General features: G+C 36.8%; 174 protein-coding genes, 2 tRNA genes and 1 pseudogene (1 of these 177 running past the window's edge). 70 read left to right on the top strand and 107 right to left on the bottom strand.

Annotation, left to right across the window (positions count from 1 at the left end; all coding sequences use genetic code 11):
* The first annotated feature begins 307 nt into the window (after positions 1-307).
* The gene (locus WH267_RS07025) at positions 308-1,189 is read left to right on the top strand and encodes a cupin-like domain-containing protein (protein ID WP_340006850.1); all 882 of its coding nucleotides are present in this window, start codon (positions 308-310) and stop codon (positions 1,187-1,189) included.
* A 58-nt stretch (positions 1,190-1,247) separates the two neighbouring features.
* On the opposite strand, the gene WH267_RS07020 is transcribed toward WH267_RS07025, so the two are convergent.
* The 18 genes from WH267_RS07020 to WH267_RS06935 all read right to left on the bottom strand — a co-directional run bounded on the left by WH267_RS07020 (position 1,248) and on the right by WH267_RS06935 (position 15,490).
* Positions 1,248-2,972: a hypothetical protein gene (locus tag WH267_RS07020; protein WP_340006848.1), complete on the bottom strand. Its 1,725-nt coding sequence runs from the start codon at positions 2,970-2,972 to the stop codon at positions 1,248-1,250.
* 179 nt (positions 2,973-3,151) lie between these two features.
* The gene (locus tag WH267_RS07015; RefSeq protein ID WP_340006846.1) at positions 3,152-3,883 is read right to left on the bottom strand and encodes a metallophosphoesterase family protein; all 732 of its coding nucleotides are present in this window, start codon (positions 3,881-3,883) and stop codon (positions 3,152-3,154) included.
* A gap of 78 nt (positions 3,884-3,961) precedes the next feature.
* Complete coding sequence (locus WH267_RS07010) at positions 3,962-4,504, bottom strand: RNA 2'-phosphotransferase (protein WP_340006844.1); 543 nt, start codon at positions 4,502-4,504, stop codon at positions 3,962-3,964.
* Entirely contained in the window at positions 4,501-5,598 is a 1,098-nt protein-coding gene (locus WH267_RS07005) for a hypothetical protein (RefSeq protein ID WP_340006842.1), read from the bottom strand. Before WH267_RS07005 ends, WH267_RS07010 begins: the two co-directional genes overlap by 4 nt.
* A gap of 132 nt (positions 5,599-5,730) precedes the next feature.
* Positions 5,731-6,210, bottom strand: coding sequence for a hypothetical protein (locus tag WH267_RS07000; RefSeq protein ID WP_340006840.1), 480 nt, complete (start codon positions 6,208-6,210; stop codon positions 5,731-5,733).
* Between the two features lie 4 nt (positions 6,211-6,214).
* Complete coding sequence (locus WH267_RS06995; RefSeq protein ID WP_340006838.1) at positions 6,215-7,153, bottom strand: ADP-ribosylglycohydrolase family protein; 939 nt, start codon at positions 7,151-7,153, stop codon at positions 6,215-6,217.
* Positions 7,153-7,839, bottom strand: coding sequence for a Sir2 family NAD-dependent protein deacetylase (locus WH267_RS06990; protein WP_340006836.1), 687 nt, complete (start codon positions 7,837-7,839; stop codon positions 7,153-7,155). The genes WH267_RS06995 and WH267_RS06990 overlap by 1 nt, the downstream gene beginning before the upstream one ends.
* Before the next feature lie 68 nt (positions 7,840-7,907).
* A complete protein-coding gene (locus tag WH267_RS06985; RefSeq protein WP_340006834.1) occupies positions 7,908-8,423 on the bottom strand; it encodes an O-acetyl-ADP-ribose deacetylase in 516 nt (171 codons plus the stop codon).
* Complete coding sequence (locus WH267_RS06980) at positions 8,420-9,235, bottom strand: TIGR02452 family protein (protein ID WP_115973991.1); 816 nt, start codon at positions 9,233-9,235, stop codon at positions 8,420-8,422. Before WH267_RS06980 ends, WH267_RS06985 begins: the two co-directional genes overlap by 4 nt.
* 156 nt (positions 9,236-9,391) lie before the next feature.
* On the bottom strand, positions 9,392-9,820 hold the full coding sequence (locus tag WH267_RS06975) for an ADP-ribosylation/crystallin J1 (RefSeq protein ID WP_340006831.1): 429 nt from the start codon (positions 9,818-9,820) through the stop codon (positions 9,392-9,394).
* A 10-nt stretch (positions 9,821-9,830) separates the two neighbouring features.
* Positions 9,831-10,421: a DUF4291 domain-containing protein gene (locus tag WH267_RS06970; RefSeq protein ID WP_340006829.1), complete on the bottom strand. Its 591-nt coding sequence runs from the start codon at positions 10,419-10,421 to the stop codon at positions 9,831-9,833.
* Between the two features lie 10 nt (positions 10,422-10,431).
* On the bottom strand, positions 10,432-10,902 hold the full coding sequence (locus WH267_RS06965) for a macro domain-containing protein (protein ID WP_340006852.1): 471 nt from the start codon (positions 10,900-10,902) through the stop codon (positions 10,432-10,434).
* Between the two features lie 71 nt (positions 10,903-10,973).
* Complete coding sequence (locus WH267_RS06960; protein ID WP_340006827.1) at positions 10,974-12,044, bottom strand: adenylosuccinate synthetase; 1,071 nt, start codon at positions 12,042-12,044, stop codon at positions 10,974-10,976.
* Positions 12,045-12,086: 42 nt separating this feature from the next.
* Positions 12,087-12,941 carry a hypothetical protein gene (locus tag WH267_RS06955; RefSeq protein ID WP_340006825.1) on the bottom strand — a complete coding sequence of 285 codons (855 nt, stop codon included), beginning with the start codon at positions 12,939-12,941 and terminating at the stop codon, positions 12,087-12,089.
* Positions 12,942-12,943: 2 nt separating this feature from the next.
* Positions 12,944-13,279, bottom strand: coding sequence for a hypothetical protein (locus WH267_RS06950; RefSeq protein WP_115973986.1), 336 nt, complete (start codon positions 13,277-13,279; stop codon positions 12,944-12,946).
* A gap of 72 nt (positions 13,280-13,351) precedes the next feature.
* Positions 13,352-13,897, bottom strand: a complete 546-nt coding sequence (locus tag WH267_RS06945) for a prolyl hydroxylase family protein (protein ID WP_340006821.1) — start codon at positions 13,895-13,897, stop codon at positions 13,352-13,354.
* Between the two features lie 31 nt (positions 13,898-13,928).
* Positions 13,929-14,471 carry an NADAR family protein gene (locus tag WH267_RS06940; RefSeq protein WP_123320227.1) on the bottom strand — a complete coding sequence of 181 codons (543 nt, stop codon included), beginning with the start codon at positions 14,469-14,471 and terminating at the stop codon, positions 13,929-13,931.
* A gap of 323 nt (positions 14,472-14,794) precedes the next feature.
* Entirely contained in the window at positions 14,795-15,490 is a 696-nt protein-coding gene (locus tag WH267_RS06935; protein WP_340006819.1) for an NUDIX hydrolase, read from the bottom strand.
* Positions 15,491-15,613: 123 nt separating this feature from the next.
* Here WH267_RS06935 and WH267_RS06930 point away from each other — a divergent pair, with 123 nt between their 5' ends.
* Positions 15,614-16,258, top strand: a complete 645-nt coding sequence (locus WH267_RS06930) for a DUF1579 domain-containing protein (protein ID WP_340006817.1) — start codon at positions 15,614-15,616, stop codon at positions 16,256-16,258.
* 54 nt (positions 16,259-16,312) lie between these two features.
* Here the strand turns inward: WH267_RS06930 and lepA are convergent, their stop codons facing one another.
* The 4 genes from lepA to WH267_RS06910 form a co-directional block, all read right to left on the bottom strand.
* Positions 16,313-18,109 carry a translation elongation factor 4 gene (gene lepA / locus WH267_RS06925; RefSeq protein ID WP_115973144.1) on the bottom strand — a complete coding sequence of 599 codons (1,797 nt, stop codon included), beginning with the start codon at positions 18,107-18,109 and terminating at the stop codon, positions 16,313-16,315.
* Between the two features lie 239 nt (positions 18,110-18,348).
* Positions 18,349-18,864 carry a hypothetical protein gene (locus tag WH267_RS06920; protein ID WP_115973143.1) on the bottom strand — a complete coding sequence of 172 codons (516 nt, stop codon included), beginning with the start codon at positions 18,862-18,864 and terminating at the stop codon, positions 18,349-18,351.
* 9 nt (positions 18,865-18,873) lie between these two features.
* On the bottom strand, positions 18,874-19,422 hold the full coding sequence (locus WH267_RS06915; RefSeq protein ID WP_340006814.1) for a hypothetical protein: 549 nt from the start codon (positions 19,420-19,422) through the stop codon (positions 18,874-18,876).
* A gap of 17 nt (positions 19,423-19,439) precedes the next feature.
* Positions 19,440-19,991, bottom strand: a complete 552-nt coding sequence (locus tag WH267_RS06910; protein ID WP_115973141.1) for an RNA polymerase sigma factor — start codon at positions 19,989-19,991, stop codon at positions 19,440-19,442.
* A 182-nt stretch (positions 19,992-20,173) separates the two neighbouring features.
* On the opposite strand from WH267_RS06910, the gene WH267_RS06905 reads away from it, so the two are divergent.
* The 4 genes from WH267_RS06905 (at position 20,174) to porW (ending at position 24,736) form a co-directional block, all read left to right on the top strand.
* Complete coding sequence (locus WH267_RS06905) at positions 20,174-20,926, top strand: Rossmann-like and DUF2520 domain-containing protein (RefSeq protein WP_340006809.1); 753 nt, start codon at positions 20,174-20,176, stop codon at positions 20,924-20,926.
* Positions 20,916-21,434, top strand: coding sequence for a KdsC family phosphatase (locus WH267_RS06900; protein WP_115973139.1), 519 nt, complete (start codon positions 20,916-20,918; stop codon positions 21,432-21,434). Before WH267_RS06905 ends, WH267_RS06900 begins: the two co-directional genes overlap by 11 nt.
* An 8-nt stretch (positions 21,435-21,442) precedes the next feature.
* On the top strand, positions 21,443-22,006 hold the full coding sequence (locus WH267_RS06895; protein WP_340006807.1) for a Maf family protein: 564 nt from the start codon (positions 21,443-21,445) through the stop codon (positions 22,004-22,006).
* A 147-nt stretch (positions 22,007-22,153) separates the two neighbouring features.
* Positions 22,154-24,736: a type IX secretion system periplasmic lipoprotein PorW/SprE gene (gene porW / locus WH267_RS06890; RefSeq protein ID WP_340006805.1), complete on the top strand. Its 2,583-nt coding sequence runs from the start codon at positions 22,154-22,156 to the stop codon at positions 24,734-24,736.
* 67 nt (positions 24,737-24,803) lie between these two features.
* Here porW and tsaB read toward each other — a convergent pair whose 3' ends face one another.
* The 8 genes and pseudogenes from tsaB to rpiB form a co-directional block, all read right to left on the bottom strand.
* Positions 24,804-25,478 (bottom strand): tRNA (adenosine(37)-N6)-threonylcarbamoyltransferase complex dimerization subunit type 1 TsaB, encoded by a 675-nt coding sequence (gene tsaB / locus WH267_RS06885; RefSeq protein WP_340006803.1) that lies wholly within the window; start codon positions 25,476-25,478, stop codon positions 24,804-24,806.
* Positions 25,479-25,566: 88 nt separating this feature from the next.
* Positions 25,567-26,316 (bottom strand): SDR family NAD(P)-dependent oxidoreductase, encoded by a 750-nt coding sequence (locus WH267_RS06880; RefSeq protein ID WP_340006801.1) that lies wholly within the window; start codon positions 26,314-26,316, stop codon positions 25,567-25,569.
* A gap of 122 nt (positions 26,317-26,438) precedes the next feature.
* Positions 26,439-26,810 carry a YraN family protein gene (locus WH267_RS06875; protein ID WP_123320236.1) on the bottom strand — a complete coding sequence of 124 codons (372 nt, stop codon included), beginning with the start codon at positions 26,808-26,810 and terminating at the stop codon, positions 26,439-26,441.
* Between the two features lie 36 nt (positions 26,811-26,846).
* Complete coding sequence (locus tag WH267_RS06870) at positions 26,847-27,776, bottom strand: S66 peptidase family protein (protein WP_340006799.1); 930 nt, start codon at positions 27,774-27,776, stop codon at positions 26,847-26,849.
* On the bottom strand, positions 27,773-28,459 hold the full coding sequence (locus tag WH267_RS06865) for a LysE family translocator (RefSeq protein WP_115973132.1): 687 nt from the start codon (positions 28,457-28,459) through the stop codon (positions 27,773-27,775). The genes WH267_RS06870 and WH267_RS06865 overlap by 4 nt, the downstream gene beginning before the upstream one ends.
* A 278-nt stretch (positions 28,460-28,737) precedes the next feature.
* Complete coding sequence (gene rnr / locus WH267_RS06860; protein WP_340006797.1) at positions 28,738-30,888, bottom strand: ribonuclease R; 2,151 nt, start codon at positions 30,886-30,888, stop codon at positions 28,738-28,740.
* 530 nt (positions 30,889-31,418) lie between these two features.
* Positions 31,419-31,748 (bottom strand): annotated as a pseudogene (locus tag WH267_RS06855) (thrombospondin type 3 repeat-containing protein); the annotation flags it as partial.
* Between the two features lie 359 nt (positions 31,749-32,107).
* Entirely contained in the window at positions 32,108-32,542 is a 435-nt protein-coding gene (gene rpiB, locus WH267_RS06850) for a ribose 5-phosphate isomerase B (protein WP_106917797.1), read from the bottom strand.
* A 646-nt stretch (positions 32,543-33,188) separates the two neighbouring features.
* On the opposite strand from rpiB, the gene WH267_RS06845 reads away from it, so the two are divergent.
* Together WH267_RS06845 and WH267_RS06840 are read left to right on the top strand one after the other, a co-directional pair.
* On the top strand, positions 33,189-34,379 hold the full coding sequence (locus WH267_RS06845; RefSeq protein ID WP_115973129.1) for a phosphoglycerate kinase: 1,191 nt from the start codon (positions 33,189-33,191) through the stop codon (positions 34,377-34,379).
* A gap of 348 nt (positions 34,380-34,727) precedes the next feature.
* Entirely contained in the window at positions 34,728-36,644 is a 1,917-nt protein-coding gene (locus WH267_RS06840; RefSeq protein ID WP_340006792.1) for a hypothetical protein, read from the top strand.
* A 958-nt stretch (positions 36,645-37,602) separates the two neighbouring features.
* Here the strand turns inward: WH267_RS06840 and WH267_RS06835 are convergent.
* The 6 genes from WH267_RS06835 to WH267_RS06810 form a co-directional block, all read right to left on the bottom strand.
* On the bottom strand, positions 37,603-38,424 hold the full coding sequence (locus tag WH267_RS06835) for a class I SAM-dependent methyltransferase (protein ID WP_340006790.1): 822 nt from the start codon (positions 38,422-38,424) through the stop codon (positions 37,603-37,605).
* A gap of 115 nt (positions 38,425-38,539) precedes the next feature.
* Entirely contained in the window at positions 38,540-40,402 is a 1,863-nt protein-coding gene (mnmG, locus tag WH267_RS06830; protein ID WP_123320242.1) for a tRNA uridine-5-carboxymethylaminomethyl(34) synthesis enzyme MnmG, read from the bottom strand.
* Positions 40,403-40,546: 144 nt separating this feature from the next.
* Positions 40,547-40,966: an rRNA maturation RNase YbeY gene (ybeY, locus tag WH267_RS06825; RefSeq protein ID WP_115973125.1), complete on the bottom strand. Its 420-nt coding sequence runs from the start codon at positions 40,964-40,966 to the stop codon at positions 40,547-40,549.
* A 4-nt stretch (positions 40,967-40,970) separates the two neighbouring features.
* Positions 40,971-43,127 carry a patatin-like phospholipase family protein gene (locus WH267_RS06820; protein ID WP_115973124.1) on the bottom strand — a complete coding sequence of 719 codons (2,157 nt, stop codon included), beginning with the start codon at positions 43,125-43,127 and terminating at the stop codon, positions 40,971-40,973.
* Between the two features lie 2 nt (positions 43,128-43,129).
* A complete protein-coding gene (locus WH267_RS06815) occupies positions 43,130-45,577 on the bottom strand; it encodes a bifunctional UDP-N-acetylmuramoyl-tripeptide:D-alanyl-D-alanine ligase/alanine racemase (protein ID WP_123320243.1) in 2,448 nt (815 codons plus the stop codon).
* Between the two features lie 180 nt (positions 45,578-45,757).
* Positions 45,758-46,345, bottom strand: coding sequence for a thymidine kinase (locus WH267_RS06810; RefSeq protein ID WP_115973122.1), 588 nt, complete (start codon positions 46,343-46,345; stop codon positions 45,758-45,760).
* Between the two features lie 61 nt (positions 46,346-46,406).
* On the opposite strand from WH267_RS06810, the gene WH267_RS06805 reads away from it, so the two are divergent.
* The 4 genes from WH267_RS06805 (at position 46,407) to fabG (WH267_RS06790) (ending at position 51,001) form a co-directional block, all read left to right on the top strand.
* Positions 46,407-47,891 (top strand): hypothetical protein, encoded by a 1,485-nt coding sequence (locus tag WH267_RS06805; RefSeq protein ID WP_123320244.1) that lies wholly within the window; start codon positions 46,407-46,409, stop codon positions 47,889-47,891.
* 2 nt (positions 47,892-47,893) lie between these two features.
* Entirely contained in the window at positions 47,894-48,568 is a 675-nt protein-coding gene (rsmI, locus tag WH267_RS06800) for a 16S rRNA (cytidine(1402)-2'-O)-methyltransferase (RefSeq protein ID WP_115973120.1), read from the top strand.
* A gap of 46 nt (positions 48,569-48,614) precedes the next feature.
* On the top strand, positions 48,615-50,087 hold the full coding sequence (locus tag WH267_RS06795; protein ID WP_340006783.1) for a WG repeat-containing protein: 1,473 nt from the start codon (positions 48,615-48,617) through the stop codon (positions 50,085-50,087).
* A gap of 170 nt (positions 50,088-50,257) precedes the next feature.
* The gene (gene fabG / locus WH267_RS06790; RefSeq protein ID WP_115973118.1) at positions 50,258-51,001 is read left to right on the top strand and encodes a 3-oxoacyl-[acyl-carrier-protein] reductase; all 744 of its coding nucleotides are present in this window, start codon (positions 50,258-50,260) and stop codon (positions 50,999-51,001) included.
* Between the two features lie 91 nt (positions 51,002-51,092).
* Here fabG (WH267_RS06790) and WH267_RS06785 read toward each other — a convergent pair whose 3' ends face one another.
* Complete coding sequence (locus WH267_RS06785; RefSeq protein ID WP_123320607.1) at positions 51,093-52,130, bottom strand: GMP reductase; 1,038 nt, start codon at positions 52,128-52,130, stop codon at positions 51,093-51,095.
* A gap of 61 nt (positions 52,131-52,191) precedes the next feature.
* Between WH267_RS06785 and WH267_RS06780 the strand changes: the two genes are divergently transcribed.
* Genes WH267_RS06780 through WH267_RS06770 form a run of 3 tightly spaced genes read left to right on the top strand, consistent with a single transcriptional unit; the run spans position 52,192 to position 54,593 of the window.
* Positions 52,192-52,947, top strand: coding sequence for a prolipoprotein diacylglyceryl transferase (locus tag WH267_RS06780; RefSeq protein ID WP_123320246.1), 756 nt, complete (start codon positions 52,192-52,194; stop codon positions 52,945-52,947).
* Positions 52,944-53,171: a hypothetical protein gene (locus WH267_RS06775; RefSeq protein ID WP_123320247.1), complete on the top strand. Its 228-nt coding sequence runs from the start codon at positions 52,944-52,946 to the stop codon at positions 53,169-53,171. Before WH267_RS06780 ends, WH267_RS06775 begins: the two co-directional genes overlap by 4 nt.
* An 18-nt stretch (positions 53,172-53,189) precedes the next feature.
* Positions 53,190-54,593, top strand: a complete 1,404-nt coding sequence (locus tag WH267_RS06770) for a radical SAM protein (protein ID WP_115973115.1) — start codon at positions 53,190-53,192, stop codon at positions 54,591-54,593.
* Between the two features lie 186 nt (positions 54,594-54,779).
* On the opposite strand, the gene surE is transcribed toward WH267_RS06770, so the two are convergent.
* From surE to WH267_RS06675, 19 genes are all read right to left on the bottom strand, one after another.
* Positions 54,780-55,568, bottom strand: coding sequence for a 5'/3'-nucleotidase SurE (gene surE, locus WH267_RS06765; RefSeq protein ID WP_123320248.1), 789 nt, complete (start codon positions 55,566-55,568; stop codon positions 54,780-54,782).
* Positions 55,569-55,865: 297 nt separating this feature from the next.
* Positions 55,866-56,036, bottom strand: a complete 171-nt coding sequence (locus WH267_RS06760; RefSeq protein WP_123320249.1) for a lmo0937 family membrane protein — start codon at positions 56,034-56,036, stop codon at positions 55,866-55,868.
* 270 nt (positions 56,037-56,306) lie between these two features.
* On the bottom strand, positions 56,307-57,533 hold the full coding sequence (locus WH267_RS06755; protein WP_340006777.1) for a cytochrome-c peroxidase: 1,227 nt from the start codon (positions 57,531-57,533) through the stop codon (positions 56,307-56,309).
* A 232-nt stretch (positions 57,534-57,765) separates the two neighbouring features.
* Positions 57,766-58,335, bottom strand: a complete 570-nt coding sequence (locus WH267_RS06750; protein WP_115973113.1) for an anthranilate synthase component II — start codon at positions 58,333-58,335, stop codon at positions 57,766-57,768.
* Positions 58,332-59,747 carry an anthranilate synthase component I family protein gene (locus tag WH267_RS06745; protein ID WP_340006773.1) on the bottom strand — a complete coding sequence of 472 codons (1,416 nt, stop codon included), beginning with the start codon at positions 59,745-59,747 and terminating at the stop codon, positions 58,332-58,334. Before WH267_RS06745 ends, WH267_RS06750 begins: the two co-directional genes overlap by 4 nt.
* A 4-nt stretch (positions 59,748-59,751) precedes the next feature.
* Complete coding sequence (locus tag WH267_RS06740) at positions 59,752-60,480, bottom strand: thioesterase II family protein (RefSeq protein ID WP_340006771.1); 729 nt, start codon at positions 60,478-60,480, stop codon at positions 59,752-59,754.
* On the bottom strand, positions 60,481-60,963 hold the full coding sequence (locus WH267_RS06735; protein ID WP_340006769.1) for a 3-hydroxyacyl-ACP dehydratase FabZ family protein: 483 nt from the start codon (positions 60,961-60,963) through the stop codon (positions 60,481-60,483). It abuts the gene before it with no gap.
* Positions 60,964-61,998: a beta-ketoacyl synthase N-terminal-like domain-containing protein gene (locus tag WH267_RS06730; RefSeq protein WP_340006767.1), complete on the bottom strand. Its 1,035-nt coding sequence runs from the start codon at positions 61,996-61,998 to the stop codon at positions 60,964-60,966.
* On the bottom strand, positions 61,985-63,226 hold the full coding sequence (locus tag WH267_RS06725) for a beta-ketoacyl-[acyl-carrier-protein] synthase family protein (RefSeq protein ID WP_340006765.1): 1,242 nt from the start codon (positions 63,224-63,226) through the stop codon (positions 61,985-61,987). The genes WH267_RS06730 and WH267_RS06725 overlap by 14 nt, the downstream gene beginning before the upstream one ends.
* Positions 63,227-63,240: 14 nt before the next feature.
* Complete coding sequence (gene fabG, locus WH267_RS06720) at positions 63,241-63,996, bottom strand: 3-oxoacyl-ACP reductase FabG (protein WP_340006763.1); 756 nt, start codon at positions 63,994-63,996, stop codon at positions 63,241-63,243.
* An 8-nt stretch (positions 63,997-64,004) separates the two neighbouring features.
* Positions 64,005-65,159: an FAD-dependent monooxygenase gene (locus tag WH267_RS06715; protein WP_340006762.1), complete on the bottom strand. Its 1,155-nt coding sequence runs from the start codon at positions 65,157-65,159 to the stop codon at positions 64,005-64,007.
* Entirely contained in the window at positions 65,156-66,034 is an 879-nt protein-coding gene (locus tag WH267_RS06710) for an MBL fold metallo-hydrolase (RefSeq protein ID WP_340006760.1), read from the bottom strand. Before WH267_RS06710 ends, WH267_RS06715 begins: the two co-directional genes overlap by 4 nt.
* A gap of 11 nt (positions 66,035-66,045) precedes the next feature.
* Positions 66,046-67,038 (bottom strand): 3-oxoacyl-ACP synthase III family protein, encoded by a 993-nt coding sequence (locus tag WH267_RS06705; RefSeq protein WP_115973104.1) that lies wholly within the window; start codon positions 67,036-67,038, stop codon positions 66,046-66,048.
* Positions 67,038-68,063, bottom strand: coding sequence for a diiron oxygenase (locus WH267_RS06700; protein ID WP_340006756.1), 1,026 nt, complete (start codon positions 68,061-68,063; stop codon positions 67,038-67,040). Before WH267_RS06700 ends, WH267_RS06705 begins: the two co-directional genes overlap by 1 nt.
* Complete coding sequence (locus tag WH267_RS06695) at positions 68,060-69,553, bottom strand: phytoene desaturase family protein (protein WP_340006754.1); 1,494 nt, start codon at positions 69,551-69,553, stop codon at positions 68,060-68,062. Before WH267_RS06695 ends, WH267_RS06700 begins: the two co-directional genes overlap by 4 nt.
* A gap of 192 nt (positions 69,554-69,745) precedes the next feature.
* Complete coding sequence (locus tag WH267_RS06690) at positions 69,746-69,991, bottom strand: acyl carrier protein (RefSeq protein ID WP_123320262.1); 246 nt, start codon at positions 69,989-69,991, stop codon at positions 69,746-69,748.
* A gap of 13 nt (positions 69,992-70,004) precedes the next feature.
* Positions 70,005-71,036 (bottom strand): 3-oxoacyl-ACP synthase III family protein, encoded by a 1,032-nt coding sequence (locus tag WH267_RS06685; protein ID WP_123320263.1) that lies wholly within the window; start codon positions 71,034-71,036, stop codon positions 70,005-70,007.
* Entirely contained in the window at positions 71,026-71,832 is an 807-nt protein-coding gene (locus WH267_RS06680) for a hypothetical protein (RefSeq protein ID WP_340006749.1), read from the bottom strand. The genes WH267_RS06685 and WH267_RS06680 overlap by 11 nt, the downstream gene beginning before the upstream one ends.
* Before the next feature lie 85 nt (positions 71,833-71,917).
* Positions 71,918-73,486, bottom strand: coding sequence for an AMP-binding protein (locus tag WH267_RS06675; RefSeq protein WP_340006747.1), 1,569 nt, complete (start codon positions 73,484-73,486; stop codon positions 71,918-71,920).
* Between the two features lie 644 nt (positions 73,487-74,130).
* Between WH267_RS06675 and WH267_RS06670 the strand changes: the two genes are divergently transcribed.
* Entirely contained in the window at positions 74,131-76,260 is a 2,130-nt protein-coding gene (locus tag WH267_RS06670) for a carboxy terminal-processing peptidase (RefSeq protein WP_340006745.1), read from the top strand.
* Positions 76,261-76,316: 56 nt separating this feature from the next.
* Here WH267_RS06670 and WH267_RS06665 read toward each other — a convergent pair whose 3' ends face one another.
* Positions 76,317-76,820 carry a superoxide dismutase family protein gene (locus WH267_RS06665; protein ID WP_340006743.1) on the bottom strand — a complete coding sequence of 168 codons (504 nt, stop codon included), beginning with the start codon at positions 76,818-76,820 and terminating at the stop codon, positions 76,317-76,319.
* A gap of 254 nt (positions 76,821-77,074) precedes the next feature.
* Here WH267_RS06665 and WH267_RS06660 point away from each other — a divergent pair, with 254 nt between their 5' ends.
* The 15 genes from WH267_RS06660 (at position 77,075) to WH267_RS06590 (ending at position 135,667) form a co-directional block, all read left to right on the top strand.
* Positions 77,075-77,713: a 4'-phosphopantetheinyl transferase family protein gene (locus tag WH267_RS06660; protein ID WP_340006741.1), complete on the top strand. Its 639-nt coding sequence runs from the start codon at positions 77,075-77,077 to the stop codon at positions 77,711-77,713.
* Positions 77,714-77,900: 187 nt separating this feature from the next.
* Complete coding sequence (locus WH267_RS06655; protein WP_115973094.1) at positions 77,901-78,467, top strand: hypothetical protein; 567 nt, start codon at positions 77,901-77,903, stop codon at positions 78,465-78,467.
* Positions 78,468-78,743: 276 nt separating this feature from the next.
* A complete protein-coding gene (locus WH267_RS06650) occupies positions 78,744-80,510 on the top strand; it encodes a hypothetical protein (protein WP_340006737.1) in 1,767 nt (588 codons plus the stop codon).
* A gap of 367 nt (positions 80,511-80,877) precedes the next feature.
* Complete coding sequence (locus tag WH267_RS06645; protein WP_340006735.1) at positions 80,878-125,088, top strand: non-ribosomal peptide synthase/polyketide synthase; 44,211 nt, start codon at positions 80,878-80,880, stop codon at positions 125,086-125,088.
* Positions 125,089-125,147: 59 nt separating this feature from the next.
* Positions 125,148-125,870, top strand: coding sequence for a thioesterase II family protein (locus WH267_RS06640; protein WP_165852158.1), 723 nt, complete (start codon positions 125,148-125,150; stop codon positions 125,868-125,870).
* 32 nt (positions 125,871-125,902) lie between these two features.
* On the top strand, positions 125,903-127,126 hold the full coding sequence (locus WH267_RS06635) for a TCR/Tet family MFS transporter (protein WP_340006732.1): 1,224 nt from the start codon (positions 125,903-125,905) through the stop codon (positions 127,124-127,126).
* A 377-nt stretch (positions 127,127-127,503) separates the two neighbouring features.
* A complete protein-coding gene (locus tag WH267_RS06630; RefSeq protein WP_340006730.1) occupies positions 127,504-128,406 on the top strand; it encodes an AraC family transcriptional regulator in 903 nt (300 codons plus the stop codon).
* Between the two features lie 194 nt (positions 128,407-128,600).
* Positions 128,601-130,847 carry a TonB-dependent receptor gene (locus WH267_RS06625; RefSeq protein ID WP_115968603.1) on the top strand — a complete coding sequence of 749 codons (2,247 nt, stop codon included), beginning with the start codon at positions 128,601-128,603 and terminating at the stop codon, positions 130,845-130,847.
* 47 nt (positions 130,848-130,894) lie between these two features.
* Entirely contained in the window at positions 130,895-131,554 is a 660-nt protein-coding gene (locus tag WH267_RS06620) for a hypothetical protein (protein WP_115968601.1), read from the top strand.
* 298 nt (positions 131,555-131,852) lie between these two features.
* Positions 131,853-133,184 carry a 2TM domain-containing protein gene (locus WH267_RS06615; protein WP_115968599.1) on the top strand — a complete coding sequence of 444 codons (1,332 nt, stop codon included), beginning with the start codon at positions 131,853-131,855 and terminating at the stop codon, positions 133,182-133,184.
* Positions 133,171-133,479 (top strand): 2TM domain-containing protein, encoded by a 309-nt coding sequence (locus WH267_RS06610; protein WP_340006727.1) that lies wholly within the window; start codon positions 133,171-133,173, stop codon positions 133,477-133,479. Before WH267_RS06615 ends, WH267_RS06610 begins: the two co-directional genes overlap by 14 nt.
* A gap of 95 nt (positions 133,480-133,574) precedes the next feature.
* On the top strand, positions 133,575-134,144 hold the full coding sequence (locus tag WH267_RS06605) for a methyltransferase family protein (protein ID WP_340006726.1): 570 nt from the start codon (positions 133,575-133,577) through the stop codon (positions 134,142-134,144).
* A gap of 132 nt (positions 134,145-134,276) precedes the next feature.
* A complete protein-coding gene (locus WH267_RS06600) occupies positions 134,277-134,567 on the top strand; it encodes a 2TM domain-containing protein (RefSeq protein ID WP_115968593.1) in 291 nt (96 codons plus the stop codon).
* 23 nt (positions 134,568-134,590) lie between these two features.
* Positions 134,591-134,863: a 2TM domain-containing protein gene (locus WH267_RS06595; RefSeq protein WP_340006723.1), complete on the top strand. Its 273-nt coding sequence runs from the start codon at positions 134,591-134,593 to the stop codon at positions 134,861-134,863.
* Positions 134,864-134,923: 60 nt separating this feature from the next.
* A complete protein-coding gene (locus WH267_RS06590; RefSeq protein ID WP_123320280.1) occupies positions 134,924-135,667 on the top strand; it encodes a LytR/AlgR family response regulator transcription factor in 744 nt (247 codons plus the stop codon).
* Between the two features lie 70 nt (positions 135,668-135,737).
* Here the strand turns inward: WH267_RS06590 and WH267_RS06585 are convergent, their stop codons facing one another.
* The 3 genes from WH267_RS06585 to WH267_RS06575 all read right to left on the bottom strand — a co-directional run bounded on the left by WH267_RS06585 (position 135,738) and on the right by WH267_RS06575 (position 138,336).
* The gene (locus tag WH267_RS06585) at positions 135,738-136,964 is read right to left on the bottom strand and encodes a DUF6051 family protein (RefSeq protein ID WP_340006721.1); all 1,227 of its coding nucleotides are present in this window, start codon (positions 136,962-136,964) and stop codon (positions 135,738-135,740) included.
* Positions 136,965-137,123: 159 nt separating this feature from the next.
* Positions 137,124-137,327, bottom strand: coding sequence for a hypothetical protein (locus tag WH267_RS06580; RefSeq protein WP_123320609.1), 204 nt, complete (start codon positions 137,325-137,327; stop codon positions 137,124-137,126).
* Between the two features lie 112 nt (positions 137,328-137,439).
* The gene (locus WH267_RS06575; protein WP_340006718.1) at positions 137,440-138,336 is read right to left on the bottom strand and encodes a hypothetical protein; all 897 of its coding nucleotides are present in this window, start codon (positions 138,334-138,336) and stop codon (positions 137,440-137,442) included.
* Between the two features lie 87 nt (positions 138,337-138,423).
* Between WH267_RS06575 and WH267_RS06570 the strand changes: the two genes are divergently transcribed.
* Together WH267_RS06570 and WH267_RS06565 are read left to right on the top strand one after the other, a co-directional pair.
* A complete protein-coding gene (locus tag WH267_RS06570; RefSeq protein ID WP_340006717.1) occupies positions 138,424-139,200 on the top strand; it encodes a glycine-rich domain-containing protein in 777 nt (258 codons plus the stop codon).
* A gap of 29 nt (positions 139,201-139,229) precedes the next feature.
* Positions 139,230-139,583 carry a hypothetical protein gene (locus WH267_RS06565; protein ID WP_115968581.1) on the top strand — a complete coding sequence of 118 codons (354 nt, stop codon included), beginning with the start codon at positions 139,230-139,232 and terminating at the stop codon, positions 139,581-139,583.
* Between the two features lie 79 nt (positions 139,584-139,662).
* Here the strand turns inward: WH267_RS06565 and mnmA are convergent, their stop codons facing one another.
* On the bottom strand, positions 139,663-140,850 hold the full coding sequence (gene mnmA / locus WH267_RS06560; protein ID WP_340006715.1) for a tRNA 2-thiouridine(34) synthase MnmA: 1,188 nt from the start codon (positions 140,848-140,850) through the stop codon (positions 139,663-139,665).
* Positions 140,851-141,061: 211 nt separating this feature from the next.
* Here mnmA and WH267_RS06555 point away from each other — a divergent pair, with 211 nt between their 5' ends.
* Together WH267_RS06555 and WH267_RS06550 are read left to right on the top strand one after the other, a co-directional pair.
* Positions 141,062-141,589 carry a hypothetical protein gene (locus WH267_RS06555; protein ID WP_115968578.1) on the top strand — a complete coding sequence of 176 codons (528 nt, stop codon included), beginning with the start codon at positions 141,062-141,064 and terminating at the stop codon, positions 141,587-141,589.
* Between the two features lie 333 nt (positions 141,590-141,922).
* The gene (locus WH267_RS06550) at positions 141,923-143,101 is read left to right on the top strand and encodes a hypothetical protein (RefSeq protein ID WP_340006711.1); all 1,179 of its coding nucleotides are present in this window, start codon (positions 141,923-141,925) and stop codon (positions 143,099-143,101) included.
* Positions 143,102-143,698: 597 nt separating this feature from the next.
* On the opposite strand, the gene WH267_RS06545 is transcribed toward WH267_RS06550, so the two are convergent.
* Complete coding sequence (locus WH267_RS06545; protein WP_123320610.1) at positions 143,699-146,239, bottom strand: ATP-dependent Clp protease ATP-binding subunit; 2,541 nt, start codon at positions 146,237-146,239, stop codon at positions 143,699-143,701.
* Positions 146,240-146,391: 152 nt separating this feature from the next.
* Between WH267_RS06545 and WH267_RS06540 the strand changes: the two genes are divergently transcribed.
* From WH267_RS06540 to WH267_RS06520, 5 genes are all read left to right on the top strand, one after another.
* Positions 146,392-146,616 (top strand): uroporphyrinogen decarboxylase, encoded by a 225-nt coding sequence (locus WH267_RS06540; RefSeq protein ID WP_115968571.1) that lies wholly within the window; start codon positions 146,392-146,394, stop codon positions 146,614-146,616.
* Positions 146,616-147,725 carry a glycosyltransferase gene (locus tag WH267_RS06535; RefSeq protein WP_115968570.1) on the top strand — a complete coding sequence of 370 codons (1,110 nt, stop codon included), beginning with the start codon at positions 146,616-146,618 and terminating at the stop codon, positions 147,723-147,725. Before WH267_RS06540 ends, WH267_RS06535 begins: the two co-directional genes overlap by 1 nt.
* Positions 147,726-147,829: 104 nt before the next feature.
* Entirely contained in the window at positions 147,830-148,249 is a 420-nt protein-coding gene (locus WH267_RS06530) for a SufE family protein (protein ID WP_340006706.1), read from the top strand.
* 2 nt (positions 148,250-148,251) lie between these two features.
* Positions 148,252-149,217 (top strand): glycosyltransferase family 9 protein, encoded by a 966-nt coding sequence (locus WH267_RS06525; RefSeq protein WP_228455750.1) that lies wholly within the window; start codon positions 148,252-148,254, stop codon positions 149,215-149,217.
* A gap of 1 nt (position 149,218) precedes the next feature.
* The gene (locus tag WH267_RS06520; RefSeq protein ID WP_228438463.1) at positions 149,219-150,121 is read left to right on the top strand and encodes a glycosyltransferase family 2 protein; all 903 of its coding nucleotides are present in this window, start codon (positions 149,219-149,221) and stop codon (positions 150,119-150,121) included.
* A 250-nt stretch (positions 150,122-150,371) separates the two neighbouring features.
* On the opposite strand, the gene WH267_RS06515 is transcribed toward WH267_RS06520, so the two are convergent.
* The 3 genes from WH267_RS06515 to WH267_RS06505 form a co-directional block, all read right to left on the bottom strand.
* A tRNA-Val gene (locus WH267_RS06515) sits at positions 150,372-150,446 on the bottom strand.
* 34 nt (positions 150,447-150,480) lie between these two features.
* Positions 150,481-150,555: transfer RNA gene (locus WH267_RS06510), tRNA-Val, on the bottom strand.
* Between the two features lie 49 nt (positions 150,556-150,604).
* Positions 150,605-151,849: a bifunctional folylpolyglutamate synthase/dihydrofolate synthase gene (locus WH267_RS06505; RefSeq protein WP_340006702.1), complete on the bottom strand. Its 1,245-nt coding sequence runs from the start codon at positions 151,847-151,849 to the stop codon at positions 150,605-150,607.
* 182 nt (positions 151,850-152,031) lie between these two features.
* Here WH267_RS06505 and WH267_RS06500 point away from each other — a divergent pair, with 182 nt between their 5' ends.
* From WH267_RS06500 to WH267_RS06480, 5 genes are read left to right on the top strand one after another with little or no spacing between them, the layout of a single operon-like run.
* On the top strand, positions 152,032-153,372 hold the full coding sequence (locus tag WH267_RS06500; RefSeq protein ID WP_340006700.1) for a TolC family protein: 1,341 nt from the start codon (positions 152,032-152,034) through the stop codon (positions 153,370-153,372).
* A 1-nt stretch (position 153,373) separates the two neighbouring features.
* A complete protein-coding gene (locus WH267_RS06495; RefSeq protein ID WP_115968560.1) occupies positions 153,374-153,964 on the top strand; it encodes a SprT-like domain-containing protein in 591 nt (196 codons plus the stop codon).
* A 2-nt stretch (positions 153,965-153,966) separates the two neighbouring features.
* Positions 153,967-155,049: a mannose-1-phosphate guanylyltransferase gene (locus tag WH267_RS06490; protein ID WP_228438461.1), complete on the top strand. Its 1,083-nt coding sequence runs from the start codon at positions 153,967-153,969 to the stop codon at positions 155,047-155,049.
* A 32-nt stretch (positions 155,050-155,081) separates the two neighbouring features.
* On the top strand, positions 155,082-155,747 hold the full coding sequence (locus tag WH267_RS06485) for a hypothetical protein (RefSeq protein WP_340006696.1): 666 nt from the start codon (positions 155,082-155,084) through the stop codon (positions 155,745-155,747).
* Positions 155,716-156,249 carry a GNAT family N-acetyltransferase gene (locus tag WH267_RS06480; protein ID WP_115968553.1) on the top strand — a complete coding sequence of 178 codons (534 nt, stop codon included), beginning with the start codon at positions 155,716-155,718 and terminating at the stop codon, positions 156,247-156,249. Before WH267_RS06485 ends, WH267_RS06480 begins: the two co-directional genes overlap by 32 nt.
* A gap of 71 nt (positions 156,250-156,320) precedes the next feature.
* On the opposite strand, the gene bcp is transcribed toward WH267_RS06480, so the two are convergent.
* Complete coding sequence (gene bcp / locus WH267_RS06475) at positions 156,321-156,770, bottom strand: thioredoxin-dependent thiol peroxidase (RefSeq protein ID WP_115968551.1); 450 nt, start codon at positions 156,768-156,770, stop codon at positions 156,321-156,323.
* A 33-nt stretch (positions 156,771-156,803) separates the two neighbouring features.
* On the opposite strand from bcp, the gene WH267_RS06470 reads away from it, so the two are divergent.
* Positions 156,804-157,424 carry an endonuclease III domain-containing protein gene (locus tag WH267_RS06470; RefSeq protein ID WP_115968549.1) on the top strand — a complete coding sequence of 207 codons (621 nt, stop codon included), beginning with the start codon at positions 156,804-156,806 and terminating at the stop codon, positions 157,422-157,424.
* An 89-nt stretch (positions 157,425-157,513) separates the two neighbouring features.
* Here WH267_RS06470 and WH267_RS06465 read toward each other — a convergent pair whose 3' ends face one another.
* Both WH267_RS06465 and WH267_RS06460 read right to left on the bottom strand, forming a co-directional pair.
* The gene (locus tag WH267_RS06465; RefSeq protein WP_340006692.1) at positions 157,514-157,960 is read right to left on the bottom strand and encodes a DinB family protein; all 447 of its coding nucleotides are present in this window, start codon (positions 157,958-157,960) and stop codon (positions 157,514-157,516) included.
* Positions 157,961-158,021: 61 nt separating this feature from the next.
* Positions 158,022-159,818 (bottom strand): DUF885 domain-containing protein, encoded by a 1,797-nt coding sequence (locus WH267_RS06460; protein WP_115968548.1) that lies wholly within the window; start codon positions 159,816-159,818, stop codon positions 158,022-158,024.
* Positions 159,819-159,984: 166 nt separating this feature from the next.
* Between WH267_RS06460 and WH267_RS06455 the strand changes: the two genes are divergently transcribed.
* The 4 genes from WH267_RS06455 (at position 159,985) to WH267_RS06440 (ending at position 162,650) form a co-directional block, all read left to right on the top strand.
* The gene (locus WH267_RS06455) at positions 159,985-160,446 is read left to right on the top strand and encodes a hypothetical protein (RefSeq protein ID WP_115968546.1); all 462 of its coding nucleotides are present in this window, start codon (positions 159,985-159,987) and stop codon (positions 160,444-160,446) included.
* Between the two features lie 173 nt (positions 160,447-160,619).
* Positions 160,620-161,324, top strand: coding sequence for a MotA/TolQ/ExbB proton channel family protein (locus tag WH267_RS06450; protein WP_115968545.1), 705 nt, complete (start codon positions 160,620-160,622; stop codon positions 161,322-161,324).
* 12 nt (positions 161,325-161,336) lie between these two features.
* Positions 161,337-161,735, top strand: coding sequence for an ExbD/TolR family protein (locus tag WH267_RS06445; RefSeq protein WP_340006688.1), 399 nt, complete (start codon positions 161,337-161,339; stop codon positions 161,733-161,735).
* 24 nt (positions 161,736-161,759) lie between these two features.
* The gene (locus WH267_RS06440) at positions 161,760-162,650 is read left to right on the top strand and encodes a ferric siderophore ABC transporter substrate-binding protein (protein ID WP_340006686.1); all 891 of its coding nucleotides are present in this window, start codon (positions 161,760-161,762) and stop codon (positions 162,648-162,650) included.
* A 16-nt stretch (positions 162,651-162,666) separates the two neighbouring features.
* Here WH267_RS06440 and WH267_RS06435 read toward each other — a convergent pair whose 3' ends face one another.
* The 10 genes from WH267_RS06435 to WH267_RS06390 form a co-directional block, all read right to left on the bottom strand.
* Entirely contained in the window at positions 162,667-163,059 is a 393-nt protein-coding gene (locus WH267_RS06435) for a hypothetical protein (RefSeq protein WP_115968541.1), read from the bottom strand.
* A 19-nt stretch (positions 163,060-163,078) separates the two neighbouring features.
* A complete protein-coding gene (locus WH267_RS06430) occupies positions 163,079-163,813 on the bottom strand; it encodes an ATP-grasp domain-containing protein (RefSeq protein ID WP_340006683.1) in 735 nt (244 codons plus the stop codon).
* A gap of 12 nt (positions 163,814-163,825) precedes the next feature.
* Positions 163,826-165,229, bottom strand: a complete 1,404-nt coding sequence (locus tag WH267_RS06425; protein WP_340006681.1) for a nucleoside recognition domain-containing protein — start codon at positions 165,227-165,229, stop codon at positions 163,826-163,828.
* A 323-nt stretch (positions 165,230-165,552) separates the two neighbouring features.
* Positions 165,553-166,062 carry a DUF6973 domain-containing protein gene (locus tag WH267_RS06420; RefSeq protein ID WP_340006679.1) on the bottom strand — a complete coding sequence of 170 codons (510 nt, stop codon included), beginning with the start codon at positions 166,060-166,062 and terminating at the stop codon, positions 165,553-165,555.
* A gap of 54 nt (positions 166,063-166,116) precedes the next feature.
* Entirely contained in the window at positions 166,117-166,971 is an 855-nt protein-coding gene (gene accD / locus WH267_RS06415) for an acetyl-CoA carboxylase, carboxyltransferase subunit beta (protein ID WP_340006677.1), read from the bottom strand.
* A gap of 90 nt (positions 166,972-167,061) precedes the next feature.
* On the bottom strand, positions 167,062-168,132 hold the full coding sequence (gene fbaA / locus WH267_RS06410; protein WP_340006675.1) for a class II fructose-bisphosphate aldolase: 1,071 nt from the start codon (positions 168,130-168,132) through the stop codon (positions 167,062-167,064).
* Between the two features lie 69 nt (positions 168,133-168,201).
* The gene (locus WH267_RS06405) at positions 168,202-169,068 is read right to left on the bottom strand and encodes an NAD kinase (protein ID WP_115968531.1); all 867 of its coding nucleotides are present in this window, start codon (positions 169,066-169,068) and stop codon (positions 168,202-168,204) included.
* Position 169,069: 1 nt separating this feature from the next.
* Entirely contained in the window at positions 169,070-169,723 is a 654-nt protein-coding gene (locus WH267_RS06400; protein WP_115968530.1) for a CBS domain-containing protein, read from the bottom strand.
* A gap of 187 nt (positions 169,724-169,910) precedes the next feature.
* Positions 169,911-170,441, bottom strand: coding sequence for an RNA methyltransferase (locus tag WH267_RS06395; RefSeq protein ID WP_340006671.1), 531 nt, complete (start codon positions 170,439-170,441; stop codon positions 169,911-169,913).
* 5 nt (positions 170,442-170,446) lie between these two features.
* Entirely contained in the window at positions 170,447-171,067 is a 621-nt protein-coding gene (locus tag WH267_RS06390; RefSeq protein ID WP_123320300.1) for a toxin-antitoxin system YwqK family antitoxin, read from the bottom strand.
* A gap of 55 nt (positions 171,068-171,122) precedes the next feature.
* Between WH267_RS06390 and WH267_RS06385 the strand changes: the two genes are divergently transcribed.
* A complete protein-coding gene (locus WH267_RS06385; RefSeq protein WP_228438459.1) occupies positions 171,123-171,722 on the top strand; it encodes a hypothetical protein in 600 nt (199 codons plus the stop codon).
* Between the two features lie 12 nt (positions 171,723-171,734).
* Here WH267_RS06385 and WH267_RS06380 read toward each other — a convergent pair whose 3' ends face one another.
* The gene (locus WH267_RS06380) at positions 171,735-172,631 is read right to left on the bottom strand and encodes a bestrophin family protein (RefSeq protein ID WP_228438457.1); all 897 of its coding nucleotides are present in this window, start codon (positions 172,629-172,631) and stop codon (positions 171,735-171,737) included.
* Between the two features lie 234 nt (positions 172,632-172,865).
* On the opposite strand from WH267_RS06380, the gene WH267_RS06375 reads away from it, so the two are divergent.
* Positions 172,866-173,744 carry a cupin-like domain-containing protein gene (locus tag WH267_RS06375; RefSeq protein ID WP_340006665.1) on the top strand — a complete coding sequence of 293 codons (879 nt, stop codon included), beginning with the start codon at positions 172,866-172,868 and terminating at the stop codon, positions 173,742-173,744.
* A 253-nt stretch (positions 173,745-173,997) separates the two neighbouring features.
* Here the strand turns inward: WH267_RS06375 and WH267_RS06370 are convergent, their stop codons facing one another.
* Positions 173,998-174,528, bottom strand: coding sequence for a GNAT family N-acetyltransferase (locus WH267_RS06370; protein ID WP_115968520.1), 531 nt, complete (start codon positions 174,526-174,528; stop codon positions 173,998-174,000).
* A 122-nt stretch (positions 174,529-174,650) separates the two neighbouring features.
* Between WH267_RS06370 and mutS the strand changes: the two genes are divergently transcribed.
* The gene (mutS, locus tag WH267_RS06365) at positions 174,651-177,239 is read left to right on the top strand and encodes a DNA mismatch repair protein MutS (protein WP_123320303.1); all 2,589 of its coding nucleotides are present in this window, start codon (positions 174,651-174,653) and stop codon (positions 177,237-177,239) included.
* Between the two features lie 38 nt (positions 177,240-177,277).
* Here the strand turns inward: mutS and WH267_RS06360 are convergent, their stop codons facing one another.
* The gene (locus WH267_RS06360) at positions 177,278-177,433 is read right to left on the bottom strand and encodes a hypothetical protein (protein WP_185018871.1); all 156 of its coding nucleotides are present in this window, start codon (positions 177,431-177,433) and stop codon (positions 177,278-177,280) included.
* A 265-nt stretch (positions 177,434-177,698) separates the two neighbouring features.
* Here WH267_RS06360 and WH267_RS06355 point away from each other — a divergent pair, with 265 nt between their 5' ends.
* Positions 177,699-178,016 carry a hypothetical protein gene (locus tag WH267_RS06355; protein WP_340006659.1) on the top strand — a complete coding sequence of 106 codons (318 nt, stop codon included), beginning with the start codon at positions 177,699-177,701 and terminating at the stop codon, positions 178,014-178,016.
* A 329-nt stretch (positions 178,017-178,345) separates the two neighbouring features.
* Here the strand turns inward: WH267_RS06355 and WH267_RS06350 are convergent, their stop codons facing one another.
* Positions 178,346-178,510, bottom strand: coding sequence for a bacteriocin (locus WH267_RS06350; protein WP_340006657.1), 165 nt, complete (start codon positions 178,508-178,510; stop codon positions 178,346-178,348).
* A 39-nt stretch (positions 178,511-178,549) separates the two neighbouring features.
* Positions 178,550-178,711 (bottom strand): hypothetical protein, encoded by a 162-nt coding sequence (locus tag WH267_RS06345; protein WP_340006655.1) that lies wholly within the window; start codon positions 178,709-178,711, stop codon positions 178,550-178,552.
* A 150-nt stretch (positions 178,712-178,861) separates the two neighbouring features.
* On the opposite strand from WH267_RS06345, the gene WH267_RS06340 reads away from it, so the two are divergent.
* The 3 genes from WH267_RS06340 to WH267_RS06330 all read left to right on the top strand — a co-directional run bounded on the left by WH267_RS06340 (position 178,862) and on the right by WH267_RS06330 (position 180,497).
* Entirely contained in the window at positions 178,862-179,350 is a 489-nt protein-coding gene (locus WH267_RS06340; protein ID WP_340006653.1) for a TlpA family protein disulfide reductase, read from the top strand.
* A gap of 8 nt (positions 179,351-179,358) precedes the next feature.
* Positions 179,359-180,015 (top strand): thioredoxin family protein, encoded by a 657-nt coding sequence (locus WH267_RS06335; protein WP_340006650.1) that lies wholly within the window; start codon positions 179,359-179,361, stop codon positions 180,013-180,015.
* Positions 180,016-180,095: 80 nt separating this feature from the next.
* Positions 180,096-180,497 carry a ribosomal maturation YjgA family protein gene (locus WH267_RS06330; RefSeq protein WP_123320307.1) on the top strand — a complete coding sequence of 134 codons (402 nt, stop codon included), beginning with the start codon at positions 180,096-180,098 and terminating at the stop codon, positions 180,495-180,497.
* A 10-nt stretch (positions 180,498-180,507) separates the two neighbouring features.
* On the opposite strand, the gene WH267_RS06325 is transcribed toward WH267_RS06330, so the two are convergent.
* Genes WH267_RS06325 through WH267_RS06310 form a run of 4 tightly spaced genes read right to left on the bottom strand, consistent with a single transcriptional unit; the run spans position 180,508 to position 183,690 of the window.
* Positions 180,508-181,425: a YARHG domain-containing protein gene (locus tag WH267_RS06325; RefSeq protein WP_340006647.1), complete on the bottom strand. Its 918-nt coding sequence runs from the start codon at positions 181,423-181,425 to the stop codon at positions 180,508-180,510.
* The gene (locus tag WH267_RS06320; RefSeq protein ID WP_340006644.1) at positions 181,422-182,057 is read right to left on the bottom strand and encodes a DUF2306 domain-containing protein; all 636 of its coding nucleotides are present in this window, start codon (positions 182,055-182,057) and stop codon (positions 181,422-181,424) included. The genes WH267_RS06325 and WH267_RS06320 overlap by 4 nt, the downstream gene beginning before the upstream one ends.
* A gap of 9 nt (positions 182,058-182,066) precedes the next feature.
* On the bottom strand, positions 182,067-182,459 hold the full coding sequence (locus WH267_RS06315) for a hypothetical protein (protein ID WP_340006642.1): 393 nt from the start codon (positions 182,457-182,459) through the stop codon (positions 182,067-182,069).
* Between the two features lie 28 nt (positions 182,460-182,487).
* Positions 182,488-183,690, bottom strand: a complete 1,203-nt coding sequence (locus WH267_RS06310; RefSeq protein WP_340006639.1) for an NAD(P)/FAD-dependent oxidoreductase — start codon at positions 183,688-183,690, stop codon at positions 182,488-182,490.
* Between the two features lie 114 nt (positions 183,691-183,804).
* Between WH267_RS06310 and WH267_RS06305 the strand changes: the two genes are divergently transcribed.
* The 5 genes from WH267_RS06305 (at position 183,805) to WH267_RS06285 (ending at position 188,845) form a co-directional block, all read left to right on the top strand.
* Entirely contained in the window at positions 183,805-184,299 is a 495-nt protein-coding gene (locus WH267_RS06305) for an acyl-CoA thioesterase (RefSeq protein WP_115968674.1), read from the top strand.
* A 5-nt stretch (positions 184,300-184,304) separates the two neighbouring features.
* Positions 184,305-185,366, top strand: a complete 1,062-nt coding sequence (gene thiL / locus WH267_RS06300) for a thiamine-phosphate kinase (protein WP_340006637.1) — start codon at positions 184,305-184,307, stop codon at positions 185,364-185,366.
* Between the two features lie 89 nt (positions 185,367-185,455).
* Positions 185,456-186,277, top strand: coding sequence for an AraC family transcriptional regulator (locus WH267_RS06295; protein ID WP_340006636.1), 822 nt, complete (start codon positions 185,456-185,458; stop codon positions 186,275-186,277).
* Between the two features lie 168 nt (positions 186,278-186,445).
* Positions 186,446-187,654 (top strand): multidrug effflux MFS transporter, encoded by a 1,209-nt coding sequence (locus WH267_RS06290; protein ID WP_340006635.1) that lies wholly within the window; start codon positions 186,446-186,448, stop codon positions 187,652-187,654.
* Between the two features lie 282 nt (positions 187,655-187,936).
* Positions 187,937-188,845, top strand: coding sequence for a DUF6268 family outer membrane beta-barrel protein (locus tag WH267_RS06285; RefSeq protein ID WP_340006631.1), 909 nt, complete (start codon positions 187,937-187,939; stop codon positions 188,843-188,845).
* Positions 188,846-188,930: 85 nt separating this feature from the next.
* On the opposite strand, the gene WH267_RS06280 is transcribed toward WH267_RS06285, so the two are convergent.
* The 7 genes from WH267_RS06280 to pepT form a co-directional block, all read right to left on the bottom strand.
* The gene (locus tag WH267_RS06280) at positions 188,931-189,665 is read right to left on the bottom strand and encodes a LytR/AlgR family response regulator transcription factor (RefSeq protein ID WP_340006628.1); all 735 of its coding nucleotides are present in this window, start codon (positions 189,663-189,665) and stop codon (positions 188,931-188,933) included.
* Complete coding sequence (locus tag WH267_RS06275) at positions 189,655-190,707, bottom strand: sensor histidine kinase (protein WP_340006625.1); 1,053 nt, start codon at positions 190,705-190,707, stop codon at positions 189,655-189,657. Before WH267_RS06275 ends, WH267_RS06280 begins: the two co-directional genes overlap by 11 nt.
* Before the next feature lie 80 nt (positions 190,708-190,787).
* Entirely contained in the window at positions 190,788-191,384 is a 597-nt protein-coding gene (locus WH267_RS06270) for a porin family protein (RefSeq protein WP_115968493.1), read from the bottom strand.
* Positions 191,385-191,574: 190 nt separating this feature from the next.
* The gene (locus WH267_RS06265) at positions 191,575-192,339 is read right to left on the bottom strand and encodes a T9SS type A sorting domain-containing protein (protein WP_340006619.1); all 765 of its coding nucleotides are present in this window, start codon (positions 192,337-192,339) and stop codon (positions 191,575-191,577) included.
* A 164-nt stretch (positions 192,340-192,503) separates the two neighbouring features.
* Positions 192,504-192,740 carry a hypothetical protein gene (locus tag WH267_RS06260; protein WP_148060791.1) on the bottom strand — a complete coding sequence of 79 codons (237 nt, stop codon included), beginning with the start codon at positions 192,738-192,740 and terminating at the stop codon, positions 192,504-192,506.
* 181 nt (positions 192,741-192,921) lie between these two features.
* On the bottom strand, positions 192,922-193,488 hold the full coding sequence (locus tag WH267_RS06255) for a hypothetical protein (RefSeq protein ID WP_340006616.1): 567 nt from the start codon (positions 193,486-193,488) through the stop codon (positions 192,922-192,924).
* A 4-nt stretch (positions 193,489-193,492) separates the two neighbouring features.
* Positions 193,493-194,740: a peptidase T gene (gene pepT / locus WH267_RS06250; RefSeq protein WP_340006612.1), complete on the bottom strand. Its 1,248-nt coding sequence runs from the start codon at positions 194,738-194,740 to the stop codon at positions 193,493-193,495.
* A gap of 187 nt (positions 194,741-194,927) precedes the next feature.
* Between pepT and WH267_RS06245 the strand changes: the two genes are divergently transcribed.
* Positions 194,928-195,776: a hydroxymethylglutaryl-CoA lyase gene (locus WH267_RS06245; protein ID WP_123320615.1), complete on the top strand. Its 849-nt coding sequence runs from the start codon at positions 194,928-194,930 to the stop codon at positions 195,774-195,776.
* Between the two features lie 185 nt (positions 195,777-195,961).
* A complete protein-coding gene (locus WH267_RS06240) occupies positions 195,962-196,798 on the top strand; it encodes a sulfurtransferase (protein WP_340006610.1) in 837 nt (278 codons plus the stop codon).
* Between the two features lie 82 nt (positions 196,799-196,880).
* Here the strand turns inward: WH267_RS06240 and WH267_RS06235 are convergent, their stop codons facing one another.
* From WH267_RS06235 to WH267_RS06210, 6 genes are all read right to left on the bottom strand, one after another.
* Entirely contained in the window at positions 196,881-197,024 is a 144-nt protein-coding gene (locus WH267_RS06235; protein WP_340006608.1) for a hypothetical protein, read from the bottom strand.
* Positions 197,025-197,080: 56 nt separating this feature from the next.
* Entirely contained in the window at positions 197,081-197,407 is a 327-nt protein-coding gene (locus tag WH267_RS06230; protein ID WP_047098097.1) for an SUF system Fe-S cluster assembly protein, read from the bottom strand.
* 3 nt (positions 197,408-197,410) lie between these two features.
* On the bottom strand, positions 197,411-198,112 hold the full coding sequence (locus WH267_RS06225; protein ID WP_340006602.1) for a 3'-5' exonuclease: 702 nt from the start codon (positions 198,110-198,112) through the stop codon (positions 197,411-197,413).
* A 14-nt stretch (positions 198,113-198,126) separates the two neighbouring features.
* Complete coding sequence (locus WH267_RS06220; RefSeq protein ID WP_340006599.1) at positions 198,127-198,474, bottom strand: tRNA-binding protein; 348 nt, start codon at positions 198,472-198,474, stop codon at positions 198,127-198,129.
* Entirely contained in the window at positions 198,471-198,980 is a 510-nt protein-coding gene (locus tag WH267_RS06215) for a hypothetical protein (protein WP_340006598.1), read from the bottom strand. Before WH267_RS06215 ends, WH267_RS06220 begins: the two co-directional genes overlap by 4 nt.
* Before the next feature lie 101 nt (positions 198,981-199,081).
* On the bottom strand, positions 199,082-200,014 hold the full coding sequence (locus WH267_RS06210) for a hypothetical protein (RefSeq protein ID WP_340006596.1): 933 nt from the start codon (positions 200,012-200,014) through the stop codon (positions 199,082-199,084).
* Positions 200,015-200,303: 289 nt separating this feature from the next.
* Here WH267_RS06210 and WH267_RS06205 point away from each other — a divergent pair, with 289 nt between their 5' ends.
* On the top strand, positions 200,304-201,173 hold the full coding sequence (locus WH267_RS06205) for an ATP-grasp domain-containing protein (protein WP_340006594.1): 870 nt from the start codon (positions 200,304-200,306) through the stop codon (positions 201,171-201,173).
* A 61-nt stretch (positions 201,174-201,234) separates the two neighbouring features.
* Here the strand turns inward: WH267_RS06205 and WH267_RS06200 are convergent, their stop codons facing one another.
* Together WH267_RS06200 and WH267_RS06195 are read right to left on the bottom strand one after the other, a co-directional pair.
* Positions 201,235-201,717, bottom strand: coding sequence for a hypothetical protein (locus WH267_RS06200; protein ID WP_340006588.1), 483 nt, complete (start codon positions 201,715-201,717; stop codon positions 201,235-201,237).
* Between the two features lie 216 nt (positions 201,718-201,933).
* Positions 201,934-202,758: a universal stress protein gene (locus WH267_RS06195; RefSeq protein WP_340006584.1), complete on the bottom strand. Its 825-nt coding sequence runs from the start codon at positions 202,756-202,758 to the stop codon at positions 201,934-201,936.
* Positions 202,759-202,861: 103 nt separating this feature from the next.
* Here WH267_RS06195 and WH267_RS06190 point away from each other — a divergent pair, with 103 nt between their 5' ends.
* Both WH267_RS06190 and WH267_RS06185 read left to right on the top strand, forming a co-directional pair.
* Positions 202,862-204,106: a sensor histidine kinase gene (locus WH267_RS06190; protein WP_340006580.1), complete on the top strand. Its 1,245-nt coding sequence runs from the start codon at positions 202,862-202,864 to the stop codon at positions 204,104-204,106.
* Positions 204,103-204,867: a LytR/AlgR family response regulator transcription factor gene (locus tag WH267_RS06185; RefSeq protein WP_340006578.1), complete on the top strand. Its 765-nt coding sequence runs from the start codon at positions 204,103-204,105 to the stop codon at positions 204,865-204,867. Before WH267_RS06190 ends, WH267_RS06185 begins: the two co-directional genes overlap by 4 nt.
* A 232-nt stretch (positions 204,868-205,099) precedes the next feature.
* On the opposite strand, the gene WH267_RS06180 is transcribed toward WH267_RS06185, so the two are convergent.
* Positions 205,100-205,690: a porin family protein gene (locus WH267_RS06180; RefSeq protein ID WP_340006575.1), complete on the bottom strand. Its 591-nt coding sequence runs from the start codon at positions 205,688-205,690 to the stop codon at positions 205,100-205,102.
* Positions 205,691-205,995: 305 nt separating this feature from the next.
* Here WH267_RS06180 and WH267_RS06175 point away from each other — a divergent pair, with 305 nt between their 5' ends.
* The 3 genes from WH267_RS06175 to WH267_RS06165 are packed head-to-tail and all read left to right on the top strand — an operon-like array spanning position 205,996 to position 211,704.
* Complete coding sequence (locus WH267_RS06175) at positions 205,996-207,114, top strand: efflux RND transporter periplasmic adaptor subunit (RefSeq protein ID WP_340006571.1); 1,119 nt, start codon at positions 205,996-205,998, stop codon at positions 207,112-207,114.
* Between the two features lie 29 nt (positions 207,115-207,143).
* Entirely contained in the window at positions 207,144-210,302 is a 3,159-nt protein-coding gene (locus WH267_RS06170; RefSeq protein ID WP_340006568.1) for an efflux RND transporter permease subunit, read from the top strand.
* The gene (locus WH267_RS06165; RefSeq protein WP_340006567.1) at positions 210,289-211,704 is read left to right on the top strand and encodes a TolC family protein; all 1,416 of its coding nucleotides are present in this window, start codon (positions 210,289-210,291) and stop codon (positions 211,702-211,704) included. Before WH267_RS06170 ends, WH267_RS06165 begins: the two co-directional genes overlap by 14 nt.
* A 79-nt stretch (positions 211,705-211,783) precedes the next feature.
* Here WH267_RS06165 and WH267_RS06160 read toward each other — a convergent pair whose 3' ends face one another.
* From WH267_RS06160 to WH267_RS06145, 4 genes are all read right to left on the bottom strand, one after another.
* Positions 211,784-212,275 (bottom strand): cupin domain-containing protein, encoded by a 492-nt coding sequence (locus tag WH267_RS06160; protein ID WP_340006566.1) that lies wholly within the window; start codon positions 212,273-212,275, stop codon positions 211,784-211,786.
* Positions 212,276-212,286: 11 nt separating this feature from the next.
* Positions 212,287-213,030 carry a pirin family protein gene (locus tag WH267_RS06155; RefSeq protein ID WP_340006564.1) on the bottom strand — a complete coding sequence of 248 codons (744 nt, stop codon included), beginning with the start codon at positions 213,028-213,030 and terminating at the stop codon, positions 212,287-212,289.
* A gap of 23 nt (positions 213,031-213,053) precedes the next feature.
* On the bottom strand, positions 213,054-213,656 hold the full coding sequence (locus WH267_RS06150; RefSeq protein ID WP_123320339.1) for an isochorismatase family protein: 603 nt from the start codon (positions 213,654-213,656) through the stop codon (positions 213,054-213,056).
* Between the two features lie 183 nt (positions 213,657-213,839).
* Positions 213,840-213,915: the 3' portion of a helix-turn-helix domain-containing protein gene (locus WH267_RS06145; RefSeq protein ID WP_340006560.1), read on the bottom strand. The gene runs 809 nt beyond the window's last position; 76 of the gene's 885 nt are visible here — the last part of the coding sequence; the start codon falls outside the window, past its right edge; its stop codon occupies positions 213,840-213,842.

Below are 213,915 nucleotides of genomic sequence, written 5' to 3'. Positions count from 1 at the left end.
TAATGTAACTGCCTTTTATTCTTTAATTTATCCAGTTTTAATAGAAACTGCCTGTGAAATAAAAATAATATCTTCGCATCAGAATGGATTTTTATTCATCTATTTTGTGTTTTTACCCTATAATTCTGTTACAGGGTATTTTTTATACAAAATGATAAAAAAAATAAGATTTCTATAAACAATTGCTAATATGTAAATTTTTATTTAGACTAAATAATATAATTTAAATTGCATTATATATTAAAAAAAAATTAAACTCTGGTTCATAAATATTTATTTAATAATTTTGTAACATAAAATTTACAAAATGGGAATTATTTTAAAGCCTATAGATGTTGTAGATGCTATTTCTAAAGAGGAATTCTACGAAAAATATCTAAAGCCAAGAAGGCCCGTTGTCATCAAAAATATGGCAAAAAAGTGGCCTGCTTACCAAAAATGGACGATGGAATATATGAAGGAGGTTGTAGGAGATGTGGAGGTCCCGTTATATGACAGTTCAAAGGCAGATCCTTCTGCTCCCATCAACTCTTCTGCAGCTAAAATGAAATTCGGAGATTATGTAGATCTCATAAAAAGAGAGCCTACTGATCTTAGAATTTTCCTTTTTGACCCCATAAAATACGCCCCGAAACTTCTTGAAGATTATATTTCTCCTAAAGAACTGATGGGAGGCTTCCTTGATAAGTATCCCAACATGTTCTTCGGTGGAAAAGGTTCTGTAACGTTCCTTCATTTCGATATAGACATGGCGCACATTTTCCATACTCACTTCAATGGAAGAAAGCATATTCTTCTTTTTGACTATAAATGGAGAGAAAGGCTGTATCAAATTCCTTATGCTACATATGCTTTGGAGGATTATGATATTGAAAATCCTGATTTCACAAAATTCCCGGCACTGGATGGTGTAGAAGGTATTGAATGTTACCTTGAGCACGGTGATACTTTATTTATGCCTACCGGATGGTGGCATTGGATGAAATATCTTGATGGCTCCTTCTCTATATCCTTAAGAGCCTGGGATAAATCATGGGCAGTAAAGGCACATTCTTTATGGAATCTTACAGTACAGCGTAAATTTGATGACATTATGAAGTCGAGCTTCAAAAAGAAATACATGGACTGGAAAGAGAAAATGGCTTTTAAAAGAGCTGAAATAGCTTTAAGAAGAGGCTTACCAAGATAAATAAAAAAGACGTTTCAATGAAACGTCTTTTTTATTTTAATAGCTTATTTTCAACAACTTACAAAACCCTATACACTGGATACTGTCTAAAGGTTTTCTCTTCAAAATAAGGAGAATGTCTATACACCCAATCCAATAGAGCATCTCCATCTTCTGAAAGTTTTCTGTCTGATCTTTTAGCTATTTCAAAAGCTTCTTTCAGTTTCTGATCTTTTTTCAGTAATTCTGCAGCGGTATCTTCAAAAATATAGGCTGAATAATATTCTTTCTGAGCCAGGATACCATCAAAAAAGTTCCAGTTAAAGAATGAGTCTAAGGCTTCAGGCTCAAGGGTTTCTACAATATATTTAACCCCAGACTGATTGGTGGAAACAATATAATCTCCAGCTGTAAACTTCTGATCTTTTTTAGAAGCATCTACTGTAGTTTCAAAATGCAGATAGTGCCCTTCATATGGGTTCTTTACAGTTTTAAAGTCTTTGATCTTATAGGATTCTACGGCAATGGTACTGTCTTTCAGAATCGGCTTCATCTGAATTCCGTTTCTTTTAAATTCTTCAATAACTCTGTACTGCGATTGTGGGATTACATAGTATTTAGGAATTGTGATATACCCTGTAGGAACGGCGGTGGTAAAAAGCTTTATATTCTTTGTAAAAGGTTTGTTTCTGTCATAATACAGCCTTGGTTTTCCTGAGATTTCACTTGGCTTATATTTCCCTTCATAGCCTTTAAAATCAATGGTTGTATACTTGGTAGAATCTATTTTCCAGCGAATTCCGTATTGTTTGCCTGCCTGATATTGCTTAAGATTTTCTATACGAAGCTGCTTTATTTTCTGATAATCTTTATCAAGGTTCTGCAAATTCACCAACATATATTTGTAGGTCGCATCTACTCTTTTATCATAAGGCTTCAGCATATGGGTTTCAGGAACGGTTCCTAAAGAATTGAACAAAGTGGTGTATCCTGTAGAATATCTTGGGGAATCTTCGAACGAAGCGAAACCAACCTCCGGAATATCCCCATGAATGTTGACATAAGGGGTACTTTCATATCCTAATTTCTTCATATCATCAAGGTTTTTAGCTTGATAATCATTGTAAAAATAAGCTCCTAATGTATTTCCCAGACGTTCTTTAAAAGTCGAGATATAAGTAAATGTATATTGATAATCTGCTCCGTTACTGACATGATTATCAATGAAAACATCGGGTTTCAGCCATTGATAGATTTCCTGGAAGCTTCTGGCGTTTTTAGAATCTGCTTTGATAAAATCCCTGTTCAGATCATAATTCCTAGCATTTCCTCTGAAACCATACTGTTCCGGACCGTTCTGATTGGCTCTGGAATGGGAACCTCTATTCAGCATTCCGCTGATATTATAGGCTGAGATCGCAGCAATGATAAAGTTTTGTGGAGTTTTAATTTTTTGAGTTGCCAGATCTCTCATCAGCATCATGGTGGCATCAATTCCGTCCGGTTCTCCAGGGTGAATTCCGTTGTTGACAAAGAGAATGGCTTTATCTTTTCTCAGTTTTTCAGGATCTTTTTCAGGAAAAGGATTGTAAACGACCACATAAATGGGTTTTCCGTTGTCATCTTCTCCTTTTTTAAGATACTGAATGGTATTAAAATTTTTGGCCAGATCCTGATAATAGGTATTCATTTCATCGTAAGTAACGGTTTGATTTCCATTTCCTTTTTCAAAAGGGGTCTGAAATGTTTTCTGTCCAAAAACCAGGGAAGAACATGCAACAAGCAGGAGGTATTTCAGTTTCATTGATATATTATTTTCCGGATTTAAAATTAGGTAATATCACTGGGGCTGAAAAGAAAAATGGTAAAAATACACTATCAGAATATGATTTAATAAAAATAAAAAAACCTTACAGGTTTTGGAAGCCTATAAGGTTAGATTGTAGGCATATATACTGCTCATTTCTTTTATTATTATTTAATCTATCCGTTCCGTCCTTTTTCATGAGGGTAAAGGGAAGGAAGCGGATCACTTTGCCAGAATTCGTTTGTATCAATATCCATGATGGATAGGGCTCCGGTAAAGGCAGCTCCGGTATCCATATTCCAGATATTGCCTTTATTTGTAGGAACTCTGCTTCCGATATATAAGGTTGGAGTATGTCCAATAAATATTTCTTTGTACAGGAGCAGTCTTTTAGGGTATAGTAATGAATCCTTTTCCAGTTTTTTATCCATTGCTACTGCGGTTTCCCACAGGGTTCTGTCCCATCGGTAATTGCTGGAATAGACTTCTTTTTCAGGGCCATGCATGGAAGAATATCCGGCATGAATGAATAATCTGTTCTGATCATCTACATAATAATGCTTCATACGCTGGAAAAATTCAAGGTGAAGATCCAACTCTTCTGAAGAATAATCGGTATAGCTGTCTACGGTACTTTTTCCTCCATTAGCAAGCCATATTCCCGGTCCCTGCTCAAAAGCCAGCCAGTCTTCACACCATACATCATGATTTCCTTTGATAAAAATACATTTCTGTTTTTCGGAAAGTTCTATTAAAAATTTTATGATCTGAGAAGATTCGCTCCAGCCATCTACATAATCTCCAAGAAAGATCAGTAGATCATCCGGAGTAACCTCAGCGCGTTCAAGCACCTGTTGTAATGCTCTGAATCCGCCGTGAATATCTCCTATTACTAATGTTCTGCTCATGGTTTAGTTTCGTTGGTGAAAAGATAAACCATTATCTTTAAATAATGGCTCTTTTGGTTCAACCCCTGTTGATTTTTATTACTTTGAAATGTATTTCGGATCTATAAACTCTGTAAGCCATACTCCGTTGGCAGATTGGTAGAAAGAAACTCCTTCTTCATACATTTTTCCGGTTCTGATTGTCAGAATTACAGGTTTCCCGTGTCTCATTCCCACCTTTGTAGCCGTCTCTTTATCAGCGCTTAAGTGTACATGCTGACGGGTTCTTTTTTCAATTCCATTTTCTAAAATAGAGGAAATATTGGCTTCAGCCGTTCCATGATATAAAAATTCAGGTGGTTGTATAGCTTCCAAGGCTAAATTGATGTCGACAGAATGTCCCTGGCTGGCTCTGATTCTCGTTTTATCATCATTAAAGGCAAATCTCTTTTTATTATTGGTTTCTACCACCTCATCTAATTCTTCGAAAGAAAAATGCACTCTTTTTTTGGCTGATTTTGCTCTCAGCTCTTCTACATCTGCCCAGCCGTTTTCATCCAGCTTTAATCCGATAGTCTCGGGTTGATGCCTCAAAATGAGGCTTAAAAATTTACTTATTCTTTTTGTTTCTATTTCGTTCATTGTTTGTTTTTTAATTTTTTAATAAGTCTGCTAACCGTAAAATAATCCTGTTTCATTTGATTATAAACAGAAAGCTCATCTCCTGATAATCCTTCCAGTATTTTTTTCTGCTCATACATACAATGCTCAAAATCTTCATCACTTACACAGAGATCCATTTGATCTTCAAGTTCCAAATATTCACTGATGATGGCTTCATCAAGATTATACGAAAGCAGTTTCTCCTTTATATAATTAGACCATGCCAGATCTTCATTATATTTTTCTTTGCGCAATACTTCAATTTTCTTTTTGCTTTCATCCGTTATGTTATAATGATTAAGTCTTCTCCATAATAAATCTTCAATAAGCCCCTCTCCAAACTCTCCTCTGTCCAGAATATATCCCGGATCATAAGTGTTCAGATACTTCAGGAAATTTTCATTTTTATTGGGGTAAATAAATACATTTCGTAGATACATTCCCATTCCAAAAAAAACTGTCAAATCATTAAGCCTTGAAGCTAACGATTCATTCCTGATATTACAGATCGTATTTTCACTCAATCCTTCATGAATCAAAAAATCAACAGCTTCTTCTACTGTGTTTATTTTTAAGGTCTTTTCCTCAAGGTATTTTGCATGAGCTTTCTCTTCTTCAATCAATTTTTCAGCCTCTTCTCCTATAGGAACTGATGGTTTGTAAACCTTTCGGAAAGAATCATAAGATACAATCTCTCTACTGTTTGTTTCCAAATATTTCCTTAACCTCCATGCAAAAAATCTTTTTTCTTCGTCCAAAATCCCAAGGGCCTCTTTCTCAACTTCCTCAGTACGGCCAAAGAAATCAACAGTTTTTATTTTATCAACCATTAAAGTATTGAAGAGTGGTATTTGATTAGTTTCTATCATCAACTCTCCGTCCTTCAATATTTTAAAATTACTGATTGTATTTTCTTCGATCTCGCATTTGATAAGAAACATTCCGTGATCCGGGATATGATCAGGTATAGAACCGGTATAAAAATGTAAAGGAATATCGGAAACAAATTCTTTAAAAAAAGTTCTTCCTATTTCCAGTAATTCTTTTTCTGAAATAAATTTATATAGAGTCATCAAGGGTCTTAATTTTGTTAAAATTTATAATATTCGGGAATTAAATATACTGGTATTATATCACCTGTATTGTTTCACCTACATATTCTTTAAAACTAAATTCTGCTATTCCGTTCATTGGTTTTGGTTTAATTAAGCATTATAAAATTCCGGGGAAAAAGTGACTGCAAACCCTGTTTTTTTATTGATCTCCTCTGCATATTGATCATAATAATAAATCTCTGGTGATATTGAAAGCATTACAAATGATTTTTCGTACAAATAAACCCACAAACAAGCTTCAGCGGGTCCCCTTCCTTTAAGTACATTTTGAATTTCAATTCTACTGATCTTATTCAAAGGAATTAATAAAGTTCTCTTTTGATCTGTAAAACCCAACAGACTATTTTGATTATCCATCCAGAGTAAAGACTGATCCTTTAAAATATTCAATACCTCATCTGGTGTCTGAAATAAATAGTCCGGTGAATAATGAACACGGCAATTTCCTAATTTTACCACTTTATTGATTTCTATTCTTCCTTTATATTGCAGCAAAGGGGTGTTCAGAAAGATATCCTCAGGGTCGTATTTGGAAAACATGTTGGCAAGGGCTTTTAGGAAAGATTTCATTCGCTTATAGGTATTTATGGTTTAGCTTTTCACATAATTTTTCAATATCATCTTTTTTCACCAGTTCGTTAACCCATTCCTGAGGAATATTTTCAAATCCATAATAGATTCCTGCCAACCCTCCTGTAATGGCTCCGGTTGTATCTGTATCTTCACCCAGATTAACGGCTTTCAATACTGCTTCAGAATAGCTTTCTGAGTTTAGAAAGCACCATAAAGATGCTTCCAGACTATGCAGCACATAGCCGCTTCCTCCTATTTCATCTTCGGGATACCCTGAAATATCATTTTTTAAAATCTTTTGAAAAAGTTCAATCTCATTTAAGCTAAACCATTGTTTTTCTGCATATTCCAGAACCAGATTTTGTATATGTGTATATGCTTCCGTTTTATTTTTTTCTTTAATTAATTGAATTGCAAAAATCACATAGATAAAACAGGCAAAAACAGATCGGAAATGCCCATGAGTGATTGTGGAGACTTCTTTTACCGTTTGATAAATCTTTTCAATATTTTCTTCATTCTCTAAATAAAAAGCTAAGGGAAGAATTCTCATTAAAGAACCATTCCCATTATCTTCTTCAAAAATATTCCCCGAAAACCGGGCGCTTTCTCCTTTAATTAGCCTTGTAATAGCTTCTCTTGTAGTTCCTCCTATATCGAAAAGTCTTCCGTGGGCAGTCCAGTGACCATATTTCACCCATTTTACAAAACTTTGCCCTATCTTTTCCAGGTTATAGCCCTTTGTAAGTTCTTCTGCCAGACATAATGTTAATGAACTATCATCACTCCAGGTCCCCTTGGGTTGATTATGCGAGCCAAATTCCTGCATTTCTGTAACAGGAAACTGTTTCAAATATTCTCTGTTTTTAAACTCAACCGGAACTCCTAAGGCATCACCGATGCATACACCCATAATTCCTGCCTTTACTTTATTTTCCATCAGGCAAGGTTTACCAGCTTGTCAAATAACAGTTTCATTCCCTGTGTGGCGGTTTCTTTCATCACCACCGCTCTTTGCCCATAGCCAAAGCCTGTTTCATTAGGGTTGATAACAATTAAAAGACAGTCATCTTTGATATCATGGATCAGTCCAGCTGCAGGATATACCTGTAAAGAGGTTCCGATTACCAATAAAATATCTGAGTCTTTTACTATTTCTCTAGCATCCTGATATAAAGGAACATCTTCCCCGAACCAAACAATAAATGGTCTTAATTGCCCCCCATCTTCTGCTTTATCTCCTATCTTGATGTCTTCTTTCTGCTCATAGATCAGCTTTTTATTATTGCATGAGCAAGATTTAAACAATTCACCATGGATATGAAGAATTTTTGTGGAACCGGCTCTTTCATGCAGATCATCAATATTTTGGGTAATGATCTGAACATCAAAATATTTTTCCAGTTCTGCCACTAGTTTGTGGGCTTCGTTAGCTTCCACTTCATGAAGTTGACGTCTTCTCTGGTTATAGAATTCCAACACCAAAGCTCTGTCTTTTTTCCATCCTTCCGGACTGGCCACATCGGTTACATTATGATTTTCCCAAAGGCCGTCTCCATCTCTGAAGGTTTGTATTCCACTTTCTGCACTGATTCCTGCTCCGCTTAATATGGTTAGTTTTTTCATTGGTTTTTAATTTTGTTTCGTACACTGAGTTTTTTCTGCCACGAATGCACTAATATAATTATTGATGCTTAAAAGGATTCTTTTAAATTTTTTTTATAAATTTCTTCATTCTCTTCATCAAAACAGACAAAAATAACTTTCTCTATACTATCTGACTGAAATTTTCTTACTTCATTGACTGCAATTTCCCCAGCCAGCTCTTTAGGAAATTTATAAATTCCTGTACTGATATTGGGAAAAGCAATTACTTTAACCCCAAGGTCTCCTGCAAGTTTTAAAGAGTTTTTATAACAGTTTGACAAAAGTTCTGAGCTCTTTTCTTTATGATCATTCCAGACTGGTCCTACAGTATGGATAACATATTTTGAAGGAAGATTTCCCGCTGTTGTCACTACTGCTTCTCCTGTGCTGCATTTTCCTTGTCTGTTTCTGATAACTCTACATTCTTCCAGTATTTTTGGTCCTCCAGCACGATGAATAGCACCATCTACACCTCCACCGCCCAACAAAGAGGAATTGGCAGCATTGACAATAGCATCTGCATGAATCTTTGTGATATCTCCTTTTATAACTTCAATTTTCATTGTATTTCTTCAAACGGCTTCAGCATCTCTTCTTTCTTTGTAAGGACAGCAAAAACCACTCTTTTAAATTTGTTCTTATATTTTCCCTGGAGATATTTTTTGAACAACCCAGCAATTTCTTTTGGATCATTTTTGAATACTCCGCAGCCCCATGCTCCTAAAATCAAGGTTTCATTTCCCTGGTGTAGGGCCAGTGCAAGCATCTTATCCATTCTGATATCCATTGCTCCTAATATCTCATTTTCTCTTTGAGGTTCCTGCCTTTTTACCACTCCTGCATTCACAGCTGCTGAAGTAATGAAATTACACATAACAGGTTTGGATAACAATTCTCCTTTATCCTTTCTGAAAACAGGAACTTTTGGGCTGTAAATCATTGTATCTGTATAAAAACAAGAGGTCATACTACGGTGTAATGTGTAATAATCGTCTGCCATTAAAAGGGTTTCATACAATGCTGACGTTCTTGCCAGGCTTTCTTCCTGCGCTTCTGCTCCATTAATAAATCCGCCACCCGGGTTTTTTGCAGATGCAAAGTTCAGACACATTACTTTATCCTGATCTTCTTCTTTAGTTAATTCCAAAATAGCTTTTAACGAACTGCAACGCAAGGTTTCAAATTGAGTTTCAAAATGAGTTTCCGGCATTGGAGCAACTGTAAGCTCAGAAAGTTGTTCAGGAGTGAAAAGAGCGGTTTCTTTTTTACTGATTTCCAGCTCGTTTTCTATATCTATCCTTTCGTTTTCTGTATTTATATAATATTTCCTGGCCAGGATATCTAATGTATCTTTTGCCATTCCTTTATTTGTCATGATTCTTTTTTTTGAGCCACGAATGCACTAATTTTTTATCAGGATTATAGCTTATTTTAACCCTTATAATGATGGCATTATCATTTTTATTCGTGCATTCGTGGCAGTATTCATTTAATTCTTTTTGGCCACGAATGCACGTTTTTTTTTACTATCCTATGGATTCGTGGTAGTTGTTTTTAAAGTCTTTACCAGACTCTCTATTTCGTTATTTGCGGATCTTTTAAAATCGTTTCCTACAAATACTTTGATGACTTCTATATTTCCAATGATGGCATTATTGAAAGTGTCCAGCTCTTCCGATGGAACCCACAATTCATTATGATTTCTGGCTCCTACATTCTGTGCCGGATATTGATCAGCAACATCTTCCAAGACTTCAAAACGGGTTACAAAACCAAGATAATTTCCAAACTCATCTCGGGTATTCCATTTCTCAGCAATTTCTGAAGCATAGTCTTCATCCAGAACCGGGTAAAAGATGGGTTGCCATTCTAGTCGTGGAGGAAATTTTTTATATCCGTTCTCCATAATAAGAACCATTTCCTTTTCTCCTACCGGTCTGTACAATCTTGTTGTTTTCATCTTCTTAATCTTAATTTGATCCTATCCTACGAGTAATTTCATTGGATAAAGGATATATTTTTTCTACGGGTAATAGTTTCTTTGCTTTATCATATTCTCCCTGTTTGGTAAGATTCAATATCTTTTTTACCAGTGGTGAATAATCTTCTATTTTTACGATCCAGTCTTCATTAAACTCTTCTATCAGATACCTACTGATTCCAATCTGTATGGAACGATACTCTAATTTATTTCCTTTAATATTTCTTTCAGGATCCCATTGTACATAGACTTTGGCATTTTCAAACGCTTCTTCCCAAGTTTCAGGGTTGGGATATACCCTTTTTTCAGGAGAAGTTAAAACAGCCAGTTCTAATGCTTTCTCCCAGGCTTCTCTTTTAATATGAATAGCAAGAGTACATTCCTGATTGGATTTCTGTCCGTAATTACTTCGCTCCATCATCCAAAGAAAAGAAGGTTTAATCCAAGTCATTCTGCCAAATGAAAAAGGAGTACTAAACTTCTGATTTTCTACTGCAGATTGTGCAATGGCTTTATTATAAGCCTGATATACAACAATGGTATCACGGGTATAATCTGCTCTTATTTCAAACTCTTTCATTACTTACTTATTAATCAAAATCATATACATATACCTCAACATTATTTTTAAGCAAGGTCCTTTCAATGATAGGTTCTATTTCTTCCCATTTCCCACCTGCCAATCCACACCCGATTCTCGGCATGTGAACACTTGCATTGAGTTCTAAGGCTTCATTGGCTAATGTTTCCAGAGATTTTTCAATAGCATCGTATCGAACAGGAACTCCGTTACTTCCGGTTTTCATTCCTTTTTGACCGATCATATTGGCAACATACATGTATTTTTCAACCTGTACAATCTGAATTTCGCCTAATCCAAAATTATTTTCATTTCTGAAACGGTGCCAGTTTCTGTATTCTTTTTCCGGTTCTTCCCATCTTTTGGAAACTGCCAGCACAAAACCTTTTCCCCAGCCTCCCAAATCGTTACAGATATGAGCCATGATTTTTATTCCTTTTGCCTGTGGAACCGTAGCATCTCCTTTTAAATAGTGTATCATTTTCATTGTTATCTGTTCTTAATTCATTTACCTCATCATTTCTACTTTAAATATAAAACCTTTCTTCAGTATTAAAGCAGCCTTTTAAAATCTTTTGAATAAGGAGAATAAGATCCGAAAATGATATCAAATTTCATTTCTAATTTCTCAAATTTAAACTCCTCTTCAATCTGATCCAGACAGGTTATTACTAAATTCTTTTTTGTTGAATTTACATAAGCCCCATCCAGTTTTAAGGCATAATTCAACAGGTTATAATCCAAATATCCAAATCTCAGGTCCTTCTGATACTCATTAAAGATACAGGTTTCCTCTTCATTGTTTTTCAATAAAACCTCCTTTTCATTGCTCATCCAGCCGCTCCCATGACGTGTTGCATAGCTTCTGGTCACATAATACATTTCAATATCTTCAATATGAAGCCTCTTACAGATCTCATAGGCATTTTTTGAAGTGGTATTAGCATAGGTTACGTTCGGAAAAATACCATGATCCATATCTAATAAAATGCCTTGACTGCCTTCAAAAATGAGATTTTCAAATGAATTCAGATAGTCATAATCATTAATCTTCCAATCAATCTGATCAATTGCTTCTAAAAAAGGTTTAATCTGTTCTCCAATTTGCTCCTCTTCCATAAAACCGTAGTAATAAGCAATTCCTTTCAACTTTTCTACCAACATTTCCTTTGGAGCAATAAGATCAATCCCAAATAGCCTATAAGGGCTTTCATTTCTTTTCATGGTAGCTCCTACTCCCTTTCCACAGGTTCCGTGTTCCAGATTCTTGGAATTAGTCCTGTTTTGCCAGACATCAAAAGGCGTAGTTACCTTGGCTAAAGGATGAATATGAAGCTCTATATTTCCGTTTTTTGCCTTTAATTCTTCTCTTTCATTGAATAGAAACAGAGGATGAATGGTGCAATGTTCGGTAAAGTAAGATGGCAATCCGCGAAGAGCTCCACTCGCAAAGCTTGAATGAACATGCTTCCTGTCATCTATCATTACCGTATGAGCAGCCTGCTGTCCTCCTGAAAATCTGATCACCACAGACTCAGGGTTTTGTTGAGCCAGGAAATCTGTAGTAATTCCTTTTCCTTCATCTCCGAAACCTAATCCTATAACTATTTGTGCCTTTTTCATGTCTGGTATTTTTAAAATTATTGCCCTCCGGCAAGTTGTAATCTAAAGCATCTGTACGTTGTCTAATCCGTCCATGGTTGATGTTCTAAAGGTTTTATCTTTAAATGTATTGCAGATAATTTTTTTAATTACCTCCGGGATTTGTCTATGGTCTTCTATCGATATACAGTTTTGTCCTAACAGCTCTTTCCAGCCTCTGTCTGCTCTTATTGCCTGATCAGAATGTAAGACATTGATATGATATACTTCGTATCGTTTTTTAGCTTCTTCCAACAGTTCATAGTGAGTATAGGTCTGCTGACCGGATCCCATAATTTCCCTAATGGCTGATGCCGGAAGTATTTTCAGACAAGGCTCGTCACCCACTGTAAACAATAGTCCTTTTTGGTTTCTTTTTTCAAAAGCATCTGTTCTGGTGTGGAAAGCGGCAAAATACCAGGATAAAAGATAACTTTCACCAGCATTTCCGCCTCCTCCGGATTCAATATAAGTACGGGTAAGCCACATATCCAGTTCTTGATCTCCTGACTCAAACTGACCTACCTGAAGAGGATAGCTATCGCATTCATGATCTCCTATTCCCAGGAAAAGCAATGCAGGATCCGGAACTCCGCCCTGAATAATACCACCCATCAGTTTTGGTAATCCTTCTTTGATGAGTTCATGAGGAATATGTCCCATACTTCCGGTGACATCCAATCCCAGAATAATAGGAACTGAATTTGGATGTACCTCAGAATCCCTGGACTCCCTGAAGGAAATTCCGTGAGGAATCATTGATGGATGCGCCTGTCTTTTGGCATTCTGTGTGAAGATTTCACCTGCGGATTTTGTTCCGTAACCTGCTTTGCTTGCTCTGTCATAACGAGCGTCTATATCGTATCTTGTACTTCCCATGACTAAAATGTTTTTCCGAATAAATATTCAAATCTCTTTTGACTTACTTCTAGCTGAATATTCAGATTTCTGATTGTTAATGATATTTCCATGTCTTTCTGAACGAATGCTTCTGGATTAAAATCCGCAAAAGTCAGACTGTTTCTGTCCAAAGGGCTGATATCAATTAGTCCTTCCTGCTCACGCTCGAGTCTTTTTATTTTTAACTCGATGTCTTCTACCTTGCGCCTGTAAATCAATTCTGAATCTTCTCCGATCGTTCGCGCACGGTCTTCTCTGATCTGATCATTGTTTCTCTGTAATGACTCGATAAATCTTGGTTTTAATTCATCTTCCATATCTGATCTTTTTTTGTGTTATTATTACGCTAATTAAAAAGAGCATAGCTATGCACTATCCTGCATTCATTTTTAACAGGAATACATTATATCAGTTCTTAAAACATATTTTAATCCGCTAATCAGTGTTTTTCCCTCATGTCTTAAAGGATGATAAAAAACTAAGGCTGTACCCTTCTTGGGAGCTACTGTGAAAAGGTTTTCAAATTCTGTTTCTCCTCCTTCAAAGTCATCATTCAGATAGATTAAAAAGGTATAGAAACTCTTCTCTTTTTCATTTCTGATATAGCTTCCGTCCCGGTGCATTTTGAATTGCTGGCCTGGAGAATACTTATAAACCCTGAACATTTCATTAAAATTCATGAGCCTGTAATCTTCATGTTCTTGAGGAAGAAATTCTGCTGCTTTTCTGAAAAGATCTTCAGCCAGATTGTTATCAAAAATCATTAGCCTGTCATTGTTTCTGATCCCTTTGCTCATCATCTGACGTCCACCAACATTAATTTTTGCTTCTTCGAAAGTTTCCCCCTGTGCCAAAGCAATGTATTCGTCACATTCTGCTTCTGAAAGAAAGTCCTCAATTAGGAATATCTGCGGATGTAGGTCTGTTTTTTCCATGATTAATATTCTGTGACTGGTTATTGTGTTTTTACCCTCTTAATTCGTCTCTTACTTCCATCAAAGCAAATCCTAAAAGGTTTTCTCCGTTCCATAATAAAGGATTTTCTGCTCTTGAATCTGTTTCCAGCATCCCGATTCCCCAAATGGTATCGTAAGGACTGGCTTCTACCAGTATTTTATCTCCTGTTGACAAAAGAAAATCTTTATACTTTTTGTTTTGAGAAAATTTTAAAAGATTTCCCTGTCTTACAATCTCATATTTGTGCTCATCCCAAAGCTTCGGATCAAAGTTTTTTACTTTTCTGCCCAGGCTTTTAACCTGATTAGGAGTAGATGCCTGCAATATTTTTTCTAAGTTTTCATGGTCATTGAATAATTTTGCTTTACCAGCCATCATATAATGTTCTGCTGTTTTATAAACAACCCCATTTTCTTCAAAATTCCCTGTAAACCACTGGCTAAAACATGATTTGGTGATTTCATTTTTAACCGTGTGTCCCCAGAAAAATAAAAACTTTATCCTTTGCTTCTTCTGAAATTTCTCTTTAATATTTTGTAAGGTGTATTTCATATTGTGTTATTTCTACGCAAATGTAATACAATATCATTTTATTTACCAAATTTATTTGTGTTATTTTTACACTAATACGTATAACTATTTGATTTTCAGATTAAAAATATAATACACTGTAATAGTAAATAAATATATATTTGATTTTTTTAGCCACGAATGCTCGAATAATTTATTATAACCATTTGAAAGGTTACATTTTCATTCGTGCATTCGTGGCATTATTTCATCTCAATTCTTTTATACCTTTATCTTGTAAATAATAAAGTGGCCGCCTCAGATTGAGCCGACCACTTCATTGAAATATATTTTGTGATAGAAAATTATTTGATTTCGAAATAAAATCCCTGTTCTTCCAATTCTTTATATTTTTCCTGATTAAAAGTAAAGAGTTTTCCGGGCCTTCCACTTCCCTCTTTTTTAACGTTATTGGTTTCATTAAGCAATCCGTAGCTCATGATTTTCTTGCGGAAGTTTCTGCGGTCAATTTCCTGTCCTACAATAGTTTTGTACAAATTTTCAAGGTCAGAAAAAGGGAATTCTTCATTGAGAAGATTAAAGCCTATGGGCTGATATTGAATTTTTGTACGAAGCCTTTTTAAGGCAATATCAATGATATTTTTGTGGTCAAAAGCCACTGTTGGAAGCCTATTGACACTAAACCACTGAGCATCATCAGCATCGGAATCTGCAAAAAGTTCATGGTAAGATGGGTTTACAAGCCCCAGATAAGCGATAGAAACCACTCTGTTTCTCGGATCACGGCCCACGTTACCAAAAGTATAGAGTTGTTCTAAAAAATCAGGCTTTATGCCTGCTTCTTCATGCAGTTCTCTTTTTACGGCATCGTCCAGATTTTCATCGTCGAGTACCAGTCCTCCCGGAAGCGCCCATCCCCCTTTGAAAGGTTCAATATTTCTTTTGATGAGAAGGATCTGTAAATCTTTCTTATCGAAATACCCGAAAATGACTGCATCTACAGCAACTTTGATATCCTGTAATTTTTTTGGAGACTCCATAAATTTATTTGCGTTACGAATACGCAAATATACTGTTTATCATGAGAATAAAAAAAGATTTTACTAGTAATAAAAGTTCATACCTTTAAGTTATTATTATAACCAACTTAAAATTAAATATTTATGAAAAATTTACTAGCAATCATTTCTCTTGCTTTCTTATGTACAGCGTGCGAGAAAGGCAAAACAACAGCCTCAGATAATTCAGATAAAAAAGATTCTTCTGCCACAACTTCTGAATGGAAACCTGTAGATTCAGCAACAGCTACTAAGGCATGGATGGAATTTGCCACCCCTGGCGATATGCATAAAATGCTGGCTAAATTTGACGGAAACTGGACAGGTGCAACCAGCATGTGGATGGACGACAGTGGAAAAGCAGTGACTTCTACTTCTGAATGCACTAATAAAATGATTTTCGAAGGCCGTTATCAGGTAAGCAATTACAAAGGTAATTTTATGGGAATGCCCTTTGAAGGTATGAGCATTATGGGCTATGACAATGCCAAGAAGAAGTTTGTAAGTACCTGGATTGATAATATGGGAACAGGATTAATGCATGCCGAAGGAGACTGGAATCCTGGTAAGAAATCAATTGATTTTAAGGGTAAAATGACAGATCCAAGCCGACCTGGAAAAGAATGCGAAGTAAGAGAAGTTTATACCTTTACTGATGACAATAACCATACATTGGAAATGTATGGACCTAATCCGAAAACAGGAAAGGAAATGAAAACCATGGAGATAAAATTCACCCGTAAAAAATAAAATAAAACCCCCGTTTCAGCTTGAAACGGGGGTTGTTTTTATAATGATACTGAATTATTCATTAAGCTTCAATACAGCCATGAACGCAGACTGTGGCACTTCTACCCTTCCAATCTGTTTCATTTTCTTCTTACCTTCTTTCTGCTTTTCCAATAGTTTACGCTTTCTGGAAATATCTCCTCCGTAACATTTTGCGGTAACGTCTTTTCTTAGAGCTTTAATGGTTTCTCTTGCAATAACTTTTGCTCCCAATGCTGCCTGAACAGCAATATCAAACTGCTGTCTTGGGATCAGTTCACGAAGCTTTTCACACATTCTTTTTCCGATATAGTAAGCATTACTGTCGTGGATCAGAGATGAAAGAGCATCTACCATGTCACCATTGATCAGGATATCCATTTTTACAAGCTTGGAAGCTCTGAATCCGATTGGGTGGTAATCGAATGATGCATATCCTTTAGAGATTGATTTTAATCTGTCATAGAAATCGAAAACAACTTCAGCCAAAGGCATGTTGAAGATTAGTTCTACCCTTTCTGATGTTAAATAACTTTGATTAACGATCTCTCCTCTTTTTTCGATACATAAAGTCATTACTGCTCCAACAAAGTCAGATTTTGTAATGATAGATGCTTTAATGAAAGGTTCTTCTACTCTATCCATTGTAGAAGGATCCATCATTTCAGATGGGTTATTGATCAGGATTGGAACTTCAGGTTCTTTTTTGGTATATCCAAAATAAGAAACGTTGGGTACCGTAGTAATTACGTTCATATTGAACTCTCTGTCAAGACGCTCCTGAACGATTTCCATGTGAAGCATCCCTAAGAATCCGCAACGGAACCCAAAACCAAGTGCTGCAGAACTTTCCGGTTCGAAAACCAAAGAAGCATCATTTAATCTCAGTTTTTCCAATGAGAATCTCAGTTCTTCAAAATCTTCAGACTCAATAGGATAAATCCCCGCAAATACCATTGGTTTTACTTCCTCAAATCCATCGATTGGCCCGTCTGCAGGATTCTCAAATGAAGTAATAGTATCACCTACTTTTACTTCACGGGCATCTTTAATACCAGAAATCAAATATCCTACATCTCCACACTGAATTGTTTTCTTTGGAACCTGTTTTAGCTTTAAGGTACCAACCTCATCAGCTCCATATTCTTTTCCTGTAGCAAAGAATTTAATTTTTTCATTTTTAGAAATACTTCCGTTTACCACTTTAAAGTAAGCTTCAATCCCTCTGAATGGGTTATAAACAGAGTCAAAGACCAATGCCTGAAGTGGTCCGTCAGGATTTCCTACCGGTGCAGGAATTCTTTCAACGATCTGCTCTAATAAATGATGAACTCCTTCTCCTGTTTTTCCTGAAACTCTCAATACATCTTCGTATTCGCATCCGATAAGATTCATAATCTCATCTGTTACTTCTTCAGGATTAGCAGACGGAAGGTCAATTTTGTTCAAAATCGGAATGATCGTTAAATCATTTTCCAATGCTAAGTATAAGTTACTAATTGTTTGTGCCTGAATACTCTGAGCAGCATCTACAATAAGAAGCGCTCCTTCACAGGCAGCAATAGATCGGGAAACTTCGTAAGAAAAGTCAACGTGTCCCGGTGTATCAATCAGGTTTAGAATATATTTTTCTCCTTTATACTCATAATCCATCTGGATCGCATGAGATTTAATAGTAATCCCACGTTCCTTTTCCAAATCCATATCATCAAGCGTCTGAGACTGTAATTCTCTTTGGGTAACGGTATTCGTATACTCCAAAAGACGGTCTGCCAAGGTACTTTTACCGTGGTCGATATGAGCGATTATGCAAAAATTTCGTATGTTTTTCATTTAAGAATCTTGTAATTTGCAAAGATAAAAAAAAGCGAGAGATTATTGTCTTTCATTATCTTATTGTATCAATTTATTTAAATTTTCATCAGAAATATCATATTCTCTGTTGTTGGGAATATTTCTCTTCAACATAATAATCTTTTTATTTTACTACAAAATTAGATTTAAAGAGAAAATTAAACGGCTCTCACAAAAAAAGATCTGTAAGAGCCGTCCAACATTAAAAAAATAAACTATTATGGGGTCTGTTTAGGTCCCGAAGCATTATTATGTACATGAGGTTTTCTTTCGTTCATTTTATCTCTCATCATACCCTCAGACTGAAACAGCTTAAGGACTTTCTGGCAGGGAATTACCTGCTGCATTTTTTCTGCATATTTTTTTCTGTTATCCAGAAGCTTCTGTCCTATCTCAAAGCTTTGCTGTAATTTAGCTTTAGCTTCATCATCTGATAATGTTTCAGGATTAAAGCCTGGATCAAATTGACTTTTTATCTGCTTCTGACTATCCAGATACTCGTTATAAAGCTGGGTAAATTCTGCCTTATCTCCGGAATCTACATTCAGATTATCCATGATCATATTATTCCTGAATTTCTTAAGGAGTTCCTTCCTTTCCTCAGGAGAAAGATTGTTGATGACTTCCTTTCTTTGTTTAGGATCCATCTTCTTCCAATCATAGTCGGTTCTTTGAGCATTTAAGCCAAGACTAAAACCATAAATAATAAAAAACGTCAATAGTATCTTTTTCATCTTTCTTTATTAATTATATAAATCCAAATAAACATCCTGAGTTGAGTTACTTGCCAGTTCTGCAATCTCAGAATTGGAGAACGAGTCCAGATATTCATTCATCCGGGTTTCTTCTTTTTTAGTTACGGGTTTCACTATTTTTTGTGAAACAGCTTCTTTTTCATTTCCTCCTTGGCTTTTTACAGCTAAAGAAGTATTATTTTTTTGATTTCCAACTGTTTGATTATTATTTTCAACAGAGGTTAAATCTCCTTTCAATGTTTCATAGGCAAGCTCAGATTCCGTTTTAGGCTCTCCTTTATGCATTGCATACGCCTCTTTTGAACTCAATCCCTGATCTGCAGAATTATTACTGGAATTATAAATAAAAGTTATTCCAAAGATTAAAGCCAGTGACGCTGCTACTGCATACATCCAATTTAATTTAAAGACCGGTGCTGGTGCTTTTTGCTCCGGCTTTATATCATTCATAACCCTCTCCTGAATATTTTCAAACAAATTTTCAGGGACTGTGTAAATGTTTTTACGTTCTAGTTTTTCTATGTCGAACTCTTTCATCTTTGTTTTGTCAAAAATTATCTTTCGTAATTTTCCTTAATATAATCTTCTATTTTCTGTTTGGCATAATGATAATTAGTTTTCAATGTCCCTACCGACATATCTACAATCTTAGATATTTCTTCGTAAGGTAAATCATCATAATACCGCATCATAAATACCAGTTTCTGCTTTTCCGGCAGGCTTTGTATAGCGTTCTGTAATAAAGTCTGTATCTCTTCTGCATCACCTTCTACATTGTCTGCCACCAGATTTTGCATATGATACTCCGGGTCTTCATCTGTTTTCTGCATTTTCTTCAGTTTGTTGACCTGCTGCAATGCTTCATTGGTAGCAATTCTATACAGCCATGTATACAGCTGACTATCATTTTTAAACTGATGAAAATTCTGATAAGCTTTGATAAAAGTTTCCTGCAAAGTATCCTGGGCAAGATCTCCGTCCACAATAATTCTTCGTATGTGCCAGTACAATCTGCTTTGATAGGCATCCATCAAAGCACGAACACCTTTATCCTGTGTCCGTGGATTCTGCATCAACGAAATAATTTCCGCGTCCTTAATCTTCATAAGATGCCTTTCACTGTTTTGGATTACAAAAATAACTGAAAGTTAAATTAATTATTCAATTTTCAGTTTAAATATTAAAAATATTATGAGACAGTTACGCAATAAGTGTGCCTCTATTTAAGTTTGGGGTTTCTATGCGGATCTTCCTTTCCCGACTCATCTTAAAATCCTATATTTGTTAGATGCAAATTGTAATTATCGGTTCCGGAAATGTGGCTTATCATATTGCCAAAGCCTTTTCTTTGAAAGGTATTTCCCTTGCTCAGATCTTTGGGCGGAACGAAAAAGAATTGAGTGAAATTTCTGAAGAACTGCATATTCCTTATTCTACAGAAAAGTTGGAAGATGCAGATCTGTACATCATCTGTGTAAGCGATCATTCTGTGGAAGAGGTTTCTAAGATGATTACCAAGAAAAATTGTCTGGTTGCACACACTTCAGGTTCTCTTCCAAAGGAAACTTTAAGCGGTGAATACAGAAAAGCCAGCTTTTATCCTTTGCAGACCTTTTCAAAATCAAAGGAACTGGAATATGAAAAAATCCCGTTTTTCATTGAAACAGAAAATAAAGAGGATACAAAAATACTCTTTGACCTTGCTTCCAGAGTATCAGAAAATGTAATGGAAAGTAATCATGAAAAAAGAAAATATATTCATTTAACGGCTGTTTTTGCCTGCAACTTTGTGAATCATCTTTTTTCAAGAGCCAAAGAAATTTCAGATTCTCAGGAGATTCCTTTCGATTATTTTTTACCGCTGATTGATGAAACGATTCAGAAGATCCATGAGATAGAACCTAAAATGGCTCAAACGGGGCCGGCTGTAAGAAATGATCTTAGGATTTTAGAATTACATGAACAATTAATACAAGACGAAGAAAGTCTTAGCATTTATAAGACAATGAATCATTCTATTCAAAAAATGTATGAGTTATAAAGAGAAATTAAAGGATATTAAGGCCTTTGTATTTGATGTAGACGGAGTTTTCACAGATGGAAGCGTTTATCTGATGCCTGGAGGAAATATGAGCAGAGTAATGAATGTACTGGATGGCTACGCAGTGGTTAAAGCCTTAAAAAACAATTATTTAATAGGAGTTATTACTGGTGGAAATGATGAAATGGTAAAACACAGAATCAATTACCTTGGAATCCAGGATTATTATCCGAAATCCCATAATAAAATGGAGGATTTTGAAGATTTTAAAAAGAAATATAATCTTAAGAATGAGGAGATCCTGACTATGGGAGATGATCTTCCTGATATCCATATTATGGAAAGCTCTGCTATTGCGGCATGTCCTGAAAATGCCGTTCCTGAAGTAAAAGGAGTAGCTGATTATATTTCTCCAATAAAAGGAGGAAGTGGTGCTGTACGTGATGTCATTGAACAGGTCATGAAAGTTCAGGGGAACTGGCATGATGATAACACCCAATCTGTATAACTTTACTTATGAAATTACTTTTAGCATCACAGTCACCAAGAAGAAAAGAACTTCTTTCCAGCCTTGGTTTTGAATTTGAGGTTGTAAAAATCGACTGTGAGGAATTACTTCCTGAAAACATTAAAATAGAACAGGCTGCGGCTTATTTATCTGAATTAAAAGCGGATGCTTTCAGAAATCTGGCAGCAGACGAGGTTTTGCTTACGGCTGATACAGTGGTGGCCTTTGACCAGAAAATTCTGGGAAAACCTAAGGATGATTCAGATGCCCAACATATGCTTCGAAGCCTTTCGGGAAGAATCCATCAGGTGTATACTGGAATTACCATAAAAACTGCAGATAAAACATTTACGGAAACAGATGTTGCCGATGTGACCTTTGACGAGATCAGTGATGATGAAATACAGTATTATATTCAAAATTATAAACCATTTGATAAAGCCGGAAGTTATGGGATTCAGGAATGGCTTGGAATGGCGAAAATCAAAAGTCTGACAGGAAGTTTTTATACAATTATGGGGCTTCCTACCCATCTTGTTTATAAAATTTTGAAAGAGATTTCCACGGTTTAAAAATCACAGCGGTTTCTGACGTCTATAAAGATGAAATAAAATATTTCCCGAAGAAATATAAATATTATTCATTATAAAATTTTATTATTTTTACAAAATCATCAAACTGCTGATAATAAAAAGCAGATTAGCAAGTTATATTGAATAATGAAAAAGAATATATTGTTCCTTTTAGTGATTTGTCTTATTGCTTCCTGTGCTACCAAAACAAAAAAGCCGGAGCAACGTTCAAAATTATTGAAAGGCTTTTCCACATATTATAATACCCTGTTTAATGCCAAAGATGCATTAAATAGTGAATTCACGACCAGGGATAAGGCCCATAAGGATAATTTTTATGCTCCTTATATCCCAATACTTACTTTTGAAGATCAACCTTTGGGAAGTGATCTTGGCCAATCAGCAGCTTTTGCAGAAAATTCTATGAAAATGGCAGAAGTAGCCAACAGGCCTGGAAGAAATAGCGGAATTCCTAATATGCCGGGAGGTCCCGGAAATGATTCTAACAATCCGGATGCAGCCCCAACAAAAGGAGCAACAACACTGGAAATTGCTGAAGCTAAAGCATTAAAAGCCATCAATAAATATTCTGTTACCAGAAATGGTGAAGAAAAAAATAAACAGATTTTTGATGCGTATATAATTCTTGCCCAATCAAGAATTTATCAGAACAAACCATTGGAAGCATTGGATGCTCTTAACTATGTCTTCACCTATATGAAGGATGATAAAAGAGTTCCACTGGCAAGAATCTATCAGGGAGTAGCATATGATAAGATCAAAGATTACCATAGAGCTCATGAAACTTTTGCTAAGTTAAAGGGAGAAGATATTAATAAATCCTATGCTAAACTATTGAGCATTTATTATGCTGAGTCTCTTTTAGATGCAGGAAAAAAAGAAGATGCTTCCAAGGAACTTGATCTGGCTTTTGATTTAAATTCCAACAGAAAACTGAAGAGCAGAATTGCCTATTTAAGAGGTCAGGTTCTTGAAAATCTGGGACAAAATGATAAGGCAAGGGATAGCTATACTGCTGCTTACAAATACTCCAGTGATTTTGAGTTTGAGGTAAAATCTCAGATTGCCATTGCCAAAACCTTTAATGGTAAAGGAGATTATAACGGCGCCAAAAACTATCTGGAAGGGATCAGCAAAAAAGGGACTTATGGTTCCCGAAAAAATGAATTTTATTATGCTTTAGGTCTTATGGCTAATAAAGCCGGAAAAAAGGATGAAGCACAACAGTTTTTCAAAAAATCATTATTTGAAAAGGTTTCTGATCCTCAAATCCGTGGGCTTACTTATTATGAAATAGGAAAAAGCTATTTTGAAAAGAACGATTATATTGGTGCCGGAATTTACTATGATTCTGCGCTTGCCGTAATGACCTATGAGCCTTCTAAAATTCTGTTAAAAGACCAATCTGCCTATATTAAAAAGATTTCCAAGAACTATTATCTGATCAAAAAGAATGACAGTGTTCTTTCTTTAGCTAAGATGGATAATGCTCAAAGAACAGACTTTTTTTCAAAGTATATTGCGAAATTAAAGATCAAGGAAGAAAAAGAGGAACAGGAAAGAAAACTTGCAGAACGAAACAAAGGATTTGATACCGGAGATTATAGTGCAAATTCTATTTTTGCCAATAATAGTTCCAGTGCTTTTGAAGATTTTGGAGTGACAACGAAAGGCTTTTATTTCAACAATACCGGAACCGTAAGCAAAGGAACATCTACATTTAAGCAGGTATGGGGCGAAAGAGCGCTTTCTGATAACTGGCGTTTTTCTAAAAAAATGGCTTCTATTGAAGATATGAAAAATGAAGCTCTTGGAGTGACTTCAGCGCCTAATCCAAGACGTTTTGAACCGGCTTATTATATTGAGCAGATTCCTACAGATCAGGGAAAATTAGCTCAACTGAAAAAGGACAGAGATACGGCATCATTAGGATTGGGTATTATGTATCAGAATTATTTTACCAATACTCCTCTGGCCACCAAAACTCTTTATGACCTTGTAGATGTGAAACCGGAAGAAAAGGTAATGCTTCAGGCATTGTATGAAATTTTTGCAATGAACTATGAGAAAACTCCTCAGGCAGCAGAAAAAGCAAAACAAATTCTATTGACTGATTATCCTTATACTTCATATGCAGAATTTGCAAGGAACCCTAAAAACAATTCATTTGTAAAATCAACGGTAGATGTAGAAAATGAGTATAAAAGAGCCTACGCTTTATATGAGTCTGAGAAATTCGTGGAAAGTAAGGAAGTCGTTGACCAAACTATCCAGAAATATCCAAAAGATGCACTGGTACCGAAATTATACCTGTTGAATGCTTTCAATACAGGAAAATCCAGCGGAAAAGAAGTCATGATCCTCCAGCTTGAACAGATTGTCTTAAACTATTCTAAAACTCCTGAAGGAATAAGAGCTAAAGAAATGCTGAATTACCTGAAAAGTGACCTCAGCTTCCAGGCTACAGACAATAAAGGAAATTCGATCCAGCAACCACCGGGCTCTCCTACTCCATCTTCGAACAAAAGCAAAAATGTTCCGCAAATGGCAACCGGAGACTCCAACAGCCAAGGAAACCCGGATGCTAACCAGACTAAACAGCTACAACAGATGCCGACAGTGAATATGAACAATTCTCCACAGCAGAAAATTGATAAGCCTAAAGTAAAAAATAAAAATGTCCCTGATGGTGGGCCAGAAAGCCAATAAAATAAAAAAGCGAAGATTTACTCTTCGCTTTTTTATGTAGTTATTGTTTCTTCTGAGACATAAAATTTTATGACCCTTTTTTCTTTACTCCATGGAAATCTTTAAGATAAAAAGGTTCAAAATAAGCCATATCTTCGAATTCTTTATTCTCTATTTTTTCCAGCGTCTTTTTAATCAGATATTGCGAAGAAGGATAAATATCTTCTCTGAAGTCTGCATCAGGCAGATTTAATATATCTTTTGCTTTCCTTGCACCGTCTCCCACAAAGACTACCTTTTTATCTCTGAACTCTTCAAAAGAAGTTTCGTCTAAAATCTTGGCTTCAGTTGCTGAAATTTCTTTTCCTGTAGAACCGTCATAAACAGCTGTATAAACCTCCATTCTCCTTGCGTCGATCAATGGCACTATAAATTCATAGTTCTGGTCTAAAAACGGCTCTATCATGCTTTCAAGAGAATTAACGGCAATAAACGGAACCTTCAGTCCATAGCAGAACCCTTTTGCAGAGGCAGCACCAATTCTTAATCCGGTATAAGATCCCGGTCCTTTACCTAGTGAAACTGCTTCAATGTCTTTCAGTGAAATTCCTGCACCTTCCAGAGCCCATTCTACATGGGTATGAAGGCTTTCAGACTGTTTATAGTTTTCAGAAACTTCTTCACACACGCATAACAGCTTTTCGTTATCTGATACGGCTACTGAACAGTTTTTAGACGATGTTTCAAGATATAGAATTTTCATAAGATAATGTAACAATTTAGCAATATAACAATCCCTAATCACTGGGTGTTATATTATTTTTATGCAAATTTAATCCTTTATTTTGAGACTACTTTCTATAGATTGTTCTCGGTTCGGACTGAGCACTTGGGTAAATGCACATATCTGCAATCGTAACGTGCTTCGGAGCATTGATACAATAAGCAATGGCATCTGCTATATCTTCTGCCTTTAATGCCTCATAACCGGAATAAACCGTTTCAGCTTTTCCACTGTCTCCTTTGAATCTTACCAATGAAAAATCTGTTTCTACAGCTCCCGGTTGAATATTGGTTACTTTGATCCCGAATTCAGTAAGCTCCAGTCTTATTCCTTCGGAAATAACATCTACTGCTTTTTTGGTAGCACAGTACACTACTCCATTCGCATAGGTTTGTCTTGCTGCCACAGAACTAATGTTTACAATGTGACCTAAGTTTTTAGTTTTCATTCCAGGGATGATCATTTTGGAAACATACAGAAGTCCTTTTACGTTCCCATCAATCATCGAGTCCCAGTCATCGGTCTTTCCGGATGATAGCGGCTCAAGCCCATGAGCATTCCCTGCATTATTAATCAGAACATCAATCTCTTTCCATTCTGCAGGAAGCGAATTGACCGCTGTTTCCACTTCTTCAAGATTCCTCACATCAAATCTCAAACTAAATATTTCGGTAAGTTGAGATAACTCATCCTTTAAAGATTTCAGTACTTCCTCTCTCCTTCCACAAATGATGATTCTGTTCCCTTGTTTTGCCAGCAGTTCAGCAGTGGATTTACCGATACCGGAAGTTGCTCCGGTGATTAATATTGTTTTCATACAACTGATTATTTATTTAATATAGCAATCTATGAGCCTAACAATTTGCCAATGTATGATATTTATTGTTACACTGATCTCTTACTAAAATGATACATTATTTATTATACTTTAGGATTACATCAATTCGCGTCAAATGCCTGAAAAGCATCGGCAATATGATCAATCGTTAAATTTCTATGTTCATCAGGAAGAACGGAAATGATATCAAACCTTACTTCATTTTCTTTATTCAATTCTTCCAGATAATGATTTGCTGCCAAGACAATGGATCTGATCTTTGTTTTGGTTACGGCTTCCTGAGGCAGTATAAAAGCATCTGTAGATCTTGCTTTTACTTCAACAATAATGATTAATTCATCCTTTTCAGCAATGATATCTATTTCAGCTTTTTGAAACCTGAAGTTTCTGGCCAGGATTTTATAACCGCTTTTCTGAAGATAACCGGCAGCCAGATCTTCTGCGATTTTTCCGAAGTCATTGTGGTCAGCCATTTTCTATATTTTAAGATATAAAAGTGGAGTAGTAGCTTAAAATTCGATCTTTACTTTAGCATCAATTTTTACCTTAACCGTTCCACCAATTAACAGTGGTCTGTTGTCCTTGATATGTCCGTTGGGAAAACCAAATACAGTAGGAAATTTATATTTTGAGATTCTTTCAGAGATCATTTTATAAGCAAATCCGTCAAAACTGGATTCATACTCTTTATTGTCTTTTTCATCGCCCATATTGGTCATTCCACCTACGATAAGACCTTTAATCTTATTGAAAACTCCTGCCAGTTCCAGACTCATCATCATACGATCAAGCGCGTAGAAATTTTCACCAATATCTTCTATGAATAATATTTTATCTTTAAAGTCAAAAGAATATTTGGTTCCCAGAAGGGCATAGATAAGGGCTAAATTACCTCCGATCAATTCTCCTTCAATATTACCTTTTTTATTTAATGGGTGGGATTTTAGGCTATATTTTGGTGTTTTCCCTTTTAAAATATCGAAAATCAGATTATAACTTTCATCGGTCACCCCAAAACTGGATGTTTTAATGGTCTGCCCATGAATGGAAGCAAAGCCTTTTTTCAACAGATAGCTTTGTATAACGGTATTATCTGAATATCCGATATACCATTTCGGATTTTCTGTGAAATTTTTCAGTTTCAGATGCTGGATCAGGTGCTGGCATCCGTAACCTCCTCTTGAGGCCCAGACTGCACCAATCTCTTTATCGTTTAAAGCCCAGTTGATATCTTTTATTCTTTCCTTTTCTGTTCCGGCATAATTGTATCCGTTTGAAAATTTGGTATAAAGATGTTCGCCTAAAACAGGTTCAAATCCTTTACTTTTTATTAATTCTATCCCCTTTTTAAGTTGAGAAGCATCTACAGCTCCTGCAGGAGAAATAACAGCTATTTTGGCTCCTTTTTTAAGAGCTTTTGGAAAGATAATTTTTTTCATTTTGTCTTTTGATATTTTACTTCTTTTTTCTCGGCTTCTTCCAGTTGTCTGTCAAACTGATTAAACTTTTTAAAGCTCTGCAGGAAGATAAAGAAACTGAAAACAATAAGAATCACTCCTACAACTCTTCTGATCCTGTTGGCCAGTTTTTGGGTGAGTTTATCGTGAAACTGCTTAGCCAGAAATATCTTGGCAAGGTCAATGCCCAGATAAGTTCCTATTACAATGCTTATATATAAAATAAAACTGCTGGTGTCCGGATATTGATTCCTTACGGAAATTACCGTTACCAGCCAGAAAAGAATGACTCCAACATTGAGAAGATTAAAGAAAAAACCATTGAAAAAGGTTTTAATATAATTTTGACTAATGATCTTCTCTTCACCAGGCATATGCATTTTGGTCTTCGTTACCAGCATGACAATTCCATAAATAAAAATAAGAATGGAAGTGATCCTGTAAAAACCAGGGTGTTTATCAATTAAAGTAACAATATCCGCACTGGCATAATAAGCTGCTACAATACACAATAAATCTGCAGTAATTACGCCCAGATCCAATGATAAGGCATGCTTTGGGCCTCTGGAGAAACTGGTTTCAATTAACAGGAAAAATATAGGCCCTATAAAAACCAGACTCAACATGAATCCTAAAATAATGGCAGATAATACAAGTTCAAGCATTTAATAAATTTTAAAATGAAAAATATTTCATTCCGTTTTATACAAAGTTATACTTTATGATTTAATTATTCAATAAAGATGTGATATATCAACTTTATTTTCGTCTCAGATTGGGATAGGATTTTCGTGGAAAGAAGCAGGAAACTAGGAGAGGGAAGTACTTAAAGGAAAATGAAAAAAGAAGATATTTTCACTACTTAACAGCCATAAAAAATAAAGAGGTCATTCCTGCTTTGGAACAACCCCTTTGTTTTGTTATTTTTTGATTATTGATTGTATTAAACAATCTTAAAGTCCAATTGTTTTTGAATCAGGTTCGCTTTTACTACTTTGATCTGAACCTGATCTCCCAGCTGGTATTTATTTCCGTGTCTTACTCCATATACTGCATGGGTTTTTGCATCATAAGTATAAGAATCATCTACTAAATCTCTTAATTTGATAAGACCTTCAGCTCCGTTTTCAGGAATTTCTACCCAGAATCCGAATTCAGCCACTCCGGAAATAACTCCTGTGAATGTTTCACCAAGATGTTTTTCCATGAATTTCACTTGCATATATTTGATAGAATCTCTTTCTGCATCAGCAGCTAATCTTTCCATTGAACTGCAGTGCTTGGATTTTTCTTCCAGCTCCTGTTTGCTTGGAGATTTTCCTCCATCCAGATAATGCTGAAGAAGACGGTGAGCAATCAAATCCGGATAACGGCGGATAGGAGAGGTGAAGTGGCTATAATATGAAAACCCAAGACCATAATGTCCGATAGGTTCTGTAGAATATACTGCCTTACTCATACTTCTCATGGCCAATGTTTCAATCATATTTTCTTCTCCCTTTCCTTTTACATCATGAAGAAGTTTATTCAAAGATTCTGCAACCTTTTTGGTATTGGCCAGATCCATCTTATATCCAAATGTGGAAACAAAATCTCTTAATGATTCCAGCTTAGCAGGATCCGGATCATCGTGAACCCTGTAGATAAATGTATTATTGGTGATTTCTCCTTTTCTTGTTAAAGAGATAAACTCAGATACTTTTTTGTTGGCTAAAAGCATGAATTCTTCGATCAGGTGATTGGAGTCTTTACTGATTTTAAAATAAACTCCAACTGGCTGATTATTTTCATCCAGATTGAATCTTACCTCACTTCTGTCAAATGTAATCGCACCATTTTTGATACGGTCATTACGCATGATCTTAGCCAGCCTGTCAAGAACATTGATCTCTTCAGCCAGATCTCCCTGACCGGATTCAATACGTTCCTGAGCCTCTTCATAGGTAAATCTTCTGTCCGAATGAATCACTGTTCTTCCAAACCACTGTTTTTGGATTTCTGCCTGATCGTTCAGTTCAAAAACTGCTGAAAAGGTATATTTATCTTCATTCGGGCGAAGCGAGCATACATCATTACTTAGCACTTCCGGAAGCATTGGTACAACTCTGTCTACCAAATAAACTGAAGTTGCTCTCTGATATGCTTCATCATCCAGAATGGTTCCCGGAACTACATAGTGAGATACATCAGCAATGTGAACTCCGATTTCCCAGTTTCCGTTTTCCAGTTTTCTGATAGATAAGGCATCATCAAAGTCTTTTGCATCCTTAGGGTCTATGGTAAATGTGCAGATATTACGCATATCCCAACGTTTTGCCACTTCTTCATCAGTAATGCTTCTGTCTATTTTATCCGCATCCAGTTCCACTTCCTGTGGAAACTCATAAGGTAAACCATATTCCGCAAGAATAGAGTGGATCTCTGTTTCATGTTCCCCCGGAGCACCTAATACCTGTATAATTTCTCCTTCAGGATTTTTATCACCAGGTCTCCATTCTGTCATCTTTACGATTACCTTATCGCCATCCTCAGCATTATTGAATTTTGCTTTCGGGATAAAGATATCTGTATTGATTGATTTTTTATCACAAACCACAAATCCAAAATCTTTGTGGGTCACCTTCTGAAAAGTCCCCACAAACTCCGTTCTGTTTCTTTCTAAAACTTCCAAAACAGACCCCTCCAATTTCTTTCCTTTATAATGATAAGTTATAATAAGAACCTTATCTCCCTGCAAAGCATCCTTTACATTTTTAGCATGAACGAAGACATCATCTTCTAATCCTTCTACATTAACGTAAGCATTTCCGCTTTGGTTAAAATCGATAATTCCGGTTAATGTTCCTGCAATTTTCAGGTTCACAATATACTTTCCTTTTTCTACTTCTTTAATCTTTTCAGATCCCTGAAGTTTATGCAGTGCCTGAATCACAAGTTCCCTTTGTCTTGGGTTTTTATAATCTATTCCGTCAGCAATCTGCTTATAATTATAAATTTTTGATGCATTTGCATTCATGAAACGAAGGATTAATCTTCCGATCTCCATCAGTTTCAAATCATTTTTATGACTTATATATTTTCCTTTTTTTGGCATTTTAATTTTTTTTAATTGTTATATTCCGACTCTGTGATCTCTTCTATTTTTGAGCTTTTACATCTAAAATAAAAATCTTTTTTATTGAGAGAAATGGTAACCTTATTGTCTTCAACATATACAAAAAGATCCATTTTATCACTGTCCGGAATCATTTTTTCATTGGAATCCGGTATTTCTGCAAATTTTCCTTTTGCATTATACACCATTCCATATTTCGTTTCTAATTTAGGTACTCCTTTGAGACCTATTATATTTTCTATACTTTCATAATCAAAAATACGGGGTCTTCCTATTGGAAGAATCATTTTATCAGGAAAAAGGTTGGCAAACTTCTTAAAGTTTCTCTCATCCCAGAATGATTGAAATATCAATTGCTGTACCATATTCCCTGCAGAATGATCAGTTCTGTCCATCCCACAACCCGCTTCAAATTTTCTATACATAGAAACATAAAGCACTTTACTTTTTAGATTCTTTCCCTCTATTTTTTTGAAAATAAAATCTGCTAATGCATGATAATTAATATTCTTATTATGAGCTAAAAAATCACTTTCTATTTTTTGCAACTCTTCCTCGGTATACCTTTTCGGAGTAGGAATAATCTTACAGCCATTATTTTCTGGAGCCCCAGGTGTTGTAGGACAATTATCATCCTTATCTAAAATTCCGTCACCATCTGTATCTGGCCAGGGACATCCATTATTTTCTGTGGGACCGGCTACAGTAGGACAGGCATCATCTTTATCTAAAACTCCATCACCGTCTGTATCCGGCCAAGGACATCCATTATTATCTTCTGATCCTGATACCTCAGGACACTGATCCATATAGAATCGAACTCCATCTTTATCCTTATCAGAAAGGCAGATCTTTTTACTGAATTCTTTTTTGCATTTTTTAAATTCAGTATGATCCTTAATCTCTTGGGCATGGAAACAACTGACCATAAAAAATAATACTGCAGATCCTTTTATTTTCATCAAACCTTAATGTTTAATTTAATCTTATTTTTCTAAATCTACTTTATAACGGAAGCTTTAGTTTTGTATAAATTTAATACAAATCTGGAGAAGAAAAGAGAAAAACCTTCTATAAAATATCTTTTAAATATTACAAAGGTTCAGGAGAAGTATAGAATCTAGTTTCTATTGAACACTGCAAATGTACAAATAAAAAATAAATAAGGCCTGCAATCAAATTACAGGCCTCAGTATATTTAGCAAACAGCAATTTTATCAACTCTGTTCTGGTGTCTTCCCCCTTCGAAGTCTGTAGAAAGAAATTTGTCTACAATTTCAATCGCCAATTCTTTTGATATAAATCTTGCCGGCATAGAAATCATATTGGCATCATTGTGCAATCTCGCCAGTGTTGCAATCTCCGGCATCCAGCAAAGTGCACATCTAATTTTCTGATGTTTGTTCGCAGTGATCTGAACCCCATTTCCGCTTCCACAAATCAAAATTCCCAACTCATTTTCTCCGTTTTCCACAGAGGTTGCAGCAGGGTGTACAAAGTCCGGATAATCCACACTGTTTGTGGAAAACGTTCCAAAATCCTGAACCTCAAACTTTTCTGAAAGATAGTTCTTAACAATCTCCTTATATTCATAGCCTGCATGGTCCGCTGCGATAGCAATTTTTCTTTTCATAATACTCTTATTAAGCTTTTTTAGATTTTATTTCCTTACAAAGGTAAGAATAATAACAATTCGTGTTAGTAAAGCGTGAGTTAATTGTGAAAAGGTATGTTAATAACTGTGGAAAACTTTTTTCAACTTTCTATTTTCAAACAAGAATTTATTTCGTAATAGAAAATTCATCCAAAAGTTTTTCACACAACTTTCCAGATCTTTTCTCAAGCTATCCCCAGGTTTTTCCATAATAAAATAACTAATAATGCTTTGTTGGCAAAGTTATCAACAATTGTGAATAAGTGTGTGAATATGCAGGTTTACAGAGATTTATATTGTGAGTTATTTATGAATTGCGTACCAGTTGAGTATTATCAACTTTATGCCTAAAACTTATCCCCGTTACTAACAATACATAACAACAACAACTTTATTTTTTCTTTTAAAGAGAGAAGAAATGTTGATTAATGGGTGATTGTCTTCGGGGAAAGTTTTTGAAAACTTTTATTTCCATCAATCTGTTGAAAAAGTTTAAAACCTTACATTTGTGAAACGAAAAATCAATAAAAATTATGGAATTGTCCCTGCCGGAATTTGTCGAAATGTAACCAGGTCCAAAAAGGGGATTGCATGAAATTTGAAAAAAAATAAATCAAATATAAAAATGAAAACAATTAACGACTTCAATTTTAAAGATAAGAAAGCTCTTGTAAGAGTTGACTTCAATGTTCCACAGGATGACCAGTTGAATGTGACTGACAATACCAGAATTGTTGCGGTGAAACCTACCGTTGAAAAAATTCTTAAGGATGGCGGTTCTGTTATTTTAATGACACACCTTGGGAGACCAAAAGGGGAAGTGAAAGATGAGTTTTCTTTAAAAAATATTATTGGTGAAGTATCCGGTGTTCTTGGACAGGAAGTAAAGTTTGTTGATGAATGCATCGGTGAGAAAGCTGAACAGGCTGCTGCTGATCTGAAGCCGGGAGAAATTTTATTGCTAGAGAATGTTCGTTTTCACAATGAAGAAGAAAAAGGTGATGAAGGTTTTGCTGAGAAACTTTCGAAACTGGGGGATGCTTACGTAAACGATGCTTTCGGAACTGCACACAGAGCCCATGCTTCTACCGCAGTAATCGCAAAATTCTTTTCATCAACTAAATTTTTCGGTTTATTGATGGCTAAAGAACTTCAGGCCATCGATAAAGTTTTGAAAAGTGGCGAGAAACCAATTACTGCAATTTTGGGCGGATCTAAAGTTTCAACTAAGATTACCATTATAGAAAACATTCTTCCTGCAATAGATAATCTGATCATCGGAGGTGGAATGGCTTTCACATTTATAAAAGCATTGGGAGGAAAAATCGGAAACTCATTGGTTGAAGATGATAAGCTTCCTCTGGCTCTGGAAATTTTAGCAAAAGCTAAAGAACATAAGGTAAAAGTATATCTTCCGTCTGATGCTATCATCGCTGAAAGTTTCAGTAATGATGTTGAAAGAAAAGAAGTAGATATCTATGCTATTCCTGAAGGATGGATGGGATTGGATGCTGGTCACAAATCAAGAGATCAGTTCAATGATGTATTATTAAATTCTAGAACTATTCTTTGGAATGGTCCGATTGGAGTTTTTGAAATGTCAAACTTTGCTGGCGGAACTGTTGCTCTTGGAGAGAGCATTGCTGAAGCAACAAGATTGGGAGCTTTCTCTTTAGTAGGAGGTGGTGACAGTGTTGCATTCGTTAAGCAATTCGGATATGCTGATAAAGTAAGCTATGTTTCCACAGGTGGTGGAGCAATGCTTGAAAGTCTTGAAGGACTTGAGCTTCCTGGAGTAGCTGCTATCAACAATTAATAAAGAGGAAAATTCAATATTTTGAAGCTTGCTAATATTATTAGCAGGCTTTTTTGTGCTTCAATTTTCATTGAGAAATCCTGAATTGACTAAGGGTTTTATAACTTTTAGATATAACTTAAGGTTATATTGTTTTTAGGTATTTTGATTTACTGTGAGTTACGTTTTTATACCGTTAAATAAAGGGAAAATTTAGGTTATCTATCTTGATAAAATAGATAATTTGGCAGTATTTAATCACATTATTTTGTCTACGGATTATAGATCATTTGGTTTGAATTTTATAATTTATTACGTCAAGTTTTGGCGTTAACGGAGAATACATTTGCAGTACTAAATTATAATATTATGATGTATACAAATGAATTTTTCGCTGTAGGAAATACTGCTCCCAATGATGATCTTGTACAGCTAATTGATAGCTTTACTAATGAAATTGTTGTTTTTAAAAAAATAGTAACTTGGGTTGATGGTGAGTTTCTAATGGCTAATGATGCTAGAGTTCTTGAAGACGAAATCATCTATCGCTCCAGAGGAAACGATTATTATGTTAATACGGTGATGTTTTCCTCAAGAAAAGTATATGTTACGAGTTTTGGTGTGAAATCTGATATGCTTGTCGATCAGAGAGCTTCAATTCAAAAAGCTTTTAATATTTGTTCTGTTCTTAGACTCAAACTAGTCTTTCCTAATGGAATTTTCTTAGTTAATTCCTATACTGATAACAATAAATTTAAGGAGGATTATAGTAATGTATTAGAGCTTAAATCCAATTTAGATATTGAATTTGAGGAATATAGTGTCATTAAACTTGGAGATTATTTTGATGATAAAAACTTTGTTTTATTTTCTGGGTTTAATCATGAAAGTGTTGATAATTTAAAGCCTATATTTAATATTACTCTTAAAGGTAAGGGGACAATTGATTTTAGTGGTGATGTATCGCAAATTAGAGGAAAGGATCGTGATAGGATGATTCGAAGACTAGGATTTGAAGGAGGTAATTGTACAAATGTTCTTATTGACGGATTACACTGGGTTAATGGAGATTTAAGTAACTGTATCGGAACTGGTTGGGCACAAAATGGTAATAAGTTTGCTATCCAAAACTGTATTTTTGAGGATTTAACTAAAAGTCATGAAGAATCCAACTATGATCACTCTACAATCTATGGTAATTCTAATTTTTTAATTGTACACAATAATACTTTTATTGGAAATGAACAGATGAGATTGGTTGGATGTGCTTGCGAAATCCATGGAAGTAATGCTTCATTTTCGAATAATAAAATTTATAATTATTTGAGAATGAATTTTATAGTCGGGAACGAAACTGAAAAAGGACCTATTTCTAATATTACAATTTCTGATAATATTGCTGAAGTAACAGCTGGTGCTGTATATGTTTGGGGAACAGAGAATTGTATTACTTCTGATGTTTTTATTACTTCAAATAATGTTAAACATAGACATGTTGAAGGCAAAACATTATTGTATAATGGTTGGCAATCTTTACTAATCATTGAAAATAAACTTGGAAAATGTGAGAGAATTACTGTGAAAAATAATGTTTCACATATACTCTATAATATTGAACATAGTACAATTGCAACCCGATATGCTATAGGTATCTCTTGTGAAACAGAATCTTTAGTTATTTGTGATAATCATTTTATTGGACATTCTGTAGGGGTGATTTTAACTTTAGCTGATAAACCTTATAATCAATATGTAGATTTTTCATTTATTAATATTTCAAGGAATAGTTTTTCGGCTTCTTCAAAAATTCTTACTGTGAATGCAAAAAAACTTAATTATTGTTTAATCTCAGGTAATACTACTGCCTTGGCTTCAGACAATCTTGAAAATTTAATTGAAATTAATAGTGATATTATTCAATCCACGACTATAAAAGATAATATTTATATTTCCAATCAGCCAAAAGTTGAGTTTACACCTTCTTCTGTATTTTTAGCAGATCCATCCAATAAAGCTAAATACGTTTTATCACTTGTAAGTACTCCTGTACCTAGCATTAATGGAGAAGCTTCAGTTTTGGTAAGTCCGGTGGTTTCAAATAGCCATAAAAGGGTAGGAGGGATGTATACAATTCAACCTACATATCCTTTCCCTGAACTTTTCTTTAATGCCCATACTTTTGGAGCTGGGGGTACTGCAGACATTAAATTTAAAGTTGATAATATGACTTCAGATACTTTCTCTGGAAACCCAAATTTAGTTAGTACCCTGATTGTTAATTTATAATATAGAAGACCGGATCATATCCGATTTTTTTATTCAATATTATTTTGTGTTTGATGTTATTAGTTTTAATTAATTGTTTATCAATTATTAAACTAATTTAATTATTAATTTACTATGTCTTTTTAACCCATTTTTTAATTGATTTTCATTTGAAACAATTTTTCAGTCATCTTATAATTATTTGTATAATTTAATTACCTGTAAATCAGAAATTAAACTTTTTACTGATTGATTTTTAATCATACTATATATTAAAAACAATGATATTAGGTCTGTATTGAGGTTTTACTTCTAGACGTTTTTTAAGGTTTTTTGTTTTTTTGAATTTCCCGTGTCATGATTTTGTTATAAAATCAAAATCTGTTTTGCTCGTGGTTATTTTTTCTTTACCGGGATTTTTGATTTCTTCTTTTTTATTAACGATAAATTTTTTAGAGAGGTAGGTTAGTATGTTTTAATTTTTCAATATTGAAAAATTATTTGTGGTTGCAGGAAAGCTCTAAATTTTATCTCTTAGTATTTTGAAAATATTTTTCTGATAATATGCTGAAAATTGACCTTCAGAAATGATTGAAAAATCGAAAAACTATTATTTCTTGAGTATTTGTGTGTAAATTTAAAACAAACGGTTAAATGATATGTTTTTGTGAGAATTTATAATTTTAAATCCAATTTTCCTCTTTTTGAATTTGATTTAGTGCTTTTTTCCAAGCTTTAGAGGTTTTAGGAATCTTATGGTATTTTGATGAGATTTATTTTTAAAAATAAATTTTATTAGAAATGGAGTAGGGGAGTTTAAAAAGATTGTTAGCTAGAATTTTTTTTAACACAACTGAAATTATATTCTAGGTTGTTTTAAAAAAATAAAAAACTCAGAGAAGAAGTTCCCTGAGTTTTTAGGTTTTTTAGCTCAGAATACTGAAAATTGGCTTTCGTAAACGGCTTAAAAATCGATTTTCTATCTTTTTTCGATAATATATATCAAACTTGAAAATTCGTTCGAAAAAAGGGCTTTTATGTTCGAAATTGTTCCGTAGAAGGTTGCTTTTAGCCAGAATAGAGGAGATTTTTTATATTTTTCGCTCAACATAGAGATGTAATAGGAATCAAGAACCAAAGGTTTGATCTTTCTCATTTTCCAATCCGTTTTTTTAGAAATCAGATTTTCCATTCCTGTTTTAGAAAAATGATAGATGTGTCTTGGTACATCATAGGCGGCCCAATATTCTTTATAATGTTTTGCATCGTAAGAAGTAGGGTTGGGCACGGCAATAATAAGGAGGCCTTTATCTTTTAATTTCGAATGAAAAATATTTAGCATTTCATCCTGGTTCTCTACATGCTCAAATACATGCCATAATGTAATTGCATCTAAGCTTTTGCCTTCAATTTTTTGAATATCATCCAGGATTGTTGCTTTTGTAATTTTAGCCTGAGCTGCTTTTCTTGCATCTGCATCGGGTTCAAAACCGAAAGTTTCAAAATCATTTTCTATATACTTTACAAATTCTCCGGCACCACATCCATAGTCTAATACTTTTGAACCTTTTTTAATTCTGTCAACAAGAATATTTTTCTTGTATTGCAGATTAAAAGACTGAAGAAACTTATACAATTTTTCTTTCAGGCTTCCGGAATCCTGGTGATGGGAAATGTAATCTTCGCTTTCGTAGTATCTGGAAATATTGGATGGAATAGGGGAGGTTTTATAAACTCCCTTGGTTTCTGTTTCTTTTATTTCAAATATTTCCTGTGAAAGAAAATGATCTTTTATTTTCATTGAAGTCGAAATCTGTTATATTTAAAAAATTAAGATACTCATAAGTGTCTAAGCTTATAAATACCTTAATTTTTGTTTTTATTGTAAGAAATGTTTCACGTGAAACATTTTATTTTTAACGTCCTAAATACACTAGTAAAACGTTAATGTCAGCCGGAGAAACACCACTTATCCTGCCTGCCTGTGCAATAGTCTTAGGTCTTACATTAGACATCTTCTGTTTTGCTTCTGCAGAAAGGCTCGAAAGGTTAGTGTAATCAAAGTCCTCGGGAATTTTAATGTTTTCCAGACGGTTTAGCTTCGCTACGTTTTCCTTTTCTTTTTCAATATATCCTTTGTATTTAATATTGATCTCAGCCTGTTCTCTTACTTCGTTATTATATTGAGAAGAAACTTCTTTAATGAAATCAATTTCATCAAGTTTTTCTAAAGTAATGTTAGGTCTTGTAAGAAACTGGGCAGCTCTGTAAGCCTGATCTACAGGATTACTTTCTATAGATTCAAGAATAGGGTTAATGATACCTGGTTTTAAAGAGGTTTCGCGTAAAAACTCTTCAAGTTGCTGACTATCAGTTATTTTGGATTCTACTTTTCTTAATCTGTCTTCTTTTGCTAATCCAAGGTTGTATGCTTTCTCAGTTAATCTGATATCTGCGTTATCCTGTCTTAATAAAAGTCTGTACTCAGCGCGTGAAGTAAACATTCTGTATGGCTCTTCAGTTCCTTTTGTAATCAGGTCATCAATCAGTACTCCGATATAGGCTTCATCTCTGTTCAGAATAAAGTCTCCTTTTTCGTGAACTTTATTATGAGCATTGATTCCTGCAATCAGACCTTGTCCTGCTGCTTCTTCATATCCGGTTGTTCCATTGATCTGTCCCGCGAAATATAAATTGTCAATCAATTTTGTTTCTAAGGTATGCTTCAATTGGGTAGGAGGGAAGTAGTCATATTCAATAGCATATCCCGGACGGAAAACTTTTACATTTTCAAATCCTGGAATATGTTTCATAGCTTTGATCTGTACATCTTCCGGAAGAGAAGAACTAAATCCGTTTACGTAGATCTCAACAGTTTTCCATCCTTCCGGTTCTACGAAAAGCTGATGTCTGTTTCTTTCTGCAAAACGATTAATTTTATCTTCAATACTTGGACAGTATCTTGGACCTAAACTTTGAATCGTACCATTGAACATTGGACTTCTGTCAAAACCTTCTCTTAGGATATCATGTACTATTTCGTTGGTGTATACAATATGACAACTTAATTGTTTTGTCAATTTCGGTGTATCAAGATAGCTGAACTTTTGAGGATTTTCGTCTCCCTTCTGTTCTTCCATTTTTGAATAATCCAAACTTCTTCCGTCAACTCTTGGTGGAGTTCCGGTTTTCATTCTTCCAGCTTCAAAACCTAAAGTGACTAATTGTTCGGTGATACCAAATGCTCTTGGTTCACCCATTCTTCCACCACCTAATTGTTTATCGCCAACATGAATTAATCCGTTAAGAAAAGTTCCGTTGGTAAGAACTACGGATTTTGCTTTAATCTCAATTCCTAAAGAAGTAACAACTCCGGTTACTTTATTATTTTCAACAATCAGTTGTTTCACCATATCCTGAAAGAAATCAAGATTGGGAGTATTCTCTAAAGCCAGTCGCCATTCTTCGGCAAAAAGCATTCTGTCATTTTGGGTTCTTGGGGACCACATGGCAGGACCTTTTGAAAGATTCAGCATTTTAAATTGGATGGCCGATTTGTCTGCTACGATTCCGGAGTATCCACCCATCGCGTCAATCTCTCTTACGATTTGTCCTTTTGCGATTCCACCCATTGCCGGGTTGCAACTCATCTGTCCGATGGTCTGCATATTCATTGTAACCAATAGTGTTTTTGAACCCAGGTTGGCTGCTGCTGCTGCTGCTTCACATCCTGCGTGTCCTGCACCTACTACGATCACATCATATATTTCTGAAATCATTTTTATCTTGCTTGTTTAAGCTTAAACCTTATCTTTAACTATCAATGTTTCACGTGAAACATTTTTGAAGAATGCACTCTAGGTAAACTTATATTACTGCTAGAATTGAGTACTTTAGATAACGGACTTAAAGTATTATTTAATTTAATTCTTTGAATTCCTATACTTGCTTAAGTACAAATCTTCCATTCTTCGCATCTCTTTTTCCTCTTCTTCTGTCTTGTCTTTATAGCCTATAAGATGTAAAATTCCATGGGCTAAAACTCTTCTTAATTCATCTTCATAATCTCGGGAAAGGGTAGAAGCGTTATCAGAAATGCGTTGCAAAGATACGAAAATCTCAGCGCTTATTGTCTTGCCTTTTACATAATCAAAAGTGATGATATCGGTATAATAATCATGCTGTAAATAATCCTGATTAATCTTCAGAAGATATTCATCATCGCAGAAAATATAGCTGATTTCTCCTAGTTTTTTTCCTTCTGAAAGAATCAGATCTTCCAGCCATTGTTTGTAATCTGTATCTACCGACTCCGGTAAATTTTCGTAAAAGAATTGTATCATTGTATTAAAACCAGTGTCCTAAAATAACACTGAATATGCCTTTTTGATTGTTTTTAAGTGAGTGGCTGAAGTTTACTTTTATCTGCCCGAAAGGAGATTTGTACCCAGCCGTAATTCCAAGTGAGCTATAATTTACTTTAACTGCATCTTCGAATTTAATGTCATTGGAAAGATTGGCAAAGCTAAAGTTTCCGCTGATAAAATAGTTTTTATTGAACCTGAATTGAAGGTCATTGGAAGCCAATATCACATTATTAGTGTGTAACTGGGCAAAATAAAACCCTCCAAAACGTTTGAAGTTAATAATATTCTGCTCAAAAATTCCTCCCAATCTGTATTGATAATAGGGTGGAAGATGTTCTCCAAGAGTGATTCCGCCAAATAAATTAAGACGATAAGTAAATTGTTTTCCTAAAGGAATATTGATCTTTAAATCTGCCTTTATCTGAACAATTCGTTTTTCTACTTCCGATTTTAAAAGGTCTATGACCTTTCCTTCGGCGGCAAAATATATTCCTTTGGTTGCAAACTCCTTGTCATCCTGCGTATCAGTCTTCAGAAATACATAAGGATTTAAAAAGCGGGCATAACGTCTGTTGTCGCCATTAATTTCAGCCTTAAAGTAATCGTGGCTAATACCACCACCAATAGCGTATTTATCCTTCCATACAGACTGTATATAGGCTTCGTTTCTCATCCATTCCCATTTGTCGATAATATTATTATCAGCATTTTTAAGGTCAAAACTCATTCCGGAAGAGTAAATACCAAATCCGGGAATATATCCGTTATCAATAAAATAATTCAGATAGTATCTTAATTTATCACCTACCACTACATCCACAGAAAGATTAGAGTTTTTAAATAAAAGTCTCTTTGCTGAATAGTTCAGAAGAAGACCTGTTTTAAAAACTTCATCATAATGTAATCCAAATTTTAAGAAATGGCGGGCTTCATCTTCGGTAACATAAAGCTTTAAATAATTGGCATCATTCTCCTGAACGATATCGTAGTTGATGAATTTATAGTTGTTGGTAGCAACTAGTTTATCAACCATTTTATTAATGTTTCCATAGGTTTGCAAAGAGGGGAGACGCAGTCCCATTTTCCCCAGAGTATAGTTTTTACCATATATTTTGCTTCCTTCTATAGAAATGCTGTCTATCTTATATACATTAGAATATATCGGATTTACGCTTTGTCTGAGACGGTCGAACTGACGTTTAGGCAGCTGATCCAGAATCTGAGAGTATTTTAAACCTTCCACATAACCGCTGTCAAGAATTTTTTTCTTGTCATCATAGCTTGTTGCAGACATTCCTTTGAGGTCAGGTTTAATATTAATATCGGTATATTTATATTGTTTTCTTGTATCTTTTTTGATTCCGAAATCAATGACCTGGTTCAGAATGGATATAATATTGTTTAAATCCTCTCTTTTGGATAGATCCTGGTTAAGGTCCACACCAATAACGATATCAATTCCTCTGTCCTTTAATGGCTTTGAAGGGTAATTTACCGTCATTGCTCCGTCAATATAGATACTGTCACCTATTTTAACAGGATCCATTAAAGATGGAAAAGCTGAACTGGCCATAATAGACTGTACCAGATCTCCTTTTTCAAAGATCTGCATATTCCCGCTTTCAAGGTTGGTGGCAACGCATAAGAAAGGAATGGGCATTTTAGAAAAGTCTTCAATATTGGAAACATTTTTAAAAAGTTCCTTTAGAAGATAAACATTTCTTTGTCCTGTACTGATGGAAGAGGGAAGTGTAATTTTCCCGTTTTTTAATGGAATAGATAAAAGATATTTGTCAACAGATTTGTTGAAAAAGCTGGTTTCTTTTCTGGATTTCGGATCCATAATTAAAGAATAGAAATCCGTATCCATTACGATTTTTTCTATTTCTTTACCGGAATATCCGGAAGCGTAGAGTCCGCCAACAATAGCGCCCATACTGGTTCCGGCAATATAATCCACTTTTACTCCTAATGAATCTAATACTTTAAGTACTCCTACATGTGAGAAACCCTTGGCACCACCACCGGCAAGCGACAGTCCTATTTTGGGGTTCTTCGGAATCACCAGGTCTTTTTTTACCTGAGATTGGATCCATAGCAATGGGAATATGAAAAGAAGAATCAGGAGTTTTCTCATAGTTAATCTTTTATATAGATCCGTTTCACCCGGGGCGAAATGGATGTTAATACTTCATAGGTTATCGTTTTGCAGTATCCTGCGAATTCTTTTAAACTTGGTTTTGCATTAAAGACGGTTACCATATCGCCTTCCTTTACATTTGGAATGTTTTCCACGTTAATCATCATCATATCCATGCAGATATTTCCAACAATTGGAGCTAGTATTTTATTCACTCCAAGGCTTCCTACCTGATTTCCGATCAATCTTGGAATACCATCTGCATATCCAACTGGGATGGTAGCAATCTTTGTCAGATGATCTGGCTTAAATTTTCTGCTGTATCCTACAGACTCTCCGTTTTCAACCATTGATATCTGTGAAATTACGGTTTTAAAACTTACCACAGACTGTAATTGTTTCTGTATTTCAGTATCCGGTGATTCTCCCAGCATGCCAATACCGATCCTTACCATATCATGTTGGTGATCTGTATAGCTGGTTATTCCGGAAGAATTTAAAATATGTCTGAGAGGAGAATAGCCTAGTTTTTCCGTTAAGAAACTTGAGTTTTTTTCAAAAATATCCAGTTGTTTGAAAGTAAATTCTTTCTCTTCCGGCATGTCGGAAGAAGATAGATGGCTGAACATACTTTGAACTTTAAGATTTTTCTCACTTAAAGTTTCGCTCAGCTGATCCAGTTCAAAATCTTTAAAACCAAGACGGTGCATTCCTGTTTCCAGTTTAATATGAATAGGATATTTCTTATCATATCCCGATTTTTGAACCGCTTCATAGAATAATTCCAAAACTCTGAAACTATAAATTTCAGGTTCCAGGTTATACTCTATGATGGTTTGGTAACTGTGTTGTTCAGGATTCATCACGATGATAGGAGTGGTAATTCCTTTTTTACGAAGTTCAACGCCTTCATCAACATACGCTACTCCTAAATAATCAATGTGGTGATGTTGTAGGAATTCTGAAATTTCATAACTCCCCAAGCCATAAGCATTGGCTTTTACCATAGCCATCATTTTTGTGCCTGGCTTTAATAGTGATTTGTGGTAATTGATATTATGAAGAATAGCATTCAGATTAACTTCTAAAACCGTATCATGTTTTCTGAGCTCAAGAATATCTTTTAATTTTTCGATTTCAAATTTTCTGGCTCCTTTGAGAAGAATAATCTGGTTTTCGATTTCAGAAAGATGTTTGCTTTCGATCAGTTCTTTGGTATCGATGAAAGTAAATGTTTTAGATTTAAATAATTCACTGAACTTTGATATTTCATCACCAATCAGGAATACAGAATCAAAATACTGTTCATTCACCAATTCGGAAACTTCTTCATACAACTCCTTAGAATTGGCATTTACCCCTACGATATCTGTTAGGACTAAAGATTTTTTCGGCTTATTGTATTCTTTCAAAAATTGAAGAGCAGTTTTCAAAGAATCGAGGTCAAGGTTAAAAGAATCGTTGATGACAATATTGCCCTTATTTCCTTCAATCGCTTCAAGCCTCATTTCGATGGCCTTTAAAAGGTTGATTTTTTCAATGATCTTTTTATTTTCGACCTGTAACACCTTAAGGACAGCGATAAGCGCTGTAGCATTGGTTAACGTAGCTTCGTCTCTCTGATGAGCCGGAAAACTGATTTCTTCCCCAAAATATTCAACAAGGATGTTTTCATCTTTGGAAATATTGTTTTTGATGAAGACATCATTAGTTTCTTTCAATCCGTAAGAGATTAATTTTTTATCTGAATATAATTTTTTGATTTTCTGATCTACCAAAGAATGGTCACCATTATAAATGATGATTTCAGAATCTTTGAAAAGTTTAATCTTTTCATCAATCAGTTCTTCTTCGGAAGAAAAGTTGGCTGCATGAGCATTTCCGATATGCGTTAATAATCCGATCTGAGGATGGAAAATATTTTCGAGCTTTTCCATTTCATTCGGGTGGGAAATCCCTACTTCAAAAATTCCCAGCTGATGAGAATCGTTAATCTGAAGAAGAGAAAGGGGAAGTCCTATTTGAGAATTAAAACTCTTTGGACTTTTTACAGTAGGGAATTCATTCCATAAACATTGATATAGCCATTCCTTTAAAATGGTTTTTCCATTACTTCCGGTAATTCCGATAGATCGTAAATGAGAATTTTCGAAGTGATACTTTGCTAATTGTTGAAGAAAATCTACAGAATTTTTAACAATAATCCACGTTATATTTTCAAACTGTGGATATTGATGTTCAGAAATAATAATATTAATACCTCTGTCTATAGCAGCTTCAATGAACTTTTCACCAGAATTTTTATGCGTGTTGATCGCAATGAACGCAGTATTCTTAATTGAGTAAATAATCCTGCTGTCATATGCTATATTTTTAACCACTAAATTCTTGTCTCCAATAACCTCTGCATTGGTGATCTTTGCAATTTGTTGTACTGTATAGTTCATTGGTACCCTTTCTGCTTTATTTTATGGCGAAATTGCAAAAAAGGTAAAATTGCAAAAAGGCTGGAATAGCTCATTATTGTATGGCTGATTCTTCTTTTGAAATTTTACAGTATTGCTTTTTCGTTTATCATTTATATTAAGTGAATATATTTTATTTTTTTATGCTTTTACCTCTATCACTTACCTCCTTTTTGAAAGCACTTCATCAATAAAAACACGGCGGCTTACAGCTTCATAGCTTTCAGTTTCACCCAGCTCTACCAGATTGTCTCCCTGGGAGGTTCTCATAGAATAATTGGCAAGGTTACCTGTTCTCTTGCAAATAGCATGCACTTTTGTAACATATTCTGCAGTAGCCATCAAATTGGGCATTGGTCCGAAAGGACGTCCCAGAAAGTCCATATCTAATCCTGCAATCACTACTCTGATGCCGCTGTTGGCCAGTTGATTGGCTATCTCAACAATGCTTTCATCGAAAAACTGAGCCTCATCTATTCCTACCACATCGCAATTGGATGCCAATAGAAGAATCTCATTCGGATTATCTACTGCGGTGCTGCGGATTTTATTCTGATTATGAGAAACAACGTCCTCTTCAGAATACCGGATATCCAGTTTCGGTTTAAAAATTTCCACATTTTGTCCTGCCATTTCTGCTCTACGTAATCTTCGGATCAACTCCTCGGTTTTACCCGAAAACATAGAGCCACAAATCACTTCCATCCAACCACTTTGTTTGGAATGATTAATTGTATTTTCTAAAAACATTTGTTAAATTAGCCGTATATTTTCAACATCAAAAGTAAGCAATTTTAATAAGAATCTTATCATGCAGAATATCCAAGATTTAAAGGAAAAGATTTTATTTGAGTCTAAGAATATCATCGATAATCTTGACAAAATAAATAACGTAGACGAATTACTTTCCAAGCAAGATCTTGTAGATGAGCTTGCTAACAGGATTTCTTTTTTGAAATTACTGGAAAAAAATATTGAATACTTTATTGCAGAAGAACCTGTTTTACATGCAGACAGTTCTGGGGCTTCTTTTGTTTCGGGTGAATCGGATCATCATGATTCTGGAAATGAGGTAACAGAAGAAGAAGCTATTTTCAATAATGAACTGAATGAGATTGATGAGCATGAAAATGACCATTTTATCATCGGATCAGATGAAGAGGAAGCTGCTTTTAACAACCAGCTGAATGAGATCGTTGAAAATGAGTTCCATGAAAACATTATAAGTTCCGTAGCAGAAAATAATGAAGAAAGGACTATTGAAAATGTTCAGACTCCTGTTGCTTCTGAAGATATAACGGAAGAAGAAGCAGTTTTCAATAACCAATTGAATGAAATTGATGAAAATGAACATTTTATTACCCATGAAGCTGTTTTAAGCTTTGTGGATGAAGAGAAAATTTTAGCTGATGCTCGCCCTGATTCAGATGAAGATATCAACGAAGATATGTTTAATGAAGAAGTAACAGAGGAGGAAGCCATTTTTAATAATCAGCTGAATGAAATAGATACCGATGAGGAAGGTGAAAAAGAAAATGAAGTAGATTATGCAGCAGTAAGTGATACTTCCGAAAATAAAGTCAGAGAAACCATTCCAAGTATTTTCGATACTGAAATGCTTGATGACGAAATACTGATCGAAGAGAACGAGGAGCAATTTGTAGCTTCCAATGTAGCTTTAGAGCAGGGAGAACTGGTTTCGGAAACTTCGAATGTTGAAAATATCCTGAATGAGATCAAAAATGACCATTCTGGGGAAGAAAAACAGGATGAACGTGTTCTCGCTGAAGTATATGACAGAAGAACAATTGTTGAAATAGATAAACCTGTTCCCGAAGAAACAGAAAGACATCCTTCTGATGAGAGTTTTGAAAATTTAGACGAATATCAGCAGGAGAAAAAAATAAAACTAGCCAATATCAAAGGGTTGAAAGCTGTTCAATCCCTGTTTGACGATGATCCTCTGGAAAGAGATTTTCCAAAGGAAAACCAGTCGGAAACTGTAAAAGAAGATGCCGGAAGTATTCTGAAATCCAATATTCCTACCAACTTTATGGAAGCTGAAAAGCTAAAACCGGAATTTAAACTGGATTTGAATGACAGAATTGCTTTTTCAAAAATGTTATTTGAAGGAAGCCAGACAGATCTTAATGATACAGTAGCACAGCTTAACCATTTCAGAACACTGGAGGAAGCGAAAGAATACCTGAGCGACCTTTATTACGAAAGAAAATGGAGTAAAGTGGACGAATATGCACAGAGACTTTGGATATTGGTGGAAAATAAATTCTTATAATTTTGAGCGGAATCCTATATTTTGTTCCCACACCCGTTGGGAACCTGGAAGATATGACCTTCAGAGCAGTGAATGTTCTGAAAGAAGTTGATTATATTTTATGTGAAGACACGAGAACTTCCGGAATACTTTTAAAACATTTTGAAATCTCCAAGCCTTTAAAATCTTATCATTTACACAATGAACATCAGGCAACAGAGAAAGTAATTACAGACCTTAAAAACGGTCAGAATATTGCCATCATTACCGATGCGGGAACTCCCGGAATTTCAGACCCGGGGTATTTACTGGCAAAAGCAGGAGCAGATAACGATATCGAAATGATCTGTCTTCCCGGAGCAACAGCTTTGATTCCCGCTTTAGTGGTTTCAGGGCTTCCGAATAACGAATTTTTATTTGCAGGATTTTTACCGCAAAAGAAAGGAAGGCAAACCAAATTAAAGCAGCTTGCTGAGGAAAAGAAAACCATTGTATTGTACGAAAGTCCGCATAAAATCAATACAACATTAGAGCAGATCAAAGAATTCTTTGGTGAAAACACCAAGGCAAGTTTAAGTCGTGAGATCTCTAAGAAATTTGAAGAAACTAAACGGGGAACAATCAATGAATTAATTGAATTTTCCAAGAGTAAAACTTTAAAAGGAGAGATTGTTCTTATTGTCAATAATTCTATTTAATTTTTAATTGAAAAAACTAGTTTTTGTATTGTGTTCTACAGTTTGTATGGCGCAAACTAACCAATACACTAAGGTTCTTCTTTCCAAAAAGACAGGGAAGGAGGTAGGCTCATATTCTGAAGGCTTTGGAATTGTCTACGACCCTGTTTCCAAAAAGCAGGGCATTGTAGATGCTAAAGGAAATATAACCTTTGAATCCTCTTATAAAGGTGGAATTTCCCATATTTTTAAAAACAGATTTATTCTTTATTCTGAGGAAGGAAACAGAAGAAAATCAGCGATTATTGACGAAAAAGGAAATGAACTGCTTCCTCTTGAAGATCAGGATTTCAATACATCCTGGTGGAGTAAAGAACGTATTATTGCTTCCAGACAAGGAAAAGAAGCTGTTTATGATTACAATGGAAAATTAATCATTGCGGATTCAGAGAAGATTCGCTTTGCAGAAAAGGATGCGTTCTTTGTTTTAAAGGATAAAAAATGGTTCCTTTATGACTTTAACGGGAAGCAGATCAGTGACAGGGAATTTAAGGATGATTACAGTTTTGAAAATGGAAAAGCTCTTATTATCAATGAAGATCATCAAAGTGAAATCATTGGAAAAAACGGTCAGACTTTACATAAACTTTCGAAGAATGTAGTAGATATCAATGCTTACCCCTATCTGATTACCCAAAATAAAGCAACCGGAAAATACGGGTTGATTGATGCTGAGAACAACACATTAGTGGATGAGATCTACAGTGATATCACCCCGGAATACTTTGGAAAGAAAGAATATATTTATCTCAGAAAAAGTAATAAAACGACAGTCTTTTACAAGAAAGATCAAAAGCTTTATCCTAATAATTTTAAATATTTATATCCATTATCTAACCATCTTTTCAGGGTTTATAGTGACAGGTCAGATCAATCCGGTATTGTAGATCTGCAGGGTAATACAGTTATTCCTCAGGAGTATGACTTTATTAAAAATTTTACAGTCTCCGGAAAGGATTTTATTTATCTTAAAAAAGGGAATGAGGAAAAGCTTTTGGATAAGGAGCTCAAAAATATCCTGAATGAAGATGATCAGATTGTAGGTTTTTATCCTGAGAATATGATAATTAAAAGACAAGAGCAGTATTATCGATTTTCGGTAACGAACAGGTCTGCAGTTGTAATTAAGGATATAAAGCAGATAAAGAATCAGGATGTTGAATACTTTAATATTCTGAATGAGTATTCAAAACCATTGGTTTGTATGAATAATAGTAATCTTTATGGTATTCTGGATGCGAAGGGTACGGAAATTGTTCCTTTTGCTTACGAAGATATTATTGCCTTTGACAATTTTGAAAATGAAATCGTTGTCAGGAAACAAGGGAAGTATGGAGTTTTAAATTTTCAGAATGAGCCTTTAACAGAGGTTATTTATGATAAATATACCTGGATGAAGGAAGTCTTGAAACTGAATAGGGATAAGAAAACTGACTTAATTTATTTCACCAGATTTAGAAATGATATGGCGGAACTATAGCAAAATCAGAGAAATTTAACAAAAAAGTTCAGTATTTTGATGTTTTCAATGTGTTGAATAACAATTTATAATATCTTTGCAAACCGTTTAATTCTGAAAAAGAATTATTCTACTAAATGAGTCAGCTTTCACTGGCTGAATGAGTTATAAAAAAATAATCGTCAAGAGATATGAAATTATTAGAAGGAAAGGTAGCACTAATTACCGGAGCTACAAGAGGAATCGGGAAAGGGATTGCTGAAATGTTTGCTCAACAGGGAGCAAAAGTAGCATTTACTTATGCCGGTTCTGTAGACAAAGCTAAAGAATTAGAAGCAGCTTTAAGTTCTGTAACCCAAATTAAAGGATATCAGTCTGACGCATCAGATTATGATGCCGCTCAAACATTGGTAGAGGAAGTAATGGCAGAGTTTGGACAGATTGATATTTTGGTAAACAATGCAGGGATTACAAAAGATAACCTGTTATTGAGAATGTCTAAAGAAGATTGGGATCAGGTAATCAAAGTAAACTTAGATTCAGTTTTCAACCTTACAAAAGCAGTTATCAAGCCGATGATGAAGGCAAGATCAGGATCTATCATTAATATGACTTCCGTAGTAGGAATTCAGGGGCATGCAGGACAGGCGAACTATGCAGCTTCTAAAGCTGGTGTTATTGGGTTTACAAAATCTGTGGCATTAGAATTAGGATCAAGAAATATCAGATGTAACGCTATTGCTCCAGGATTCATCGAAACAGAAATGACTGCTATTCTGGATGAAAAAATAGTTCAGGAATGGAGAGACGGAATTCCAATGAAAAAAGGAGGGCAGCCTGCTGATGTAGCCAATGCCTGTGTTTTCTTAGGAAGCGAAATGGCATCATACATTACCGGACAGACACTGAACGTTGACGGTGGAATGTTAACTTAAAATATAAAGAGGCTATACAAAATGTGTAGCCTCTTTTTTTATTTGGTGCAGACTTTTTAAATCTACATTATCTGTGAGAGAAAATTAATTATTAGTTAAAAACCTGATTTTCCTGCTCCTGAACCCTGATAAACGTAGTTCTTTTAGAAAGTTCCTTAAGTTTGGATGCACCCACATAAGTACAGGTAGAACGCACTCCTCCTAAAATATCCTTCACGGTTTCAGAAACTGGACCTTTATAGGCTACTTTTACAGTTTTCCCTTCTGAAGCACGGTATTCAGCAACCCCTCCTGAGTGTTTATCCATAGCTGTTTTTGAACTCATTCCGTAGAATAAACGGTATTTTTTACCATTTTCTTCCACCATTTCACCCCCACTTTCATCGTGGCCGGCAAACATTCCGCCCAGCATCACAAAATCGGCACCACCACCAAAAGCCTTGGCAACATCTCCCGGGACTTTACAGCCTCCGTCTGCAATGATGTGGCCTCCTAATCCATGAGCTGCATCAGCACATTCAATAATAGCAGACAATTGTGGATAGCCAACTCCTGTCTTTACACGGGTGGTACATACAGAACCAGGTCCGATACCCACTTTAATGATATCTGCTCCTACCAAAAGAAGCTCTTCAACCATTTCTCCGGTTACTACATTCCCGGCAATAATAACCTTGTCAGGAAAATTAGCCCTTGCCGTCTTCACAAACTGAACGAAATGCTCAGAATAACCATTGGCAACATCTATACAGAGAAACTCGATTTTTGGGTGCTTTTCAAGAATGAGCCTGATTTTCTCTTCATCTGCTTTTCCTGTTCCTGTGCTTAAAGCAATATATTGATGAATGCTTTCAGGCTGGCTTTCCAGGAACTGATCCCATTCTTCAGGAGTATAATGTTTATGTATTGCCGTGATGATCTTGTCTTTAGCGAGTTCTACAGCCATTTCAAAAGTCCCTACAGTATCCATATTAGCAGCGATAACAGGAACTCCACTCCATTTTTTTTTGGTATGTTTAAAAATAAATTCCCTTTCCAGCTCTACTTCTGAACGGGACTTCAAGGTGGAACGCTTAGGGCGGAACATTACATCCTTAAACCCTAGTTTTATGTCATATTCTATACGCATTTTGTAATTATTTCTCAGAATAAAGGTAGTAAATAATCTGAAATGGATTATTTTTGAAGCCATGGATTTTCCTGTAACTTTTCATATTTTCGGTCATACAATTCTTGCGCATCCTCTTTTTGAAGCCGTTGGTATGTTTCTGGGGATGAGATATTATTTTTATCTTAAAAGAAAATCAACCGAGAAGCTCTCGTTCAATACTTCTGCTGCAGTTCTGATAGGCGCAACAGCAGGAGCGCTATTGGGATCCAAACTCATCGGAAATCTGGAAAATCCTTACACCATGTTTGAGGACTTTAGTTTTCAGAAGTTCTGGTCCAGCAATACCATTGTGGGAGGGTTAGCCTTTGGTTTACTGGGAGTAGAGCTGGCCAAAAAAATAGTCAGACACAAACAAAGCACGGGAGATCTCATTGTTTTTCCCTTAATGTTGGCGATCATTATTGGAAGGATTGGTTGTTTTCTTACAGGAGTTCACGAGGAAACCTATGGTATTCCTACAGATTCTATTTTTGGAATGAACCTGGGAGATCAGTATCTCAGACATCCTGTTGCCTTATACGAAATAGGGTTTCTTATCAGCCTTTGGATCATTCTTAAATATATTCAGAAACAGAAGACATATCCGTCAGGGTTCCTTTTTCAGATCTTTATGCTGAGCTATTTTATCTTTAGACTTTTATTAGATTTCATTAAGCCAAGAGTTGAAATTGCAGGAAATCTTGGAACGATTCAACTTGTATGTATTTGTGTAATTATTTACTACATTTATACTATTAAAAATATTCAAACCACTTATTTAAAACATTCAATATGAAACTCTTAACATTTTTAGATGGCGGGAGCCTTGCAGGTGTTTTTTTTATGATCGTTGGGATGATGATTATAGGCGCTCTGTTTTTTTCTATTATTGTTACTTTTATTGTGAAACTAATCTATGAAAGTAAGGATAACAGAAAATTCAGCAGAAAACAGTTTATAATGACTTTTATTATCTGTTTATTGGTCTGTGGTCTGATCAGCGGATATATCTGTGGATAAATATTTTAGAAATTAATTATGCCAGTAAGAAACTATACCTATTACGATTATACCATTAGTCTTTGCCCGGAATGCCTGAAAAGGGTAGGGGCGAAGATCATCATAGAAGATGAAGCTGTTTTCATGACCAAAAGATGTCCTGATCATGGCTTTTTCAAAACAAAGATAGCCTCAGATGTTCAGTATTATAAAAATATAAGGAACTATAACAAAGCTTCAGAAATGCCGGTTCATTTCGGAACAGATGTAGAATACGGATGTCCTTATGACTGTGGGCTTTGTGTGGATCATGAGCAGCATAGCTGTCTTTCGATTGTAGAAGTTACGGATCGCTGTAATCTGACCTGCCCAACCTGTTATGCCATGTCTTCCCCACATTATGGAAGCCACAGAAGCCTTGAGGAAATTGAGGCCATGTTTGATATCATTGTTAAAAATGAGGGCGAACCGGATGTTGTTCAGATCAGTGGCGGAGAGCCTACTATTCATCCGGAGTTTTTCAAAATTATGGATATTGCCAAGTCAAAACCCATTAAACATTTAATGTTGAATACCAATGGGATAAGAATTGCCAATGATCCTGGTTTTGCTGAAAAGCTGGCCACCTATGCTCCTGAATTTGAAGTGTATCTTCAGTTTGATTCTTTTAAACCTGAAGTGTTGGAAGATTTCAGAGGAAAAGATCTTACTTCCGTAAGGATGAAAGCTTTGGAGAAACTGAATGAGCTAAACCTTTCCACCACCTTGGTTATTGTCCTTCAGAAAGATAAAAATATTGATGAGATCGGAAAGATCATTGAATTTGCTTTAAAACAGAAGTGTGTAAGAGGAATTACCTTCCAGCCGGTAGAAATTGCAGGGAGAAACAGGGAAGATTCTGCACATGAGAAAATTACCTTAACAGAGGTGAGGCAGGAGATTCTTAACCAGTTTCCACTGTTAAATTCTGATGACATTATTCCTGTTCCTTGTAATCCTGACGCCTTAGCCATGGGATATATTTTAAAACTTCAGGGAGAAATCATTCCCCTAACCCGATATATCAATCCTGCTGATCTTCTGAACAACGAATCCAAAAATACCATCGTTTATGAACAGGATGCTGGGCTTCATATGCAGTTGCTGGATATCTTCAGTACCGGTATTTCTGTCGATAAAGTAAAGCCTAAGGTTAATCAGCTGCTTTGTTGCCTTCCTGAAGTATGTGCTCCGGATCTGGATTATGATAATCTGTTCAGAATTATCATTATGAACTTTATGGATGCTCATGATTTTGATGTAAGAGCAGTGAAGAAGTCCTGTGTTCACATTGTGAATAAAGATCTGAAATTAATTCCGTTTGAAACCATGAACCTTTTCTATAGAGATGATAAGAAAAGTTATCTTGAGGAATTGAGAAAAGAAGACAAAGTATTATTTTAAGCATAATCATCTGTTCCCGATCTGTGGCTAATAGATTCTACCACAGATGGATACGGATTTTCACAGATGATTGCGTATAATTGATAATTTGTAACAAAAATCTGCGGTATCTACTCAATCAGCGAGAGTAAAAATAAAAAGCGTGAAGATCAAATTTCACGCTTTTTCTATATCTTAATAACAGTATTATTTAACTTCCTTTGCGGTATCAAAAACCATTACTTCTTCTAGGGTTTTCATATACTCATACGCAGTAAGGTCAAACTTCACAGGTACGATAGAAATGTATCCGTTAGCCAAAGCTGTTTCATCAGCATCTTCAGAATCATCCATATTGTTGAAGTAACCTGTTAACCAGTAATACTTTTTCCCGTGTGGATTTACCCTTTCATCAAAGCTTTCTTCCCATTTAGCATGAGCCTGCTTACAAACTTTCACTCCCTTTATTTCTGATGCAGGAAGTTTAGGGATGTTCACATTCAGAACAATTCCTTTTGGCATCGGGTTTTCAAGAGTTTTTCTTACAATATTCTGAATAAACTCTTTAGCCTGAGTAAAATCTGCTTCCCAGCTGAAATCCAGTAATGAGAATCCGATGGCAGGAATTCCTTCCACACCTGCTTCCACAGCAGCAGACATTGTTCCTGAATAGATTACATTAATAGATGAATTGGCCCCATGATTAATCCCTGAAACTACAATATCAGGTCTTCTTGTCATAATTTTATCAAGAGCCATTTTTACGCAGTCTACAGGAGTTCCGCTGCAGGAATAATCTGTTTGCGGGCCATCAAGGGTAACCTCTTCGTAGCTTAGTGTAGAGTTAATGGTAATAGCGTGGCCTTTTCCACTTTGGGGAGAGTTGGGGGCTACTACCACTACTTCTCCGATTTCGTTCATAAAACTGATCAAATTTCTGATACCAGGAGCTGTAATTCCATCATCATTAGTCACCAGAATAAGCGGTCTTTCCATATATTATCTTAATTTTTTATACAAATGCAGTACAATCTGTTCATTTTGAGAATTGAACAAAAAGAGTTTCAACACATCAAATGTAGTTAAAAATAAGACGTGATAAAACAGCAGGTTAGCCATTCACTGATTTAATCTCAGTAATAAATACCTGTATTTTAATGGGGAAAGGGCCCTGAATACCAAAATAGAAAAATCCTCTAGCTTAAGTTACCGTTGAATTTTAGCATAAATTTATCATCTTCCCAATACGACTTAACATTGAATGGAGAAGACAGAATACGGTTTTATTTATAATCAATCCAACGGTTTTCTCCCCGTAATAATATTATAAAGAACAACAATTATAGCTATAACCAGCAAAATATGAATCAAATACCCTGTACTGATTCCGGGCACAATTCCCAGTATTCCTAATAGCCATACAACAATGCAGATCACTGCAATTAACCATAATAAACTTCTCATGACATTACATTTTAAAGTTATCTGTTTAAATATCAGCATATTTTATGCCTTTATAGGTTAAATTTTATTTTTGTGGTATTGGATGGTGTATTTTTCTCCTTTGATAATTTTCAATATAGTGACCATCCTCATTTGGTGAGAAAATAATTCTTTTGCCTTTTGGATCTAAAATTCACTTAACATTTTATTTAATTCTTATAAAAAAATAAGACACTTACTAAATTATAAATGCCTTATTTACCAAAATTAATTTATGAGAAAAGGTGTTTGTTATTGATTAATAAAAGGATTTGACCATTTTTTGTCTACATATACATTTTTTCCAGAAAGAGTTTTAAGAAATGCTACAATTGCTTTTTTCTCCTTTTCTGTAACTCGTAAGCTTTTGACTCCAGCTAAACGGGTATCCAGGTTAGTATTTTGACTGTTCTTGGGTACATTATTATAGTGATCTACAACTCCTTCCAGGGTAGTAATAACTGCTGAGTGCATCATTGGCCCATTAGATCTTCCATTACTATTGACAAGGTCTCTTAAGGAAGGTGCTCTTGTAACGCTAATATCAATACCATTCCCGTTGATCTTATTGATTATTCCATTATTCCCGGAATTAGGTTCCATGCTGAGTTCAGGAATTTGATGACAAGCAGCACAACCAAGCCCACCAGATATACGGTTACCGGTAACTAAAAAACTTAACACAGGTATTTTCATAAAAAGATTTTTACCCAGGTTTTCTTCTTCTGTAAAATTATTTAATGGTGAAAAATCTGAAAGAGCCTGAGCTCTACCCTGATCGTATTTAGAGTCAAAAGATGTAATACTTAATACAAATTGGGACAATGCGCTTTGAATTTTATCTTCATTAATTTCAGAATTACCATAAGCTTTGGTGAATAATTCTTGATAATAGGGTAAAGCGGCCAATTTAATAATGAGATCATTAAATGAAGGATCTCCATTTGTACCACTGAAGCCCATTTCTATGTGGTCTTTAATAGGGATAGAGGTTTGCTCTTTCAAAGAAGATGCTCTTTTATCCCAGAAAAAGCGAGACTCATCAGAAAACCTGGTATTGATCAATCTCATTGAATGTCTCTCTGTTTGTCCGTTTACTCCCTGGCTTGCAATATTATCATCACCAAAAGCTAATTCTTGTTTATGGCAACTTGCACATGAAACAGTGTTGTTTGAAGAAAGGTTCTTATCATAAAACAAAACTCTTCCTAGCGTTGCTCCTGCATCTGTTACAGGGTTCATATAAGTGGAATTGCCTCTAATAATGTGGGATGGAATCTCCTGATTTGAGTAATTGGCAAGATTATTCAAATCAATATTATTTCCAAAAAAAGCAGCCAAAGTATTAGACAGTCTAGCCTTGGATAAAGCTGAAACTTCAGGATTCTCCCCGGAGATTGGCTCTAACATATTATCATTTTGACAGGAAACGATACCCAACATAATTAAGGGTAAAAGAAATAATTTTTTATTTTTCATTTTTAAAGTATTTTAAATTGTGTACTTTGTTGAGGATTAAAAACAGGTAAGTAAACATAATGGGCTTTACAGATATGGGTATCACTTGGAAAAGGGCATCCTATTTTCTGTTTTTAGAATAATTGTGCTCTTTCTGCATAATCCCTCTATTACTTCAATGGCAATATAGGGAACGCGTGGGTGGATAAAAGTAAAGAGACTCCATAATATTCATTTGATGATTCTTGGGGTTTTAAAATTTCAGCCAATTTTGTACAATCTTTTTCCCCTTTGGAGTAAGAAAACTCTCAGGATGATATTGCAGTCCCGTAATATCATATTTTTCATGCCTCAGAGACATGATTGTCTCTTGATCATCAGTAGATGTTATGACCAAGTTTTGAGGCAGATTACGATTTTCCACCACCCAGCTGTGATATCTTGCGACTTCTATATGGTCAGGCAATTCTGTATAGATTTTTTCATTTTTGTTAAGTGAAATTATGGAACTGACTCCGTGATAAACTTGAGAAGTATTGATAAGGTGAGCTCCAAAAGCGATTCCTATGGCCTGATGTCCTAAACAGATACCCAATATTTTTTTTGAATGCTTATAAGTCTTTATCAAAGGAATGCATAGCCCGGCATCCTGTGGTATTCCGGGGCCCGGAGAGAGAACAATAGCATCATAATCCTGTGCTAGTTCCAGCTGAAAGGCATCATTCCTATAAACATCAATCTTATAGTCACCACATTCGGAAATGAGCTGTTTGAGATTGTAGGTAAATGAATCGTAATTGTCTACAAGCAGTATTTTTTTCATAATGTATACGATCTAAATTCTTTTAACGTGTTTAGAATTAAGGTGATCTTATTGTTTACTTCTTCCAGCTCTTTTTGAGGATCAGAAGATATGACAACGCCGGCTCCGGCACGGTAAGTCATCATTCCGTTTTCGAATAAGGTACTTCTTATAAGAATGCAGGTATTGATATCATTATTAAATCCTATCCAGCCAAGTAGTCCTCCATAATATGAACGACTGCTGCTTTCTATATCATCAATAAGCTGTACTGCCTTGTATTTAGGCGCTCCACTTAATGTCCCTGCGGGTAAAAATTCTTTGATCAGACGGACCGTATTAAGCTCTGTATTTAGTTGACCTTGTACCTGGCTTACCATATGGATAACATTATTATAATGTTCTATGGTCTTCAGTTTACTGATGTATACATCTTTTGCATATCTGCTGAGATCATTCCTTGCCAAATCAACAAGCATATTGTGCTCTGCATTTTCTTTAGGGTCTGCCAGCAGTTCTTTTTCCAGCAATGCATCCTTTTCTTTATGCATTGTTTTTTTGTAGGTTCCTGCGATGGGTTTTACTATTGCCAAACCATCTGACGAACTGAAATGTGTCTCTGGTGATGCTCCTGCTATTGTATAGTTTTCTTCTTCCAGAAAGAAATAATACTGGGCACTGTTGTTTTTCAGCTTCACAAAAAATGTCCACGGATCGCCTGTATAGTTTCTGGAAAATCTTCGGGAAACGACCAGCTGGAATACATTCCCTATCTGGCAGTGATGTTTTGCTTTGTTCACTTTTTCTAAAAATTCTTCCTCCGTGCAATCTTTTTCTTCTGCGTCAGATACTAGAAATCCATTTAGTCCTGTATTTAAGGTGTTTTTCAGCTGTTCTTTCATTTCTGTCATCTCTTCACTTTCTCCATCATAATAGTTATTGATGCAGACAACTTGTGAGAGGGTGATATTGAAAACATAAATATATCGGTATAGAGAAAATTTAAAGAGTGGCAAATGGCTGCTTTCTCTTTCTTCAGCGTATTTTTTCAGAGAAATATTTTCTATAAGCTGTATAGAATCATAGCTGCTGAAACCTAAAAGACCATTATATGGATGAGAATTATTTTCAGGGATGTTTTTTTTCTGCCATTCAGCTGTTTTATCCCAAAAATTAAGCTCGTCAGTTTCTATTGTTTCTGTCTTTTCACCTGATCTGTATTGAAGTTTATTCACATTATTTGACTGTAATGAGGCAATAGATTCTGCCGCAATAAAAACCAGCCTGTGGTTGTCATTGTTTACGGTTTCAGAAACTTCAAACCAAATAGAACTTGTGGCTGCCTGCCTCAGGGAGTTATAAAAACTCTTCATATCAAAGTTTTCAGGGTAATCTGAACTTATATGAGAAGAAAAGATCTTAGTTTCTTTCATAGATTTAGTGTGTTAAATCATTTATTATTTTACTTAGCAGGGCAGAGGTCTGCTTCGGATACTGGAACATAAAAAAATGTCCTCCATCTACAGGAAAATAGCTTGTAGTATTGGACGTATGACGGTTCCAATCTTTATAGCAGTCTTTATTATTATACAGCTCATCATTTTCTGCTATGATTACTGCCAAAGGAGTTTCGATAATAATGGACGGCCAGTCTTCAACAGGATTTTCTTCTAAAAGTGCTGTATCTTTTTCCATAATCTCTATCCGTTTTTGCTGTACTCTCTGAAAAATCGGGGCATTTTTGCTTCTTTCATATTTCGTTGGAAGAATATCAAGCAGCAGGGCATTTCGCTTTTTTCTCGGCATCGGCAGTTCTGCAGGCTGAAACAGGGGTGCCTGCATCCCTGAAACGATCAATCCTTTTGGCATATAATCGTTCTGTAGATTAAATAAAACAAGAAGGCCCAAAACAGCTCCCATACTGTGTCCCCACAATATAAAAGGCTGGTCTTTACTTAGCAGTTTGCTTCTGATTTTATCTGAAATATCTTCTATAGTTTCTTCTAATGTTGAATGAAAAGGTTCCGTACTTCTCATTCCCCTTCCCGGGAGTTCTACATAATGTACCTCCACATCTTCCGTATTCAGTACATTGGATACATTAGACATTGAGGAAGATGAGCCGCCTGCATAAGGAATACAGAACAATAGTGTTTTGTATTCCATCTAAACAGATAATTTATTTTTATCTATAAACATTACGGTTACTTTTCCTTTTGCACAGACAGAACCTTCTGCCGATGCTTTTACATGAATAGAGCAAGCAGGCCCTTTTCTCCAGTCTATACTTACCTCCAGCTGCAGCAAGCATCCTGGTAATACCGACTTTAGAAAATTAATCTGGACATTTCCTAAAACCCCTATTATGGGTCTTTCTGTCAAAGGAAGAGGTCCTCCTTTTTCCCATTCCAGATCATCTAAAGCCAGCATGAGCGATGAAGCCTGTGCTAAAGCTTCCGTAATAAGAACTCCAGGCATAATGGGGAAATCGGGAAAATGACCTGCGAAATAGGGCTCACCCATAGAGACGGCTTTTACAGCAGTAAGTTCTTTTCCGGGAATATAACCTGTCACTTTATCTATCAGAAGAAACGGATGTCTGTATTTTAAAATTTGAGTGATCTGATAGGATTCTAACAATGCTTCCATTTATTTTGTTTTTTCTATTATGGTGAGAATTACAGTTCCTGCCTTGTCTGCTGAAAGAACCAGAATGTTTTCCTGATCTGTTTTGTGAATGCTTTTTCCTTCGAATACCGAAACAGCATAGGCTATTCCCAGCATACCTCCGGCGTTGTCATTATCTCCAAAAAGGTTTTCAGGATAAATGACAGATGTGCTCAGCCCATTTTTTCTTAACACTTCTTCAAAAATAGTTTCATCAATTACCGAAATGCCTCCGGAAAAAATAATGGTATCAAAACTGAATAGTGCTGCCATACCTGAAATATTCTGATACAGAAATGCTTCTGTCGGCAGATCCTCTGTATGGGTTTCAGAATGTATCTTTTTTATTGTGGCTAAAGGTTTTCTGCCTGCTTCAGATAAAGTTTCCCTGCGTTCTAAAACCATGGCTATTCCCAGTTCGGTGGAGGCTGGTCTGTGCAGGGCTTCATTTCCTCTACGGATAGACCCCTGATATTCATTTCGGACTTCTGTAGAGGCAATGACTCCGTAATCTGTGATTCCCTGTTTTAGATGGAGGGAAGCAATATCTAAAGCCTGAAGGCTTCCTGCCATCCCTGCACATACACTGAAATTGGGCCCTTTTATTCCTGCCTGAATGGCCATCTGACTGGCTGCTGCATTGGCAATGGTGCTTGGAGCTTTCATTGGGCTTACACGGTCCGGGCCTTGATTTTTTGCAGTTAAATCAAAGATAAAACAGTCTTCAAGGTTAGAAAGTTCAGTGCCGTCATAAAGCCCGATTCTTTCAGGAGCTTCATTGATTATCGAACTTAAACTTCTGTTATGTATGGCATGAAATGCTGCATTACAGTACAACAATGTTGCTTTGTTAAGAAATCTCTGTCCTTTTGGTTTTAAAAACTTCTGGGGATCGTGATCTTCAATGATTAAAGCTTTCGTTTCCGATTCTTTTCGGAAGAAATAATTGTCAATCTCCGTTCCGTATGGACTATTGAAGCCTATTACGGAAATTACTATATCGTTATTTGCTGTCATATTTACTGAATATTACGCTGCATATATTCCCACCAAAAGCGAAAGAATTACTAAGAACATGATCTACTTTATTTTCGATTTCTGAGGATGGCTGGATATGAAAATGAGTATTAAAGGCTTCATCAATTTTTTCTGTATGGCGGTTTCTGGGAACTTTTTGATGATGTAGGGAAAGAGTAGCAGTTACTGCTTCCAATGCACTGGCTGCTCCCATACAGTGTCCTAACATGGATTTGATTCCATTGACATATAAAGAATCTATTTCTTCTCCGAAAACATTGCGCATCGCATTTACCTCATGGGAATCATTGGCTTTTGTTCCTGTTCCGTGGGCGCTTACATAAGTGATGTTCTTTCTATCAATATTGCTTGATTTTATTGCATTGTTCATAGACAGGGTAGCACCGGAACCTTCCGGATCAGGGGCTGTAGGATCATAGGCATCACAGGCTAAGCCGTATCCTTTGATTTCGCCATAGATTTTAGCCCCTCTTGCCAGTGCATGTTCCAGTTCTTCCAATACTAAAACAGCTGCTCCTTCCCCTACAATCATCCCGTTCCTGTTCTGATCAAAAGGTTTGCAGTTGTCTTTTGACATGGCTCCCAATCTGTAAAAAACGGTGTAGCAGGACCGTGTAAAAGGGTCAGCTCCTCCTGCAATAATGAGGGAAGATCTGCCTTCGCGAATCATAGAGTAGGCTGTGCCAATAGCATAATTTCCTGCTGCACAGGCTGTAGGAATTACCATATTGGTTCCGCCGAGATTGTAATATTTTGCTATACTGGCACTTAATTCAACTGGTCTGAAATAAGTAAGTGTCTTTGCTGCTTCAGAGGAAAGGTCTTCATGTTTCATTTCCAGATTCCACTGATCTACAATTCTTTCTACAATATCCTGGTTGCCGTTCGTAGTACCCAGAATAACTCCGTAATTATTTTTTTTGGTGAATTTTTCAAAACCGGCATCTTTCAGACCCATGTCTATCGCGGCGGCGGCATAAGTAACGGCTTTGCCATAAGGCTTAAAATGCTCCAGCAATTCAGTATTCTTATAATCTTTTTCCAAGTCTACTTCAGCAGCGCGGGTAACTCCTTTATAGTTGGAGGGCTCCAGTTTTGTAAGGTCTCCGACTCCTGATTCTCCATTCAGTATTTTTTCCCAAAATGCTTCTTTTTCACAGGCTAAAGGGCTTACTACACCCATTCCTGTAATTACAATTCTTTTCATATGTGTTGTGTTTTTTATAAAGTTAATCCTCCATCGATGATGAATGTCTGCCCGGTGATATAGCTGCTTTTGTCTGAGCACAGAAAGGTTACCAGCTCAGCAACCTCTTCCGTTCTTCCCATCCTTTTCATGGGGATCATCTGATCTATTTTCTTTTTATCCTGTTCATTCATTTTGGCTACCATTTCGGTATCAATAAATCCCGGGGCAACAGCATTTACCTGTAAGTTAAATTTTGCAAATTCCAGAGCCAGTGTTTTGGTTAAAGAGATAACAGCTGCTTTAGTTGCTCCGTAATTGGCCTGTCCCACTGCTCCTCTTACTCCTGAAACAGATGATATATTGATGATTTTTGAATTTTTCTTTCGGACGAAAGATCTTATCACTGCTTTTGTGAGGTAATAGGTCCCATTCAGGTTGGTTTCCAATACATTGGTCCACATATCGGTGGTCATGCTGAAAAAAGGGGCGTCCATTGTGATTCCTGCATTGTTTACCAAGCCGTATAGCGGACCTAATGCAGATTTTTCAATTTCGGCGATTAGAGATTTTGATTGTTCTTCATCTTTTATGTCAGCCTGATAAAGCATCGTCTTACCCGGAAATTCAGCTGAAAGTTTGTCCAAAAAAGCTTCTGCTGTTTCTTTCCCATGATTATAGGTAAATGATACGGATGCTCCCGATGAAAGCAGCTGCTGAACAATGGCTCTGCCGATTCCTCTTCCGCCTCCTGTCACTAAAAAATGTTTGTCTGATAAATCTATTTGCATAATTATTTTTAAATCTTATTGAGTATGGAAAGGTCTCTGCTGCTGGTCTGTATTTTGGAATTAAGGCTGTTCATAAAGTCTTCTGCGCTTCCGAAACTGCCTGCCAGACGGTGACCATAAGCAAGAACTTTACTGTTAAGTTCAAAACGCTGCTCCTGATAGTCTGCCAGTGCTTCTTCCAAAGAAATTTCACTGTTAAAATATTTTGAAAGCCAGATGAACAGTTCTCCTGTATCTTCAATAGCCAGGTTCATTCCCTGTCCCGTAATGGGATGGATGGAATGGGCCGCATTTCCCAAAAGAAGTATCCTTCCTTTAAAGTATTGTTCAGAATGCATTCTGCATAAGGGAAAAGTGAGGAAATTGTCCAGTGAATTGATCTGGTTTAACATGTCATCACTTTGGGTAACAAATGTTTTCAGTCGTTTGATCAAAGTTTCTTTGTTTCCGGATTCTTTCAGGTTTTTCCCTTCTTCCATATTAAACCCTAAAATACATCGGGCTTCTGTATTGTTGATTGGGTAGAAATAGGCGAGCCCTCCGTTTTTGTCTACATACAATCGGTTGAGCTCTTCTACACTTGATGTAATAGGGTATTTGTTGAAATACATCACATGATCGTAATAGTCGAAATGGGCTTTTATTCCAGCATATTCTCTTACAATGGATTTGGTTCCGTCCGCTCCGATAAGGATATTGCTAAAAATCTCCTCTTCTGAATTAAGGGTTACATAGACCCCATTTTCCACTTCATTAATTTTTGAAACGGATTGATTGACCAATAGTTCTACGGTTTCGATGGCCTGAATTTTATCATAAATAGTTTCCAGTAAAACACTGTATGGACAAACCATGAAATATCCTCTTTCGTTTTCTGCTTTATAATTGATGTGATCGACCTGAATACCGTCATGAAAAACGCTGAGGTGATTTCTCACTCTGCATTCCTTATTCATAAGTTCCTGTAGCAGTCCGTGTTTTTCAAGGACATTGATACCGGAAGGCTTCAAAATATCGGCACCATTCATATTGACTTTAGCGTTTTTTTCTAAAATCAGGATTTTTTTGCCTTGTGAACCAAGCAGCCAGGCCAGGAAAATACCGGCAATTCCTGCTCCTACAATGCAAGCGTCATATTCTTTATATTTTGGATTTTGATTCATACGAATGATTCTGTTTTTAAATGAGAGATTAATAGTTCTATACTTTTTCTGTATACTTTATCCGGAATGAAGGAATGATCCATCACTTTATATTTTTTACATACGTGATCCACCAATTCTTCTTCTGATAAATAATCTTTACGAACGGCCACAAACTCTATCAAGTCATTACACCCAAGAAGGCTGCAGGCTGGTGCAGATAGGGCCTCCACACTTGTAAGGATACCATTGTGTCCTAAAGCAATGGTATCGGCACGCAGATCTCCCAATCTATTGATACTGTTTATAAATTGTTTTACATGATCAAAAGCCAACGGAAACCATTTTTTTGTATTGATAATTTCCCCTAAAGCATCCGATACGAACAAAATGTCTTTTTCTTTATAATGAATACTCACAGAGCATAGACTATGGCCCGGAGTATAGATTACTTCCCAGATTCCAGATTCCGTTTTTATTTGTTCCCTATCTTTCAGAATGATGAAAGGAATCTGTTGTAAGTCCGCAGGAAATTTTTTAATCTCTTTATCTGATATCAAGGCATTCAGCTGACGAATCCTTTTTACATATTTTTCATTACGAAAGTTTTTCACCGCATGTTCCGAGGCATATAGTTTTATATGCTTCAGATAAGGATAAAGAGATTCTATAGCTCCGCAATGATCATAATGGGAGTGTGTAATAAACCAGTGTCTGACTAATGAGAGATCAGAAACATGTTCTTTCAATTGTGCCAGCAGCGCTTTGGCATCCCGGGTTAACCCTCCTTCTATCAGGATGTATTCCTGATCTTCTTTTACCAGATAAACCGGGTTGGAGATTGTTCCCAAGATGGCCAAAGAGCTGCTTATATTTCCTGTTTTATTGATCCACATGGTGTTATAGATTAGAATTTATATAAAACACTTCCCCATGTTGCTCCGGAGCCGTATCCCACTATAAGTCCAAGCTTTCCTTCTCTTTCTTCCGGAGGAGTATTCTCCATATATTCACTCAGAGTGATGGGTAAAGAACCGGAAGCAATATTTCCATATTTATGTACATTGATCTGTACCTTATTTCTTGGAATTCCCAGAGTATTTATCACCGCATCCAAAATTCTCATATTGGGCTGGTGGGGAATAATAACATCTATATCTTCCATGGAAAGATTGTGCTTTTTCAATGTCTGTACTGTTACTTCTGTGAATTTTTCTACCGCATGTTTAAACATGTCTTTGCCATTCATTCGGAAATAGGAACATTTGCTTTCATCTCCGCTGAAGGTTTTGCCTGATGTACCCGGACTTTCTGTCCAAAGCAGTTCAAAATAACTTCCATCAGCGTGTATTGCAGCATCCAGAATTCCTTTGTTCTGATCCTCTGAAGCACTTAGCACAACAGCTCCGGCGCCATCACCAAGTAATATGGAGAGGTTTCTGCCGTCATCAGAATAATCCATTCTTTTTGATAAAGCTTCTCCGCAGCAGACTAATATATTCTGATGTGTTCCGGTGGCTATAAATTGTTTTGCGATGTCCATTCCATAAATAAGCCCGCTGCACTGTGCTCGGATATCAAATACGGGAATTGTATTTTTCAGAGAAAGCATTGGCTGAATAAGGCAGGCCTGAGATGGATCATGGTAATCCGGACTCAAAGTATTTACAATCAGCATATCGATATCTTCCGGTAAGAGATTGGCTTTTTCAATTGCTTTTTTGGAGGCTTCTACCATTAATACGCCTGTGCTTTCATTTTCAGAAATATGTTGTCTGGTAAGCACGCCTGTACGGGTTTCTATGAATTCTTCCGTGGTATTCATCCATTTAACAATTGTTTTGTTGTCTATAGTTGAAGAAGGCAGAGCATGACCAAATCCGGATATGACAGTATTCATTAGTCGTAGTTTTTGTTCATTACATTATCTATATCCTCTGTTCCGGCAGATTTTTTTCTGAAATATTCTACAGCATCTTTCACATCTTTTTCAAATCTGTTGTCTCTCCATACTTTCATGTTTTCATCATCATTAGGATCACAGATTCCAAGTTCCAGAAAGTATCTCATCAGAGGAGCCATAATTCTGGAATTGATTTTTTGACGGTTTTCACTTTCCAACACGGCAGGAATCAGTTTTTTATAATCTCTGAATGCGGGATTCTGAAAACCGACACGGGAATACACTACAATACTGCAGACCGACATATCAAGCATGCTTCTGAGCATTGGTGCTGTGCTTTCCTGTGCTTCTTTCAAAAATTCAGGAACCATATCTATAAACTCACGGATCATATTTTTGCCCCATTCTATATGTCTTGCTTCTTCTTTATGATGTTCTACGGCTACTGCTCTTGATAAGGGGGAAATTTCCTTGCTGTTGCAGTCTTCCATTGCATTGTTTTCTGCCAGCCATTCAATAAGAATGGTAAGGTAGATGGCCTTTAGGGGAAATTCGGACATTGCGGCATTGTGGCTGTATATTTCTCTAAGGTTTAAAGGGCTGGGGAAGGAGGTAATCTGAAAATGGGCCATTGCCTTTTTGAAGACCATTGCATGCACTATTTCTTCTTTGCAGAAATGGTGTATGTATTTTACGACTTCGGGAAATTTTTTAAGGGAGCCATGATTGACGATTTTCATATAGTATTCTGACACGAGGTTTTCGAATACAATGAAAGTATACCACCATGAACCTGTTTCATAGATGGATAAAAGTCTTCTTTCTTCTTCTGTAGCAAGGTCATAATAAGGTGTTCCGTAGATCGCAATATTTTCTCTTTTTTTCAGCCAGGCGTTTTCTACAGGTTCGTCCCAAGGATGATCCAGAAGGAGGCTCATCTGTTTTTTTTCGGAAGCTTTATTCAGTTTTTCTAATAAGAGGGTAAACTTCGGGCTTAGTGTTTTTTTCTTTAGATTGCTCATGTATTCTGTGTTTTTTTCATATTTAATAATTTTCCTTGTGTAAATCCGAAACACATTGCGGTTTCATAACCGGGACCTCCGGACCATGTGCTTACCAGTTTTACTTTGTCATTTGGGAAGTTGCTCAATAGTCCTAAATTGGTTTTTGGAAGCATTTTGTAGGCGAAAGCCGAACCTTTAGTAGCCAGTGTAAATTTGTAATTAGTCTTTGGAGTTGAAGATTCTGTATAAACCAATTTATCTTCTATCTGAGGAAAAGTGTTAAGGACTCTTTTGATCAGTTTTCCCTGAATTTTTTCTTTTCTTTGATTGTATTCGTCTTCGGAAAGGGAGAACCAACGGTCTCCATGATCCAAAATAATGAATTGAAGAATATAGCCTCCTTCCGGGTCTACACGATGATAGTTACTGACACTCAATGTAAAAAGGTCATAATATCTATCCTTTTCAAAATCATCTTCTGTAAAGTTGTCCCCTGTATCGGATACTAAAAGATATTCAGGAGAAGTTATTCCCAATTCTTCAGGTGGTACAGAAAGCACAACGAATACACAAAAATGGCCCCATCCTACGGTGAAGTTGTTAAGGACTTGCTTAAATTTCTGTGACTTTTCATCTGATTTCAGCATTTTTACTACGTCTTCAGGAGGACAGGTTGCAATGACTCTTTTTGTTTTTACTATATTTTTTCGAGTGGTTACAAGCATATGATCTCCTATATCTTCCATTTCATATACCTTATTTTTCTTTAGCAGTATTCCGCCACGATCTACAAATTCTTTTAATAATAAGTCCGAAATGCGTTGTCCGGTTCCTTTCATAAATGCAGGGCCACCATAAAACATGGCATAAAGGCAATGAAGAAAATAAAAAGCATTCACTTCATTGGAAATGGAACCTGAATAAATAGCAATAGGGCTGAGTACTTCTATGATATCCTGTCCTTTGAAAAGGGTATTGAAATATTCACGGGCAGTTATTTTGGACAGGCTTCTGCTTTCTTTCAAGATATCCCTGTTGATGGTGTATTCATTCATTAGCTTTCTGAAAAACATATAATGCTGATACCCATGAGATTCTATATCATGGAAAAGCTTTTCTATCCCTATTATTTCATCAGGAAAGTAATTAATAAGGGTTTCTTTAATGTCTTCCGGCTCAGATGGGAGTTTGATGAATTGGTTTTTATAAACTACGGTCCCTATTTCTTCATGCAGCTCAAATTCATCCAGCAATGATTGCAGGCCTAATCTTTTAAGGGAAATCCAAAGGTTTCCAACATTTTCTTTGAGCCCGCTCACTTTATGCTGGCTACAATCAAAAACAAATTTTCTTTTATTCCGGTAAAAATTGGTAGCATAACCTCCTACTTTATGATGGGCTTCGCTGATGGCAACTGAGCTTCCTTCGGAAACCGCTGAAAGTCCATACATAAGCCCACAAAGTCCTGCTCCTATTACTAATTCGTCGACTTCTAAATTTTCAATCATTACTGGATTATTTTATTTGTTTTTTAAAAAAAGAGATCACCCTCACTTTTTTGAAAGCAAGTATTTTTAATTACGGATGTCTGTTATAAACCAATATTAACAGGCTTTGTTAATATCGGTGGAAAGTCAAAATCTATTAAAGTCTTGGGTTCCCAACTCTTTTGTAACCTCCAAAGACTTTGCTTTTAGACTTTAAATGGCCAGTTCTTCTTCCAGAACTTCTACGATGTCTTTTGGTGTTTTCATTTTGATAAGAATTCCTTCGTCTAAACTGATATTGAATTCTCTTTCCAATTCCACTAAAACTTCTAATCCCATAAGAGAAGTGACTCCTATTTCATTTAATAAGTCTGTGTCAGGCTTAATAATATTAATTTCGCATTCTGCAATATCTGCTAAAACTGCGTATACTTTGTTAAATAATTCTTGATTTTCCATTCTGTTGTATTTTTTAATAGTTAATATTTTCTGTATTCCATACCTGTGCTCCAAACCCCCATCCGATTCCTGCACCGGCGAAAACAATTTTATTATTGGGTTTTATTTTTTCATCTTTTAATGCAAAGTATAGGGTCACCGGAATTGAGGCAGAGCTGAGACAACTGTATTTTTCTACGGTAGTTGTATATTTATCTTTCTTTATTCCTATTCCCATTGCCCACATTCTGATGAGCATTTTTGAGGGCTGATGAAAGACAAAGTGGTGGATGTCCTCAAGCGTGGCATTTGCTTTTTCTAAGGCTTTAAAGGTAACCTCAGGGACATTGTGAGGAACGAATGTCTGCATTTGAGTGGGTGCATCTTGTCCTAATGTAAAATAAGGACGGGTAAATTCTTTCCCGGGCTTATCTGGAGGAGATTTCCATTGCAATGTTGCAATATCATTATAGATGGGAATGCTTTTATAATGAGAAGAAACTAATTTTCCTTCTTTTTCTGATCTTCCTACCACTACCGCTGCAGCGCCGTCTCCAAAAAGGGTAGAAGAGGGTAAGGAAAAATCAGCAATTTGTGTAAAAGTTTCTGCAGAGCAGATCAATACGTTTTTGTACTTTCCTGTTTTTATGTAATCAGAGGCCATTTGTAGTGCTACGAGAAAAGAGATGCATGCCTGATTGACTTCTATAGTCATCGCTGAATGTTTACATTGCAACTCGGTTTTTAAATATTCTGAAATTCCGGGAAAGATCCTGTCATTTTCTTTATCAGACCAGCCTGTAATGGTGCATGTTGTTCCTATGATAAGGTCTATGTCATGCGCTAAAAGACCGGCTTTTTTTATTGCTCCCAAAGACGCTTTCTTAGCAAGCTGGGAACAAGATTCGCCTTTCTCTTTGTCTACCATATATCTCCCTTCCATTCCCCAGTTTCTCCACCAGTTTTTAGGAAGATTGGGAATGCTGGAAAATGGAGGCATATCATTGGTGTAATATTTCTCTGGAAATCCTACTGCCACGCTTTTTATTGAGGAATTATATCTCATTTGTAATTTTTAAAACCGAATAATGTGAAAGGAATGGGTTATACGCTATCATTGTTAACGGTTGTTTCTTCATTTCTGTGTTTTCTTGTAAATGCCAAGGAATACTGTTCATTGCCAATGTATCTTCTGTTTCTTGGGGTGACAGATGTTCTGAAAACCATTTTTCTGTAATAATCGGAGTCTGTTGGCCTTCCAGCTTTAATAATATATTTTCAAATTCAGAATTTATAGTTTTTACAAAAGAGGAACTATAATTCCAGTTGAGTCTAAAAATGTTTTCTTCTATCAGAGCTTCTTCATTTCCTTCATTGAAACTTAGGCTTGCTTTTGGTGCTTCAGGAGAAGAGATATGGATGTTTTCTAATTCTATTTTGTTGTTGCTGGCCTTAAGTAATAATGCATTAACTCCATCAGGAATACAAAACCCATTCTCATTATCCTTAAGAAAGGCAGAAAATTTATTTGACTGAATCACCAATGCATATTTGGACTCTGAAGTCAATAAAAAAGAAGATGCAATTTTGATCATATTTCCTAGGTCACTATGAAACATTTCAAATACGAATGCATTTTTTGCTTCTAAATGTTTTTGTACTTCGTGGCCTACTCCGGGAGCTGAAGTATTTCTCAGAGAGGTTGTATCATATAATGAAATGGAAGCATTAATAATTATACCTAATTCATGAGGCATAATACCATTTTGATCTAATAATTGCCTGCATGTATCCACAGACCAAGTGGATAAAGATTTTTCTTTTTCAACTTCGTATATCTGACATTGAAAACCTTTCTCCATTTTCCCGCGATTACCAGAGATATTTAACCCCGGGATCTGGCTAATTGCATCTATTATCTGCATAATATATTCATAATTATTTTTTTTAACAGTGATTTACCAACCCCTTCCTGTATATTTTTCCATTACTGTTTCTTGGTAATTCTTTTATAAAATGAATTTTGGAAGGACGTTTATAGGAGGGAAAAACTTCTGATAACTTCTTTTGAATTTCATCAGAAAGAAAAACCATATTGCAGTCCTCTTTTCCCACGACATACAGTACTGGCTTGATCAGGGCGTCATCATCTAAATAATAGGTTACTGCACATTCATCCACTTCCTGGAAACTCCGTAATATGATATTTTCTATTTCCAAAGGGTTTACCCAGCGTCCGTTTACTTTAAATAAATCATCTTTTCTTCCATGATAAGTATAAGTGCCATCTTCTGCTTGGGAACATAGATCCCCTGAAAAGTACCAGCCCTCTTTATACTTTACTTTATTGGCTTCTTCTTTTTCCCAATATGAGCTGAGTGTACTTTCAGGAGGGGAGACACATAATTCTCCTATTTCGTTATGGTTTTTTATGCTTACGTCAGGGTTATCTATTTTGCATATTTTTATCTGATAGCCGGAAACAGGAATTCCCAAAGATGAATTCTTATTTTGTTTTTTTAAATGACGGTTACACATGAAAATATGACCTATTTCTGTTGAGCCTATCCCATTAATAATTGTTTTCTCAAATTTTGCGTCCCATTCTCTGGCAATAGATTCAGGAAGTGAAGAGCCTGCTGACACAAATAATCTTATACTGTTGAAATCGTTTTGCGAAAAACTTTTGTAGTGATGCAGTATATCTAAGTATACTTTTGGAGTACCAAAGAAAACAGAAGGTTTGTAGAGCCGGATATTTTTTTTCAATTGATCAATAGAAAACCATTTTTCATCAATTACTACAGATGAACCTATAATTAATGGAAAAAATAAGCTGTTTCCCAATCCGTATCCAAAGAACATTTTAGAGACAGACATAATAATATCTTCTTTACAAATTCCCAATGTCTTTTGTGCAAACAGATTCGTATTTAAAAGCATGGTGGCATGAGTGTGCTGAACCGCTTTGGGTTTTCCTGTGGTTCCTGAAGTATATTGCCAAAAGGCAATCGGGTTATTTTGTTCATATGCAAAATCCATATCAGAAAAGCTATTATGAGTCTTTAGTACCATATACTTATGCAGATAATTATCCGAATGATATTCGTCTTTTAAAGGAGTGTTCACGATAATACATTCATTTACAATGTAAATTGAATTATGTACAACCTTATGTAAACGGAGGTATTGTTGACTGTCTATAATGATCCCCCGTGCTTTAGAATCTTGTAGAATATATTCTAATTCAGAATCCTGAATCATCGGATTTACAGGAACTGGAATGCATCCTATAGATATTAAAGATAAGAATGAATAAATAAATTCTGGGGAATCATTCATGCTCAAGATGACTCTATCTCCACAGCTGAGTTTTCCTGTGGATTTTAAATTAACGGCTAGGGTTAATGTTTTTTCAGCTATTTCTTTTCCAGATAAGCTATTCAGATTATAAAGTATTTGGTTTCCATTGTCAGATAACAATAGATTTCTAATGATATTTTCTGATAAATTCATAAGGTATATATTTTAGCGCTTCTGACACTTACTAATAATGTCAGATGATATCGAAAAGGCTAATTTCTATTAATCTATCAGAAAAGATTATTATATGAATACAGAAATAGGAGAGCGGGATTATACAAAAGTTTTTTCATATTCGTGTGTTTTTTCAAAATTCGTGTGTTTTTCAAAAGTAGTATTATTTTTTTATATTATCACATGTTTGTGATATATTTTGTAAATGTAATAGACGTTGATTTTTTTTTATTAGTAAAAATAAAATATTATGAATTTGAATAAAGTTTATAAGCATGATTATTTGTTCATAAATATTAAACATATAATGGATATTAAAAAGAAAGTTTTTTTTAACATTTATTATGTTTCAAATAATATACATAGGCTATAACAGCTCAAATATTATCTAAAATAATGGCACTGGCTGTTATACAATGGATTAATAAATTAAACAATAGAAATATTAACAACTTAAAAACTCAAATTGCTTAAATGCACCACAGGTCTCTTTTAATAAAAATCTTCAAAACTATACGATATTTGTAAATAAGGTATTAAATTTGATCGTTTGTAACAGTCCGCAAATTATTGCTACTTATTACAATACTTATTTTTCAAAAATTAATAAATAAAGACAGTTTATGTGGAAAAATTTCAAACTGAATAAATTTTTACTACTGATTCCATTAACCAGTCTAATGTTTTGCTTCAATTCGCCGAAAAACGATGATGAAAAGATGCAGACAATAATGGTGAGCGTAAAAAACACTCTTTCTTACCTGCATTATAGTCCGAAGCCTATCAATGATGCTTATTCAAAGGATGTTTATAAGCATTATTTCGAATTGGTGGATCCTGCTAAAAGATATTTCCTGCAGTCTGACATGGATGAATTTAGCAAGCATGAAACAAAGCTTGATGATTATATCAACCAGGGAGATTTGAGTTTCTATAAACTTACAATCGACAGATTGTACCAAAGAGTAGATGAGATCGATAAGATTACTCAGGATATTTTTAGTAAGCCCATTAACCTTCAGGAAGATGAAACACTTACCCTGGAGCCAAAGCTTAAAAAAGTACCGGCCAATAAGCAGGAACAGTACAACGAATGGAAAAAATTCATCAAGTATAATATTCTTCAGGAAATTGAATCGATGAACAGTAAAGAAGAAGCTCAGAAAGAGAAGAAAGATTCTGTTCAGAAGTATAAATTAAATGATACGATCAAGTTTAAGGTTCTTACTCAGGATGAAAAGATCAAAAAAGCAACGGATGAAGTAAAAGACCTTGTAAAAGATACCTTCACAAGATTCAAAAAGAGAAAGAAAATGGATTGGTTTACAGTATATATGAATGCTTATACTGAAGTATTTGATCCGCATACCAACTACTATTCTCCAAAAGATAAAGAAGATTTTGATACTCAGTTTACCGGTAAAGTAATCGGTATCGGAGCATTGATCCAGGAGAAAAAAGGAAATCTTTATCTGGGTGCTCTTACCATTGGTGCTCCGGCATGGAAATCCAAGCAGCTTTCAGAAGGAGATAAGATCCTGAAAGTAAAATCAAAACCAAAAGATGATGCTGTAAATGTGGTAGGAATGCTTTCCGACGAAGCTGTAAGGCTGATCAGAGGAGAAAAGGGAACACCTGTTACCTTAACCGTTCAGAAAAAAGACGGGACTATTAAAGATGTAACAATGATCCGTGAAGAGGTGGCTATTGAAGATACTTTCGCAAGAAGTATTGTAGTGAATACTACTAACGGTAAGAAATATGGGTTTATCAACCTTCCGAGCTTTAACGCAGATTTTGAAAATTCAAAAGGAAGAAATGCTTCTGATGATATCAAAAATGAGATTGTTAAGCTTAAATCTCAGAATATTGAAGGAATTATCCTTGACCTTAGAAACAACGGTGGTGGATCACTGACGGAAGTAGGCGATATTATGGGGCTTTTCATGGATGCCGGACCATATGTTCAGGTGAAAGATGGAAACGGGAAAATACAGACTCTAAAGAATAAAAATGAAGCTCCGATCTGGACCGGTCCGCTTGTTATTATGCAAAACGAACTTTCGGCTTCAGCTTCTGAGATTTTAGCAGGCGTAATGCAGGATTACGGAAGAGCTATGGTTGTTGGATCTCCGCAATCTTTTGGAAAAGGAACCGTTCAGACTTTTGTTGATCTGAACAGATTCCTGAATACAGAAGATGATTTCGGATCTTTAAAACTGACGATTCAGAAATTCTACAGAATTACAGGAGAGTCTACACAGAGAAAAGGAATTGTTTCTGATATTCAGATGAAAGATTTCTTTACCTATGCAGAAGTAGGAGAGCGTTATGATGACTTTGCTTTGGCTTGGGATAAAATTCCGGCTACAAAGTTCCAGAAACTGAACTTTTTCAATATCCAGGCTCTTGAAAAAGCAAGTGCAGACAGAATGGCTAAGAATAAAAACTATCAGCTACTGTTAGAATCCGCACAATGGAGAGAAAAACTGGATAAAGAGGAAAACATTACATTGAACATCAATAAATTCAATGAAGTGATGAAGCACAGAAAATCTCAGATTGAAAAATTCAAAGTACTTACTAAATTTGAGAACGGCCTACAGTTCATCATGTATCCTAGTGAGATTGAAAGAGAGAAAAAAGACGAAGCTTTCAAAAAGAAGTCTGAAATGTGGATCAAGAATCTGAAAAAAGATCTTTACCTGCAGGAAGCAATGAATATTGTATCCGATATGGGAGTAAAATCATAAACATAAAAAACCCGATAATGAAAATTATCGGGTTTTTTATTGTGTAAAATAAATGATTACTTAATCTCTACACATCCCACTCGTCCGCCGGCATTTCCGGTAGGCTGAGTATGGAAATCATCTGCTGCAGCGTGTACAATAAGACCTTTTCCAATGATGTTTTTAGATTCATCTGTACATCCAAGACACCATTTATCTGTCTTGAAGGTTAAAACTGCAACTCCGCTCTGATCAGCTACCAGATTTCCAATATCTCCCATGTGGAAATGCTCAGCACCCCATTTTCCGTGATCGTTCTTGGAAGGATTCCAGTGTCCGCCTGTAGAAGTTCCGTCCGCCGCAGAACAGTCTCCTTTTTCATGAATATGTACTGCATGAATTCCGGGAGTAAGGTTCGTTACATTCAGGTTCATAATGACTTCATTCCCCTGTTGGGTAAACTTAGCCATTCCGCCGGTCTGCGTTCCGCTTTTGGCATTTACAGCGTACGTTTTTGTAGTTCCGCATGAAACAGCCAACAATGCACACCCTGCCAATAATGATAGTGTTTGTACTTTCATTTTTAAATGATTTAAAGTGATTTTATGCTAAATTTAAAAAAGATTTTTCAAAGCGCTTTATGATTCCAGTCTTTTTTTCTGAAAGAATATCTGATACGAGGCTTTAATCTATGTTGTTTTAGTCTCAGAATGTGTAAGTTTAACCTTGGGTATCATTGCGTAAGAAAATACAGATAAAAATGTTATTTTTAACTTTTTGATGGCTAACCCTTTTATATTTAAAATCATTATAACACATTTGAAGCGCATCAGCAATGGTTATTCTATATACATTTATCAGTGAAGAAAAGCATCGGTATTTTTTAGACCGGTATTTAAACTCTTTTCCGGAAGATTTTAAGCAGGATATTCTGAAATACAGAAGATGGCAGGATGCTCAGCTTTCCCTGTTAGGGAGAGTGCTTTTGTACCAGGGATTAAAGTCCCGGTATCATGTTGATGAGGTATATATTGAGCGTACTCCAGATAATAAACCTTACCTGAAAGGGCAGCCTCTTCATTTCAATATTTCTCATTCCAAAGAACTTGTTGCTTGCGCAATTGCAGAATTTCCTATTGGAATTGATGTTGAATTTATAGACCCTAAAATCAATTATCTGGACTTTCAGTTTCAGATGACAGAACAGGAATTTCTTAAAATTGATTGTTCTGAAGATCAAATTGGGGATTTCTTTTCATACTGGACCCGAAAAGAATCAGTAATGAAAGCGCATGGAGGAGGAATGATGATTCCTTTGGATTCCTTTGAAATTGTAAATGATGAATGCGTAATTGAGAGTAAAAAATTCTTTACCAAGAATATTTCTATTGATGAAAGTTATCAGAGTTGCATAGCTTCAGACAATAAAAATCTTAAAAATGTGGTACCTTTTTTTATAGCCTCTGAAATTTGAGTTAATCATTTTTTACATCCTTTTAACCCTTATATTTTGGTGAATTTCAATTATTTAAATTGAAATATAAAATCATTGCTAAGGGATAAAATTTCCAAATTTTAACGTTTTTTTTTTGCAAATTCATTTTTAACATATATCTTTACTGAGAGAAAAAAAATTATTTAAACACTAAGACCTTATACAAATGAAAAAAAGTGTATTACTGCTGATTACCTTCAGTTTCAGTGTGCTTTCCTTCGCACAGGTAGGTATCAAGCAAGAAAATCCCAATCTCAGTTCAGATCTTGAACTGGGGTCTAACAACAAAACGTTACTTCTAAACAGAGTTCCCAACACTGCTGCAGTCGCAAATCCAGTTAATGGCATGATGATCTATGACATATCCGAAGAATGCGTAAAAGCATTTCAGGCAGATAAATGGTCTAAATGTCTTGGAAAAGGACTGATTGGAAAAAAAGCATTGATGAATCCCGTTTCCTTGTCATGTACTTCAGCTACCGTTTCTCCCAGTCCTATTGCAGGACAGGCTTATAAAGGTGTATTGACGGTTCCCTATACAGGAGGAAATGGTGGTGTTTATGATGCAGTATCCATTCAAACAAATGGATTAACTGCTGCTTTACCTGCCGGACAATTTGCTATTGGGAATGGACGTTTACAGTATTCTATCACAGGAACTCCGGATCGGACCGGCAATATTACATTGAATGTAAATGTTGCAGGAAATACCTGCTCCGTTGCTTTAAAATAATGTAATTGTATTTCAGTAAACAGTTCCGGATCATTATCATGTATCTAAGTAATTTCTGCAGTTCACAAGATGCAGAAATGATAATCGTTTGTTGATCAGTAGTTAAAATGCTTATAAACAATTATTATCTTCAGTAGTATACAGTTTACTATACTTTTTAGCTATACAGATATTGAAAGGATCTGCTTACAAGATTTTTTATTCCCTATTTCATTGCAACTTCAATGAAAAATATTTATATAGACAAATTTTATTAAACCACAACAAAAATTCAACATGAAAAAAAAGTTATTATTACCTATTTACATTAGTATTAGCTCTTTTTCCCTTGCACAGGTTGGGATTAATCAACCTAACCCTAATTTAAGTGCAGATCTTGAATTAGGATCTACAAACAAGAGTTTACTACTGAACAGAATACCTAATACAGGGGTGATTAACAGCCCTGTAAACGGGATGCTTATCTATGATGTCTCTGAGCAATGTGTAAAAGCTTTTCAGGGAGGTGCATGGTCGCAATGTTTCTGGAAAGAAAGCCCATTTGCTTTAGTATGTGCTTCTGCAGTATTTAATCCTAGCTCTGCAACTCAAAATGTAGCTTACAGCGGTACTTTAACAATCCCTTACACAGGAGGTAATGGAAGTGCTTATGCTGCGCAGACTTTTCAGTCTAATGGGTTAACTGCTACATTGAATGCCGGGAATTTTGCGACGGGAAATGGTTCTTTACAGCTTAATGTGTTGGGAACCCCGGTGACTACAAGCCCTGCAGTATTTAGTATTACTGTAAATGGAAGTACCTGTTCTGCAATTTCACTTCCGGTCAATAATGGAACCCCGGTAGTTCCTCCTACTATTACCATCAATGAGGGAATATATTTTATAGGCTCGGTGCTTGATAGTGATTATTCTCCTTATACAGAGCCTACAGGCCCTGCAACAACTGCCAGACCTGTGGCAGCAGATGGTGTTCCAGATAAGCTGGCAGATTATCAAGGTTTCATTACTACATCAGGACTGGATATCTTTATTCCTGTCACCACAACAGGAAGTGGTTCCCTTACTGGATGGAGCTCAATAACAACGGTTCCTGCCAACCTTACAGAAGATGGAATTTCCAGACAGCTTATGCTTTCATGGTCAACACAATCATATGATTCTAATACCAGATCAATCAAAGCAAAACTTACGGCTATAGGAGGTACTTTGAATGCCAGAAAACTTGACATTAATGCCGGAATAGGAAATGATTATCTTGGAGTATTAATGGCAAGGTTCCAATTCCCATCTAATAATTCCGGGACATCTAAAAATTATGATGTTCGTATATTGCCTGGTATTCCTGATAGAAAATTTGGCGAAACAGACAATTCTGGATTACGTGAGCATAATTTCCTTTACCTGCCAGTTCAGGCTGAAGATGGTTACACATGGTTGAATAATAACCTAGGTGCAGATTATACTAATATAGACGGGACAAACTTTAGTATTGCACAGCAAGCAACCTCAGCACAGGATTATATGGCATATGGATCATTATTCCAATGGGGAAGAAAGCCAGATGGGCATGAACTGGTTAAATGGACTGGTCCTTCAAGTGGAACTCCGGTTTACCCAACTGTAACTTCTACTGCTAATGATAACCCTACTGATACAAGATTTATTGGAACAGGAGGTGGATGGAGAATAAATAATGACCCAACTTTATGGCAAACCAGTATTAAACCGAACAACCCATGTCCTAGAGGATTTACGGTTCCTAGTAAATCACAGCTTGATAACTATTTACTGGCTGCTAAACTGGGCAGTGGAATTAATGCTGCCGCTGCAAGTAAATTAAAATTGCCAGCAGCTGGTAATCGAGATTCATCATTTGGAACCATATCATCATCTTATGCAGGAAGCAGTGGGTTCTATTGGAGTGGTGAAGCAGGCGGTTCAAGTCCTTCAGCATATATCTTCCAAGTCTCACAATTTGGAACACATGGTGTATCAAGTTCTGGAACAGCACAAGGAAGCTCAGTTCGTTGTATAAAAGAATAAATAAAATTTAAAATAAATGATTATTTGATGGCTGCCAGCATTTTTGTTGGTGGCTATCGGGTAATTATTGAAGTACCATTATAAAAAACGTTTCTATATCAGCTTACTTCATCTGAAGTGTATGATGAAAATTCTGATAAAAATTACACATCTACCTAAACAAAGGCTGGTGTTCTTTTAGTAAAAATAAAAGGATACCTAATAAATACATTAAGATTATTCTGCTCTTGGTAACTCAATATTTCTTTAGATCTTATTCCCGAAAGGATAGATCGCTGATGTCCGGAAGTATTTGAACGAGAGTTTTTCAGAATAATTGAATGATGAAAAAAGTACCTAAATCTAACCTACCTAATATCCCTATCTTATGGAAGCATCCCTTATGAAGCTAACCCCATACCAGTCCATTTTTTTCAACGAATGGATGCTGAACCCTTCCCGAAGTGATTATAATATTATATTTGACCAGTCAATGTCTGGTATCATAGACATTCAGAGACTCAATATAAGCTTAGTAAGATTTGTTAATAATCAATTGCTGCTCAACAGCAATGTAGTCAGTCAATCAGGAGATCTATTCTGGAAAAGAAGACCGTTACTGTTGGAAAGCGATCAGATATTGACATTTATTTCTCTGGAGCCAAGCCCCGAAGAAATTCTGCAACTGGCATTACAGCCTTTTGATCTGGAAAATGATCAGCTTGCCAGATTCTATGCCATCCAACTAAAAAATGGGGGATATAGAATTATCCATATCTTTTCCCATATCCTTGTAGATGGATTGAGTGCTAACAGTATTTATACAGAACTGAGTACATATTATAACCATCCTGACTATGAGAATCCAATTAATCTTACAGAGCAGGAAAAACTATATGAAAATCTACGAATTCAACTCGAAGAAACACTGGAAAAAGGAAAATCTGAAATGTCAGATTTCTGGAAAACCAATCTGAAAGAGGTAGAAAATATTGGATTTAAATTTTTAAAAAATAAATCTTCAGAGTCAATCTCAGAAAACAATTCAGAATATCCCAAGAACCCGATAAGTGAACTTCGCTTCAGCTTTCCCGAATCTACTTTTTCAAAAGTAAGACAATTAACATCAAAATATAAACTTACACCTTATACGTACGGACAATTGGTGTTAGCTGTCTTATTGCACAAAATTTCAGGAGTAGATAATCTAGTGATTAACTATCCGGTTGGGATTACGGAAGGCCAGGATTTTATCTTTGGAGCCCATATCAATACGGTTTTAAAAGGGTATAGGTTCAATAAAGATACTTCACTTCAGGATCTTATTGATCAGAATATAGAATATACCAATCAGTTAAAAATAAGCAAAGCCCGATACTTTCCGGTTGAAGATTTAATCAGCTATGCCCCTACTTCTGATATTCTAGAATATGGATTTGTACAAACCAGTCTTAAAGATGTTGTGATTCATTATGAGGGCGCAAATGATGTCATTATCAATAGCGATCTGAATGTGGATCTTGTAGGAAAGCTGTCATTCGAACAGGAGGTAAGAAACGGGCAACTCAACTATAAAGTCCGGTATGCTAATCAGGTACTCAGCCAGGAGCTGGTATTTAATTTTACTGAAATTTATCAAAAACTGTTTATCGATATCCTTGAAGAGTTACTGGAAGGAAAAACAGAAAGTTTAATAACCCATTATCAGCTTTTAAAAGATGAAGCATTCCAGGCAGTAATCAAAGACTGGAATAACACAGGTTCTGATCACGTTGTAAGGGGGACAATTCATCAATTATTTGAAGAGCAGGCAGCCAGAACGCCGGATAACACCGCACTTGTATTCCATCAAACTAGGCTTACTTACAAAGATCTGAATGAAAGGGCAAACCGGCTGGCAAATTACCTTGTTAAGACTTATGATCTTAAGTCTGAAGATTTGATTCCTTTATGCCTGGAACGTTCAGAAAATATGCTGGTTGCTATTCTTGCCGTTTTAAAGGCTGGAGCAGCCTATGTTCCGATGGATCCGTCATATCCTTCAGACAGAGTTGAGCATATTCTTAGTGATACCGGAGCTAAAATAGTATTGGCCCAATATTCAACACAAGAAAAGGTTCAACCAGCTGAGGTTGATATTGTTATATTAGATGATTCTACCTTCCAGAATGTAATGGCGGAAATGAATTCCGATAATCTTTCTATGGATGTAAGTCCGGATAATATGGCCTATGTGATCTACACCAGCGGAACCACAGGAGTTCCTAAAGGAGTAATGGTAGAGCATAAAAATGTAGTTAATCTGGTAGATCAGGTACAGGAGGCTTATGGTTACAGTAAAGGAGAAAAGATAACAGCCTATACTTCTTATGTATTTGATGTATCCGTCTCCGAATTTTTCAATGCTTTATTCTATGGAAATGAACTGCACATATTAGGAGAAGATATCAAGAAAGATGCAGATTCTATCAGCAGATATTTACTTTTCAATGAAATAACATATGCTTATCTGCCTCCGGTAATGCTTTCCGTATTACCACGAGTGGAATATCCATCTTTAAAAGGATTGCTGTATGCAGGTGAACCCTGTGATTATGAAACAGGAAAATACTGGTCAGAATATACCAGCCTATATAATCTTTATGGTCCTACCGAAGCTACTATTTATGCTGTTTATAAAAAGGTACACCATGGAGATGTGCATCTTATCGGGCGACCGGTAGGAAATACAACTACTTATGTTTTGGACAAATATCTTCAGCCAGTGCCTGTAGGAGCTGTTGGAGAGCTTTATCTTGGCGGAGCAGGTATTACAAGGGGGTATCTTAACAGACCAGATCTGACTGCGGAACGTTTTATAGAAAATCCTCTTCAGGATGAAGAGGACAAGCTTTATAAAACCGGTGACCTTGTACGCTGGCTTCCTGATGGAAATATCGAATATATCGGACGTAATGATTTCCAGGTAAAAATCAGAGGATACAGAATTGAGCTGGAAGAAATAGAAAATAAACTTCATCAGTTTCCGGGAGTAAAACAATCGGTGGTTCTGGTGAAAGAAAACAAAACAGGAATGAAATATCTTGCCGGATATTATGTTTCTGATAATGAATTGAATACTGAAGATCTTGCAGTGTTTCTTTCCGGGGTTCTTCCGGAATATATGATTCCCGGAGCTTTTGTACATCTTACGGAGCTTCCGCTTACTGTAAACGGAAAACTGGACAGAAAGCAGCTTCCGGAGCCTGAATTTACAGGGAACAGAGAATATACTGCTCCACAGAATGAATTACAGGACAGGCTTTGCCGGATCTATGGTGAAATACTTGGATTGAATAGTGAAACCATCAGTATTTATGATGATTTCTTCCGTCTGGGAGGAAACAGTATCATGGCAATAAAGCTCATCAGTAAAATACAGTATGAATTGAAACTACAGTCTAATGTGGCCATGGTTTTCAGTCATAAAACGGTTGTTTCCCTTGCTGAGGTATTAAGTGGAGAAAATAATATTGCTCAACAGGAAAAAATTACACCTGTACTGGTGGGTTCCGTGGAAGAACAGCGTTTATCTTTTGCTCAGGAAAGACTTTGGTTTATTGAAAAATATGAGGAAGGAAGTAATGCTTACAATATTCCGATGGTATTTCAGCTTGGAAATCATGTGCAGGCAGAACTTCTTCAACGGTCTTTTGAACTATTGATTCAGCGTCATGAAGTATTGCGCAGTATAATCCGATCCACAGAAGATGGAATAGGATATCAGATGGTTACTGAGCAAAATATTCAGCTTTCTATACAGGATGTTCAGACAAAAGAGGAATTGGATGAGAAGATCAATATAGCTAATAATACCATCTTCCGGTTAGAAGAAGAACTCCCATTAAATGTCTCCCTTTTCACTCTGAAAGATCAGAAATACTTATCCGTTGTAGTTCATCATATTGCTTTTGATGGCTGGTCTACGGATATTTTCATCAAAGAATTTAACAGTATTTATCATAGTCTTGCAGAAGGAAAAACACCACAACTTAAGGCTTTACCTATTCAATACAGAGACTTTGCTTTATGGCAGAGAAATTATCTTGCAGGAGAAACTCTCGATCAGCAGATACATTACTGGAAGGATAAACTTGAAGGATTTCAGACTCTGGATCTTCCCTTGGATCTTAAAAGACCAACACAAACCTCCTATAAAGGAGCCACGGAATATTTCAATTTGCCAACAGATCTTGTAACAGACCTGAGAGAGCTTTCAAAAGATTTAGGCGTAAGTTTATACAGCGTGATGCTGAGTGGGTATTCGCTGATGTTGTCAGCTTACTCGGGGCAGAATGATATTATTGTGGGAAGTCCTGTTGCCAATCGTCACCATGCTGGCTTGGAAGATATCATTGGATTCTTTGTTAACACGTTGGCATTAAGAGAAAAAATAGATCCTGAACAGGAAATTAAAGACTTTATTTTACAGGTTTCTCAATCGGTAATGGAAGCACAGTCTCATCAGGATCTTCCGTTTGAAAAACTGGTAGAAGAGCTGAATATAGATCAGGATATGTCCCGTCACCCGATTTTCCAGGTAATGTTTGGGCTTCAGAGCTTTGATGGCGGAATATATACAGCCAATGCTGATGAAGCCATACTGCTTCCTTTTGATGGTGATATTGATTATCAGACAGCGAAGTTTGATCTGACTATGATGATCGATGATAATGGAGAAACAGTACGTGGAATATTCAATTATGCAGTATCCCTTTTCAACAGAGATACGATTCTGCGTATGAAAGAGACTTATGTGATTCTTCTAGAGCAACTTGTGAGCCTTAGAAGTCAAAAAGAAGAAAGCTTTAAGATCAGTGGTCTTCATTTGATGACTAATAAAGATCATAAAAAGATTATAGAAGATCAGAATACAATAGAAATAACCTATCCAGAATCACATACCCTTCACAGGCTATTTGAAGATCAGGTACAAAGAACTCCGGATCGTACGGCATTGGTATACCAGAATGTACAGTTGTCTTACCATGAGCTGAATACCAAAGCGAACCGACTTGCCCATTATCTTATTGAAACCTATAATCCTCAGCCTGAGGATATGATTCCTTTATTTCTGGAACGCTCAGAAGATATGATTGTGGCCATTCTTGCTGTCCTGAAAACCGGGGCGGCTTATGTTCCGATGGATCCATCCTATCCGGCAGACAGAATAAGACACATTCTGGATGATACCGATACAGAAATCATTCTTACCCAGGAAAAAATAGCTGAAAAAATCCAGAATATAGACCTTACGAAGAGCATTATTGCCTTGGATGAGGTCTCTTTCAGAGAACTTATTGAAAAAAGTAATGCTGAAAATCCGGAGACTGAAACGAAGTCACACCATCTTGCTTATGTAATTTATACCAGTGGGACTACAGGTGTTCCTAAAGGCGTAATGATAGAACACAAAAGTGTGGTGAATGTAGTGACCCAGATAAGAGATGCTTATGGGTTCAGTGAAAATGAGAAGATAACGGCTTATACATCTTACGTATTTGATGTTTCGGTATCAGAATTTTTTAATGCTTTATTATATGGAAATGAGCTGCATGTATTGGATGAAACCATTAAAAAAGATGCAGACTCAATAAGCAGATATTTACTTGATCATCAGATAGCGTATGCCTATTTACCACCGGTAATGTTATCCGTATTGCCCCGTATACAATACCCCAACCTCAAAGGATTACTGTATGCCGGAGAACCATGTGATTACGAAACAGGAAAATACTGGTCAGAATATACAACCCTTTATAACCTTTACGGGCCAACAGAAGCTACAATTTATGCAACCTACAAAAAAGTAGAACATGGAGATGTGCATTTGATCGGACATGCTGTGGGAAATACTTCAGTGTATGTATTGGATGCCCTTCACCGTCCGGTTCCGTTAGGAGCTGTTGGAGAACTTTATCTTGGCGGAGCTGGCATTGCACGAGGCTATCTGAACAGGCCGGAGCTGACTTCGGAACGCTTTATTTCAAATCCTTTTCAGACAGAAGAGCAGAAAAAACAAGGTAAAAACGGAAAACTTTATAAAACAGGAGATTTAGTAAAATACCATACTGATGGAGAGTTAGAATACATCGGACGTAACGACTTCCAGGTAAAGATCCGTGGTTATAGGATTGAGTTAGGAGAGATTGAAAACAAACTACAGGGAAATCCGGCAATCCGGCAGTCAGTAGTTCTTGCAAAAACCAATAAAGCAGGATTGAAATATCTTGCCGGATATTACGTATCAGATTCAGTGATAGAATCTCATGTGATTTCAGAATTTTTGGCAGAAACTCTACCAGAATATATGATTCCGAGCGTGTATGTATATCTTGAACAGCTTCCGTTAACGATCAATGGAAAACTGGACAGAAAACAATTACCGGAACCAGAATTTACAATCAGCAAAGGCTATACAGCTCCTGAGAATAAGTTACAGGAAAGACTATGTCAGATCTATGCAGACGTTTTGGGTCTGGAAGCTTCAGTCATTGGAATTCATGAAGATTTCTTCCGTTTGGGAGGAAACAGTATCATGGCCATAAGATTGATCAGCAGCATCAAAAAAACGTTAGATATATCAATAGGAGTAGCAGTTGTGTTTACTCATAAAACAGTAGCTTCCCTTTCCAACATTATTGGAAGTAATGCTGTTACGGATATTCAGGAAACTATTGTTCCGGTAGAGGTTTCTTCTCCTGAAGAGCAGAGACTGTCTTTTGCACAGGAAAGATTATGGTTTATAGAAAACTTTGAAGGCGGAAGTAACGCTTACAATGTTCCAATGGCTTTCAGATTAGGCAAAGGAATAGAACTGGATATTCTTCAGAGATCATTAGAGACTGTAGTAATGCGCCACGAAGTACTTCGTTCCGTAATCCGTACTGCGGAAAATGGAGTGGGCTATCAGGTGGTTACAGATTTTGTTCCTGAACTTCATTATAGAGAAGTTGAATCCAAAGAGGAGCTGGAGAACAGCATAGATCAGTGTGCCCATAAAATATTCCGTCTGGAAGAAGAAATTCCGGTGGAAACTACCATTTTCAGATGGGAGAAAGATCATTACCTGTCCGTTGTGGTTCATCACATCGCATTTGACGGATGGTCTGCCGATCTGCTCTTAAAAGAAATACAAATCATATACAATGCTTTTGCTAAAGGGGAAAGTCCTCAGCTTCCGGAATTAAATATTCAGTATAAAGACTTTGCTTTATGGCAGAGAAATTATCTTACAGGAGAGACACTGAAGAAACAGATCAACTACTGGAAAAATAATCTTGAAGACTTTGAGGCACTTAGTTTGCCTTTAGATTTCAAACGACCAGCCAATATCTCTTATGAAGGAGCAAGCGTTCATTTTAGCCTTTCTCCGGAAGTAGGTCTAGGATTGAGAGCTATTTCCAGAGAATGGGGAGTAAGCTTATACAGCGTGATGTTAGGTGGATATTACATGATGCTTTCTGCTTATTCAGGGCAGGAAGATATTGTGGTGGGAAGTCCGATTGCAAACCGTCATCATGAAGGTCTTGAAGATATGATCGGTTTCTTTGTGAATACGCTGGCGCTGAGAGAGAAGATCAATGCAGAGCAGGAGCTTAAAGACTTTATTCTTCAGATTTCAAAATCAATAACAGAAGCGCAGTCTTATCAGGAGCTGCCATTTGAAAAGCTGGTAGAAGAACTGGATATAGAACAGGACACTTCAAAACATCCTGTTTTCCAAGTGATGTTTGGAGTTCAGAGCTTCGGAATGAATCCTGATAGTGAAGCTGTATTTACACCTTTACATCATGAGATCAATTATCAGGCTGCGAAGTTCGATCTGACGACGATGATTGATGACGGCGAAGAAACAATCAGAGGAATATTCAATTATGCGACTTCTCTTTTCAAAAAAGAAACGATTCTGAGAATGCAGAATACTTACGTTCTTCTTCTGGATCAATTAGCTAAAATAGCAGAGAGTAGCGATAAAAATATAAAAATCAATGAATTCCGTCTTCTGGAAGATTCAAATTACAGCCAGATCACAGAAGATTGGAATGAAATAATTTCTGACTATGCTTCTGATAAAACAATTCATCAATTGTTTGAAGATCAGGTGGCAAAAACACCTGATGCTACAGCTTTAGTGTATCAGGACATTGAATGGTCTTATCAGGAACTGAATGAGAAATCAAACCGCCTGGCAAATTATCTGATCAATACGTATGATATTCAGCCGGATGATCTGATTCCTTTATGTCTGGAACGTTCCGAGAATATGCTGATGACTATACTGGCTGTATTGAAAGCTGGTGCTGGTTATGTTCCAATGGACCCTTCTTATCCGTCAGAAAGAATTGAACATATCCTTCAGGATACGAAAGCCAGGGTTATTTTAGGGCAGGAAAGTACAATGAAACAGCTGGAAAATCAAGCTGTTGATGCCATTGCATTGGATGAGGTTACCTTTAAAGCAATACTTGAAACCTTTGATTCTAATAGTCCTGTTACCAACGTTAAGAGTAATAATTTAGCGTATGTAATTTACACCAGTGGAACAACAGGTATGCCTAAGGGAGTACTGATAGAGCATAAAGGAGTAGCCAATTTGATACAGCAGCATGCTAAAGAATATGGATTTATCTCTGAACAGCCTGTTCTGCAGAAAAACTGCCTTTGGTATGCCAACTATGTATTTGATGCCCATGTTGCTGAATTATACCCGGCGCTTGTACATGGACAGTCTGTACATCTTCTGAATAAAGAAACCCAAACAGACCTGGTTGGATTACAGCAATATATAATAGAAAAAGATATTAAAGTTGCTACCATCCCACCGGTTCTATTAACTAAAGAATACATCCTTCCTTTAGAAACGCTTTTGGTTGCAGGTGATATCACCAATCCACAGGTCATGGCTCTGTATAAAAAACATGGAGTAGATTTGGTTAATGCTTATGGGCCAACAGAAAGTACCGTATGTGCAACCTTGCACCATTATAACGAGGATGAAAATCCGTTAAATATCGGAGGTCCGATCGGGAATGTAAAAGTTTATGTTTTAGACCAACACTTAAGACCTGTTCCTGTAGGAGGAGTGGGAGAGCTCTATGTAGGAGGAGCAGGAATCGCAAGAGGCTATCTGAACAGACCTGACCTTACAGAAGAACGTTTTATCAAAAACCCTTTCCAGACTTTAGATCAGAAGACAAAAGGAGAAAATGGACGTCTGTATAAAACAGGTGACCTTGTGCGTTGGTTATCGAATGGTGAGCTGGAATATATTGGAAGGAATGACTTCCAGGTAAAGATCCGCGGCTATAGAATCGAATTAGGTGAGATTGAGGATAAACTGTTAACCTATCCGGGAATCCGTCAGTCAGCAGTATTGGCTAAGGAAAATAATGCAGGCTTAAAATATCTTGCAGGGTATTATGTTTCTGAAAACCCTATAGATTCAGCAATCCTTTCAGAGTATTTATCTCAATCCTTACCGGAATATATGGTACCGGGGGCATTTGTTCACTTAACCTCTTTTCCATTGACAATCAATGGTAAACTGGACAGAAGAGCATTGCCGGAACCCAATTTTACCGGAAATAAAGAATATACAGCTCCGGAAACAGAGCTGCAGAAAAAATTATGTCAGATCTATAGTGAGGTTTTAGGTCTTTCTTTAGGCAGTATCGGCATTCATGATGATTTCTTCAGATTGGGTGGAGACAGTATTATCAGCATTCAGTTGGTAGGAAGAATCCGTCAGCAGATGGAAATAAGATTGAGTGTTAAAGAAGTTTTTGCTGCCCGTACTACAGCTTCTCTGGCGTTACTGATAGAGAATAAAAAGAAAGAAGAGGAAAACCACATCGTTTCAGAACAGGGATTATTACAGGGCGAAGTTCAACTTTTACCGATTCAGGAATGGTTTTTCAATCAGATAAAATCAGGATATTTAGAAGATTTCAACCACTGGAATCAGGCCTTCCTCATTAATGTTCCAAAACTTGATAAGGAGCTGTTGGAACAGTCTGTACAATATCTGATTGAAAGACATGATGCCCTCAGACTTCAGTATCAGCATAAGAACGGAAAATACATCCAACAGTATAGTGAAGCGAAAACACTCTCAATCAATTATCTCAATATTTCAGGCCTGAATCAGGAAGAACTATCAGGGGTTTTAACCGATTGGCAGTCTCATTTTGATATTGAAAGCAGTCCGTTATATAGTATTGGATATATTGATGGCTATCAGGATGGTAGTGCAAGGATTTATTTTGCATTCCATCACCTGATTATTGATGCTGTAAGTTGGAGAATTATCACCGAAGATTTAAAAAATATTTATCAGTCTCTTGAAAGAGGAGATATAAAAACAATTACATCCTATACCAAAGGAACCAGCTATCGTCAGTGGGTAGAAGCTGTAAAGAGATACAGATCAGAATCTCAGGAACAGGAGCATTCTCGTTGGAATACTATTGCAGATACTGTTGCAGAGAATAATAGAAATCTGGAACTTTTCATAGGTGAAGATTACCAGCAGAGTCAATTGATGATATCTGAAGAAACAACGCAAAAGCTAATTAGAGGAGTTCATCAGGTTTACAATACGCAAATCAATGATCTGTTACTTTCTGCATTATCTCTTGCGCTTTCAGAATTAACCGGACAGGAAAATCATTCTGTTGTTCTGGAAAGCCATGGCCGCGAAGAAATATCCAATCATCTTGATATTACAGAAACAGTAGGTTGGTTTACTTCTATGTATCCGATGCTTTTAACCAAAAGAGAAGATTGGGCAGATACTGTAATTGGAACTAAAGAATCACTGAGAAGTATTCCTCACAACGGAATCGGCTATGGAAGCCTGATGGGTTATACAGAGCACGAGTTGCCTAAAATCAGCTTTAATTATCTGGGACAACTGGATCAGGAAACCGGAGAAAAGAACTGGTTTATTGCCGCTGAAGACAGTGGGCTGAGTATTGGAAATAAAAATAAAGACAGTTATTATATCAGTATCAATGGTGCTGTCATAGGCGGTAAGCTTCAGTTTAAAATTTCCGGTCATCTGAAGGATAAGCAGATTAGTCAGTTCTCAGAATCTTTTAAAACAAAAATAGAGGAAGTTATTGACTGGCTTTCACAGACAAACAGAAGCTTTTTGACTCCATCCGATGTAGATTATATAGTTGAAGAAAGTCAGCTTGCAGATATTCAGAAAGAAGGTGAAATAGAAGGAATTTATCTGGGTAACAGTTTACAGGAAGGATTTGTATACCACGCTCTAAATCAGGGTGAAACAGATGATGCCTATCGTGTACAGCTGATTTGGGATTATTTTGCCGAAATCATACCTGAAAATCTGAAAAAGTCGTGGGAATTTACCCAAAAACGATATCCTGCATTAAGAATAAAATTTAACTGGAATGGAGAAATCGTTCAGGTTATCGATAAAAAAGGAAATCTGGATTGGAGGTATCAGGATATCAGCAGCATCAATGAAGAGGATCAGAATAGCCTGATTGAAGAAATAACACAAAATGACCGCTTTGAGGTTTATGATTTATCCAAAGGAAACCTTTTCAGAGTTTACCTTTTCAAACGAGGAGAAAACCATTATAGTTGCTTGCTAAGTAACCATCATGCAATTCTGGATGGATGGAGCTTACCTGTTATTCTGAACAGTGTTCATGAATCTTATCTTCAACTGAACAAAAATCATCAGCCTGAGCTTGTAGCTGATACAGCCTATACAGATACCCAAAAATATCTGCAGCAAAATAAAGAGATCAGCAGCAGTTTCTGGAAAAGTTATATGGATCAGATTGAAGATCAGGAAGATCTGACTAATCTGTTGAAAGAAAGTCAAAGGCATACAGATCTGGGTATTTATAAGCATATCAAAGACCATCAGGATGTAGAACTTTTGATAGAAGGTGAGCAATATCAGCAATTAAAAGAATTTACCCAGGCAAATGGCTTTACTGTAAATGCTGTCTTGCAGTATTTGTGGCATAACCAATTGAAGATCTACAGCAACTCGGAAGTTACTGTAGTGGGAACCACCATATCCGGAAGAAACCTTCCTGTTGACGGAATAGAATCTTCTGCAGGACTTTACATCAATACTTTACCACTTATTGTAACCCATGAAGAAGGTAAAGTCAAAGATCATATTATAAAAATACAGGAGAATATCAGTGAGCTTAATAGTCATAGTGATGTTAACCTGGCCGCCCTTCAGCGTGACGGACGCAGAATTTTCAGCAGCTTATTTGTGTATGAAAACTATCCTGTTCCTCAGGGAGAAAATAACAACGAATTAGGATTTGTATTCAGAGATGCAGTAGAAAGACTGGATTATCCGCTGGGAGTAACAGCTTTTGAGCGTGACGAGAGGGTTTCACTGGTGATAAGCTATGAAGGACATCTGTTTGATAATGGAATGATGAATCAGCTGCTCAAAGGCATGAAAACAATTCTGAATCAGCTATTGGAAGATCCTGAAATGAATTCCAAAGATCTGTCTTATATCACTTCCGAAGATGAGAAAAAAATAATCCTGGACTGGAACAATACTTGGACTGAATTTCCAACCGGAAAAACCATCCAAAGTATGTTTGAAGCGCAGACAGCTAAAACACCGGATCGCATAGCTTTGGTATATCAGGATGTAACCTTATCTTATAGAGAGCTTAATGAGCGTGCAAACAATCTTGCCAACTATCTGAACAATACTTACGATCTCCAGCCGGATGATCTTGTTCCTTTATGTCTTGAGCGTTCAGAAAACATGCTGATTGCTATTTTAGCCGTATTAAAATCCGGAGCAGCTTACGTTCCGATGGATCCTACCTATCCAACAGACAGAATGGAACACATTCTTCAGGATACACAGGCAAAAATAGTTATCACCCAGAATAATGTTGAGGCAAAATTCAATGAAATTCAGTCAGCAAAAGCAGAAATTCTGTTGTTAGATGATGAAAAACTGATAGAAAAGCTTAAAAACAGCAGTATTGATAATCCGGTTAATCAAACTCAGGCAGACGACCTGGCTTATGTGATCTACACCAGTGGAACAACAGGAATGCCTAAAGGAGTAATGATTGAGCATACAGGAGTGATAAACCTGGTTAGCGATCTTTATACCCGCTATAACCTGAATGAATCCGAAATTATTCTTCAGTTTGCCAACTATGTATTTGATGCCTCGGTAGAGCAGATTTTCTTAGGATTATTGAATGGTTGTCAATTACTGTTCATAGACAATCAGGAAATGCTGAATGAAGAGGAATATATCAGAAAATTAAAAGAGCATAAAGTAACCTATCTGCCTTTTACACCATCTGTATTACAAAATATAGATGTTACAACGGTGGAAACTGTACGAACATTAGATTCCGGAGGGGAAGCTTTGCCGGCAGATCTGTATAACAAATTGAAAAAAGGAGACTTCCTGTTTGTCAATTCTTATGGGCCTACAGAAGTTACCATTACTTCCCTTGTAAATACCAACCGTGATATCAACTGTATTGGTCGCCCACTCAATAATACAAGTATATACGTTCTGGATCAGTTTTACCGTCCGGTTCCGGTAGGTGCTGTAGGTGAGCTTTATATTGGAGGAAGCGGAGTAGCCCGTGGATATTTGAACAGACCTGATCTTACCGAAGAACGATTTGTTCATAATCCTTTCCAAACAGAAGAGCAGAAAATCAAAGGTGAAAACAGCAGGATTTATAAAACCGGAGACCTTGTACGCTGGCTTCCGGACGGAAATATTGATTATATCGGAAGAAACGATTTCCAGGTAAAAATAAGAGGATTCCGTATAGAGCTGGGAGAAATAGAAAACAGATTACTGCAGTATCCGGGAATTCGCCAGGGAACAGTTCTGGTGAAAGAGAACAATGCCGGACTGAAATATCTTGTAGGCTACTATGTTGCTGATACAGGAATAGACACTCGTCTGATTTCAGAATTTATGTCAGAGACACTCCCTGAGTACATGATACCCGCTGCATTTATGCATCTGACCACGTTACCACTGACGATCAATGGTAAGCTTGACAGAAAGCAGCTTCCTGAACCTGAATTTACCGTAAATAAAGAATACACAGCACCTCAAAATGACCTGCAGAAAAAGCTTGTAGAGATTTATGGAGAAGTGCTGGGATTGAATGCAGAAAATATTAGTATCCATGATGATTTCTTCAGATTAGGAGGGAATAGTATCATGGCGATCAAACTAATCAGCAAGATCAAACAGAGTGTAGAATTACAGGTAAATGTTGCTAAAATCTTCAGCAATAAAACAGTAGCTACCTTAGAAAAAGCTCTGATGGAAGACAATAATCCAACAGAGCAGGTAAGCTTAAAACCTGTTAAAATAAATACCCCGGAAGAGCAGAGATTATCCTTTGCTCAGGAAAGACTTTGGTTTATAGAAGCTTATGAAAAAGGCAGCAATGCCTACAACATTCCGATGGCCGCTGTTCTGGATGAAAAAACAGATATTGATGCTTTAAGTATGGCCTTAAAGACTGTTGTAAACCGCCATGAAGTACTTCGTTCAGTTATTAGAACGACTGAAGAAGGAGTAGGATATCAGGTGGTTACAGACTTACTTCCGGAAATTAAAACAACAGAAGTACATACCAGAAAAGATCTCGATCAGTGTATCAATCAATGCGCCAATAGGGTATTTAACCTTGATGAAGAAATTCCGGTACATATAGAATTATTTACATTTGAAAATCAGACTTATATATCCATTGTCATCCACCACATTGCTTTTGACGGATGGTCTACCGATATATTCCTGAACGAAGTGCAGACAATTTACAATAACCTGATTAAAGGAGAAGTTGCTGAACTTTCAGCATTGAAAATTCAATATAAGGATTTTGCTTTATGGCAGAGAGATTACCTTACAGGAGACCGTCTGGAACAACAGATCGGCTATTGGAAAAATCAGCTTGAAGACTTCCAGAATCTTGATCTTCCGACAGACTTCCGAAGACCTTCACAAATATCATATGAAGGAGAGAACCTGTACTTCAATCTGACTGCAGGACAGGGTGAAAAACTTAGAAAATTATCCAAAGATCTTGGAGTAAGTCTTTATAGTGTAATGCTTGGGGGATATTACCTTATGCTTTCTGCTTATTCAGGACAGGATGATATTGTAGTAGGAAGCCCGATTGCTAACCGTCACCATGCCGGATTAGAGGATATCATCGGATTTTTTGTGAATACACTCGCTTTAAGAGAAAAAATAGATCCGAAACAAAGTCTTAAAGACTTTATTCTTCAGGTATCAAAATCCGTGACAGAAGCTCAGTCACATCAGGATCTTCCATTTGAAAAACTAGTAGACGAACTGGGAATCGAACAGGATACTTCAAGACATCCGGTCTTCCAGGTAATGTTCGGATTACAAAATGAAACGGAACTTATTCAGAATGAAGAGGCTCTGTTTTATCCATTTGATGGAGAACTTGGCTATCAGGTAGCGAAGTTTGACCTGACTACCATGATTGATGACAATGGAGAAAACATCCATGGAATGTTCAATTATGCTAAAGCAATATTTTCAAGGGAAACGATTCAAAATATGATCGATTCTTATCTGTTTTTGCTTAATCAGATTGCAGAAACTGATGAATATGAAAAAACAGAGCTTTCAGGATTACAGCTTGTTCCACAGGAAAACTATAAAAATATTACTGAAAACTGGAATGCTACCCGTAAGGAATATCCATCAGAAATGACTATTCATGGGCTGTTTGAAAATCAGGTTGAAAAAACTCCGGATCAGACGGCAATAGTATATCAGAATGTCAAACTGTCTTACAAAGAATTAAACGAAAGAGCTAACCGTCTTGCCAACCATCTTATTGAAGCTTATCATCTTCAACCGGGTGATCTCGTTCCTTTATGTCTTGAGCGTTCAGAAAATATGCTGATTGCTATTCTGGCCGTATTAAAGACTGGTGCGGCTTATGTACCAATGGATCCTTCATATCCATCAGACAGAATTCATCATATTCTGAAAGATACAGGGGCAAAAATAATATTGGCAGAAGAAAAAACGGCTGATAAAACAGAACATTCAAATGTAATCGCATTGGATGAGGTTAGTTTTAAAGCAATACTTGAAACAGCTGATTCTAATAATCCTGCAACCAGTACAAAATCTACAGATCTGGCGTATGTTATTTACACCAGTGGAACAACAGGATTGCCAAAAGGAGTAATGATCGAACATCGTGGAGTGATAAACCTCATTGGATCAATGATAAAAGCCCATCAGCTTGAAGTATTTCAGGAAGTAGGATGCTATTCCAATTATGTATTTGATGCCTTTGTTTATGAAGTATTCCCGGTGCTTTGTAACGGAAATACCTTATGGTTGTACAGCAATGATCTCAGAACTTCAGTAGGAGAGCTTAATGACTATATCAATGAAAATAAAATAGAAGTTTCATTTATACCTCCGGTTCTGTTGAGAGAAATCGTTGAAAATGGAACAAGTCTGAAACTGATTTTTGCAGGAGGAGAAAGCTTCCCGTCTTTAGATCAGAATATTGATGATATTATCCTTATTAATGAGTATGGCCCGACAGAAGGAACTGTTTGTTCTACTTTACACCATTATAAAGACGATTACAATCCATTAAACATTGGAGGACCAATCGATAATATGAGCGCTTATGTACTGGATCAGCACCATCGTGTTGTTCCGGAAGGAGCTATAGGAGAATTGTATATCAGTGGAGCTGGAATTGCCAGAGGATATCTTAACAGACCAGAGCTTACTGAAGAACTTTTCATTGCCAATCCTTTCCAGACCAAGGAACAGAAAGAAAGAGGAGAAAATGAACGTCTGTATAAAACAGGAGACTTGGTACGTTGGCTAGGAAATGGTGAATTGGAATATATCGGAAGAAATGACTTCCAGGTTAAAATAAGAGGACACAGAATTGAGTTAGGGGAAATTGAAAATACCCTGCAGCAATATCCTGAAATCAAACAAACCGTAGTTTTAGCTAAAGAAAATCAGGCAGGACTGAAATACCTTGCAGGATATTATGTGTCTGATAATGTGATAAACTCTGATGTGATTTCAGACCATTTATCAGCATCATTACCAGAGTATATGATTCCGGCAGTGTTTGTTCATTTAACCTCTTTACCATTAACAATCAATGGAAAACTGGATAGAAGAGCGTTGCCGGAACCGGAATTTACAGGCGGAAAAGAATATACAGCTCCTGAAACTGATCTACAGAGAAAATTATCCACAGTTTATGGTGAAGTATTGGGAATTCCATCTGAGGCAATCAGCATTCATGATGACTTCTTCAGACTGGGGGGAAACAGTATCATGGCTATTAAACTCATCAGTAAGATTAAGCAGGTCTTAGGAACACAAATTGCTGTAGCAACTGTTTTCAGTCATAAAACGATAGCTTCTCTTTCTCTTGTGTTGGCAGATGAAAATAATGCAGCAGAACAGATCGTTATTACTCCTGTCACGGTAAATTCTCCGGAAGAACAAAGATTATCCTTTGCTCAGGAAAGGCTTTGGTTTATCGAAAATTATGAAGGCGGAAGCAGTGCTTATAACATCCCAATGGTTTTCCGTTTAGATGAAAAAACTGATCTGCAGGCATTATGTAATGCTTTGGATGCCGTTATAATACGTCATGAAGTACTTCATTCCGTGATCCGTATGACAGATGATGGTTTAGGCTGGCAGGCTGTGATAAATGATCTTCCGGTAATCCATCAGGAGGAAGTAAAAACGATGGCTGAACTGGAAGAAAAAGTAAGCCTTATTGCCAATAAAGTCTTCAATCTGGAACAGGAGCTGCCAGTCAATATCCATATTTTCAAACTTGAAAATGAGTATTATCTGTCTGTGGTTATTCACCATATTGCATTTGACGGATGGTCTGCAGGAGTATTCCTGAAAGAAGTCATCCATATTTATGAAGCCATTAAAGAAGAAAAAACTCATGATCTTCCGGCTTTAAAAATTCAGTACAAAGACTTTGCTTTATGGCAGAGAAATTATCTGACAGGTGAACGCTTGGATACTCAGGTTAATTACTGGAAAAATAAACTTGGTGGCTTCCAGAATCTTGATCTGCCATCAGACTTCAAGAGACCGGCTCAGATGTCTTATGACGGAGACAGTATTTATTTCCGCATCAATGAAGAGCAGAGCCAAAAACTACGGGAATTGTCAAAAGATCTTGGTGTAAGCTTATTCAGCATCCTTTTAGGAGGATATTATCTAACGCTTTCTGCTTATTCTGGACAGGATGATATTGTGGTAGGAAGTCCTATTGCCAACCGTCATCATCTAGGTTTGGAAGACCTCATAGGTTTCTTTGTCAATACCTTAGCGTTAAGAGAAACCATTGATCAGGAGCAAAATACTAAAGATTTTATCCTGCAGGTAGCTCATTCAGTAACAGAAGCACAGTCTTATCAGGACCTTCCGTTTGAAAAATTAGTGGAAGAATTGGGTGTGGAGAAAGATACATCCCGTCATCCGGTATTCCAGGTGATGTTTGGTCTTCAAAGCTTTGGCGAAAACCTTTCCGATAATCAGTCAATCCTTTATCCGTTTGCAGGAAAGGTAGATTATGAAGTCGCTAAATTTGATATTACCACTATGATTGATGATAGTGATGAAAGCATTCATGGAATGTTCAACTATGCTCAATCGGTATTCTCCAGAGAAACAGTTAATAACATGATGAACTCCTATCTGTTTATGCTTGAGCAGATAGCAGATACTAAAGAACAAAAAGATCTTAAGTTATCTCAATTAACTCTTATTTCTCAGGAACAACAACAATCCGTATCAAAATTATGGGCCTCAGAAACTCATTATTCAGATCAGAATACCATTCATGGTTTATTTGAAGCACAGGTTGAAAAAACTCCGGATCACACAGCTATTGTCTATCAGGATATAAGATTATCCTATAAAGAGCTTAATGAACGTTCCAATCGTTTGGCAAACTATCTGATCGCAACTTATGATCTTCAGCCGGATAATCTGGTTCCGTTATGCCTTGAACGTTCTGAAGATATGCTTGTCGCTATTCTGGCTGTTTTAAAAGCCGGAGCAGCCTATGTTCCGATGGATACCTCATATCCGGTAGAAAGAATTAAGCATATTCTTGAGGATACAGGTGCAAAAATAGTACTGACCCACAACAGTTCAGCGCTAACCGTTAAAGAAGCTTGCGGTGAAACGGCTGCTATGCTTATTCTGGACAGCTATGAACTAACGGGAACTCTTGAAAACAGCAGTATTTCCAACCCTGTAGCTCAGGTAGAACCACACCACATGGCTTACGTGATCTATACCAGTGGAACAACAGGAATGCCTAAAGGAGTAATGCAGGAACATCGGAATGTAGCACGTCTTTTCAGTGCAACCGATCATTGGTATCAGTTTAACGATCAGGATGTGTGGAGTTTATTCCATTCCTATGTATTTGATTTCAGTGTATGGGAGATCTGGGGAGCGTTATTGTATGGAGGAAAACTTTTAGTACCATCTTCAGAGCAGACAAAGGATACTAATTTATTCTTCAGCCTGTGTCTGAAAGAAGGGCTTACTGTATTAAATCAGACGCCAACCGCTTTCTATCAGTTTATTGATACAGCCATTCAGCGTGAAGAACTGCTGACAGAGCTGCGCTATGTGATATTCGGAGGAGAAGCATTAAACCTTGCCTCTTTAAAACCATGGTATGAACGTTACCGTTCAAAACCTGAATTGATTAACATGTACGGAATTACTGAAACAACTGTCCATGTTACCTATAAAAAATTAAGTGTAGAAGACCTGAACAAGGCCTCTCTGATTGGAGAAAATATCCCTGACCAGGCGATGTATATCCTTGATTCCCATCTTCGTGCTGTTCCTGTAGGAGCTGTAGGAGAATTGTATGTAGGCGGAGCGGGAATTGCCAGAGGATATCTGAACAGACCCGAACTTACAGCTGAACGCTTTATACAGAACCCTTACCAGACTTTAGAACAAAAAGAATCCGGGAAAAACGGAATTCTGTATAAAACAGGAGATTTAGTTCGCTATCTGCCTGACGGAGAACTTGAATACATCGGAAGAAATGACTTCCAGGTGAAGATCCGTGGTTACAGAATCGAATTGGGAGAAATAGAAAACAGATTACTGGAATATCCGGAAATAAGACAGGCTGTAGTTCTTGCCAAAGAAAATAAAGCAGGAATGAAATACCTGGTAGGCTATTACGTTTCCGATGCTGCTTTGGAAGTTGAGAAGATCACAGAATTTTTATCCGAAGTTCTACCGGAATATATGGTACCGGCAGCTTTTGTTCATTTAACTTCATTACCATTAACGATCAATGGAAAGTTGGACAGAAGGCAGCTTCCTGAACCAGAATTTACAGGTGGAAAAGAATACACCGCTCCACAAACAGAGCTACAGAAAAAATTATGTCAGATTTACGGTGAAGTTCTTGGGCTGGATGCTTCAGGAATAGGTATTCAGGATGATTTCTTCAGACTCGGTGGTGACAGTATCATCAGTATTCAGCTGGTCAGCAGAATAAGACAGCGTTTAGAAACAAGAATAAGCGTTAAAGATGTATTTGCTTCAAAATCAGTAAAGAATATTTCCGAACTGATCGAAAATAAAGCAAAAGAAGAACAAACCCGTATTCTGACAGAGCAGGGACCGCTTACAGGACCTTTATCATTCCTTCCGATCCAGGAATGGTTCTTCCAATTGGTAGAAGAGGAATATATAGGGGATCTGAATCACTGGAATCAATCCTTTTTGATTAAAGTTCCTGAGCTGAACAGAGATTTGCTGGAGCAAAGTGTTAAACTGCTTATTGAAAAACATGATGCCTTCAGAATTCATTATCCGAAAGGAAACGGAAAATATACCCAGCAATACGGAATCAACACCATACCGGAAATAAAATATCTGAATGTTTCAGAAACACAGCCGGAAGCACTTTCAGGTATCCTTACAGAATGGCAGTCGCAGTTTGATATTGAACTGGGGCCGCTATTCCAGATTGGATATATGGAAGGTTATGAAGATAGAAGCGCAAGGGTTTTCTTTGGACTTCATCACCTGATCATTGATGCTGTAAGCTGGAGAATTATTACCGAAGACTTAAAAAATATATATCAGACCCTTGAAAAAGGAAATACTGTTGAGGTTCCGGTAAAAGGAAGCAGCTACCGTCAATGGATTGATGCTATAAAATCCTATAAGAGCGATGATTCTGAATCAAGAGAAACAGAGCGTGCTTATTGGAATACAATAACGGATACAGTAGCAGAGAGCAATGATATACTGAAAGGAGTATCCTCTCCGGAATATCATTATTCCAGTGTTATGCTGGAAGCAGGATATACAGAAAAGCTAATCAGAGAAGTACATCATGTATATCATACGCAGATCAACGATTTGTTGTTATCTGCCTTGGCTTCTGCACTTTCAGACCTTACGGGTGCATCTGCTCATGCCGTTCTGCTTGAAGGGCACGGGCGTGAAGATGTATTTGGAAATATGGATATTACAGAAACCGTTGGTTGGTTTACCTCTATGTACCCACTTCTTCTGAAAGCTGGAAACGATATAAAAGATACCGTGGTTCTGACCAAAGAATCTCTGAGAAGCATTCCGAATAACGGAATTGGCTACGGAAGTCTTGTTGGTTACACAGAAAGAGAGCTTCCAAAGATCAGCTTCAACTATCTCGGACAGCTTGATCAGGAAGAAAGTACAGGAGAGAAAACCTGGTATATTGCTGGAGAAGACAGCGGGAAATCTATGGGAGATAAGAACCGTGATAACGATATTATTACGGTAAACGGAGCTATTGCAGACGGGCAGCTTCGCTTCGGAATCTCAGGATATCTTTCACAGGATCAGGTTGATCTTCTGACAGAAAAATTCAAAGAATATATTCAACGAACAGTTGATGAGTTAGTAACTGAAAAAAGAAACTGGCTTACCCCTTCAGATACAGGAAATATTGTTGGAAGAGAGCAACTGATGCAGATCCAGGAACCGGGAGAAGTTGAAGGCGTTTATCTGGCCAACAGTTTACATGAAGGATTTGTTTACCATGCCTTAAGCCAGGGAGATAAAGATGATGCCTACAGAGTACAGATCCTATGGGATTATCTTGCTGAAATCAACCCTGAAATGCTTAAAAAAGCATGGTCATATACCCAGGAACAGCTTCCAACACTGAGACTTAGATTTGAATGGAGCGAAGAGATTGTACAGGTTATTGATAAAAAAGGAATACTGGACTGGCGTTATCAGGATATTCAGGATATGACCGAAGAGGATCAGGAATCTTTAATTACAGAAACGACTCAAAAAGACCGTTTTGAAGTATATGATCTGTCTAAAGGAAGCCTGTTCAGAGTCTATCTGTTCAAACGTGCAGACCAACGTTATACTTGCCTTTTCAGCAACCACCACGCTATACTTGATGGCTGGAGTATGCCTGTATTCCTGACCATGATTCATGAAGCATACTTAGCACTAATAAAAGGAAAAGCCCTTTCTCCCGATCCGGATAAAGCGTATGCTGAAGCTCAGAAGTTCCTTCAGGAAAATAAAAACAGGAATGGCAGCTTCTGGAAAAACTATATGGGGCTTCTTGAAGATCAGGAAAATCTGAATTGCCTGGTTAAAGAATCCCAGAAACATATTGATCTCGCTGAATATAAACATATTGTAGATCATCAGGCAGTAAAAATGCTGATTGTAGGGGAGCAGTATCAGAAACTGAAAAAATTCACATCTGATAATGGGTTGACAGTCAATGCTGTACTTCAGTTCTTATGGCATAGACAGCTTAGCTTATATAGCAATAGTGCAACAACCGTTGTAGGAACAACCGTATCCGGGCGAAGCATTCCGGTAGATGGAATAGAATCTTCAGTAGGACTTTATATCAATACATTACCATTGATTGTGAACCACGAAGATGGTAAAGCAGTAGATATTATAGCTGAAATTCAGCGCAGGATCAGTGAGTTGAATACACACAGCAGCGTTAACCTGGCAAGCCTTCAACACGATGGACGAAGAATTTTCAGCAGTTTATTTGTGTATGAAAACTATCCGGTACCTAATGGAGAGGAAGATAACGAGCTGGGAACCTTAGGGTTTGTATTAAAAGAATCCGTAGAACGTCTGGATTATCCACTAGGAATCGTTGCTTATGAAAATGAAGATGAGGTACTGTTAAAGATCAAATATGACAGTTTCTTATTTGAAAATGAAACGATGCAGCAATTGCTTCAGGGAATGGAAACAGTCCTTGAGCAGCTCTTAAAAACTTCAGATATTAAATCGGAAGACCTGTTCTATCTTACTTCAGAGCAATATCAGAAGATAACAATAGAATGGAATGCTACAGAAATAGCTTATCCTGAGCAATATACCATTCATAAGCTGTTTGAAGAACAGGTGGGAAAAACTCCGGATAATATTGCTTTGATATTTGAGGATATACAGCTTTCCTATCAGGAGCTGAATCAAAGAGCAAACCGTCTGGCTCATTATCTTATTGAAAATTACGGTCTTCAGCCTGATGATCTGGTTCCGCTATGTATTGAACGTTCAGAGCATATGCTGATCGCTATTCTCGCTGTTTTAAAAGCCGGAGCAGCTTATGTTCCGATGGATCCAACTTATCCGATAGACAGAATTGAACATATTCTGCAGGATACCGGAGCAAAAATTATTCTTACTCAGGAAGAGGTAGAAGAAAAGCAGGGCATGTCCAGAATGGCAGAAACAATTTTGCTGGATAGTAAAGAAATACTTGATAAACTTGAAAATTCAGGAGCTGAAAATCCTGTCACTCAGGCAAAATCAACCAACCTTGCTTATGTTATCTACACCAGTGGAACGACAGGACTTCCAAAAGGAGTAATGGTAGAGCATAAAGGGGTGATCAACCTGATCGAGGATCTGTTTGTCCGTTATCAGTTAGGAAATGAGGAAGTAATTCTTCAGTTTGCCAACTACATATTTGATGCATCTATTCAGCAGATGTTGCTTGCAATACTGAAAGGAAACAGCTTATTATTTATTGAAAATCAAAAAATCCTCAACGAAGAAGCGTTTATACAAACTCTTAACAATCATAACGTTTCTTATGTACACCTTACGCCAACGGTATTGCAAAGCATAGACTTTACCCAGGTTAAGAATCTGCGTACATTGATTTCCGGAGGAGAAGCAATGCCAGCAGATCTGTTTAAAAAATTAAGTGGAAGAAACTTCAGGCTGGTGAATTCCTACGGACCTACAGAAGTGACAATCACTTCCATTGTCAACCCGGAAGGAAAGAATACCAACATTGGCCGACCACTGAACAATACTACAGTATATGTATTGAATAATCATCTTCGTCCGGTACCTGCAGGAGCTATCGGAGAGCTTTATATTGGCGGAGAAGGAATGACCAGAGGATACCTGAACAGACCAGAGCTTACAGCAGAACGTTTCATCAGCAATCCTTTCCAGACCTTAGAACAAAAAGGAAAAGGTAAAAATGGTATCCTTTATAAAACAGGAGATTTGGTACGCTACGATGTCAACGGAGAGCTGGAATATATCGGAAGAAATGACTTCCAGGTGAAGATCCGTGGTTATAGAATCGAGCTTGGCGAAATAGAAAATACTTTATTGCAATATTCCGGTGTAAAACAATCCGTAGTATTGGCCAGAGAAAATAATACAGGAATGAAATACCTGGTAGGCTATTATGTTTCAGAAACGGCTATAGACCCGGATCAGTTTACAGCATTCCTGTCTGAGGCTCTGCCTGAATATATGATTCCTGCCGCTTTTGTACATTTAACATCACTTCCGGTAACCATCAACGGTAAATTAGACAGAAGAGCTCTTCCGGAACCGGATTTCACAGGCGAAAAAACCTATACAGCTCCGGAAAATGAACTGCAGGAAAAACTATGTCAGATCTATGGAGATGTTCTGGGATTAAATACTTCAGATATTGGTATCTATGATGATTTCTTCCGCCTTGGAGGAAACAGTATCATGGCCATCAAGCTGATCAGTAATATCAAAAGAGTGCTGGATATAAGAGTAAGTGTAACCGTTGTATTTGCTCACAAAACAGTTGCTTCTCTTTCTGAAGCTTTAGCAGGTGAAAATATTAACGAACAGGATGTTATAGCTCCTGTAAAAGTCTCCTCACCAGAAGAACAGCGACTTTCATTTGCTCAGGAAAGGCTGTGGTTTATTGAAAATTACGAAGGCGGAAGCAATGCGTACAATATTCCTATGGCTGTCCGTCTTGATGCAAAAGTCAATATTCCGAAGCTATGCAAAGCGCTTGAGACGATTGTAATGCGTCATGAAGTGCTACGAAGTATTATCCGTTCTACAGACGAAGGAAAAGGGTATCAGATTGTAATGGATAAAGCTCCTGAGATTCATACCCGCCACGTTTATACAAGAGAAGAACTGAATGAGGCAATAAACATTGCTTCAGCTAAGATTTTCCGTCTGGATGAAGAATATCCTATAGCCATCAATCTTTTCAGATTAGAAAGTGATCATTATCTCACCGTTGTCATTCATCATATTGCATTTGACGGATGGTCTACCGATATATTCCTGAGAGAGCTGCAAACAGTTTATGATGCTTTGGTTAATAGTCAGGATTATGAACTTCCGGAATTAAAAATTCAGTACAAAGACTTTGCCTTATGGCAGAGAAGCTATCTTTCAGGAGAACGCCTTGATAACCAGGTTGGATATTGGAAAAGAAAGCTGGATGATTTCCAGACTCTGAACCTTCCAACAGATTATAAAAGACCTGCTCAGGTTTCTTACGAAGGAGATACCATTGATTTTATTATCGACCCTAAAGTAGCGGCAAACCTTAGAAATACCTCTAAAGAACTGGGAATAAGTCTCTACAGTGTAATGCTGAGCGGATATTACCTGATGCTGTCTGCGTATTCCGGTCAGGATGATATTCTGGTAGGTAGCCCTATTGCGAACCGTCACCATGAAGGACTTGAAGATATTATCGGATTCTTTGTGAATACCTTTGCTTTAAGAGAAAAAATAGATCCGGAACAGAGCCTTAAAGATTTTATTATTCAGGTATCGACCTCCGTTATAGAAGCACAGTCTCATCAGGATCTTCCGTTTGAAAAGCTTGTAGAAGAGCTGGGAGTGGAAAAAGATATGTCCCGTCATCCTGTTTTCCAGGTGATGTTCGGACTGCAGAGCTCTGGAGGAAATTCTGATAACAGAGAAGAATTATTCCATCCTTTTGAGGGACAGACAGACTATCAGGTAGCTAAATTTGACCTGACAGCGATGATTGATGATGGAGAGGAAACCATAAAAGGCTTCTTCAATTATGCAAAAACCATCTTCTCCAAAGAAACGATCACTAGCATGATCAATTCTTATGTATACCTTCTCGATCAGGTGTTTGGTACGGATAAAGTCATCAATCTGGAAAATATCAGGCTGGGTAATCTTAGCCTTGTATCTCCGGAAGAAAATAAAAAGATTGTAAAAGAATGGAATGCCACAGAGAATGCATATCCATCAGACAAAACAATTCATGAGCTGTTTGAAAATCAGGCTGAAATAACGCCTGATCATATAGCTTTAGTATATAAAGATGTCAAGCTTTCTTATAAAGAACTGAATGAGAGATCCAACCGTTTGGCCAACCATTTAATAGGTGCTTATAACCTTCAGCCAGACGAACTCGTTCCATTATGTTTAGATCGTTCCGAGAATATGCTGATTGCTATTTTAGCAGTATTAAAATCCGGAGCAGGCTATGTTCCTATGGATCCTTCTTATCCAGCAGATAGAATAGAACATATTCTTCAGGACACCGGAGCAAGATTGATATTAGGTCAGGAAAGTACCGTTGAAAAACTAAAAACTCAAGCAGTAGATATAATTTCATTAGACGAAATTACTTTTAAAGCAGCACTTGAAACAGAATCCATTAATAATCCTGTTACCAGTACTCAACCCAATAATTTAGCTTATGTTATTTTCACCAGTGGAACCACCGGACTTCCAAAAGGAGTAATGGTTGAACACAGGAATGTATCCAACCTGATTCATCAGGAATCCAGAGAATTCGGATTGCTTGAAAACGGAGTTCAGAAGAACTGTTTATGGTATGCAAACTATGTATTTGATGCCCATGTTTGGGAATTATATCCATCCATTACTCATGGCCATACCATCTATATTTTAGAAAAAGAACTTCAAACGGATCTGTCTGCCTTAAAAGATTATATCGAAGAGAACAGTATCAGAATAGCAACCATTCCACCGGTATTATTAACGCGAGACTCTATTTTACCATTAGAAAAGCTTGTGGTAGCCGGAGATGTTACCAATCCACAGGTAATGGCGATGTACAAAGAACATGGAGTAGATCTGATCAACGCTTACGGGCCAACAGAAACTACGGTATGTGCTACATTACATCATTATAACGAAGATGAAAATCCGGTGAATATCGGAGGTCCAATTGGAAATATGACGGCTTATGTCTTGGATAATCACCATCGTATAGTTCCTGTAGGCGCTATAGGAGAGCTTTATGTAGGCGGATCCGGAATTGCCAGAGGCTATCTGAACAGATTGGATCTTACCGAAGAACGTTTCATTACGAATCCTTTCCAGACAGAAGATCAGAAATCAAAAGGAGAGAACGGACGTTTATACAAAACCGGAGACTTAGTACGCTGGTTATCCAATGGAGAACTTGAATACATCGGAAGAAATGACTTCCAGGTTAAAATCCGTGGGTATAGAATCGAATTGGGAGAGATTGAAAATCAGCTATTGGGTTATCCTGGAATCAGTCAGGTTGCAGTTTTAGCCAAAGAAAATACTTCAGGCTTAAAATACCTTGCAGGCTATTATGTTTCTGAAAATGAGATAGATTCATCTTTGCTATCAGAGTATCTGTCAGAATCATTACCAGAATACATGGTTCCATCAGTGTTTGTTCACTTACTCTCTTTACCTCTTACAATCAATGGTAAATTGGATAAGAAAGCATTACCTGAGCCAGAATTTACAGGCAGTAAAAACTATATTGCACCGGAGACAGATCTTGAAAAACAGCTTGTTGCAGTATATGGTGAAGTATTAGGAATTAATGCTGAAACGATCAGTATTCATGACGATTTCTTCAGATTAGGAGGGGATAGTATCATCAGTATTCAGTTGGTAGGAAGGATGAAGCAACGTTTGGATGTAAGAGTCAATGTAAAAGAGGTCTTTTCATCAAGAACTCCGGCAGTACTGGCAAAACTTATTGAAGAAAAGAAATCTGCTACACAGATTGAACTGCTTACTGAACAGGGAATTCTTGCCGGAAATGTTCCATTTTTACCAATTCAGGAATGGTTCTTCAGTCAGATAGAATTAGGATATCTTCCGGATTTTAATCACTGGAATCAATCATTTTTATTGAATGTTCCCGAATTGGATAAGGCAATTTTTGAACAAAGTATTAACCTTCTGATTGAAAAACATGATGTATTCAGAATGCAGTATCCGAAAGAAAACGGATTATATAGTCAGCAATACGGAGATGAGAAAGCTTTTGCAGAAATCAGTTATATTGACGTTTCATCAATACATTCAGATGAATTACCCGAGATATTTACAGGATGGCAGAAACAATTTGACATAGAAAAAGGACCGTTATATCATATAGGTTATATTACGGGATATGAAGATCATACAGCCAGAATTTTCTTTGCTTTCCATCACCTGATTATCGATGTGGTAAGCTGGAGAATCATCACTGAAGACTTAAAGAATATTTACCAATCCCTTGAAAAAGGTGAAAACTATCAGATAAAGAAAGGAAGCAGCTACCGTCAATGGACAGAAGCCATAAAAGGCTATAAATCTGAAAATTCAGAAGCCAGAGACCTGGAATTATCGTATTGGAACAGAATCACAAAGACAGTGAACCAAACCAATAATGCACTGGAAGCGCTTTCTGTTCAGAAGCAACACCATGATATTCTTGCGCTGGATAAAGAGTATACTGAAAAACTGATCAGAGAAAGCCATCATGTCTATCAAACTCAGATCAATGATCTTTTACTATCTGCATTAGCAACAGCACTTGGAGACTTGACAGGAGATAGCCACCATGCTGTCTTATTGGAAAGTCACGGGCGTGAAGAAATATTTGATAACCTGGATATTACTGAAACAGTTGGCTGGTTTACTTCTATGTATCCGCTATTGCTGGAAACAGGAAAAGAAGTAAATGAGACCGTAGTTCTGACCAAAGAAGCACTGAGAAGTATTCCAAACAATGGTATTGGTTATGGAAACCTGGTAGGGTATACAGATCAGGAACTTCCAAAAATAAGTTTCAACTATCTTGGACAGCTTGATCAGGAAGAAAATTCGGGAGAAAAAACATGGTTTATTGCGGCTGAAGATAATGGAGTTTCCATTGGAGAATCTAACCGTGGAAGTTATCTTATCGGAATCAATGGGGCTGTTGTAGATGGAGAACTTCGTTTTAGAATTTCAGCTCATTTAGAGCAGGACAAGGTAACACGGTTTGCTCAGAGTTTTAAAGATCAGATGATTACCATTATTGATGAACTGTCTAAAAACACAAGAAGTTTCCTTACTCCGTCAGATATAGATCATATCATAAGTGCTAAGCAACTTGTCAATCTCCAGGAATCAGTTGAGATTGAAGGCGTATATCTTGCGAACAGTCTTCAGGAAGGATTTGTATATCATGCATTGAGTCAGGGAGATAAAGATGATGCTTACCGTATACAGTTAACCTGGGATTATCTTGCTGAGATCAATACAGATAAGCTTAAAGAAGCGTGGTCACATACCCAGCAGCAGTTTCCTGCATTACGACTTAGATTTGACTGGAGCGAAGAGATTGTTCAGGTTATTGATAAAGAAAGTCCTCTGGACTGGCGTTATCAGGATATAACCGGAATGAATGAAGAAGAGCAGGAGGAACTGATTAAGGAATTGACTCAGAAAGATCGTTTTGAAGTCTATGATCTGTCAGAAAGCAGACTGTTCAGAGTCTATCTGTTCAAACGTTCAGAGAAACATTATACCTGCCTGTTCAGCAACCATCATGCTGTATTGGATGGATGGAGTATGCCGATCATCCTGAAAAGAATCCATGATATTTATCTGAGTTTGATTAAAGATCAGAAATCTGAATGGATGACCGATCAGGCCTATATCAATACCCAAAAATACCTTCAACAGCATAAAGATGCCAGCCGAAGCTTCTGGAAAGACTATATGGCAACCCTTGAAGATCGTGAAGACCTGAGCAGTCTGATTAAAGACTCTCAAAGACATATCGATCTTGGAACCTATCGCCAGATCAAAGAGCATAGCCTTGTGACAATGACGATTGGAGATGATCAGTATCAGCAGTTGAAAAGATTTACCACTGAAAACGGATTTACCGTGAATGCTGTTCTCCAGTATCTATGGCATAATCAGTTGAGAATATACAGTGGACTGGAAACTACCGTTGTAGGAACCACCGTGTCCGGACGAAGCTTACCTGTAGATGGAATAGAATCTTCCGCAGGGTTATTTATCAACACACTTCCATTGATTGTACAGCATAAAGAAGGTCTGGTGACTGATGTTATTTCAGAGATTCAGCATAGATCCAGTGAGTTGAATACCCATAGTGATATGAGCCTTGCTGAACTTAATCAGGATTCAAGCCGTATTTTCAGTAGTTTATTTGTATATGAAAACTATCCGGTGCCTGAAGCAGGTGAGGACAGTAATGAAGTGGGATTTGTTTTCAAAGGAGGAGTAGAAAAACTGGATTACCCATTAGGAATCATGGCGTTTGAACATGGGGACAGTGTAATTATGAAGATTAATTATGAAGGAGCTCTCTTTGAACATAAAACAATGGAGAATCTGACAGAAGGGATGAAGAGTATTTTGGCTCAAATGTTAGAAAACTGGAAAATTACATCTGGTGAACTTTCCTATCTTCCAAAAGAACAGTTAGAATTAATGCAGATATGGAATGCCACAGAGAATGCGTATCCATCAGACAGAACAATTCATGAGCTGTTTGAAAATCAGGCTGAAATAACACCTGATCATACAGCTTTAGTATATAAAGATGTCAAGCTTTCTTATAAAGAACTGAATGAGAGATCCAACCGTTTGGCCAACCATTTAATAGGTGCTTATAACCTTCAGCCAGACGAACTCGTTCCATTATGTTTAGATCGTTCCGAGAATATGCTGATTGCTATTTTAGCAGTATTAAAATCCGGAGCAGGCTATGTTCCTATGGATCCTTCTTATCCAGCAGATAGAATAGAACATATTCTTCAGGACACCGGAGCAAGATTGATATTAGGTCAGGAAAGTACCGTTGAAAAACTAAAAACTCAAGCAGTAGATATAATTTCATTAGACGAAATTACTTTTAAAGCAGCACTTGAAACAGAATCCATTAATAATCCTGTTACCAGTACTCAACCCAATAATTTAGCTTATGTTATTTTCACCAGTGGAACCACCGGACTTCCAAAAGGAGTAATGGTTGAACACAGGAATGTATCCAACCTGATTCATCAGGAATCCAGAGAATTCGGATTGCTTGAAAACGGAGTTCAGAAGAACTGTTTATGGTATGCAAACTATGTATTTGATGCCCATGTTTGGGAATTATATCCATCCATTACTCATGGCCATACCATCTATATTTTAGAAAAAGAACTTCAAACGGATCTGTCTGCCTTAAAAGATTATATCGAAGAGAACAGTATCAGAATAGCAACCATTCCACCGGTATTATTAACGCGAGACTCTATTTTACCATTAGAAAAGCTTGTGGTAGCCGGAGATGTTACCAATCCACAGGTAATGGCGATGTACAAAGAACATGGAGTAGATCTGATCAACGCTTACGGGCCAACAGAAACTACGGTATGTGCTACATTACATCATTATAACGAAGATGAAAATCCGGTGAATATCGGAGGTCCAATTGGAAATATGACGGCTTATGTCTTGGATAATCACCATCGTATAGTTCCTGTAGGCGCTATAGGAGAGCTTTATGTAGGCGGATCCGGAATTGCCAGAGGCTATCTGAACAGATTGGATCTTACCGAAGAACGTTTCATTACGAATCCTTTCCAGACAGAAGATCAGAAATCAAAAGGAGAGAACGGACGTTTATACAAAACCGGAGACTTAGTACGCTGGTTATCCAATGGAGAACTTGAATACATCGGAAGAAATGACTTCCAGGTTAAGATCCGTGGGTATAGAATCGAATTGGGAGAGATTGAAAATCAGCTATTGGGTTATCCTGAAATCAGCCAGGTTGCAGTTTTAGCCAAAGAAAATACTTCAGGCTTAAAATACCTTGCAGGCTATTATGTTTCTGAAAATGAGATAGATTCATCTTTGCTATCAGAATATCTGTCAGAATCATTACCAGAATACATGGTTCCATCAGTGTTTGTTCACTTACTCTCTTTACCGCTGACAATCAATGGTAAATTGGATAAGAAAGCATTACCTGAGCCAGAATTTACAGGTAGTAAAAACTATATTGCACCGGAGACAGATCTTGAAAAACAGCTTGTTGCGGTATATGGTGAAGTATTAGGAATTAATGCTGAAACGATCAGTATTCATGACGATTTCTTCAGATTAGGAGGAAACAGTATCATGGCCGTTAAACTAATCAGCAAAATCAGACAGGAGCTGGATCTGCAGGTCAATGTAGGCATGGTGTTTAATCATAAAACTGTGGCCTCTCTTTCCTATGCTTTAGCTCATGAAAATCATAACGAAAATGGAATAAACATAGTTCCTGTTAAGGTAAATTCCCCTGAAGAGCAACGATTGTCCTTTGCCCAGGAAAGACTTTGGTTTATAGAATCCTATGAAGGCGGAAGCAGTGCCTATAACATTCCTATTATTACAAGATTAGATGACAGTATTCAGCTGAATCTTTTTGAGGAATCTTTGAGAACGGTAATAATGCGTCATGATATACTTCGGTCAATGATTCATACTACTGAGAACGGAATAGGATATCAATTAGTTACAGACCTTGTTCCTGAGATTAAAATTTCAGAAGTAAATAACGAATCAGAATTGGAGCATGCTGTCAACAGATGTGTGAATAAAGTTTTCAGCCTGGATGAAGAAACTCCTGTAGAGATCAATATTTTCAAACTTGCAGGGCATGCCTATCTGTCTATTGTTGTTCATCACATTGCTTTTGATGGCTGGTCTATAGATGTTTTCTTAAAAGAAGTAGCTTCCATTTACTATAGTCTTTCTGATGGAAAAGAACCGGAACTTTCTCCGGTAAAAGTTCAGTATAAAGACTTTGCATTATGGCAGCGTGAGTATCTTTCAGGAGATCGCCTTGAAAATCAGATTGGATATTGGAAAAATAAACTGGATGATTTCCAGAACCTGGAATTGCCTTCAGATTTCAAAAGACCATCTCAAATATCCTACGAAGGAGAAAATCTTTATTTCAACCTGAATACAGAGCAGGGAGAAAAACTTAGAGCCCTTTCCCAAAAGTTAGGCGTAAGTCTGTACAGTGTAATGCTGGGAGGTTATTATCTGATGCTGTCTGCTTATTCCGGACAGGACGATATTGTGGTGGGAAGCGCGATAGCGAACCGTCACCATGCGGGCCTTGAGGAGATCATCGGTTTCTTTGTCAATACCTTGGCTTTAAGAGAAAAAGTAGATCCGGCACAGAATATCAGTGATTTCATTCTTCAGGTATCAAAATCAGTCAATGAAGCTCAGTCTCATCAGGATCTTCCATTTGAAAAACTGGTGGATGAGCTTGGCGTGGAGCAGGATACTTCAAGACACCCTGTTTTCCAGGTAATGTTTGGACTTCAAAGTATTGATGGAGACGTTAAAGCCAATAAGGAAGAAGCATTATTCCATCCTTTTACCGGAGAAGTAGATTATAAGGCTGCTAAATTTGATCTTACCACAATGATTGACGATGACGGAGAAAATATCCGGATCATGTTCAATTATGCGAAAGCTTTATTTAAAGAAGAAACCATTATCCGAATGGCAGGTTCTTATCAGCTTCTTTTAGATCAGATGATAGACACCAATCCGGATCAGACACCAATCCGTAATCTTTCACTCATATCAGAAGAAGAAACACAGCAGATCATCACAGAATGGAATGCCACGCAGGAAGACTATCCATCAGAAATGACCATTCATAAGTTATTTGAATATCAGGCAGAAAAAAATCCTGATACAATAGCTTTGGTATACAATGATGTTAAACTTTCATATCGTGAACTGAATGAAAGATCCAACCGTTTGGCTAATCATCTGATCCATCAATACCAGACTCAGCCTGACGATTTGGTACCACTATGTCTTGAAAGATCCGAAGATATGCTGATTGCAATTCTTGCCGTATTAAAGGCGGGAGCTGCTTACGTACCAATGGATCCATCCTATCCTGCAGACAGAATAGGTCACATCCTGGAAGATACCCAGGCAAAATTGGTCATTGCACAGGAAAGTACCATCGATAAATTACAGAATATAAACGTCATTTCACTTGATGAAGTGACTCTTAAAGCAACACTTGAAACAGAAGTAGCTAATAATCCTGTTACAGAAGTCCATTCAGGGAATCTTGCTTACGTGATCTATACCAGTGGAACCACAGGACTTCCTAAAGGAGTAATGATTGAGCATAAAGGAGTAATAAACCTCATCAGATCAATGATAAAGGCACACCAGCTTGAAGAATATCAGGAAGTAGGATGCTATTCCAATTATGTATTTGATGCCTTTGTGTATGAAGCATTCTCTGTATTATGCAACGGAAATTCCCTATGGCTATACAACAATGAGCTTAGAACTTCAGTGAATGAGCTTAATGATTATATTAAAACCAATGCCATAGAAGTTTCCTTTATTCCACCAGTTTTGTTGAGAGAAATTGTGGAAAATGGAACAGGTTTAAAACTGATCTTCTCAGGAGGAGAAAGTTTCCCGGCATTGGATAAAAATATTGAAAATATTACCCTTGTCAACGAATACGGGCCAACAGAAGGAACGGTATGTGTTACACTGCACGATTACAAAGAAGATAAAAACCCGTTGAATATTGGGGGAGCGATTGCCAATACAACTTTATATGTTCTTGATGCTCAATATCGCCCTGTTCCTGTAGGAGCTGTAGGTGAATTGTTTATCGGAGGGGCAGGTATTGCCAGAGGCTATCTGAACAGGCCTGAGCTTACTGAAGAGCGTTTTATGGTAAATCCGTTCCAGACCTTGGATCAGAAAGAAAAAGATGAAAACAGCCGTTTATACAGAACCGGAGATTTAGTTCGATGGTTACCAAACGGAGAACTGGAATACAGAGGAAGAAACGACTTCCAGGTGAAGATTCGTGGTCACAGAATTGAGTTGGGAGAGATAGAAAATACCCTGCTTCAATTGGAAGGCATTCGTCAGACGGCTGTTTTGGCAAGAGAAAATAAATCAGGAGTAAAGTATCTGGCAGCTTACTATGTTTCAGATTCAGCTATGGATGCTGATCAGCTTTCAGAATATGTATCAGAATCTCTTCCGGAATATATGGTTCCAGGTGCTTTTGTTCACTTAGCTGAACTTCCGCTTACTATTAATGGTAAGCTGGACAGAAGAGCATTACCTGAACCTGAATTTACAGGCGGTAAAGACTATGTAGCTGCTGAAACAGAACTTCAGTCACAGCTTTGCCAAATCTATGGAGATGTTCTGGGGCTTGATCCTGATACCATCAGTATTCATAACGATTTCTTCAGATTAGGAGGGGACAGTATTATCAGTATTCAGCTGGTAGGAAAGATCCGCCAGCAGCTAGAAGTAAGAGTAAGTGTAAAAGAAGTCTTTACTGCCCGAACGGTAGCCTCATTGTCTCAGCTTATAGAAGATAAAAAACATGGAAATGAAGCCAATATTCTTACCGAGCAGGGAATCCTTACAGGAGAAGTTCCGCTTCTGCCGGTACAGGAATGGTTCTTTGAGCAAAAAGAATCCGGTTACCTTACAGCATTCAATCACTGGAACCAGGCATTCATCATTAATGTTCCGGAGCTTAACAAAGTTCTGTTTGAACAGGCTATAGACTTATTACTGACGAAACATGATGCCTTCAGATTGGGATATACAGGTCATACTCAGGAATATAAATCAGGAGAAAATGCTCCTGAAATCAATTATCTTGACGCTTCTGATCTGAAACCGGAAGAACTGGCTGATATATTCACAGACTGGCAGTCCCATTTTGATATTGAAAACGGTTCTCTATATCAGATTGGATATGTTGATGGTTATCAGGATGGAAGTGCAAGAATATTTTTTGCATTCCACCACCTTATTATCGATGCCGTAAGCTGGAGAATCCTTACCGAAGACCTGAAGAATATCTATCAGACCCTTGAAAAAGGAGAAAATTATCAGGTTCAGAAAGGAAGCAGCTACCGTCAGTGGGTAGAAGCCATCAGAAGCTATAAAAAAGAAACTCCGGAATCCAGAGATCAAGAAACCACGTATTGGAATCATATTGCTGATATTGTTGAAGAAAGTAATTCAACATTATCTAAACTCATTACAGGAGAATACCAGCATGGTCACCTTCAATTGGATAAAGAATCCACAGGAACTCTGATTCGTGGAATACATCATGTATACCATACTCAGATCAATGATTTGTTGCTTTCAGCTTTAGCACAGGCTCTTACAAAGGTTACGGGGGATAAGTGTCATGCTATTCTGTTGGAAGGTCATGGACGTGAAGAAGTATTCAGCCAGTTAGATATCACTGAAACGATGGGATGGTTCACCACCATGTATCCGGTACAGCTGGAATCAGGAAAATCATCAAAAGACACCGTTATCCTGACCAAAGAATCTTTGAGAAGCATCCCGAATAATGGAATCGGTTACGGTAGCCTGGTAGGCTATACAAACCGTGGATTACCGAAGATCAGTTTCAATTACTTAGGCCAGCTTGACAAAGAAGATGTATCAGGTGAGAAAACATGGTTCATTGCAGCCGAAGATACCGGAGCAGGAGTTGGAGCTTCCAACCGTGACAGTCATTTCGTAAGTATCAATGGTGCAGTTGTTGACGGTCAGCTTCGCTTCGGAATTTCAGGATACCTTTCAGCTGAAAACATTACCCTTTTATCCGAAAGCTTCAAACAGAATCTGGAATCCATTATTAAGAACCTTTCAGAAGAGAACAGAAGCTACCTTACGGCATCAGATGTAGATCATGTGGTGGAAAAGACTCAGCTTTCAGCGATTCAGGAAAAAGGAGAAATAGAAGGAGTATATCTTGCCAACAGCTTACAGGAAGGATTTGTCTATCATGCCCTGAACCAGGGAGAAACAGACGATGCCTACAGAGTACAGCTGATGTGGGAGTATCGTGCTAAAATAAATACAGAGAAATTAAAAAATTCATGGAAATTAACCCAGGCACAATATCCAACCCTTCGTGTCAGATTTGACTGGAATGGAGAAATCGTACAGGTAATAGACAAAAAAGGAGAATTAGACTGGAGATATCAGGATATCAGTGCTCTGTCTGAAGAAGAGCAGGAAAAATTGATCAAAGAAATCACTCATAACGATCGTTTTGAAGGATATGACCTGACCAAAGGAAATCTGTTCAGAGTCTATCTTTTCAAACGAAATGAAGAATATTACAGTTGCCTGTTCAGTAACCATCATGCTATACTGGATGGATGGAGTATGCCTGTGATGATGAATAGCGTTCATGAGGCATATCTGAGCCAAGTGAATAATGAAGAATATGTGCTGTCAATAGACCAGGCATATGCCGCGAGTCAAAAATATTTACAGGTCAACAAAAAAGCTGGCCGTAGCTTCTGGGATCAGTATATGACTCTTCTTGAAGATCAGGAAGATCTGAAAAGCCTTGTAAAAGAAGATCAAAGACAGATAGATTTAGGAACTTATCGTCATATCAGAGATCATCAGAAAGTAACAATGTTGATAAACGGAGACAGATATCACCATTTGAAAGACTTTACGAAAGCTCATGGGCTAACAGTAAATGCTGTATTGCAATATTTATGGCACAGCCAGTTAAAACTGTATAGCGGATTGCAGACAACAGTAGTAGGAACTACTGTTTCCGGAAGAAGCTTACCTGTGGATGGTATAGAATCCTCAGCCGGATTGTATATCAATACCTTACCGTTAATTGTTAATCATGAAGACGGTCGTGTCATAGATCGTATCTTGGAAATTCAAAACAGGATCAGTGATCTGAATACCCATAGTGACATCAACCTTGCAGAGCTTCACCATGACGGACGTCGTATCTTCAGTAGTTTATTTGTGTATGAAAATTATCCTGTTCCAAAAGGAGAAGGAAGCAATGAACTTGGTTTTATATTCAAAGATTCTGTGGAAAAACTGGATTACCCTCTAGGAATAATGGCTTCAGAACAGGGAGAAAGTGTATTGCTTAAACTGAACTATGAAGGCGCTCTTTTTGAAAACAAAACCATGAAGCAGCTGATGGATGGGATGGAAATTATTCTGAATCAGATTCTTGATAATCCTGAAATGACATCCGATGCCCTTTCTTATATTTCAGAGAGCCAATGGGAGCAGATGTTTGCCTGGAATGATACCCAATTGAGCTATCCGTCAGATAAAACAATTCACAGCCTATTTGAAGATCAGGTGCTGAAAACTCCCGATAATATTGCTCTGGTCTATGAAGACATAAAACTTTCATATCGTGAATTGAATGAACGCTCAAACCGCCTGGCCAATTACCTGATCAAAGTTTATGACATTCAGCCGGATGACTTAATCCCTTTATGCTTAGAACGTTCAGAAAATATGCTGATTGGAGTTCTTGCTGTATTAAAAGCCGGAGCAGCTTATGTTCCAATGGATACTTCTTATCCGGCAGAAAGAATAGAATACATCCTGTCAGATACCAAAGCTAAAATTATGTTGGCTCAGGAAAGTACAGTAGAGAAGTTACAGGATATGAATGTAGATGTTATTTCTTTAAATAATACCTCATTCAAACAGGTCGTTGAAAAAGAAGACGCTTCTAATCCGGTGACAGCTATTCAGCCGAACAATCTTGCCTATGTGATCTACACCAGCGGAACCACAGGACATCCAAAAGGAGTAATGGTTGAACATACAAGTGTGGTGAACCGTATTGTCTGGATGAATGATACCTATCCTTTGGTACCAACAGATAATATCCTGCAGAAAACGCCTTATACATTTGATGTTTCCGTTTGGGAATTATTCTGGGCTCATTTCTATGGGGCATGTATCGTATTTGCACGTCCGGAAGGACATAAAGATCCAGAATACTTAGCTGAAGTTATTCAAAAGACCGATGTGACCATTTTACACTTTGTACCTTCTATGTTAAGTGCCTTTGAGGAAACATTAGACACTAAAGAAGAGTTGCAGGCCATGGTAAAAAGCTTAAGATACATTTTCTGTAGTGGAGAAGCTCTACCATTAAAACAGGTACAGGATGCACGAAGATTAATGAGCCATGCTGAGATTCATAACCTTTACGGGCCAACGGAAGCTACCGTGGATGTTCTGTATTATGACTGTAATGATCCTGCTATTCAGAACGTATTGATTGGGCAGCCGATTGCCAATACAGCAGTTTATGTACTTGATAAATTCTTACATCCGGTTCCTATCGGAGGAGTAGGAGAACTGTACATCGGCGGTGTAGGCGTTGCCAGAGGATATCTGAACAGACCGGAGCTGACGGAAGAACGCTTCATTGCAAATCCATTCCAAACCAATAAAGAAAAAGACGAAAAATATAACGGGACCTTATATAAAACAGGAGATCTAGTAAGATGGGTGTCCGGTGGAAACATAGAATACCTGGGTAGAAATGACTTCCAGGTGAAAGTTCGTGGTTTCCGTATCGAACTTGGTGAAATTGAAAATGCTCTGGTAAAATATTCCGATATCCGCCAGGTAGCAGTATTGGCCAAAGAAAATAATGCAGGTGTAAAATATCTCGTAGCTTACTATGTTTCTGATAACGAATTAAATGATGAACAATTGACTGAATTCCTGTCTGCAACATTACCGGAATACATGGTACCAAACATTTTTGTTCATCTGAAAGCATTACCTGTTACCCTTAATGGAAAACTGGACAGAAAACAGTTACCGGAACCGGAATTAAAAGGAAGCCATGAATATACTGCGCCAGAGAATGAATTGCAGGAAAAACTATGTAAGGTTTATGGTGAAGTATTAGGAATAGACTCCGAAACGATCAGCATTCATGACGACTTCTTCAGACTGGGAGGAAACAGTATTATGGCGATAAAGCTGATCAGTAAGATCAGGCTGACATTGGATATGCAGGCTAACGTTGCAATGATATTCAATCATAAAACAGTGACGTCTTTATCAGTGGCTTTAATGGAAAATATCCAGGAAGATCAGATCATCATACTTCCTTCGAAAGTAGATTCATTGGAAGACCAGCGACTGTCTTTTGCCCAGGAAAGACTTTGGTTTATAGAATCCTATGAAGGCGGAAGTAGCGCATATAACATTCCGATGACGGTTAGCCTGAGCAGAAAAACTGATATTCCGGCTTTACGCAAAGCTCTAGAAACAGTAATCCAGCGTCACGAAGTACTTCGTACATTCATTATGACTACGGAAAACGGAGTGGGCTATCAGGTGGTTACTGATCTTCTTCCCGAAATCAGAACTATAGAAGCAGGAAACAGAGAAGAACTGGAGGAGCTTGTAAACAGAAGCGCTCATAAGGTATTCCGTCTGGAAGAAGAGATTCCTGTTGCAGTCAATATTTTCAAGTTAGATAATATCAGCTACCTGTCAGTAGTTATTCATCACATTGCTTTTGATGGATGGTCTACCGATATATTCCTGAAAGAAGTGGCTGAAGCTTATCATGCCATTGCCGGAGGAAAACAGCCGGAGCTTCCTGAATTAAATATTCAATACAAGGATTTTGCATTATGGCAAAGAAACTATCTTACAGGAGAACGTCTAGATAACCAGATTAACTATTGGAAAACAAAACTGGATGACTATCAGAGTTTAGATCTTCCGGTAGATTTCCACAGACCGGCTGAGATTTCTTATGATGGTGATACTGCTAGATTTAATATCCCTGAAGCAATGGCGCTTGGATTGAAAGACATTTCTAGAAATCTTGGAGTAAGCTTGTACAATGTCATGTTAAGTGGTTATTATCTAACTCTTTCTACCTATTCAGGCCAGGAAGATATTATAGTGGGAAGCCCGATTGCCAACCGTCATTATGCAGGGCTTGAAGATCTTATCGGGTTCTTTGTGAATACATTAGCCCTGAGAGAGAAAATTGATCCTAAACAAAATATAAAGGATTTCATTCTGCAGGTGTCAAAATCAGTCACAGAAGCTCAGGCTCATCAGGATCTTCCATTTGAAAAACTGGTGGAAGAACTGGGAGTAGAACAGGATACTTCAAGACATCCGGTGTTCCAGGTGATGTTTGGCCTTCAGACCAGTAACGCTGGAGGTGTTGCAGCTCAGGAAGAGGAGGTTATTTTCCAGCCTTTTGATGGTGATGTAGATTATCAGGCAGCGAAATTTGATCTGACAACAATGATTAACGAAAGTCCTGAAGGAATTCAGATGTCTTTCAACTATGCTACCTCTTTATTTAAAAAAGAGACAATAGCCCGTATAGCAAACACTTATCAACACCTGTTGGGCCAGATTGTACAGATTGAAAAATCCAATACTGATCATCTGAAAATAGGAGAGTTATCTCTTCTTTCAGAAACAGAGAACAGACAGATTATAGAGATATGGAATGATAACAGAAAAGCATATCAGGATAAAGCTACAATTCATCAACAATTTGAATATCAGGCTGCCAAAACACCTGATGATATGGCATTGGTATATCAGGATGTTAAACTATCTTACAATGAATTGAACGAAAGAGCAAATCAGTTGTCAAATTATCTCATCAAAGAATACAAGCTTCAGCCTGATGATCTTGTTCCATTATGTCTTGAACGTTCAGAAGATATGCTAGTGGCAATTCTTGCGATATTAAAGGCCGGAGCAGCGTATGTTCCGATGGATCCTTCTTATCCTGCAGATAGAATCAGTCATATTTTAAAAGATACGGGAGCTGAGGTGATTCTTATTCATGAAGAAGTAAAAGACAAGTTCAGTGAGGCTTCCTTAGAGGTGAATCTGGTTTTATTGAATGATAAAGCATTAATTGAAGAACTGTCAACAGCAGAGACTCATAATCCTGTTTCCCGTGTAACGTCAGACAATTTAGCGTATGTGATCTACACCAGTGGAACCACAGGACTTCCTAAAGGAGTCATGATTGAACATAAAGGGGTTATCAATCTGATCGATGCGATGACTGAAGTTCATCAGCTTGAAAAATACAAAAATGTAGGAGTCTATTCCAATTATGTATTTGATGCCTTTGTGTATGAAATATTCCCGTCTTTATGCAACGGAAATACCCTTTGGTTGTACAGTAATGAGCTTAGAACTTCAGTGAATGAGCTTAATGACTATATTAAAACCAATACCATAGAAGTTTCCTTTATTCCACCAGTCCTGTTGAGGGAAGTTGTGGATAACGGAACAAGTTTACAGCTGATCCATGCAGGAGGAGAAAGTTTCCCGGCGTTGAATAAAAACATCGAAAATATTACCCTTATCAATGAATACGGACCAACAGAAGGAACGGTGTGTGCTACGCTTCATGATTACAAAGAAGATCAAAACCCATTAAATATTGGTAAAGCAATTGCCAATACAACCCTATATGTTCTTGATGCTCAATATCGCCCTGTTCCTGATGGAGCCGTAGGAGAGCTGTACATTGGAGGAACGGGTGTTGCCAGAGGGTATCTGAACAGACCGGAACTTACTGAAGAACGCTTTATGGTTAATCCATTCCAGACAGCTGATCAGAAAGGAAAAGATGAAAACAGCCGTTTATACAGAACCGGAGATTTAGTACGCAGACTGGCTAATGGAGAATTGGAGTACATGGGAAGAAACGACTTCCAGGTGAAGATCCGAGGACATAGAATTGAGTTGGGAGAAATTGAAAATACCCTGCTTCAATATCCGGGCATTCGTCAGGCAGCCGTTCTGGTGAAAGAAGACAAAGGAAATATGAAATATCTTGTGGGATATTATGTTTCCAATCCGGTAATTGACCCTCTCCAGTTGTCAGAATTCTTATTGAAATCACTTCCGGAATATATGATTCCTAATGTTTTTGTTCATTTAACAGCTTTACCGTTGACGATTAATGGTAAACTGGACAGAAGACAGCTTCCAGAACCTGAATTTACAGGCGTATCAGAATATGCAGCTCCGGAAAATGAGCTTCAAAGACAGATTGCAGTAATTTATGGAGAAGTATTAGGTCTTGATCCTGAATCTATCAGTATTCATGATGATTTCTTCAGAGTAGGTGGAAACAGCATTATGGCGATAAAACTGATTAGCAGAATACAGCTGGTATTGGATGTAAAAGTGAAGATTGTAGATGTTTTCAAAGAAAGAACCATCAGTAAGCTGGCGGCTCTTATTACAAAATTCGGTAAAGAATACAGAACAGTATCCATCCTGAATGCAGTCAATAACAATCCGAATATATTCTTTATCCATCCAGGAAACGGAGGAAGTGAAGTATATCAGTCCCTCGCAGAACAACTGAAAACCAGCTATGACTGCTATGGCGTGGATTCTTATAACCTCTATCATGAAGAAAAGATTGATAACCTGAATAAACTGGCAGGATATTACCTGGATCACATCATTCAGATACAGGAAGAGACCCAGCAGGAAGAATATATTTTACTGGGATGGTCTCTGGGGGGAACCATTGCGCTGGAAATAGCTTCTCAACTGGAAAAACGAGGATGCAAGAAGATTAAAGTCTATCTGCTGGATACCATTTTCTATGCCTCAGATCAAAAATTAGTCAACTTCCTTTCATTCCCTTCCGATGAAGAATTGAGCAGCAAATTGGAAGTTCCTGTAGATCACAGCCATTTTATTGCTACAAAAAGCTTTATGTCGGCAGAGTTTACCATTGCAAGAGAACACATTTCTAATAGCCTTGGTTTTACAAAAGTGGTCTTATTAAAAGCAATGTTGGGTGGAGAAGGATTTGACGAATCATTTAATAATTATATGATGGATTGTACCTATAACAATGTAGACTCAGTTATAGAAAATCAGGAACTGTTATCAGTATATCCTGTGGAAGCTGCACACCAGTTTATGTTAGAAAAAGAAGAACAGATCATCGATATCATTAATAAAACAGTTGGACAATAAAACAGCATGGGAGATCATTTTCTCCCATGCTTTTATGTAGAACCATAAAAGGAAAACCCATGAACAGAACAAGATCATCAAAACCACAGATATTTTTATTGCACTATGCCGGCGGAGACAGGAATTCCTTCCGCCCTTTAATAGAAGGGCTGCAATCCCATTTTCAGGTAGAAACTCCGGAACTTCCGGGAAGAGGTGACCGGATGGCAGAGCCTCCTTTAAAAAATAAACAGGAAGCCATTGCTGATGTATTGGAACAGATACAACGGGTAAGACAGAAAGATGTTCCGTATTTGATCTATGGCCACAGTATGGGAGCGATATTGGGGCTGGAAATTTGTCATGCGATGGAAAAAGAGAGTGATGCTCCCGTACATTTTGTTGCTACAGGGTATCCGGGCCCCGGAATAAAAAATACACCTCCTATTGCAGACCTTCCCAAAACCGAATTCTTTGCAGAAGTAAGAAAACTGGGTGGGATTTCCGATGAGGTAATGCAATATGAGGAATTATTAGACTTTTTTGAGCCAGTATTGAGAAGTGATTTTGGACTTTTGGAGAACAAAAGCAATCAGATTCCTGATATAAAAATACAGACACCCATTTATGCCATAATGGGGAAAAGTGAAAAATATGCACTGAATATAAGAAACTGGGCCAACTACACAGAAGCAGAATGTGAATGCCAGATTGTTAACGGAAACCATTTCTTTATCAATCAGAATTTCAACTATCTGTCGCAGGTCATTAAAAATCTTATGAATACTGCAACAGCTAAATGATAAAATATCATACTCACCCATAAAGCAAATCTATGCCTGGAAAAAAAGAACACGCGCTAACCTTTATCTATATCACAGTCCTGATTGATATTATTGGAATAGGAATTATCGGGCCGGTATTGCCTACCCTGATTACAAAACTGTCCAACGCAGACAACATAAGTATTACGGCTCAGTATATCGGCTGGTTTATATCCGTATATGCTTTAATGCAGTTTCTGTTTGCACCGGTTTTAGGAGGGCTAAGCGATAGATATGGACGCAGACCCGTACTTTTATGCTCATTATTAGGACTTGGAATTGATTATCTCATTCTTGCGCTGGCACCTGATATTGCATGGCTGTTTGTAGGAAGGGTCATCAATGGAATTATGGGTTCCAGTATGACAACAGCAGCAGCGTACATCTCAGACGTCAGTACCCCTGAAAAAAGAGGACAATATTTTGGAATAATGAGTGCCGTTGCCGGGGTAGGAATGATTATTGGGCCACTCATTGGTGGAGTTCTCGGACAATATGGAGAAAGAATCCCCTTTTATGCCGCTGCCGGATTAAGCTTACTTAATCTTGTTTATGGCTTTTTTGTGCTCCCGGAATCATTATCAGAAAGCAATCGCCGCCCTTTTTCCTGGAAAACTGCCAACCCGATTGGAGTCATGAAAAGCCTGGATAAGAAAATACTGGCCCCTGCATTTATCATTGCCTTTATTTTGATTGCTTTAGCAGGACATTCTGTACAAAGTTCCTGGAGTGTATATGTGATGGATAAATTTAATTGGAAAGAAGATATGATAGGCTATTCAATGGGATTTTTGGGGCTGCTGATGGTGGTCTTTCAGGGTGGTTTGATTGGGCTGTTTATCAATAAATTAGGGCAGAGGAAATCTGTCATTATTTTCCTGGCGTTCTTTTGTCTGAGTATGCTGTTATTCGGGATTGCTAATAAAGGCTGGATGATGTTTGTTGTCATAGCGATTTATGCCCTCGGCGGAATGGCATCCCCAATACTTCAGGCCATGATTTCCTCGAAAGTTCCGGATAATAAACAGGGATTATTACAGGGCGGACTTACCAGTGTTCTCAGCTTAACCTCTATTTTCGGGCCATTGCTGATGACATGGGTATTTGCTTATTTTACCTCTCCCCGGTCTCCCGTTTCTTACAGCGGTGCACCTTTTATTTTTGGAGCTATTTTAGCCGTAATTGGTAGCTTTTGTATATACATAGCTATGAAAAAAGACAAGGAATTGAAGTAAAAAATCAATCAAATGAAAGATAATCAGTTGTTTATTCTATGAAAGAACACTTTGATTATCCATTCGCTTCATCAAATCAACGGAGTTGATTTGATCTTTACCTCCTAAAGTCTACGGAATCAAGATAAAAACTTTGCGTCTAAAAAATAGAGTAAGTTTACAAACCAAACAGATCTCAAAGATCTGTTTGGTTTTTATGATTTATTGGTGAGATTATATCATTGAATAAGTTGTATGATATCCATCCTTAGCCTCCTAAAAATAAAACGCAATGAAAACTCTACGTCTAAAAAATTATAGAGTACCATTATTTAGCAATAATAGACAATAGAAATGCACTTAAGATCAATACCTTTGTGATTCTACATCTTTTTATTTTGGAAGAATATAAAAAACGGATTGTAAAAATTATACAATATATTGATGCAAATCTTGACGCTGACCTCTCTCTTGAAAAGATTGCAGAGATCAGTGCCTATTCTCCGTTTCATTTTCACAGAATATTCAAGCTGATAATAGGAGAGACCCTTCAGAATTTTATTATCAGAAAAAAAATAGAAAAAAGCGCTTTTTTTCTGGCGGTAAAGAAAGAGATGGAAATTAAGGAAATCTATCTTGATCTTGGATTTTCCAATCACTCTGTTTTCAGCAAAACCTTTAAAAAATACTACGGATTGCCACCATCCGAATTTCGCAGAACAGCTCCCAAAGCATTTCACAAGATTTTACAAACACAAAGCAAGAACGGACAAATTGATACGGTTTTCAGCGAATACATTTGCACTATTGAAAACCTGTTAAATTGGACAGCAATGAATTTAAAAATTGAAGTAAAAGAAATGCCGGAAATGAATCTGGCAGCAGTAATGAGCCTTGGAATTGCAAATGTAGAACATTCTTATAATGTGCTGATAGACTGGGCAAAGAAGAAACATCTGTTTCCACGGGAAGAGGTGAAAATGATCTCTGTGTATCATGACAGCTTTAAAGTCACCCCTCCCGATAAGGTCAGGATTCATGCCTGTATGCTTTTGGATGAAAAGTCAGAAGAACCAACAGGGGAAGTTTTTTCAGAATCTATAGAAGCTGGAAAATTTATTGTAGGAAGCGGTGAGGTTACCCTTAACGATTTTGAACAATGCTGGGTATCATTGTTTTTATGGATGAATGAACATAACTATTCTACAAGAAGAACGTTTCCGTTTGAAATCTATCATTCCAACTTTAAAGAACATCCGGAGGGAAAAATGATCGTGGACTTCTGTATCCCCATTCAGTAGTTAATACTGAATGTTTTAAACCGGAAGTAATGAAGATAATGGATATTGGTTATTATGACTAAAAGTAACTTCCAGCCTCCTTTCTTCCAGCGCCCAGCATTTTTTACCATTCAGTAACTAAAGAATGCCTTTCAGTAATATTTTTTTTACAGAAGGGCATTTGTCATAGTATTTTTGATCCAGAAATAATAACCATGAAAACACAAGGACATAAAATATTCTTCCTGATAGCTCTCATAACCTTTGCCCTGGGATATTCCCAGATAAAGATATCAGGAAAGGTAACCTATAAAAATAAAGGAATAAGTGAAGTAAATATTACCTTAAAAGATACTTATGACGGAGCGACTACAGACGCGCAGGGCAATTTCTCCTTCGAAACTTCAGAAAAAGGAAGCCATAAAATAACTTTTACCCATCCTAAATATGAAGACATTGAGAAAGAGATTGGTATTGAAAATCAGGATATAATAATTAATGCAGATCTTAAAGAGCAAATCAGTGAAATAGATGCCGTAGTGGTTTCTGCAGGTTCTATAGAAGCCAGTGACAGAAAGAGAGCAACGGCCTTGCTTAGTCCTCTTGATATTTATACCACTGCCGGGGCAGACGGACAGATAACATCGGCTTTAACCTATCTCCCTGGTGTGCAGAAAGTAGGAGAGTCTGAAGGTCTTTTCATCAGAGGAGGAACAGCTTCTGAATCCAAAATTTTTATGGATGGAAGTCTTATTAATAATTACTTTTCGAACTCTGTTCCCGGAATTGCAGGAAGAGATCAGTTCAATACTTCTCTTTTTAAAGGAAATATTTTTTCAAGTGGTGGATATTCAGCGTTGTACGGTCAGGCTCTTTCAGGAGCTTTAATGTTGGAAAGTGTTGATCTGCCAGATCAGAGTTCTTATAACTTCGGGGTTTCTCCTATTTTTCTGAGCGGTGGATTTCAAAAACTGGGAGAACAAAAAAATTATTCATACGGTGCCTCTCTGGGCTATTCTCTTCTGAGTCTTATGCAGAATGTTTTCCATTTTAATACAGACTTTATTGATGCTCCGCAGGGGCTGAACGGAGATGTTAATTTTAGATTCAAAACAAAATCAGGTGGTTTTTTTAAATATTACGGAATGTTTAACTCCAATAAAATGGGTGTAAAAACAGAAAGTCTGGAACCGGAATATGAGTTTGGGCTTGTGAGGCTAAAAGGTAAAACGATGTATCATAATCTCTCTTTCAGACAAAAATTCGGAAAATATCTTCTGAATGTAGGAGGTTCTTACTCTTATAACCAGTCAGATCTTAATTTTTCTACAGAGACCAACGAGATAGAAGATAATCACACAAAATTGCTGACTGATGGAAATTATGTGAATTTTAAAACGGTTCTTGAAAGAAAAATCAACAGAATCAGTGCTGTAAGAGGTGGTTTTGAACTGAATAATACCAATGAAAACCTGAACTTTGAAACTGTTCAGAAAAATTATAAGGATTTGATTTCCTCTGCATTCATAGAAACGGACCTGGGATTTAGCAATGCACTGTCTGCAAAAATCGGAGTAAGAGCAGAAAACTCATCTTATTTGGGTAAAAGTAATATAGCTCCCCGTTTTGCACTGGCATACCGACTTTCCGATAAATGGACTACCAATATAGCTTATGGAATCTTCTACCAGAATCCGGAAAGTAAGTATATCAATGGGCCGGCAGCTCTTGATTTTCAAAAATCACAGCATTATATTTTCCAGCTTTTGAAAAGCTCAGAAGGAAGAAGCCTACGTTTTGAAGCTTTTTACAAAAAGTATGATCAGCTTATTAAAACCTATAGTATTCTGCCTGGAAAACAACAGAACCAACAGATTCAGACCGCTCTGAATAATGATGGATACGGATATGCAAAAGGCCTGGAATTGTTTTGGAGAGACAATAAAAAGACATTCAAAAATATAGATTACTGGGTAACGTATTCCTTTTTAGATTCAAAAAGAGATTTTATCAATTATCCCGTAAGTCTGAAACCCGGTTTTGCCGCAGAACATACACTTTCGGCAGTGGTGAAAAGATTCATTCCGGAATGGAAACTGGGCGTAAATTTATCCTATACCTATGCTAAAGGTCGCCCATACTATGATATTGCTACAGAGCTTAAAAATGGAGAAGCTGTTAACTATACAAGAAATGAAGGCAGGCTTAAAGATTATAATGCTTTGAATATTAGCTTTAATTATGTTCCCAGTATCGGAAAAAAAGATGCAAAATCATTTACTGTCTTTGTTTTGAGTATTTCAAACGTTCTTGGATCTAAAAATGTATACGGATACAATTTTTCAACCAACGGATCAAGAAGTTCAGCAGTAGTTCCTCCAGTAAATACTTTTGTCTTTGTAGGGGCCTTTTTCAGTTTTGGAGTCGATAAAACAGAAGATGCCATCAATAATAACTTATAAAAACATAACTTCGAATAAATAATTAACCAACTTTAAAATTTGATATCATGAAAAAATACCTTTTAAGTTTTGCTTTAGTTTTAATGAGCTTAACTGCTTTTGCACAGACAGATTATGAAAAAGTAATGGCTGAAAAAATTGCAAAAATAGAAACCTGTAAAACCCCTGAAGATTTTCAGACACTGTCTAATGATTTCCAAAGAATAGGAAGTAAAGAAAGTTCGCAGTGGTTACCTCCATATTATGCTGCATTTTCTCAAATCCAAAAAGGAAGAGTGATGATGAGAAACGGCAATACTCAGGATCTGGATGGGGTGGCAGCACAGGCTGAAAAATATCTTGGTACCGCACAAAGTCTTGCCGGAGCAGATAATGCTGAGATTCACCTGTTGAAAAAGATGGCTTATTCTCTAAGAATGATGGTTAACCCGCAGCAACGTTTCATGACAGATGGAGCAAGAGCTTCAGAAGAACTCAGCAGAGCCGAAAAATTAGATCCTTCAAATCCGAGAATTACCCTTATTAAAGCTGAAGATATCTATTTTACACCCGAGCAGTACGGAGGAAGCAAAAGCAAAGGGGTAGAAATGTTTAAAGAAGCAATCACAAAATTTAATGCATATAAGCCTAAAACGTCTCTGGATCCGAATTGGGGAAGAGGAGAAGCAGAATACTTTATGAGTTTACCAACAGAAAATAAAAAATAATCTAATAGAGACTCCCAATAAGTCAAAAAATAAGACCTTGTAGTCTAATTATGAAAAAGCACCCTACCGCAAAGGTGCTTTTTAATGTTTTTATACAAATGGAAGGGTTATTTTCATTAAAATATTTGTTTTTCAATGAATAATTTATTGGGTAATATTTTTTGATTATTGAATTGTTAATTTGCCATCCGTGACACTCTATTGAGATATACCATTCAGGGATAAAAATGAACCCTTCGGTAAGAAATAGTTTTTGGTACCTATAATAAAAGCTAATTTTGAATCAAGAAAACGAATCATGAAGCGTAAAGATATTATAACAATGTTTTGGATCTCATTCATCGTCTCTATGTTTTTCTTTTTTGCCTTTACAGGAGAGAAAAATCTGGAAAACTTTGGACTTACTATTCTCATCTCATTATTGTATACCGTTGTGTTGGGAGGAGGAAATGGATTTTTGAATAATTTTCTCAACAAAAGATTTCCCTGGTCTGATGAAACCTCCAAAAGAGCAGTAATAAGTATTGTTTCCGTTATTGTTGTTAATATTATATTAGTCTATTTCTGTAATTATATTAATTTTATATTGATTCAGAAAGGAGCAACTACAGAAGAGTATTTTTCAGGGAAATATAATCTTGCCAATTGGTTTACCATCAATATAGCATTGCTTATTTCGGCCTTTCTTCATGCGAAAAGCTTTATGCAGGAACTGAAGAAGACTTCCAGAAAAGAAGTGGTGGAGCAGAAATTGATCGCAAAATCAGCCAATGCACAGTTTGAAAGTTTAAAAAACCAGCTGGACCCTCATTTCCTTTTTAATTCTTTAAATGTTCTGAGTTCTCTGATTGATGAAAATCCTCATCAGGCACAGAAGTTTACAGCTTCAATGTCAAAGATTTACCGGTATGTACTTGAACAGAAAGATAAAGAGCTGGTTACAGTGGAGGATGAAATAGAATTTGCCAAAACCTATTGTGATCTTTTAAAAACAAGATTCGAAGACAGTGTTGATTTTATCTTTGATGTTAAAAAAGAAGATTTCCGGAAATATGTAGTGCCTTTGTCACTGCAGCTATTGTTGGAAAACTGTATCAAACACAATTTTGCCACCTCTTCAAAGCCATTGATCATCAGAGTTTTTTCAGAAAATGATATCCTTTGCATTGAGAATAATTTACAGGTAAGGGAGCAGATCAAAGAAAGCTCCGGAATAGGATTGGCTAATATTGTGCAACGTTATTCTCTGCTTACTAAAAGGAATGTTTTCATAGAAAAGGCAGAAGATTATTTTAAAGTAAAACTTCCGATGTTGGCCAGTAAACCCAATATTGTCAGTGAACAGCCGGATAATGATCTTAAAGCTTATAAAAAAGCACAGAAGAGAATGAAAGAGATCAAAGATTTTTATATCAACCTGATTTCTTACTGTATTGTGATTCCCTTTTTGATCTTTATTAATTTTTTTACCAAAAGCACATTCCACTGGTTTTGGTTTCCGGTATTTGGCTGGGGAATTGGGGTAGCCACTCATGCATTTCAGGTGTTTGGAGTTGGAGAATCCTGGCAGGAAAAGAAGATTCGTGAAATTATGAATAATCAAAAAAATAATAACGATGGAAACATTTGACGAAAATGATATTCAATATCAGAAAGCTAAAAGATATGTTGAGAAATTAAGAGGCTTTTATGCCCATCTGTTTGTCTATATTGCCGTGAATGCAATGATTGTTTTTTACAATTATAACCAGCTGAAACCCGGAGAAAGCTATTTTCAGTTCAAAAATTTCTTTACGTTTACTTTCTGGGGAATCGGACTTGTAGCCCATGCAGCAGTCGTTTTTTTATCAAAAAACAGCTATCTGCATACCTGGGAAGAAAAAAAGATCCGTCAGCTGATGAAAAAAGAGAAAAGAGATCTGTAAGATCAGCAAACCTACAGAGTATCCAAACTGTCAGATTGCTGAAATAACAGATGATTTTCGTTCATATTTGAATAAACCTTCTAATATCAATCAAAATGACTGCTTTACAGACCCTATATGTAATGTCCATGGTTGCATGGTTTTTAAGCGAGTTTTTTTATAAAAACATGCTGAAATCCGGTAAAGACGATAAAAAAGACAAAGATAAATCTACCCTTAATATTCTTTGGCTGGCCATTCCTTTTTCAATTGCCGCAGCCGTAATGATTTCCAATTTATCAACACTGCCGATAGCTCATGGAAACTGGATCATGTATGTAGGAGAGACCTTCATTCTTATCGGTATTATTTTCAGGTTTATTATTATCAGATCTTTAGGGAGATATTTTACCGTAGATGTTACCATTAAAGAAGATCACAAAATAAAAAAAGAAGGGTTTTATAAATACCTGAGACATCCCTCTTATGCATTTTCTCTACTGACGTCCCTTGGATTGGGGCTCTATCTTAATAACTGGATGTCCCTGGTTTTTGCTTTTGTACCTCCGTTTTTAGCCTTTGCTTACAGAATTAAAATTGAAGAACAGGCTCTTGTAGAACGGTTTGGTGAGGAGTACATTACCTACAGAAAGAATACAAAGAAATTGATTCCATTTATTTTCTAAAGTTTAAAAAGTTCTTTTTTACCATTCAGGAAGCTTAATCTACCGTTCGGTAATATAAAATTGATTTGAGGCTCTTTTCCGACATACATTTGAATCAAGAAAAAAACAAATCAACCTTTAAAAAAAACAATTATGGAAACTTTTAATAAAGAAACAACTGCTTACGAAAGAGCATCAAAAAGAGTAAAAGAACTTAAAGAATTTTACGGGAATATTACTTCTTACTGTATTGTGATTTCCTTTTTAGCTTTTCTGAATCTTATAACTTCTCCGGGATATTTATGGTTTTTATGGCCCATGCTTGGATGGGGAATCGGAATTGCATTTCACGCTGTAAATGTATTTGGAATCGGCAAAAGCTGGGAAGAAAAGAAAATAAAAGAGCTGATGGCTGAAGAGAAAGGAAAAATTAAAACATTATAATACCATAAAAAAAACAATAGATCATGAATTATAATACAGCATACAACAGAGTTCAGCAATTAAAAAAGTTTTATAAAAACCTGATGTGGTTTGGCATTATATCCCTAATTATTCTAGGAGACGATTGGTTTAATGATGAACTGCGTTACCAGATATTTGGCGGGCATTTATTTTTAGGGATCTGGGCATTGATTCTGATAATGAAAGCCACTTCATTATTTATTTTTAATGATGAATGGGAAAAGGAAATTATAGAAAAAGAAGTGGGGAAAAATAAAAAAACAATAGATTTTTAAACCTGACTATTTTTTATCTAATTTTATTTGCCAAATTTTAAGAATAAAACTATCAACTTAATGATCAAAACCGTTATTATCGAAGATGAAAAACCTGCTTCAAGGAAATTAGAAAGAATGTTGAGTCATTTCTCTGATATTGAGGTTGTTGCTAAAATAGAATCAGTAGAAGAGGGGGTAGCCTGGTTTTCTGAGAACGAGCACCCACAGCTGATCTTTTCAGATATTGTTCTTGGAGACGGATTGTCATTCGATATCTTTGAAAAAGTGCCTACCAAAGGCTTTATTATTTACACGACAGCATTTGATCAGTATACCTTAAAAGCTTTTAAATTAAACAGTATCGATTATCTGCTGAAACCAATTCTTGAAGAAGATCTTTCAGGAGCTGTAGAGAAGTTTAAATCATTCATTCCCTCCAATAATGACATTGGATCCCAGGATATCAAGCAACTGATCAGAAAAGAAAAATCTGTTCTTTCAAGGGTTTTAGTGAAAATTGGTTATAACCTGAAAATTGTCCAGACGCATGAAATAAGTTGTTTTTTCAGTGAAAATAAGATCGTTTATCTTCAGACTGAAGACCGTTCTTATCCATCAGATTTTACCTTGGATGAACTCGAAGATATTCTGGATGAGAAAAAGTTTTTTCGGGTTAACAGGCAGTTTATCATCAATTCTGATTATATCAGAAATATCCATACCTCACCCTATTATAAAGTAGACCTTGAATTTCAGCCTCAGGAAGAAATTACCATAAGCCGGGACCGTGTCAAAGACTTTAAAGACTGGCTTGTAAGCTAACTCTAAAAAACTTAACCATGGAACTTATATTATTTCTTTTCAAGCTCTTTCTCGCCATTTTCTAGCATGATTATCGGGTATAAAAATCACTGGCAGATTTTGTGAACTGATGAAAAGCCGCTGTTATTTCAGTCTTATGCTTGTGAGTCAGCGGAAAAGGAACCATATGAGAATACTCAAATGGGAAATCCTTAATTTCAACCTCCACATTGATATTTCTGTAGCCTCCCTGTAGTGTATTTAAGGCTTCCATAGGTGGAGCAACGCTATCTTTTTCCAATACATAAGCCTTTATCTGGGATTGGATCTCATGAATTCTTTCCTCTCTTTCCCTTTGAAAATAATTGTAACGGAGCATCTTTTTGAACCAGCTTTCCTGCGGGTGGAGATCATCATCCTGATAATGCTTCAGCCTGTGATCAAACTTAAAATCAGAGCTTAGTAATTCTGTAAATACAGCCTGCATTTTAATCGTAGCCTGAGAATCCATGATGTATTTCGAAATCGGAAACATCCGGTCAATAGTCATGCCCCCACAAAAACAAAAAACTCTGGATTGAGTGAAAAAGCTATGAGGATCAGTCATTTTAATGATCATAGAGAGGAAAGAGCCTATGGAATATCCAAAAAGATCAAGGCTTGCATCCTGCGCAATGCTCTTGATTTTATCGGATTTAATATCTTTTACTACTTCAATGATATCAGAATAAGTCTGCAGTCCTGACCAGAAAATCCTCTGGGGATGCGCTTCCAATCTGGAACTTGTTGCAGCATTTACATATGAAAAATGAGTGTTTTCAGGATATTTTTCCTTTCTGAACTTTACAATCTCTGTCATCTGATGACGGTCACTCCAGATCGCCTCCGCCCGGTCCATGTGAAAGGCAATAGGAAAAAGCATGACTGCTTTACGGGTCTTCTGAGCCAATTCATAAGCCCATGGAAGGTACTTATCCCATTTCTTTTCATTAAGCCCATGGAAAAAGATGATACAGCCGTCAGCTGTTTCTATATCAGCCCTTTTAAGAATATGATATTCAAATTTTTTATTGCATTCAATATCAAAATCTTTAATGTCTATCGAAGGTTGATCATATACCGGATAGGCGTTTTCATTAATTTTCAGGGGCTGATGATGGGTAGGGCAATCCAGATTATCCGAGCCATGAAGCAGGTCCGAAGCTCTGGATTCAAAAGAAATAGATTCAATAGTAACGTTTAATTCTCCGATTTCCACAACCTCTTTTCCGGAATCAAAATGATTTTTCAAAACTTCATACAATTCATAATATTCCATAGCAAGATGATTGAAGGTTCATATTTAGAACTATGAAATTATGTAATTATTATGGTAAAGGATTGATATATAAAGGATAAATGTATTCCAGGCATAAGATCCGTGCAATAAACCCGAAACAGCTCTGCTTCGGGTGGATCTGGTGAATAGATCGTAACTTTATTCTTTTTTCTTTTCATCAGCAATGGTTCCATATTGCTGAACCATGACAGAAGTAAGTGCTGCAAGGATCAGACAGATAAAAAGATCAGATTTTTCCGGATGATAGATGGCCTGGTAAATATTATAGCCTAACAGCATAGACACAACAAAGATCAGAACGGTGTTGGCTGATGCATACTGATTGTGGGTAGTAGTTTTCATAATGATTTTTTTATTGTTATTTACCGGGTAAGTATGACAATTCAAAAAACGTTACAGAAAAATTAAAAAAAATAAAAATCTTCATTCTCATATCCCGAAACCCATACCTCTTCTACCTGTAATCAATTCTGTTAGAGTCAGTATCCTCAAGTTGTTTAAGAATAGAGTCCGGAATTTCATCACTGTCGATGGGGAAGCTGATGGAATCGGAAATAAAATTTTTCCGGTCTGCTTTCCGGAAGATTTCAAACAAGGCAATAGGCTCCTGGTTAAAACTTATGCAGGTGCTGATGAAATGGAGCTCGTGAAGCTTATAGTCTGGGTTTTTAAGCTTTTCTTTGCTGTCTTTTATCCTTGAAATAAAATGCCTTTGTCGGATAAAAGTATTGCTGTTCATAATGATAAAAACATAATCGGAGTAAGCGGTAACCTTTCCGAAATATTTGTGATGATCTCCACCGCTCCTTTCTATAAAATATTCTCCTGTAGTTTCAGACTTGTAAATTTCCATCGCTGAACGCCAGATCCGGTCTTCTTTGGCCTGTGTAGGGTTTTCCGGTAGATTTCTGTTATAAGAATACCAGCAGCCTGCCAAACGTTCTAGCAGAGCTGTATTCAGATTCACTTTATCCATATCAATTTTAAGGTCATTGAAATTGAAAAGCTCCGTATTGGAGTTGATGAAATCAATATAATTTGAATAGCCTAAAGCTTTCACAATCTGGCTTAATTTGGCAAGATTAGGCCGGCTTAAGAGGGCATTTTCATTCTGATTGAATTTCTTCAGCTTGTTAATTATCAGGTGTTCATAGAGATAATTGGTTCCCAAAAGGTCAGGTTTTTTCTTTATTTCCTTTTCTGAATGCTCCTGAATGATAAGGTCATTAAGTTCAGCACAGATATAAGACCATTCGGTTTTGGTCACATCTTCCCAATGGTTTTTCTTTAAAAAATGCTGACTCAAGAAATTCATCAGTTTTTCAAGATGCAGAATATCTTCCTTTTTCATACTTTGATTTTGTAAGACTAATTTAAGATTTTTATCAAACCAAATAAGATTTTTGAAAGATTTTTATATTTTAAAATCCATTGATATTTGAGTAGAAAAACAAAAGAAAAAACAATGGAAACAAGAATGATTTTAAAAGATGAGTCCCTTTGGACTAGGATTCAGGGATTTTCACTGGATGCTTCCGATGCTGATTTTCCTTTTTCGAAAAAGCTGGCAAAAGAAGAGAACTGGAGTCTGGATTTTACCAGAAAAGCTATTGAAGAGTACAAAAAATTTGTTTACCTCTGCTGTATCCTTCCCAAAGGAGCTTCCCCAAGTGAAATCGTAGATGAAGTCTGGCATATGCATTTGATCTACACTCAGAATTATTGGGAAGAATTTTGCCCGGATATTTTAAAAAGGCCCTTACATCATCATCCCTCAAAAGGAGGTTTTAATGAAAAAATGAAGCATCATCATTGGTTTTCAACTACTTTGAAAAATTATAAAGATGTCTTTCAGTCTGATGCTCCTCAGGATATTTGGTTCAATGGGGATGCGGTTGAAAATAAAAAAAGTAAGTCACGAATGTGGAAATGGATTCCGTTCCTGATGGTAATCTTAACGTTGAGTTCCTGCCTTGGAGAGGTGATCATTACCATTGGTTCCATATTTCTTTCCTTCGCAGGAATTATCATTTTTGGAGCAATCATAGCTTTCATTAAGCAGATTAAAGAGATTCAAGTTGAAAATAAAGAAAATCCCGGTTCAGATAGTGGGGGAAATAGTGGTAGTTGCAGCGGAGGGAGCAGTTGCAGTAGTGGAAGCAGCTGTGGCAGTGGTTGCGGTGGAGGTGGAGGATGTGGGGGCTGTGGCGGATAAAAATGAATAATTTAAAATAATAATGAATTATGAAAAAGCTAATCATCCATTCTGTCCCGGTTGTAATAAGTGGTCTATGGCTTGTTACTGAATGTAAAACATTCAATCCGATTACCCTAAAAGGACCTGATTTTTTAAAATTCTACCTGATCCTGGTTCTTGGATTCTACCTCTCCGTTTTTATTTTAAAATTATTTGCAGAAAGAGCTTCACAGATTACATTTTATTTTCTAATACTAATTGGCGGTTTGGGAATTGTCAAACTGATCCGGGGAATTATATTAGGAAAACCTGTTGGATTCTTAATTATGATTTTGATTGTGGAACTGATTGTAACGCTTTTGTTAACAACGTTTCCGCCCAAAGATGAGTTCAGAAAATAATTCCAAAAACAAACCCGAAACAGAAAATGCTTCGGGCTTGATGATATCATTAAGTATTGATGTTAATATAATCTGGCTGCTAAGAAATTACACCACTTCCAATCAGCTCTTCATCAATATACCATGAAGCGAACTGTCCTTCAGCGATGGCAGATTGCGGTTCTTCAAATTCAACATAAAAATCATTTTCAAACTGGTAAAGAGTAGCTTTCTGCAAAGACTGTCTGTATCTGAATCTGGCCATTACTTCCATAGATTCTCCATTTTGAAGTCTCATATCCTCACGTACCCAATGAAGTTCAGACTTGTCTATTTTTAATGCCTTTTTGTATAGTCCTGGGAAATGGCTTCCTTCTCCTACGAAAATAATATTGTTTTCCATGTCTCTGGAAACAATGAAACAGCTTTCTTTATGGCCACCAATTCCTAATCCTCTACTTTGTCCGATCGTGAAAAATTGAGCACCCTGATGCTTCCCAATAACTTTTCCGTCAGCTTTTTTATAATTGATCTTTCTGGATAAGAAGCTAAGTTCTTCTTCCTTGGTTGAAAACTCAGGAGCTACTTCAGCAAATAAAGGGGAATCTTTGAAAATTTCTACGATTTCTCCCTCGTTTGGCTTCAGTTGCTGTTGCAGAAACTGAGGTAAGCTAACCTTTCCAATAAAACATAATCCCTGGGAATCCTTTTTATCAGCCGTTACCAACCCGATTTCTTTTGCAATTTCTCTAACCTGAGGTTTGGTAAGTTCACCGATAGGGAATAAAGCTTTTGACAATTGATCCTGGCTTAGCTGGCAAAGGAAATAAGACTGGTCTTTATTATTATCCTTTCCTGCCAAAAGATGGAAGATTTCTTTTCCGTTTTCATCAACAGTAGAATCTACTCTTGCATAATGTCCTGTAGCCACCTTATCAGCACCCAAAGACATGGCGGTCTTCATAAAAACATCGAATTTGACTTCTCTGTTACATAAAACATCAGGATTCGGAGTTCTTCCTTTCTGATATTCATCGAACATATAATCTACAATACGTTCCTTATAAAGTTCACTCATATCAATTACCTGGAAAGGAATTCCAAGTTTTTGAGCCACCATAAGGGCGTCATTGCTGTCCTCAATCCATGGACATTCATCTTCTAATGTTACCGAAGCATCATTCCAGTTTCTCATGAACAAAGCCACTACTTCATGACCCTGCTGTTGTAGCAAATATGCTGTAACACTTGAATCTACACCTCCGGAGAGGCCTACTACTACTTTCATTGTATTTCAATTTTACGAAACTCTTAACGGGAGTTCTTAGTTTGACGCGGCAAAAATACAACTAAATAAATTCGTAAAAAAACCATAATTTTAAACATTGATAAAAACGATGTTAATATAAAAACACCATTAATAACGTTTTTTGAATGGTAAGAACAGACAAAAATGTGTTTATTTATACCTTACCTTAGAACAAAATAAAATATTTAATATGAAAAAGTTTATTATTTCCATGATGCTGATCGTTTCGGGATCTGCATTTTCCCAGGTTTCAATAGGTGCTCCGGTGCAGGAAAGCAATAAATGGACCTTTGGTGGAGGGATAGGTCTTGGATTCGGAAGCAACAGTTCATTTTATCTGCAGGCGTCTCCAAGAGTAGGATACCGTCTTACCGAAGATCTTGAAGCTGGAGCTGTGGGAAGTGTTTCCTGGCAGACCTCAGATTATTATAGATCCACGATGTTTGGAATAGGACCCTTCGCTAATTATTATATTGCACGTTCGTTTTATTTAAGTGCAAACTTCCAGCATTACTTCATCAATTATAAAGATAAATATTACGATTATAAATACAACCGGGAAGAAAATGCATTATATCTTGGTGGCGGATATATGCAGAGAATCGGGAATAATTCTTTTATGCAGATCGGTTTGATGTATAATGTACTTTGGAAAGAAAATTCAAGCGTATTTTCAAATGGTTTGGTCCCGAATATCGGATTTGTGGTGGGACTTTAAATAAAATTTAAAAAAGTAATGATATCAGAATAAGAACTCCGTTTTTCGGAGTTTTTTATGGATTAATGAAAAATAAAAAGGGTGTTTTTTGTTTCTGGTTTCGAATATTATTCATTTTTATGATCTCATGTTCACATTTTAGAAGCTTAAAAGTTGAGTGAAATCAAGGTTTTTTTCGTTTTAAAGGGAAATATTGCAAAAAAAATTAAAATGCAATTGATTAAATTTCAATAATGTAAGTGCTTATTAATTCACAAAGTGGTTAATTATTTAAAAAAAACACTTTGTGAACGTCCTATTTTTGCTAGTTTTACCCGATTTTTTAAAAAAAATATGAAGAAAACTAAAAACCTATTTTACCTCCTACTATTATTCGTAGGAGTAACCTCTTGTAAACAAGAAGAATTACTTGAAAGGGGAGATCAGCAAAAAGAATTCAGTCTTTTTCGATATGAAAACGAGAAACAGTCCAAAAGTTCTCAGGGAAGCTCATCGCTAGGGAGAGCTTATGCTTTAGATTTCCTGCAGGCCTTTTACTCTTATGATTTATTACATAGCACAAATTATACAGGGTTAAATGTCAAAGTTCCGGTTGGGGAGTCATATGTTAATTTCAGATTACATTCACAAGTAATTAAAGATGAAAAGGGAGATATCTTTATGTATTTTCCAACCATCAAGAATGAAAAAATTGATGAAATTTATTATGCCAGCATTAATAAACAAAATACACTATTAGGACTTTACAAATTAAAAAATACATCAAAAGGATATAGTGATATCGTTAAAGCTTTTGAAAATGCATATAAGCCTGCAGGAAATATAGCTTCTAAAAATGGTGGAGTTACTGACGTTGGAGAAGTTGTAATTACTGGCCCTTCAAACTCTTCAGATGATATGGGGATACTAACTCCGGGACAGTGCGAAATGTATGGCCAATGTAATAATGGCGGAGGCGGAAGCGGTGGCTCCAGTGGCGGCGGCGGCGGCGGAGGTGGTACTCCTGTACTTCCACCACCACCACCACCAACTGTTGCTATTTCAGACTTAGAGAATTACTTAAGCTGTTTAAATATCACTCAATCAGCTGATTTAACGGTTTATGCTGAGGAAATGTATGGCGGTCATGGAGTAGGGCATGCATTCATTTCAATAAAGCAAGGGAATAATGTGATGACTTATGGGTTTTATCCCAAATATGGATTCCCATCAAATGCATATGGAACAGGAGTATTCGGGGATGATGGCGGACATATTTATACGCATTCATGGAATGTAGGAACCATTTCTCCTACCCAATTACAACAGATTATTGCCGCTTCTAAAGCGTATTCTGCAAGTATTTATGATGTAGGTTTTAACAACTGTGCTGATTTTGCCCTGACTATGTTAGAGTATGCAGGAGTAAATACGAATGCTGCCGGAATTGATACTCCTAATACTGTAGCAAGGTTAATTGGCGGAACTGCTAAGCCAGGAACAGCTCCTTCTTCTAAGAAAACATGTAAATAAACCTCTATGAAAGGGCTTAAGATAATTTCTGTTATTTCTTTTTTACTGATTGGAGGAATTCAATTGCATGCAACAGTAAACCTGATTATGTTGCTGTTGTATATATATACATTGATACAGAATATTTTCTCGCCACCTCCGGTTTTGGACTCATCTTGGGAAAGCCTGTTGATTATTCCGATTATAGGAACAATCATTATATTTTTGTCATGCAAAAGATATACAGACAGATTTCTCTTATTAACATGTAGTGTAGGTTTGTTATTGACTCTAATTTTATTATCGGGAATCACTGATCCGGATAATTATACGAGAATCACATTTGGTTTTATTATTCCTTTTTTAGGGTTTATAATAAGCTCGTTGCTATTAATAGTTAAAATCTTCAAAACAAAAGAGGAAAGCTCTTTATAGAATACATTACAGGATAAGCTATATTTAAGAAGTCTTTCACTTATGTGGTGGGCTTCTTTTTTAGATATAGCCGAATACTTTCAGTTTTTAAAAGCATGATTTTCCAGAGCTTAATTTAATCTGTTAAAAGCAAAAAGCACCAGGAAGTTCCCGGTGCTTTTCTATTGAAATTAAATTAATTATTTACGATTGAGAAGATTTTTCAGCAGCTGATGGCTTCTTAGGTTTAGAAGTTTTTCCTTCCAATCCGTCTTTCGCTTCATTCAGGTCAAGAACTACAGTTTCACCCTCGTTCAATTGTTTGTTTACAAGCATTTCTGCCAATAAATCCTCAATATACTTCTGGATCGCTCTCTTCAGTGGTCTTGCTCCAAAGTCTTTATCCCATCCTTTTTCTGAAATAAAGTTTTTCGCTTCTTCTGTTAATTCCACTTTATAACCTAATTTTTCAAGTCTGCCATAAAGCTTGTTCAGTTCAATATCAATGATTTTCTTGATATCATCCTGTACCAGAGAGTTGAAGATCACAATGTCGTCAATTCTGTTTAGGAATTCAGGAGCAAATGCTTTTTTAAGTGCATTTTCAATGGTGCTTCTTGCTCTGGAGTCTGAAGTCGTTTTTTTAGCTGAAGTACCAAATCCTACACCATCTCCGAAATCTTTAAGATCTCTTGTTCCGATATTGGATGTAAGGATGATAATCGTATTTCTAAAGTCGATTTTTCTACCTAAGCTATCTGTAACGTGCCCTTCATCAAGAATTTGTAACAGGATATTGAAGACATCTGGGTGAGCTTTTTCAATCTCATCCAAAAGAACCACAGCATAAGGTTTTCTTCTTACCGCTTCAGTCAACTGGCCACCTTCTTCGTATCCAACATATCCCGGAGGCGCTCCAACCAATCTTGAAACCGCAAATTTCTCCATGTATTCACTCATGTCAATTCGGATAAGAGATTCATCGGATTCAAAAAGTTCTCTGGCCATTACCTTAGCCAACTCGGTTTTACCAACCCCGGTTGTACCCAGGAAGATAAATGTACCGATAGGACGGTTAGGATCCTTAAGACCAGCTCTGTTTCTTTGAATAGCCTTCACAACTTTCTTCACAGCTTCTTCCTGACCGATAACTTTTCCATTCAGTTTCTCATCCATCTGAGCCAATTTATCAAGCTCATTTTTACCAACCTTCGTTACAGGAACACCACTCATCATAGAAACCACTTCCGCTACATTTTCTTCGCTCACGGTTTCTTTTTTCTCTTTTACATCTTTATCCCATTTTTCCTGAGCAGCATTCAGCTCCATCTGAAGACGTTCCTCCTCATCTTTAAGCTTTCTGGCTTCAAGATAATCCTGTGCTTTTACTGCTTTCTGTTTCAGTTCCTTGATATCTTCAATTTTCTTTTCAAAATCAATGATCTCGGTAGGAACTTTCATGTTCTTGATGTAAACTCTTGAACCCGCTTCGTCCATAGCATCAATAGCTTTGTCCGGTAAGAAACGGTCTGTAATATATCTTGATGTCAGATTGACACACGCATTAATAGCTTCAGGAGTATAAACTACATTGTGATGTTCTTCATACTTATCCTTGATCTGGTTCAGAATCTGAATAGTTTCTTCAATAGAAGTAGGTTCCACCATTACTTTCTGGAATCTTCTTTCTAAAGCGCCGTCTTTTTCAATATACTGACGGTATTCATCAAGAGTAGTAGCCCCGATGCATTGAATTTCACCTCGTGCCAGTGCCGGTTTAAACATATTGGAGGCATCTAAACTTCCTGTAGAACTTCCTGCACCTACAATAGTGTGAAGCTCATCGATGAATAAGATGACATCTCTGTTTTTCTCCAGCTCGGTCATGATGGCCTTCATTCTTTCTTCAAACTGGCCACGGTATTTAGTTCCGGCTACTAAACTTGCCAGATCTAAAGTGATGACACGCTTTCCGTAAAGAACTCTTGACACTTTTTTCTGTTGAATTCTTAAAGCTAAACCTTCTGCAATCGCAGATTTACCAACTCCCGGCTCCCCGATAAGAAGTGGGTTGTTTTTCTTTCTACGGGATAAGATCTGAGACACTCTCTCAATTTCTTTTTCACGACCAATTACAGGGTCCAGTTTTCCATCTCTGGCCAAAGACGTTAAGTCTCTACCAAAGTTGTCCAAAGTAGGGGTCTTGCTTTTTGCTGAGCCTAAATTTCCTGTAGGCTTTCTCATTTGCTCGAATTCCTCTCTTTCATCATCGTCATCATAAGCACTCATCTGTGGTGACTGCCCGGAATTTTTAAGCATAGTCTGGTACTCTCTTGAAACACCTTCATAGTCGATGTCATAAGCTCCCAAAATATTTGAAGTAGGATCCTCATATTTATATAGAATACCTAAAAGCAAGTGAACGGTATTAATTTCATTGCTTTTGTATTGACGGCATTCTAACTCCGCACGTTTAATGGCATGATCTGCCATTTTGGTGAAAGAAATATTGGTAACCTCCTCAGAAATAGGATTAAGACTTGCTGTATTTAGAGTTTCAATTTTTCTTCTGATTTGTGTTAAATCCGCATTGAGGTTTTGAAGGATTTCTTTAGCAGAGTTTTCCGTTTTTATAATACCTAAAAGTAGATGTTCTGTATTAAGAAATTCACTTTTCAGCCTTTTAGCTTCGCTTTTGCTTTGTTTGAACACCTGGCTCAAACCTTGTGAAAACTTATAATCCATAATATATCTCATTAGAACAAAGGCAACATTACCTTTTATTCATTATCTAAATTACAAATATTTTACCAAAAATCAATTAATGACTTTATGGCAGTAAAAAATTTTATTATCTTCTTGAAAATGATTAAGTTTGTTATCCTTAAATATTCCTCATGAATCCCGAAATTACCACTTACGTCGGATACTCGGCCTCAGTTTTTATCGTGCTGAGTTTCATACTGAAAGATGTAAGAAAAATCAGAGTCGTTAACATGATCGGTTGTTTCTGCTTTGTCATTTATGGCTTCTTTAGCGGACCATTATGGCCGGTTATTATTCCTAACGGACTTATTTGCTTTATTCAGATCTATCATTTATTGCTTGGAAAGAAAGCGTAATGCAGAAAAAAATACTCACATCTGCCTTCAGTAATTTGTATACGGATCAGCGTATTGAAAAGGTATGCCAGACTTTATATCAGAATGGTTACAAGATTGAGCTGATAGGGAATGACTGGAATGGAGCTGAAGAAATGCTGCGTCCTTATCCATTTTCAAGGATCCATTTAGCTTCAAAAAGCCTGAAAACGGCTTATTTTGAATTTAACTGGAAACTGTACCATGAGCTCAGAAAAAAAGCAGATCAGAATACAATTCTTCATGCCAACGATATTGATGCGTTGTACCCCAATTATCTTATTGCTAAAAAGCTAAACATTCCATTAGTTTTTGACAGTCATGAAATTTTTTCAGAAATGCCTGCTGTTCAAGGCAAAATGTCACAAAAATTGTGGCGCTATATAGAAAAAACTGTCATTCCTGAACTGTCATGGATGATTACAGCGAGTGGAAGTTATGGAAAATGGTTTGAGAAAAAGTATGGTATACATCCTGTGGTGGTTCAGAATGCCCCCAAAAGTATAGACTTTACTATTGATATTCCCGAAAATAATCCTAAAATACTTTTATATCAGGGTGCTATCAATCCTTTCAGGGGAATTGATAAAGTAATCCTTGCTATGCATCATATAGATAATGTATTGTTGAAAATCGCAGGAGATGGTCCTAGAAAAAAAGAATATGAGGATCTTGTAATCAGGGAAAAACTTCAGAATAAAGTTCAGTTTCTGGGAAAATTAAAGCCGGAAGACTTAAGAAAAGTGACTGTAACTGCAGATTGTGGAATGAGCATTGAAGAAAATGGAGGTGACAGCTATCTCTATTCATTGCCTAATAAGGTGCTGGACTGTATTCAGGCTTGTGTTCCTTTAATTCTGTCAAATCTTCCTGAATTGCAGAATATTAAAAATCAGTTTGATGTAGGGGAGATTATCCAGGATCATCAGCCGGAAAATATTGCAGTTGCAGTGAAAAAGGTCTTAGATAGAGGGAGAGAGAACTATCTTGAAGAGCTCGAAAAAGCCTCAAAAGCACTTTGTTGGGAAAATGAAGAAATAAAGCTGTTGCAGGTTTTTCAGAAAGCATCTAATTCGTTAGGCTTTAAGTAATAGACTATATTCATGATGTGAAAAATATCTGAAGCCAGTCTGCACTTTACTGCTTTAGGTCTAAAGCATAATTTACTATCTTTGCACAAAGAAATTTTTTTAAAATGACCATTAAAGAAAAACAGCAGGAAATAATCGACGAGTTTGCGTTTCTTGAAGATTGGGAGCAGAAATATGAGTACATCATAGACCTTGGAAAAGAACTGAAGGGGCTTTCGGTAGACAAGAAAACAGATGATAATCTGATCAAAGGCTGTCAAAGTAAAGTTTGGATAGATGCTGAATTTAAGGATGGTAAGCTTTTCTTTAATGCAGATTCAGACGGAATTTTACCAAAAGGAATTGTTTCTCTTCTGGTAAGTATTTACAGTGGACATTCTACCCAGGAAATCCTGGATTCTGACTTTGAATTTATCTCAGAGATCGGGTTACAGGAGTTTCTTTCGCCATCCAGAGCAAATGGTCTGATGGCTATGACAAAACAGATCAAATTTTACGCAGTAGCTTATCAGCTGAAATCATAATCGTGACCAGAATTTTAGCATATCGTTTTTCTGCGTTTGGAGATGTTGCCATGACGGTTCCTGTTTTTAAGGAATTTTTAGAGCAAAATCCCGATGTGGAGATTATCATGGTTTCCAGGAAGAACTTTGAAGCTTTGTTTGCAGGTATTCCTAATGTTATATTCAAAGGAATTAATGTAGATGATTATAAAGGATTCTTTGGACTAAGTAAACTTGGGAATGAATTGATCAAAGAATTCAAACCTGATTATATTGCCAATCTTCATGATGTGATCCGAACTAAAATTTTGGACAGAATCTATAGAAGAAAAGGATTAAAAGTTTTTAAAATAGACAAGGGAAAGGAGGAGAAAGAAAACCTTACGGATGTCTGGAACTTGGATAAAGTTCAGTTGAAAAAAACAGTTGAACGTTATGCAGACGTTTTCCGTGAAATGGGTTTTAAATTAGAGCTTTCTCACAAATTAAGACCTGGTTCAGAACATAAATCGGGAATTGGTTTTGCTCCTTTCGCTCAGCATAAAGGAAAAATGCTTCCGCTGGAAAAATCATTTGAACTGGCCAGGATTTTGGCTCAGAAACATACTGTATACTTTTTTGGAGGCGGTAAAAAAGAGACAGAAACCCTTGAATCCTGGGAGAGCAAGATTCCTAATACAAAAAGTCTTTCCGGAAAATTAAGCCTTACCGAAGAGCTTCAGAAAATCGCTGAACTGGAAGTAATGATTTCTATGGATTCTGCGAATATGCATCTGGCAAGTCTTGTGGGAACCAGATGTGTTTCTATATGGTGTGCCACGCATCCATATGCCGGTTTTTTAGGCTTCGGGCAGAGCGAAGAAGATGTGGTACAGGTAAAAGATCTTTCGTGCAGACCATGTTCGGTTTTTGGAGATAAAGAATGTTACAGAGGAGACTGGGCTTGTATTGAAGAGTTCAGCATTCAAAAAGTCGTTGAGAAAATCTGACATGATGAAGCTTTCAATCTGTATACCTGTCTATAATTTTGATGTCCGTGAATTGGTTTTTGATTTAGAAAAAGAAATTAACAGCCAGGAAATTGATGCTGAAATTATATTGATCGATGATGCTTCGAAGGAAGAGTTTAAGCAGACGAACAGAGAGCTTCAGAATATTATTCATCAATTTATTTTTCTTGAAAAAAATATCGGACGCTCCAGAATCCGCAATCTTTTTCTGGATTATTCTAAAGGAGAATATCTTTTATTTCTGGATTGCGATGGAAAAATCGTAGGAAAGAATTTCTTAAAAAATTATATACAGTTTATACAGGAATATCCGGATACTGAAATTATTTATGGAGGCCGGAAAGTTCTGGGTTCTGCATCCGGTTCGGATCATTATTTAAGATGGAAATTTGCTGTTGAGAGGGAAAATCTTTCAGTAGAATTGCGTAGAAAAAATCCATATTTAAGCTTTCAGACCAATAATTTTGTGATTCAGAAAGAGGTATTGAGAAAAGTAGGCTTTAATCCCGAATTTCAAAAGTACGGCTATGAAGATCTTCTTTTTGCAATGGATTTAAAAGCTGAACACATCAAAATAAACCATATTGATAATCCGATTCTTAATAATGATTTGGAAAGCAATATAATTTATCTGGATAAAGTAGAAGAGTCTGTGGAAAGCTTGTCTCATATGCTTAAAGATAAAACCTTGAATTCAAAATTAGCAGAAGTAAAACTTGTTAAGGTGTATAATAAGCTTAAAAATACACCTTTTAAGACTGTTTTAGAGTCATTGTTCACAATAGGAGAAGGAAACATAAAAAGAAGGCTTTCTAAAGGAGATGTGAACCTCCGCTATCTGGATATATATAAGCTTGGACTTCTTTTCAGGAAAATGAAATAAAATATGGAATCAGGCTCAAAAGTTGGGAAATAATATTGTCTGTATGTATGAAATTTAATTTGACACAAAGTTTTTAGCATCTTATCTTATAGTCTTAAGGAAGTAAAGAACGAAGTAAATACATATGTACGAATCTTCTTTAACAAAAAGTATAGATTTGAACTAATCCCCAAGTTTTTGCGCTTGATCCGAAATGTATTTTATTTAATACTATAAAATAAAAAAACTCTCAGAAATCTGAGAGTTTTTGTGGGCCCTGAGGGATTCGAACCCCCGACCCTCTGGGTGTAAACCAGATGCTCTGAACCAACTGAGCTAAGAGCCCGAAATTTTTTTTAAAGGTTTCGTTTCCTTTTTTGTGGGTCCTGAGGGATTCGAACCCCCGACCCTCTGGGTGTAAACCAGATGCTCTGAACCAACTGAGCTAAGAACCCTCTAGACTTTGTTATTGTTTCCTCGTTTAGAGTGGTGCAAATATACAACTTATTCTTTAAACTCCAAATTTTTTTCTAAAAAATCTCCCACAACAAAGTTACTTCCACCAATAAAAATCATTTCTTCATTTGTACATCGTTCTTTTGCAGATAGATATGCTTCCTGTATGGAATTAAAAATTTTATAAAAAATTTTAGCCTCCTGAAGCAGGTTTTCATAATCTTTGGGGTGTCTTCCCCTGTTGATGGATGGTTTGGCAAAATAAAACTCAGAATTTTCAGGAAGTAAACCCATCACTTCATCGATGTTTTTATCATTGACGAACCCCAAAATGATATGCTTGTGTCTGTCAATTGAATTTAATTGTGAAAAAACATACTCCAGACCTGCCTGATTATGTCCCGTATCACAAATCGTAAGCGGGTCCTTTGAGAACTCAAACCAACGGCCAATAAATCCTGTATTTTGATGAACGTTCAATAAACCTGTTTCCAGATTCTGATCTGTAATAGTAATGTGCAGTTTTTTTAACTCTTCAACAATAGCGAGAACCACCCGAACATTCTTTTGCTGATAATTTCCTTTCAAATCAGAGGAGAGATCAGTATGAAGCAGGGTAGCGTCTATAAAAGGAGCATGTTTCTTCAGTGCTTTTTCTTTGATGATTGCTTTTACAGTTTCATTGTCATCTCCTGAAATGACAGGGATGTTCTTTTTAATGATCCCAGCTTTCTCACTGGCAATTTCCTCAATAGTATTTCCTAATATATTCTGATGGTCAAGCTGAACATTTGTGATAGCAGAAACCAAAGGCTTAATAATATTGGTAGAATCCAGCCTTCCGCCTAATCCAACCTCAATAATGGCAAAATCTACCTGCTGCTGATAAAAATATTCAAAAGCCATGATCGTAGTAAATTCAAAAAATGACGGAAGGATTTCTTCAGGAATATTTTTAAGTTTTTGGATAAAATCAAAGACAAACTCCTTGCTGCAGTTTTTACCATTTACTTTAATACGCTCTGTAAAATCAATAAGATGAGGAGAATTGTACAGACCTACTTTATAGCCGGCTTCCTGAAGTACAGATGCCAGCATATTGCTTGAGGATCCCTTTCCATTAGTTCCGCCAATGTGAATGCATTTTATTTTTTCCTGAGGGTTTCCAAAGTATGTACACAGTTTGGTAATATTGTCAAGCCCTGGTTTATAAGCCTTTTGTCCATCTATCTGGTAGTTGGGCATTTGTATGAAAAGCCAATCAATAGCCTCCTGATATTGTTCATTTGTCATGATACAAAATTCTCAAAAGTTTTATGAAAATGAAACTATTTTTTTCAATCTGTAACTTTTTTATATTTACTTCGTCTAATAGGGAAAAATCTTAATATGAAATCGCAGTGATTTGTAAGTGCAAATACTGATGAAAATGACGCGATTGCATATGACCATTAAAAACAAATAAACATTTATATATGAAAAAAGTTTGGATTATCGTTTTTGGATTAGGTTGTCTGAGTGTGAACGCTCAGAAGAAATGGTCCTTAAAAGAATGTGTAAGCTATGCAGTGGAGCATAATCTTCAGGTTATCCAAAATCAATATAACAAACAAACTCAGGATGCCAGTCTTAAAATTGCTAAAAAAGGATATTTACCTTCTGTTTCTGCAAGTGTGGGGAATACGGTCAGCTTTGGACAAACCTCTTTCGGAACGGGGAGTTTAAGAAATGACAGATTCAGTAACAATGTAAATATTGGAGCTGATATCCTGGTATATAACAATGGCAGACTGGAGAAAACGGTTAGAAAGACTGAATTTGATTTGCAGGCAAGCCAGTACGATGTGGAAACGATTAAAAATGATATCTCATTGCAGATCGCACAGCAATATTTAACAACATTACTGAATAAAGAAATTGTAAAAATATCTGAGAGTGCTGTTGAGAATGCTAAAAAACAATACGACAGAGCAAAAATAACAACAGCTGTAGGGACAACAGCGCAAACTGTTTTAGCAGAAGCGGAAGCAGCATTAGCAAGAGAAAAGCAAAATTTGAAAACGGCAGAGGTTAACGTGGGACGAAGCTTATTTGCAATGGTTCAGCTTTTACAGCTGTCTGATTATAAAGGATTTGATGTGGAAGATGTTGCGGTTTCAGATCAGCTGTCTCCCGAACTTAAATCTGTAGATGAAGTTTTATCTATTGCCTATGAATCCCAGCCTCAGATTAAAGCAGCAGAAAGCAGAATAAATTCTGCGGAAGCTCAGACTGAGGTTTCAAAAACAGCTTATTGGCCTACCATAACAGCAAGTGCAGGAGTAGGAACTTTCTATAATAACCTTTTAAATACCGATAATATTGGTAACGCGCTTGTTTACATTAAGGAAAAAGGTTTATTCAAGCAGTATAATGATAACTTTGGACAGCAGGCCAGTCTTTCTGTAAATATTCCTATTTTTAATAAAGGAATTACAAAATTGCAGGTAGAGCAGTCCAGAATCAACGAAAGTATTGCTAAAAATACATTGGAACAGCAGAAGCAGACGGTAAGACAGAATGTGCAGAAAGCACAGTTTGATGCTGATGCCAACTATGAGTCGTATATGGCAGCAGTAGAGGCAGAAAAAAGCTCAAAACTAGCCCTTGATTTTGCAGATAAAAGTTATGCAGCCGGAAAAACAACCATCTATGACGTTAATGTAGCAAGAAATAATTATGCAAATGCACAGGGATCAGTAGCACAGGCGAAATATAATTATCTTTTCAGTCTTAAATTATTGAATTTCTATGCGGGAATTCCACTAAGTTTATAAAATGTCTATCCAATCGTTAGAAAAATATTTACCACAAAATACACTTAAATATTTAAGAATTTGGTTTTCAGATTATTATATTCATATAAAAGTCACAAGAAACAGGAATTCTAAACTGGGAGATTACAGAAAGCTCCCGGATAATTCTCATGAAATTACGGTAAACTCTACGCTTACTCCACAGCTTTTTTTCTTTGTGCTTACTCACGAGCTGGCCCATCTGATCGCTTTCGAAAAATATGGTAGAAGAATCTCTCCGCATGGCAATGAATGGAAAGAAACTTTTAGAAATATGCTGGTTGAAAGTCTTGAAATTTATGATGAAGAGTTGAAGCCTATTATCATAAAATTTTCAAAATCACCAAAGGCTAATTTTATGGCTAGCCCTGATCTGGTAAGATATTTTCATACTGAAAAACAGGATGATAGCCTCCATTTTATCGAGCAACTTCAAAAAGGTGAATTTTTTATATATCGCAACGAAAAGTATTTATTAGAAGGTCTGATTAAAAAAAACTATCTTTGTAAGAACCTGGCTACTGGAAGAAAGTATTCTTTCAAGCCTTTAGCGAGGGTAGAAAAATGTAGCTAAGAATGTTAAAATCAGATAGATACTGTGTGATAATGGCGGGAGGAATCGGTAGTAGATTCTGGCCGATGAGCACGCAGAAATTTCCAAAACAGTTTCAGGATATTTTAGGAACAGGGCGTACCATGATTCAGCAAACTTATGACAGAATCAGTAAAGTAATTCCTAAAGAACATATATTCGTAATTACGAATAAAGAATATGTGACACTTTCCCATCAACAGCTTCCGGAAATTCCGGAAGAAAATATTGTGGGTGAACCTCTGATGAAAAATACAGCGGCATGTAATCTGTACATGGCGAATAAAATTGCTGAAATAAATCCGAATGCTACCATGATCGTTCTTCCTGCAGATCATCTGATTCTGAAAGAAGAGGTATTTCTGGAAAAAGTATTGTTGGCATTTGACCTGGCTTCCAAACATGATTATCTGGTAACATTGGGAATAACACCTACAAGACCTGATACGGGATATGGGTATATTCAGTTTGTAGAAAAGAAAAATTCAGAATATTTCAAAGTAAAAACATTTACAGAAAAGCCAATTCTTGAGATTGCCCAAAGCTTTTTAGATAGCGGAGATTTTCTTTGGAATGCAGGAATCTTTATCTGGAATATCAAAAGCATTCATCATGCATTCGAGATGTATCTTCCCGAGATGACGCAGCATTTTATGGCGTGCGAATATAACTCAGAGAAGGAAAACAGCTGTATAGAAACCATTTATCCAAAGGTGCAGAAAATTTCCATTGATAACGGAATTTTAGAAAAAGCGAAAAACGTATATGTTATTCCATCAGACTTAGGGTGGAGTGATCTTGGAACATGGACGTCTGTCTATGAAAATACGGACAAAGACAAGGATGGAAATGCAGTGAAACTGAAGCATTTGCTTTCTTACAACTCAAAAGGAAATATTATCCGTTTAAAAAACAATAACAAGGCAGTCATAATTGATGGTCTTGAAAATTATATTGTAGTAGATACTGATAAGGCACTTCTTATTTGTCCCAGAGACAACGACCAGCTGATCAAAGATTATGTACTGGATCTGAAAAGTTTTAAGAAAGGAGACAAATTTATGTAGTATTTGGTATCTTTTATGCTTATTTTTAGGCTATGATTAAATGTACACTCCGATTCACGACTTTAGTACTTTTACTTTTTACAGTTCTGGGAAATGCCCAGGAAAAGAAAAAGTTTTCAAGTATCCCCAATATATTACAGAGAATAGAGCCTGACGATAAGGTAGACTCCTGGGTTCTGGTATACAACAGCTATGGAAAAGGGGAGGAGATCAAAGTTTCCGGAGGGAAGATAAATTATACACCTCAGTTTTCCGGATTTAATATGTTTCCTAGTGAAGACAGTTTTTATTATATAGCCTATTCTTCAGGTGGAAAAATTAATTATATACTTGATACTGAAGCTTTAAAAGTTTTTGTAGGAAAAATTGATAATGTTCAGGAGGCTGCGATAATATTGGCTGCTGATGGCTATATGGTAGACGAGGAGTTCAAGGATCTTGCAGGGAATTATCATGAAGATCAGAAGAATTATTATCTGGATCTTGGAAAATTAACATCAAAGGAATGTCCATATCAGAAAACACATTATACATTAACGGTAAGTAAGGCTACCGGGCTTGTATCGAACGTGAAAGATAATGGAACCTATATTGAGCTTTACAATAAAAAATGTGCTAATAACCCAAGACTTTTAAAAGTAGAGAAAAAAGAAGAACCAAAGACTGATGAGCCTAAAAAAACACCCAAACGCAGATAACACTTATGAAACAGAGCGTTTAATACTTCGCCCTATGTCTGCTGAAGACAGAGATTTTATTTTTGAACTGTATAACAGGCCAAAATTTATCCAGCATATCGGCAACCGAAATGTGAATACTGCTGAAGACGCTGAAAAATATATTCTGAACAGATTTGCTCCACAGATTGAGAGACTTGGATATGGAAACTATCTTTTAATAACTAAAGATAATAATGAAAAAGTTGGAGCTGTGGGAATTTTTGAAAGAGAAGGGCTTGATGTGGTAGATATTGGCTATTCTTTATTGGAAGAGTTTGAAGGAAAAGGCTATGCTTTCGAAGCAGCCCAAAAGGTAAAATCTATTGGAATGGATGAGTTTGGATTGTCAAAAATATCTGCAATTATTTCAAAAGATAATCTTTCTTCACAAAAGCTGATCGAAAAATTAGGATTGAAGTTTATGAAATATGTTACCCTTCCCGGAGAAACGGAAGAGTTGAATTATTACGAAACAGAATAAAAATCAAACGTTACACCATAAAAAATCCACAAAATTCTTTGTGGATTTTTTCTTTTTATCAGGGCCGAAAATTATCCTTCTAAAATTTGTTCGGCAGCAGTTTTGGAGGTTACTTTTTCAATAACCCTTGTACAAACTCCATTTTCATCAAAAATAAACGTGGTTCTTACAATTCCCATATAAGTCTTACCAAACGTTTTTTTCTCCTGCCAAACCCCAAATTTTTCAATAATATCACGGGTTTCATCGGCAATAAGATCATAAGGGAATGCGAATTTGCTGTGAAAGTTTTTCTGCTTCTTTACAGAGTCTCCACTTACTCCCAATAGCTGGAATCCTGCCTGTTCAAGCTTGGAATAATTATCACTCAGATTACACGCTTCAACAGTACATGTTGGAGTACTCGCCTGAGGATAAAAGAAAACAACTAGCTTTTTCCCGATTAATTTTGGTGAAGATACAGTTTCTCCATCCTGGTTTATTCCTTCAAATTGAGGTAATTTATCTCCAACTTTCAGCATAATGATTTAATTTTGTTCAAATTTAAGGGTAAAATGACAAAAAAGCAAAGAGCAGAGCTCGTTCAGATAGAACTGGATAAATTATATCCTACAACACCTATTCCTTTGGATCATACTGATCCTTATACTTTAATGGTTGCTGTTGCCCTTTCTGCACAGACAACGGATAAAAAAGTAAATGAAGTTACCCCAAACCTTTTTGAGGTTGCCGGAACACCACAGAGAATGGCGAAGCTGGAAGAATTTCAGATCAAGGAATTGATTAAAGAAATAGGATTATCCAATACCAAAGCCAAAAATTTAAAGAGAATGGCTGAACTTTTACTTGAAAGACATGATGGTATTGTTCCACAGACTTATGAAGAATTAGAGGCTCTTCCGGGTGTAGGACATAAAACGGCATCAGTAGTGATGAGCCAGGGTTTTGGATTTCCTGCTTTTCCTGTAGATACACACATTCATCGCCTGATGACACAGTGGAAACTTACTTCCGGTAAAAATGTGGTGGAAACAGAGAAGGATGCCAAGAAATTATTCCCGGAAGAAGTATGGAATAAGCTTCATCTTCAGATCATTTTCTACGGAAGAGAATATTCTCCGGCAAGAGGAAAAGGAGAGAAAGATTTTATTACCAAAATGATGTTTGAAAAGTAAAAATCTTGATTTTGTACAAAATAAAATTCCCCTTCAAAGAAGGGGAGGATTTTTGCTTAGCAAAAAGACAGGGTCATTTATAATAATGATTAGATATCCAATAATCTTCTATGGTAATTAATCTGTCCTAAATGATAATCCAAATGGGTAATAAGATGAATCAGAAAGTAACCGGTTGTCATCGTATCTTCAAAAACAACAAGTGGATATTCCTTTTCCATTTCAGTTTCCGGAAGCTGGCTTAAAGCAGAGTCTATCATGGTCGTCATTGCTTCAATTTTTTCAATCAGTTCTGTTCTGGGAATATCTTTTAAAGAAAATTCAAGGTCACGATGCCTTACGTAACCTGTATTTCCCAGCTGTGTCCCTATAAAATGATTAAGATTTCCTATTAAATGAAGGCATAGATTTCCTGCGGAATTGGAAATGTTTTTGTCAGTCTTCCAGAGGTTCTCTTCGTTTTGATAAGCTTCTATTTCGGATTTTAATTTGTGCAGGTCTCTTTGATAAAGAGAGCGCAAAGGTGCTATGATCATGGTGGTTGGTTTTAAAATTAAAAAATGGGACCGTTTAAAAAAGTCCCATTTGTATTTTATATTACTTCTGTTTTTTAGCCCAAAGCTCCATCTTTCTGTTCAAAACATCCAATGGAAGGCATCCCTGACTTAATACTTCATCATGGAAGCTCGCCAAGTTAAATTTGTTACCAAGCTCTTTCTGATATTTTTCTCTCAGTTCACGGATTCTTAAAGACCCGATTTTATACCCTAAAGCCTGTCCCGGCATAGCCATATATCTTTCTACTTCAGCTACTGCTGCTCCCTCATCATAAGATATATTGCTCAGGAAGTATTTAATAGCTTCTTCTCTGCTCATTTTTCCGGTGTGTAAACCTGTGTCTATCACTAGTCTTACTGCTCTCAGCATCTGATCGCTTAAATATCCCATTTTCTGGTAAGGATTAGTATATAAGCCAAATTCAGGACCTAAGGTCTCACAATAGTGTGCCCATCCTTCGCCATAGGCTCCAAACCACCCGAATCTCATGAACTTCGGAAGTTTTGTATTCTCCTGTTGTAGAGAAATCTGATAATGGTGCCCTGGAATTGCTTCATGTAGGAATAAGGATTCCATTCCTGAAGTTACATTGAATTTGGTAGGATCGGGAAGCGGAACGTAGAAAATTCCTGCTCTTTTTCCATCAGGAGTTCCCGGAATATATTCAGCACTTGCACTGGCCTCTCTGAATTTTTCTGTCTGTCTGATCTCAAACTTTGTTTTTGGAGTCACATTGAACATGGTCTTCAGCTTCGGTGTAATCTTCGTCAGAATACTGTTGAACCCATCTAAAACCTCCTTAGAAGACTTATAGGTCATTGCTTTTGGATCTGTTTTCACAAAAGTGATAAACTCTTCTAATGTGCCGGAAAAACCAACCTGCTGCTTTACTTTTTCCATTTCTGCACGAAGCATAGCAACCTGCTGTAATCCGATCTTGTTGATCTCATCTGGAGATTTTTTCGTGGTTGTCCAGCTTTTGACATAATAGCCGTAAATTTCATTTCCGTTGGGAAGACTGTTGTATCCATCTGTATCTCTGCCTTTGGGTAAATATTCTTTTTCAAGGAATGTTCCCATTTTGGTATAGGCAGGAATTATTTTTTTAGTAATGACATCTTTATAAAGTGCTGAAAATTTATCTTTTTGTGCTTGAGTGAAGTTCTTCGGGAAGTTTTTAACAGGTCCGTAGAAAATGTTTTTTTCCATATCCTGAGTGGTAATTTCCTCAGCTTTCATTTGTGGAATCATTTTAACAATCAGCTTTTTAGGCAAGACAACCTTATTATTAATTCCTTCACGGAAGTTATCTGCAGCGGCATCCATCCATTCCGGGAATTTTTCCATTCTCTTCAGCCAGTCACTATAGTCTTTTTCTGTCTTGAAAGGCTGGCTTCCCTGTCCGCTTCCATACAAAGGAAAGTTTAAAGGAAGGCCTCCGAACTGAGTGAACGGGATATATTCCGGGTGATAGGCATACGCTTCAATTTTATCCTTTAAAGTATAATCCAATACATCATATACCACTTTATCCTCATCAGAAAGTGCTTTGTAATCTACATTTTCAAGCTGCTTCTGTACTGAATTGTAAAAAGCCACTTCTCCTGAGATGAAATCTTTATCAATATTGATGGGAAGCTGATCATTGTATCTTAGATCTCCCTGAGATGTTGCAGCTAAAGGGTATAGTTTAAGATACTGTTCATAATAATTGGATGCAATAGAATCCAGGTTGGTAGGGGTCACCTTGGTAAGGGGAGAATCTGTCTTTTTGCACGAAGCAAGACCGATCATTAATCCTAGTCCCAGAATACTTTTCGATAAAATATTTTTCATTTCAGAATCTTTATAAAGCAAAAGTAAGTATTATTGGGTATTTACACCCATATCCGAATTGATTTTAAAAAATAATTTTCAAAATCCTTTTCACATTAAATCAATTTTTTATCTTTGTCTAAAACGTTTAACAATCATATTATTACAGTTCTTTTTTTAAGAAAAAATGAAAGGGATTTTAAAAATTTACCATCCGGAGGAAACGCTAAAATACAATATCAGAAATACTTATTGTAAAGCAGTTTACAGCAACCAGCAGCATTTTTTAGAGGTTGAAATTATTACGGATGACGGTTTGGATCACGTAGACGATGATTCATTACAGTACAACTTTCCGCAGCTTTCACTTGAGATCTTCGATTTTCCTATCGACTCTGCGGAAATAGAAGGAAAAACAATCAAAATCAATGATTCTGACGAAGAAACCTATACCGAGGTTGATCTTTTCGATGATGAAGATGCCTATGTCTATGACAACGAGCTCTTTTTCGAAAAGAATGAAGAAGGTGAGCTTCAGGTGATCTGGAAGGGAACTATTGATGATTTCTATACCGGATCCGATACTCCTATTCCTTTTAGGCTAAAATGCGAGTTCAGGCAGGATGATATTGAAGTAGACGAAGACTAAACACTACTATCATTCTTTTTAGTATCAAATTTCTTTTCAAAATTTCTTTTGGAAAGAAATTTGCTGTTCATAAATCCTAACAAACTTTAAGTTGTTTTTAAGCAATTTTTAAGAGAGCAATTCATAATATTCCACTACATTTGTCGTTGAAACTTTAATAAAATTCACATTTAATGCTGTTAACGGAACTTTCTCAGATTTTATTTGCACAAATCACTACCCCTGCAGTTGCCGCAGACAATTTAGAATTTTCATTCTGGAAGATCATGTTCCACGGAGGAGCCTTCGCTAAAATAGTGATGGCAACCGTATTGCTGCTTGGAGTATTTTCTCTGTACCTGTTTTTTGAAAGATTTTTCTTTATTAAAAGACTTACCTCAAAGACAGACTCCAACTTCATGAATAATATTGAAGATTTTATCAAGGAAGGGAAAATAGAAGCCGCTGCTGATTATTGTAAAACACAGAACTCTCCGGAAGGAAGAATTCTGGAAAAAGGAATTTCAAGACTGGGACGTCCGGTTTCTGATATTGTAAGTGCAATGGAATCTCAGGCTCAGGTAGAAGTGGCCAATATGGAGAAAAACCTGAATCTTTTGGCGGTAGTACCAAGTATTGCACCAATGTTGGGACTTTTGGGAACGGTAATCGGGATGATTATTGCTTTCTTTAATCTATCCCATGCATCCGGATCTTTCTCACCAAAAACACTTTCGGAAGGTATTTATACCGCATTAGGGCAAACGGCTGTAGGTCTTGCCGTGGCAATCCCCGCAAACTTCTGCTACAATATTCTTTTAACAAGGATTGATAAGTTTGTACTGAAGGCACAGAATATGTCTGGAGAATTTTTAGATCTTATCAATAAACCTTTATAAATCTTTCCTAAGATGAAAATTCAGAGAAGAAATAAAGCGAACCCGGAATTCAGTTTAGCAGCGATGACAGACGTTATCCTGTTGATGCTGATCTTCTTTATGATTACCTCTTCTGCCGCCAACCAAAGTGCGATAGAGGTAAATCTGCCGAAAGCCGGGGCTGTTGAAGATAATATTCCCAATCCTGTGGTAGTAAGTATTAAGCCGGATGGGGCTTATTTTGTAGATGATAATCCTGTGAACAGGGGAGATCTGGAGAAGATTATTGTAGATAAATTAACAAGTCAGAGCAATAAGTCTTTCACCATCAGAGCCGATGAAAATACCATGCATAAAGATGTTGTTTTCGTAATGGAAATCGCTGAAAAACATAAATTTAACATTGCTATTGCAACGGTTAAGGATAAATAATAAGTGTAAGAATCATTTTTTAGGATGAGAAGCTATACAGCAAACAAAAACGAGGAAAACCGGGACAGAATAAAAAGTGCACTGCTTTCTATTCTTATATGGTGTGCCATCCTGCTTTTTGTTTTTTACTATAAATTGAAACCGGAACTGGATAAAGAACCTGAGGTTATCACCACCATGCTGGTTAACTTTGGAGACAACAGAAACGGAAACGGAGCTGAAGAACCTGCTGAACAGCCCGGAAGTTTAGCGGCAGAAACTGAAGTGGTAACACCGGAACCTGTAGAAGTTCCTGTTCCTGAAACGAAAGCCGAAGTAAAACCGGAACCTGTAGTGAAACCAGAACCAAAGAAAGTGGAAACTAAGGAGAAAGTTATTACAGGAAACAGTTCAAAAAATACGGTTCCTAAAAAGGAAGAATCTAAAAAAGCTGTAAAAAAGGAAGCCACCAGTGCAAGTGCTTCTAAAAATACTAAGAAATCAGGAGCCGCAAAAGCCAATTCAAAGACCGGAAACGGTGACGGGCAAGGAAATGCTGCTATCGGGAAGTTTCTTGGTGGTAAAGGACAAAACCCAGGTGGGCAGGGAGACGGAAAAGGTCCTGGAAATGCAGGAGATCCATTAGGTGGAGACGGAAACGGCGACAGTAAAGTGGGGATTGATAGAAAACTGGTAGGATACATTCCCGGAACGATGGGAAGAGGAGGAACACAACCTTCTCACAGCTGTACTGCCAGCGGATCTATTACAGTTGCCTACACTGTAGATAAAGCTGGAAATGTAGTATCTGCGAGAAGAGCAGGAGGAATTTCCGATCCTTGTGTATCATCTACATCCGTTAGCTGGGTGAAGAAATATGTAAAGGCTGAGAAAGCCAATGTATCTTCCAGCGGAACATATAAAATTACATTCTAAAATAGAAAAAAGCACTTTATTCAAGTGCTTTTTTTAATTCGTTTATTCTGTTGATGACCGGAAGGGCAAAGATTCCACTAGTTTGTAGGTAAAGCTCATAGAATGTTTTGGCCTTATCCTGAAAATCTTTATTCTGATCTTCTCTGCTCTTAAAGTAGAAAAGGTTTCCAAGCATTTCGTAATAGTCTTTATGGTCTCTTTCCTGTCTTTCATTGACAAGCGTGATCACTTCTTCTTTTGTCATTGAAGATACTTCTGTAAAATTCATTTTGAAAATATCTCTCATGAGAGTATCAAAATCCAGTTCTTTCTGTAGTAAACTTTCTTCAGGCTTGTCCAGGATCAGTTTTTCTAATGCCTGAGTCAGTTGACGAATAAGTCTTAGGGTGAATTCTTTATCTGTAATCATATACTGATATTTATTTTAATTAAAAGTTTAAATAATCTTCTGTTTGAGTGAGTTCACTCCATCTGGCAGAAAGAAATTTTGCGTAATTATAAGGAGTAATTCCATAGGTTCCCAAAGAATGTCCGTCATTTACTTCTACCAAAATTGTTTCTCCATTTTCATTTACTCCGAAATCCAAGGCATAAGAACGAGGCTGGGACTGAAATGCTGAGATTGCATTCCGAACAATTTTTAAATCAATTTTTTTATCCCATTCTCCTTTGTATCTTCTGATGTCCAGAATTTCTTTATATCGAATAAAGCACCTCCATTCCGTTTTAAAATCGATCAGTTCAGAACACCATATTCTAATATCATTTTCCGTATCAATAAGACCTACAAAATCCATTTCGTTTTTGATTACCTTGCCTGCGAAAAGCTTTGTTTCCGTTTGTGGTTTTATGAAAATGTTCCAGTTTTTGCTGTTGAATGTTTCATTGATGGTTGAATCCCAGATCTTTCTTTTTAAATAGGCTTTCAGTTCTGCAGGATAATCAATCTCTTTATTTTCACGAATGATATTTAAATTTTGCAAACGTTTTCTAACATTTAGAATACCTCCAACGATAATATGCTCAGGGTTGTTATCAGAAATTTCGCCTGAGTCTATGAATTTTTCAACCTCGAATCCAAAGTTTTTAAAGCCTTCATACGCTGTAAATGCATTCACATTATAAAACTCACCATCTTTATTTGTCTGAATATATGCTTTCATAGCGTAATAAGGTTAGGCAAAAAACAAATAAGCAAGTGCTATAGAGGTAATAATACCTACCAAATCCGCTAAAAGCATAGCAATTACCGTGTATCTTGTATTCTTAATGGCTACAGCTCCAAAATATACCGCAATCACGTAAAATGTAGTATCTGAACTTCCCTGAAGAACAGCTGCTAGTTTCCCCTGGAAGCTGTCTGCTCCAAAAGTTGACATCGTATCCACCATCATTCCTCTAGCTCCGGAACCGGATAAAGGTTTGATTAGTGCTGTGGGAAGTCCGTCAACGAATCTTGGATCAAGGTTGGCTGTATAGGCAACCCACTTCATTCCATCAATGAGTACATCAAAAACTCCGGAAGTTCTAAGAAGTGAAATAGCGATTAGCATTCCAACCAAATAAGGAATAATCTTGACACAGGTTGTGAAGCCTTCTTTAGCGCCCTCAATAAAGGCATCAAAAACGTTGATCTTTTTATAAACGGCTCCAAGTACGATAGCAAGGAAGATAAACAGAATAAGACCATTACTTAATACCTTACTGAAGTCGTCAAGTTCATCTTTGCTCAATTGCACCAGGTAAACAACTAATAAACCGATAATTGCTGAGATTCCACCTACATAAGCAATTACTACCGGACGGAGAAGATTGATCTTCTGATATAAAGAAACAATAATCATAGCTGCTAAGGTTGCCGCAAAAGTAGCAATCATACAAGGCAGAAAGATATCGGTAGGTGTTTTTGATCCCATCGAAGCTCTGATTGCAATAATGGATACTGGAATAAGTGTCATTCCTCCTGCGTGAAGGCACAGGAACATAATCTGCGAGTTGCTGGCTGTATCTTTATTGGGATTTAAAGTCTGGAGGCTTTCCATAGCTTTCAGTCCGAAAGGAGTGGCTGCATTATCCAATCCCAGAAGATTGGCGCTGAAATTCATCAGCATATGCCCGAATGCCGGATGGTTTTTAGGGATGTCTGGAAATAATTTAGAGAAAAACGGTTGAATGAACCGGCTTAAAAGATTGATCCCGCCTGCTTTTTCCGCAATACTCATGAACCCCATAAAAAGAGTCATAATTCCAATCAGGCCAATGCATATTTTTACAGCTGTTTCTGAAGTTCCGATGACACCATCCGCTTCCTGAACACGGTAAACATTTACATTTTGTTTTAAAGAATCTGTTTTATAATGAATTCGGCTTTCTGTAAAATCATTTTCCTTCATCAGGTTATCCTTCACAACAGGGGAGAAGGTATTCATAGGTTGAGTGGCAACCTTCACTGTATCACCACCTTTCCCAACAACCATATCATTGAAAATGGTTTTGTAATTATCTGATGAAATGTATTTTATACTGGCAATGGCAATGGCAATGATAATGAAAGCCGACCAAATTCTGCTGAGAACCATTCGATTGATTTAATTGTTTAAACTTATCAAAAATACTTTAAACCACAAAAGTTACAAAAGAATTAAACACTTAAGTTTTTGAGAAGTGAGAAGGATTCTGTTGATAACAGTCTCAAGCTATTGAAAATCATTTGTTTTAACGCAATGTTCGCAAAGATTTTTATAGGAAGATGTATATTTTTCGTTCGCAGTGGCGTTAACGCTTAGCAGAGAACACTAATTAGATTCCCTTGCTGAATGAAATGCCCTTGCGCTCAAAAAATATGTATAAAGTTTTATAACTTCTTTGCGTATTCTTAGCGTTAAAAATAAAATATATTTAATTAATCTTCAAGATAAACCAGATGCCCTTCAAAATCATCATCCAGATTTCTAAGAACTTTAGCATCATCCATTTTTTTAACTAATCCGTCTACAAAAAAGCTTTTTTCGAAGAATTGGCGGTGAATTCCCGGTAATAGTTCCATGAAATAATCCATTCCGAATTTGTTATTATGGAGATCCATTTTAGTTTCCAAAGGTTGATTGGGAAATAGTTCTTCGTGCATATCTGTCATTCTTTTACAGAAATCCAGTGCTTTTTCAGGTGAGGAAATTTTACAGCAATACATCATGATGAAACAACACCAGAGTGCATGCCTGAAAGCATTTCCTATGCCATTGTTAGATGCTGTTTCAGGGAATTTTGCCTGTGCAATGGTAAATGCTTTCACGGTAGCATGAAAGCTGAGTATGGCAAAAAGAGGATGGGGGAGGATAAGAGATAAGAGACGGATGATCTTCTTAAAACTCATGCTCCGGATGGTATTGAAAAATATCTTAAAAGTCCTCATAAATAAAAATCTCTCCCCAATTAGAGAGAGATTGTATTGTTTTTGTTACAGAAACTATGCTTTTACAGCTAATAAATTAACGGTTTTAGCAACAGTGTCCTGAATTTCAGTTCTTTTTACAATGAAGTCAACAAATCCTTTTTCCTGTAAGAATTCTGATGTCTGGAATCCTTCCGGTAAATCTCTACCGATCGTTTCACGGATTACTCTTGGTCCTGCGAAACCGATCAATGCTCCCGGTTCAGCCATGATGATATCAGCGGTCATTGCGAAAGATGCTGTAATTCCCCCAAAAGTAGGGTCACAAAGGTAAGCGATGTATAAAAGGCCTGCTTCCGAAAGCTGAGCCAATTTAGCCTGTACCTTAGCCAATTGCATCAAAGAATAAGTAGCTTCCTGCATTCTTGCTCCTCCGGACTGACAGATAATCATATACGGAAGTTTGTGCTGGATACAGTAGTCGATTGCTCTTTTGATCTTTTCTCCCATTACAGAACCTAAAGATCCTCCGATAAAAGCAAAGTCCATACAAGAAACCACCATTTCAGTCCCTTTTACAGTTCCTACGGCGTTTCTGATAGAATCCGTAAGCTTGGTTTTTGCTTTTACTTCTTTTAAACGGTCTTTATAAGGTTTTGTATCCTTAAAGTTTAAGATATCAATACTTTCAACATTGGCATCCAGTTCGGTAAATTTACCACCGTCAAAAAGGATGTCAAAAAATTCCGCACTTCCTATTCTTACATGAAATCCATCTTCAGGAGAGACGTAATTATTTCTCTTTAATTCCTCATGCTCCACAACTTTTCCAGATGGAGTCTGATGCCACAGGCCTTTGGGAACGTCCTTTTTTTCATCAGTAGAGGTGGTAATGTTTTTTGCTTTTCTTTTAAACCAGTCGAATGCCATTTTTAATTGTATTAATGTATAAATGTAAAATGTACCAATGTAAATGTACTCCTTATGACTACTTTTTACATCGGTACAAATGTACAGTTCTTATTTTAAAGTATTTACGTTATTTAAATCTTCAAATGCTTTCACCAATCTTGTAGAGAATGTATCCTCACCTTTTCTTACCCAAACTCTTGGGTCATAGAATTTCTTGTTAGGCTTTTCTTCTCCTTCAGGGTTTCCGATCTGAGCTCTTAAATAATCAATATTGTTTACCATATAGTCTCTAACGCCTTCTGTGTATGCAAACTGAAGGTCAGTATCAATATTCATTTTGATTACACCGTAGTCAATTGCTTCTCTGATTTCTTCCAAAGTAGATCCTGATCCTCCGTGGAATACGAAATTGATAGGCTTGTCAGCTGTTCCGAATTTTTCCTGAACATATTTCTGAGAGTTGTCTAGGATTTTCGGGGTAAGAACCACGTTTCCTGGCTTGTAAACTCCGTGTACATTACCGAATGCAGCAGCAATAGTAAAGTTGTCAGAAATAGCTCTTAATTTTTCGTAAGTATATGCTACATCTTCCGGTTGAGTATATAGTTTAGAGTTATCAACGTCTGAGTTGTCAACACCATCTTCTTCACCACCAGTTACTCCGATTTCTACTTCAAGAGTCATCTGAAGCTTAGCCATTCTTTCAAAATACTGAGCTGAAATCTCAAGGTTTTCTTCTAAAGATTCTTCAGAAAGGTCTAGCATGTGCGAAGAGTAAAGAGATTTTCCTGTCTGCTTGAAGAATTCTTCGTTAGCATCCATTAATCCGTCAATCCAGGGAAGTAATTTCTTTGCACAGTGGTCTGTGTGAAGAATTACAGTTGCTCCATAAGCTTCAGCAAGAGTATGAATGTGTCTTGCTCCTGCGATAGCTCCTAAGATTGCAGACTTTTGTCCGTCATTGCTTAATCCTTTCCCTGCATTGAAAGCAGCTCCACCATTTGAAAACTGAATAATTACAGGAGAATTTAATTTCGCTGCAGTTTCCATCACAGCGTTTACGTTGCTTGATCCAATTACGTTTACTGCAGGTAATGCAAATTTGTTTTCTTTAGCATACTGAAAAATATCAGTAACTAACTGACCTGTGGCAACTCCTGCCGGAAAAATTCTGCTCATGTTTTACTTTTTATTATAAATTTATTAGGTGCTTAATTTCGTGTAAAGGTAATCATTTTTAAGAAATCATTAATTTCTTTTGTCGCGTCCCCAAAGCAGCTTCTGACGGATGGTTTCGTAAAAGCTTAGATTGTTGGGCTGTACCAGAAGAAGCTGAAAATCGGCTTTCCTGATGATGATTTCCTTATCGGTCTCAATATGGATCAGTCTGGAGTCTAAAGAAAGAGAGTATTGTGGTACCCTGCTTTCCACTCTGAATTTGATCTCCACTTTGTCGTTTACTACTAAAGGTCTTACATTCAGATTGTGAGGGGCGATAGGAGTTATGACAAAGTTTTCGTTATTGGGAGAAATGATTGGCCCACCGCAGCTTAAAGAGTAAGCGGTAGATCCGGTTGGAGTTGAAATGATCACTCCGTCTCCCCAGAACACATTTAAAAATTCATTGTTAATATAAGAGTCTACCGTAATCATGGAGGTGGTCTCTTTTCTGGAAACCGTTACATCATTCAGTGCATAAGGAAAAAAACCTTCCAGATTTGGAGAAACTACTTCAATTACTGATCGGCGGCTTGTTTTTACATCTCCTTTAAGGATTGAATCCAGTTCTTTAAAGGCTTCCTCTTTGGTGAAAAAAGCCAAAAATCCTAATCTTCCGGTATTTACTCCTACGACCGGGATCTCAAGATCTTCAATGAATGTCAGTGAATTCACAATAGTTCCGTCACCGCCAAAGGTAAAGAAAAGGTCTACTTCCTTATCCAAAAGATCCTGTTTACTGTTGAATGTTTCGAAGATCTTCGAAAACTGAAGAGCTTCAGCCATTTCATCATACAGAACAGATTTTACACCTCTGGTTTCAAGTTCAGAGATAAACTTGCTTAAATATAAAAAAGTATCAAGATCTTTTTTCTGAGAATATATGGCTACCTTCATGTTATATTTCTATAAATTTTTGGAAAAAACCGAATCGGTCTTTAAACAGATCGGATTTCTCATCAGAATAGTATTTTTCAACAATTCTGTAATCGTACCGGTCAAAAGTTGAGTCTATCGAGGCCAGGTTTTCATTGCTGATCTTGATGGTAATGTGGATCACTTCATCAGACATAAAGCTTATAAAACCACCGTAAAATTTCGAGTTATTACTTTCCACAATATTGGCAATCTCCGTCATGGAATATTTTCTGGAAGGAGTTTCTACAGTAAGAATAGCTCCTGATTCTGAAAATAGGGGATAACGGGAAAGATCCTGGAAAATATCATCACAGGTAATATAGCCCAAATACTTTTCATTCTTATTAATCACTGGGATTACATTAGAATTGAAAGTATAAAACAGGCGGATACTATCCATAATATTATGGTCATCCAAAATGGCAAACCGCTCGATCTGATGCTCAAGTTCCTTCAAAGTTCCACCATCTTCTTCGTATAAAAAGTCCTTTGCAAGGGCTCCGTAAAAGTGATGGGATTTTTTGATGAAAATATGAGAATATCCGAAATCTTCCAACATATTTCTGGCCGACTCTATAGAGTCCGACAGGCTAAAACATGGGAAGTCTTTTGAGATATAGTCCTTGATAAACATTGTGCTAATTTATAAAAAATTAAACGAAACTTTTTCTGAAAACACGACTTTTTTTAAGGTAAAACAAAAAAAATGCCGTTAAAATTTGTTTGTAAAGAAAAAAAAGGTACCTTTGTCGCCTTTCATTTTTACTTTTTATTAGATTTATTTCAAACTGCACTGTCTACTAAGGACATATGCAGTTTTTTTATTTTAGGGCTTTCGCAAACTCCCACATCACAATTCCACCACATACACTCACGTTAAGGGAATGCTTGGTTCCAAGCTGTGGAATTTCCAGAAATACATCAATATTAGGCAGTACCTCATCACTTATTCCCTCTACTTCATTGCCTAAAATCAGGGCGTATTTTTTAGACCTGTCAATAGTAAAATCTGTAATCATCTGACTGCCTGTAGTCTGTTCGATTCCTATGATTTCATATCCTTTACTTTTCAGTTCTGAAATTGCATTGTTGGTATCTTCTTCATGAGACCAGTTTACACTTTCTGTTGCTCCCAATGCTGCTTTGTGAATTTCGCGGTGAGGCGGCTGTGGCGTAATTCCGCAAAGGATTATTTTTTCAATTAAAAAGGCGTCTGCCGTTCTGAAAGCTGCACCTACATTGTGCATACTTCTGATATTATCTAAAATGATGACCAACGGAATTTTTTCAACTTTCTTAAATGTTTCTACATCTATTCTGTTAAGTTCCTCCAGTTTTAGTTTCTGTACCAATTGTATTATTTTGTTGAGATTAATTTTCCGTCTTTATAGACCTCTGTTTTTTCAATGCTGCCGTTTTCGAGGTAATGGACTCTGTTACCATTCCATTTGTCATTGGCAAATTCTGTTTCACGTTGTACTTTGCCTGAACGATAAAATACTTTCCATTTTCCGGTGGCAAGTCCGTTTTCATAATTCCCGATCTGCTTTATTGATTTTCCGTCTTCATGAAAGAGTTTGGTTTCTCCATGCAGTTTTGCAAATTTATAGTTGGAGACTTCTTCCACAACTCCCTTTGGAGAATAGAAGGTAGCGGTAAAACTATTATCATAAATGTTTTTGTCTCCATTTCTATACACTTCCTTCGCGGTAAGAGTTCCGTTTTTATCATAGTAAGACCATTCTTTTACTTTGAAATCTTTTTTGAACTCGCCTTTTGCATTTACTTTTCCGTTATCATGATAAAAAACAGCATCACCTTCTTTTTTTCCTTTCTTCCATTCAATTTCGGTTTTTACCTGCCCGTTGTCATAGAAGTCTTTGCAGTTTCCTTCCTGTAACCCGTCCTTATATCCACATGGTTTCTGGGCCAAACCCATGATAGAAAAAGAGAAAAACAATAGAAAAATGTATTTCATAGCTATTTTTATTTCAAAAATAGTAAAATACTTATATTTGATTCAAAAATATACTATGAAAAATTTATTCTCTTTATTCATACTGGTGTTTGCCTTTTTACCTTCACAGGCACAAAATACCTATTATCCTCAAGCTTTCTTTGATAAAAAACTAGCCCGTGATATGCTGGCATTCGGAAATTCAACGATTGAAGGGGTAGCTTCTACCAAGCAAAAAAATAATTGGGGCATAAAACCATTGCTTGGACAAAAACATTATGCTCCTAAGGGAACAGTTATTATGCTTTTTCCTGTAACTCCTTATTTTGAAGAGTTTTATAGCATGAGAAAAAAGTATGAAAATAAGAAGACTACAGTTTATATGTCTGAAGAAGCTTTTAAATACAGAGTGGAGGCTTTAACAGATGATCACGGCCGTTTTAAATTTGAAAAACTGAAACCAGGGAAATACTATCTTGAAACCATTGTAAACTTTACAGCAACGGCGAGTTACCAACAGCAAACGGGAACTTCAGATGCCTATAATGGATACGGGGGCTATCTGTATTCCACTCCCATATATAGCACCTTTTTTTACGGATATGACGCTGCCAACAGGGAAAGTAAATTTGTTGAGATAAAAGCAGACGGAGAACTTAAAGAAATCAACCTTTAAAAGGTTGATTTTTTATTTCTTGCTCATAATCTGATGAACATTTTTCTCAATATTCTGGGCTATGGTCTCCATTGGGATGTCATTCTCATCATTGTTGAAAGGATCTTCAATTTCCTCGGCAATCATCTCAAGACTCATCAGTACATAATACACAAAAACAGTAAGTGGTATCATGAAAAGGCCTATCGTAATAACGTAAGCAATAGGAAGGGCAAGTACATATAGGATGATGAATTTTTTAATAAAGGATGAATAAGAATAGGGAATGGGTGTGTTTTTAATTCTTTCACATCCGCCACATACTTCCAGGAATCCAGAAAGTTGAGTATCTAGATACAGCATTTCAATCTCTGAAATCTTTCCTTCTTTCTTTAATTGGTTAAGTTTATGACTTAAAAGAATAAGAATTTCACTAGGTCCATGGTTTTTCAATGATTTTTCAATTTCTGTATAATCTTCATCTAATGCCAGGCGCGTTGATTCCTTAGAAAGGTGTTTGGCTAAAAAGTGAGGAAAATATTTTAAATATCTTGAAATCTGTTCTGCATCCTGACGGTTATCTCCAAGAATAGTATTGATTTTTATCGCAAAGTTGCGAGTATCGTTCACTAGTTTTCCCCATAGTTTTCTTCCTTCCCACCATCTGTCATAGGCTGTATTGGTGCGGAATACAAGCAAAAGAGAAAGGACAAACCCCAATAAAGAATGGATCATTCCTACATTGCTGATTCCTGATTTTGCAGTAAGATGAAAATATCCCACTTCCAGATATTGAATTCCCCAGGAATATAATCCCACCATAATCATACTTGGAAAAAGTATTTTCAGGGTGTCGCTTTTATGTAAACTGAAAAGGATTTTAAGGAAATGTTTCGTGTTATAGACTCTCATAAATTCGCTTAATATCACAAATATAAATTTTTCAGAATAAAGTAGGAAGTCTGAAGCTGGAAGAGGAAAGTTATTGAGGTCGAAAAGCAGGTTAAGCTTTCCATTAATAATTTTCTATTGAATGTTGTATTATAGGTACTTACAGACAAATAGAAACTTCCAGCCTCCTTCTTCCAGCTTCCAACTTAACAATCTTAATTTTCGCAGTTTTCAAAAAAAGACTATTTTTAATTCGCATTAAATACAAAGTACATGATCCTCGAAAACGTAGATGTAGTCAATGATATCAGTAAAGAAGATTTTCAGAAGAACTATTTCAAAAAGCATAAGCCTCTTTTAATCAAGAATTTTGCAAGCCGTTGGGATGCTTTTGATCTGTGGAACCTTGCCTATATCCGTGAAAAGGCAGGCGATCAGAATGTTCCTTTGTATGACAACAAGCCTGCTGATGCTGCTAAAAGCTCTGACGCTCCGGTAGCTAATATGAAAATGAGGGATTATATTGATACGATAAAAAGGAAGCCCTCAGATCTCAGGATCTTTTTCTACATCATTACAGACAGGTTGCCTGAACTGCTTAAAAACTTTACCTATCCTGATTTGGGAATGAAGTTCTTTAAAAGGCTTCCTACTTTATTTTTTGGCGGAAGTGAAGCACATGTGCTAATGCATTACGATGTAGATTTGGGTGATTTTATGCATATCCATTTTGAGGGGAAAAAGAGAATCTTATTATTTGATCAGAAACAGTCTCCATTTTTGTACAAAGTGCCTTTATCTGTTCATACCATCTATGATGTAGACTACGAGGATCCTGATTATGAGAAGTTTCCGGCACTGAAATACGCAAAAGGATATGAAATCTTTATGGAACATGGAGATGCGCTTTTTATTCCGGGAGCGTTCTGGCATTTCAACAGATATCTTGAACCGGGTTTTTCTCTGTCACTAAGAGCATTACCGAACAAACCAAACGTATTTGCCAATATGCTGTACCATGTCTTTATCATGAGATACACAGATAAGCTTATGCGCAAACTATTTAAAGCCAAATGGGTTGATTATAAGAAAAAATGGGCCTTTAAGAAAAGCAGTGAGGCGTTGGAAAAGTATCTGCAGAAAGGAAATTAGTCTGAAAGGATTGAAGATGGAGGCGGGAAAAAGTAAGTTATTTTTGTCGAAACCTCAGGGTAAGTCTTTCATAAAAAATATTTGATTCTTATATCCAATGTTGCATCATTGTCAGTGGCTACGCCGAATCTTTGATTTCTGACATTTGGAAGGATATAAAAGATTCTTCCAGATGTTTAGAATGATAAGTAGATGTTTACAGACAAATAGTAACTTCCAGCTTCCTTCTTCTGGCTCCCAGCCTTATAACATCTTACTTATTAATTAACCCAAAGATCTTGGCATCTACAAATCTTCCTTTTTCAAAAAAGTAGTCTCTCAGCATTCCTTCTTCCTGAAAACTGATCGATGTTAAAAGTTTTTCAGATGAAATATTGGCCGGATCTATAAAGGCATCCACACGATGCAGTCTCATGCTTTCAAGACCAAAGGTCAGAATAGGCAGTATAGCTTCTTTCATATAAGACTGTCTCCAGAAAAGAGGATTGAGTTCATACCCGATTTCTGCCTTAAAATGTTCACGGTACCAGTTGTGATAGCCGCATGTACCAATCACTTTTCCATTCGATTTCAACTGCAAAGCCCAGCGGAATCCTTTTCCTTTTTCAAATTCACTGTTGAAATGCTGAATGATTTGCTGTGCATCTTCGAGTGATTTGAACGCTTCAAGATCATAATATTCCATTACTTCTTCCAAAGAAAAATATTCGAGCAGATCTTGGGCATCATCGAGGGTAAGCTGGCGTAAAATAAGCCTTTCAGTTTCTAGAAGGGGAAATTCCATGGATGTGATTTTATGGTGAAAATACAATTAATTCCTGATAAGGAAAAGTTATTCAGCGATAAAGCATAAAACCACTCTGAACCCTGAATTTATTTTTCTAAATTTGGGGCTCATTTTTTACTATGGCAAAATCGAAGAAGGAAACTCCGCTAATGACTCAATATAATACCATCAAGGGCAAATATCCTGATGCGTTGTTGCTTTTCAGAGTAGGGGACTTTTATGAAACTTTTGGGCAGGATGCTGTGAAGACGTCCCAGATATTGGGTATTGTTCTTACCAAAAGAAATAATGGTGAAGGAAGTGTAGAACTGGCAGGATTTCCGCATCACTCAATAGATTCCTATCTTCCAAAACTGGTAAGGGCAGGGATGAGAGTAGCGATCTGCGATCAGCTGGAAGATCCTAAAATGGTCAAAGGAATTGTGAAAAGAGGGGTTACGGAGCTGGTAACACCAGGGGTAACGTTCAATGATCAGGTTTTAAATTCCAAAAAAAATAACTTCCTGCTTTCCCTGCACAAGGAAAAGGAAAAGTATGGGATTGCTTTAGTAGATATCTCTACAGGTGAATTTCTGGTAAGTGAAGGAAATCTTGAAAAACTGTTGCATATTGTCAATACTTTTGATCCCAGTGAAATTATTTTCCAGAGGAGTGTACAGATTCCGGAGCAGATTAAGAATAAGAATGCTTTTAAGCTGGAAGACTGGGCTTTTCAATATAACTTTGCCTACGAAAAATTAACCAATCATTTTAAAACCAATTCTCTAAAGGGGTTTGGAGTGGAGGCCCTTCCGTTAGCTATTACAGCAGCAGGAGCTATTTTTGCCTACTTGGTGGAAGATACACACCATAACCTGCTTTCTCATATTACAAAACTTCAGATTATTCCACAGGAAGATTATCTGATGATGGATAACTTCACCTTAAGAAATCTGGAGATCGTTTATCCAAGCAATCCGCAAGGGAAATCATTGCTGGATATTATTGATAAAACCTCAACGCCAATGGGCGGGAGATTACTGAGAAGAAGAATTATTCTTCCTTTAAAATCTGTAGATGAAATTTCAAGAAGACTTTCCCTGATTGATTTTTTAAACGAAAATGATCAGCTTAAATATGAAATAGGACAGCTTTTAAAGTCGATCTCCGATCTTGACCGATTGATGGGAAAACTGGCCGCAGAGAAAATCTCACCTAGAGAATTAGGACATCTGCGTCAAAGTCTGATTAATATTCATAGAATCAAAGCATTATTACATCCTCATGCAGATGTATTGGCTTGGCTAGAACCATTATTTGATCTGGAAGAACTGATTAAATACCTGCAGAATCACCTTAATGAAGAACTTCCGGTAAGCATTGCCAAAGGAAATGTCATTAAGAACGGGGTTTCTGAAGAGCTGGACAGATTGAGAAATCTTCAGAGTAAAGGCCGTGGCTTCCTCGATGAAATGTGCCAGAGAGAGATTGAAAGAACAGGTATTACAAGTCTTAAGATTGATTTTAATAATGTTTTCGGATACTATATTGAAGTCCGGAATACCCATAAAGATAAAGTACCGGATGACTGGGTGAGAAAACAGACCCTTGTAAATGCCGAGCGTTATATCACAGAAGAATTAAAGGAATATGAAAGTCAGATTCTGGGTGCTGAAGAAAAAATAGGCGTTCTGGAAACTCAGTTGTACAGGAATCTATGTTCTGAAACAATGGTTTATATTGATCAGATTCAGGGGAACTCCAATATTATTGCTCAGCTTGATGTAGCTGCCGGATTGTCTGAACTTGCTGTTTCAGAGAGCTATACGAAGCCTATTCTGAATGATGGTTACTCCATTGATCTGAAAGAAGCAAGACACCCGATTATAGAAAATGCTCTTCCATTGGGAGAAAAATATATTCCGAACGATATCTTCCTGAATAAAGATTCTCAGCAGATTATCATGGTTACAGGACCAAACATGGCTGGTAAATCAGCAATTCTCCGCCAGACGGCTATTGTATGTCTTTTGGCTCAGATCGGAAGTTTTGTGCCGGCTAAACATGCAGAAATAGGAATGTTGGATAAGATCTTTACCAGAGTAGGAGCTACAGACAATATTTCAGCAGGAGAATCCACTTTCATGGTGGAAATGAACGAAGCTGCCAACATCCTGAATAATATTTCAGAACGAAGCCTTATCCTTCTGGATGAAATTGGACGTGGAACTTCCACATATGATGGGGTTTCCATTGCATGGGCTATTGCAGAATATCTTCATCAGCACAATACACAGGCGAAGACTTTGTTTGCAACCCATTACCATGAACTGAATGAAATGACCGTGAATTTTGAAAGAGTGAAGAACTTCCATGTTTCCATTCAGGAAAACAAAGGGAATATTATCTTCTTAAGAAAACTGGTTCCCGGAGGCAGTGAGCATAGTTTTGGTATTCATGTGGCAAAGCTGGCCGGAATGCCTGCCAAAGTGGTAAACAGAGCAAATGAGATTCTTAAAACCCTTGAAGCAAGCAGAACCCAGGGCGGAGGAACCTCAGAGAATATCAAAAGGGTAACGGAAGAAAATATGCAGCTTTCTTTCTTTCAGCTGGATGATCCGGTTCTGGAGAATATCCGTGAGGAACTTACCAAGATAGACATCAATACTTTGACACCTATAGAAGCTTTAATGAAGCTGAACGCCATAAAAAAAATGATTGGAGGATAATCCAATCATTTTTTTTTATTGTAAACGTTTAAAATTGATTAGCAGCAACGCCCGTCTTCTCCTATAAGACCTGGTTCAAGCAATCCTGAATCACTTATACAGAATCCTGCGCGGCATCTTATACCAGCCCCACCATTAATTTCTTTTAAATCTGTTTTTGTCAATTTTCTTTTTTTGTTCTCAAAATTTTTCATGATTTTTTATTTAATTTATACTAATATACATGGAAATTTTAATAATTCCACACTGTGTGATAAAATTTAACGGTATATTGTCACTGAATAGTGAATGATAGATATGCTTTCCCTTTTGTGATATGTGTTTGTACTATAAACAATTGTGTTTTATTTCTATAAAAAAAATAAATTTGTTGTTTTTGTGTTGTCTTAACGATGCTTAATAATAGGATTTTAGAGTTATAAATCTAAAATTGTACCTTTCGGATTAATAAAACCAATCATGAAAAAAATATTTTTAGTATTCTTATTGATTTCACTATTCTCATGCAATAAAGCAGCAAAGGAAAGAGCTGAACAAAGAATTCATGATTCTGTAGCAGTAGTATATAAAGCGTATATCGATTCAGTGACAATCGTCAAGAGACGTGAAGATTCTATAGAGGAAGTTTACAGAAAGAAACCTCGACGACCAGGATCAATGTATTGTGAAAATGGAACAATATCTTATGTTGCAAAAGCTTCTTCCTCTAAATCAAAAACTAAATCAAAAATTAGGTCAAAAACAAACACAAAATTAAAAGCTAAGAGAGAACAGTAAACATTTTTTAGCCAACAGACATGTGTAGGTTTCTGGGTTATAATTATTTATTAAATTTAACCATGTGGAATTATTAAAACCATGTCAACTATTCTGTTTTGTACCATTGCAAAGCTCAGCAGTAAAGTATTTCCATTTTGAAATACGAAGACCTTCAAAAACGTGTTTAGGAAAAAGGATATCATTTTTTAAGAAAGCGGGTTCCCAAGGCAGGTGAGTACAGACATCAATAGTTTGACTTCTACAGAAGCTTTAATGAAGCTGAATATGATAAAAAAAATGACTGGAGGAAATCCAGTCATTTTTTTATTGTAAGCGTTTAAACTTGATTAGCAGCAGTATCCGTTTTTACCCACGGGGCCAATGATCATGAAATGACTGCTCACTCCTCTAAGTTTGCAAAGTCCTTCTGCGCAGTTGGCTGCAACACCGCCACTGATTTCTTTAAGCTCAGCTTTTGTTAGCTTCTTTTTTTGAATTTCTGGTGTTTTCATAAGAATGATTTATTACATTATTGAAATTTGTGAACAGGATTAGCAACAAGGTCCATCCTGAATTCCATAGACTCCATACAATTCTTCTCCGGTATTCCGGTCTGTACAGCTGAAGACCAGAGGGCAGACAGGTCCTGCACCGTTAATTGTCTTCATTTCTTTCTTTGTAAGTTTCTTTTTTTGATTGATTGATTTTTTCATAGTAATTTAGTTTGATTGTAAGCTAATTTACATTTTATTTTCAATAATTCAATGGATAGTGAATATGAAATATGAAAAAATTGAAATTATTAACAAAGTTTAACAGGTTGATACTCATTGTAAAAGAAAAGCGTTTTTTAAATTTGAATTATGAAGAGTTTGTTTAAGATACTATCCATATTCCTGTTTTGTTTCGTTTGCAAAGCGCAACAGAAAGATATTTCCGTTGTAAAATATGAAGACCTCGAAAAAATAATACAGCAGGAAAAAGATAAGTTTCTTGTTGTCAATTTCTGGGCAACCACCTGTGCCCCTTGTGTAAAAGAGCTTCCACATTTTATGGAGATAAATAATCAACATGCAGGTAATCCGAAGTTTAAAATGATTTTGGTTTCCTTAGACAGGCTGGTAGATAAAGAAAGAGTTTTAAAATTCATTAAAAATAAAAGCCTGACTGCTGAAGTGGTTCTCCTGGATGATATCAAAAGAATGAATACTTGGATTCCAAAGTTTGAAAAGGATTGGGACGGAAATATTCCGGTAACGTTATTTTATAAAAACGGAGGAAAAGTATACTTTAATGATGGTGAAATGAGCAAGGAAGATCTTGAAAAAACAATTACTGAAAATTTACAATAAAGACTATTATGAAAAATATGAAAATTTTAATGGCTGCGTTCATCGCTGGTTTAGGATTACTAAGCTTTACAACGACAGCTCATGATAAGAATAAATTGCAAAAAGAAACCGTTTCGAAAGTGAAAGGGTATGAAGTAGGAGATGAGGCAGCCGATTTTAAGCTTAAGAATATTGATGGTAAAATGATTTCCCTGAGTGATTTTAAAACAGCTAAGGGATTCATCGTTATCTTTACCTGTAACCATTGTCCGTATGCAAAGAAATACGAAGACAGAATTATTGAATTGGATAAAAAATATAAAAACCAGGGATATCCTGTCATCGCCATCAACCCCAATGACCCGAATGTACAGCCTGAGGATGGTTATAAAGAGATGATTGACAGAGCCAGGCAGAAAGGGTTTACTTTTCCGTATCTAGTGGATGAAGGGCAGAAGGTTTATCCTCAGTACGGAGCCACAAAAACGCCACATGTTTTTGTATTGCAGAAAGAAAGGGGTAAGAATATTGTAAAATATATAGGCGCTATTGATAACAACTACGATAACCCGAATGATGTATCAGAATATTATGCTCAGGATGCAGTAAATGCCCTGATTAAGGGAGAACCTATGAAAATGACAAAAACTGTCGCCATTGGATGTACAATCAAAGTAAAGAAATAATATATTTGTCAGAATAAAATCGGTATTTTTAATGAATACCGATTTTTTATGCCTGAACTTTTAAGATTTAAAACATCCATATGAAATTCCAATTTAGTCTGAAATATCTGCTTGCCTCCGTTTTTATTTTCCTGATTGAGGTACTGATTGCTACAAAACTGAAAGATATTTTCTTCGTACGAGCCTATCTTGGGGATGTTATTGTAGTAATGCTTCTCTATACTTTGGTTAAGAGCTTTTTCAGGGTAAACAATGAAAAACTTATCTGGGGAATTCTGATTTTCTCCTGTTTCGTAGAGTTTGCCCAGTATTTTAATATTGCAGAAAAACTGGGCTTCCGGGAGGGAAGCCTGATGTATATTGTTATCGGGAATTCTTTTTCCTGGATTGATATTCTGTGTTATGCTGCAGGTTGTCTGTTGCTTTATCTTTTTGTTAAAATGACAAATAATAAAAGTTTGGCTTCAACTCCTAATTCCTAATTCTCAGAACTTACCTTCCAAAACTGTCATATTTATCTTCAGCGTATTTAATAAATCTGTTCAGTAGTGCCACGTTATCCTTTTCCATGGGAGAAAGTTCGTTGTCTACATTATTGGAAACCGGAATGTACCAATTGGTCTGCTCGAAAAAGTCTCTGTACGTTTCTTTTTTGAAAGAATAGCCATGCCTTGCAAACACTGAGTTCTTGATAATCTCAAGATCCAGTTTTCTCAGATTTTTAATGTCTTTTTCGCTTAGTTTTTGTTTAGAGGCATTCAGTTTAAAGACCGCATCAGAAGCAACCCGATTCTTTGATGTAGTATAACTTTCGGTTTTCCCATCACTGTCGGTGTATTTTTCTACAAAATCTTTAGGATTGTTCCAGTCTACCAGGTTGGATTCCGGATCAAGCATAAAATTAGGATTATACACAAATTCTTTTTTGATAAGTTTCAGAGATTTCAGAGGAGCTTTTACAGCTTTTTTATTGAAAGCATTCCATTTTCCCGTTAAGCTGTCTCCACTAAGTTTTACTTCAAACCTGCCGTCTGTTTTATCATTCCCAGGTTCATCCAGTATAAAAGATTTTGAAGATTCATTAAAAATTCCTCTTACAGGACGTTGGTTTCCATTCACAATGCTTTGTCCATACACACTGTCTTTGGTAATTCTGTTGATTTTTATAGAGATTCTTTTGTAGACATTCTCATCATATTCAGAGCCATCTACATCGTCAACCAGTTTTTCCATCCCTGCAAAGTCTCCGGTGTAAACTCCGTAATATTCTTTATGAACTTCAGGAATGACTACAGAGTCTTTTTTTGCGGTTAGAGAATCTTTGTCTGATTCATTCGTTTTTCCTTCTTTTTTGCAGCTTATCAGAGAAACTGCAAACAAGGAAATAAGGGTGTAACTTAAAGTTTTCATATCTGTTTTTTTGTAATTAAGTATTCAATGATAAGGATATTGGGAATCCAGCCCAGCCATGCAATGATTTGATAAACATCCATGGGATTTGGGTGAAATAAATATACAATAATAACTTTCCACATCCGTAATGTAATGGCTGATAATGTAAAAGCAAAACTCCGCCACATCCATTGCTTGTGTTCTTTAAACTTTTTTTGCCTGGCCAGCTGATAGGCTCTGAAGGTAGAAAACCACCATGAAAGCCCCAGAATAACGAATGATACCTTTGAAAAAAGGCCACCATTGGCGAAAAATCCCATATAAATTCCTGATGGTGCAGCTAAAAATAAAATGAGAAAAATATAAAACTTTCCCATGTTCCGGTGAAAGCTTTTCCATCCAAAATCTTTGCGAAGTATGGCTAAAAATCCTGAAAGAAGCACAAAAATGCTGGTGTACACATGAGTGTAGAAAAAATAAAGATATTCCGGCCTATGTTCTACTTCTGTTTGTTTAATCATCAGGAAGCTGACGTTGGGATCTACAGGAGTATATTCCAACGTAATGCTGAGCATCAGCCAAAAGAAATATACAAATCCTATGATGAGAAGGATCTTTAAAAATGTGATATTTCTTTTGGCTGATAGCATACCTATGCTTTAATCAAAATTTATTGACATTGGAAGGGTATACCAATAGTCCACAGGTTTGTTTTTATAAACAGCGGGCTCCCATTTTTTGTTTATGGTATTGATGACCCGTATCAATTCTTTATTAAAGTTTTCCTGCTCTCCGTTTGCCGTCACAGAGCTCAGTTCTCCCTTGGAATCAATTAGAAACCGTACCTCTGAGTTTGCTGAGTCTGTAATGATACTAAAATTTATTTTACTCATAATGAGTGTTCTGAATACAGCAATTCCTCCTGGAAATTCAGGTTTTATATCTGCTTTATTAGTATAATCTTTTACAGGGGATTCTGCCCGGTCCTGTTTTACCTGAGAAAAACATAATGTGAACCCAGACGTAAATAGTAGAAATATTAATTTTTTCATGTGTCGTTATCCTTATTTTTAGTGATTTTTATAGGGAATTTAAATCCTGTGCAATCAGCCATCCTTCACTCCAGCATGCCTGAAAATTGAAACCTCCGGTTACTGCATCTATATTCAATACTTCTCCGGCAATGTAAAAATTAGGAAGCAGTTTTGAAGACATGTTTTTAAAGTTAATTTCTTTTAAATCAACACCTCCTGCCGTTACAAATTCGTCTTTGAATGTTGATTTTCCAGTCACCTGAAACTTTTTCTTGCATAGATTTTCAAGAATTTTCTGCATCTCTTTGCCTGAAATATTGGCAACCTGTTTATTGAGATCTACCTTTGAAATATCCAGAATTTTCTGCCAGAATCTGTTGGTAATATCAAAGATTTTCGATTGGCCGACGGTCTTTTTAGGATTATTTTGTTTAAAGCTATGGAACATTTCCTCCGCATCACTTATATCTATAGAAACGAAATTTACTTCAATTTCAAAATTGTACTTAAGTTTTGCAAGACTGATAGCTTCCCATGCCGAAATCTTCAGAACAGCAGGCCCGGAAAGTCCCCAATGGGTAATTAACAGGGGTCCGCTTTCGTCAGTTTTTAATTTAGGAATCGAAATTCCTGCGTTTTCAAAACTGGTTCCCGGAAGATCTTTTAAAAGTTCATCTTTAATATTAAAAGTAAAAAGAGACGGAACAAGATCCACAATCTTATGGCCCAGATTTTCAACAATTTTTAGAGATTTTGGTGAACTTCCGGTAGTATATACGATATAATCTGCCTCAAAATCACCGGAATTGGTTTTTACACTATATTTTTCATCCTGTTTTTCAATCTCCTTTACGGTACATTTTGTCTGTACAATTACATTCTTCTTCTGAACTTCATTCAAAAAGGTATTGATGATGGTTTGTGAAGAATTGCTTTCAGGAAAAGTTCTGTTGTCATTCTCTATTTTCAACGGAACATTACGCTGATCGAACCATTCCATCGTGTCACCCGGTTGAAATTTAGTAAAAACACTTAATAGTTCTTTGTTTCCACGCGGATAGAACTGTACCAGCTCTCTTGGGTCAAAGCAGGCATGGGTGACATTACATCTTCCACCTCCGGAAATCTTAACTTTCTGAAGGACATCTGAGTTCTGTTCTAAAATCGTAATTTTATATTTCTTTTCGTCAAGGTTGGCTGCGCAGAAAAAGCCTGCAGCGCCGCCTCCGATAATGATGATCTGTTTCATGTGTGGGTAATCCTATGCTGAAGATTATTTTTTCAAAAGTACAATTTTTATAAACCATCTTATTTGAGTATTTTTGAAGATTATAATTTTAATTATACTAAAAACGATTTTCATATGATTTTCTACCATAAATTTGAAGTGAGATGGAGCGATCTTGATGCCAATAAGCATTTGGCTAATTCATCCTATGTACAATACTGTGCCCAAGCCAGAATGGCTTTTATGACCAAGGAAAAAATGGGAGTTACCCAATTAAGCAGATGGGGAATCGGGCCTGTTATCCTGCACGAAAGATATTCTTTCTTCAAGGAGATCTATGCCGATCAGATTGTTATTGTAAGTGTAGAAATAGACGGATGTTCAGATGATTCCTCCATTTACCGTTTTGTTCACAAGTTCTATACACCGGAGGGAGTACACTGTGCTACTTCCGAAGCAACAGGAGTCTGGATTGATATGATGCTTAGAAAAATGACCACTCCACCAGATGATGTAGTGGAAGCAATGAATAAATACAAAAGCCCGGAAACTGTGGTGTTATCAAAGGAAGATTTTAAAAAGCTTCCTTTCCATCCACATAATATTGATCCGGCAGAAATTAATATATAAAACTTATGTTTGAAGATAAATCACAGGAGCTGACGCCCATTTCAAAACTAGGAGAATTCGGTCTGATTAAACATCTGACAGAGCATTTTCCTTTATCCAACGAATCTTCGGAGCTTGGAGTAGGAGATGATGCGGCAGTAATTAATCCTGACAATAAAAAAGTAGTTCTTACCACAGACGTTCTGGCAGAAGGAGTACACTTCAATTTAGGCTATGTTCCGTTGAAACATTTAGGCTATAAAGCGGTGGTGGTAAACCTAAGCGATATTGCTGCTATGAATGCTGTTCCTACACAGATTTTAGTTTCTTTAGCCGTTTCCAACCGTTTTCCGGTAGAAGCGCTTGAAGAGATCTATGCAGGAATTCAGGCAGCATGTACAAGATATAAAGTAGACCTTATTGGTGGAGATACTACAAGCTCCAATTCAGGATTGGTAATGAGCATTACGGCAGTAGGAATCGAAGAAGGGGAAAATATTGTGAAGAGAAGCGGAGCAAAACCAAATGATCTTCTTGTAGTAACAGGAGATTTGGGTGGAGCTTATATGGGACTTCAGATTTTGGAAAGAGAACATGCCGTTTACCTTGCTGATCCTAATATGCAGCCGGAAATGGAGGGCTATGATTATATCCTGGAAAGACAGTTGAAACCTGAAGCAAGAACAGACGTTAAAACTATTTTGGAAGAGCTGGATATTAAACCTACTTCCATGATTGATATTTCTGACGGTTTAGCTTCTGAGATTCTTCACCTTTCCGATCAGTCTAAAGTAGGCTTCAGGTTATATGAAGAAAAGGTTCCATTGGACAGCCTTACGATCTCTACCGCAGATGAAATGAACTTAAACCCTGTAATGACTGCATTAAGCGGAGGTGAAGATTATGAATTACTGTTCACAATTTCACCAGATGATTTTGATAAAATTAAAAACCATCCGGATTTTACCATCATAGGACATGCTGTGGAAAAAGAAGAAGGAAACTTTATGGTAGCAAGAGGATCTAACCAATTGGTAGCTCTTACCGCTCAGGGATGGGATGCATTTTTAGGAAACCAGAACGGATAAAATTATTTAATTTTAAATATTGTAGAAAACCGCAGCACTTTTTTTGCTGTGGTTTTTGTTTATAGCTTAACTATTTTAAAACTCCAGTGATGATTATACCGGAAAAAGAAATACCGATGCACCATCTGACTTCTGAAGAATTTCAGATGAGTACTCTGAGTGCAGCTGGCCCTGAGAATTTCCATGATGTTCACCGGCATAATTTTTTTGAAATTATCTGGTTCAGGGAAGTGTATGAAAAAAGCCATTTAGAACTGGATTTTGAAAGTTATAAACTTGAGAACAATCAAATCTGCATCATTGCACCTGGACAGGCATTCAATATGAAGATAGAAGGAGAAGAGGGATATGCCATGGCGATAAGCCGGGAAATTTTCAACGAAGCCTGTGATATTGAATCTGTTCTTACTGGAGGTGTGCTTCCGTTCTTTTTAGATCCTAAAAATGAAAAAACCTGCAGTACACTTATCTCATTGATTGAACAGGAATATAAAGCCACTTCAAGAACAGAACTTTTAAAGGCTTATCTGAAAGCATTCTGTATCATTATTGGAGAACAAATTAATCCTCAGGAACTCTTGCTGAATGACCGTCAACGTGTTCATGACTTAGTAGGACTTATTGAGAAACATTATATAGAACAGAAGGAAACAGGTTTCTACGCCGAAAAACTAAAGATAAGTACCCATCACCTGAATGATATTGTGCGTCTTCTAAGAGGAACAACAGTAAAAAAAATGATCAACCAGCGTCTTCTCCTTGAAGCTAAAAGAGAACTCAGCTTTGGCGCGCTTACAGTAAAGGAGATTGCTTTTAAACTCGGTTTTAACGATGCTTCATATTTTTCAAGGTTTTTTAAGAAAAATACAGGGCAAAACCCAGACTTTTTTAAGAATAATGAAAAAAGATAATCCTCAATATTTACAATTTTTGGGGTTTTAAATTAGCATTTTTTACTTGTTATTGTATATTGGTCTTCAATTTGTCCTATACTTCCTTCAGTTCTGTTATTGTAATCTTTTGCTTTTTAAGGCAATTTTGCATCCTGAAAAAAAACCGCCTGTGAAGGCTTACAATTTATGAAGAAGTTAGGTATTGTAGTGTTTATTTTAGCATTACTCAACACGTTGGAATCTTTAAGTATAGATCTTTATCTTCCTGCTTTCCCAAGCATGGCTGAAATTTTTAAAACAGATATTGGGCATATCCAAATCTCTATTTCTGTTTTCTTTGCCGGATTTGCGTTCGGACAATTATTATGGGGACCTTTATCAGACAAAACAGGCCGTAAGCCGATGCTGTATTGTGGTCTTCTCCTCTTTATCATAGGGGCTACTGCCATTTATTTTACCTCAGATATTTATGTTTTATGGGCGATGCGTTTCTTACAGGCGTTTGGAGGAAGTGCGGGAATTGTGATTGGAAGAGCCATTATTATTGATTTGTATGATAAACAAAAATCTGTAACCATTTTTGCCCAACAATCTCAGATCAGTGGTATTGCCCCGATTGTAGCTCCTTTACTGGGAAGTGTATTTCTGAAATACTGGGGATGGAACAGTTCATTTGCTTTTTTATGCATCATGGGACTGATTACCTTCTTTATGGTATACAAATACGTTCCGGAAACAAATACAAGAATCAGCCAGCCGGATCATGACCTTCCGGATGAAAAAGGATTAAAGGAACAGTTGAAAATGATTATTTCCAACAAAGAATTCATCAACAGTACGATGGTGGGAAGTATTGCTTTTGCCTCTCTGATCATTTATATTTCAAATGCTCCGTTCTTATTTATGGAACTTCACGGATTCTCGAGTGAGACCTTCAGTTTTATATTTGCATTTAATTCATTAGCCTTGATTACAGCAGCTTATATTACTCCAAGGCTGATTAAGAGAATCAGTAATTCGGATCTTTTATTTGGAGCTACATTGATGCTGTTGCTGGTGTGTTCACTGCACATTCTGATCGCTGCCGGAAGCCTTTCTGTAGCTTTGGAAATCGCAATGCTGTATTTATCATTGCTGGCTATCGGAATTCTGTTCCCTATTACCTCTGCACATGCTTTATCTCCGTTTAAAGAGGGGAGAGGTACGGCTGCAGCGTTACTGGGATTCATGCAACTAATGGTTACCTTTTTAATATCAGGATTATTGGGGCTTTTAGAAGCAGATTCTATAATGCCGATGGTGGTTACCCGTGCAGGAATGGCATTGGTTGCTGTATGGTTTGGATATCAGATATTTAAAAGTAAAAGAACTGCCGTACAGGAATCTGTTGCTTAATTATGATAAGTAAGGAAGTGGGAAGCTGGAGGATGGAAGTTATTGAAGGTGAAGAATAAATAAATCTCAGGAGTAATGATTTTTCTGTATTTCACTACTTTATTTTATGGCAACTTTCAGTAATCCAACAGACTAAGAGTAACTTCCAGCTTCCTTCTTCTGACCCCCAGCTCGTTGAGCTTTATCCTGCCATTGCTTCTATTGGTCATACCATTCAGGCACTTAATCAAGTAATTTTTGTAAACAATCCCTAAAGGGTTCTCTTTGCGTAAAATTTAGAATATGAAAAGAAACCTTTTGACGGCTTTTTGCTGTCTGTTGCCATTAGGGTATTGGGTAAGTGCACAATCAGGAATCTCTGCAGAACTTAAAACAGAATATATTCCATCCTCTAATTATATCCGGCCGGAAGACAGCGTGAAAACCAATTCCAAAAGTGATTTTAAAAGAGTAAATCTGAACCTAAGTATTCCGTTATCGGTAAAAAAAGATAAAGATGGTAAGGTAAAAGCATGGGCTATGCTACTGAGTGGGTCTTACGCAAAAATGTCACACACAAATTATGAAACTCCGTTATTTCCGGATCAGATGTTGAACGCCCAGGTGGGACTACAGCATATAAGACCTTTAGGTAAAAAGTGGAGTATGATGATGATGGCATCCGTGGGAGTGTATACTGATATGGAAAAGATAAGCTTTGATGATGTGCTGGGCCAGGGTGGTATTGTGTTTATCAGGCATTTTAATCCTAATCTTGCTTTGGGTGTTGGACCGGTGCTTACGACAGCATTTGGAGTTCCAATGGTGTTACCGTGGATCTATTTTGACTGGAAAACCAACGGAAAGGTCAAATTCAGAATTAATTTCCCGGAAGGCGCGGAAGCCGGATATGAGTTCTCAGATGCCTTTACCTTAAAAGCTGTGGTTAACCTCAGCGGGATGACTGTAGAAAGGAATAAAGAGGGACAATCCATAATGTTCGGTTATCAGCAGATTACAGCAGGTCTGAAACCGGAAATAAAGATCAATGATAAGCTGAGTATAGGAATTACAGGAGGATCAACCTTAACGAGAAGTTTCATAGAAAGCGAGCGAAAGATCAAAAGCATTTTTAAAGAGAAAAAAATTGCAGATCCAAAGTTTTCCAGTACATTCTATGCTGCTGTATCTCTACGCTGGAATTTACCTTAAGATATGAGAAAATAAGCCGGAATGTATTTATTTGATCTTATTTTTAACTTTAATAATTCCCCCCACACCTTCCGGCTTTCCTCTTTTACTTACTGATAAGCTTCTTATAAACGACCTGATTAAGCAGTTCTTCTTTTCGAGTACGGGATATAGGAAGCTCTGTTTTATTGATGAACAGACGGCCTCCGGAAATCATATCGATGTGGGTGATGTTGATCAGGAATGATTTGTGAATCCTGAAAAAATGTTCGGAAGGCAACGATTCTTCAATGGCCTTCATGGTCTGATGGATGACCAGGGATTTATCTTTAAAATGCAGCTTTGTATAGTTCTGCATACTTTCAATATATAAAATGTCTACCCAGGAAACTTTGATAAAGGTATCAGATTGCCTTACGTACAGAAAAGGATCATCCCAAGGAGTGTTTTTCTTTAATTTTTCATTAATGATAAATTGCTGCTGGGCTTTATTGATAGCCTGATAAAAGCGGTTAAAAGCAATCGGCTTTAAAAGGTAATCCACTACCTGAAGACGGAATCCTTCCAATGCATACTCAGAATAGGCGGTCGTAAAAATACATAATGGCGGATTTTCAAGCTGCTCCAGGAAATCGATACCATTCAGATAAGGCATATTGATATCCAGCAAAAGAAGGTCTATTTCGCTTTCTTTTACCTTTGTTCCTGCTTCCAGTGCGGTAGCATAGGTTGCTTCTACAGATAAGAAATCGATCTTGTCTGCCAGTTCCTTAAGGTGAAATCTAGCCAATGGTTCATCATCTACGATCAGACATTTCATTTTGGGTATATTATTGCTCATTTTCAGACAGTTTTAAGGTTAAAGTTACTTTATAAACAAGATGATCAGACTCTATTTTAAGATCATAAGCATCAGGATATTGTAACTTAAGGCGTTTTTGTACATTTTGCAGGCCAATTCCGCCATCTTTCTTTTTATGAACGGCTATTTCTGAATAGGAATTCTCAACATAGAAGAAAAGATTATTGTTTTCTTCCTTGCAGAAAATTTTCACATAACCGGTTTGTCCCGGAAGTCTGCAGACATATTTAAAGGCATTTTCAATAAAAGGAACCAGTAGCAAAGGTGCAATGTAAGCCTTTGTATTATTGATTTTCAGCGTGGCATTTACATTGAGCTCATTTCCCCATCTCAGTTTTTCCACTTCAACAAGATTTTGGAGATATTCAACTTCCTTATCAAGAGGAACGAGGTTTTGATTGCAATGATAGAGCTGGTATCGTAAAATATCTGAAAACTTCATTAATAAAAAATCAGCAAGTTCAGTATCCGTTTTGATGAGAATATGGATGTGATTCAGAATGTTAAATACCACGTGGGGATTAATCTGGTCCTGAAGCAGCTTGAGTTGATTTTCCAAATGGGCTTGCTGAAGGAGAATATGGTCCCGTTCTATTCTTTCATGTTCAAGATAAAACTTAATACCGCATGTAGCTACACTTATCATAAAAGCAGCGGGAATGGCCATATAAAACCCTTGCCATAAAATGGGTAAATGGCCGTAAAAACCGGGTGGTAAATCAACGGTAGGAGCCACCTGAAGATAAGTGAAAATAATAGAATAAATACCACTTAAAATTAAAATATTCACTGTTGCCTGTACCAGAAAGATCTTCATTCTTTTTGTCCTTAAGGCTTTGGGAAGAAGCTTCTGGGCAAGATGATAAGTGAAAATAAAAGACGTTATTACAATGGCAATTGTTTGAAGTACAGCAATAAACCGGTCTGTGTTTGCCTGAAAATTAATCCATATTACAACGGCAAAAATACACCAGAAGCTGAGGTAAAATATATATTCTTTGAAAATATTAGGTTTTGTCATGGATGGGTCTGAAGAAGGTTTATAAAAAATTAGAAACTGCAGATTCACAGTTTCTAATCAGTCAAAGATAATTCAAGTTTTTAGAATAAGAAATAACCTATCCCAAGGCTAAAGCTGTGAGGTTTGGATTTAAATTCCTTACTGATGTTGGACAGTCCGTGTTCATACCTTAGATCTACTGTAAAGTTTTTATAATCGATACCAACCCCGCCAGTAAATCCAATATTGGATTTGTCAAACTTATTAAAACCTTCCTGCAGAGATTCGGAAACCGATAACTTGTTGTTGAAAGCGTAGCTGTACACGCCACCAGCAAATGCTCTTACATTAAAGTCATCGGTTTTAATAAATTTGTACCCAATCACTACAGGAATATCAATGGCATTCCATGTTAATTTTGCTTCTCCTTTGTCTTTTGCTTCGTAAGATGTTTTTCTTTTGTTGAACAGCGTTTCTCCTTGTACATACAGGCTTCCAATATCGAATCTTACCATTGCCCCTGCCTGATAGCCGAACCCGTATTTCCCTTCCAAGGAAGAAGATTCCGTTGAGGTTTTTGTAAAATTTGCCCCGCCCTTGATTCCGAAATGAATAGATGGAGTTTGTTGAGCCTGTGTATCCATAGAACATGTAATGCATAATAACAGTGAGCAGAATGCTAAAAATTGTTGTTTCATAATTTTAATTATTGTTAGAAATCTGCTGCAAAACAACGAATCCGGAAGGCTTGATAAAATTTTATTTGATGAACGGCAATCGGGTAGTGATGAGCTGTAGATATTGCTGTTTTATTCTTTGATAACATTGATTAAAAAGAAAAAATCCCACGACAAATGAAGTGAGATTTTATCAATAGACAGGGAAGGGTTAGTTTTTGATAAACTTAGAGCTTTGATCCCCTATTTTATACAGATAAACTCCTGCCTTAAGAGCTTCCACATCAATGGAAATGTTTTTCTCTCCGGAACTAAAGCTTTTATGGAGAACCATTTTTCCGGAAACATCATAGACCTGAACATTGTTTCCTCCGTTTCCGGGATTCATAATATTTAAAAGTTTGTTTGCAGGAATGGGAAAAGCTGAAAGCTTGTTTTTATTCTGAGTCTGAATTTCCAACGTAGTTAATGAAGAGGTAGGCAGAGAATATACTTCTGTAACAGTGTTAATGCCCAAGCTTTTTGAAATGACAAATTTGTTCTGATTAGAGGCCACTTCATGGAAGATCTGGTATTGAGAATGGTAATCGTTTCCAAATTGCCTGATGATATTTCCGTCTTCATTGATAATAAGCATTAGGTGTTGTCCGCCCTGATTATTGATAAAAGTGAGTATGAACTCTAATTTATCATCAGTATTAAAAATACGTTTGGAGATGGAGTAGTTTTCTGTAAGCAATTCGGGAATATACATATAGCTACTCGGGATATTGGGCGTTAGTGTTTTATACAATGCATGATTGGCGTTGTAGATATCAAAAGTATTATTCCCTTTACCAATCAGATAATGAGAAGTAGTGTTGTCTGAATAAACATCCCAATGACTGCTATCAGAAGTATAAGAATGCTCAAGGTTCATTTGGCCAAATACAGAATTTGCTGCTATAATGGCCATTGAAAAAAGAGTTTTTTTCATAAGTGATTGTTGTTTAATGAATTTGATGCAAAACAACAGATCTGAAAGATGAGCAGGAATTTTATTTGATGAATGGTAGAGATGTTTTGACGAGAATCTGTTTTCGAATGAAAATAAAAACGGAAGCCATTATAGCTTCCGATAGATTATTGTTTGATTTATCTTTAGTAAGGCTGCTCTGTGCAGTCATTCGGAGGTATGCATCCTCCTCCTCCTCCAGGATTTCCGCCACCGCCAACAGCAATGCATTGTCCCGGGCTTCCATCTTCATACATTTCGCAGGCTTTTCCCCAGGCACACTGGCAGTCACTCTGGCAGTTATATGAATCTCCTCCCATATGGCAGCTGTCTATCCCGTTACCAAGAATCGTTGAAAGATCCTTTCTTAAAAGTTTTTTCATTGTTTTCATAATGTAATCTGATGTTAAAAATTAATAGTTTTATTTATAATGTGAAGGGTAAATATAACAAAAAAACAAATTGGTTTTAATTTTAACTATCCGAAAATGAATAGGATATGGGTGGGTTGTTATATTGGATGATATAGAAAAAAAGACCCACTCTAAAGCGGGTCTTTTGTATTTATTTTTTAAATGTTAAAACTAAGGGAAGAGATATCGTAGATGATACCGGTTTTCCATTAGCTTCTGCAGGTTTCCACTTACCTTTTTCTTTGATACGGTAAAAGGCGGCTTCAATAAATGAATTTACATCTTCATTATTTCCCTTTGCCTGCACCCCCAAGGCATTTCCCTTAGAGTCTACTACAAAGTTTAATGTTGCCTTATAGGAATCTGAAGCAAAATTTAAGAACGCTAGATCAACAGTATCATACAATGATTTTTGAAATGCAGTTTTTCCTGCTTCATATTCCGCTTCTTTTGTCAGTTTAATTTTGACTGGCGGATCATTGGCTAATGCTTTTTTATCCTCTTCAGAAATTTTCTCCAGAGCATTTTTATAAGATGTTATTTTGTCTTCCGTAAGGAGCCACTCTAGCTTAGTTCTCAGATCATTAGGCTTAGGGTATTTGTTATACAGGGCCGTTTTCTTTCTTTCATATTTCGAATCAGCCTTTTGAAATGCAGATATCTGAGCACTTCCGAAAGCAAAAGATAGTATGAATGCTAATGCTAAGAGTTTTTTCATCTTATTAAGCTTTTACAATATTAATAATCACTTCTGTTGCCTTCTCCATGCTTTCTAAAGCAACATATTCATAAGGACCGTGGAAATTGATTCCTCCCGCAAAGATATTCGGGCAGGGAAGTCCCATATAAGAAAGCTGAGCACCATCTGTACCTCCTCGGATGGCTTTGATCTTAGGTTCAATACCGCTTTCTGTCATAGCTTTTGCTGCAAGATCCACGATGTGCATTTTACCTTCAAACTGTTGTTTCATGTTTCTGTATTGCTCCTTGATCTCTACTTCAGCAGTTCCTGCACCATGTTTCTGGTTGAATTCAGCTATTTTTTCTTCCATGAATTTCTTTCTTGCTTCAAATTTATCAGCATCGTGATCACGAATGATGTATTGAAGTTTAGCTTCAGAAATATCAGCAGTAATATCCATTAAATGATAGAATCCTTCGAATCCTTTAGTTGTTGAAGGAGTTTCATTGGCAGGTAACATTTGAGCAAATTCAGCAGCGAGTAAAGCCGCATTAATCATTTTACCATAAGCATATCCCGGGTGTACACTTAATCCGTGGATTTTTACTACCGCTCCGGCAGCGTTAAAGTTCTCATATTCAAGTTCTCCTACTTCTCCACCGTCCATTGTATATGCCCACTCAGCACCGAATTTAGCCACATCAAACTTGTGTGCTCCTCTTCCGATCTCTTCATCAGGAGTAAATCCTACAGCAATTCTTCCATGCTTGATTTCAGGATGAGCAATAAGATATTCAGCAGCTGTTACAATTTCTGCACAACCAGCTTTATCATCTGCTCCAAGAAGTGTATTTCCATCAGTAGTAATTAATGTCTGACCAATATATTTTTTTAAACTTTCAAACCTTGAAGGAGATAAAGTGAATCCTGTGGTTTGGTTCAACAGAAGGTCATTTCCATCATAATTTTCCCAAACCTGAGGCTTTACATTTTCCCCGCTGAAATCAGGTGATGTATCGTAGTGTGAAATGAACCCAATCGTAGGTCTGTCATCATTTTCAAGGTTAGAAGGAACGTAGCCCATAATATAACCGTGCTCATCAATTGAAACATTTTCCAAACCGATCGTTTTCAGTTCTTCAGTGATATAGTTTGCAATATCCCATTGACGCTCTGTAGAAGGTGTAGATTCACTTTCTGCATCACTCGTTGAGTATATTTTTACATAACTAAGAAAACGGTTCAGCAATTTCTCTTTCCATAATGGATTGAATTCTATTGTACTCATCAGATTTATTGTAAATTTTAACAAAGTTAGCAAATTTGATGCTCAGAATACATTATTTGCGACTGAATATCAGTTATTGAAATTATAAATCAGATATAAAACTTTGAAAATCAAAATAATGTTAGATTTGTATATCTCAGATCTAAACTTATTTAGTTTTATTATATTTGAGAAAATGAAAGTACCAATGTTTCTTACCGAATGTCCTAGAGATGCAATGCAGGGATGGGGAGAGTTTATCCCTACTGACAAAAAAATAGATTATATCAACTCCTTAATGGATGTTGGCTTTGATGTATTGGATTGTCTGAGCTTTGTTTCTCCCAAAGCAATTCCTCAGATGGCTGACTCTGATGAGGTAGCTGAAAATATTGATAAATCCCGCTCCCAAACAAAAGTTTCTGCTATTATCGGAAACTACAGAGGAGCTGAAAAAGCGTTAAAACATGAGTCTGTAGATATTCTTGGGTTTCCTTTTTCTATTTCTGAAACATTTCAGCATAGGAATACCAATAAGAGTCAGGAAGAGGCTTTTGATGAGATCATTAAAATGCTTGAACTTGTAAAAACTGAAGGAAAACAGCTGAATATTTATTTTTCTATGGCTTTTGGAAATCCATACGGTGAAATGTGGAAATGGGAAGATGTGGACCAATGGGCACAAAGGTTTTCAGATATCGGTGTAAAAGATATTCTGCTTTCCGATACAACCGGAGTGGCAACCCCTGAAACCATAGCCCTTTTATTTGAGAAAATTCCGTCAAAATATCCTGAAATCAACTTCGGGGGACATTTCCATAACCGCTATGAAGAATCTTATTCAAAACTAAAAGCAGCTTATGATCAGGGATGCAGAAGATTTGATAGTGCCATCAAAGGAATTGGCGGATGTCCTATGGCAAAAGATGACTTGGTAGGAAATATGCCTACAGAACAGGTGATAAACTTTATGAGTGTTGAAAAAGCAGATCACAAGCTGAATCTTTTAAACTTTGAAAGTTCTTACAATAAAGCTAAGGATATTTTTCATTTTTAAAATGATTTAAAATCTTTCACAAACTCTACGCAGATAAGACACTGGAATTAGAATCTGCGAAATCCATGTGATCTGCATGAAATTAAAAAAATAGAAATAGGAGCGGACTTTAGTCCGCTTTACTATATTCGTCAATCCATTGGCTTTAGCCAAAACCTAATTAGAATAACCTAAAATTCAACAAAATGTCTCCAATAATTTCACCCTTTGATTTAAAAACCCTTCCTATAGAAAACCTTATCATTCTTGATGCAAGAATAGGGAAAGATATAAAGCAAAACTATCTTAAAAAGCATATCAAAGGTGCAAGGTTCATTGATCTGGATAAAGATCTGGCGGATATAGGTGAAGATGCTGCTTTTGGAGGAAGACATCCGCTTCCAACTCCGGGAAAATTTGCAGAAACACTTTCCAATCTTGGGATTGCTGAAAATGCCCATATTGTTGTCTATGACGATAAAAATGGTTCAAACGCGGCTGCCAGAGCCTGGTGGATGCTAAGATCATTTGGTTTTGAAAACGTACAGGTTCTGGATGGCGGAATACAGGCTGCAGAAAAGAATGATGTGGATTTTTCGTCAGGAGAAGAAATATTTGGTAAGGCTCCTTTAATTAAAAAAGAAAATTGGATTCTTCCTGTTTCTAGTCTTGAAGAGGTAGAAGATCAATTGAAAATTAATTCGTCCACTGTAATTGATGTAAGAGACGCTTACCGATACAGAGGGGAATCTGAACCTATTGATCTGGTGGCAGGACACATTCCGGGAGCCATCAATATTCCTTTTTCTGAAAACCTGGATGAAAACGGATTTTTCTTGGGTTCTGAAATTCTAAAGGAAAAATACAATCAATTATTAAAAGATAAACCTGAAAACCTGATTATTCACTGTGGTTCTGGAGTAACAGCCTGTCATACTATTCTGGCATTAGTTCGTGCAGGTTTTAATGTTCCAAATCTTTATGTGGGTTCATGGAGTGAATGGAGCAGGAGAGGAGGAAAAATAATGGCAAAAGAAGTGTAAAAATAACTCTGAATTTGAGTGTCAACGATATAAAAAAGGATGTCATACTATGACATCCTTTTTTATATTTTTTACTTGAGTATTACTTTTTCCCCAGTTGTAGCAAAGAAATAATGATAAACCCTATTCCTGTTATAAAAGGAGGCTGAGCCTGCATTTTAGATCCTAAATAAAGCATATACACTCCTAACAAAGCAAGAATTACTGCTCCTGTTTTTTTTGCCATGATTACCGGGTTATAGTGGTAATATTAATTTTATCTGTGTAGAAAATGCATCTATTTTATAGCATTCCCAGTTCAAACTTCGCTTCTTCGCTCATCATATCCTTATTCCAGCTCGGTTCAAAGGTAAGTTCTAAATCTACACTTTTTACATTTTCTACCTCAGCTACCTTGTCTTTTACTTCCTGGGGAAGGGTTTCAGCTACCGGGCAGTTTGGAGTGGTAAGGGTCATTATAATTTTTACGTCTGCATCATCGGAGATCTGCACATCATAAATTAGCCCTAATTCGTAAATATCTACCGGAATTTCGGGGTCATATACGGTTTTTAGTACGTTGATGATTTCTTCACCAATGTCTGCAATTTGATCGTCTGTAAATTTCATTTTTTAATCTAAATTGATATTCCTTTTCAACAAATCTTCCTGACGCATACGTCGGAAAATATTTGCCAAAGTTAAGACATCTTTTTCACAATAGTCAACAATTCGCTGCAAGTCTTTTTCTATGTAGTAAATTGATGAAACCATTGAGCCGTCGATATCATCCTTCGGAGTGGGAATACCAAAGACATGAGCCAGTAATTCCAATGATACAAAACTTTTATAATCCCCGAACTTCCAAAGTTCCATAGTATCTATATGAGGGATCTCCCATGGCTTTTTTCCAAACATCTGGAAGGGAGCGGGAGGCTGCATACCGTTGATGAGATATCTTCGTGCAATCCATGGAAAATCGAATTCTTTCCCGTTGTGGGCACAGAGAATCACATTATAAAGTTTTGGACTGTTGAAGAGTTCTCCAAATTCCTGAAGCATCTTTTTTTCATCATGTCCGGAGAAGCTTTTGATCTTTAAGGTTTCATTCTTTTCCACCATTCCGATGGTAATGCAGATGATCTTTCCGAATTCAGCCATGATTCCGGCTCTGTCATAAAATTCAGCAGCAGAAACGTCTTCTTTTCTCTGGAATTTTGTCTTTTTATCCCAAAGATGCTGATCAGTCTCAGATAAATCTTCCCAGGAGCCTGCCTGTGGAACGGTTTCAATATCAAGGAATAAGACCTTTTCTAATGGTATGTTCTGTATCATCGTGTTTTTATTTGCTATCCTACCTGCATTCCGTTTTTGGTGGGTAATGAAGGAGCTAAAAGAGTGACATCGTTTTTATCTTCCCCATATAATCCTAACACTAAACATTCACTGAAGAAGTTAGCAATCTGTTTTTTAGGGAAATTAACCACTGCTAAAATCTGTTTTCCTACCAATTCTTCTTTCTGATAAAGAGAAGTTATTTGTGCAGATGATTTTCTTATTCCCAGATCACCAAAGTCGATTTCCAACTGATATGAAGGATTTCTGGCTTTTTCAAAATCATGTACTGAAAGAATGGTTCCGCATCTGATGTCTATTTTTTCAAAATCTGCCCAGGTTATGTCTGGTTTTACGTTCATGGTACTGTGTTAATTAAATGTTCTACTTCTGTTTTCTGTTCTGCATATTTTTGTTGTAATTCCGAACCTTCACCCATTCTTTTATAATATTCCAAAGCTTTTCCGCCGAAGAATTTTTTATGAAAGTCCGAAACTTCAGGAACCTGTGGGAAAACTTTGTGAAAAAGCATTTCATAGTAAGCCTGAAACTCTCTTTCATTTTTATCCTCAATCAGCTGTCCCGGAGCCTTTTGCCTTACATGAAGCATTTCGTGGGCTACCATATTCAGGACGAGGTTCAGGTCAAAATCAAATAAATTCCTAGGAATCATCACGGTTTGAGGCCCTCCGAGTTCCCCTTCCGCAGTAAGAAGCATCGAAGTAGGAGAGAGTTCTTCCCTGAATCCAAACCCTGCAAAATTGTCATGTTCCAGATCAAAAGAATGGATCAGGTATTTCGCGGCATCCAGAATCTGATTATGTTCTTTATAGGCTTCAAGGTGTAGATTAACCTGCTCGAAATTCATTTGAAGTATGTTTTATAACAAATGTATTAAAATATTGAGAAACCAATTGATAGTCATTCAGAAAATCTAAATTTATCCTTTACTTTGAACAATTAATGTGGTTATTCCAATTTTAGAATTCTTTTCCAACTATTTCCATCAAATTCTAAAACATCATTTGCTCCAATAGACCACATAATTCCATCAGCTGCGGATAGATGATAGCAGGAATCTGGCTCAATATCTTTATCAAAATTAACAGCAACTAATTCTTCACCTATTAATTCATAAATAGTATATAAACTTGAAACGTAGATAGTATTATTAAATTCTACCAACCCCCAAAGGTCTTCATGTTCTGTTTCAATGACTTTCCAATGGTCACCACGTCCCTTAATAATAACTCCAGCCATACCGCATCCGTAGATAAAACCATCACTGGCTGTTCTTATTTTTGTTAAATGATTTTTAATCCCTAATTCTATTTTTCCGAATTGATTACCATCATACATCCAAAGATCACCTTCCCAGCCGGCACAATACACTTCATTATCTGAGAATCCTGCCACAGACTCAAAGCATTTGTCGTATTTTTCTTCGTCTTTTGTATAAATCTGCGCTGTTTCATCCAAACATTTCCATTTGTCCTTTTCTGTTCTCATATAGACCTGTCTGCAGGTACCCACAGCGTAAGCTTTGCCCTCAATAGCATTTATCTCCCTTAAAGGACCTCTTTTTTGGGGACCTCCATTTTCCGTGATCTCTTTTTCAGTTATAATTTCACCTCCGCCAGAGGTTTCTATCTGTCCATATTCACCAAGCCTAATGCATTTTTCTTCCGGATAATGTATAACCGCTTCTGAAACTACCAGCCAATTGAGCAGGTCGCATCCCCAAACACCCCTATCAATTTCAGTATCATATGAATGTTTGCGGCCATCTTTTAATTGCTCGTTATCAACCAGTGAAAGGTAACATAAATCATTATAGCGGACAATGCCGGTTGTAATACTGCAGCCTTTCATAGCTTTTGCAATATCCTCTTGTGTACTCATTAAAATCTGTAATTAAAGTGTTCATGTTTTCTACTAAATGCTGATATATCTTCTTTCGTCACTAAAAAAGTATTTTCATTAGTTATCGGCTATATTATCATTTTTTAGAATTGTTATCTGTTTAACAAATCTACAAAATACAGGATGATGAAGACCTCAGAATATTTTAAAATTATTATAATGGATTTATTGTTTACGACTGTATCCGTTTAAATAAAGAAATCTGTGCCTGTGTTCATTCGTGATTTATATGCAACTTTACCCAAGAAAAACGCATAATAACAAAAGCATGAAGATTACACTGGTAGGCTTTAAAAAAGAAGATCGATTTTCGGTAGGAGTGGCCAATGACGAGGACACAGAATTAATTAACTTTTTAAAAGATAAGGGATTGGATGTTGTTCCTACTATTTGGAATGACACAAATGTAGACTGGAACAGCTTTGATGTTGCCGTTATCAAATCTCCATGGGATTATCATAATCACCTGGCTGAATTTCTGAGCTGGCTGGATTATCTTGAAACCTTAGGCGTTAAAGTTTTAAATCCTGTGGAAATCATCAAATGGAATTCGGATAAACATTATTTGAAAGATATTGCTGATAAGCGGCTTCCGGTTATTGCAGCAGAATATCTGGAAAAAGGATCTTCCTTTAATACCCACTTCTTTGATCTTTTTAATGTAGAAAAATTAGTGGTGAAGCCTTGCGTGAGTGCAGGTGCACAGAATACAGTAACAATCAGCAGGGATAATTTTGATGAACGCTCTAAAGAAATAGACCAATTTCTGAAAGAGCAGGATTATATGGTGCAGCCTTTTGTAGAGGAAATAAAAAACGGAGAATGGTCATTTCTGTTTTTCAACGGAAAATATAGCCACTGTTCCTTAAAAACTCCTAAACAGGGGGATTTCAGGGTGCAGCATTATCATGGTGGAACCATCAGCTATCCAACCCCGGATCCTTTACATATAGAACAGGCAAGTGTTTACTTAAAAAGCTTACCTCAATCTACACTGTATTCAAGAGTGGATGGGGTATTGATCAATAATTCATTTCACTTAATGGAACTGGAGCTTATTGAGCCTTATTTGTTTCTTAATGACAACAATGAATTACAAGAAAATTATTATCAGGCATTAATGACTTTGATTTCCTGATAATTATTTTATTAAGGATGGTCTTCTACGTTGACAGCGTAGAAGACTTTTTTTATCAGGGTTATTTTATAATCTCGTATTTTGAAACTGGAATAATAGCTTTATTCTGAGGAGAATCAATTGTATTGGAGAAAGACAGTCCTCGTTTTGTAGCCTCCAAAAGAAATTCACCACCTGAGAAGGACCCGTCAGAATTATTACTTTCTACTGAATAAATGACTCTTCCAGATGTAAAATTATCATTCACTGTACAGTTGATATTTTTAATCTTATAAATCTGTTCAGATGGCTGTTTCTGAGTGGGCTCCTGTAACACGGTCTTTATGATAGAGTTTATCGGATCAATCGTAATTTCTACTTTAACCGGTTTTTCCTGACGGTTTTTTGTAAAGACCATCTTATCTGATATCAATCTGAGTTTTTGTGTACATTGAATCGGATTTCCTTCCTGGCTGTTGTTGGATATCTGAGCAGATGACAGGATATATCCAAAAAATAATAAACAGATCATATACCATCGGTAATGAAAAAGAATAGGTTTCATAATAACTTATTTTGGTGCTTATATAAAAGTACAATTTATATCAGAATAAAATCGGAAATTTTTAATCTTTTTGTTTGCTTTTCAGTGGATGTAGGATGCAAATAAAAACCGGACCGGAGTTTTTCTCCGGTCCGGTTAAACAAGATTAAGTGTAAAATTTAACCCTTAAAAAGGCAAAAAAGGATAATTCAAATGTTGATTTTTATTGATTGAGCCTTAATCTATGTTTAGGGGGATTGATAGTAATGGAACTTTATTTTTATATGCCATGATGGCTGTCTTGCTTCGGTGAAAAAGAGATTCCACGAGATTGTATCTGTAGGGAACCATGGTTAGCAGATCAGAACTGGTCAGCTTTACTTCCTCTTCAATAGCTTTGATAATTTCAATGGATTGTATCATCTTAAAGCTGTATTTAATATCATCAAGATCATAGCCGGAATTCAGATCAATATCATGAATAACCTCCTCAAAATCTTCCAGTCTTTCACTTACATTAAACACTTCAATCTCCGAATCAAATTCATTAATGAAATAATAAATGTCGTTCATTGCTGACCAGGTGATAGATTTGTGGGTGTCATACGCAAAAAGAATCTTTCGGATCCCTGTATATTCTATATGTCCCGGAATAATCAGTATAGGCTTTTTGATCCTGTGAATAGCTTTGGTTACTGTATTTCCCAACAGCCTTTGTTCAAGCGTCTTTTCAGTCATACCCATGATAATAAAATTACAATTGACAGACTCTATACATTTATTAAGTTCCTCAATAAAATTACCAGAAGCCAGATAATATTCTGTTTTGATGGCGTATAGTGTACTGATTGCATTGGCCTTATCGGTAAGTTTCTTCTGGTTTTTTAGCGTCTGTTCATAGAAGAAATCAGCTGAGGCCTGAGCATTCAGCGCATGAATGGAAATGCTTTGAAGATTGAACAAAACAATATTATATTGGTTTTGTTTAGCCATGGATGCCGCGTAATGAATTGCATTTTCAGCTTCCTGGGAAAAATCTGTGCAGACAATTATTGTTTTCATTGTACCGATTTTGATATTGCAAAACTAGGGTAGAGGTTGGTAGTCTTTTATTAAAAATAGGGTGATGTTGCATAAAATGATGGTGAAATGTATTTTTCAGGTGATGAAACGTTATCTTCATTTGAACAGGTCTATTTTACGTTTCAGGTACAGTTTTGGCGGTCTCGTTAAAAACAGAGGAGACTCTTCTGAAATCTATTTCTATATTTACATTCACAAAATCCCGGATATGAACAGGATTTCTAGTATCAGAAAAAATTTAGTACGGAGTAAAAAGATCCTTTCCACCATGAAAAGGAGATTTGTGATTTGGGCAGTAGCTGTAGTTGCTTTCTGTGGCTTTTCGTATCTTATTGACCCTTTTGATCCGGTTTGGCGGGGATATCTGGAGACCCCGTTAAAAATGATTATTGAGGACGCTCTTTGGATTTTTTTCTTTTCCATCATTATTTCGGAGGTCAGTATATTTATTGATCTGACTCTTAATAAACTGCTTCCGTGGAAGGATAGAACAGTCAAGCGATTATTGATACAGGGGCTTCTTCAGGTTTTAGGAAGCGTACTGATTGTGATGATTATTAATGCCATTGTAGATTGTACTTCAGATAATCTGCCTGAAATGGATTCCCGAAAAGAATATACTCTTTTAGGACAGTGGGTAGCCACTAATATTGTGATTTCGCTTATTATAAGTGGTTTTAATACAGTAGATTATTTACTTCAAAACTGGAAAAGAACGGCTGTAGAAGCTGCCCAGCACAAGCTTAGAGCTTCCAAACATAAACAGGCTGCGATGGTAGCTGAACTTCAGGCCCTTAAACTACAGATAGATCCACATTTTATCTTTAATAATCTTAGTGTACTTTCTGAGCTTATTCTGGAAGACCAGCAGCTGGGGTATGAATATTCGGAAAAATTTGCGCGGGTATATCGGTATTTGCTGGTGAATTCCAAGAAAGATATCATTGCCGTAGAAGAAGAGTTGAAGTTTTTAGACTCTTATATTTTCCTGATTGAAAAAAGGATTGGGGAAGGAGTAATATTTAAAATTGATATTCAGGAAGAATGCAGATCCATGTATACCCTTCCGTTATCCCTGCAGCTATTGGTTGAAAATGCCATCAAGCATAACCAGACCTCAAAGGCAAACCCATTAAAAATTCATGTCTATACAAACCCCGAAAAAGAATTGGTAGTGGCAAATAATTTTTTACCATTGCTCAATAAACCGGATTCTTCAGGAGTAGGGCTTACCAATATTATTGCAAGATATGAGATCCTGGGCTACACAAAACCAATTATAGAACAAACAGAAGATAAATTTATTGTAAAACTTCCATTGATATGAAGATTAATAAAATTTTAATAGTTGAGGATGAAAGACCCAATGCAGACCGCTTAAAAAGGCTGTTGCTAAAGTTAAGACCGCACATTGAGATCCTGTCTGTAGAAGATTCAATAACCTCTACAGTCAATTGGCTGGAAAACAATATCGTTCCGGATATCATTATGATGGATATCCGCCTGGCCGATGGCCTAAGCTTTGAAATTTTTAATAAGCATGAAATTAAAAGTGCCGTAATCTTTACCACTGCTTACGATGAATATGCCGTACAGGCCTTTAAATATAACAGCATAGACTACCTTTTAAAACCGATAGAAGAAGAAGAGCTGGATGCTGCATTGAAGCGGTATGAAACCTTTATGGAAGCAGTGCCTGTAGTGGGGTCAGCGATAGAAGGGCTCCTTAATTATCTCCAGCCTAAAGATTATAGAAAACGGTTCCTTATTGTTCACCGTGATGGATATAAAACGGTTTTGGCAGAAGATATTCTCTACTTCTATACAGAATTGGGAATCAGTAAAGCAATGCTGAATACCGGTGTTGTGGAAAATATCCCACAGACCCTCGAAGAACTCGAAAAGCAATTGGATCCAAAGTTTTTCTTCCGTGCGAACAGACAGTTCATTATTCACATCGATTCCGTCAAGCAGATTTTTAATCATTTTAATGGAAAACTGAAACTGGAACTGAGAAAGCAGCCTGAAATGGAAGTGATTGTAAGCCGTGAGAAAGCCTCTGTTTTCAAATCCTGGATGGATTATTAGAGTAAGGAAGCTGGGGGCTGGAAGAGGGAAGTTATTGCAAACATAAGACAAATGAAGATCATTTTAATTACTTTTTTTTAGAAAGGCTTTAAAATCCTTTTACTCGTGTCAGAAGTTGTATGCAATATAGTAACTTCCAGCCTCCCTCTTCAGTTCCATCCCCATAATAACAAAATCCCCTCACGAATTGCTCATGAAGGGATTATATGAAGAAAAAGCTATGATTTAAACGTTATAAAGGAATAGCATATCCCAAAGAGATTGCAAAACCTCTGTTTTTCACATCTACTCCTTTCTCATCAGAAATATTGCTTAATCCTAAGTTATATCTGCCATCTACAATAACTTTCCCCGGGCCCGCAGGAATTGCTAAACCTGCTCCCATCTGCAATCCGAAATCTACTGATCGGGTTTTACCGTATGCTGCTTTCAATTTATCATTTTTCCCCATTAAAAACCCAATGGAAGGACCTGCATTTACATATACTGGGCCGAAGCTGTATTTTGCCAATACCGGGACTTCTATATAGTTGAAATTGTAGGTCTCACTTCCATAATTGTTTTTAAACTTGGTTCCCTTGCTGATAAAGTTAACTTCAGGTTGTATAGAAAAGTTCTTTATCCCTGTCTGGATATTTACTCCCAAACCAGCCTGGAAGGACGTTTTTGACTTTTCACCATTTACATTTTTAATAGATTGGCTGGCAATGTTAATTCCTGCCTTCGGAATCAGTTCTATCCCTGATTCTTTTTTCGGTTCTGTGGTTTGAGCCTGTACTCCTAATCCTAACACAAGCGCCGTGATTGCTAAAAACTTTTTCATTTGATAAAAATTTAAATTATTGACTTATTTTTTGATGTTTTAATACTGCGAAATTAGGCTGGGAAATACCCTGAGTATGGAATTTTAAAAGTGAAACGTATAAATTGAAACCCCAACCGTATTTTTGAAATATTAAAACGAAAAAGCCCTTTTTTATCGATCCTGATCCTGGAAATAATCGCTTTTCCTTTCATTTTTGGTATCATACGTTTCACCTGCGATTAATTACGTTTCACCTGATTTTTAGATGAATCTCCTTATTATATGAACTTATTTTGCTGCTGTAAAATTTAAAAATAAATGTTATGAACTACAGAAAAGGATATCTGGCACTCTCACTTACGGCTGCAGCAATACTGTATTCCTGCGGTTCAGGAAATAGTCAGGAAAATGCTCAGCAGGTGCAGGCTCTTCCTACAGACTTCATTCAGGTGAAATCCGGGAATGAAGATGTTTCAACAGGATACCCGGGAAGCATAGAAGGACAGGATAATGTAGAGATAAAAGCTCAGGTAACAGGATATCTGGAAGCGGTATACATCAAAGAAGGACAATATGTAAGCAAAGGGCAGACCTTGTTTAGGATTAATCCGTCTGTATACAACGAACAGGTGAATACCAATGAAGCTGCATTGAAATCTGCATTGGCAGCACAGGAAACAGCGAAACTGGAAGTTGAAAAATTAAGACCTCTTGTAGAAGGAAAAGTAGTTTCCGATATGCAGCTAAAAACAGCGCAGGCAAATTTAAAAGCCGCCGCAGCGCAGGTTGCACAAGCTCAGTCTTCATTAGGTTCTTCAAAGATCAATGCTAATTTCACCTATATCAAAGCACCGGTGAGCGGATATATAGGCAGAATCCCAAACAGGGTAGGAAATCTTATCAGCCCGTCTGATGCATCACCATTAACGACTCTCTCAAACATCAGCAGCGTAAATGTTTACTTCTCAATGAATGAAGCAGACTTTATAGCGCATAGCAGAGCAGCTGTTTCAGGAGAAAATGCAGAGAATGTAGAGCTTATTTTAGCAGACGGTTCCACCTATGGCTTCAAAGGAAGATTAGAAAATGCAAGCGGAAACTTCGACAGAAATACGGGAAGCATCCAAATGAAGGCTGTTTTTCAGAATCCTGATAAATTGTTAAGATCTGGGGGAACGGGAAGAGTGATGATCCACAATGCACTGGACGGAGTTGTTAAACTTCCGAAAACATCTGTAAAAGATATTCAGGATAAATTCTTTGTCTATAAACTTGAAGGAAAAGATAAAGTGAAAATGACTCAGATTAAAGTGTCCGGAAGCACATCAGAGGATTACTTCGTGAAGAATGGAGTGAATGCGGGAGATAAAATCGCCATCAACAGGATAGATGCTCTTACAGATGGAGCTCTGGTTGTAGCTAAAGTAGCTCCTTCAAAATAATTTTATAATCATTCTTAGAAATTTCGAAAATGTTAAAAAAGATAATAGACCGTCCGGTACTGGCGACAGTAATATCCCTGATTATTGTCATTTTAGGGATTATAGGATTAAACCAGCTGGCAGTGACCAGGTTCCCGGATATTTCCCCGCCAACCATTACAGTTTCAGGTTCATATCCTGGGGGGAACAGTGAAACGGTAATCCGTTCCGTAGTAACACCATTGGAAGAACAGATCAATGGGGTGGAAGACATGAGCTATATGAAATCTACGGCAAGTAATGACGGAACATTTACTATCTCGGTTATATTCAAACAGGGAGTAAATGCCGATCAGGCCGCAGTAAATGTACAGAACAGAGTACAGCAGGCTACTCCTATATTACCTCAGGAGGTGATAAGAATGGGACTGACGACCTCAAAGCAGCAAAACAGTATGGTGTTGATTTTCAATATTTATACCGAAGATAATAAACAGTATGATGAAACTTTTCTTCAGAATTATGCCAATATCAACCTTATCCCGCAGATAAAAAGGGTAAAAGGTGTAGGTCAGGCACAGATTTTCGGAATTAAAGACTATTCCATGAGAATCTGGCTGAATCCTCAGAAGATGGCCACTTATGGATTAGAACCATCCGATGTTTCGAATGCTATTGCCGATCACAGTTTAGAGTCTGCTCCCGGTAAGTTGGGTGAAGAATCTGGTGCTGCATTGGAATATGTAATCCGATATAAAGGGAAAAAGAACAAGCCTGAACAATATGAGAACATCGTTGTTAAAAATGACGGAACCAATGTGATCAGGCTTAAAGATGTGGCTCGCGTAGAATTTGGTTCCATTAATAACAGTGGAGATAACCTTTCCAATGGTAAAAATGCAGTTACCGTTGCCATTATGCAGACAACAGGATCTAATGCCAATGAAATTGAAATAGGAGTAAACAAGGCAATTGACCAACTGTCAAAATCTTTTCCTCCGGGGATTAAATATACCAAGGTAATGAGTACCAAGGAAAGATTGGATGAAGCAACAGGACAGGTGAAATCTACTCTGATAGAAGCATTTATCCTTGTATTCATTGTGGTATTTGTCTTCTTACAGGATTTCAGGTCTACCATTATCCCGGCCATTGCGGTTCCGGTAGCCATTATTGGTACTTTCTTCTTCCTTTTGGTATTAGGATTTACCATTAACGTATTGACGCTGTTTGCTCTTGTACTGGCAATTGGTATTGTCGTCGATGACGCTATTGTAGTGGTAGAGGCGGTTCACAGCAATATGGAAGGAACAGATCTTTCAGGAAGAGATGCTACGCACAAAGCGATGGGTGAAATTACAGGAGCTGTTATTTCCATTACATTGGTGATGTCTGCTGTGTTTATTCCGATTGGGTTTATGTCAGGTTCTGCAGGGTTATTCTATAAACAGTTTGCTTATACATTAGCCATTGCAATTATCATTTCTGCAGTAAACGCACTTACTTTAACGCCCGCTTTATGTGCTGTATTTTTGAAAAATCACCATGCAGAAGAAGGTGGAAAGAAAAAAGGATTCGGACAGAGATTCGCTGTTGCCTTTAATGCAGGCTTCAATAATATGACCGAACGTTATGCAAAAGGAGTAAGATTTTTAATCGGACGTAAATGGATCGCAGCAGGATTGGTAGCAGGAATTATAGGACTTTCAGCATGGTTGATGTCAAGCACCACCAAGAGCTTTGTGCCTATGGAAGATGATGGGTTCTTCATCTATTCATTAAGCATGCCTCCAGGAACCGGACTGACAAAAACTACAGAAGTATCCAATAAGATCAATGCCATTTTAAAAACGGTAGACGCAGTTCAGGAGAATACTTCCATTACAGGATTTAACTTATTAAGTAACAGTGCCGGACCAGCCTATGCCATGGGATTTGTGAAATTAAAACCTAAAAAAGAAAGAGGAGCTGTTCAGGATATTGACGAAATCATGAATATTGTTAACGGAAAGCTGTCTGTAATCAAAGAAGGAAGTGTAATGAGCTTCAGAATGCCTCCGGTAGAAGGATATGGAGTGACAAATGACGCAGAGATTGTACTTCAGGACCGTATGGCTAGAGATCCGCAGGCTCTTAAGGCAAAAGCAGATGATATAATCGGGCAATTGATGCAGGTTCCTGAAGTTGCTTATGCATACACCATGTTCAGAGCAGATTACCCTCAGCTGGAACTGGAAGTGAACGAAGATAAAGCCAAGCAGTTAGGAGTAAGTATTTCCAATTTATTAAACTCTATACAGACTTATTTCTCAGGGGATCAGTCTCAGAATTTCTCAAGATTCGGGAAGTTTTACAGGGTGAATATTAAGGCTGATGGAGTATTCAGAATGGATGAGCAGGCGTTCAATGATATTTTTGTGAAAAATAATAAAGGAGAAATGGTTCCAGCCAGTACTCTGATTACTTTGAAAAAAGTATACGGTCCGGAATCCGTACAGCGATATAATCTTTATAATTCACTGAACATTAACGTAGTGCCAAAGCCGGGAATCAGTAACGGAGCCTTAATGGATAAAATTGAACCAACCCTGAATAAACTTCCGTCTGACTACAGTTATGAATGGACAGGATTAAGCTTAGAAGAAAAATCAGCAGGAAATCAGACCGTGGTAATCCTTGGATTGTGCTTACTGTTTGTATATCTGCTGCTTGCAGCACAATACGAAAGCTACATACTTCCGTTAGCGGTAATGCTTTCCATCCCAACAGGAGTTGTAGGAGCATTCCTGGGTATCAAAGCAATAGGGTTGGATAACAACATCTATGTACAGGTGGGATTAATCATGCTTATTGGTTTGCTGGCGAAGAATGCGATCCTTATCGTAGAATTTGCGGTCCAAAGGCGGAAATCAGGACTTTCTATTCTGGATTCCGCATTGGAAGGAGCGAAAGCGAGATTACGTCCGATCATCATGACCTCATTGGCCTTTATCGTGGGAATGATTCCACTGATGATCTCTACTGGAGGAATGGCTTCAGGAAATAAATCCATCAGTGTGAGTGCTGCCATAGGAATGCTGAGTGGAGTGGTGCTGGGAGTATTTGTAATTCCTGTACTGTATATGTTCTTCCAATACCTGGATGAGAAATTTTCATCCAAAAAGAAGTATCCTGTAATCCAAAACCAATTGACAAATGAGAATATTTAATATAAAGAATTTCCTTATCTCAGGCGCAATGGCATCAGTACTGGTGTCCTGCGCTGTGGGAAAACCCTATGCAAGAACAGATCTTCAGGTACCGGAAACCTATAAAGAATCCATACAGGTAACAGGAGATACAGTAGTGCTTCCATGGAAAACGTTCTTTAAAGACCCTAAACTGATAGGGTTAATAGATAAAGCTTTAAGCAGAAATAATGAAGTAAATGTTGCATTAAAAAATATTGAACAGCTGGACCTGATTTATAAGCAGGCTAAGCTGTCCCTTCTTCCCACACTGGATTTCAGTGCAGGAGCCAACAGAAGCTGGGCTTCCAAAAATACCCTGAACGGATCCCTTAATGAACAGTTCGTAGGTACAAAATATATGGATGATTTCAGCGCCAGTCTGAGACTGACCTGGGAAGTTGATATCTGGGGAAAAGCTAAAATGCAGAAAGAGTCTGCCGCTGCTGAGTATTTCGCTCAGAAAGAAAATCTGAATGCCATAAAAAGCAGGATCGTTGTTCAGGTAGCTCAGGCATACTATAACCTGATAAGTCTGGATGAGCAGATGAAAATTGCGGAACAGAATATTGAATTAAGCAACAGTACCCTTAAAATGATGGATCTACAGTTTAAGGCAGGACAGATCAATTCACTGGCAGTGCAGCAGTCAGAAGCGCAGAAGAAAACTGCTGAACTTTTGATTCCTCTGGCAAAACAGAATATATCCATTCAGGAAAATGCGTTGAGCATTCTTTGTGGTGAATATCCGAACAAGATAGAAAGATCAGGAAATCTGAAAATGATGATTCCTGGAAATAAACTGTCAGAAGGAATTCCTGCACAATTATTGAGCCGAAGACCCGATCTGAAAATGGCAGAATTCAACGTCATCAGCCTGAATTCAAAAACAGGATTGGCTAAAGCTGCAATGTATCCCAGTATCAGTCTGAGCCCGCAGATTGGAGTTAATTCTAATAATTTCAGCTCATGGTTTGATATTCCGGGTTCTATTACAAAAGCTGTTGCTGCTAACCTGGCAGCCCCACTTTTCCAAAAGAAACAATTGAAAACCGCTTATGAGACGGCATTGATTGAACAGGAAAAAGCGGCGATCAACTTTAAACAGTCTGTAATGACGGCTGTAGGAGAAGTTTCTGATGCTATGGCAAAAAATCAGGGAACCTCAGATAGACTGCAGCTCTTGGAACAGAGAACAGCCATTTTAGATAAAGGAATTGGTGATGCTTTAAAACTGTACAAAAGCGGAATGGCAACCTATCTTGAAGTGATTACAGCTCAGAATAATAAACTTCAGAATGACCTGGAAGCTATTAATGTAACACTGGAAAGATTAAATGCCGAGGTAGACCTTTACCGCGCCTTGGGCGGTGGAACAGAATAGAATGTAGAAGGTAAATGATAGAAAAAATGCAGCTGTATCATACGGCTGCATTTTTTATTGATTGAAGGTAAAACCGAAGTTAGTCTAAATAATTGTGAGGATAAGTAGTCTGCCCGAATTTTCTGTCGGTTTCTTTTAATAACGCGATCCTTTCCGGAGTCATTTCAGGGACAGGTAAAAACTCTCCTGGTTTTGCCGGAGTTCCTATCTCTCTGAATACCTGTTCAAGCCCTGCCGGAACCACGGTACACAACATACGGGCATAGCTATCCGAAACATTTTTAAAACAATGAACAGAGCCATTCAGTGGGATATTCACGAAACCACCTTTCTTCAAAGTTGTTTTTCCAGCTTCTGTTTTAAACTCCAGTTCGCCCTCCATAAGGTAAAACATTTCCTGAGTGGCAGGATGGGCATGAGGTGGAGGTCCGCCACCCGGAGGAACCAGCATTTCTATAACGGCATAGGCATTATTGGTTGTTTCCCCTGAAACTACGATCCGGTAATTTCCACCTGCCACGCCAAGGGTTTCTCCCTGATCATGACTGACAATACTGATATTACTTTTCATAAGATAATCTTTTAGTGAGATATTTTATTGATTTGATTACCACTGTACATACCGCCATCATAATAAGGAGAGCGGGTATCTGTAACAAAGAGGACAAGCTCTGCTTTATCTTGAGTATTAAAACGGATAGATTCTCCTTTCACAAATACACTTTCACCTTTGCTTAGACTAATAGTATCATTCACTTTTAAACTACCCTGAAAAACATACAAAAGAGTACCAAAGTCTTCTCCGAATGTTTCAGGAAGTGAAAAATCCTGTCCTGGAGTAATCTGCATATCATATATCCAGGTATTGCTGCTTAGCTGAAGCTTGGTTTTGGAAGCGTCGGGTGAAGCAATCAGCCTCCATTGATTCATGCTGTGAACCTTATCCAGCTCCTGAAAAATAACTTCCGGCTTAGCATCTTTTTCTCCCGGACGGATAAATATCTGAAGCCCTTCCTGCTCGTCCAATATAGCCTCTTCGTGGTAGAAAAGCTGGCCGGCCTTCATCAGCATCAAACGGTTAGGTGTGATGAATTCAGTAAAACCTTCCGAGTCTGTATGCTTTACTTTACCTGTTCTGAAGTAGGAAAGAATATCATCGTTGATATGGGGGTGCATTTTGATAACCGCACCTCCATGAATATGAGCCTGATCAATACGTCCGATGCTGTAATATCCTGTGTCATTGTCTGTAAGGTCTAATCCGGGATATAGAATTGAGATATGAGCATTGCCCATTTTTTTAGAATTATCTATTTTTTTCAACATGTTCTTTATTTTTAATAAGTAAATTACACAAACTGTCCGATTTTGGAGATCACTTCTTCAAATACGATCTGTACTGTCTTTTCTCCATCTTCCGTTGCCCAGCTGTCAATCATATCAGCAACAAGTTGGTTGATAGTAGTAGTGCGTACACCTGCTTTTTCCCATGTCTGTTGAGCCACATCATCTGCAATCTGAGTAGGAGAGCCTCCTGCATCTATCACGACCTGTACATCAAAACCTTCTTCTATCATAGATCGGGAAGGGTATACAATGCATACATCATGGGTAAGACCAGCCATAATTACATTTTTTCGGTCTCCGGCTGCTTCCAGGACTGCTTTTTTGAAGTTTTCATCCTTCCATGCATTGGTTATTCCTTCACGCTTTACCCTTTGAGCATATTCATCAGGTAAAATCTCTTTGAGCTCCGGAATAAGCATTCCTTGGGTACGATCTTCCTGGCTGCTCGTTAAGACTACGGGAATATTCAGTGCTTTTGCAATTCTTGCCAGTGCTATAGTTCTGCTGATGATCATTTCTTTCGGTCTGTTGGCACACCATTGCAGAGTTCCTGTTTGGTGGTCAATAAGTAGCATAACAGTATCTTCTTTTCTAAAATGTTTCATTGTGTATAAATTTAGGGTTTACAATTATTAGGTAGTCATATCCTATTGTTAATTTTATCTTTAGGGTTATTGATTCGACAAATTGTAAAACACTAAATTAATTGATACATCATATATGGAAAAGGGCTGCGAGTAATATGCTTTGGTCAGATAGTAATATTATACTTGCTTTAAATTATTATTTTAAACATACTGTTGGATTTCCTGAATGTAATTACGGTATTCAGTGGGATTTGTTTCTGAATATTTTTTAAAATAT

It is taken from the genome of Chryseobacterium sp. MYb328 (assembly GCF_037572595.1).
Lineage (GTDB): Bacteria > Bacteroidota > Bacteroidia > Flavobacteriales > Weeksellaceae > Chryseobacterium > Chryseobacterium pennae.
The sequence above is the reverse complement of the archived record's forward strand: the minus strand, read 5'-3'. Positions and strand labels throughout refer to the sequence as shown.

Bases quoted from the DNA above. Each gene is read 5' to 3' on its own strand.
- WH267_RS07025 (WP_340006850.1), top strand. From the start codon at position 308: ATGGGAATTATTTTAAAGCCTATAGATGTTGTAGATGCTATTTCTAAA.
- WH267_RS07020 (WP_340006848.1), bottom strand. From the start codon at position 2,972: ATGAAACTGAAATACCTCCTGCTTGTTGCATGTTCTTCCCTGGTTTTT.
- WH267_RS07015 (WP_340006846.1), bottom strand. From the start codon at position 3,883: ATGAGCAGAACATTAGTAATAGGAGATATTCACGGCGGATTCAGAGCA.
- WH267_RS07010 (WP_340006844.1), bottom strand. From the start codon at position 4,504: ATGAACGAAATAGAAACAAAAAGAATAAGTAAATTTTTAAGCCTCATT.
- WH267_RS07005 (WP_340006842.1), bottom strand. From the start codon at position 5,598: ATGACTCTATATAAATTTATTTCAGAAAAAGAATTACTGGAAATAGGA.
- WH267_RS07000 (WP_340006840.1), bottom strand. From the start codon at position 6,210: ATGAAATCTTTCCTAAAAGCCCTTGCCAACATGTTTTCCAAATACGAC.
- WH267_RS06995 (WP_340006838.1), bottom strand. From the start codon at position 7,153: ATGGAAAATAAAGTAAAGGCAGGAATTATGGGTGTATGCATCGGTGAT.
- WH267_RS06990 (WP_340006836.1), bottom strand. From the start codon at position 7,839: ATGAAAAAACTAACCATATTAAGCGGAGCAGGAATCAGTGCAGAAAGT.
- WH267_RS06985 (WP_340006834.1), bottom strand. From the start codon at position 8,423: ATGAAAATTGAAGTTATAAAAGGAGATATCACAAAGATTCATGCAGAT.
- WH267_RS06980 (WP_115973991.1), bottom strand. From the start codon at position 9,235: ATGACAAATAAAGGAATGGCAAAAGATACATTAGATATCCTGGCCAGG.
- WH267_RS06975 (WP_340006831.1), bottom strand. From the start codon at position 9,820: ATGAAAACAACAAGATTGTACAGACCGGTAGGAGAAAAGGAAATGGTT.
- WH267_RS06970 (WP_340006829.1), bottom strand. From the start codon at position 10,421: ATGAAAGAGTTTGAAATAAGAGCAGATTATACCCGTGATACCATTGTT.
- WH267_RS06965 (WP_340006852.1), bottom strand. From the start codon at position 10,902: ATGATACACTATTTAAAAGGAGATGCTACGGTTCCACAGGCAAAAGGA.
- WH267_RS06960 (WP_340006827.1), bottom strand. From the start codon at position 12,044: ATGAAAAAGGCACAAATAGTTATAGGATTAGGTTTCGGAGATGAAGGA.
- WH267_RS06955 (WP_340006825.1), bottom strand. From the start codon at position 12,941: ATGGGAAGTACAAGATACGATATAGACGCTCGTTATGACAGAGCAAGC.
- WH267_RS06950 (WP_115973986.1), bottom strand. From the start codon at position 13,279: ATGGAAGATGAATTAAAACCAAGATTTATCGAGTCATTACAGAGAAAC.
- WH267_RS06945 (WP_340006821.1), bottom strand. From the start codon at position 13,897: ATGGAAAAAACAGACCTACATCCGCAGATATTCCTAATTGAGGACTTT.
- WH267_RS06940 (WP_123320227.1), bottom strand. From the start codon at position 14,471: ATGAAATACACCTTACAAAATATTAAAGAGAAATTTCAGAAGAAGCAA.
- WH267_RS06935 (WP_340006819.1), bottom strand. From the start codon at position 15,490: ATGGAGTCTCCAAAAAAATTACAGGATATCAAAGTTGCTGTAGATGCA.
- WH267_RS06930 (WP_340006817.1), top strand. From the start codon at position 15,614: ATGAAAAATTTACTAGCAATCATTTCTCTTGCTTTCTTATGTACAGCG.
- lepA (WP_115973144.1), bottom strand. From the start codon at position 18,109: ATGAAAAACATACGAAATTTTTGCATAATCGCTCATATCGACCACGGT.
- WH267_RS06920 (WP_115973143.1), bottom strand. From the start codon at position 18,864: ATGAAAAAGATACTATTGACGTTTTTTATTATTTATGGTTTTAGTCTT.
- WH267_RS06915 (WP_340006814.1), bottom strand. From the start codon at position 19,422: ATGAAAGAGTTCGACATAGAAAAACTAGAACGTAAAAACATTTACACA.
- WH267_RS06910 (WP_115973141.1), bottom strand. From the start codon at position 19,991: ATGAAGATTAAGGACGCGGAAATTATTTCGTTGATGCAGAATCCACGG.
- WH267_RS06905 (WP_340006809.1), top strand. From the start codon at position 20,174: ATGCAAATTGTAATTATCGGTTCCGGAAATGTGGCTTATCATATTGCC.
- WH267_RS06900 (WP_115973139.1), top strand. From the start codon at position 20,916: ATGAGTTATAAAGAGAAATTAAAGGATATTAAGGCCTTTGTATTTGAT.
- WH267_RS06895 (WP_340006807.1), top strand. From the start codon at position 21,443: ATGAAATTACTTTTAGCATCACAGTCACCAAGAAGAAAAGAACTTCTT.
- porW (WP_340006805.1), top strand. From the start codon at position 22,154: ATGAAAAAGAATATATTGTTCCTTTTAGTGATTTGTCTTATTGCTTCC.
- tsaB (WP_340006803.1), bottom strand. From the start codon at position 25,478: ATGAAAATTCTATATCTTGAAACATCGTCTAAAAACTGTTCAGTAGCC.
- WH267_RS06880 (WP_340006801.1), bottom strand. From the start codon at position 26,316: ATGAAAACAATATTAATCACCGGAGCAACTTCCGGTATCGGTAAATCC.
- WH267_RS06875 (WP_123320236.1), bottom strand. From the start codon at position 26,810: ATGGCTGACCACAATGACTTCGGAAAAATCGCAGAAGATCTGGCTGCC.
- WH267_RS06870 (WP_340006799.1), bottom strand. From the start codon at position 27,776: ATGAAAAAAATTATCTTTCCAAAAGCTCTTAAAAAAGGAGCCAAAATA.
- WH267_RS06865 (WP_115973132.1), bottom strand. From the start codon at position 28,459: ATGCTTGAACTTGTATTATCTGCCATTATTTTAGGATTCATGTTGAGT.
- rnr (WP_340006797.1), bottom strand. From the start codon at position 30,888: ATGCCAAAAAAAGGAAAATATATAAGTCATAAAAATGATTTGAAACTG.
- rpiB (WP_106917797.1), bottom strand. From the start codon at position 32,542: ATGAAAAGAAAAATTGCTATCGCAGCGGACCATGCAGGCTATGAATAT.
- WH267_RS06845 (WP_115973129.1), top strand. From the start codon at position 33,189: ATGAAAACAATTAACGACTTCAATTTTAAAGATAAGAAAGCTCTTGTA.
- WH267_RS06840 (WP_340006792.1), top strand. From the start codon at position 34,728: ATGATGTATACAAATGAATTTTTCGCTGTAGGAAATACTGCTCCCAAT.
- WH267_RS06835 (WP_340006790.1), bottom strand. From the start codon at position 38,424: ATGAAAATAAAAGATCATTTTCTTTCACAGGAAATATTTGAAATAAAA.
- mnmG (WP_123320242.1), bottom strand. From the start codon at position 40,402: ATGATTTCAGAAATATATGATGTGATCGTAGTAGGTGCAGGACACGCA.
- ybeY (WP_115973125.1), bottom strand. From the start codon at position 40,966: ATGATACAATTCTTTTACGAAAATTTACCGGAGTCGGTAGATACAGAT.
- WH267_RS06820 (WP_115973124.1), bottom strand. From the start codon at position 43,127: ATGAGAAAACTCCTGATTCTTCTTTTCATATTCCCATTGCTATGGATC.
- WH267_RS06815 (WP_123320243.1), bottom strand. From the start codon at position 45,577: ATGAACTATACAGTACAACAAATTGCAAAGATCACCAATGCAGAGGTT.
- WH267_RS06810 (WP_115973122.1), bottom strand. From the start codon at position 46,345: ATGTTTTTAGAAAATACAATTAATCATTCCAAACAAAGTGGTTGGATG.
- WH267_RS06805 (WP_123320244.1), top strand. From the start codon at position 46,407: ATGCAGAATATCCAAGATTTAAAGGAAAAGATTTTATTTGAGTCTAAG.
- WH267_RS06795 (WP_340006783.1), top strand. From the start codon at position 48,615: ATGGCGCAAACTAACCAATACACTAAGGTTCTTCTTTCCAAAAAGACA.
- fabG (WP_115973118.1), top strand. From the start codon at position 50,258: ATGAAATTATTAGAAGGAAAGGTAGCACTAATTACCGGAGCTACAAGA.
- WH267_RS06785 (WP_123320607.1), bottom strand. From the start codon at position 52,130: ATGCGTATAGAATATGACATAAAACTAGGGTTTAAGGATGTAATGTTC.
- WH267_RS06780 (WP_123320246.1), top strand. From the start codon at position 52,192: ATGGATTTTCCTGTAACTTTTCATATTTTCGGTCATACAATTCTTGCG.
- WH267_RS06775 (WP_123320247.1), top strand. From the start codon at position 52,944: ATGAAACTCTTAACATTTTTAGATGGCGGGAGCCTTGCAGGTGTTTTT.
- WH267_RS06770 (WP_115973115.1), top strand. From the start codon at position 53,190: ATGCCAGTAAGAAACTATACCTATTACGATTATACCATTAGTCTTTGC.
- surE (WP_123320248.1), bottom strand. From the start codon at position 55,568: ATGGAAAGACCGCTTATTCTGGTGACTAATGATGATGGAATTACAGCT.
- WH267_RS06760 (WP_123320249.1), bottom strand. From the start codon at position 56,036: ATGAGAAGTTTATTATGGTTAATTGCAGTGATCTGCATTGTTGTATGG.
- WH267_RS06755 (WP_340006777.1), bottom strand. From the start codon at position 57,533: ATGAAAAATAAAAAATTATTTCTTTTACCCTTAATTATGTTGGGTATC.
- WH267_RS06750 (WP_115973113.1), bottom strand. From the start codon at position 58,335: ATGAAAAAAATACTGCTTGTAGACAATTACGATTCATTTACCTACAAT.
- WH267_RS06745 (WP_340006773.1), bottom strand. From the start codon at position 59,747: ATGAAAGAAACTAAGATCTTTTCTTCTCATATAAGTTCAGATTACCCT.
- WH267_RS06740 (WP_340006771.1), bottom strand. From the start codon at position 60,480: ATGGAATACAAAACACTATTGTTCTGTATTCCTTATGCAGGCGGCTCA.
- WH267_RS06735 (WP_340006769.1), bottom strand. From the start codon at position 60,963: ATGGAAGCATTGTTAGAATCCTATCAGATCACTCAAATTTTAAAATAC.
- WH267_RS06730 (WP_340006767.1), bottom strand. From the start codon at position 61,998: ATGACAGCAAATAACGATATAGTAATTTCCGTAATAGGCTTCAATAGT.
- WH267_RS06725 (WP_340006765.1), bottom strand. From the start codon at position 63,226: ATGAAAAGAATTGTAATTACAGGAATGGGTGTAGTAAGCCCTTTAGCC.
- fabG (WP_340006763.1), bottom strand. From the start codon at position 63,996: ATGCAAATAGATTTATCAGACAAACATTTTTTAGTGACAGGAGGCGGA.
- WH267_RS06715 (WP_340006762.1), bottom strand. From the start codon at position 65,159: ATGAATCAAAATCCAAAATATAAAGAATATGACGCTTGCATTGTAGGA.
- WH267_RS06710 (WP_340006760.1), bottom strand. From the start codon at position 66,034: ATGTGGATCAATAAAACAGGAAATATAAGCAGCTCTTTGGCCATCTTG.
- WH267_RS06705 (WP_115973104.1), bottom strand. From the start codon at position 67,038: ATGAATACTGTCATATCCGGATTTGGTCATGCTCTGCCTTCTTCAACT.
- WH267_RS06700 (WP_340006756.1), bottom strand. From the start codon at position 68,063: ATGAGCAATCTAAAGAAAAAAACACTAAGCCCGAAGTTTACCCTCTTA.
- WH267_RS06695 (WP_340006754.1), bottom strand. From the start codon at position 69,553: ATGATTGAAAATTTAGAAGTCGACGAATTAGTAATAGGAGCAGGACTT.
- WH267_RS06690 (WP_123320262.1), bottom strand. From the start codon at position 69,991: ATGGAAAATCAAGAATTATTTAACAAAGTATACGCAGTTTTAGCAGAT.
- WH267_RS06685 (WP_123320263.1), bottom strand. From the start codon at position 71,036: ATGAGATATAATTCCTCAATAAAAAGCGTGGCAGTAGGATTTCCAGAG.
- WH267_RS06680 (WP_340006749.1), bottom strand. From the start codon at position 71,832: ATGGAGAAAGGTTTTCAATGTCAGATATACGAAGTTGAAAAAGAAAAA.
- WH267_RS06675 (WP_340006747.1), bottom strand. From the start codon at position 73,486: ATGAATTTATCAGAAAATATCATTAGAAATCTATTGTTATCTGACAAT.
- WH267_RS06670 (WP_340006745.1), top strand. From the start codon at position 74,131: ATGTGGAAAAATTTCAAACTGAATAAATTTTTACTACTGATTCCATTA.
- WH267_RS06665 (WP_340006743.1), bottom strand. From the start codon at position 76,820: ATGAAAGTACAAACACTATCATTATTGGCAGGGTGTGCATTGTTGGCT.
- WH267_RS06660 (WP_340006741.1), top strand. From the start codon at position 77,075: ATGGTTATTCTATATACATTTATCAGTGAAGAAAAGCATCGGTATTTT.
- WH267_RS06655 (WP_115973094.1), top strand. From the start codon at position 77,901: ATGAAAAAAAGTGTATTACTGCTGATTACCTTCAGTTTCAGTGTGCTT.
- WH267_RS06650 (WP_340006737.1), top strand. From the start codon at position 78,744: ATGAAAAAAAAGTTATTATTACCTATTTACATTAGTATTAGCTCTTTT.
- WH267_RS06645 (WP_340006735.1), top strand. From the start codon at position 80,878: ATGGAAGCATCCCTTATGAAGCTAACCCCATACCAGTCCATTTTTTTC.
- WH267_RS06640 (WP_165852158.1), top strand. From the start codon at position 125,148: ATGAACAGAACAAGATCATCAAAACCACAGATATTTTTATTGCACTAT.
- WH267_RS06635 (WP_340006732.1), top strand. From the start codon at position 125,903: ATGCCTGGAAAAAAAGAACACGCGCTAACCTTTATCTATATCACAGTC.
- WH267_RS06625 (WP_115968603.1), top strand. From the start codon at position 128,601: ATGAAAACACAAGGACATAAAATATTCTTCCTGATAGCTCTCATAACC.
- WH267_RS06620 (WP_115968601.1), top strand. From the start codon at position 130,895: ATGAAAAAATACCTTTTAAGTTTTGCTTTAGTTTTAATGAGCTTAACT.
- WH267_RS06615 (WP_115968599.1), top strand. From the start codon at position 131,853: ATGAAGCGTAAAGATATTATAACAATGTTTTGGATCTCATTCATCGTC.
- WH267_RS06610 (WP_340006727.1), top strand. From the start codon at position 133,171: ATGGAAACATTTGACGAAAATGATATTCAATATCAGAAAGCTAAAAGA.
- WH267_RS06605 (WP_340006726.1), top strand. From the start codon at position 133,575: ATGACTGCTTTACAGACCCTATATGTAATGTCCATGGTTGCATGGTTT.
- WH267_RS06600 (WP_115968593.1), top strand. From the start codon at position 134,277: ATGGAAACTTTTAATAAAGAAACAACTGCTTACGAAAGAGCATCAAAA.
- WH267_RS06595 (WP_340006723.1), top strand. From the start codon at position 134,591: ATGAATTATAATACAGCATACAACAGAGTTCAGCAATTAAAAAAGTTT.
- WH267_RS06590 (WP_123320280.1), top strand. From the start codon at position 134,924: ATGATCAAAACCGTTATTATCGAAGATGAAAAACCTGCTTCAAGGAAA.
- WH267_RS06585 (WP_340006721.1), bottom strand. From the start codon at position 136,964: ATGGAATATTATGAATTGTATGAAGTTTTGAAAAATCATTTTGATTCC.
- WH267_RS06580 (WP_123320609.1), bottom strand. From the start codon at position 137,327: ATGAAAACTACTACCCACAATCAGTATGCATCAGCCAACACCGTTCTG.
- WH267_RS06575 (WP_340006718.1), bottom strand. From the start codon at position 138,336: ATGAAAAAGGAAGATATTCTGCATCTTGAAAAACTGATGAATTTCTTG.
- WH267_RS06565 (WP_115968581.1), top strand. From the start codon at position 139,230: ATGAAAAAGCTAATCATCCATTCTGTCCCGGTTGTAATAAGTGGTCTA.
- mnmA (WP_340006715.1), bottom strand. From the start codon at position 140,850: ATGAAAGTAGTAGTAGGCCTCTCCGGAGGTGTAGATTCAAGTGTTACA.
- WH267_RS06555 (WP_115968578.1), top strand. From the start codon at position 141,062: ATGAAAAAGTTTATTATTTCCATGATGCTGATCGTTTCGGGATCTGCA.
- WH267_RS06550 (WP_340006711.1), top strand. From the start codon at position 141,923: ATGAAGAAAACTAAAAACCTATTTTACCTCCTACTATTATTCGTAGGA.
- WH267_RS06545 (WP_123320610.1), bottom strand. From the start codon at position 146,239: ATGGATTATAAGTTTTCACAAGGTTTGAGCCAGGTGTTCAAACAAAGC.
- WH267_RS06540 (WP_115968571.1), top strand. From the start codon at position 146,392: ATGAATCCCGAAATTACCACTTACGTCGGATACTCGGCCTCAGTTTTT.
- WH267_RS06535 (WP_115968570.1), top strand. From the start codon at position 146,616: ATGCAGAAAAAAATACTCACATCTGCCTTCAGTAATTTGTATACGGAT.
- WH267_RS06530 (WP_340006706.1), top strand. From the start codon at position 147,830: ATGACCATTAAAGAAAAACAGCAGGAAATAATCGACGAGTTTGCGTTT.
- WH267_RS06520 (WP_228438463.1), top strand. From the start codon at position 149,219: ATGATGAAGCTTTCAATCTGTATACCTGTCTATAATTTTGATGTCCGT.
- WH267_RS06505 (WP_340006702.1), bottom strand. From the start codon at position 151,849: ATGACAAATGAACAATATCAGGAGGCTATTGATTGGCTTTTCATACAA.
- WH267_RS06500 (WP_340006700.1), top strand. From the start codon at position 152,032: ATGAAAAAAGTTTGGATTATCGTTTTTGGATTAGGTTGTCTGAGTGTG.
- WH267_RS06495 (WP_115968560.1), top strand. From the start codon at position 153,374: ATGTCTATCCAATCGTTAGAAAAATATTTACCACAAAATACACTTAAA.
- WH267_RS06490 (WP_228438461.1), top strand. From the start codon at position 153,967: ATGTTAAAATCAGATAGATACTGTGTGATAATGGCGGGAGGAATCGGT.
- WH267_RS06485 (WP_340006696.1), top strand. From the start codon at position 155,082: ATGATTAAATGTACACTCCGATTCACGACTTTAGTACTTTTACTTTTT.
- WH267_RS06480 (WP_115968553.1), top strand. From the start codon at position 155,716: ATGAGCCTAAAAAAACACCCAAACGCAGATAACACTTATGAAACAGAG.
- bcp (WP_115968551.1), bottom strand. From the start codon at position 156,770: ATGCTGAAAGTTGGAGATAAATTACCTCAATTTGAAGGAATAAACCAG.
- WH267_RS06470 (WP_115968549.1), top strand. From the start codon at position 156,804: ATGACAAAAAAGCAAAGAGCAGAGCTCGTTCAGATAGAACTGGATAAA.
- WH267_RS06465 (WP_340006692.1), bottom strand. From the start codon at position 157,960: ATGATCATAGCACCTTTGCGCTCTCTTTATCAAAGAGACCTGCACAAA.
- WH267_RS06460 (WP_115968548.1), bottom strand. From the start codon at position 159,818: ATGAAAAATATTTTATCGAAAAGTATTCTGGGACTAGGATTAATGATC.
- WH267_RS06455 (WP_115968546.1), top strand. From the start codon at position 159,985: ATGAAAGGGATTTTAAAAATTTACCATCCGGAGGAAACGCTAAAATAC.
- WH267_RS06450 (WP_115968545.1), top strand. From the start codon at position 160,620: ATGCTGTTAACGGAACTTTCTCAGATTTTATTTGCACAAATCACTACC.
- WH267_RS06445 (WP_340006688.1), top strand. From the start codon at position 161,337: ATGAAAATTCAGAGAAGAAATAAAGCGAACCCGGAATTCAGTTTAGCA.
- WH267_RS06440 (WP_340006686.1), top strand. From the start codon at position 161,760: ATGAGAAGCTATACAGCAAACAAAAACGAGGAAAACCGGGACAGAATA.
- WH267_RS06435 (WP_115968541.1), bottom strand. From the start codon at position 163,059: ATGATTACAGATAAAGAATTCACCCTAAGACTTATTCGTCAACTGACT.
- WH267_RS06430 (WP_340006683.1), bottom strand. From the start codon at position 163,813: ATGAAAGCATATATTCAGACAAATAAAGATGGTGAGTTTTATAATGTG.
- WH267_RS06425 (WP_340006681.1), bottom strand. From the start codon at position 165,229: ATGGTTCTCAGCAGAATTTGGTCGGCTTTCATTATCATTGCCATTGCC.
- WH267_RS06420 (WP_340006679.1), bottom strand. From the start codon at position 166,062: ATGAGGACTTTTAAGATATTTTTCAATACCATCCGGAGCATGAGTTTT.
- accD (WP_340006677.1), bottom strand. From the start codon at position 166,971: ATGGCATTCGACTGGTTTAAAAGAAAAGCAAAAAACATTACCACCTCT.
- fbaA (WP_340006675.1), bottom strand. From the start codon at position 168,132: ATGAGCAGAATTTTTCCGGCAGGAGTTGCCACAGGTCAGTTAGTTACT.
- WH267_RS06405 (WP_115968531.1), bottom strand. From the start codon at position 169,068: ATGAAGGTAGCCATATATTCTCAGAAAAAAGATCTTGATACTTTTTTA.
- WH267_RS06400 (WP_115968530.1), bottom strand. From the start codon at position 169,723: ATGTTTATCAAGGACTATATCTCAAAAGACTTCCCATGTTTTAGCCTG.
- WH267_RS06390 (WP_123320300.1), bottom strand. From the start codon at position 171,067: ATGAAATACATTTTTCTATTGTTTTTCTCTTTTTCTATCATGGGTTTG.
- WH267_RS06385 (WP_228438459.1), top strand. From the start codon at position 171,123: ATGAAAAATTTATTCTCTTTATTCATACTGGTGTTTGCCTTTTTACCT.
- WH267_RS06375 (WP_340006665.1), top strand. From the start codon at position 172,866: ATGATCCTCGAAAACGTAGATGTAGTCAATGATATCAGTAAAGAAGAT.
- WH267_RS06370 (WP_115968520.1), bottom strand. From the start codon at position 174,528: ATGGAATTTCCCCTTCTAGAAACTGAAAGGCTTATTTTACGCCAGCTT.
- mutS (WP_123320303.1), top strand. From the start codon at position 174,651: ATGGCAAAATCGAAGAAGGAAACTCCGCTAATGACTCAATATAATACC.
- WH267_RS06360 (WP_185018871.1), bottom strand. From the start codon at position 177,433: ATGAAAAATTTTGAGAACAAAAAAAGAAAATTGACAAAAACAGATTTA.
- WH267_RS06355 (WP_340006659.1), top strand. From the start codon at position 177,699: ATGAAAAAAATATTTTTAGTATTCTTATTGATTTCACTATTCTCATGC.
- WH267_RS06350 (WP_340006657.1), bottom strand. From the start codon at position 178,510: ATGAAAACACCAGAAATTCAAAAAAAGAAGCTAACAAAAGCTGAGCTT.
- WH267_RS06345 (WP_340006655.1), bottom strand. From the start codon at position 178,711: ATGAAAAAATCAATCAATCAAAAAAAGAAACTTACAAAGAAAGAAATG.
- WH267_RS06340 (WP_340006653.1), top strand. From the start codon at position 178,862: ATGAAGAGTTTGTTTAAGATACTATCCATATTCCTGTTTTGTTTCGTT.
- WH267_RS06335 (WP_340006650.1), top strand. From the start codon at position 179,359: ATGAAAAATATGAAAATTTTAATGGCTGCGTTCATCGCTGGTTTAGGA.
- WH267_RS06330 (WP_123320307.1), top strand. From the start codon at position 180,096: ATGAAATTCCAATTTAGTCTGAAATATCTGCTTGCCTCCGTTTTTATT.
- WH267_RS06325 (WP_340006647.1), bottom strand. From the start codon at position 181,425: ATGAAAACTTTAAGTTACACCCTTATTTCCTTGTTTGCAGTTTCTCTG.
- WH267_RS06320 (WP_340006644.1), bottom strand. From the start codon at position 182,057: ATGCTATCAGCCAAAAGAAATATCACATTTTTAAAGATCCTTCTCATC.
- WH267_RS06315 (WP_340006642.1), bottom strand. From the start codon at position 182,459: ATGAAAAAATTAATATTTCTACTATTTACGTCTGGGTTCACATTATGT.
- WH267_RS06310 (WP_340006639.1), bottom strand. From the start codon at position 183,690: ATGAAACAGATCATCATTATCGGAGGCGGCGCTGCAGGCTTTTTCTGC.
- WH267_RS06305 (WP_115968674.1), top strand. From the start codon at position 183,805: ATGATTTTCTACCATAAATTTGAAGTGAGATGGAGCGATCTTGATGCC.
- thiL (WP_340006637.1), top strand. From the start codon at position 184,305: ATGTTTGAAGATAAATCACAGGAGCTGACGCCCATTTCAAAACTAGGA.
- WH267_RS06295 (WP_340006636.1), top strand. From the start codon at position 185,456: ATGATTATACCGGAAAAAGAAATACCGATGCACCATCTGACTTCTGAA.
- WH267_RS06290 (WP_340006635.1), top strand. From the start codon at position 186,446: ATGAAGAAGTTAGGTATTGTAGTGTTTATTTTAGCATTACTCAACACG.
- WH267_RS06285 (WP_340006631.1), top strand. From the start codon at position 187,937: ATGAAAAGAAACCTTTTGACGGCTTTTTGCTGTCTGTTGCCATTAGGG.
- WH267_RS06280 (WP_340006628.1), bottom strand. From the start codon at position 189,665: ATGAGCAATAATATACCCAAAATGAAATGTCTGATCGTAGATGATGAA.
- WH267_RS06275 (WP_340006625.1), bottom strand. From the start codon at position 190,707: ATGACAAAACCTAATATTTTCAAAGAATATATATTTTACCTCAGCTTC.
- WH267_RS06270 (WP_115968493.1), bottom strand. From the start codon at position 191,384: ATGAAACAACAATTTTTAGCATTCTGCTCACTGTTATTATGCATTACA.
- WH267_RS06265 (WP_340006619.1), bottom strand. From the start codon at position 192,339: ATGAAAAAAACTCTTTTTTCAATGGCCATTATAGCAGCAAATTCTGTA.
- WH267_RS06260 (WP_148060791.1), bottom strand. From the start codon at position 192,740: ATGAAAAAACTTTTAAGAAAGGATCTTTCAACGATTCTTGGTAACGGG.
- WH267_RS06255 (WP_340006616.1), bottom strand. From the start codon at position 193,488: ATGAAAAAACTCTTAGCATTAGCATTCATACTATCTTTTGCTTTCGGA.
- pepT (WP_340006612.1), bottom strand. From the start codon at position 194,740: ATGAGTACAATAGAATTCAATCCATTATGGAAAGAGAAATTGCTGAAC.
- WH267_RS06245 (WP_123320615.1), top strand. From the start codon at position 194,928: ATGTTTCTTACCGAATGTCCTAGAGATGCAATGCAGGGATGGGGAGAG.
- WH267_RS06240 (WP_340006610.1), top strand. From the start codon at position 195,962: ATGTCTCCAATAATTTCACCCTTTGATTTAAAAACCCTTCCTATAGAA.
- WH267_RS06235 (WP_340006608.1), bottom strand. From the start codon at position 197,024: ATGGCAAAAAAAACAGGAGCAGTAATTCTTGCTTTGTTAGGAGTGTAT.
- WH267_RS06230 (WP_047098097.1), bottom strand. From the start codon at position 197,407: ATGAAATTTACAGACGATCAAATTGCAGACATTGGTGAAGAAATCATC.
- WH267_RS06225 (WP_340006602.1), bottom strand. From the start codon at position 198,112: ATGATACAGAACATACCATTAGAAAAGGTCTTATTCCTTGATATTGAA.
- WH267_RS06220 (WP_340006599.1), bottom strand. From the start codon at position 198,474: ATGAACGTAAAACCAGACATAACCTGGGCAGATTTTGAAAAAATAGAC.
- WH267_RS06215 (WP_340006598.1), bottom strand. From the start codon at position 198,980: ATGAATTTCGAGCAGGTTAATCTACACCTTGAAGCCTATAAAGAACAT.
- WH267_RS06210 (WP_340006596.1), bottom strand. From the start codon at position 200,014: ATGAGTACACAAGAGGATATTGCAAAAGCTATGAAAGGCTGCAGTATT.
- WH267_RS06205 (WP_340006594.1), top strand. From the start codon at position 200,304: ATGAAGATTACACTGGTAGGCTTTAAAAAAGAAGATCGATTTTCGGTA.
- WH267_RS06200 (WP_340006588.1), bottom strand. From the start codon at position 201,717: ATGAAACCTATTCTTTTTCATTACCGATGGTATATGATCTGTTTATTA.
- WH267_RS06195 (WP_340006584.1), bottom strand. From the start codon at position 202,758: ATGAAAACAATAATTGTCTGCACAGATTTTTCCCAGGAAGCTGAAAAT.
- WH267_RS06190 (WP_340006580.1), top strand. From the start codon at position 202,862: ATGAAACGTTATCTTCATTTGAACAGGTCTATTTTACGTTTCAGGTAC.
- WH267_RS06185 (WP_340006578.1), top strand. From the start codon at position 204,103: ATGAAGATTAATAAAATTTTAATAGTTGAGGATGAAAGACCCAATGCA.
- WH267_RS06180 (WP_340006575.1), bottom strand. From the start codon at position 205,690: ATGAAAAAGTTTTTAGCAATCACGGCGCTTGTGTTAGGATTAGGAGTA.
- WH267_RS06175 (WP_340006571.1), top strand. From the start codon at position 205,996: ATGAACTACAGAAAAGGATATCTGGCACTCTCACTTACGGCTGCAGCA.
- WH267_RS06170 (WP_340006568.1), top strand. From the start codon at position 207,144: ATGTTAAAAAAGATAATAGACCGTCCGGTACTGGCGACAGTAATATCC.
- WH267_RS06165 (WP_340006567.1), top strand. From the start codon at position 210,289: ATGAGAATATTTAATATAAAGAATTTCCTTATCTCAGGCGCAATGGCA.
- WH267_RS06160 (WP_340006566.1), bottom strand. From the start codon at position 212,275: ATGAAAAGTAATATCAGTATTGTCAGTCATGATCAGGGAGAAACCCTT.
- WH267_RS06155 (WP_340006564.1), bottom strand. From the start codon at position 213,030: ATGTTGAAAAAAATAGATAATTCTAAAAAAATGGGCAATGCTCATATC.
- WH267_RS06150 (WP_123320339.1), bottom strand. From the start codon at position 213,656: ATGAAACATTTTAGAAAAGAAGATACTGTTATGCTACTTATTGACCAC.